Source organism: Cryptosporangium sp. NPDC051539 (genome assembly GCF_044454545.1).
Classification (GTDB): domain Bacteria; phylum Actinomycetota; class Actinomycetes; order Mycobacteriales; family Cryptosporangiaceae; genus Cryptosporangium.
Window position 1 is genome coordinate 171530 of the sequence record NZ_JBITDV010000006.1, and the last position, 227196, is coordinate 398725.

At 72.5% G+C, this 227196-nt stretch carries 202 protein-coding genes and 2 pseudogenes (2 of these 204 only partly in view); 105 read left to right on the forward strand and 99 right to left on the reverse strand.

From position 1 onward, the window contains the following. Positions 1-937, forward strand: the 3' portion of a protein-coding gene (locus ACIBZJ_RS19955) for an ATP-binding protein (RefSeq protein ID WP_395931571.1). It extends 629 nt beyond the left edge of the window; the window shows 937 of its 1566 coding nt (coding positions 630-1566); the start codon falls outside the window, past its left edge; its stop codon occupies positions 935-937. Next, a complete protein-coding gene (locus ACIBZJ_RS19960) occupies positions 934-1614 on the forward strand; it encodes a response regulator (protein WP_395931573.1) in 681 nt (226 codons plus the stop codon). Before ACIBZJ_RS19955 ends, ACIBZJ_RS19960 begins: the two co-directional genes overlap by 4 nt. On the opposite strand, the gene ACIBZJ_RS19965 is transcribed toward ACIBZJ_RS19960, so the two are convergent. Beyond that, positions 1604-2551: a zinc-binding alcohol dehydrogenase family protein gene (locus ACIBZJ_RS19965; RefSeq protein ID WP_395931575.1), complete on the reverse strand. Its 948-nt coding sequence runs from the start codon at positions 2549-2551 to the stop codon at positions 1604-1606. The genes ACIBZJ_RS19960 and ACIBZJ_RS19965 overlap by 11 nt on opposite strands. Before the next feature lie 61 nt (positions 2552-2612). Between ACIBZJ_RS19965 and ACIBZJ_RS19970 the strand changes: the two genes are divergently transcribed. Beyond that, the gene (locus tag ACIBZJ_RS19970) at positions 2613-3200 is read left to right on the forward strand and encodes a TetR/AcrR family transcriptional regulator C-terminal domain-containing protein (RefSeq protein WP_395931577.1); all 588 of its coding nucleotides are present in this window, start codon (positions 2613-2615) and stop codon (positions 3198-3200) included. A gap of 12 nt (positions 3201-3212) precedes the next feature. On the opposite strand, the gene ACIBZJ_RS19975 is transcribed toward ACIBZJ_RS19970, so the two are convergent. Together ACIBZJ_RS19975 and ACIBZJ_RS19980 are read right to left on the reverse strand one after the other, a co-directional pair. Next, positions 3213-4304 carry a CaiB/BaiF CoA transferase family protein gene (locus ACIBZJ_RS19975; RefSeq protein ID WP_395931579.1) on the reverse strand — a complete coding sequence of 364 codons (1092 nt, stop codon included), beginning with the start codon at positions 4302-4304 and terminating at the stop codon, positions 3213-3215. Continuing rightward, positions 4304-5068, reverse strand: a complete 765-nt coding sequence (locus tag ACIBZJ_RS19980; RefSeq protein WP_395931581.1) for a crotonase/enoyl-CoA hydratase family protein — start codon at positions 5066-5068, stop codon at positions 4304-4306. The genes ACIBZJ_RS19975 and ACIBZJ_RS19980 overlap by 1 nt, the downstream gene beginning before the upstream one ends. A gap of 114 nt (positions 5069-5182) precedes the next feature. On the opposite strand from ACIBZJ_RS19980, the gene ACIBZJ_RS19985 reads away from it, so the two are divergent. Beyond that, entirely contained in the window at positions 5183-5977 is a 795-nt protein-coding gene (locus tag ACIBZJ_RS19985) for an acyl-CoA thioesterase (protein WP_395931583.1), read from the forward strand. On the opposite strand, the gene ACIBZJ_RS19990 is transcribed toward ACIBZJ_RS19985, so the two are convergent. Both ACIBZJ_RS19990 and ACIBZJ_RS19995 read right to left on the reverse strand, forming a co-directional pair. Beyond that, the gene (locus ACIBZJ_RS19990) at positions 5955-6926 is read right to left on the reverse strand and encodes an alpha/beta hydrolase (RefSeq protein WP_395931585.1); all 972 of its coding nucleotides are present in this window, start codon (positions 6924-6926) and stop codon (positions 5955-5957) included. The genes ACIBZJ_RS19985 and ACIBZJ_RS19990 overlap by 23 nt on opposite strands. Before the next feature lie 24 nt (positions 6927-6950). Beyond that, positions 6951-7103, reverse strand: a complete 153-nt coding sequence (locus tag ACIBZJ_RS19995; RefSeq protein ID WP_395931587.1) for a hypothetical protein — start codon at positions 7101-7103, stop codon at positions 6951-6953. Positions 7104-7199: 96 nt separating this feature from the next. On the opposite strand from ACIBZJ_RS19995, the gene ACIBZJ_RS20000 reads away from it, so the two are divergent. Genes ACIBZJ_RS20000 through ACIBZJ_RS20015 form a run of 4 tightly spaced genes read left to right on the forward strand, consistent with a single transcriptional unit; the run spans position 7200 to position 12604 of the window. Beyond that, positions 7200-7949, forward strand: a complete 750-nt coding sequence (locus ACIBZJ_RS20000) for a beta-phosphoglucomutase family hydrolase (RefSeq protein WP_395931589.1) — start codon at positions 7200-7202, stop codon at positions 7947-7949. After that, positions 7946-10309, forward strand: coding sequence for a glycoside hydrolase family 65 protein (locus tag ACIBZJ_RS20005; RefSeq protein ID WP_395931591.1), 2364 nt, complete (start codon positions 7946-7948; stop codon positions 10307-10309). Before ACIBZJ_RS20000 ends, ACIBZJ_RS20005 begins: the two co-directional genes overlap by 4 nt. A 41-nt stretch (positions 10310-10350) precedes the next feature. Continuing rightward, positions 10351-11202, forward strand: coding sequence for a DUF4231 domain-containing protein (locus ACIBZJ_RS20010; protein WP_395931593.1), 852 nt, complete (start codon positions 10351-10353; stop codon positions 11200-11202). Positions 11203-11227: 25 nt separating this feature from the next. After that, complete coding sequence (locus ACIBZJ_RS20015) at positions 11228-12604, forward strand: Hsp70 family protein (protein WP_395931595.1); 1377 nt, start codon at positions 11228-11230, stop codon at positions 12602-12604. Between the two features lie 40 nt (positions 12605-12644). On the opposite strand, the gene ACIBZJ_RS20020 is transcribed toward ACIBZJ_RS20015, so the two are convergent. The 4 genes from ACIBZJ_RS20020 to ACIBZJ_RS20035 all read right to left on the reverse strand — a co-directional run bounded on the left by ACIBZJ_RS20020 (position 12645) and on the right by ACIBZJ_RS20035 (position 16489). After that, on the reverse strand, positions 12645-12971 hold the full coding sequence (locus ACIBZJ_RS20020) for a DUF3349 domain-containing protein (protein WP_395931597.1): 327 nt from the start codon (positions 12969-12971) through the stop codon (positions 12645-12647). Positions 12972-12974: 3 nt separating this feature from the next. Beyond that, positions 12975-13289 (reverse strand): hypothetical protein, encoded by a 315-nt coding sequence (locus ACIBZJ_RS20025; RefSeq protein ID WP_395931599.1) that lies wholly within the window; start codon positions 13287-13289, stop codon positions 12975-12977. A 34-nt stretch (positions 13290-13323) separates the two neighbouring features. Beyond that, positions 13324-14547: an anion permease gene (locus ACIBZJ_RS20030; protein WP_395931601.1), complete on the reverse strand. Its 1224-nt coding sequence runs from the start codon at positions 14545-14547 to the stop codon at positions 13324-13326. A 286-nt stretch (positions 14548-14833) separates the two neighbouring features. After that, positions 14834-16489: an MDR family MFS transporter gene (locus ACIBZJ_RS20035; RefSeq protein ID WP_395931603.1), complete on the reverse strand. Its 1656-nt coding sequence runs from the start codon at positions 16487-16489 to the stop codon at positions 14834-14836. Positions 16490-16589: 100 nt separating this feature from the next. On the opposite strand from ACIBZJ_RS20035, the gene ACIBZJ_RS20040 reads away from it, so the two are divergent. Beyond that, positions 16590-17186 (forward strand): TetR/AcrR family transcriptional regulator, encoded by a 597-nt coding sequence (locus ACIBZJ_RS20040; RefSeq protein ID WP_395931605.1) that lies wholly within the window; start codon positions 16590-16592, stop codon positions 17184-17186. Between the two features lie 47 nt (positions 17187-17233). On the opposite strand, the gene ACIBZJ_RS20045 is transcribed toward ACIBZJ_RS20040, so the two are convergent. From ACIBZJ_RS20045 to ACIBZJ_RS20075, 7 genes are read right to left on the reverse strand one after another with little or no spacing between them, the layout of a single operon-like run. Next, the gene (locus ACIBZJ_RS20045) at positions 17234-18115 is read right to left on the reverse strand and encodes a hypothetical protein (RefSeq protein ID WP_395931607.1); all 882 of its coding nucleotides are present in this window, start codon (positions 18113-18115) and stop codon (positions 17234-17236) included. Continuing rightward, positions 18112-18672: an RNA polymerase sigma factor gene (locus ACIBZJ_RS20050; protein ID WP_395931609.1), complete on the reverse strand. Its 561-nt coding sequence runs from the start codon at positions 18670-18672 to the stop codon at positions 18112-18114. Before ACIBZJ_RS20050 ends, ACIBZJ_RS20045 begins: the two co-directional genes overlap by 4 nt. 19 nt (positions 18673-18691) lie before the next feature. Further along, positions 18692-20221: a hypothetical protein gene (locus ACIBZJ_RS20055; RefSeq protein WP_395931611.1), complete on the reverse strand. Its 1530-nt coding sequence runs from the start codon at positions 20219-20221 to the stop codon at positions 18692-18694. A 26-nt stretch (positions 20222-20247) separates the two neighbouring features. Beyond that, complete coding sequence (locus tag ACIBZJ_RS20060) at positions 20248-21399, reverse strand: sulfotransferase family protein (protein WP_395932285.1); 1152 nt, start codon at positions 21397-21399, stop codon at positions 20248-20250. After that, complete coding sequence (locus tag ACIBZJ_RS20065) at positions 21396-22181, reverse strand: SDR family oxidoreductase (RefSeq protein ID WP_395931613.1); 786 nt, start codon at positions 22179-22181, stop codon at positions 21396-21398. The genes ACIBZJ_RS20060 and ACIBZJ_RS20065 overlap by 4 nt, the downstream gene beginning before the upstream one ends. Then, positions 22178-23341: a hypothetical protein gene (locus ACIBZJ_RS20070; protein WP_395931615.1), complete on the reverse strand. Its 1164-nt coding sequence runs from the start codon at positions 23339-23341 to the stop codon at positions 22178-22180. Before ACIBZJ_RS20070 ends, ACIBZJ_RS20065 begins: the two co-directional genes overlap by 4 nt. Positions 23342-23366: 25 nt before the next feature. Beyond that, on the reverse strand, positions 23367-23864 hold the full coding sequence (locus ACIBZJ_RS20075) for a nuclear transport factor 2 family protein (protein WP_395931617.1): 498 nt from the start codon (positions 23862-23864) through the stop codon (positions 23367-23369). A gap of 58 nt (positions 23865-23922) precedes the next feature. On the opposite strand from ACIBZJ_RS20075, the gene cysD reads away from it, so the two are divergent. From cysD to ACIBZJ_RS20150, 15 genes are all read left to right on the forward strand, one after another. Beyond that, positions 23923-24831 (forward strand): sulfate adenylyltransferase subunit CysD, encoded by a 909-nt coding sequence (gene cysD, locus ACIBZJ_RS20080; protein WP_395931619.1) that lies wholly within the window; start codon positions 23923-23925, stop codon positions 24829-24831. Continuing rightward, a complete protein-coding gene (cysC, locus tag ACIBZJ_RS20085) occupies positions 24831-26636 on the forward strand; it encodes an adenylyl-sulfate kinase (protein WP_395931621.1) in 1806 nt (601 codons plus the stop codon). Before cysD ends, cysC begins: the two co-directional genes overlap by 1 nt. A gap of 33 nt (positions 26637-26669) precedes the next feature. Then, the gene (locus tag ACIBZJ_RS20090; RefSeq protein WP_395931623.1) at positions 26670-27407 is read left to right on the forward strand and encodes a class I SAM-dependent methyltransferase; all 738 of its coding nucleotides are present in this window, start codon (positions 26670-26672) and stop codon (positions 27405-27407) included. A 134-nt stretch (positions 27408-27541) separates the two neighbouring features. Continuing rightward, positions 27542-27739, forward strand: a complete 198-nt coding sequence (locus ACIBZJ_RS20095; protein ID WP_395931624.1) for a hypothetical protein — start codon at positions 27542-27544, stop codon at positions 27737-27739. Further along, positions 27709-27909 (forward strand): hypothetical protein, encoded by a 201-nt coding sequence (locus ACIBZJ_RS20100; RefSeq protein ID WP_395931626.1) that lies wholly within the window; start codon positions 27709-27711, stop codon positions 27907-27909. The genes ACIBZJ_RS20095 and ACIBZJ_RS20100 overlap by 31 nt, the downstream gene beginning before the upstream one ends. A 512-nt stretch (positions 27910-28421) precedes the next feature. Further along, positions 28422-29834 (forward strand): MFS transporter, encoded by a 1413-nt coding sequence (locus ACIBZJ_RS20105; RefSeq protein ID WP_395931628.1) that lies wholly within the window; start codon positions 28422-28424, stop codon positions 29832-29834. Between the two features lie 128 nt (positions 29835-29962). Further along, positions 29963-31189: a formyl-CoA transferase gene (gene frc / locus ACIBZJ_RS20110; protein ID WP_395931630.1), complete on the forward strand. Its 1227-nt coding sequence runs from the start codon at positions 29963-29965 to the stop codon at positions 31187-31189. A 12-nt stretch (positions 31190-31201) separates the two neighbouring features. After that, on the forward strand, positions 31202-33346 hold the full coding sequence (locus ACIBZJ_RS20115; protein WP_395931632.1) for an acetate--CoA ligase family protein: 2145 nt from the start codon (positions 31202-31204) through the stop codon (positions 33344-33346). A 70-nt stretch (positions 33347-33416) separates the two neighbouring features. Further along, a complete protein-coding gene (locus tag ACIBZJ_RS20120; protein WP_395931634.1) occupies positions 33417-34820 on the forward strand; it encodes an OFA family MFS transporter in 1404 nt (467 codons plus the stop codon). 58 nt (positions 34821-34878) lie between these two features. Then, on the forward strand, positions 34879-35859 hold the full coding sequence (locus ACIBZJ_RS20125; RefSeq protein ID WP_395931636.1) for a 2-dehydropantoate 2-reductase: 981 nt from the start codon (positions 34879-34881) through the stop codon (positions 35857-35859). 110 nt (positions 35860-35969) lie between these two features. After that, on the forward strand, positions 35970-36374 hold the full coding sequence (locus tag ACIBZJ_RS20130) for an NAD(P)H-dependent oxidoreductase subunit E (RefSeq protein ID WP_395932287.1): 405 nt from the start codon (positions 35970-35972) through the stop codon (positions 36372-36374). Further along, the gene (locus ACIBZJ_RS20135; RefSeq protein WP_395931638.1) at positions 36371-37942 is read left to right on the forward strand and encodes a formate dehydrogenase beta subunit; all 1572 of its coding nucleotides are present in this window, start codon (positions 36371-36373) and stop codon (positions 37940-37942) included. Before ACIBZJ_RS20130 ends, ACIBZJ_RS20135 begins: the two co-directional genes overlap by 4 nt. Continuing rightward, positions 37939-40698, forward strand: coding sequence for a formate dehydrogenase subunit alpha (gene fdhF / locus ACIBZJ_RS20140; RefSeq protein WP_395931640.1), 2760 nt, complete (start codon positions 37939-37941; stop codon positions 40696-40698). Before ACIBZJ_RS20135 ends, fdhF begins: the two co-directional genes overlap by 4 nt. Then, on the forward strand, positions 40695-40907 hold the full coding sequence (locus ACIBZJ_RS20145; RefSeq protein WP_395931642.1) for a formate dehydrogenase subunit delta: 213 nt from the start codon (positions 40695-40697) through the stop codon (positions 40905-40907). Before fdhF ends, ACIBZJ_RS20145 begins: the two co-directional genes overlap by 4 nt. A gap of 129 nt (positions 40908-41036) precedes the next feature. Continuing rightward, positions 41037-41762, forward strand: coding sequence for a GntR family transcriptional regulator (locus tag ACIBZJ_RS20150; protein WP_395931644.1), 726 nt, complete (start codon positions 41037-41039; stop codon positions 41760-41762). Here the strand turns inward: ACIBZJ_RS20150 and ACIBZJ_RS20155 are convergent. Both ACIBZJ_RS20155 and ACIBZJ_RS20160 read right to left on the reverse strand, forming a co-directional pair. Next, positions 41759-46918: a caspase family protein gene (locus ACIBZJ_RS20155; protein ID WP_395931646.1), complete on the reverse strand. Its 5160-nt coding sequence runs from the start codon at positions 46916-46918 to the stop codon at positions 41759-41761. The genes ACIBZJ_RS20150 and ACIBZJ_RS20155 overlap by 4 nt on opposite strands. Positions 46919-47045: 127 nt before the next feature. Continuing rightward, positions 47046-48776, reverse strand: coding sequence for a thiamine pyrophosphate-binding protein (locus ACIBZJ_RS20160; RefSeq protein ID WP_395931648.1), 1731 nt, complete (start codon positions 48774-48776; stop codon positions 47046-47048). A 179-nt stretch (positions 48777-48955) separates the two neighbouring features. Here ACIBZJ_RS20160 and sucC point away from each other — a divergent pair, with 179 nt between their 5' ends. The 7 genes from sucC to ACIBZJ_RS20195 all read left to right on the forward strand — a co-directional run bounded on the left by sucC (position 48956) and on the right by ACIBZJ_RS20195 (position 55287). Continuing rightward, complete coding sequence (gene sucC, locus ACIBZJ_RS20165; RefSeq protein WP_395932289.1) at positions 48956-50119, forward strand: ADP-forming succinate--CoA ligase subunit beta; 1164 nt, start codon at positions 48956-48958, stop codon at positions 50117-50119. A 1-nt stretch (position 50120) separates the two neighbouring features. Further along, entirely contained in the window at positions 50121-50999 is an 879-nt protein-coding gene (sucD, locus tag ACIBZJ_RS20170) for a succinate--CoA ligase subunit alpha (protein ID WP_395931650.1), read from the forward strand. Positions 51000-51036: 37 nt separating this feature from the next. Continuing rightward, the gene (locus ACIBZJ_RS20175) at positions 51037-51315 is read left to right on the forward strand and encodes a helix-turn-helix domain-containing protein (RefSeq protein WP_395931652.1); all 279 of its coding nucleotides are present in this window, start codon (positions 51037-51039) and stop codon (positions 51313-51315) included. A 78-nt stretch (positions 51316-51393) separates the two neighbouring features. After that, on the forward strand, positions 51394-52203 hold the full coding sequence (locus ACIBZJ_RS20180; RefSeq protein ID WP_395931654.1) for a hydroxypyruvate isomerase family protein: 810 nt from the start codon (positions 51394-51396) through the stop codon (positions 52201-52203). After that, positions 52200-53069 (forward strand): NAD(P)-dependent oxidoreductase, encoded by an 870-nt coding sequence (locus ACIBZJ_RS20185; RefSeq protein WP_395931656.1) that lies wholly within the window; start codon positions 52200-52202, stop codon positions 53067-53069. Before ACIBZJ_RS20180 ends, ACIBZJ_RS20185 begins: the two co-directional genes overlap by 4 nt. Positions 53070-53077: 8 nt before the next feature. After that, entirely contained in the window at positions 53078-54772 is a 1695-nt protein-coding gene (gene gcl / locus ACIBZJ_RS20190; protein ID WP_395931658.1) for a glyoxylate carboligase, read from the forward strand. A 137-nt stretch (positions 54773-54909) separates the two neighbouring features. Further along, positions 54910-55287, forward strand: a complete 378-nt coding sequence (locus tag ACIBZJ_RS20195; RefSeq protein ID WP_395931660.1) for a hypothetical protein — start codon at positions 54910-54912, stop codon at positions 55285-55287. A gap of 243 nt (positions 55288-55530) precedes the next feature. On the opposite strand, the gene ACIBZJ_RS20200 is transcribed toward ACIBZJ_RS20195, so the two are convergent. Both ACIBZJ_RS20200 and ACIBZJ_RS20205 read right to left on the reverse strand, forming a co-directional pair. After that, on the reverse strand, positions 55531-55878 hold the full coding sequence (locus tag ACIBZJ_RS20200) for a TraR/DksA family transcriptional regulator (protein ID WP_395931662.1): 348 nt from the start codon (positions 55876-55878) through the stop codon (positions 55531-55533). A 9-nt stretch (positions 55879-55887) separates the two neighbouring features. Next, positions 55888-56391 carry a DUF664 domain-containing protein gene (locus tag ACIBZJ_RS20205; protein ID WP_395931664.1) on the reverse strand — a complete coding sequence of 168 codons (504 nt, stop codon included), beginning with the start codon at positions 56389-56391 and terminating at the stop codon, positions 55888-55890. Positions 56392-56484: 93 nt separating this feature from the next. On the opposite strand from ACIBZJ_RS20205, the gene ACIBZJ_RS20210 reads away from it, so the two are divergent. Then, on the forward strand, positions 56485-57246 hold the full coding sequence (locus ACIBZJ_RS20210; RefSeq protein ID WP_395931666.1) for a hypothetical protein: 762 nt from the start codon (positions 56485-56487) through the stop codon (positions 57244-57246). A gap of 32 nt (positions 57247-57278) precedes the next feature. Then, on the forward strand, positions 57279-57686 hold the full coding sequence (locus ACIBZJ_RS20215; protein ID WP_395931668.1) for a DUF1992 domain-containing protein: 408 nt from the start codon (positions 57279-57281) through the stop codon (positions 57684-57686). A gap of 43 nt (positions 57687-57729) precedes the next feature. Here the strand turns inward: ACIBZJ_RS20215 and htpG are convergent, their stop codons facing one another. After that, a complete protein-coding gene (htpG, locus tag ACIBZJ_RS20220) occupies positions 57730-59556 on the reverse strand; it encodes a molecular chaperone HtpG (RefSeq protein WP_395932291.1) in 1827 nt (608 codons plus the stop codon). A 36-nt stretch (positions 59557-59592) separates the two neighbouring features. Here htpG and ACIBZJ_RS20225 point away from each other — a divergent pair, with 36 nt between their 5' ends. The 5 genes from ACIBZJ_RS20225 to ACIBZJ_RS20245 all read left to right on the forward strand — a co-directional run bounded on the left by ACIBZJ_RS20225 (position 59593) and on the right by ACIBZJ_RS20245 (position 64039). Then, a complete protein-coding gene (locus tag ACIBZJ_RS20225) occupies positions 59593-60237 on the forward strand; it encodes a TetR/AcrR family transcriptional regulator (RefSeq protein ID WP_395931670.1) in 645 nt (214 codons plus the stop codon). 103 nt (positions 60238-60340) lie between these two features. Next, entirely contained in the window at positions 60341-61510 is a 1170-nt protein-coding gene (locus ACIBZJ_RS20230; protein WP_395931672.1) for a thiolase family protein, read from the forward strand. Continuing rightward, complete coding sequence (locus tag ACIBZJ_RS20235) at positions 61507-62274, forward strand: SDR family NAD(P)-dependent oxidoreductase (protein ID WP_395931674.1); 768 nt, start codon at positions 61507-61509, stop codon at positions 62272-62274. Before ACIBZJ_RS20230 ends, ACIBZJ_RS20235 begins: the two co-directional genes overlap by 4 nt. Further along, the gene (locus tag ACIBZJ_RS20240; RefSeq protein WP_395931676.1) at positions 62271-63266 is read left to right on the forward strand and encodes an NAD(P)H-dependent flavin oxidoreductase; all 996 of its coding nucleotides are present in this window, start codon (positions 62271-62273) and stop codon (positions 63264-63266) included. The genes ACIBZJ_RS20235 and ACIBZJ_RS20240 overlap by 4 nt, the downstream gene beginning before the upstream one ends. Further along, positions 63263-64039 (forward strand): enoyl-CoA hydratase, encoded by a 777-nt coding sequence (locus ACIBZJ_RS20245; protein ID WP_395931678.1) that lies wholly within the window; start codon positions 63263-63265, stop codon positions 64037-64039. The genes ACIBZJ_RS20240 and ACIBZJ_RS20245 overlap by 4 nt, the downstream gene beginning before the upstream one ends. Before the next feature lie 24 nt (positions 64040-64063). Here the strand turns inward: ACIBZJ_RS20245 and ACIBZJ_RS20250 are convergent, their stop codons facing one another. Together ACIBZJ_RS20250 and ACIBZJ_RS20255 are read right to left on the reverse strand one after the other, a co-directional pair. Continuing rightward, a complete protein-coding gene (locus tag ACIBZJ_RS20250) occupies positions 64064-65041 on the reverse strand; it encodes an SMP-30/gluconolactonase/LRE family protein (RefSeq protein WP_395931680.1) in 978 nt (325 codons plus the stop codon). A 32-nt stretch (positions 65042-65073) separates the two neighbouring features. Then, positions 65074-66051: a zinc-binding alcohol dehydrogenase family protein gene (locus ACIBZJ_RS20255; protein ID WP_395931682.1), complete on the reverse strand. Its 978-nt coding sequence runs from the start codon at positions 66049-66051 to the stop codon at positions 65074-65076. A gap of 35 nt (positions 66052-66086) precedes the next feature. Between ACIBZJ_RS20255 and ACIBZJ_RS20260 the strand changes: the two genes are divergently transcribed. From ACIBZJ_RS20260 to ACIBZJ_RS20285, 6 genes are read left to right on the forward strand one after another with little or no spacing between them, the layout of a single operon-like run. Further along, positions 66087-66800, forward strand: coding sequence for a TetR/AcrR family transcriptional regulator (locus ACIBZJ_RS20260; RefSeq protein ID WP_395931684.1), 714 nt, complete (start codon positions 66087-66089; stop codon positions 66798-66800). Between the two features lie 37 nt (positions 66801-66837). Then, entirely contained in the window at positions 66838-67290 is a 453-nt protein-coding gene (locus ACIBZJ_RS20265; protein WP_395931686.1) for an Lrp/AsnC family transcriptional regulator, read from the forward strand. A gap of 52 nt (positions 67291-67342) precedes the next feature. Next, on the forward strand, positions 67343-68674 hold the full coding sequence (lat, locus tag ACIBZJ_RS20270; protein ID WP_395931688.1) for an L-lysine 6-transaminase: 1332 nt from the start codon (positions 67343-67345) through the stop codon (positions 68672-68674). Between the two features lie 24 nt (positions 68675-68698). Next, on the forward strand, positions 68699-70102 hold the full coding sequence (locus ACIBZJ_RS20275) for a 2-oxoadipate dioxygenase/decarboxylase family protein (RefSeq protein WP_395931690.1): 1404 nt from the start codon (positions 68699-68701) through the stop codon (positions 70100-70102). Next, positions 70103-71617, forward strand: a complete 1515-nt coding sequence (locus tag ACIBZJ_RS20280; protein WP_395931692.1) for an aldehyde dehydrogenase family protein — start codon at positions 70103-70105, stop codon at positions 71615-71617. It abuts the gene before it with no gap. 29 nt (positions 71618-71646) lie between these two features. After that, a complete protein-coding gene (locus tag ACIBZJ_RS20285) occupies positions 71647-72036 on the forward strand; it encodes a VOC family protein (RefSeq protein ID WP_395931694.1) in 390 nt (129 codons plus the stop codon). 6 nt (positions 72037-72042) lie between these two features. Here the strand turns inward: ACIBZJ_RS20285 and ACIBZJ_RS20290 are convergent, their stop codons facing one another. Beyond that, positions 72043-73143, reverse strand: a complete 1101-nt coding sequence (locus ACIBZJ_RS20290) for a class II histone deacetylase (RefSeq protein ID WP_395931696.1) — start codon at positions 73141-73143, stop codon at positions 72043-72045. An 84-nt stretch (positions 73144-73227) separates the two neighbouring features. On the opposite strand from ACIBZJ_RS20290, the gene ACIBZJ_RS20295 reads away from it, so the two are divergent. Continuing rightward, positions 73228-73602, forward strand: coding sequence for a response regulator transcription factor (locus ACIBZJ_RS20295; protein WP_395931698.1), 375 nt, complete (start codon positions 73228-73230; stop codon positions 73600-73602). A gap of 43 nt (positions 73603-73645) precedes the next feature. Then, complete coding sequence (locus tag ACIBZJ_RS20300; protein ID WP_395931700.1) at positions 73646-73930, forward strand: putative quinol monooxygenase; 285 nt, start codon at positions 73646-73648, stop codon at positions 73928-73930. 1 nt (position 73931) lies between these two features. Here ACIBZJ_RS20300 and ACIBZJ_RS20305 read toward each other — a convergent pair whose 3' ends face one another. The 4 genes from ACIBZJ_RS20305 to ACIBZJ_RS20320 all read right to left on the reverse strand — a co-directional run bounded on the left by ACIBZJ_RS20305 (position 73932) and on the right by ACIBZJ_RS20320 (position 76723). Continuing rightward, entirely contained in the window at positions 73932-74177 is a 246-nt protein-coding gene (locus ACIBZJ_RS20305; protein WP_395931702.1) for a hypothetical protein, read from the reverse strand. Positions 74178-74269: 92 nt separating this feature from the next. Continuing rightward, positions 74270-75316 carry a family 16 glycosylhydrolase gene (locus tag ACIBZJ_RS20310; protein ID WP_395931704.1) on the reverse strand — a complete coding sequence of 349 codons (1047 nt, stop codon included), beginning with the start codon at positions 75314-75316 and terminating at the stop codon, positions 74270-74272. 47 nt (positions 75317-75363) lie between these two features. Further along, the gene (locus ACIBZJ_RS20315; protein WP_395931706.1) at positions 75364-75936 is read right to left on the reverse strand and encodes a hypothetical protein; all 573 of its coding nucleotides are present in this window, start codon (positions 75934-75936) and stop codon (positions 75364-75366) included. A 28-nt stretch (positions 75937-75964) separates the two neighbouring features. Further along, a complete protein-coding gene (locus ACIBZJ_RS20320) occupies positions 75965-76723 on the reverse strand; it encodes an IclR family transcriptional regulator (protein WP_395931708.1) in 759 nt (252 codons plus the stop codon). A gap of 134 nt (positions 76724-76857) precedes the next feature. Here ACIBZJ_RS20320 and ACIBZJ_RS20325 point away from each other — a divergent pair, with 134 nt between their 5' ends. The 4 genes from ACIBZJ_RS20325 (at position 76858) to glpK (ACIBZJ_RS20340) (ending at position 82571) form a co-directional block, all read left to right on the forward strand. After that, on the forward strand, positions 76858-77712 hold the full coding sequence (locus ACIBZJ_RS20325) for an MIP/aquaporin family protein (protein ID WP_395931710.1): 855 nt from the start codon (positions 76858-76860) through the stop codon (positions 77710-77712). An 18-nt stretch (positions 77713-77730) separates the two neighbouring features. Next, positions 77731-79236: a glycerol kinase GlpK gene (gene glpK, locus ACIBZJ_RS20330; RefSeq protein WP_395931712.1), complete on the forward strand. Its 1506-nt coding sequence runs from the start codon at positions 77731-77733 to the stop codon at positions 79234-79236. A gap of 62 nt (positions 79237-79298) precedes the next feature. Next, positions 79299-81014 (forward strand): glycerol-3-phosphate dehydrogenase/oxidase, encoded by a 1716-nt coding sequence (locus ACIBZJ_RS20335; protein ID WP_395931714.1) that lies wholly within the window; start codon positions 79299-79301, stop codon positions 81012-81014. 57 nt (positions 81015-81071) lie between these two features. Then, on the forward strand, positions 81072-82571 hold the full coding sequence (gene glpK / locus ACIBZJ_RS20340; protein WP_395931716.1) for a glycerol kinase GlpK: 1500 nt from the start codon (positions 81072-81074) through the stop codon (positions 82569-82571). 3 nt (positions 82572-82574) lie between these two features. Here glpK (ACIBZJ_RS20340) and ACIBZJ_RS20345 read toward each other — a convergent pair whose 3' ends face one another. Next, positions 82575-82877 (reverse strand): hypothetical protein, encoded by a 303-nt coding sequence (locus tag ACIBZJ_RS20345; RefSeq protein ID WP_395931718.1) that lies wholly within the window; start codon positions 82875-82877, stop codon positions 82575-82577. A gap of 145 nt (positions 82878-83022) precedes the next feature. Between ACIBZJ_RS20345 and ACIBZJ_RS20350 the strand changes: the two genes are divergently transcribed. Next, entirely contained in the window at positions 83023-83340 is a 318-nt protein-coding gene (locus ACIBZJ_RS20350) for a hypothetical protein (RefSeq protein WP_395931720.1), read from the forward strand. Positions 83341-83400: 60 nt separating this feature from the next. On the opposite strand, the gene ACIBZJ_RS20355 is transcribed toward ACIBZJ_RS20350, so the two are convergent. From ACIBZJ_RS20355 to ACIBZJ_RS20365, 3 genes are read right to left on the reverse strand one after another with little or no spacing between them, the layout of a single operon-like run. Next, positions 83401-83826, reverse strand: coding sequence for a hypothetical protein (locus ACIBZJ_RS20355; protein WP_395931722.1), 426 nt, complete (start codon positions 83824-83826; stop codon positions 83401-83403). Then, entirely contained in the window at positions 83771-85966 is a 2196-nt protein-coding gene (locus tag ACIBZJ_RS20360; protein ID WP_395931724.1) for an NACHT domain-containing protein, read from the reverse strand. Before ACIBZJ_RS20360 ends, ACIBZJ_RS20355 begins: the two co-directional genes overlap by 56 nt. After that, entirely contained in the window at positions 85963-87606 is a 1644-nt protein-coding gene (locus tag ACIBZJ_RS20365) for an esterase/lipase family protein (RefSeq protein ID WP_395931726.1), read from the reverse strand. Before ACIBZJ_RS20365 ends, ACIBZJ_RS20360 begins: the two co-directional genes overlap by 4 nt. A gap of 105 nt (positions 87607-87711) precedes the next feature. Here ACIBZJ_RS20365 and ACIBZJ_RS20370 point away from each other — a divergent pair, with 105 nt between their 5' ends. The 3 genes from ACIBZJ_RS20370 (at position 87712) to ACIBZJ_RS20380 (ending at position 89632) form a co-directional block, all read left to right on the forward strand. Further along, entirely contained in the window at positions 87712-88545 is an 834-nt protein-coding gene (locus ACIBZJ_RS20370; protein WP_395931728.1) for a helix-turn-helix domain-containing protein, read from the forward strand. A gap of 16 nt (positions 88546-88561) precedes the next feature. Further along, positions 88562-88984 carry a VOC family protein gene (locus ACIBZJ_RS20375; RefSeq protein WP_395931730.1) on the forward strand — a complete coding sequence of 141 codons (423 nt, stop codon included), beginning with the start codon at positions 88562-88564 and terminating at the stop codon, positions 88982-88984. Between the two features lie 465 nt (positions 88985-89449). Continuing rightward, positions 89450-89632: a hypothetical protein gene (locus ACIBZJ_RS20380; protein WP_395931732.1), complete on the forward strand. Its 183-nt coding sequence runs from the start codon at positions 89450-89452 to the stop codon at positions 89630-89632. Positions 89633-89648: 16 nt separating this feature from the next. Here the strand turns inward: ACIBZJ_RS20380 and ACIBZJ_RS20385 are convergent, their stop codons facing one another. Further along, complete coding sequence (locus ACIBZJ_RS20385; protein ID WP_395931734.1) at positions 89649-91067, reverse strand: acyltransferase family protein; 1419 nt, start codon at positions 91065-91067, stop codon at positions 89649-89651. Positions 91068-91193: 126 nt separating this feature from the next. Here ACIBZJ_RS20385 and ACIBZJ_RS20390 point away from each other — a divergent pair, with 126 nt between their 5' ends. From ACIBZJ_RS20390 to ACIBZJ_RS20415, 6 genes are all read left to right on the forward strand, one after another. Next, positions 91194-92267 (forward strand): TauD/TfdA family dioxygenase, encoded by a 1074-nt coding sequence (locus tag ACIBZJ_RS20390; protein ID WP_395931736.1) that lies wholly within the window; start codon positions 91194-91196, stop codon positions 92265-92267. A gap of 63 nt (positions 92268-92330) precedes the next feature. Further along, positions 92331-93566, forward strand: coding sequence for a Gfo/Idh/MocA family protein (locus ACIBZJ_RS20395; RefSeq protein WP_395931738.1), 1236 nt, complete (start codon positions 92331-92333; stop codon positions 93564-93566). 272 nt (positions 93567-93838) lie between these two features. Beyond that, positions 93839-94993 (forward strand): ROK family protein, encoded by a 1155-nt coding sequence (locus ACIBZJ_RS20400; protein WP_395932293.1) that lies wholly within the window; start codon positions 93839-93841, stop codon positions 94991-94993. A 237-nt stretch (positions 94994-95230) separates the two neighbouring features. Continuing rightward, on the forward strand, positions 95231-95989 hold the full coding sequence (locus ACIBZJ_RS20405) for a LamB/YcsF family protein (RefSeq protein ID WP_395931740.1): 759 nt from the start codon (positions 95231-95233) through the stop codon (positions 95987-95989). Beyond that, complete coding sequence (locus ACIBZJ_RS20410; protein ID WP_395931742.1) at positions 95986-96735, forward strand: putative hydro-lyase; 750 nt, start codon at positions 95986-95988, stop codon at positions 96733-96735. Before ACIBZJ_RS20405 ends, ACIBZJ_RS20410 begins: the two co-directional genes overlap by 4 nt. Further along, on the forward strand, positions 96735-97382 hold the full coding sequence (locus ACIBZJ_RS20415) for a GntR family transcriptional regulator (protein WP_395931744.1): 648 nt from the start codon (positions 96735-96737) through the stop codon (positions 97380-97382). Before ACIBZJ_RS20410 ends, ACIBZJ_RS20415 begins: the two co-directional genes overlap by 1 nt. Here the strand turns inward: ACIBZJ_RS20415 and ACIBZJ_RS20420 are convergent. Next, positions 97358-98308, reverse strand: coding sequence for a methionyl-tRNA formyltransferase (locus ACIBZJ_RS20420; protein WP_395931746.1), 951 nt, complete (start codon positions 98306-98308; stop codon positions 97358-97360). The two genes, ACIBZJ_RS20415 and ACIBZJ_RS20420, sit on opposite strands and share 25 nt — an antisense overlap. Before the next feature lie 127 nt (positions 98309-98435). Here ACIBZJ_RS20420 and ACIBZJ_RS20425 point away from each other — a divergent pair, with 127 nt between their 5' ends. Genes ACIBZJ_RS20425 through ACIBZJ_RS20435 form a run of 3 tightly spaced genes read left to right on the forward strand, consistent with a single transcriptional unit; the run spans position 98436 to position 102193 of the window. Continuing rightward, positions 98436-98660: an MbtH family protein gene (locus ACIBZJ_RS20425; RefSeq protein WP_395931747.1), complete on the forward strand. Its 225-nt coding sequence runs from the start codon at positions 98436-98438 to the stop codon at positions 98658-98660. Between the two features lie 27 nt (positions 98661-98687). Continuing rightward, positions 98688-100409 (forward strand): ABC transporter ATP-binding protein, encoded by a 1722-nt coding sequence (locus ACIBZJ_RS20430; protein WP_395931749.1) that lies wholly within the window; start codon positions 98688-98690, stop codon positions 100407-100409. Beyond that, positions 100406-102193: an ABC transporter ATP-binding protein gene (locus tag ACIBZJ_RS20435; RefSeq protein ID WP_395931751.1), complete on the forward strand. Its 1788-nt coding sequence runs from the start codon at positions 100406-100408 to the stop codon at positions 102191-102193. The genes ACIBZJ_RS20430 and ACIBZJ_RS20435 overlap by 4 nt, the downstream gene beginning before the upstream one ends. On the opposite strand, the gene ACIBZJ_RS20440 is transcribed toward ACIBZJ_RS20435, so the two are convergent. The 3 genes from ACIBZJ_RS20440 to ACIBZJ_RS20450 are packed head-to-tail and all read right to left on the reverse strand — an operon-like array spanning position 102190 to position 105100. Next, complete coding sequence (locus ACIBZJ_RS20440) at positions 102190-103002, reverse strand: ABC transporter ATP-binding protein (RefSeq protein WP_395932295.1); 813 nt, start codon at positions 103000-103002, stop codon at positions 102190-102192. The two genes, ACIBZJ_RS20435 and ACIBZJ_RS20440, sit on opposite strands and share 4 nt — an antisense overlap. Continuing rightward, complete coding sequence (locus ACIBZJ_RS20445; RefSeq protein ID WP_395931753.1) at positions 102999-104066, reverse strand: FecCD family ABC transporter permease; 1068 nt, start codon at positions 104064-104066, stop codon at positions 102999-103001. Before ACIBZJ_RS20445 ends, ACIBZJ_RS20440 begins: the two co-directional genes overlap by 4 nt. Then, positions 104063-105100, reverse strand: coding sequence for a FecCD family ABC transporter permease (locus ACIBZJ_RS20450; RefSeq protein WP_395931755.1), 1038 nt, complete (start codon positions 105098-105100; stop codon positions 104063-104065). The genes ACIBZJ_RS20445 and ACIBZJ_RS20450 overlap by 4 nt, the downstream gene beginning before the upstream one ends. A 113-nt stretch (positions 105101-105213) precedes the next feature. Here ACIBZJ_RS20450 and ACIBZJ_RS20455 point away from each other — a divergent pair, with 113 nt between their 5' ends. The 5 genes from ACIBZJ_RS20455 to ACIBZJ_RS20475 all read left to right on the forward strand — a co-directional run bounded on the left by ACIBZJ_RS20455 (position 105214) and on the right by ACIBZJ_RS20475 (position 129793). Then, entirely contained in the window at positions 105214-106218 is a 1005-nt protein-coding gene (locus ACIBZJ_RS20455) for an iron-siderophore ABC transporter substrate-binding protein (protein WP_395931757.1), read from the forward strand. Continuing rightward, positions 106215-107048, forward strand: a complete 834-nt coding sequence (locus tag ACIBZJ_RS20460) for a siderophore-interacting protein (protein ID WP_395931759.1) — start codon at positions 106215-106217, stop codon at positions 107046-107048. The genes ACIBZJ_RS20455 and ACIBZJ_RS20460 overlap by 4 nt, the downstream gene beginning before the upstream one ends. Positions 107049-107147: 99 nt before the next feature. Beyond that, the gene (locus ACIBZJ_RS20465) at positions 107148-108464 is read left to right on the forward strand and encodes a lysine N(6)-hydroxylase/L-ornithine N(5)-oxygenase family protein (RefSeq protein WP_395931761.1); all 1317 of its coding nucleotides are present in this window, start codon (positions 107148-107150) and stop codon (positions 108462-108464) included. Between the two features lie 206 nt (positions 108465-108670). Then, complete coding sequence (locus tag ACIBZJ_RS20470) at positions 108671-126241, forward strand: amino acid adenylation domain-containing protein (RefSeq protein ID WP_395932297.1); 17571 nt, start codon at positions 108671-108673, stop codon at positions 126239-126241. 81 nt (positions 126242-126322) lie between these two features. After that, on the forward strand, positions 126323-129793 hold the full coding sequence (locus ACIBZJ_RS20475) for an AAA family ATPase (RefSeq protein WP_395931763.1): 3471 nt from the start codon (positions 126323-126325) through the stop codon (positions 129791-129793). 777 nt (positions 129794-130570) lie between these two features. Here ACIBZJ_RS20475 and ACIBZJ_RS20480 read toward each other — a convergent pair. Next, a complete protein-coding gene (locus ACIBZJ_RS20480; protein ID WP_395931765.1) occupies positions 130571-130756 on the reverse strand; it encodes a hypothetical protein in 186 nt (61 codons plus the stop codon). A gap of 202 nt (positions 130757-130958) precedes the next feature. On the opposite strand from ACIBZJ_RS20480, the gene ACIBZJ_RS20485 reads away from it, so the two are divergent. Continuing rightward, positions 130959-131378: a hypothetical protein gene (locus tag ACIBZJ_RS20485; protein WP_395931767.1), complete on the forward strand. Its 420-nt coding sequence runs from the start codon at positions 130959-130961 to the stop codon at positions 131376-131378. A 308-nt stretch (positions 131379-131686) separates the two neighbouring features. Here the strand turns inward: ACIBZJ_RS20485 and ACIBZJ_RS20490 are convergent, their stop codons facing one another. Continuing rightward, positions 131687-132304 carry an NAD(P)-dependent oxidoreductase gene (locus tag ACIBZJ_RS20490; RefSeq protein ID WP_395931769.1) on the reverse strand — a complete coding sequence of 206 codons (618 nt, stop codon included), beginning with the start codon at positions 132302-132304 and terminating at the stop codon, positions 131687-131689. Positions 132305-132395: 91 nt separating this feature from the next. Here ACIBZJ_RS20490 and ACIBZJ_RS20495 point away from each other — a divergent pair, with 91 nt between their 5' ends. Continuing rightward, entirely contained in the window at positions 132396-132752 is a 357-nt protein-coding gene (locus ACIBZJ_RS20495) for a winged helix-turn-helix transcriptional regulator (protein WP_395931771.1), read from the forward strand. A gap of 214 nt (positions 132753-132966) precedes the next feature. Here ACIBZJ_RS20495 and ACIBZJ_RS20500 read toward each other — a convergent pair whose 3' ends face one another. From ACIBZJ_RS20500 to ACIBZJ_RS20515, 4 genes and pseudogenes are all read right to left on the reverse strand, one after another. Continuing rightward, a complete protein-coding gene (locus ACIBZJ_RS20500; protein WP_395931773.1) occupies positions 132967-133692 on the reverse strand; it encodes a hypothetical protein in 726 nt (241 codons plus the stop codon). Positions 133693-133782: 90 nt separating this feature from the next. Then, positions 133783-133944: a hypothetical protein gene (locus ACIBZJ_RS20505; protein ID WP_395931775.1), complete on the reverse strand. Its 162-nt coding sequence runs from the start codon at positions 133942-133944 to the stop codon at positions 133783-133785. A 226-nt stretch (positions 133945-134170) separates the two neighbouring features. Then, positions 134171-134440: pseudogene (locus ACIBZJ_RS20510) on the reverse strand (VOC family protein); the annotation flags it as partial. 20 nt (positions 134441-134460) lie between these two features. Next, positions 134461-134673 (reverse strand): DUF1737 domain-containing protein, encoded by a 213-nt coding sequence (locus tag ACIBZJ_RS20515; protein WP_395931777.1) that lies wholly within the window; start codon positions 134671-134673, stop codon positions 134461-134463. Positions 134674-134821: 148 nt separating this feature from the next. Between ACIBZJ_RS20515 and ACIBZJ_RS20520 the strand changes: the two are divergent. Continuing rightward, a pseudogene (locus ACIBZJ_RS20520) lies at positions 134822-135160 on the forward strand (DUF664 domain-containing protein); the annotation flags it as partial. On the opposite strand, the gene ACIBZJ_RS20525 reads toward ACIBZJ_RS20520, so the two are convergent. Continuing rightward, a complete protein-coding gene (locus ACIBZJ_RS20525) occupies positions 135109-136065 on the reverse strand; it encodes an NAD(P)-dependent oxidoreductase (protein WP_395931779.1) in 957 nt (318 codons plus the stop codon). The pseudogene ACIBZJ_RS20520 and the gene ACIBZJ_RS20525 sit on opposite strands and share 52 nt — an antisense overlap. Before the next feature lie 18 nt (positions 136066-136083). On the opposite strand from ACIBZJ_RS20525, the gene ACIBZJ_RS20530 reads away from it, so the two are divergent. Continuing rightward, positions 136084-136428, forward strand: a complete 345-nt coding sequence (locus ACIBZJ_RS20530) for a MerR family transcriptional regulator (RefSeq protein WP_395931781.1) — start codon at positions 136084-136086, stop codon at positions 136426-136428. Positions 136429-136719: 291 nt separating this feature from the next. Further along, a complete protein-coding gene (locus ACIBZJ_RS20535; protein WP_395931783.1) occupies positions 136720-137244 on the forward strand; it encodes a hypothetical protein in 525 nt (174 codons plus the stop codon). Between the two features lie 434 nt (positions 137245-137678). Here ACIBZJ_RS20535 and ACIBZJ_RS20540 read toward each other — a convergent pair whose 3' ends face one another. The 5 genes from ACIBZJ_RS20540 to ACIBZJ_RS20560 all read right to left on the reverse strand — a co-directional run bounded on the left by ACIBZJ_RS20540 (position 137679) and on the right by ACIBZJ_RS20560 (position 141914). Beyond that, on the reverse strand, positions 137679-138269 hold the full coding sequence (locus ACIBZJ_RS20540) for a DUF664 domain-containing protein (protein ID WP_395931785.1): 591 nt from the start codon (positions 138267-138269) through the stop codon (positions 137679-137681). Between the two features lie 119 nt (positions 138270-138388). After that, positions 138389-138520: a hypothetical protein gene (locus ACIBZJ_RS20545; protein WP_395931787.1), complete on the reverse strand. Its 132-nt coding sequence runs from the start codon at positions 138518-138520 to the stop codon at positions 138389-138391. A gap of 460 nt (positions 138521-138980) precedes the next feature. Next, complete coding sequence (locus tag ACIBZJ_RS20550) at positions 138981-140183, reverse strand: tetratricopeptide repeat protein (protein WP_395931789.1); 1203 nt, start codon at positions 140181-140183, stop codon at positions 138981-138983. A gap of 4 nt (positions 140184-140187) precedes the next feature. Next, entirely contained in the window at positions 140188-141516 is a 1329-nt protein-coding gene (locus ACIBZJ_RS20555) for an MFS transporter (protein ID WP_395931791.1), read from the reverse strand. A 38-nt stretch (positions 141517-141554) separates the two neighbouring features. Continuing rightward, positions 141555-141914, reverse strand: a complete 360-nt coding sequence (locus tag ACIBZJ_RS20560; protein ID WP_395931793.1) for a hypothetical protein — start codon at positions 141912-141914, stop codon at positions 141555-141557. Between the two features lie 193 nt (positions 141915-142107). On the opposite strand from ACIBZJ_RS20560, the gene ACIBZJ_RS20565 reads away from it, so the two are divergent. Beyond that, positions 142108-144795 (forward strand): AAA family ATPase, encoded by a 2688-nt coding sequence (locus tag ACIBZJ_RS20565; protein WP_395931795.1) that lies wholly within the window; start codon positions 142108-142110, stop codon positions 144793-144795. Here ACIBZJ_RS20565 and ACIBZJ_RS20570 read toward each other — a convergent pair. The 12 genes from ACIBZJ_RS20570 to ACIBZJ_RS20625 form a co-directional block, all read right to left on the reverse strand. Next, complete coding sequence (locus ACIBZJ_RS20570) at positions 144749-145156, reverse strand: group 1 truncated hemoglobin (protein WP_395931797.1); 408 nt, start codon at positions 145154-145156, stop codon at positions 144749-144751. The genes ACIBZJ_RS20565 and ACIBZJ_RS20570 overlap by 47 nt on opposite strands. A 76-nt stretch (positions 145157-145232) precedes the next feature. Continuing rightward, the gene (locus ACIBZJ_RS20575) at positions 145233-145601 is read right to left on the reverse strand and encodes a nuclear transport factor 2 family protein (RefSeq protein WP_395931799.1); all 369 of its coding nucleotides are present in this window, start codon (positions 145599-145601) and stop codon (positions 145233-145235) included. Position 145602: 1 nt separating this feature from the next. Further along, positions 145603-146574, reverse strand: coding sequence for an amidohydrolase family protein (locus ACIBZJ_RS20580; RefSeq protein ID WP_395931801.1), 972 nt, complete (start codon positions 146572-146574; stop codon positions 145603-145605). Next, the gene (locus ACIBZJ_RS20585) at positions 146571-147263 is read right to left on the reverse strand and encodes a class I SAM-dependent methyltransferase (protein WP_395931803.1); all 693 of its coding nucleotides are present in this window, start codon (positions 147261-147263) and stop codon (positions 146571-146573) included. Before ACIBZJ_RS20585 ends, ACIBZJ_RS20580 begins: the two co-directional genes overlap by 4 nt. A gap of 11 nt (positions 147264-147274) precedes the next feature. Continuing rightward, a complete protein-coding gene (locus ACIBZJ_RS20590; RefSeq protein ID WP_395931805.1) occupies positions 147275-147679 on the reverse strand; it encodes a VOC family protein in 405 nt (134 codons plus the stop codon). Then, positions 147672-147836, reverse strand: a complete 165-nt coding sequence (locus ACIBZJ_RS20595; protein WP_395931807.1) for a Trm112 family protein — start codon at positions 147834-147836, stop codon at positions 147672-147674. The genes ACIBZJ_RS20590 and ACIBZJ_RS20595 overlap by 8 nt, the downstream gene beginning before the upstream one ends. Positions 147837-147856: 20 nt before the next feature. Next, positions 147857-149425 (reverse strand): 2-succinyl-5-enolpyruvyl-6-hydroxy-3-cyclohexene-1-carboxylate synthase, encoded by a 1569-nt coding sequence (gene menD / locus ACIBZJ_RS20600; protein WP_395931809.1) that lies wholly within the window; start codon positions 149423-149425, stop codon positions 147857-147859. Next, the gene (locus tag ACIBZJ_RS20605) at positions 149422-150405 is read right to left on the reverse strand and encodes an o-succinylbenzoate synthase (protein WP_395931811.1); all 984 of its coding nucleotides are present in this window, start codon (positions 150403-150405) and stop codon (positions 149422-149424) included. Before ACIBZJ_RS20605 ends, menD begins: the two co-directional genes overlap by 4 nt. Next, complete coding sequence (gene menB / locus ACIBZJ_RS20610) at positions 150405-151220, reverse strand: 1,4-dihydroxy-2-naphthoyl-CoA synthase (RefSeq protein WP_395931813.1); 816 nt, start codon at positions 151218-151220, stop codon at positions 150405-150407. Before menB ends, ACIBZJ_RS20605 begins: the two co-directional genes overlap by 1 nt. Beyond that, complete coding sequence (locus ACIBZJ_RS20615; protein ID WP_395931815.1) at positions 151217-152359, reverse strand: AMP-binding protein; 1143 nt, start codon at positions 152357-152359, stop codon at positions 151217-151219. Before ACIBZJ_RS20615 ends, menB begins: the two co-directional genes overlap by 4 nt. Next, positions 152356-153816 carry an isochorismate synthase MenF gene (locus ACIBZJ_RS20620; protein WP_395931819.1) on the reverse strand — a complete coding sequence of 487 codons (1461 nt, stop codon included), beginning with the start codon at positions 153814-153816 and terminating at the stop codon, positions 152356-152358. The genes ACIBZJ_RS20615 and ACIBZJ_RS20620 overlap by 4 nt, the downstream gene beginning before the upstream one ends. A gap of 157 nt (positions 153817-153973) precedes the next feature. Continuing rightward, positions 153974-156790 carry a BTAD domain-containing putative transcriptional regulator gene (locus tag ACIBZJ_RS20625; protein WP_395931821.1) on the reverse strand — a complete coding sequence of 939 codons (2817 nt, stop codon included), beginning with the start codon at positions 156788-156790 and terminating at the stop codon, positions 153974-153976. Between the two features lie 525 nt (positions 156791-157315). On the opposite strand from ACIBZJ_RS20625, the gene ACIBZJ_RS20630 reads away from it, so the two are divergent. Then, entirely contained in the window at positions 157316-158557 is a 1242-nt protein-coding gene (locus tag ACIBZJ_RS20630; protein WP_395931823.1) for an MFS transporter, read from the forward strand. Between the two features lie 6 nt (positions 158558-158563). Here ACIBZJ_RS20630 and ACIBZJ_RS20635 read toward each other — a convergent pair whose 3' ends face one another. Next, positions 158564-159007: a MarR family winged helix-turn-helix transcriptional regulator gene (locus tag ACIBZJ_RS20635; RefSeq protein ID WP_395931825.1), complete on the reverse strand. Its 444-nt coding sequence runs from the start codon at positions 159005-159007 to the stop codon at positions 158564-158566. A 64-nt stretch (positions 159008-159071) separates the two neighbouring features. Here ACIBZJ_RS20635 and ACIBZJ_RS20640 point away from each other — a divergent pair, with 64 nt between their 5' ends. The 3 genes from ACIBZJ_RS20640 (at position 159072) to ACIBZJ_RS20650 (ending at position 160928) form a co-directional block, all read left to right on the forward strand. Beyond that, positions 159072-159524 (forward strand): MarR family winged helix-turn-helix transcriptional regulator, encoded by a 453-nt coding sequence (locus ACIBZJ_RS20640; protein ID WP_395931827.1) that lies wholly within the window; start codon positions 159072-159074, stop codon positions 159522-159524. After that, complete coding sequence (locus tag ACIBZJ_RS20645; protein ID WP_395931829.1) at positions 159521-160057, forward strand: hypothetical protein; 537 nt, start codon at positions 159521-159523, stop codon at positions 160055-160057. Before ACIBZJ_RS20640 ends, ACIBZJ_RS20645 begins: the two co-directional genes overlap by 4 nt. Before the next feature lie 517 nt (positions 160058-160574). Next, on the forward strand, positions 160575-160928 hold the full coding sequence (locus ACIBZJ_RS20650; protein ID WP_395931831.1) for a hypothetical protein: 354 nt from the start codon (positions 160575-160577) through the stop codon (positions 160926-160928). 317 nt (positions 160929-161245) lie between these two features. Here ACIBZJ_RS20650 and ACIBZJ_RS20655 read toward each other — a convergent pair whose 3' ends face one another. The 4 genes from ACIBZJ_RS20655 to ACIBZJ_RS20670 form a co-directional block, all read right to left on the reverse strand. Beyond that, a complete protein-coding gene (locus ACIBZJ_RS20655; protein ID WP_395931833.1) occupies positions 161246-161848 on the reverse strand; it encodes a flavin reductase family protein in 603 nt (200 codons plus the stop codon). A 181-nt stretch (positions 161849-162029) separates the two neighbouring features. Then, positions 162030-162173, reverse strand: coding sequence for a DUF6203 family protein (locus ACIBZJ_RS20660; RefSeq protein WP_395931835.1), 144 nt, complete (start codon positions 162171-162173; stop codon positions 162030-162032). A 131-nt stretch (positions 162174-162304) separates the two neighbouring features. Next, entirely contained in the window at positions 162305-163576 is a 1272-nt protein-coding gene (locus ACIBZJ_RS20665) for an FAD-dependent oxidoreductase (protein WP_395931837.1), read from the reverse strand. Positions 163577-163669: 93 nt separating this feature from the next. Next, positions 163670-164464: a class I SAM-dependent methyltransferase gene (locus tag ACIBZJ_RS20670; RefSeq protein WP_395931839.1), complete on the reverse strand. Its 795-nt coding sequence runs from the start codon at positions 164462-164464 to the stop codon at positions 163670-163672. Between the two features lie 104 nt (positions 164465-164568). Between ACIBZJ_RS20670 and ACIBZJ_RS20675 the strand changes: the two genes are divergently transcribed. Next, complete coding sequence (locus ACIBZJ_RS20675) at positions 164569-165402, forward strand: hypothetical protein (protein ID WP_395931841.1); 834 nt, start codon at positions 164569-164571, stop codon at positions 165400-165402. Between the two features lie 16 nt (positions 165403-165418). On the opposite strand, the gene ACIBZJ_RS20680 is transcribed toward ACIBZJ_RS20675, so the two are convergent. From ACIBZJ_RS20680 to ACIBZJ_RS20690, 3 genes are all read right to left on the reverse strand, one after another. Beyond that, positions 165419-165658 carry a hypothetical protein gene (locus ACIBZJ_RS20680; RefSeq protein WP_395931843.1) on the reverse strand — a complete coding sequence of 80 codons (240 nt, stop codon included), beginning with the start codon at positions 165656-165658 and terminating at the stop codon, positions 165419-165421. An 85-nt stretch (positions 165659-165743) separates the two neighbouring features. Beyond that, positions 165744-166820, reverse strand: coding sequence for a diacylglycerol kinase (locus tag ACIBZJ_RS20685; protein WP_395931845.1), 1077 nt, complete (start codon positions 166818-166820; stop codon positions 165744-165746). A 12-nt stretch (positions 166821-166832) separates the two neighbouring features. Beyond that, positions 166833-167618, reverse strand: coding sequence for an SDR family oxidoreductase (locus ACIBZJ_RS20690; protein ID WP_395931846.1), 786 nt, complete (start codon positions 167616-167618; stop codon positions 166833-166835). Positions 167619-167890: 272 nt separating this feature from the next. Here ACIBZJ_RS20690 and ACIBZJ_RS20695 point away from each other — a divergent pair, with 272 nt between their 5' ends. The 5 genes from ACIBZJ_RS20695 (at position 167891) to ACIBZJ_RS20715 (ending at position 173793) form a co-directional block, all read left to right on the forward strand. Further along, the gene (locus ACIBZJ_RS20695; RefSeq protein ID WP_395931848.1) at positions 167891-168652 is read left to right on the forward strand and encodes an alpha/beta fold hydrolase; all 762 of its coding nucleotides are present in this window, start codon (positions 167891-167893) and stop codon (positions 168650-168652) included. Positions 168653-168673: 21 nt separating this feature from the next. Beyond that, positions 168674-170131, forward strand: coding sequence for an FAD-linked oxidase C-terminal domain-containing protein (locus ACIBZJ_RS20700; RefSeq protein ID WP_395931850.1), 1458 nt, complete (start codon positions 168674-168676; stop codon positions 170129-170131). Beyond that, positions 170131-171228, forward strand: a complete 1098-nt coding sequence (locus ACIBZJ_RS20705) for an FAD-binding oxidoreductase (protein ID WP_395931852.1) — start codon at positions 170131-170133, stop codon at positions 171226-171228. Before ACIBZJ_RS20700 ends, ACIBZJ_RS20705 begins: the two co-directional genes overlap by 1 nt. Next, positions 171228-172529: a (Fe-S)-binding protein gene (locus ACIBZJ_RS20710; RefSeq protein ID WP_395931854.1), complete on the forward strand. Its 1302-nt coding sequence runs from the start codon at positions 171228-171230 to the stop codon at positions 172527-172529. Before ACIBZJ_RS20705 ends, ACIBZJ_RS20710 begins: the two co-directional genes overlap by 1 nt. A gap of 85 nt (positions 172530-172614) precedes the next feature. Beyond that, positions 172615-173793: a DUF6891 domain-containing protein gene (locus ACIBZJ_RS20715; protein ID WP_395931856.1), complete on the forward strand. Its 1179-nt coding sequence runs from the start codon at positions 172615-172617 to the stop codon at positions 173791-173793. On the opposite strand, the gene ACIBZJ_RS20720 is transcribed toward ACIBZJ_RS20715, so the two are convergent. Beyond that, the gene (locus ACIBZJ_RS20720) at positions 173794-174243 is read right to left on the reverse strand and encodes an Lrp/AsnC family transcriptional regulator (RefSeq protein ID WP_395931858.1); all 450 of its coding nucleotides are present in this window, start codon (positions 174241-174243) and stop codon (positions 173794-173796) included. It abuts the gene before it with no gap. Positions 174244-174318: 75 nt separating this feature from the next. Here ACIBZJ_RS20720 and ACIBZJ_RS20725 point away from each other — a divergent pair, with 75 nt between their 5' ends. Continuing rightward, positions 174319-174777, forward strand: coding sequence for a DUF2000 domain-containing protein (locus ACIBZJ_RS20725; RefSeq protein ID WP_395931860.1), 459 nt, complete (start codon positions 174319-174321; stop codon positions 174775-174777). A 33-nt stretch (positions 174778-174810) separates the two neighbouring features. Here ACIBZJ_RS20725 and ACIBZJ_RS20730 read toward each other — a convergent pair whose 3' ends face one another. After that, a complete protein-coding gene (locus tag ACIBZJ_RS20730) occupies positions 174811-175443 on the reverse strand; it encodes a LysE family translocator (protein WP_395931862.1) in 633 nt (210 codons plus the stop codon). Positions 175444-175530: 87 nt separating this feature from the next. Here ACIBZJ_RS20730 and ACIBZJ_RS20735 point away from each other — a divergent pair, with 87 nt between their 5' ends. From ACIBZJ_RS20735 to ACIBZJ_RS20750, 4 genes are all read left to right on the forward strand, one after another. Next, positions 175531-176676 carry an NAD(P)/FAD-dependent oxidoreductase gene (locus ACIBZJ_RS20735; RefSeq protein ID WP_395931864.1) on the forward strand — a complete coding sequence of 382 codons (1146 nt, stop codon included), beginning with the start codon at positions 175531-175533 and terminating at the stop codon, positions 176674-176676. Next, on the forward strand, positions 176673-177590 hold the full coding sequence (locus tag ACIBZJ_RS20740) for an RNA polymerase sigma-70 factor (RefSeq protein WP_395931866.1): 918 nt from the start codon (positions 176673-176675) through the stop codon (positions 177588-177590). Before ACIBZJ_RS20735 ends, ACIBZJ_RS20740 begins: the two co-directional genes overlap by 4 nt. Before the next feature lie 76 nt (positions 177591-177666). Continuing rightward, a complete protein-coding gene (locus ACIBZJ_RS20745) occupies positions 177667-178689 on the forward strand; it encodes a Dyp-type peroxidase (RefSeq protein ID WP_395932299.1) in 1023 nt (340 codons plus the stop codon). Continuing rightward, complete coding sequence (locus ACIBZJ_RS20750; protein WP_395931868.1) at positions 178686-179486, forward strand: family 1 encapsulin nanocompartment shell protein; 801 nt, start codon at positions 178686-178688, stop codon at positions 179484-179486. The genes ACIBZJ_RS20745 and ACIBZJ_RS20750 overlap by 4 nt, the downstream gene beginning before the upstream one ends. A 192-nt stretch (positions 179487-179678) precedes the next feature. Here ACIBZJ_RS20750 and ACIBZJ_RS20755 read toward each other — a convergent pair whose 3' ends face one another. Both ACIBZJ_RS20755 and ACIBZJ_RS20760 read right to left on the reverse strand, forming a co-directional pair. Further along, positions 179679-181205, reverse strand: a complete 1527-nt coding sequence (locus tag ACIBZJ_RS20755; RefSeq protein WP_395931870.1) for an acyl-CoA synthetase — start codon at positions 181203-181205, stop codon at positions 179679-179681. Positions 181206-181318: 113 nt separating this feature from the next. Next, positions 181319-181885, reverse strand: a complete 567-nt coding sequence (locus ACIBZJ_RS20760) for a class I SAM-dependent methyltransferase (protein WP_395931872.1) — start codon at positions 181883-181885, stop codon at positions 181319-181321. A 55-nt stretch (positions 181886-181940) separates the two neighbouring features. Between ACIBZJ_RS20760 and ACIBZJ_RS20765 the strand changes: the two genes are divergently transcribed. After that, on the forward strand, positions 181941-182711 hold the full coding sequence (locus ACIBZJ_RS20765; protein ID WP_395931874.1) for an AraC family transcriptional regulator: 771 nt from the start codon (positions 181941-181943) through the stop codon (positions 182709-182711). Next, entirely contained in the window at positions 182698-183192 is a 495-nt protein-coding gene (locus tag ACIBZJ_RS20770; protein ID WP_395931876.1) for a GNAT family N-acetyltransferase, read from the forward strand. The genes ACIBZJ_RS20765 and ACIBZJ_RS20770 overlap by 14 nt, the downstream gene beginning before the upstream one ends. Here ACIBZJ_RS20770 and ACIBZJ_RS20775 read toward each other — a convergent pair. Continuing rightward, positions 183171-183677, reverse strand: a complete 507-nt coding sequence (locus tag ACIBZJ_RS20775) for a MarR family winged helix-turn-helix transcriptional regulator (protein WP_395931878.1) — start codon at positions 183675-183677, stop codon at positions 183171-183173. The two genes, ACIBZJ_RS20770 and ACIBZJ_RS20775, sit on opposite strands and share 22 nt — an antisense overlap. A gap of 19 nt (positions 183678-183696) precedes the next feature. Between ACIBZJ_RS20775 and ACIBZJ_RS20780 the strand changes: the two genes are divergently transcribed. After that, positions 183697-184581, forward strand: a complete 885-nt coding sequence (locus ACIBZJ_RS20780; protein WP_395931880.1) for an alcohol dehydrogenase catalytic domain-containing protein — start codon at positions 183697-183699, stop codon at positions 184579-184581. On the opposite strand, the gene ACIBZJ_RS20785 is transcribed toward ACIBZJ_RS20780, so the two are convergent. Next, positions 184574-185527, reverse strand: a complete 954-nt coding sequence (locus ACIBZJ_RS20785; protein ID WP_395931882.1) for a TIGR03557 family F420-dependent LLM class oxidoreductase — start codon at positions 185525-185527, stop codon at positions 184574-184576. The genes ACIBZJ_RS20780 and ACIBZJ_RS20785 overlap by 8 nt on opposite strands. 106 nt (positions 185528-185633) lie before the next feature. Here ACIBZJ_RS20785 and ACIBZJ_RS20790 point away from each other — a divergent pair, with 106 nt between their 5' ends. Continuing rightward, positions 185634-187742 (forward strand): catalase, encoded by a 2109-nt coding sequence (locus tag ACIBZJ_RS20790; protein ID WP_395931884.1) that lies wholly within the window; start codon positions 185634-185636, stop codon positions 187740-187742. A gap of 76 nt (positions 187743-187818) precedes the next feature. Here the strand turns inward: ACIBZJ_RS20790 and ACIBZJ_RS20795 are convergent, their stop codons facing one another. From ACIBZJ_RS20795 to ACIBZJ_RS20855, 13 genes are all read right to left on the reverse strand, one after another. Next, a complete protein-coding gene (locus ACIBZJ_RS20795) occupies positions 187819-188715 on the reverse strand; it encodes a polysaccharide pyruvyl transferase family protein (RefSeq protein WP_395931886.1) in 897 nt (298 codons plus the stop codon). Further along, positions 188705-189607, reverse strand: coding sequence for a glycosyltransferase family 2 protein (locus tag ACIBZJ_RS20800; protein WP_395931888.1), 903 nt, complete (start codon positions 189605-189607; stop codon positions 188705-188707). The genes ACIBZJ_RS20795 and ACIBZJ_RS20800 overlap by 11 nt, the downstream gene beginning before the upstream one ends. Positions 189608-189615: 8 nt before the next feature. Further along, on the reverse strand, positions 189616-190461 hold the full coding sequence (locus ACIBZJ_RS20805; protein WP_395931890.1) for a glycosyltransferase family 2 protein: 846 nt from the start codon (positions 190459-190461) through the stop codon (positions 189616-189618). Further along, positions 190458-191429: a glycosyltransferase family 9 protein gene (locus ACIBZJ_RS20810; RefSeq protein ID WP_395931892.1), complete on the reverse strand. Its 972-nt coding sequence runs from the start codon at positions 191427-191429 to the stop codon at positions 190458-190460. The genes ACIBZJ_RS20805 and ACIBZJ_RS20810 overlap by 4 nt, the downstream gene beginning before the upstream one ends. Continuing rightward, complete coding sequence (gene rfaE2 / locus ACIBZJ_RS20815) at positions 191426-192748, reverse strand: D-glycero-beta-D-manno-heptose 1-phosphate adenylyltransferase (protein ID WP_395931894.1); 1323 nt, start codon at positions 192746-192748, stop codon at positions 191426-191428. Before rfaE2 ends, ACIBZJ_RS20810 begins: the two co-directional genes overlap by 4 nt. Beyond that, the gene (locus ACIBZJ_RS20820) at positions 192745-193362 is read right to left on the reverse strand and encodes an SIS domain-containing protein (protein ID WP_395931896.1); all 618 of its coding nucleotides are present in this window, start codon (positions 193360-193362) and stop codon (positions 192745-192747) included. Before ACIBZJ_RS20820 ends, rfaE2 begins: the two co-directional genes overlap by 4 nt. Then, positions 193362-194615 carry a glycosyltransferase gene (locus ACIBZJ_RS20825; RefSeq protein ID WP_395931898.1) on the reverse strand — a complete coding sequence of 418 codons (1254 nt, stop codon included), beginning with the start codon at positions 194613-194615 and terminating at the stop codon, positions 193362-193364. Before ACIBZJ_RS20825 ends, ACIBZJ_RS20820 begins: the two co-directional genes overlap by 1 nt. Continuing rightward, on the reverse strand, positions 194612-195559 hold the full coding sequence (locus ACIBZJ_RS20830) for a glycosyltransferase (RefSeq protein ID WP_395931900.1): 948 nt from the start codon (positions 195557-195559) through the stop codon (positions 194612-194614). The genes ACIBZJ_RS20825 and ACIBZJ_RS20830 overlap by 4 nt, the downstream gene beginning before the upstream one ends. Beyond that, positions 195556-196605 carry a glycosyltransferase family 9 protein gene (locus ACIBZJ_RS20835; protein WP_395931902.1) on the reverse strand — a complete coding sequence of 350 codons (1050 nt, stop codon included), beginning with the start codon at positions 196603-196605 and terminating at the stop codon, positions 195556-195558. The genes ACIBZJ_RS20830 and ACIBZJ_RS20835 overlap by 4 nt, the downstream gene beginning before the upstream one ends. Next, a complete protein-coding gene (locus tag ACIBZJ_RS20840; RefSeq protein WP_395931904.1) occupies positions 196602-197252 on the reverse strand; it encodes a D-glycero-alpha-D-manno-heptose-1,7-bisphosphate 7-phosphatase in 651 nt (216 codons plus the stop codon). Before ACIBZJ_RS20840 ends, ACIBZJ_RS20835 begins: the two co-directional genes overlap by 4 nt. Further along, positions 197249-198256, reverse strand: a complete 1008-nt coding sequence (locus ACIBZJ_RS20845; protein ID WP_395931906.1) for a glycosyltransferase family 2 protein — start codon at positions 198254-198256, stop codon at positions 197249-197251. The genes ACIBZJ_RS20840 and ACIBZJ_RS20845 overlap by 4 nt, the downstream gene beginning before the upstream one ends. Further along, positions 198253-199905 (reverse strand): carbamoyltransferase, encoded by a 1653-nt coding sequence (locus ACIBZJ_RS20850; RefSeq protein ID WP_395931908.1) that lies wholly within the window; start codon positions 199903-199905, stop codon positions 198253-198255. Before ACIBZJ_RS20850 ends, ACIBZJ_RS20845 begins: the two co-directional genes overlap by 4 nt. Before the next feature lie 211 nt (positions 199906-200116). Then, on the reverse strand, positions 200117-200716 hold the full coding sequence (locus ACIBZJ_RS20855; RefSeq protein WP_395931910.1) for a TetR family transcriptional regulator: 600 nt from the start codon (positions 200714-200716) through the stop codon (positions 200117-200119). Positions 200717-200797: 81 nt separating this feature from the next. Between ACIBZJ_RS20855 and ACIBZJ_RS20860 the strand changes: the two genes are divergently transcribed. From ACIBZJ_RS20860 to ACIBZJ_RS20870, 3 genes are all read left to right on the forward strand, one after another. Further along, positions 200798-202024, forward strand: coding sequence for an MFS transporter (locus ACIBZJ_RS20860; RefSeq protein ID WP_395931912.1), 1227 nt, complete (start codon positions 200798-200800; stop codon positions 202022-202024). Continuing rightward, complete coding sequence (locus ACIBZJ_RS20865; protein WP_395931914.1) at positions 202021-204420, forward strand: beta-glucosidase; 2400 nt, start codon at positions 202021-202023, stop codon at positions 204418-204420. Before ACIBZJ_RS20860 ends, ACIBZJ_RS20865 begins: the two co-directional genes overlap by 4 nt. Before the next feature lie 106 nt (positions 204421-204526). Then, positions 204527-205453 (forward strand): DnaJ C-terminal domain-containing protein, encoded by a 927-nt coding sequence (locus ACIBZJ_RS20870; RefSeq protein WP_395931916.1) that lies wholly within the window; start codon positions 204527-204529, stop codon positions 205451-205453. A gap of 21 nt (positions 205454-205474) precedes the next feature. Here the strand turns inward: ACIBZJ_RS20870 and ACIBZJ_RS20875 are convergent, their stop codons facing one another. Beyond that, positions 205475-206677 carry a hypothetical protein gene (locus tag ACIBZJ_RS20875; RefSeq protein ID WP_395931918.1) on the reverse strand — a complete coding sequence of 401 codons (1203 nt, stop codon included), beginning with the start codon at positions 206675-206677 and terminating at the stop codon, positions 205475-205477. 198 nt (positions 206678-206875) lie between these two features. Here ACIBZJ_RS20875 and ACIBZJ_RS20880 point away from each other — a divergent pair, with 198 nt between their 5' ends. Then, a complete protein-coding gene (locus ACIBZJ_RS20880) occupies positions 206876-207154 on the forward strand; it encodes a DUF2277 domain-containing protein (RefSeq protein ID WP_395931920.1) in 279 nt (92 codons plus the stop codon). Here the strand turns inward: ACIBZJ_RS20880 and ACIBZJ_RS20885 are convergent. After that, positions 207151-208287: an acyl-CoA dehydrogenase family protein gene (locus ACIBZJ_RS20885; RefSeq protein WP_395931922.1), complete on the reverse strand. Its 1137-nt coding sequence runs from the start codon at positions 208285-208287 to the stop codon at positions 207151-207153. The two genes, ACIBZJ_RS20880 and ACIBZJ_RS20885, sit on opposite strands and share 4 nt — an antisense overlap. Positions 208288-208371: 84 nt before the next feature. On the opposite strand from ACIBZJ_RS20885, the gene ACIBZJ_RS20890 reads away from it, so the two are divergent. Further along, entirely contained in the window at positions 208372-208956 is a 585-nt protein-coding gene (locus tag ACIBZJ_RS20890; RefSeq protein ID WP_395931924.1) for a TetR/AcrR family transcriptional regulator, read from the forward strand. Here the strand turns inward: ACIBZJ_RS20890 and ACIBZJ_RS20895 are convergent. Next, positions 208931-209806 (reverse strand): alpha/beta fold hydrolase, encoded by an 876-nt coding sequence (locus ACIBZJ_RS20895; protein WP_395931926.1) that lies wholly within the window; start codon positions 209804-209806, stop codon positions 208931-208933. The genes ACIBZJ_RS20890 and ACIBZJ_RS20895 overlap by 26 nt on opposite strands. Before the next feature lie 112 nt (positions 209807-209918). On the opposite strand from ACIBZJ_RS20895, the gene ACIBZJ_RS20900 reads away from it, so the two are divergent. Next, the gene (locus ACIBZJ_RS20900; protein WP_395932300.1) at positions 209919-214721 is read left to right on the forward strand and encodes a BTAD domain-containing putative transcriptional regulator; all 4803 of its coding nucleotides are present in this window, start codon (positions 209919-209921) and stop codon (positions 214719-214721) included. Here ACIBZJ_RS20900 and ACIBZJ_RS20905 read toward each other — a convergent pair. After that, positions 214712-215086 (reverse strand): hypothetical protein, encoded by a 375-nt coding sequence (locus ACIBZJ_RS20905; protein ID WP_395931928.1) that lies wholly within the window; start codon positions 215084-215086, stop codon positions 214712-214714. The two genes, ACIBZJ_RS20900 and ACIBZJ_RS20905, sit on opposite strands and share 10 nt — an antisense overlap. Before the next feature lie 199 nt (positions 215087-215285). Between ACIBZJ_RS20905 and ACIBZJ_RS20910 the strand changes: the two genes are divergently transcribed. Next, complete coding sequence (locus tag ACIBZJ_RS20910) at positions 215286-216065, forward strand: neutral zinc metallopeptidase (protein WP_395931930.1); 780 nt, start codon at positions 215286-215288, stop codon at positions 216063-216065. 122 nt (positions 216066-216187) lie between these two features. Beyond that, a complete protein-coding gene (locus tag ACIBZJ_RS20915) occupies positions 216188-216511 on the forward strand; it encodes a hypothetical protein (protein ID WP_395931932.1) in 324 nt (107 codons plus the stop codon). A gap of 31 nt (positions 216512-216542) precedes the next feature. On the opposite strand, the gene ACIBZJ_RS20920 is transcribed toward ACIBZJ_RS20915, so the two are convergent. The 6 genes from ACIBZJ_RS20920 to ACIBZJ_RS20945 all read right to left on the reverse strand — a co-directional run bounded on the left by ACIBZJ_RS20920 (position 216543) and on the right by ACIBZJ_RS20945 (position 222237). After that, positions 216543-218114 carry an ABC transporter permease gene (locus ACIBZJ_RS20920; protein WP_395931934.1) on the reverse strand — a complete coding sequence of 524 codons (1572 nt, stop codon included), beginning with the start codon at positions 218112-218114 and terminating at the stop codon, positions 216543-216545. Then, on the reverse strand, positions 218114-219007 hold the full coding sequence (locus tag ACIBZJ_RS20925) for an ATP-binding cassette domain-containing protein (RefSeq protein ID WP_395931936.1): 894 nt from the start codon (positions 219005-219007) through the stop codon (positions 218114-218116). The genes ACIBZJ_RS20920 and ACIBZJ_RS20925 overlap by 1 nt, the downstream gene beginning before the upstream one ends. A gap of 22 nt (positions 219008-219029) precedes the next feature. Then, entirely contained in the window at positions 219030-219671 is a 642-nt protein-coding gene (locus tag ACIBZJ_RS20930; protein WP_395931938.1) for a TetR/AcrR family transcriptional regulator, read from the reverse strand. 162 nt (positions 219672-219833) lie between these two features. After that, positions 219834-220838, reverse strand: a complete 1005-nt coding sequence (locus tag ACIBZJ_RS20935) for a diguanylate cyclase domain-containing protein (RefSeq protein WP_395931940.1) — start codon at positions 220836-220838, stop codon at positions 219834-219836. Between the two features lie 59 nt (positions 220839-220897). Continuing rightward, the gene (locus ACIBZJ_RS20940; RefSeq protein ID WP_395931942.1) at positions 220898-221698 is read right to left on the reverse strand and encodes an HpcH/HpaI aldolase/citrate lyase family protein; all 801 of its coding nucleotides are present in this window, start codon (positions 221696-221698) and stop codon (positions 220898-220900) included. A 14-nt stretch (positions 221699-221712) separates the two neighbouring features. Continuing rightward, complete coding sequence (locus tag ACIBZJ_RS20945) at positions 221713-222237, reverse strand: winged helix-turn-helix transcriptional regulator (protein ID WP_395931944.1); 525 nt, start codon at positions 222235-222237, stop codon at positions 221713-221715. Positions 222238-222326: 89 nt separating this feature from the next. Between ACIBZJ_RS20945 and ACIBZJ_RS20950 the strand changes: the two genes are divergently transcribed. Continuing rightward, the gene (locus tag ACIBZJ_RS20950; protein WP_395931946.1) at positions 222327-223712 is read left to right on the forward strand and encodes an MFS transporter; all 1386 of its coding nucleotides are present in this window, start codon (positions 222327-222329) and stop codon (positions 223710-223712) included. 22 nt (positions 223713-223734) lie between these two features. On the opposite strand, the gene ACIBZJ_RS20955 is transcribed toward ACIBZJ_RS20950, so the two are convergent. Next, positions 223735-223911, reverse strand: a complete 177-nt coding sequence (locus tag ACIBZJ_RS20955; RefSeq protein ID WP_395931948.1) for a hypothetical protein — start codon at positions 223909-223911, stop codon at positions 223735-223737. 75 nt (positions 223912-223986) lie between these two features. On the opposite strand from ACIBZJ_RS20955, the gene ACIBZJ_RS20960 reads away from it, so the two are divergent. The 3 genes from ACIBZJ_RS20960 to ACIBZJ_RS20970 form a co-directional block, all read left to right on the forward strand. Continuing rightward, positions 223987-224433 carry a MarR family winged helix-turn-helix transcriptional regulator gene (locus ACIBZJ_RS20960; RefSeq protein ID WP_395931950.1) on the forward strand — a complete coding sequence of 149 codons (447 nt, stop codon included), beginning with the start codon at positions 223987-223989 and terminating at the stop codon, positions 224431-224433. 190 nt (positions 224434-224623) lie between these two features. Then, entirely contained in the window at positions 224624-226072 is a 1449-nt protein-coding gene (locus ACIBZJ_RS20965; protein WP_395931952.1) for a S8 family peptidase, read from the forward strand. A 10-nt stretch (positions 226073-226082) separates the two neighbouring features. Next, positions 226083-227196 carry the 5' portion of a hypothetical protein gene (locus ACIBZJ_RS20970; protein WP_395931954.1) on the forward strand. It continues 155 nt past the right edge of the window, so only the first 1114 of its 1269 coding nucleotides appear in the window; it begins with the start codon at positions 226083-226085; the stop codon falls past the right edge of the window.

Here is a 227196-nt window from a genome sequence, read left to right on the forward strand (position 1 = left end):
GTACGAGTACTACGACGCGGTGCTGCACGCGGTCGGTGAGGGACTGCTGCTGCTCGACCGCGGTGGCCGGGTGCAACTCGTCAACGACGAGGCCCGGCGGTTGCTCGACCTCCCGGCCGACGCCGTCGGGCAGCGTGCCGACGCGCTTCCCACGCTGAAAGCGCTGGCGGCCGGCGAGCAGCGGGTGGACGAGATCCACCTGACCGGTGACCGGGTCCTGGTCGTGAACCAGCGCCCGGCCGGGGGCGGCAGCGTCGTGACGTTGCGTGACCACACGGACCTGCAGGCGCTGACCGGCGAGCTCGACTCCGTGCGCGGCTTCGCCGAGTCGCTCCGCGCGGCCGCGCACGAGGCCGCGAATCGGTTGCACACCGTGGTCTCGCTGATCGGACTCGGGCGGGTCGCCGAGGCGCAGGACTTCGCGACCGGCGAACTCGCCCTCACCCAGCGGCTCGCCGACCGGGTCGTCGAGTCGGTGGACGAGCCGGTTCTGGTGGCGCTGCTGCTCGGTAAGGTCGCGCAGGCCCACGAGCGGGGAGTCGAGCTGGTGCTGGATCCGGACGCGCAGGTGCCGCTCGGCGTCGCCGACCCGCGTGACCTGGTCACGATCGTCGGCAATCTGATCGACAACGCGGTCGACGCCGCGGTCGGCGCCCCTCCGCCGCGCCGGGTCGAGGTCGGCGCCTGGCTGGACGCGGACCAACTCGTGCTGCAGGTGGCCGACTCCGGCAGCGGCCTGGACGCCGAGCAGGTCGAGAAGGCGTTCGCGCGCGGCTGGTCGACGAAGACCGACGAGCGGCTGATCGGCCGCGGTCTCGGGCTGGCGCTGGTGGGGCAGGCCGTGCACCGGCACGGTGGCCGGATCGACGTCAGTCACGACGCCGGTGCGGTGTTCACGGTCCGGCTGCCGGTGCGGGCCCGGGTGGCATTGTCGTGATTCCGGTCCTCGTCGTCGAGGACGACCCGATCGCCGCGGACGCGCACGCCGATTACGTCCGCCGGGTCGCCGGGTTCGAGGTCGTCGGAACCGCGCTCAGCGGTGCCGACGCGTTGCGCGAGCTGGCCCGGACGCCCGTCGACCTGGTGCTGCTCGACATGAACCTGCCCGACCTGCACGGCCTCGACGTCTGCCGCCGGATGCGGGCGGGCGGCCACCGCGCCGACGTCATCGCGGTGACCGCGGCCCGCGACCTGAACACCGTGCGGTCGGCGGTGAGCCTCGGCATCGTCCAGTATCTGATCAAGCCGTTCGTGTTCGGCACGTTCGCCGACAAGCTCGAGCAGTACGCGGCCTACCGGACCCAGGTCGCCGGGCCGGGCGTCCTGGCCGGCCAGCACGAAGTCGACCGGGCGCTCGCGCTGCTGCACGGCCGGGGGCAGACCGGGTTGCCCAAGGGGATGAGCCCGGAGTCGCTCGACGCGGTGACGGCCGTGCTGCGGACGGCGTCCGAACCGGTCTCGGCCAGCGAGCTCGCCGAGAACCTCGGGATGTCGCGGATCACCGCCCGCCGGTACCTCGAGCACCTCACCGACGCCGGCCTGGTGACCCGCGCCGCCCGCTACGGCCGTGCCGGGCGCCCCGAACTCGAGTACACCTGGAACGTCAAGGGGTGACGACGAGGCGTTTGCCGCGCAGGTCGGTGCGTTGCCAGGCCGCCTCGACATCGGACAGGGGCACGACCTCGCGGTCGAAAGTGAGCGCGCCGTCCCGCGTCCAGGTCAGGATCTGTTCGTACACCTCGGCCATCCCGCCACCGTCGAGTCCTTTGGCCGCCCCGTAGATCTCGACGCCGGACGTGCGCAGGCTGTCGGCCCGGAGCCCGAGGGTGGCACTGCCCGCGGCCTCGCCGATCTGGACGATGCGGGTCGGTTTCGCGAACGCGAACGTGTCCGGCACCAGTGCCCGCAGCAGCGTCTCGGTCGGCCGTCCCCAGAGGTAGTCGAGCACGACGTCGTAGCCGTCGCCGCGCGCGTCCCGGAACGCGCCGGTGAGCTCCTCGTCGGACACCCGGGTGTCGATCACTGTGTCGGCGCCGAGCGCGGCCAGGGCCTCGGAGTCGCGGCCGGTCGCGACGATCCGCCCGGCGTCCAGCAACCGGGCGACCTGCACGGCGAGGCGGCCGGCGACGCCGGTCGCGCCCTGGATCAGGACGGTCTCGCCGGCCCGGAACCCGGCTGCGGTCCGCATGGCCATCCCGGTGAACGCCGTGGCCAGCACGGGCGCGACGGTGGCGTCGACGCCCTCCGGGATCGGCGCGTACGCCCCCTGGTCGACGACGGCCTTCTCGGCGAGTGCCCCGTACGGCGGCTTCAGGTTGCCGAACCCGACGAGCGTCCCGTCCGGCAGTGCACCGACCCCGTCGAAGCAGGGGATCAGCGGGAACACCGGGTCCGTGCTCGTGTAGTGCTCGCCGGCCGCGACCTTGCGGTCGACGTTCTCGACCGCGACCGCGCGGACGTCGATCAGTAACTGGCCGGGGCCCGCAACCGGGTCGGGGAAGTCTTCGTAGACCGGTACGCCACCGCGCTCGTGGATCACTGCTGCCTTCACGGTTCCGCCTCCCTCTAACAGTGTTAGAGAGACGGTACTCTCACGACGGTAGGGAGGGACAGTGACGGTCAACCGGGAACGGCTCGTCGCCGAGGCGGTCGGGCTGCTGGACGAGGGCGGGCTCGCCGCGGTGACGTTCCGGAGGCTCGCCCAGCGGCTGGGCGTCCAGGCGCCGACGCTCTACTGGCACGTCAAGAACAAGGCCGCGCTGGTCACGGCACTGGCCGAGGCGATTCTGGAGCCGATCGAGCTGCGGCCGACAGAGTCCGGCGAGGGGTGGCAGGACTGGTTGTCGGAGCTGGCGCAGCAGTTGCGCCGCGCGTTGCTCGCGCATCCCGACGGCGCGCAGGTGGTCTCTCAGGCGCAGCTCTCGCTGCGGATGGCCGAGCTCTCCGAAGTCGCGATCCGGACGCTCAGCGAGAGCGGCCTGCCACTGCGCGACGCCCGGCTGACCGTGCTGGCCGTCGAGCGGTTCACGATCGGGCACGTGCTCGAGGAACAGAGCGGGCCGCCGGACGTCGAGGGCTTCGACCCGGAGGCGTACTCCGCCCGCTACCCGACGGTGGTGCGGGCGATCGGCGAATACTTCGAGCCCGGGCGCACGGTCGACGACCTGTTCCGCGACACCCTGGCGGTGATTCTCCGCTGAGGTGTTCCCTGTCTACCGGCTGAGCCAGTCGCGCAGGACCTCGTCGTTGTTCGCGCCGGGGCCGGGCGGGGGCGTGGGGATCCCCGGCGGCGTGCGGGAGAAGCGGGGGGCCGGCGCGGCCTGCGGGACGCCGTTGACGTCCGCGACCGTGCCCCGCGCGGCCACGTGCGGGTGCGACGAGGCCTCCCCGAACGACAGCACCGGCGTGACGCACGCGTCGGTGCCCTCGAACACCGCGGCCCACTCGTCACGGGTCCGGGCCGCGAACAGCTCGGTGAAACGCTTGCGGATCGCCGGCCAGTTCGCCCGGTCGTCCCGGTTCGGCAGGTCGTCGACCTCGAGCCCGGCGATCAGCGCGGCCCAGAACTGCGGCTCGAGCGCACCGACCGCGACGTAGCGACCGTCGGCGCACTCGTACGTGTCGTACCAGGGCGCGCCGCCGTCGAGCAGGTTCGCGCCGCGCTCGTCCGACCAGATCCCGGCGCCCCGGAACGACCAGAACATCTGGGAGAGCAGCGTGGTGCCGTCGACCATCGCGGCGTCCACGACCTGGCCCTGACCGGAGCGTTCCCGCTCCCACAGCGCCGAGAGGATGCCGACCAGCACGAGCATCGAACCGCCGCCGAAGTCGCCGACGAAGTTCAGCGGCGGCACCGGACGCTCACCAGGCCGGCCGATCGCGTGCAGCGCGCCGGTCAGCGAGATGTAGTTGATGTCGTGCCCGGCGCGGGGAGCCCACGGGCCGTCCTGGCCCCAGCCGGTCATCCGCGCGTAGACCAGCCGCGGGTTGATCGCCGCGCAGTCGTCGGGGCCGACGCCCAGCCGCTCGGTGACGCCGGGGCGGTACCCCTCGAGCAGGACGTCGGCCACCGCGATCAGCTGCCGCAGGCGTCCGAGGCCGTCTTCGTCCTTGAGGTCGAGCGCGATCGAACGGCGTCCGCGCAGCAGCTGGTCGTACGTGCCGGCGGCCGGGTCGTAGCCGGGCACCGGCCGGTCGACGCGGACGACGTCCGCGCCGAGGTCGGCGAGGATCATGGCCGCGTGCGGCCCGGGGCCGATGCCGGCGAGCTCGAGGACCTTCAGGCCGGAGAGCGGTCCGGGCATCAGCGGCCCTTCCAGACCGGCGCGCGCTTCTCGGCGAACGCGCGGGAGCCCTCCTGGGCGTCGGCCGACCCGAGGACCGGAGCGACCAGCGGGCCCTGCTTGGCCCAGAGCTCGGCTTCGGTCCAGTCTTGCGACTGGACGATGATCTGCTTGGTCGCGGCGACCGCCAGCGGTCCGTTCGCGGCGATGCGGGCGCCGAGCGCCCTGGCCGCCTCGAGCGCGCCGCCGGGCGTCGTCAGCTGGTTGACCAGGCCGAGCCGGTAGGCGTCCACGGCCGGCAGCGGATCACCGGTGAGCGCGAGCTCCATCGCGACGGCGGCCGGGATCCGCCGGGGGAGCCGTACCAGGCCACCGGCCGCGGCGACCAGGCCGCGCTTCACCTCGGGGATGCCGAACTTCGCGTCCTCGGCGGCGACGATCAGGTCGCAGGCCAGCGCGATCTCGCAGCCGCCGGCGAGCGCCCAGCCCTCGACCGCCGCGATCACCGGTTTGTGCGGCGGGGCCATCGTGATGCCGCCGAACCCGCGCTTCTCGTCGTTCGGGTTCTCGCCCGCGACGAACGCCTTCAGGTCCATCCCGGCGCAGAACGTGCCGCCCGCGCCGGTGATGATGCCGATCGTGAGGTCGTCCCGCTCGTCCAACTCGTCGAGGGCCGCGGAGACCCCGGCGGAGACCGCACCGTTGACCGCGTTCCGGGCGGCCGGCCGGTTGATCGTGATGACCGCAACGCCGTCGGCGTGGTCGACCAGTACCTCGTCGCTCACCGCACCCAGCCTCTCGCCGTCGAGAACTGCTCCCGCAAGGAACCTAGCGGAGCGCGGCGGCGCATATCCGTTGATCCGGTCACAGCTGACCGGAAGTCCGGATACGGTTCCGGCGTGGAGCAGACCGCGACCGGCGAGTCGGCGATCGTCGACCTCTTCCGCCTCGACGAGGTCGGGCCCGACCACTTCCGGGCGTCGACCGTGTACGACGATCCGCGCCCGATGTTCGGTGGGCAGCCGGTGGCGCAGGCGCTCCGGGCGGCCGGGCTGACCGTGCCGGACGAGCGCCTGCCGCACTCGCTGCACGCCTACTTCCTGCGGGGCGGCGACGCCCGGCAGCCGATCGACTACCGCGTCGACCGCGATCGCGACGGCCGGTCGTACTCCGCCCGCCGGGTCACCGCGCTCCAGGGCGACGACCTGATCTTCACGATGTCGTGCTCGTTCACGATGCCGGCCGACGGCCCGGACCTGGACGTGGACGCGGTTGCGGCGCCGGTGCCTCCGGCCGGGAAACCGGTCGGCATGGGCCGGTTGGCCTCGATGGAGACCGTGCTGCCGCCGTCGCCCTACCCGGACAGCGAGTGGCCGACCCGGTACTGGGTCCGGTGCACGGCCCGCCTGCCGGACGACCCGCTGCTGCACGCGTGCGTGCTGGCCTACGTCTCGGACGTCTCGAACGGCACCGCGCCGTACCACGACGAGGCCGCGAGGTCCGGGTCGAGCCTCGACCACGCGCTCTGGTTGCACCGGCCGGTCCGGGCCGACGAGTGGGTGCTGCTGGACCTGGTGCCGCACACGATCGCGGAGGGACGCGGGTTCTACAGCGGCACGATGCGGACGGTCGACGGCACGCTGGTGGCGTCGATCGCGCAGGAGTCCCTGTTCAGAAACCGGAGAAAAACCTGATCCGGTCTTCCATCGCTCGCTGCGAGACCGCCGCGTCCGGGGCCAGGAGATCGAACGCGTGCGGCGCGCCCGGGTGCAGGTGGAGCTCGACCGGCGTGCCCACCCGGGCCAGCCGCGCCCCGAACGCGAGCGCCTCGTCCCGGACCACGTCCAGACCGGCGATCTCCAGGTAGGTCGGCGGCAGTCCGGCGACGTCCCCGGCCCGGGCGGGTGCCGCGTACGGCGCGGTGTGCCCCGGCTCCTCGTCGATCGGCCGGCCGAGGACCGCGGCCCAGGCCGCACGGTTGTCCCGGTGGGTCCAGATCGACTCCCGCCCCAGCAGCGGGTCCGCGGTGACGGTCCGGTCGTCGAGCATCGGCTGGATCAACGCCTGTCCGGCCAGCGTCGGACCACCGCGGTCACGGCCCAGCAGCACCGCCCCGGCCACGATCCCGGCTCCTCCGCAGTCCCCGGCCACCGCGATCCGGCCCAGGTCCGCGCCGAGCTCGTCGGCGTGCTTGGCCGCCCACACGATCGCCGCGTAGGCGTCTTCGACGCCGGCCGGATACGGGTGCTCCGGCGCGAGCCGGTACTCCACGGCCAGCACGGGGACGCCGCTCGCGGCGGCGTAGACGCGCATCAGCGGGTCGTAGAGGTCGACGCCGCCGGCGATCATCCCGCCGCCGTGCAGGTAGACGACCAGGCCGGTCGAGGGAAAGCCCCGGCGGCGGTAGAGGCGCAGCGGCACCCGCGTGCCGTCGGCCGAGGCCGCGCCGTGCTCGCTGACGTCGACGTCCGGCGGCGCCGGTACGCGCTCGAACAGGGCCCGGTAGAGCGGCTCGAGGGCGGCGCGGATCCCGAGCGCGTCGGAGTGCCCGGGTCCGTCCTCCGGATCGGGGAGCGGCACTGCGCCGAGCGCCGCACGGATCTCCGGGTCGAGGCCGAGCATCATTCCTGCCTCCCGATACATGCCTGTAAGAGAATTTTGTACAGTTTACCGGGACGTCGCGACGCCAGGGGTCGGCCTCCCCACCAGCCGTGGCGCTTCGTCCAGACCAGCAGCCAGCCGGAGAGCGCGGCCATCGCCGGCGAGCAGCCCGGGCAGGTCGTCCGCGGACGCCTTCTCGACCCCGCCGGTTCCCAGCACTCGAACGTCCAGGATCCGGATCGAACCACTGCCACGTGAACAGGAAGTTCATCGAGCATTGGGAGGCAGGACCCACCACGTGCCTAGCCTGGGACCATGGGAACGCTGGGATTACCGCCATCGGTGCGCGGGTGCCTGTTCGACCTCGACGGCGTGGTCACCCGCACCGCCGCACAGCACGCCCGGGCGTGGAAGCAGACGTTCGACGCGTTCCTCGCCGAGGACGCGGAGCGGCGCGCGGTGCCGTTCGTCCCGTTCACGATCGAGAGCGACTACGTCCGCTACGTGGACGGCCGGAAGCGGCTCGACGGGACCCGGGCCTTCCTCGCGTCGCGGGGGATCGACCTGCCGGAGGGCAGCCCGGACGACCGGGCCGGCACGACCACCGTGTACGGCCTGTCCAACGCCAAGAACACGCTGGTCCTGCGCCTGATCGACACCGAGGGCGTCGAGGTGTTCGACGACGCGGTCGAGTACCTGCACGCGCTGCGCGACGCGGGACTGCCCCGGGCGGTGGTGACGTCGTCCGCGAACGCCCAGCAGGTGCTCAAGGTCACCGGGCTGACCGACCTGTTCGACCTGCGGGTGGACGCCGTCCTCGCGGCCGAGAAGGGGCTGGCGGGCAAGCCGGCTGCCGACACGTTCCTGGCCGGCGCCGAACTGCTCGGCCTGCGGCCGCACCAGGCCGCGGTGTTCGAGGACGCGCTGTCCGGCGTCGCGGCCGGGCGGGCCGGGCAATTCGGCCTCGTGGTCGGCGTCGACCGGGTCGGGCAGGGTGACGAACTGAAGACGGCAGGCGCCGACGTCGTGGTGAAGGCGCTCACGGATCTCCTGGAGGACCGATGATCGGATCAGGACCGTTCGACGTCGACCCCTGGTCGATCCGCGAGACCGGGCTCGACCTGGACCGGTTACCGGCCAGCGAGTCGGTCTTCACGCTGGCCAACGGGCACATCGGCTTACGCGGCAACCTCGACGAGGGCGACCCGCACGGTCTGCCGGGCACCTACCTGAACTCGTTCTGCGAGACGCGCCCGCTGCCCTACGCCGAGGCCGGCTACGGCTATCCGGAAACCGGTCAGGCGATCGTCAACGTCACGAACGGCAAGCTGATCCGGCTGCTGGTCGACGACGAGCCGCTCGACGTCCGCTACGGGCAGGTCCGCTCGCACGAGCGGGTGCTCGACTTCCGCGACGGCACCCTGACCCGGCGGCTGGAGTGGGTCTCGCCCGCGGGCAAGGTCGTCCGGGTGGAGTCCGAGCGGCTGGTCTCGCTGGTCCAGCGTTCGATCGCCGCGATCAGTTACACGGTGACCGCGGTCGGCCAGCCGGTGCAGCTCGTCGTGCAGTCGGAGATCTTCGCGAACGAGGAGCTGCCCGCCTCGGAGCGGGACCCGCGGATCGAGGAGGCGCTCCCGCGCCCGCTGCATCCGGAGGTCCACAACAACGACACGACCGGCGCGACGCTGCTGCACAGCCTGCGCGGCACCGGTCTGCGGATGGCCGCGACCACGGACCACCAGGTCTCCGGCCCGGCCGGCACCGAGACGCACTCGAGCTCCAGCGAGAACATCGGGCGGACGACGGTCATCTGCCGCCTGGCGCCCGGCCGCACGCTGCGGATCGTCAAGTTCCTGGCCTACGGATGGTCGTCGCAGCGCTCGCTCCCGGCGCTGAACGACCAGGTCCGGGCCGCGCTCACGGCGGCGAAGTACACCGGGTGGGACGGCCTGAAGGACGAGCAGCGCGAGTACTTGGACCGGTTCTGGGACAGCGCGGACGTCGAGATCGAGGGCGACGGCCAGCTCCAGCAGGCGGTCCGGTTCGGGCTGTTCCACGTCCTGCAGGCCGGTGCCCGCGCCGAAGGCCGGGCGATCCCGGCCAAGGGCCTCACCGGGCCCGGCTACGACGGCCACACGTTCTGGGACACCGAGACGTTCGTGCTGCCGATGCTCAGTCACACCGTTCCGGACGCGGCCGCGCACGCGCTGAAGTGGCGGCAGAGCACGCTGCCGCTGGCGGTGGAACGGGCCGAGACGCTGGGCTTCAACGGTGCGGCGTTCCCGTGGCGGACGATCCGCGGCCAGGAATGCTCGGGCTACTGGCCCGCCGGTACGGCCGCGCTGCACGTCAACGCCGACATCGCGGACGCCGTGCTGCGGCACGTCAGCGCGACGAACGACGACGAGTTCGAGCAGACGACCGGCGTCGAACTGCTCACCGCGACCGCGCGGCTCTGGCGGTCGGTGGGTCACCACGACCCGGCCGGCGGCTTCCGGATCGACGGCGTCACCGGCCCGGACGAGTACAGCGCGATCGCCGACAACAACCTCTTCACGAATCTGATGGCGCAGCGCAACCTGCGCGGTGCGGCGGCCGCGTGCCGCCGCCACCCGGACGTCGCCCGCGGCCTCGGGGTCGACGACGAGGAGATCGCCGGCTGGGACGACGCCGCGGCCGCGATGGTGCTGCCGTACGACGAGAAGCGCGGGGTGCACGCCCAGGCGGAGAACTTCACCAGCCACGCGATGTGGGACTTCGCCGGTACCCCGGCCGACAAGTACCCGCTGCTGCTGCACTTCCCCTACCTCGACCTGTACCGCAAGCAGGTGGTCAAGCAGGCCGACCTGGTGCTGGCGATGCAGCTCTGCCCGGAAGCGTTCACGCCGGAGCAGAAGCAGCGCAACTTCGCCTACTACGAGCAGATCACCGTGCGTGACTCGTCGCTGTCGGCGGCCACCCAGGCCGTGATGGCGGCCGAGACCGGGCACCTCCAGCTCGCCTACGAGTACCTGTGCGAGACCGGCATGCTCGACCTGCACGACCTGGCCGGCAACACGTCCCACGGGCTGCACATCGCGGCGCTGGCCGGGGTCTGGTCGGGTGTCGTGGCCGGGTTCGGCGGCATGCGTCACCTCGAGGCGGGTCTCGCGTTCTCGCCGCGGCTGCCGCACGAGCTGTCCCGGATCACGTTTTCGATCCGCTGGCGGGGGCGGCGGCTGCGCGTCGAGATCGCGTCCGGGAAGGTCTGGTACAGCCTGGCCGAGGGCGCCGAGATGGAGCTGATCCACCACGGCGAGCGGCTCACCGTCCCGGCCAACAGCGCGGTGATGGCGCTGATCCCGCCGGCCGAGCCGGTGGAACCGCTGCGTCAGCCGCCCGGCCGGGAGCCTCTGGTCCGCCGTCTGCGGGAGGGCCGTGACTAGGTAGCCGCGCGGCTCGTGTGCGGCTGTGCCACTCTGCTCCTGTGGGGGACGACGACCTGCCTGCGCCGTTTGCCGTGGCCGACGCCGCCTCGCTGCGGGGCCAGACCCTGACCCAGGCCGGCACGGCAGCCCGGCTCGGTGGTGCGCTGCTGGCCGCCGCCGGTGGCGCGGCCGGTCTGACCGCCGGCCGGTTCGACCTGGTCGGCGTCGTCGCCGCGATCGGCTTCGCCGTCGCGCTCGGCGGCGAGCTGCTGCTGCTCGTGCGGCACCCCGAACGCGACTGGTACCACGGCCGGGCGGTGGCCGAATCCCTCCGGACGCTCGGCTGGAAGTACGCCGTGGGTGGTGCCCCGTTCGACGCCGAGCCGCCGGGAGAACTGCTGGACGCCCGGGTCGGGGCGGCGATCGGTGCCGGGCGGGGTGAGCTCGCGGTGCCGTTCACGGCCCCGGCCGCGACGACGGCGATGGAGGCGATCCGGGCGCTGCCGTTCGCCGAGCGCCGGGAGCGGTACGCGCGCGACCGGATCGGCGTCCAGCTCGGCTGGTACACGTCGAAGGCCGCCGCGAACCGGCGCGGCGCCCGGTGGTGGCGGGTCGGGCTGATCGGCGGCGAGGCGGTCGCGCTGGGACTCGTGCTGCTGCTGCCGTCGCACTGGGCCGGTGTCCTCGCGGTGGCGGTCGTCGCCGCGGCGTCCTGGGCCGGGGTGAAGCGGTACGAGGAGCTCGCGGCGGCCTACACGGTCACCGCGGCCGAGCTGGGGCTCGTCGCGGAGACCGTGCGCGGCGCGACCGAGGCCGGTTGGGCCCGGGTCGTGTCCGACGCCGAGCAGGCGATCAGCCGGGAGCACACGCTGTGGCTGGCGGCCCGGGCCGACCCCGGGAAGGCGCGATGAGCGTGGAGCTGCCAGGCTGACCGGTGTGGAGAGTGGATACCTACTGGCGATCGATCTCGGCGTCACCAATACGGTCGCGGTGCTCAGGTCTCCGGCCGGTCGGTCCACTCCGCTGATCTTCGAGGGCGACACCGTGCTGCCGACCGGTGTCCTGCTCGAGCCGTCCGGCCGCGTGGTCACCGGCCGGGAAGCGATCCGCGCGTCCGCGCAGTTCCCGGAGCGCTACGAGGCCGCACCCCGCTCCCGCGCGGCCGAGGCCGTCTTACGCCTCGACGGTACCGAGACCACCCCGGCCGACCTGCTCAGCGCGGTCCTGGCGACGATCGGCGAGGCCGCGGTCGCGGTCGCGGGCGCGATCCCGGACGCGGTGCTGACCCATCCGGTGCTCTGGCGGCGGTCCGAGGAGGGCGTGCTCCGCCGGGCGGCCGCGCAGGCGGGCATCGGCCAGGTCACGCTCCTGGCCGAGCCGATCGCCGCGGCGTCCGTGCTGCCGGTGCCGCTCGGCGCCCACGTCGTGGTCGTGGACGTCGGCGCGCGCGGCTTCGAGGCGTCGGTCGTGCGGCACGAGGACCACGGGTTGCGCGTCCTCGCGGTCGGCGGCGACACCACGATCGGCGGCCGCCGGATCGACGCCGCGATCGCCGCCCACCTGGCCGGCACCGCGGGCCGCCAGCGCCGGGACGCGTGGCGTGCGATCGACCGCCCCCAGGACGCCGAGCAGCGCCGGATCCAGCGCGCGTTCTGGGACGACGTCCGGGCCGCGAAGGAGGCGCTGGCCGTCAACGACCGGGTGCCGGTGACCGTGCCCGGCTTCTCCGCACCGCAGACGCTGACCCGCGCCGATCTGGAGCGGTTCGCCCGTCCGCTGGCCGACCGGGTCGGGCGGGTGACCGGCCGGGTGTTGCGCGAGGCCGGGGTCCGCCCGTACGACGTCGAGACGCTGCTGGTGATCGGGGGCGCCGCGCGGCTCCCGATCCTGGCGCCCGCGCTCTATCTCGCGCTGGGCATCGAGCCGGTGCTGGTCGAGCGTCCGGAGATCGTGGTGGCGGTCGGGGCGCTGCGGCACACGGTCGCGCACAGCGGGGTCAGCGCGACGCGGGCCCGGCCGCCGGCGGTGGTTCCGGCGCCCCGGCGGGCCCCGTCGACCGGTGCCCCGGCGGCGGTGGCGCGATGGGCGCGGTCGGCCACCCGGGTGATCCGCCGCCCGATCGGGGAGTTGCCCGCTCCGCCGCGACGGGCCGCGCTGACCACGTCGAACGAGTCCGTCGACAGCCTGCCGGTGCTGCGCGAGCGCCCGGCACAGGCGCCCGCCCCGGTGCGCCGGTACGGCTGGGCGCTGATCCTCGCGCCGGTCATTTTGCTGCTGCTCGTCGTCGCCCTGGTCGTTCTGGTCATGACCTGAGGCCCCGCGCGACGCGCGGGGCCCCGGGGTGAGACCGCCGTTACTGCGGTGCGTCGGCGAGCGGCCATCCACCGGCGGCGAGCCGGGCCGAGACCCGGGCCACGTCGTCGGGGGAGGCCTGGTCCAGCGTCGCCTCGCCGATCAGCTTCTCGATGTCGTCCGTGGTGATGTCTTCGCCCTGGATGGCGAGCATCGCGAGGTCGTTCGCGATCTGCCGGACCTCGTGCTCGGTGAGCTTGCGACGGAGCAGACCGAGGAGCACGACGTAGTCCTGCTTCGGAACACCACTCGGGTAACCGGCACGCAGCCAGTCGAGAGCCCGGGTGAGGAAACTGGTGCGCGTCTCGTCGCCGAGGGGGGTCGTCATCGGTCAGCCCTTGTTCTCGATGGTCGGGTAGACGTGCTCGAAGCTCAGAACCTTCCCGAACCCGAACGCGATGATGTAGGTGATGCCCAGAAGCGCGATCAGTACGACGAGCGCGAAGCAGAGGATCCCGACGATCCGGCCGGCCGGGTGCGCCGCCGGAGCCGCGGTGCCGTCGGCGTGGACCTCGGCCTCACCGCCGGTACCCCAGGCCATCGCCCGGATCCCGAACGCGAACAGCGTCGGGAGCCCGGCGCCCAGGAGGAGGCCGAGGACCAGAACTTTCCAGGCCGCCTGTAATGCCAGTGACACGTTGTGCATGTGAGGTCGTCTCTTCCCAGTCTCGGCAGCGGAGTCAGACGGACGCGGGGGTGCGGTCGGTGGAAGCGGTCCGGCCCTGTTCCCACTCCTCGTTCACGTTGCCGGCGTGGACCGGCTGCATCCGCGAGCGGAGGTACATGAACACGGCGGCGGCCAGGAGCAGCAGGAAGACCACGATCGCGCCGGCCAGGCCGCCACCGAGGAGGTCGCCGATCCACCACATGATCGCGCCGACGATCGCGGCGCTGGGCAGCGTGATCACCCAGGCGGCGACCATGCGTCCGGCGACCCGCCAGCGGACCGCCGCGCCGCGCTTGCCGATGCCGGTGCCGAGGATCGAACCGGTGGCGACGTGCGTGGTGGACAGCGCGAAGCCGAGGTGGCTGGAGACCAGGATGACGGCGGCGGACGCGCCCTCAGCGGCCATGCCCTGCGGCGGAGCGATCTCGACCAGGCCCTTGCCGAGCGTCCGGATGATCCGCCAGCCACCGAGGTAGGTACCGGACGCGATCGCGAGCGCACAGGCGGCCTTCACCCAGAACGGGATGTTCTCGGTGTCGGTCCAGTGCCCGCTGGCGATGAGCGCGAGCGTGATGACACCCATCGTCTTCTGCGCGTCGTTGGTGCCGTGGGCCAGCGAGACCAGCGAGGCGGAGCCGATCTGGCCCCAGCGGAAGCCGGTGTCGGTGTAGCGCGCGGCGACGCCCTTGACGATCGCGTAGATCAGCCAGGTACCGACGGCGGCGATGACGCAGGCGATGACCGGCGACAGCAGCGCGGGCAGCACCACCTTGCCGACGACGCCGTCCAGCTTGCTGCCGTCGCCGTTCCAGTTGACGCCGCTCCAGCCGAGGCCGGCGATCGTCGCGCCGATGAGGCCGCCGAACAGCGCGTGGGAGGAGCTCGACGGGAGGCCGAGCAGCCAGGTGGCCAGGTTCCAGATGATGCCGCCGGCCAGTCCGGCGAGCACGATGATCAGGAGCGCCTGCCCGCCGTCGGCGGTCAGCGCTCCCTTGGGTGTGCCGTCGTGATTTTGAATCTTGACCACGGCGTTGGTGACCGTCAGCGCAACCTCGACGGACAGGAACGCACCGATCAGGTTCAAAATCCCCGACAGCGCGACTGCAGTCTTGGGCTGCAGTGCCCCGGTGGCGATGGACGTGGCCATCGCGTTCGCGGTGTCGTGAAAACCGTTCGTGAAGTCGAAGCCCAAGGCGACGATCACGACCAGCACGAGGACTACCGATGCAGCTGTCACGCGTTCAGATTGCGCGCCACAACCATCAGGCTCCTAGGGCCCGGTGCCGGAGTCCGACCAAAGTTCGCCTGAGGTTCACCTTCGTCCGGGAACTCCGCGGACACCGGGGAAACGCCTGTTTGCCCGCGGGTATCCAGGCGTCAAACCCCGGTCATCCGGCTATTTCAGGGTCGTCGGAGGGTGCCGAACCTGTCACGCGGGGCCGCGTGACCGCCGGGGACGTTCACCTCGCGGCCACCTCCCGTTCCACTTCGGACGGCGCCGTTCCGGCCGGCAGCCGGACGGGCTAGCGGCCCGCGGTGGGGATCTCGCGGCCCTCGGTGCGGGTGGCATCCTCCACGCCGACGCCGCCCGCGACCTCGGCCAGGGGTGTCGCCGCCTCCGGGTCCTGGCCGGCGTCGGCCAGGTCCACGGTCGTCCGCAGCTCGACCTTCGGCAGCGCCGCGGCCGCGAGCACGCCGACGACCGCGATCACCGCGGCGATCAGGAAGATCTTGCCGGTCGCGTCGCCGTAGGCGGCGCGCACGATCTGCTGGAACGCCGGCGGCAGCGCTTTGAGGTCGAGCGTGCTGGTGTCGCCGCCGCCCGGAGCCGGGGAGGCCCCGGCAGCCGCCAGGTGGTCGGTGATGTTCGCGGTGACCTTGCTGGCCAGCACCGCTCCCAGCACCGAGACGCCGATCGTGCCGCCCAACGACCGGAAGAACGTGATCGCGCCGCTGGCCGCGCCGAGGTCGGACAGTGCGACCGTGTTCTGCACGACGAGCACCAGGTTCTGCATCGACATGCCGACGCCGGTGCCGACCAGGAACATCCCGATCCCGACCAGGACCAGGCTGGTCCGGTGGTCGATCGTGCCCAGGATGGCGAACCCGGCGACCAGCACGACCGTCCCGCCGATGATGTACGGCTTGATCTTGCCGGTGGCGGTGATCAGCCGCCCGGACACCGTCGAGGAGATCAGGACACCGGCCATCATCGGGATCGTCAGCAGGCCGGCCTCGGTCGGGCTGTAGCCGCGGCCGATCTGGAAGTACTGACCGAGGAAGACCGCGCCGCCGAACATCGCCATGCCGACCGAGAGGCTGGCCACGATCGCCAGCGCCGGAGTCCGCTGGGTGATCACCCGCAGCGGCACCACGGGTTCGCGCACCCGGCTCTCCACCCAGGTGGCGAACGCCAGCACCAGCAGGCCGGCCGCGACCATCGCCGCGGTCTGCCACGACAGCCAGTCGAACGACGAACCGACGAACGTCACCCAGATCAGCAGGATGCTGACGCCGCCGGCGATCAGGAACGCACCCGCGTAGTCGATCGAGACGCCGGCCCGCTTCACCACGGCCAGGTTCAGCGTCCGCTGCAGGACGGCGAGCGCGAGGATCGCGATCGGGACGCCGATGAAGAAGCACCAGCGCCAGCCGAGCCAGTCGGTGTCGACGATCAGGCCGCCGAGCAGCGGGCCGCCGACCGTGGCCAGCGCCATCGTCGCGCCCAGGTAGCCGTTGTACCGGCCGCGCTCGCGGGGCGGGATCATCGCGGCCATCACGACCTGGACCAGCGCCTGCAGGCCGCCCATCCCCAGGCCCTGGAAGGCGCGGGCGGCGATCAGCTCACCGGCGTTCTGGGCGAAGCCGCAGATGATCGAGCCGACCACGAAGATCGCGATCGAGATCTGGACGAGCAGCTTCTTGCTGAACAGGTCGGCGAGCTTGCCCCAGACCGGTGTGGTCGCGGTCGCCGCGAGCAGCGACGCGGTGACGACCCAGGTGTACTGGCTCTGGTTGCCGTTCAGCGCGCCGATGATCGTCGGCAGTGCGGTCGAGACCACGGTGGCGCTGGTCATCGCTACGAACAGCACCAGCAGGAGGCCGGAGAGCGCCTCCAGGATCTGCCGGTGCGTCATCGCGTCGTTCCGAGGCGGTGCGGTTGCTTCCGGGGTAGCCATGGCTCCTCATTGCTTGACTGATGCAACCACACAATAGCTGCTCGCTGGGAAAATTTGCACACTGGGCAATCATTGTCCCGGCGCGGTTATGCTCACCTGCATGGACGCCCCCGGAGGACTGCGCGAGCGGAAGAAGGCCGCAGCGCGCTCGGCGTTGCACGAGGCGGCCGTGCGGCTCGCGCTCGAGCACGGGCTGGATCACGTCACGACCGAAGCGATCGCGGACGCGGCCGACCTCTCCCGGCGGACGTTCTCGAACTACTTCGCGAGCAAGGAAGACGCGATCCTCGACGGCGACGTCGTGAGGCTGCAGGCCTGGCTGGAGGCGTTGCGTGGGCGGCCGGCCGGGGAGCCGCCCTGGCGCGCGCTGCGCGCCAGCATGAACGCGCTGGCCGACCACTGGTTCGACCCCGACCTCGCCCGGGTGACCGCGCTGCGGTCGCTGCGGCAGCACCCGTCCTTGCTGGCTCGCCAATCCGCCATCTACGGCGCCTTCGAACGGGACGTCGCCGGAGTGCTGCTGGCCCGGTCCGGCACCCACGCCCCGCACGATCGGCGGGCGGCCCGGGTGCTCGCCGCCACGTTCCTGGCCGCGCTGCGGACGGCGACGAGCCTCTGGATCGAGGAACCGGACGTTCACCCACTCGAGATCACGATCGCGGAGGTTCTCGACCAGATCGGGAAGTCCTTCGAGTGAGACGACCTGGTAGGGCCCCGAGGCGTGCGGGGGGCCTCCGGCGCGGGTTACTTCGCGGGCCTCACCCCCGCGTACGGAACCACCGCACCGGACAGGATGGCCGGGCCCGGTGCCCCGGTACCGGCGTCCGTCTCGGCCAGCAGCGACCCGTCGTCCGGATCGAGAAGGATCACCTGCCGGTCGAGCACGATCGCGGTACCGCTCCGGCCGGTGACGTCCGGGACGCCGGTGCGCACGGTCACGCCCGGCACCCGCAGGGCCGCCCGGTAGAGCCAGGTGCGCGTCTGCGGCGGCACCAGCCCACCGACCCGCAGCATGGCCCGGACCTTCGCGAAGATCGCGCCGTCGTCGGGCGCCGCCCTCCGGAGCTCGGTGTAGAGGTCCTGGTCGGTGACCCGGATGTCCTGGGCCCCCACGACGTTCACGTAGGTCGGGTACTTCACCGCGGTGACCACGCCCTGCGTCGCACCCGCCGCCGTGCGCGGCACCACCGGATCCGTCGTGCGCAGCCCTTCGGCGTCCATGATCGCGCCGTTGCGCCCGCCGCCCGTGGAGATCCACTCCTCGGTGATGCCGGCCGGGTCCGTGCCCGGCGACGTCCGCGTCCGCAGGTAGACGTAGTCGCTCGGGTTGTACCCCCGCTGGGGCTTCACCGTCCTGTCGATCGTGTCGAGCCGGGCGCGCAGCCCTTCCACGGAGCTCGCGCCGGCGACCGGCGACGGCCGGTCGGGGGTGAGCCCGCCGACGGCCAGGGCCGCCACCGCGACCGTCGCCGCCAGGGCACCGGCCGCCAGCGCGGGCACCAGCCACCGGCGCCAGGGCACCGCCCCCGCCGGCACCGCCGCCGCCGGCCCCGCGGCCGGGCGGTTCATCTCGGCGAGGAGTGCCGCTCGCTGCTCCGCCGCGTTCGGGAGCTCGACGTCGATCACCGGACCTCCTCGTGCGCCGCCGCCGGAATCGCGACGTCCCGGAGCCGGGCGCGGGCCCGGGACAACCGCGAGCGGACCGTGCCGACCGGGATGTCCAGGGCCTCCGCCGCCGCGGTGTAGTCCAGCTCGGCGTAGACGCAGAGCGCGAAGACCTCCCGCTCGGGGCGTCGCAGCGTGCTCAGCGCCTCCTGCGCGGTCCGGGCCGCGCTCAGCACGTCGAGTTTGTCGGCGACGTCGTCGGCGAAGTCCGGCTCCTCCCGCGGGGCCGGTAACCGCCCCATCGCCGCGGAATGGCGTCGCCGGGCGCGGGCGAGGTTGCGGGCGACGTTCGTCGCGATGCCCAGCAGCCACGGCAGCAGCGATTCGCCGTCGGCCTGCACCCGGTTCCGGCCGCGCCACGCCTCCAGGAACGTCAGCGACACCGTGTCCTCGGCCGCCGACCAGTCGCCGAGCAACCGGTAGGCGTGGTTGTAGACCCGGCGGGAGCCCTGATCGAAGAGCTCGCCGAACGCGGCGGGGTCCCCGGCACGGACGCGCTGCCGCAGAGAGGTCGTCACAATTCAGTCCTATCGGGTATCACTGCTGGGGGGCGAAGCCGTAGCTGCTCCGGACGAACTTCTGGGGTGTCGCACCGGGCCGGTCGGCGATCGAGAGCGTGTCGCCGTCCGCGGTGACGACCGGCCCCGGGCCGTTCCGGACGACCGAGACGATCGCCTGCGGCCCGGGGAACAGCGGCCCGGGCGCTCCGGAGAACACGATCGTCACGAACTGCTCGTTCTTCAGCGAGGACTCGACCGCGATCGTGACGACCGCGCACTCGGGGGCCGGAATCTTCGCGGCCCGGTCGTACTTCGGCCCTGTCGTCGGCCAGACGCCGTCCACCTGGGCCCGAGTGGGTTTGACGTAGACGATCGGGAACCGTTCCGGGTCGATCGTCAGACGCAGTTCTTCCCCGCGGACGGTCACCGTCGCCCGGCCGTCGTGGAAGTCGCCGACCGGACCGCCCGAGCCGGAGTCGAGGCCGGCGCCGACGACCGGGACCTTGTCGACGTTGATCGGCAGCTCGAACGTCAAATTCCGGACGTCGAGGTCGCGGACGGTGGCGGCCGGGTCCCAGCTCTTCCTGCCCCGGGAGACCTCGGGCACCTCGCTCGGCGACGGGCCCGGCGTGAACGTCCGCACCGCGGTCGAGCCGACCCCGTCGACGATCCCGCCGACCGAGATCGCGTCCGGCCTGCCCCCGGCCGGCAGCACGCCCTGGTAGCGGAACGCACCGGACTGCGGGTCCATCGCGATCATCTGCCTGCCGCGGGTGATCGCGGCGACGTGCTCGCCGGTGACGTCGACGACGTCCGGCTCGTAGCCGGTGCCGGGCACCAGCGCGGCCGCGTGGTAGAGCCAGGCCGCCAGCCGGGGGTCGGCGACCCCGGCCACCTGGAGCAGCCGGCGGACCCGCGCGAAGACGTTCCCTTCCGGGTCGCCCCGGTCGTTCTTCGTGGCGAGCCGAATCTCGGTCAGCAGGTCGAGTGGCCCGTAACTGCTCGTCCACGTGTTGATCTTCGAGTACGTGGGCTGGCGGGCGGCGGTCGTCAGCGTCGACAGGATGAGGTTGCCGGTGACGCCGGTCGGCTCCTCGGTCATCGGGCCGCCGTCGATCCGGATGCTCGTCGTGCCGTGGCCGTCGAGCGGGAACCACTGTTCGCGGGTGGCGAGCTCGCCGCCGGCGGTGCGGACCCGCGCCTTCGTGTAGACGTAGTCCCGGTCCTGGGTGAAGTAGTTCGGACCTCGATACGCCTTCCCGGTCGCATCGGCGCGGGCGAGCAGCCCGTCCAGGCTGTCGTCGTGGAGTGCCGGGCGGGGAGGGGAGGGGGCTACGGCCGGCCCGGCCGACGCCGTCGGATGCCGGTCGCCCTGCGGCTGGAGTACCACCGTGCCGATCACGACGGCCACGGCCGTCGCGGCGACCGCCCCGGCGGCGAGAAGCGGCGGCAGCAGGCGGCCGGTGCGCCGCGTCGCGGGCGCTCGCCGCAACTCCCGGAGTAGGGCTGCCCGGCGCTCGTCGGCGCCGGGCAGCGGAGCCTCAGGAGTGGGAGGTGTTCGCGTCACACCCCTTAGCTGTCCACAGGGGCCACTCAGGTTCCGTGTGCGACCAGGTAATCGGCGAAACGTTCGTCAACTTCCGCTGCGGTCAGCCCGAAATCGTCCAGGGTGTAGCGGTGTGCCGGTTTCCGGTCGCCGGTGCGGCTCTCCGCGTGGATCGCCTCCATCGCGGCCCGCGCCGCGTCGGTGAGCTCGATGCCGAAGTGCTCGTACACCCGCGACGCGGTGCCGATCGGGTCGGTGACGAACTCCTGGTACTCGACGTCGAGGAACTGTGCCGGGTCGTGCCGGGCGCGGTCGGCCCGGAACTGGTCGAGGCCGCGGGCCCACAGGTCGAGCTGGTCGCGGCCGACCACCGCGCCCCGGAACTTCGTCGACCAGCCGTCGCTGGCCGCCTGCGCGAGGCTGCACATCGACGCCATCCCGGTCCGCGGCGCGCGGTGGGTCTGGATCACCAGCGCGTCGGGGTAGGCGGCGAACAGCGCGTCGAGCGCGAACAGGTGACTCGGGTTCTTCAGCACCCAGCGTTTGCCGGCATCCGGGCTACCGATCAGCTGCAGATTTTTCCGGTGCCTGGCGTAGGCACCGGTCCAGTCCTGCTGCGCCAGCCAGGCCGAGTACCGGGGCAGGTGCGCGAGGCACTCGTACGAGATCGACTGCAGCGACTGCCGGAGCAGCTGCCAGCACTCCTCGACCTGGTCGGCCGACATGTAGTGCAGGCCCATGAACTCCGGACGCTCGACGTGGTGCTGCGCGAACGCCTGCGCCAGGCGGCTGTACATCGGGTTGGCGTCCCAGGTCTCCCGGGGCGGCCGGGGCTGCGGGAACTCGGCCAGCCACATCTCCAGCCCCTGGTGGGCCGGGTCGGCGGTCAGCAGCCGGTGGAGGGCCGTGGTGCCGGTGCGGGGCAGACCGGTGACGAAGATCGGCCGCTCGATCGGGACGGCCGCGTACGACGGTTTCCAGGCCGCCTCGGTGAGCAGCCGGGCGACCAGGGCGCCGCGGAGGAACGCCCGCTTCACCGAGTTGCCCAGCGGGGTCAGTTCGGCGTCGGCCGCGTACGACTCGAGCAGGACCTGCAGGCCTTCGAGGTACGCGGAGTCCCCGAAATCGGACAGTCCGGTGATCTTGGTGGCCGACGCGTGCAGGTCTTCGACGGTACCGACGGTGTCCCGGGCCATCAGTGGTGCCACTCCCCGCAGTTCACGTCGAGGCATTGACCGGTGATCGCGCGGGCCATCGGCGAGGCCAGGAACAGCACCGCGTCGGCGATCTCGTCCGGTTCCGGCAGCCGGCGCAGGTCCAGTTCGGCCGCGGTCTCGTCGTAGACGTCCTGCTGGGTGATGCCGCGCTGCTCGCCCAGGAAGCTGAAGTACCACTGCAGGTTCGGCGCCCAGATGTAGCCGGGGGCGATCGTGTTGACCCGGATGCCGCGCGGCCCGACCTCGGTGGCCAGGCTCTGCGACATCGCCAGCAGGCTCGCTTTGGCCATCTTGTACGGGCCGAACGTCCGCCGGGAGTGGCGCAGCACCGCGGAGTTGATCATGACGATCGAGGAGTTGCCCGCCGCCTCGAGGGCGGGCAGGAACTTGCGGGTCAGCGCCAGCGTGCCGAGCACGTTGGTCTCCAGGCCGCGCCGGACGTCCTTGAGGTCGACGTCGGCGAAGTCGGCCAGCGGCGGGATCGCGAACGCGTTGTTGACCAGGACGTCGGCCCGGCCGAACGCCGACAGCGTTTCCTCGACCAGCGCGGTCGTCTCCTCGTCGGACCGGATGTCGGTGCGGACCGTCACCGCCCGGCGGCCGAGCGCGGTGACCTCCTTCGCGACCTCGGCCAGCCGCGACTCGGTGCGGGCCGCGAGCACGACGTCCGCACCCTCGGCGGCGGCGCGTAACGCGACGGAACGGCCGAGACCGGGCCCGATACCGGAAACGACGACCACTTTGTCGTCGAGCAGACCACTCACCCGAGCATCCTCCAGTTCACTGCGGCCTGCCGGACCGCGATCCGTTCGGCCCACGCCTCCGGCGTGATCCGCTGGTCGTCGTAGTAGGTTACGTGATCCTTCAGCTCGTCGACGGGCACCAGTTCGACGCTCGGCCCGTCGGCCGCCGTCATCTCGCGGGCCACCCGCTGCCAGCGGATCTGGACGAACCCCCGGTCGTGCCCGGTGCGCTCGATCCAGTTCGTGAGCCCGGGGTTCCGCTCGCTGATCACGAACCGGATCAGCCCGTCCGGGTCGACCGCGGCCTGGTCGGTGGTGAGGCTCGTCTGGTGGTACTGGTAGTCGAGCGAGGTGTACCAGCGGCTGCCCAGCTGCATGCCCTGGTACGGCGCGTCCGATTTCGGCACCGTCACGACCAGCGCGACGTCGTCCGGCAGCTCGTAGTGGCCCACCGCGGAGTACTGGGTACTCAGGCCCCCGGGCGTGAGGCGCGGCGACGTCAGCGTGTTCACCGGCAGGTTCAGGTAGAACCACTCCGGGAACTGCAGCCAGGTCTTGAGCCGGGAGATCAGCATCTTCCCGGCGACCTCGTACCGCTTCTTCATCTGCGCCGCGGTCAGCGGCGTCGGGGCTCCACCCAGCGTGTCGACCCGGTGGATGCGGATCTCGCCGCGCCTCTCGGTCGCCCAGTCGCTGAAGACCTCGCGCACCGCGAGCGTCGTCGCGTCCGGGGCCAGCGTGACGTAGTTCCGCGCGGCCGGCCCTGGTCCGAACCGCAGCTCGTACGTCCCGTCGTCGTTGATGTCGATCGACCGGTCGTCGAACGCGGACGGGCTGTTGGGCACCTCGGCCGTGGAGTAGTCGCCGGACAGCACCTGGAAACTCAGGTCGCGGGTGGTGCCCCGGCGCCCGGTGACGACGTACTCGGCCTCCGGCCGCAGGTTCGCGTTGAAGTAGAGCGTGTCCGGGTTGTCGAGCGCCATCTTCGTGTACGGCCCCGTCGACTGGGTGAAGTACGGGAACTCCCTGTCGTAAGCCCAGGCCATGTGGAGTGACGCCTTGATGCTGCCCGCCAGGTAGTCGTACCCCTCGAGCAGGTCCTGCTCGGTGCGGACGTGCGGCGCGCCCTCGATGATCTTCTCGGCCTCGGTGACGGCCTCCGCGAACGGCTGCGTGAACATCGTCGGTCCGTAGAACCGGTTCTGATTATTGGTCAACGGTCGCCCACTTGTTCGACGTGAGCTTGAACTTCGGCAAATCGCTCAGTGAGACCATCGCCTCGTACGTCCGGTCGTAGCCGGTGCGGCTGATCCGCCAGGTGCCGTCGTCGCCCCTGGCGTAGGTGTCCTGGTAGAACGCCGCGCCCTGGATCACGATCTGGTACTCGGGCACGATGACCGTGTCGGTGAACGCCCAGGTCCCGGTGGCGGTGTCGCCGTTCACCGTGATTTCCGGGTGTCCGGCGGCGTGAACGCTGATCAAGCCCGGCCCGAGGTTCTCCCTCATGAACGACACGATCGCGTCGCGGCCCTCCAGGAGCAACCGGTCGCCCATCGCGGGCGTGCCGTAGTCGGCCACCGCGTCCTCGGTCAGCGTGTCGGCGAGGCCGTCCCAGTCCTTCTGGTCGACGCTGCGCAGATAGCGGTACTTGAGCTGGCGGAGGTCCTCCAGCGTGAGCAGGTGTTCCAGCGTGCGGCTCTCCATGGGCTCAGCGTGCCGCTTTCCGGGATTTCTGACAAGAACCTGTTCTATTTTGGGGGCCATGACGACCGTGTCGTACGAGATGACGCACCTGCAGGGCCTCGAGGCCGAGGCGGTCCACATCGTCCGGGAGGTCGCGGCGACGTTCGAGCGTCCGGTGCTGCTGTTCTCGGGCGGCAAGGACTCGGTCGTCATGCTGCACCTGGCCACGAAGGCGTTCTGGCCCGCTCCGGTACCGTTTCCGGTGCTGCACATCGACACCGGGCACAACTTCGACGAGGTCCTCACGTTCCGCGACGAGGCGGTGGCCCGGGCGGGCGTCCGCCTGCTCGTCGGCCGGGTGCAGGACGACCTCGACGCCGGCCGGGTGGTCGAAGACCTCGCGGCCGGCCGCAACCGCCTGCAGACCACCACCTTGCTCCGGACGATCGGCGAGCACCGTTTCGACGCGGTGTTCGGAGGCGCCCGGCGTGACGAGGAGAAGGCCCGCGCGAAGGAGCGAGTCTTCAGCTTCCGCGATCGTTACGGGCAGTGGGATCCGCGGGGGCAGCGGCCCGAGCTCTGGAACCTCTACAACGGCCGGCACAAGCCGGGCGAGCACATCCGGGTGTTCCCGCTGTCGAACTGGACCGAGCTCGACATCTGGCGCTATCTCCGCGACGAGCGGATCGAACTGCCGCCGCTCTACTACGCGCACCGCCGCCGGGTCGTGGCCCGCGACGGGATGCTGCTGGCGCACACCCGGTTCCTGACGCTGCTCCCCGGCGAGGAGCCGTTCTCCGCGCTGGTCCGGTTCCGCACGGTCGGGGACGCGACCTGCACCGGGTGCGTCGAGTCGGCCGCGGCCACTCCGGACGAGGTCGTGACGGAGGTGGCGGCGACCCGGGTCACCGAGCGCGGCGCGACCCGGGCGGACGACCGGATCTCCGCCGCCGGCATGGAGGACCGCAAGCGGGAGGGCTACTTCTGATGCTGCGCACACTGCGTATCGCCACCGCCGGATCGGTCGACGACGGCAAGTCCACGCTGGTCGGCCGGTTGCTCTACGACTCCAAAGCGACGTTCACCGACCAGCTCGCGGCGGTCGAGCAGGCCAGCCGCGACCGGGGGGAGGAGCTCAACCTCGCGTTGCTCACCGACGGCCTGCGCGCCGAGCGGGAACAGGGCATCACGATCGACGTCGCCTACCGGTACTTCGCGACGCCGAAGCGCGCGTTCGTCATCGCCGACACCCCGGGGCACATCCAGTACACCCGGAACATGGTCACCGGGGCGTCCACCGCGGACCTGGCGCTGATCCTGGTCGACGCGTCGCTGGGGCTGACCGAGCAGTCTCGGCGGCACGCGTTCCTGGCCAGCCTGCTCGGCGTCCCGCACGTCGTGCTGTGCGTCAACAAGATGGACCTGGTCGGCTACTCGGCCGAGCGGTTCGAGCAGATCAGCGCCGACTTCGAGCGGTTCGCGGCCCGGCTCGACGTGCACGATCTGAGCGTCATCCCGGTGTCGGCGCTGCACGGCGACAACGTCGTCCACCGCAGCACCGCGATGCCCTGGTACGAGGGTCTGCCGCTGCTGCACCACCTCGAGCAGGTGCACGTGGCGTCCGACCGGAACCTGATCGACGCCCGGTTCCCGGTGCAGTACGTGGTGCGATCGCCCGGCTTCCGGGGGTACGCCGGGACGCTGGCCGGCGGTGTGCTGCGTCCGGGCGACGAGGTCGTCGCCCTGCCGTCGGGGTTCTCGACCACCGTCCGCGCGATCTGGGCGCCGGGCGGCGTCCGCCTGGACGAAGCGTTCGCACCGCAGGCGGTGACCCTGCAACTCGCCGACGACCTCGACGTGGGGCGGGGGGACCAGCTGTGCCGGCCGGGGAACCGGCCGCACGTCGGGTCCGACGTGGACGCGCTGATCTGCTGGTTCAGCGAGCGCGGCGGGCTGTCGGCGGGCGGCCGGTACGTGCTGCGCCACACGACCGCGGAGACCCGGGCGCGGGTGACCGGGCTGGAGTACCGGCTGGACGTGAACACGCTGCACCGGGACCCCTCGGCGGAGGGCCTGACGCTGAACCAGATCGGGCGGGTGCGGCTCCACACCCAGCAGCCGGTGCTGTTCGACGCCTACCGCCGCAACCGTGCGACCGGCGGGTTCATCCTGGTGGACGAGGTCACGAACGAGACCGTCGCGGCCGGGATGATCACCGGGCCGGCCGTGCGCACGTCGTCGGTGGCGTGGCACTCGTCGTCGGTCGAGCGGGCCGATCGCGCCTCGCGCGGAGCGACCGTCTGGCTGACCGGCCTCCCGGCCTCGGGAAAGTCCTCCGTGGCGGTCGAGCTCGAGCGGCGGCTGGTCGCGGCCGGGCGTCCGGCCTACCTGCTGGACGGCGACAACCTGCGCCACGGCCTCACGTCCGACCTCGGGTTCGCTCCGGCCGACCGGTCGGAGAACGTCCGCCGCGTCGGCGAGGTGGCCAAGCTTTTCGCGGACGCCGGACTGGTGGCCGTCGTCTCGCTGGTCTCGCCCTACCGAGCTGATCGGGACGCGGTGCGGGCGCTGCACCGGGCGGCCGGCCTGCCGTTCGTCGAGGTGTTCGTGGACACGCCGGTCGAGGTGTGCGCCGAGCGCGACCCGAAGGGCCTGTACGCGCGCCGGGAGCCCGGCCTGACCGGCGTCGACGCCCCCTACGAGGCGCCGCGGTCCCCGGATCTCGTACTCCGCCCCGACGACGGCGACCCGGTGGTGATGGCGGCAACGATCGCGGAACTGCTGGCCGACTGATCGTCGAATCAATGATCTATTCGCGCGGTCACGTTGCCGGACCAACTCGCGTTCTGGAACGAGTGGCATCAACGACGGGGCGCGACCGGCGACGACCCCGGCCACCGCGCCACCCGAAAGATCTTCCTCGACTCGCTGCCGTCGGCATCGCGATGCGCGGTGATCGACCTGGGCTGCGGACAGGGGCACGACCTCGCGGCCTTCGCCCGGGCCGGCCACGACGCCTACGGACTCGACTACTCGGAGGAGGCGGTCCGGCAGTCCCGTAACTCGCTGCGGGGTCAGGGTGTCGCCGACGCGGACGATCGTGTCTGCGTCCGCGATGTGACCGCACCACTGTCGTACCCGGCCGGCAGATTCGACGGCGCCTTCAGCCACCTGTCGATCACTGTGTCGACGAGGCGGCGACGCGGTGACCTCGAGGACTCGTTGGCCGGTTGGCAGATCGCCCGCATCGAGCCGTACTCCGGGCATTACGCCAGCGCCGAGCCGAGCCACTTCCTCCGAGTGGTCGCTCATAAGCGCAACTGGACGCGGCCACGCTCGGTAAGGAGGACACTCCGTGGCGTGCGTAGACGTCGGGCTGTGCGGAGCGTCGACTTCGGCGAGATCGACGAGTGCGCCGACAGAGCTATCGAACTGTTGCGGCTCACCTATCGGGGTGGCGACGGCACTGGCGGTTGGTACCACCGCCTGGACGCCGAGCGCCCCGGCCCGTCGGCGACGGCGGCCGGGGGTCGTTCGTCGGCCAACCCTCACGCGTGTGGCTGACGGCAATGGCCCTTCGAGCATTGGCGGCGCTGGAACCGTATGGCTCCGGCGCGCGACGCGCGGCGGACCGGCTGGTGCGGCGCCGAGATCGCGAAACACAGGCCTGGGGCGAACTTCCTCGCGGAGCACCGACCGTGACCCACACGGCGTTCGTCCTGACCGCGCTGAGCGACCTCCAGGAACGGTCACGACGTGACGACGTCGAGGACGCGCTGAACGCGGGTTACGTCTGGCTGACCGAACACGTCGTACGCGATCAGGTCCACGACGACGACGCGCGGATGGAGGGCTACAACGTGTCATGGGAGGGGCCGGACCGCGCCGCGGTCTGATCGCCGAATGCGGGCGACTGGTGCCGAACGGCACGACGGACGTGCTGCGAGTCCTCTCTCCGGACGCGGTTCTGCTGCAGCGGGGCATCAACCGGCACAAGCCTCGGCCGAGCGCGGTGAGGACGCGGGCGACCGCGTTCGCTCCGGTCCGGACCACCGCGGTGGCGTGATACCGCAGCCAGGGGCGCTGCTCGTAGCCGGTTGAACCGACCCGGACCACGCTCGGGATGGTCCACAGGTGCGCATAGACCAGTTCGCCGACGCACCCGATGTAGTTCCGGTCCGGAAGCGTCATGTCGACGAGCATCGAGTCGCAGGTACGCAACTCCGCGAGATCGGAGCGGACGAGCGCGTCGGTGCCGTCCGGGCGCGGGCCCGACCCCCACGCTACCGGGTCGACCAGCGTGAGCCCGTGCGATCGCAGCCGTCCGGCGAGCGCGGCGCCCGAGGTCAGCACCTGGCTCCGAGCTAGTCCGTCCACGGCCCGGGCGAAGTACACCCGGTTCGAACGGGAGGGATGTCCGCCGGTCACGGGCTCGCCTCCGAGGTGGACCGCTGCTCTCTTCCCCCCTGGCCAATGGGTGTCGCCGAGCACGACGGGATCGGAAACTCTGGACATGCGTCGGTGTGATGCGCCACACTCGTGTTCGGCATACTGCATACAGTAGTCAAGGGGAGCGTGATGGGACCGACGCTCGTCACCGACGTTCATGGTCGGCGTTACCGGGTGGGCGAGAACGCCACGGAGCTGACCGGGCGGTCGCGGGCCTGGATGGTCCGGGCTCCGCAGGCCGCGATGGCCGCGGCCGGTCTGCTGCAGTACGGCGCCGCGGCCGTGCTGCCCGCGCTCGGCCGGCAGCGGGCCGAGGTGCTCTGGATCCTCGGGGTCTGGGTGGTGTGCCAAGCCGGGGTCGCGGCTCCGGCGGCGTGGCTGTACCGGCGGCTGGGGCCGCGGCCTCTGCTCGTGGTGGCCGGCCTGTGCTGCGCGACCGCGTTCGCGACCGTGGCGTACGGCGGGTCAGTGGCGGCGGTGCTGGCCGGGTACTCGGTGCTCGGTGGAGCCGGCGCGGGGCTGACCTACGCGGTCTGCGTCGCGACGGTGACCGAGTGGTTCCCGGAGCGGATCGCCGGCGCCACCGGGGCGGTGAGCGGCGCGTTCGGCTACGGCTCGGTGCCGTTCATCGTGGCCGCGGCACTACTGACCGGCCACGGCCCGACCGGCCCGACCGGCCCGACCGGCCCGACCGGCCTGACCGGCCTGACCGGCCTGACCGGCCCGACCGGCCCGGCCGACGCAGCCACCACCGCCACCACGGCCGACGCGACCGGTTCGGCGGGCCTGGCAACCGCGACGGCGGTCGCCGCGGTGCTGATCGGGCTGGCCGTCGTCGGGGCCGCGGTGGTGATGCGGCGGCCACCGGCGCACTGGTGGCCCGCGCACCTCGACCCGCGCCTGTGGGCGATCGACAGACGGCTCAACCGGAGCATTCCGAAGAACGCGCCCGCGATCCGGGCGTTCGGGCCGCGGGAGGCGCTGCGCAGCGGCGCGCTGCCGGCGATGTGGCTGGTGGTCGGCGTGATCGCGGCGATGGCCCTGTTCGACATCGGCTACCTCGCGACGTCCGGCGACGGCGTCGCCGACCGGAACGTCGCCGTGCTGCTCGGGGTGCTCGCTCTCGCCACCGGCGTCGGCCGGGTCGTCACCGGACGGCTCTCCGACCGGCTCGGGCGGCGTCAGATGCTGGTCGCGGCCCTGCTGCTGGGCGGCCTGGGCCAGGTCGGGATCTCGGCCGGAGGCCCGGTGCGGTGGGCCTCGATCGCGGTGGCCGGGGTCGGCACCGGCGCCGGCTACTCGCTCCTGGTCGGCCTGGTCCGCGACTGGTTCGGCGACGAGGCCACGCTGCCCAACTACGGCCTCGTCTACTCCGGCAAGGCGCTCGGGGGAGTGGTGGGCCTGGTACTCGTGGCCGCGGCGCCACCCGCCGGCGACCTGGCCACCTTCGCCGTGGCCGGGGCGCTCGGTATCGGCGGTGCGGTCGCCGCCGCGCGGCTCCGACGGCCCGGCCGGCCGTCCCTGGTGCTGCCCGGCCGCTAGCCCCGGAACGACTCCCGCACCGGCAACTTTCAGTTCACTCTGGACAACTCGTGTGATCTAGGCCACCATACTGGATCACGTCATACGGTATGCAATATGCAAGCGCCCGACGACGCAGGAGGACGACGATGGGTAAGGCACTCGAGGGGATTCGGATCCTCGACATGACTCACGTCCAGTCAGGACCCTCGGCCACTCAGATACTCGCCTGGCTCGGGGCGGACGTCATCAAGCTCGAAGCGCCCGGCAAGGGCGACATCACCCGCCAGCAGCTCCGCGACCGGCCCGGCGTCGACTCCCTCTACTTCACGATGCTCAACTGCAACAAGCGCAGCATCACCGTCAACATGAAGTCCGGCGAAGGTCAGGAAATCTTCGCTGAGCTCGTCAAAGAGTCCGACGTCCTGGTGGAGAACTTCGGGCCGGGCGTCGTCGATCGCTTCGGCTTCGCATGGGAGCGCCTGCAGGAGCTCAACCCGCGCCTGGTCTACGCGTCGATCAAGGGCTTCGGCCCCGGCCGGTACGCGGGCTTCAAGGCCTACGAGGTCGTCGCCCAGGCGATGGGCGGCTCGATGAGCACGACCGGCTACGACGACGGTCCGCCGACCGCGACCGGCGCCCAGATCGGCGACTCCGGCACCGGCATCCACCTGGTCGCCGGCATCCTCGCCGCGCTGCTGCAGCGCACGGACACCGGCCGCGGCCAGCGCGTCCAGGTCGCGATGCAGGACGCGGTCCTCAACCTCTGCCGGGTGAAGCTCCGCGACCAGCAGCGGCTCGCCGCCGGCCCGCTCGGCGAGTACCCGAACGAGCACTTCGGCGACGAGGTACCCCGCTCGGGCAACGCGTCCGGCGGCGGGCAGCCCGGCTGGGCGGTCAAGTGCGCTCCCGGCGGTCCGAACGACTACATCTACGTGATCGTCCAGCCCACCGGGTGGGCGCCGATCGCGGGCCTGATCGGGCGCCCCGAGCTCGCCGAGGACCCGGCCTGGAGCACCCCGAAGGCCCGCCTCGACAAGCTCGACAAGATGTTCGCGCTGATCGAGGAGTGGACCGAGAAACACACCAAGTGGGCCGTGATGGAGGACCTCAACGCCCACGACATCCCGTGCGGCCCGATCCTCTCCACCCGCGAACTGATCGAGGACGACACGCTCGCCACGCTCGGCTCGGTGGTCGAGGTCGACCACCCGGAACGAGGCCCGTTCAAGACCGTGGGCTGCCCGATCAAGCTGTCCGACTCACCCGTCGACGTCGAGCGCTCTCCGCTGCTCGGCGAGCACACCGACCAGGTCCTGTCCGAGCTCGGCCTCGCCGACCGGGCCGACGCGTTCCGCGCCGCCGGCGCGATCTGAGGAGATCCCACCGTGTCCGTACAAGAACTCGTCGGCTACGACAAAGCTGCCGTCCGAAGCATCCTCGACGCCGTCCGCGCCGAGGGCCGCGACTCACTGACCGCCCCCGAGGGCCGGGCGGTGGTCGAGGCCTACGGCATCAGCACCCCCGGCGAGGGCCTCGCCGCCAACCCCGAGGACGCCGTGGTGCTCGCCACGCGCATGGGCTTCCCCGTGGTCCTGAAGATCGTCTCGCCGGACATCCTGCACAAGACCGAAGCGGGCGGAGTGATCGTCGGCGTGACCGACGCCGCCGCCGCGGCCGACGCCTACCGCACGATCGTGCGCAACGCCCGCGAGTACGACCCGGACGCCCGGATCGCGGGCGTGCAGGTACAGCAGATGCTCACCGCCGGGCACGAGGTGATCATCGGCGCGGTCAGCGATCCGACGTTCGGCAAGATCGTCGCGTTCGGGCTCGGCGGCGTGCTGGTCGAGGTGCTCAAGGACGTGACGTTCCGCCTCGCCCCGACGTCGCCGGAGACCGCCCGCAGCATGGTGGAGGGCATCAAGGCGGCCGAGATCCTGCGCGGGGTCCGGGGCGCCGAACCGGCCGACGCCGAGGCGCTCGCGCAGCTGATCAGCCGGGTGTCCGACCTGGTCACGGACTTCCCCGAGATCTCCGAGGTCGACCTGAACCCGGTCCTGGCCACGGCCACGAGCGCCACGGCGGTCGACGTCCGGATCCTCGTGGGCGCGGCCGCCGAACCACCGGCCCGCTTCACGCGCGAGGAGATCCTCGCCTCGATGAACCGGATCATGCGGCCGGCGTCGGTCGCCGTCATCGGCGCGTCCGCCGAAGACGGCAAGATCGGCAACTCGGTGATGAAGAACCTGGTCAACGGGGGGTTCGCGGGGAAGATCCACCCGGTGAACCCGAAGGCCTCCGACATCCTCGGGTTGCCCGCCGTCGCCGGCATCAACGACATCGAGGGCGACGTCGACGTGGCGATCTTCGCGATCCCGGCGAAGTTCGTCCCGGCCGCGCTGGAGGAGGCCGGAGCGAAGGGCGTGGCGGGCGCGATCCTCATCCCGTCCGGTTTCGGCGAGACCGGCAACCAGGAACTGCAGGACGAGGTCGTCGCGATCGCGAGGAAGCACGGCGTCCGGATCCTGGGACCGAACATCTACGGCTACTACTACACGCCGCAGCACCTCTCGGCGACGTTCTGCACCCCGTACGACGTGCCCGGCGGCGTCGCCCTCTCGTCCCAGAGCGGCGGGATCGGGATGGCGATCCTCGGGTTCAGCCGGTCGGCGCGGATGGGCGTCTCGGCGATCGTCGGCGTCGGCAACAAGGCCGACCTCGACGAGGACGACCTGCTGACGTTCTTCGAGGACGACGAGCACACGCAGCTGATCGCGATGCACCTCGAGGACCTCAAGGACGGCCGTGCGTTCGCGGAGACCGCGCAGCGGGTCTCCAAGCACAAGCCGGTGATCGTGCTCAAGGCCGGACGCACGGCGGAGGGCGCCCGCGCGGCCGGCTCGCACACCGGTGCGCTGGCCGGGGACGACGTGGTCTACGACGACATCCTGCGGGAGTCCGGCGTGATCCGGGCGCCGGGCCTGAACGACCTGCTCGAGTACGCCAGGGGCCTCCCGCAGCTACCCACGCCGAAAGGCGAGAACGTCGTCATCATCACCGGAGCCGGCGGGTCCGGAGTGCTGCTGTCGGACGCCTGCGTCGACAACGGACTCTCGCTGATGCGGATCCCGGAGGACCTCGACCAGGCGTTCCGGGCGTTCATCCCGCCGTTCGGCGCGGCCGGCAACCCGGTCGACATCACCGGCGGCGAACCGCCGTCCACCTACCGGAACACGATCGCGCTGGGCCTGGAGGACCCGCGGATCCACGCCCTGATCCTCGGCTACTGGCACACGATCGTCACCCCGCCGATGACCTTCGCCGAACTCGTCGTCGACGTCGTGGACGAGTTCCGCGCTCGCGGGATCCACAAGCCGATCGTCGCCTCGCTCTCGGGCGACGTCGAGGTGGAGGAAGCGGCCGAGTTCCTCTACCGCCACGGGGTCGTGGCGTATCCCTACACCACCGAAAAGCCGGTCGCGGTGCTCGGTGCGAAGTACCGGTGGGCCCGCGCTGCGGGCCTGCTGTGAACCACAGCACGACAGATCACGGCGGTGAACAGCGGCACCCGTTTCGTACCCCTGCTCCAGGAGGTCCAGCGTGAGTACTTCCGAAAAGCCCTCGACGACTGACTTACCGGAGCCCGGCTCCGGCGGATACCGGGAGGTGACCGACGTCAACGGCCGCCTGTACCGCGTCGGCGAGACCGACCGGCAGCTGATGGGCCGTTCGCGGCGGTGGATGGTGATCCTGCCGTGGGTCGCGATGATGGCGATCTCGTCGTCCGAGTACGCGTTCAGCTCGGCCGAGGACACGCTGACCGGTGCGCACGGCTGGCACGGCGCGCACATCTTCTGGCTGCTGGGCGTCTGGATCTTCTTCCAGGCCGCGGTGGCGTTCCCGGTCGGCGAGCTACGGGAGCGCGGCACGCTCTCGGCCCGCAACGCGATGCTGATCGGCGCCTGCGGCACGGTGCTGGGCTACCTCGCGCTGGCGTACGCGCCGAACGTCTGGATCGCCTACCTCGGGTTCGGCTTCTTCGGCGGATGCGGCGCCGGTGCCGTGTACGCGACCTGCGTGAACATGGTCGGCAAGTGGTACCCGGAGCGGAAGGGCGGCAAGACCGGGTTCGTCAACGGCGGCTTCGCCTACGGCTCGGTACCGTTCATCTTCCTGTTCAAGAACTACATGGGCACCGGGAACCTCGGCGGCATCCTCACCGCGGTGGGCTTCGGCCTGGCCCTCACGGTCGCGCTCGTCGGGTTCTTCTTCGTCGACCCGCCGAAGAACTGGTGGCCGCCGCACGTCGACCCGCTGCGTGCGGCCGCGGACGACCCGCGGATCCGACGCTCGCTGATCAAGAACCCGCCCGCGGTCAAGCAGTACCGGCCGGCGGAGGCGATCCGGACCCCGGTGCTGCCGCTGATGTGGTTCTGCCTGCTCTGTACGGCCGGTATCAACATCTTCGGGATCGCGTTCCAGGTGCCGTTCGGGGACGAGATGGGCTTCGCCGGTGGCATCGTCGCGCTGGCGATGAGCCTCAAGGCGATCATCAACGGCACCGGCCGGGGCGTCATCGGCTGGATCTCCGACCGCTACGGCCGGCGGCAGACGCTGGTGATCGTGTGCCTCGTGCTGGGCAGCGCCCAGTACGCGGTGTACTTCTCCGGCTCGATCGGCAACATGCCGCTGTTCCTGCTGGCCTCGATGGTCTCCGGCTTCGGCGGCGGAGCGATCTTCCCGCTGTTCGCGGCGATGACCGCGGACTTCTTCGGGGAGAACAACAACGCGTCCAACTACGGAATGGTCTACAGCTCGAAGCTGGTCTCGGGTCTCGTCGGGTCCGGCCTGGGCGCCGTCACCGTCGCGGCCTGGGGTTACGGCGGGGCGTTCATCCTGGCCGGGACGATCGGCATCGTCACCGCGTTCCTCGCGATGATGCTGCGCCAGCCCGGTCAGAACCTCCGCACGACGAGCCAGGAATCCCTCGCGCTCTCCGCCTGAGTCCCGCGTGGCCGCGCCTCGGGCGCGGCCACGCGGCGTCGACGAGAAGGAATCGCTGATGAAGATCGCCGTGCTCGGCGCCGGTGCGATCGGCGCGTACGTCGGAGCCGCCCTCCATCGCGGGGGCGCTGAGGTCTCGTTGATCGCCCGCCGGGCCCATCTGGACGCCCTGCGGTGCGACGGGGTGCGGGTGCTCAGCCCCCGGGGTGACTTCGTCGCCCGCACCCACGCCACCGACGACCCGCGCGAGGTCGGGCCGGTGGACTACGTCTTCCTCGGGCTCAAGGCCCACCAGTACGCCTCCTGCGGGCCGCTGATGGAGCCGCTGCTGGGGCCCTCGACGGCCGTGATCGCGGCTCAGAACGGGATCCCGTGGTGGTACTTCCACGGATTGTCGGGGCACCCGCTGGAAGGGCGGAGGATCGAGGCCGTCGACCCGCGCGGCGCGGTGTCGCACGTGATCCCGGTGCACAGGGCGATCGGCTGTGTCGTCTACTGCTCGACCGAGATCGAGGCGCCGGGCGTCATCCGGCACCTGGAGGGCACCCGGTTCTCGATCGGCGAGCCGTCGGGCGAGATCTCCGCGCGCTGCGTCGCGTTCAGCGAGGCGATGGTGGCCGGTGGGCTCAAGTGTCCGGTCGAGCCGAACCTGCGCGACGACATCTGGGTGAAACTCATGGGCAATGTCGCGTTCAACCCTCTTTCGGCGCTCACCCGCGCGACGATGGTTGACATGTGCGGACACCCGGGCGCCCGAGATCTTGTCACCGAGATGATGCGTGAGACGGTTGCGGTTGCCGAGGCCACCGGCTGCCATCCGTCGGTGTCGATCGAACGCCGGATCGCCGGGGCCGCCAAGGTCGGCCACCACAAGACGTCCACGCTCCAGGACCTGGAGGCGGGCAAAGAACTCGAGCTCGAGGCGATCATCGGCGCGGTCGTCGAGATCGCGTCGCTGACCGGGGTGCCGGCGCCGACGCTGCGCAACGTCTACGCGGCCGTCGATCTGCTGGCCCGGACCGTGGCCATGGCGGGTTGAGGATGGCGCGCGTCGACGAATCCCGCAGCGCTCTGGAACCGCGAGCGCTCCGGCGCAAACGCCGGAACGAGCCGGCGAGCCCGCTCGCCGGCCTCGATCCGCAACTGGTGATGACCGTGCGGCGGATCGTCGCTGCCCACCGCGAGTGGCGCGGGCCGCTGCTGCCGGTGCTGCACGCGCTGCAGGAGGAGCTCGGCTACCTGCCGGACGACGCCACCCCGATCGTGGCCCACGAACTGAACCTGTCCCGGGCCGAGGTGCACGGGGTGATCACGTTCTACACCGACTTCCGGCGTGAGCCGGGCCCGACGTCCACGGTGCGGATCTGTCGCGCGGAGGCCTGCCAGGCGGTCGGCGCGGACGCGCTCGTCGAGGCCGCCGGCGACGCCGCCGCGCACGTCTTCTGCCTCGGCAACTGCGCGCTCGGCCCGTCGGTGCAGGTCGACGGCAAGGTGCTGGGCCGGATGACGCCGGAGCGCCTGGCGGCGCTGCTCGCTTCGCGGGAGGGCTCGTGATCGTCTACGTCCCGCGGGATTCCGCGGCCCGTTCGGTCGGTGCCGACGAGGTGGCGGACGCGCTGGCCGCGCGCGGCGTCCCGGTCGTGCGCAACGGCTCGCGCGGGATGCTCTGGCTGGAGCCGTTCGTCGAGGTGTCGACGCCGTCCGGCCGGGTCGGGTACGGGCCGGTCACGCCGTCCGACGTCGAGTCGATCCTGGAGGCGGCCGGCGGCGCGCACCCGCTGCGCGTCGGGCCGGTCGACGAGATCCCGTGGCTGGCCGGGCAGACCCGGATCACGTTCGCGCGGATGGGTGTCACCGACCCGATCAGCCCGGTGGACTACCTCGCGCACGGTGGTCTCGCCGGCCTGCGGCGGGCACTCTCGATGACCCCGGAGGCGGTGGTCGAGGAGGTCACCGCGTCCGGCCTGCGCGGCCGCGGCGGCGCGGGCTTCCCGGCCGGGATCAAATGGAAGACCGTGCTCGGGTGTGACGGTCCGTTGAAATTCGTCTGCGCCAACGCCGACGAAGGCGACAGCGGCACGTTCGCCGACCGGATGATGCTCGAAGGCGACCCGTTCGGCCTGATCGAGGGCATGACGATCGCCGCGTACGCGGTCGGCGCCTCCGAGGGCTACGTGTACGTGCGGTCGGAGTACCCCGACGCGGTGGCCACCCTGCGCACGGCGATCGAGGTGGCCAGGGCCGAAGGGTGGCTGGGGTCGTCGGTGCTCGGCTCGTCGCTCGACTTCGACGTGCACGTCCGGGTCGGGGCCGGTGCCTACATCTGCGGCGAAGAGACCTCCATGCTCGAGTCGCTGGAAGGCAAGCGCGGGATGGTCCGGGCCAAGCCGCCGATCCCGGCGATCGAGGGCCTGTTCGGAAAACCCACCGTGGTGAACAACGTGCTCACGCTGGCCACGGTCCCGGCGATCCTGGCCGGCGGGGCCGCCGCCTACTCGGCGCTCGGGATCGAGCGGTCGCGGGGGACACAGGTCTTCCAGCTCGGCGGCAACACCCTGCGCGGTGGCATCGTCGAGACCGCGTTCGGTCTCACGCTCGGTGAGCTCGTCCACGACTTCGGCGGCGGCACGCTCTCCGGGCGTCCGGTGCGCTGCGTCCAGGTCGGCGGGCCGCTCGGCGCGTACGTCCCGCCGTCCCAGTTCGACCTGCCGATGGACTACGAGGCGTTCGCCGCCGCCGGTGCGATGCTCGGCCACGGCGGCGTCGTCGTGTTCGACGAAACCGTCGACATGGCCGCGCAGGCCCGGTTCGCGTTCGAGTTCTGCGCCGAGGAATCGTGCGGCAAGTGCACGCCGTGCCGGGTCGGAGCGGTCCGCGGCGTCGAGGTCGTCGACCGCATCCGGGCCGGCGAGCGTCGCGAGGAGAACCTCGTCCTCCTCGAAGACCTGTGTGTGCTGATGACCGACGGGTCGCTCTGTGCGATGGGCGGCCTCACCCCGATGCCGGTCCGCAGCGCGGTGAAGCACTTCGCCGCCGACTTCGGTCCTCCGGCACCCGGCGCGGTGGAAGCCGTGCCACCGAACGCCGCCAAGCACGCCTCCCGGAAGGAGGAGCCGGTATGACTCTGTTGAAGGAACCCGACTTCGGAACCCCCGAGCGGCCCGGCGCGCCGACCGTGACCGTGGAGGTCGACGGCCTGCCGATCACCGTGCCACCGGGCACGTCGGTGATGCGCGCGGCGGCCGAGGCCGGCGTCGCGATCCCGAAGCTGTGCGCGACGGACTCGCTGGAGGCGTTCGGGTCGTGCCGGCTGTGCGTCGTCGAGATCGACGGACGGAAAGGGACCCCGGCGTCGTGCACCACGCCCGTCGACGACGGGATGCGGATCCGCACCCAGTCGTCGCACCTGGAGAAGCTGCGCCGCGGGGTGATGGAGCTCTACATCTCCGACCATCCGCTCGACTGCCTGACCTGCGCGGCCAACGGCGACTGCGAGCTGCAGGACATGGCCGGCGCGGTCGGCCTGCGCGAGGTCCGCTACGGCTACGAGGGTGACAACCACCTCGACGCGCCGAAGGACACCAGCAACCCGTACTTCGACTTCGACGAGTCCAAGTGCATCGCCTGCTCCCGGTGCGTCCGGGCCTGCGACGAGGTCCAGGGGACGCTGGCGCTGACGATCGCGAACCGTGGATTCGCGTCGAAGGTCGCGCCCGGCCCGACGAACTTCCTCGACTCCGAGTGCGTCTCCTGCGGCGCCTGCGTGCAGGCCTGCCCGACCGCCACGCTGCAGGAGAAGTCGGTGGTCGAGCTCGGCATGCCGTCCCGCAGCGTGATCACGACGTGCGCGTACTGCGGGGTCGGCTGCTCGTTCAAGGCCGAGCTGCGCGGCACTGAGCTGGTCCGGATGGTGCCGTACAAGGACGGCGGCGCGAACGAGGGCCACAGTTGCGTCAAGGGCCGGTTCGCGTTCGGGTACGCGACCCACCCCGACCGGAAGCTGTCGCCGATGGTCCGCGAGTCCACCTCGGACCCGTGGCGCGAGGTCTCCTGGGACGAGGCGATCAGCACTGTCGCGCACGGGTTCCGCTCGCTCCAGGAGCGCTACGGCGCCGGCGCGATCGGCGCGATCTCGTCCTCGCGGTGCACGAACGAGGAGGTGTGGGTCGTCCAGAAGATGGTGCGGGCGGCCTTCGGGAACAACAACGTCGACACGTGCGCGCGGGTCTGTCACTCGCCGACCGGCTACGGCCTCAAGCAGACGTTCGGCGAGTCGGCGGGCACCCAGGACTTCAAGTCGGTCGAGAAGTCCGACGTGATGCTGCTGATCGGCGCGAACCCCACCGACGGGCACCCGGTGTTCGCCTCCCGGATGAAAAAGCGTCTGCGCGAGGGCGCGCAGCTGGTCGTCGTCGACCCGCGGCGGATCGACCTGGTGCGGTCCCCGCACATCGAGGCCGCGCACCACCTGCAGCTGCGTCCGGGGACGAACGTCGCGATCGTCAACGCGCTCGCGCACGTCGTGGTGACCGAAGGTCTGGCGGACGAGGACTTCGTCGCTTCGCGGTGCGAGGGTTACGACGAGTGGGCGTCGTTCATCGCCCGGCCGGAGAACAGCCCGGAGACGGTCGAGCCGATCACCGGCGTGCCGGCCGCGTCGATCCGGGCCGCGGCCCGCCTGTACGCGTCGGCACGCAACGGCGCGATCTACTACGGGCTCGGCGTCACCGAGCACAGCCAGGGCTCGACGATGGTGATGGGTCTGGCGAACCTCGCGATGGCGACCGGCAACGTCGGCCGCGAGGGCGTCGGTGTGAACCCGCTGCGCGGGCAGAACAACGTCCAGGGCTCGTGCGACATGGGCTCGTTCCCGCACGAGCTGCCCGGCTACCGGCACGTCTCCGACGACGTCGTCCGCGGGCTGTTCGACGACCGCTGGGGGACGTCGATCCTGCCCGAGCCCGGGTTGCGGATCCCCAACATGTTCGACGCGGCGATCGACGGGACGTTCCGCGGGCTGTTCGTGCACGGCGAAGACATCGCGCAGTCCGACCCGAACCTGCAGCACGTGTCGGCGGCGCTCTCGTCGATGGAGCTCGTGGTCGTGCAGGACCTGTTCCTGAACGAGACCTCGAAGTTCGCGCACGTGTTCCTTCCCGGGGCGTCGTTCCTGGAGAAGGACGGGACGTTCACCAACGCCGAGCGGCGGATCAACCGGGTCCGGGCGGTCATGCCGCCCAAGACCGGCAAGGGCGAGTGGGAGATCGTCTGCGAGATCGCGACCGCGATGGGTTACCCGATGTCGTACTCGCACCCCAGCGAGATCATGGACGAGATCGCGGCGCTGACCCCGACGTTCGCCGGGGTGTCGTTCGAGGCGCTCGACAAGCTGGGCAGCATCCAGTGGCCGTGCAACGCCGAGGCGCCGTTCGGGACGCCCACCATGCACGTGGAGGAGTTCACCCGGGGCCGCGGCAAGTTCGTGCCCACCTCGTTCGTGCCGACCGAGGAGCGGACGACCCGGCGGTTCCCGCTGGTGCTCACGACCGGGCGCATCCTCAGCCAGTACAACGTCGGCGCGCAGACCCGGCGCACCGGCAACGTCGCCTGGCACCCGGAGGACCTGCTGGAGATCCATCCGCACGACGCCTCCGAGCGGGGCATCGCCGACGGCTCGTTCGTGACGCTGGCCAGCCGGGTCGGGGAGACGAAGCTGCGGGCGACGATCTCCGACCGGATGCCGGTCGGCGTCGTCTACACGACGTTCCACCACCCGGTGACCGGCGCGAACGTGGTCACGACCGAGCATTCGGACTGGGCGACGAACTGCCCGGAGTACAAGGTGACCGCGGTGCAGGTGTCGGGGGCGGCGCGGTGAGCGGGGTCGCGGCGGAGCAGCGGATGGCCAACGACATCGCCCGGAACTTCCGGCACCTGTCGCCGGACGACGCGGTCGCGGCGATCGCCGGGCACGTCAGCCGGTTCTGGGATCCGCGGATGCGGGTGCGTCTGCTCGCCCTGGCCGACTCCGGGTCGGAGGGCCTCGATCCGCTGGTCACGGCCGCGGCCGGGCGGTTGCGCGGCTGACCGATCGGCCCGCGCGACCGGCCTGCGTGGCCGGCCCGCGCGTCGGCGCGCCGACGTGGGCGCACCCGGTATGTGACCGACTGTATGCTGTAAACCGACAGTGCGCGGGGCGACACCGCCGGAGGACCGATGACCGAGATCAGCCCGGCCCGGGCGGCACGCTCCCGGCGGAAACCGTTGGAGCGGCCGGCGCCTCTGCGTCAGGTGGTCACCGACGAGATCGCCGACATGATCATCAGCGGCGAGCTCCAGCCGGGCGAGCACCTGGTCGAGCAGGAGCTCGCGGCTCAGCTCGGTGTCTCCCGGCAGCCGGTGCGCGAGGCGCTGCAGCGCCTGCACACCGAGGGCTGGGTCGATCTGCGTCCCGGCCTCGGCGCGTTCGTGCACACGCCGACGGCCGAAGAGGCCGATCAGCTCCTCGCCGCCCGGACCCTGCTGGAGGCGGAGTCGGCCCGGCTCGCGGCCGCGAACGGCACCCCGGCGTTGGTGGAGCAGTTGTGGGGCCTCCAGTCGGTGGGCGAGGCGGCGGTGGCCGCCGACGACGAGGCCGGCATGGTCGCCGCGAACGCCGCGCTGCACGCGCAGATCATGACGATGTCCGGCAACAAGGTGCTCTCCGAGCTGATCGGTATCGTCGACAGCCGGGTGCGGTGGTACTACCGCCCGATCGCCCGGTCGCGGGGCCAGGAAGCCTGGGACGAGCACCGCGAGATCATCGAAGTGATCGCCGGTGGCAACGCCCGCAAGGCCGGTGACCTGATGCGCAGACACACCGAGCGGACGAGGAAGACCTACCACGCGAGGGCGGCCGAGGTGGCGAAGAACCCGCAGGTCCCGGTCGAAAAGGGCGCTTAGCCGGCGATCGTCAGGCCGGTCGGGAGGGTGTACCCGAGCTCGGCGTACCGGGCCGCGATCCGGCCGAGCTCGGAACGAGTGGTCAGCGCGTGCAGGAGATCGAGGAAGGTCAGCGGACGTTCGAGGTCGAGCCACGAGCCGGTCCGGCCCGGGCCGACCAGCCCGGTGTCGTCGTCGGTGAGTGGTTCGCCGGGCCAGGGGCCGGGCGCGGTCGCGTACCCGAGTTCGGCGTAGCGGGCCGCGAGGTCCGCCGGGGCGCGCTTCGTGCGGGCCGCGACCAGCAGGATCTGGCCACTGCGGATCTCCTCGTCGTAGCCGGGCCAGCCGTCGTCGGTGTATCGGGTGCGGTCGTCGTAGCCGTCGTTGTCGTTTCTGACCTGGTTGGGCGACACGTCTGACTCGTTGAACGTGGTGTCCGGCCAGGGCCCGGCAGCCACGCGGTAGCCGAGTTCGGCGTAGCGGGCGGCGACGTCCGCGGCGGACCGCCTCAATCCCGCGGCCGCGGACGCGATTTCGCCGGCCGGGACCGTGTCGTCGTCGCCACTGTCGGTCTGATAGTGCCGGTTGGCCAGCACGCGGTCGATTCGGGTGAGGACCTCGGCCGGCCAGTGGCCGTCCCAGAGGGTGAAGCCGAGCCTGGTGCAGCGGGCCGCCACCTGGGCCGGACTCCACCGGAGCCCGTCCGCCAGCGAATGGACCTGCGCGACGGACATCGGCCGGTAGCCCGAGAGCCGGTGACCGTATTCCGGCGGCTCGTTGCCGAGCAACGCGTGATCGTCGGGCGTGAGGGTCAGGCCGGCCCAGGCAATGGGAGCGACACGCAGTCCGAGCTCGGTGAGGCGGGCGGCGGCCCGGGCCGGCGACCAGCCGAGAACACTCGCCGCGATCAGGACGTGTGCGACGGGCACCGGGTCGTCGCGGTCGAGCAGTTCGCCGCTCCCGTCGTTCGGCGAAGCGGGATAGCGGCTGGTGAGCGCCAGGTCGTTCCCGGTGAGAGGGCCCTCGAACGGAATCGGACGCGCAAGGCGGTAGCCGAGCCGGCGGCAGCGGGCCGCGATCTCCCCCAGAGTGAGCCCGTGTTGAACGGCCATCCGGCTCAGCAGGCTGAGCGGCATCGGGTCCGTGAGACTGCGCCAGGGTTCGGTGCCCCCGAAATCCGGCCCGGCCAGGCTCAGGTCGAATTCCGTGAGCGGCGCGCCGGGCGACCGGTCGGGTTCGACGTCGTACCCGAGTTCCGCATAACGGGTGAAGACGTCGGCCGGCTCGCGTCCGAGGCTGACGGCGACCGCATGGACCTCGAGCGCGGCCGTCCGGCCGCCGCGCTCGTAGGCGTACCCGCCGTAGTGGCTACCACGGAGGAGCGGCAGGTCAGCTTCCGTGAGCGTGGTGTCCGGCCACGGTCCGGCCACGGTCTGGTGGTACCCGAGTTCGGTCAGACGGGTCGCCAGCTCCCCGGGGCTGCGGCCGACCCGGATCGAGACCGCGAGGACGTGCCCGTTCGGCACCGGTTCCCTGGCGTCGAGTGCGCCGGTGAACGTGCCGTCGTCGAACGCGTCCCACTCGTCGCCCAGCCCGCGCCCGATCAGGCACCGGTCGTCGGCCGACAGCGGAGCCTCGATCCGCGGCCCGCGGGCGGTGCGGAACCCCAGAGCGGCATAGCGCTCCACGATGTCCTGGGGAGCGCTGTCTTGCCGGACCGCGGCGTCGAGGACGTAGTGCCACGGCACGATCAGCACGTCGTCCTCGTCGCCGCCGGCCGCGCGGTCGTACTGTGCGGGCCGAGGGTTCGGGAGGAGCTTCCGGTCGGAAGCGCTGAGCGGAGCAGACGGCCATCGGCCGGAGCCGATCGGATAGCCGAGTTCGGTCAGCCGGGTGACGACGTCGGCCGGGGCCCGATCGCACCGGAACGCGACGTCGAGCACGTGTGACCGCAGGTACCGGGGCGCGACGTCCGGCATCCAGGCATCGAGGAGGAAGGCGTCGGAGGGGAGCGCCGGCGCGGGAACGGCCGGTGCCGGGAGAGCGCGCAGCGGCGGGACCAGACCAGCCGCGGCCCAGGCGAGGAGCCGCCAGGAGCCGGTCTGCTCCGACAGTTTGAACTGCTGCGAGAGGCTCGGTTCGTGCCCCTTGCGGGACGAGAGTTCGTAGCGCGGAGCTTCGCCGGTGACGAGGAGCGAGAGGTCGGGCGGAAAGCATCCCGTCACGCGGATGTCGCACTCGACGCCGTTGATCCGCCAGGGCCGGAGCGGCCGCTCGATCGCGGCCCGCGCGACGGCGTCCGCGATCCGTTGATCGTGCTGCACCAGCGCACCGAGCCACTCCGGGGTCACCAGCGGATCCGGTGCGGCGAGCAGGGCGTCGATCCCCTGGCGGACGATCCGGCCGATCAGCTCGGTGTCGGTGCGCAGCAGCCGGGTGCGATCGACGGTCAGCTCCGGCGCGTTCCCGGCTCGCAGGTTGACGACCGTGCCGTACGTGCCCGCGCTGACCCAGAGTCCGTCCGCGAGCACCGCGCCGGGTCCGTCGCACCACCAGAGATCAGCCGTGTGCCCGGGAACGACCCGGGTGATCCTCCGGCCGACATCCCTGGACCCGGGACTCTCGGTGCCGACCGGTGCGGAGTCGGACAACTGCCCGGGCTTCCAGGTCAGCGCCTCCGAAGCGGAGCCGGCCCGGGTGCTGAACTCCGCGATCCAGAGCAGCCGCCGCAGGGTCTCGACGCAGGAGATCCGCGGTCCGTCCTCGCGCAGGTAGAGCGTCACGGTGGTGAACGACTCGGTGCCGGGGCCCTCGTCGTGGATGCGGGCGATGGAGTCCGGACCCGAGATGAGCACCCGGAGCCGGCGGCCGAACGTCCCGTCCCGACGGTACTGACACGTCTCGACCGTGAACTCGTCGGCGAGCATGAAGTAGCTCAGCACGCCGATGCCGAACCGGCTGTTCGCGGCGAACGGGATGCCGTGCCGGTACCACTCGGCCTTCTCCTCGGCGAACGTCGGCAGCTCGGTGAACCGGGCCCCGGCGTAGGAGAACGCGTCGGCCAGCTCCATCTCGCTCATCCCGACGCCGGTGTCGTGACACCGGACGAACTCGCCCTTCTCGTCGACGCCCTGGGTGAACGAGATCTCGCCCGCCCAGGAGATCTCCGCACTCCGGGTCCGGCGGAGGAACTGGGTGCGCGCGGCCCGGAACCGGCAGGCGTCCAGCGAGTTCTGGTAGAGCTCGCGCAGCGCCAGCGTCCGGTCGCCGTAGAGCTGCTCGCCCATGAGCAGTTCCTGGATCCGGTCGGCGGCCAGCCGGAATCGGAACCCCTTCGCGTCGTACCGGGGCCGGCCGGTGGCATCGGTGCCGGCCCGGACCCGGTCGGCCACCGCACCGGCGGGCAGCTCTCCGAGCGGCGACCCCGCGTAGGCCAGGTTGACGCTGCTCAACAGTGCGGCGGTCTGCGCGACGTGGTGCTGCAGAGCCCGGTCGACGGCCGGATGGGTGCAGCTCGCGGAGAGGACCTGGACCCGGCTGCGGCGGACCCAGGTCGTGCCGCGCAGCGTGTCCCGGACCTCGTCGAGCGCTACCGGGTCCGGGATGCCGAGGTGATCGACGACGACGTCCGGGAGCGAGAGCGGGTCGATCGCGAAGCGGTGCGCGGCGACCAGCAGGACCGTCACCAGGGTGCGGCGGACGTCGGCCGGTCCGGGCACGTGGGCGGGCCACGCCGGCTCGGTGTACCCGGCGGTGAGCTCGCGCGGACCGAGCCGATGGGCGGCGAGCAGCCGCTCGACCGTCTCACCGTCGAACGCGCCGGCCACCAACGGCCCGAGCGGGCCGGCGTCCGGGTCCGGGTGCGGCGGCGGGTCCGGACGGTAGGCGGAGAGGTCCCGGGTGATCCAGCGGTGCAGCAACCACCAGCGCAGGCCGTCCCGATCCGGCCCGGCGGTCAGCCGGTCGAGCCGGCGGATCAGCCGGGGGTGGGTGTCGGCGAAGTCCCGGAAGGCGGCGTGACCCACCGCGGCCCGGTCGTCCAGCACGTCGAGGGCGGCCCGCCGGGCGACCGCGCGCGCTGCCCAGTGCGCCTGCTGCAGGAACGGGAAACCGGCGAGCAGCGCCGCCTCGGCCGCGGTGATCGTGGGAACCTCGTCGGAATCGTCGTCGTCCATCCGGCGGGCGGACCGGACGACCCGGTCGACGAGCCGTCCGACCTGGCGTGCGGTCCGCGGCGCCAGGTTGCGGTCCAGCCAGTCGTCGCCGCCGAGCGTCCGGAGATCGCGTTCGAACGACGACGCCCACGTGCGGGTCAGTGCGACGAGGACGTCCCGCACCCCGGAGCGGACGCCGGCCGTCTCCGGGAGTTGCCACCAGACCGGGTGATCGCGGACTTCGATGATCCAGGGATGCTCGTCGGACACCGCCGGACCGGACGCCGGATCGAACAGCAGAACCGGCCGGGCCGGGCCGTCCACCTCGATCTTCTGGCTCCGATGCCCGCCGGAAACCTCGCCGCCGTCGATCATGCGCTGGACCTCGTCGAAGAAGTCGCCGAGCCGGGCCGGCCGGTCGCTGCTCCGGAGCACGTCGGTCATCGCGCGGGTGAACGCGCTGCGGGGCCCGCCCGCGGAGGTCTCCACGTGCGCGAGCCCGCCGGGCGCGCAGGCGTGGACGTACGTCGTCGTCGGGTGGCCGGGCCGCGCGACCGCGGCGAGGTGCCCGCCGATCCGTTTCGCCTTCACCGGCGGATCCACGTCTCGCCGGCAGGCGTCGACGACCACGACGACGTCGCCGCATCGGCTCCGGGAGATCGCGTTGCCGACGAAGTCCAGCGAGACGCACTCCTGGGGCAGATCCCAGGCCTCCGAGCTCGCGCTGGACGGAACCAGGTAGTCCCGACCCCGGCTACGGATGCCGTGGCCGCTCAGCACCAGCAGCAGGCGCTGGCCCGGTTGCGCGCCGGAGAAGAACCGTTCGATCTCCCGGCGCATGCGTCCGAGGTCGGCGCGTGGCTCGTCGTGGATCCGGACGTCGTAACCGACGTCGGTCAGTGCGGGACCGAGCGCGGCCAGATCGTCGGTGACGAACGGGAGGGGAGCAAAGCTGTCGTCGTCGTACTCGGCAACGCCGAACAGGTACGCGCGATAGGCGCGCGCCGCGTGACCTTCGGTCATTGCCGGAGCGCTCCCTAGTAGCCGGATGGCCACCGAGAGTACCGCCTAGGCGATTCTCAGTTCTGAGGTGGAGCCCGCTGAGAGCGACAGCTGACGGCCGTCGCTCTCAGCGGGCCGTGCAGCGCGTCTACTTGTACATGGTCTGGTTCATCGTGCCGGGCGCGTAGGCGTCGGGGTCGACCCAGACGTTGATCAGCGACGGCAGGCCGCTCTCCCGGGCCCGCCGCAGCGCCGGGCCGATGTCGGCCGGGTCGCGGACCTCCTCGCCGTACCCGCCCAGCATCTGGGCGAACTTGTCGTAGTGGACGTCGCCGAGCGTGTTGCCCACGCGCTGGCGGGCCTCGCCGTACTTCCGCAGCTGGCCGTACCGGATCTGGTTCATCGACGAGTTGTTGCCGACCACCCCGACGAACGGGAGGTTGAATCGGACCAGCGTCTCGAAGTCCCAGCCGGTCAGCGAGAACGCGCCGTCGCCGAACAGAGCCACGACCTCCTTCTCGGGCCGCGCGTACTTCGCCGCCAGCACGAACGGGATCCCGACGCCGAGCGTCCCGAGCGGGCCCGGGTCCATCCAGTGACCGGGCGTCTTCGGCTGCACGACCCCGCCGGAGAACGTCACGATGTCGCCGCCGTCCCCGACGAACACGGAGTCGGGAGTCAGGAACTCGTTGATCTCGTGCGCCAGCCGCAGCGGGTGGATCGGGGAGGCGTCCGACAGCTGCTTCGGCAGCCGCTTCTGGTAGGCCGATTCCTCCTCGGCGCGCAGTTCCTCGAACCACGCGCGGCGCGACGAGACCGGCCCGGTCACCGCCCGGGTCACCGCGGCCAGCACCGCGCCCGGGTCTCCGACGATGCCCAGGTCGATGTCCCGGTTCTTTCCGACGGTCCGGTAGTCCATGTCGATCTGGACCACGGTCGCGGCCGACGGCAGCCGCCGCCCGTACCCCATCCGGAAGTCGAACGGCGTTCCCACGATCACGATGACGTCGGCCTGGTTGAACGCGTACCGGCGGGAGAGGTGGAAGTGGTGCGGGTCGCCGGGCGGCAGCGAACCCCGGGCCGAGCCGTTCATGAACACCGGGATGTCGAGCGTCCGCGCGAAGTCGATCGCCGCGTCGGTTCCGCGCCCGGTCCACACCTGCGAGCCCAGCAGCACCACCGGTTTGGACGCCCGCTGCAGGAGGTCGGCCAGCCGCTGCACGGAAGCGGGGTCACCGGCGCTCTTCGTCGACGCCCGGTAGCGGCCGGGCTCGGGGATCGTGCAGTCGGCCAGATCGACCTCGGCGTCCAGTACGTCGCGGGGGATCTCGAGGAACGACGGGCCGGGGGCACCGTGGTAGCACTCGCGGAACGCCATCGAGACCATGTCCGCGCTGCGGGTGGTGTGCGGCACGGTCGCGGCGAACTTCGTGATCGGCGTCATCATGTCGACGTGCGGGAGGTCTTGCAGCGAGCCCATCTTGTGCTGGCTCAGCGCGCCCTGCCCGCCGATGAGCAGCATCGGGCTCTCGGCCCGGAACGCGTTCGCGACGCCGGTGACCGCGTCCGTCGTGCCCGGACCGGCCGTCACCACGGCGACGCCCGGCTTGCCGGTGATCCGCGCGTAGCCGTCGGCGGCGTGGGCCGCGACCTGCTCGTGCCGGACGTCCACGACCGCGATGCCCTCGTCGACGCAGCCGTCGTAGATGTCGATGATGTGCCCGCCGCAGAGGGTGAAGATGACATCGACGCCTTCCGCCTTCAGCGCCTTCGCGACGAGATGCCCGCCGGAGATCCGGTCGGGATCCTCGCTCCGCTGCCGCAGTATCGCGGCGGTCGCGTCAGCCTCGGTGGACGGCTCCGTCGTGGTCTGGCTCATGTTCCTCAACTCCTCGGTGTTGCCGCGGACTGAAGACTGCATACCGTATGCGGCGTCCTCATGTTCCACCGGTCAACGCTGACTGTCCAGGGCAGATTGTCGACTAGCATATTGCATACAGTATGGACGCGACGTTACTCTGGTCACACTCCATCCGCACGACCCCCAGGACGGTGGCTGTGGACCTGTACGAGTACCAGGCCAGGGAACTCTTCGCGTCGCACGACGTCCCGGTGCTGCCGGGCGTCGTCGCCGAAACCGGGGAGGATGCGCGGGCCGCTGCCCTCGGCCTCGGAGGCGCGGTAGTGATCAAGGCGCAGGTGAAGACCGGCGGCCGGGGCAAGGCCGGCGGGGTCAAACTCGCGCCGCACCCCGACGAGGCGAGGCGGAAGGCCGACGACATCCTCGGAATGGACATCAAGGGCCACCGGGTCGGGAAAGTGCTCGTCACCACGGCCACCGACATCGCCGACGAGTACTACTTCTCGTACCTGCTCGACCGGGCCAACCGCACGTTCCTCGCGATGGCGTCGGTCGAGGGCGGTGTCGAGATCGAGGAGACCGCGGTCTCGAACCCCGGGGCCTTGGTCCGGATCCCGATCGACCCGCTGACCGGCGTCGACGCGGCCAAGGCCGCTCAGATCGTGTCCGCGGCCGGGCTCCCGTCCGCGTCGGCCGAGGCCGTGCAACGCCTGTGGACGACGTTCGTCGCCGAAGACGCGCTGCTGGTCGAGGTGAACCCGCTGGTCCGGGACGCCGGCGGGGCGATCGTCGCGCTCGACGGCAAGGTGACGCTGGACGACAACGCGCAGTACCGGCACCCCGGGCACGCCGGATTCCGGGATCTCGGCGCGGCCGACCCGCTGGAGGCGAAGGCACGGGCCCGGAACCTCAACTACGTCCGGCTCGACGGGCAGGTCGGCGTGATCGGCAACGGCGCCGGCCTGGTGATGTCCACGCTGGACGTCGTCGCCTACGCGGGCGAAGCCCACCGGGTGCGGCCCGCGAACTTCCTCGACCTCGGCGGCGGGGCCTCGGCCGAGGTCATGGCGAACGGGCTCGAGGTCGTGCTGTCCGACCCCGGGGTCCGCTCGGTGCTGGTGAACGTCTTCGGCGGCATCACCGCGTGCGACGCGGTGGCCGACGGCATCGTCCGGGCGTTCGCGCTGCTGCGGAGCCGCGGTGAGCCGATCGACCGCCCGGTCGTCGTCCGGCTCGACGGCAACCGCGCCGACGAGGGACGGCGGATCCTGCGGGTGGCCGCGCTGCCCGGGCTCGAACTGGTCGACACGATGGACGGCGCGGCCGCTCGCGCCGCCGAGCTCGCAGCTCAGGAGGCGTGAGATGGCGATCTGGCTGACCGAGAAGAGCCGGGTGATCGTCCAGGGGATGACCGGCGCCGAAGGCAGCAAGCACACCCGGCGGATGCTCACCGCGGGCACGACCGTCGTCGGTGGCGTGAACCCGCGGAAAGCCGGCACGAGCGTCGACTTCGACGGGGTGAAGCTGCCGGTGTTCGCCGATCTCGCCGAGGCGATGGCCGAGACCGGCGCGGACGCGACGGTGATCTTCGTGCCGCCCGCGCACACGCTGGCGGCCGGGCTGGAGGCGGTGCGGGCCGGCATCCCGCTGGCCGTCGTCATCACCGAAGGGGTGCCGGTGCACGACACCGCCTCGCTCTGGGCGCACGCGGTCGCGGCCGGGAACACGACGCGGATCATCGGGCCGAACTGCCCGGGACTGATCAGCCCGGGGAAATCGAACGCGGGCATCATCCCGGCCGACATCGCCGGCCCGGGGAAGATCGGGCTGGTGTCGAAGTCCGGCACGCTCACCTACCAGCTCATGCACGAGCTGCGTGACCTCGGGTTCTCGACCTGTGTCGGCATCGGGGGAGACCCGATCGTCGGCACCACGCACGTCGACTGCCTGCGGGCGTTCGAGGACGATCCGCAGACCGAGGCGATCGTGATGATCGGCGAGATCGGCGGCGACGCCGAGGAGCGGGCCGCGGATTTCATCGCCGAGCACGTGACCAAGCCGGTAGTCGGCTACGTCGCCGGGTTCACCGCCCCCGAGGGCAAGACGATGGGCCACGCCGGCGCCCTCGTCTCCGGCGGCTCCGGCACCGCCGACGCCAAACAGAAGGCGCTGGAAGCCGCCGGAGTCCGAGTCGGCCGCACCCCCACCGAGACCGCCGCGCTTCTCCGGGAGCAGCTCTGAACGGTAGCGTCTGATCTCCACGGCGAGGGAGTGTGCGGTGCGGTGGAACTTGCGCTGGGTCGCGGCGAACGCTGACATCTGGCGTCCCGCCGACCTGCACGCGGCGTGCCGCGCGGTGGGCTACTCGCCCTCGCTGGGCAAGGTCGCGTCCTGGTGGAACGGCCCGCCCACGGCCGTGCGCCTCGATGAGCTCGACATGATCTGTGCGGCCCTCGGCTGCCGGGTGGCCGATCTGCTGGAATCCGAGCCACCCGGCGGAGCCGAGTCCCGGGCGGCCGCCGCCCCGCCCGACGCCGGCGCGCCCACTTCGGACTGACGCGGCCCGGCCGCGTCGCGAAACTCTCCCGAACGATGGCGTTGACTGTCGCTACATACTGCATACAGAATGCAATCTATGACGGATCCCGTACGGTACGACGTCAATCTCTCGATCCTGTTCACCGAGTTGCCGCTGCTGGAACGGCCGGAGGCGGCGCGCCTGGCGGGGTTCGACGCGGTGGAGTTCTGGTGGCCGTTCGCCGAGGCCGTACCGTCCGACGTGGAGGTCGACCGGTTCGTCGGCGCGATCAGGGACGCCGGGGTCCGGCTCGTCGGCCTGAACTTCTTCGGCGGCGACCTGTCCCGCGGCGACCGGGGGGTCCTGTCCTGGCCCGGCCGTACCGGTGAGTTCCTCGACAGCGTCAGCATCGCGATCGGCATCGCCGCCCAGCTCGGCTGCCGCGCCTTCAACGCGCTCTACGGCAACCGTCTCGACGGCATCGACGCCGCCGAGCAGGACGACGTCGCCACCGAGGCGCTCGTGCTCGCCGCCCACGCGGCCTCCCGCATCGACGCCGACGTGCTGATCGAGCCGCTCTCCGGCGCACCCCGGTACCCGCTGCGCACGGCCGTCGACGCGCTCGAGGTCATCGATCGGCTGCCGGGCCGCACGAACATCCGGCTGCTCGCCGACCTCTACCACCTGGCGGTCAACGGCGACGACCTGGACACGGTGATCACCCGGCACACGTCCCGGATCGGGCACGTCCAGATCGCCGACGCCCCGGGGCGCCACCAGCCCGGCACCGGGGCGATCCGCGTCCAGCACCACCTCGCCCGCCTCGCCGCGAACGGTTACCGCGGCTGGGTCGGCCTCGAATACGCCCCTACCGGCGCCAGCGCCGACAGCTTCGGCTGGCTCACCCCCGCGGAGGTCGCACCATGAAGATCGCGTTCATCGGCTTGGGCGTCATGGGGGCGCCGATGTCCCGGCACCTCGTGAAGGCCGGGCACGACGTCGCCGGCTACGACGTCCACCCCCCGGCGGTGGAAGCGTTCGCCGCCGACGGCGGCCTCGCGGCCGCGAGCGTCCGCGAGGCGGTCGACGGCGCCGACGTCGTGATGACGATGCTGCCGAACCATCCCCAGGTCGAAGACGTGGTGCTGGGCGACCACGGCGTCCTCGACTCGGCCGGCACCGGCACCCTGCTGATCGACCTGAGCACGATCCGCCCGGAGACGTCGGCCACGATCGCGGCGAAAGCGGCCGGCCAGGGCTTCGGTGCCCTCGACGCGCCGGTCTCCGGCGGCCAGACCGGGGCCCGGCAGGCCTCGCTGTCGATCATGGTCGGTGGCGACGAGAACGACTTCGCGGCCGCCCGGCCGCTGCTCGAGACGCTGGGGACCCCGCGTCACGTCGGAGGACCGGGGGCGGGCCAGGTCGTCAAGGCCGCGAACCAGCTCGTCGTCGCGGGCATCTACGCGCTGGTCAGCGAGGCGGTCGTCCTGCTCGAGGGCTCGAACCTGAATCCCGCCACCGGCCTCGACGTCCTGGCCGGTGGGCTGGCCGGTAACCGGATCCTCGACCTCAAGCGCGAGTCGATGCTCGCCCGCGAGTTCACGCCCGGCTTCCGGATCGACCTGCACCACAAGGACATGGCGATCGTCCTCGACGCGGCCCGCCGCGCGGACGTCGCGCTGCCGGTCACCGGCCTGGTCGCGCAGCTGGTCGCGGCCGGGCGGGCGATGGGTTACGGCTCGCTCGACCACTCCGCGCTGCTGCACGTCACCGAAGCGCTCTCCGGAAGGTAGGTCCCCGCATGCCGAAGGTCCCCGCCATGCAGGCGGTCGTCGAGATCCTGAAGTCCGAGGGCGTCGACACCGTGTTCGGCTGTCCCGGCGCCGCGATCCTGCCGCTCTACGCCGCCCTGGAGGCCGACGGCGGCATCGAGCACCTCATCGTCCGCCACGAGGAGGGCGCCACCCACATGGCCGACGGCTGGTCGCGCACGACCGGCGGCGTCGGCGTCGCGATCGGCACGTCCGGGCCGGCCGGCACGAACATGATCACCGGCCTCTACACCGCTCAGGCCGATTCGATCCCGATCCTCTGCGTCACCGGCCAGGCCGTCTCGTCGAAACTGCACCAGGAGGCCTTCCAGGCCGTCGACATCGTCGAGATCGCGAAACCGGTCACGAAGTGGGCGGTCCAGGTCAAAGAGGCGGCCCAGGTCCCGTGGGTCTTCCGGCGCGCGTTCCAGATCGCGCGCGAAGGGCGTCCCGGTCCGGTGCTCGTCGACCTTCCTCTCGACGTCCAGAAAGAACTGATCGAATGGGACGCGACGATCGACGCGCCGTTGCCGGTGACGCCGGTCGTTCCGCACGCGCCGCGGGTGGAGCGCGCGCTGGACCTGCTGCTGTCCGCGCAGCGGCCGCTGATCCTCGCCGGAGGCGGGGTCATCCTGGCCGACGCGGCCGGTGACCTGCGGGAGCTGGCCGAGTACCTGCAGGTCCCGGTGCAGGTGACGCTGATGGGCAAGGGCGCGCTCGACGACGACCACGACCTGCATGCGGGGATGACCGGGATCCAGACCTCGCAGCGGTACGGCAACGCGTCGTTCCTGGAGTCCGACCTGGTGCTCGCGGTGGGCGCGCGGTTCGGCGACCGGCACACCGGCGCGCTGGACGTCTACCGGGGCGATCGGGTGTTCATCCACGTCGACGTGGAGCCGACGCAGCTCGGGAAGGTGTTCGGGCCGGATCTGGGGATCGTGTCGGACGCGGGACTGTTCCTTCGGGCGCTGCTGGACGCGGCCCGGGGCCGCATCGGGCGTCGGCAGCCGAACGGGTGGGTCACCCGGGTGCAGCACCTGCGCCGGACGCTGACCCGGCGGGAAGACTTCGACGACGTGCCGGTGAAGGCGCCACGGGTGTACCGGGAGATCAACGAGGCGTTCGGGCCGGACACGTACTTCGTGACCGCGATCGGGCTCTACCAGATCTGGGGCGGGCAGCACCAGAAGGTGCACGAGCCGCGGCGCTACCAGGTGTGCGGGCAGGCCGGGCCGCTGGGCTGGGAGATCCCGGCCGCGATCGGCGTGAAGAAGGCCGCCCCGGACGCCGAGGTCGTGGGTGTCGTCGGGGACTACTCGTTCCAGTTCCTGGTCGAAGAGCTCGCGGTGGCGGCGCAGTACAACGTGCCGTTCGTGCTGATCATGCTGAACAACGAGTACCTCGGGCTGATCCGGCAGGCGGAGCTCCCGTACGGGATGAACTACGAGGTCGACATCCACTACGACGTGGTCGGCACCGACAACGTGAAGATCATGGAGGCGTATGGCTGCTCGGGGCGGCGGGTGAGCGCGCCGGGGGAGATCCGCGAGGCGATCGACTGGGCCCGCAAAGAGGCGGCCCGGACCAGCCGTCCCGCGCTGGTCGAGGTGCTGATCGAGCGGGAGGCGAACACGCCGCACGGGGTCTCGATCGACGCGGTGAAGGAGTTCGAGCCGCACTGAGCCGTCCCGGGTGAGCAGGCGGATCCCGGCCGCGCGCGTCCGGGCCGGATGGCCTGATCGAGGGACAGGTGACCGCCGGATGTCCAATGGTTGTCGATCCGGCTACGCCGATGCGGCCGAGCTGCGACTCTGTCGCGGTGCGCAACACGTGGGAGCAGCGGAGGGCCGCCCGGCCGTGGGCGGTCCGGGGGTCGATCGCGGGCGGCCTGGTGGCGCTCGGGACCGGGGTGTTCCTGCTCGTCGTGGCGATCCTCGGCGTGACCGGCAACGAGTGCCACGGGCACGAGATGCGTCCGGACGAGATGTGCGTGCTCGACCAGGGCGGCACGATCACGCGGATCTCGGCGGCCGAGAACGCGGCCTCCAATCATCGGGTGTTCGTGCCGGTGGTCGTCGTGGGGCTCGGGTTGTCGGTGTTCGGGGCGTATCTGCTGGTCCGGCGGCTCGTCACCGCCCGGCGGCCGTCGCCGCTGCGGCGCGAGGTCATCCCGGGTGGCGGCCGCCTTCGGGCCTGAGGGCAGCGTTGCGGACGCGGTAGGGGTACACGACAGCCGGATCGAGGGTCGTCCTCACCCGTCCCACGGCCTGGGTGCGGTCGGCCGGGCCGTACTACTGGAGGCTGCCCGCGCCGCTGCGGGTTGCGGTTGCGGTTGCCGCTGCCGGACGTCGCCGCCGGGACGCCGCCACTGACGCCGCTGGCCGCCGCCACTGACGCCGCCGCCACGGACGTGGCTGCGGGTTGCCGACCGGGGCCCGCGCTAGGGGCGGGGTTTGGACGCGCAGGCGATGCAGGTGGCGGCGGACGGGCGGGCGGCCAGGCGCTCCGGGGCTATCGGGCCGCCGCACGACTCGCAGCGGCCGTAGTCACCCGCCTCGTGGCGGGCCAGCGCCCGATCGAGGTCTCCGAGACGCGCCTCGGCCGACGACAACAGGGCCGCGGTGTGGGCCCGCTCGTACGCGATCGTGGTGCCCTCGGGATCGTGCTCGTCGTCGGTCGCGACCAGCGCCGCCGCCTCGATGATGCCGTCGAGATCCCTGGCCAGCGCACTGATCTGGGCCACCGTGTCGGCGCGCTCGTCGGTCAGCGCACGGCGTACCGCGTCCACCGGCCGCCCCTACGGCAGCAGACCGCGGACGTACGCGGCCTGACCGGCGTGCTGCGCGTCGTCGTCGGCGACGCTCACCAGCCGCACGCCGAGCGTCACCGGCGGATCCCACCGGTCGTCGACGACCCGGTCGAGGTCGTCGCCCGACAGCCCGGCCAGGTACGACCGGGTCCGCGCGTGCACCGCGTCGTAGTAGTCGATCAGCGCCTGTGCGCTCTCGGCCCGCACCGCGCCGACCTCGGCCGGACCGTGCCCGTACCCGGTGTCGGACGGATCGGCCTTCCGCCCGAACCGCGCGGCCCAGTTGCCGGTGAGGTACACCTGCTCGGCGCCGAGCACCTCGGACAGGTGATGATCGTGCACCCGCGTCAGGTGCCAGACCAGCCACCCGATCGAGTTGGCCCCCTCGGACGGCGCCCACCGCAACTGCTCGGGCGTCAGCCCCTCGACGGCCGCGCGGACCTCGTCGGGAATGCGGTCGTAGGTCTCGATCAGCAACTCAGTGACGTCCACGCGACCCATTTTCCCACTTCCGCCGCGCCTAACCAGCCTTGTCCACAGGCGGTAGGCTGCGCCGCGCAGACCCGACCCACCTGGAGACGCGCGGTGCAGCCCTCAGGAGCCGACCCGTATTACCCGGCCTCCGGTGTGCCCGCCTCGCCGGGCTACCCGCCGGCCTCCGGCTTCCCGGCCGCGCCCACGACGCCGGCTTATCCACCCCCGGGCTTCCCTCCTCATGCGGACGCCGGGGCGCCCGGCACCTACGCGTCACCGGGGTACGGGTTACCGCTGCTCCCGCCACCGCCCGGCCCGCCGCCACCGCCACCGCCCAGGCCGCGGAGCCTGTTGATCCCGCTGCTCGTCGCCGGTGTCCTCGCGCTGGTCCTGGCCGTCGTCGCGTTCACCGCGGGGTACTTCACCGGAAAGCACAACCGCGAGACCACCTCCGCACGCCCGCCCCAGACCGCCACCGCTTCGTCGTCGGCGCAACCCCAGCCGTCGGCGCCGTCGGGGGCGCCCGACCCGTCCGCGGCCACGCAGCAGGGCGTCGCCGGAACCTGGAAGGGCACGTACCGGTGCAACCAGGGTGAGACCGGCTTGACGCTGACGATCAAGGGCCAGGACAGCGCGCTCACCGCGACGTTCGCGTTCTACCCGACCGCGACCAACTCCGACGTGCCCTCGGGCTCCTACCGGATGAGCGGCAACGTCACCGACGGCACGATGCGCCTGATCGGCACGGCCTGGATCAACCGGCCCGACGGCTACGGAATGGTCAACCTGACCTCGACCGGCATCGGTGCGACCCACCTGACCGGCACCGTCGAGTTCACCGGCTGCTCGACGTTCGACCTCGACCGGGCCTGAGAGCCGGAAAATTCCCGGGCAGTATGGAAGGCATGGCAGAGCGCGAACCGCCCCCGCCGACCGGCCCGATCGAGTCGTGGGTCGAGCGGCAGATCAGCGCCGCGATCGAGCGCGGCGAGTTCGACAACCTGCCCGGCGCCGGAAAGCCGATCCCGGGCATCGACGATCCGCCCGACCCGCTCTGGTGGATCAAGCAGAAGATGAAGCGCGAGAACCTCTCGGTCGTGCCGCCGTCGCTCGCCCTGCGCCGGGAAGTCGAGGACGCGCTGGACGCGGCCTACGCGGCCCGCACCGAGCAGCAGATCTGGGATCTGCTCGAGCCGATCAACACGAAGATCCGCGCCGCGATCCGGGTAGCCCCGATCGGGCCGCCGCTCAACCTGATGCCGATCGACATCGACCGCGTCGTCCGCCGCTGGGCCGAGCGCCGCACGGGCTGACGAGAGATCGGGGCCACCGGTGGCCCCGATCCGCTGCCGTCACTCAGAGCGTCTTCGCCAGGCGGTCGGCCAGCAGCCGGGAGAAGCGCGCCGGGTCGGTGAGGTCGCCGCCCTCCGCCAGCAGGGCCATCCCGTACAGCAGCTCGGCGGTGTCGGGGAGCGCCGGGTCGTCGGCGGCACGGGCGTACGCGTCGCGCAGACCGACCACCAGCGGGTGCTCCGGGTTGAGCTCCAGGATTCGCTTGATCGGGGGCAGCGGCTGACCCATCGCGCGGTACATCTTCTCCAGCGTGGGCGTCAGGTCGTCGGCGTCACCGACGACGCAGGCCGGTGAGGAGACCAGCCGCGACGACAGCCGGACCTCCTTCACGGACTCCGACAACGTCTCGGTCATCCACGACAGCAGCGTGCCGAACGCGCCCGGCTCCGGCGGGGCCGACCCCAGGTCGACCGCGCCCTTCGCCACCGACTTGAGCGGGATCCCGTCGTACTCGGTGACCTGGTCGGTCCACACCTCGTCGATCGGGTCGGTGAGGATCAGCACCTCGTACCCCTTGGCCCGGAACGCCTCCAGGTGCGGCGAGTTCTCGATCGTCGCCCGGGAGTCGCCGGTCAGGTAGTAGATCTCGGTCTGCCCCTCGGGCCGCCGTTCCACGTACTCCCGCAGCGTGGTCAGCGCGGTGGAGTCCGCGGTCGAGGAGAACGAGAGCAGGTCGAGGATCGCCTCTTGGTTCGCGGAGTCTTCCAGCAGGCCTTCCTTGAACGCCCGCCCGAACTCGGTCCAGAACGTCTGGTACTTCTCCGGCGGAAGCTCGCGCAGGGTGCCGAGCACCTTCTTCACCAGCCGCCGTCGCACGGCCTGGATCTGCCGGTCCTGCTGCAGGATCTCCCGCGACACGTTCAGCGACAGGTCCGCGGCGTCCACGACGCCCTTGACGAACCGCAGGTACTGCGGAATCAGCGCCTCGCAGTCGGCCATGATGAACACGCGCTTGACGTAGAGCTGCACGCCCCTCGCGGCGTCCCGGGTGTAGAGGTCGAACGGCGCCCGCGCGGGCAGGAACAGCAGCGCCTCGTACTCGAACGCTCCTTCGGCCTTCATGTGGACGACCTCGAGCGGGTCGGTCCAGTCGTGGGCGACGTGCTTGTAGAACTCGTGGTACTCGGCCTCGGTGACCTCGCTGCGCGGCCGGGCCCACAGCGCCTTCATCGAGTTGAGCGTCTCGCCGTCGAGACGAATGGGCCAGGCGATGAAGTCCGAGTACTTCTTGACGATGCTGGTCAGCACGGCCGGGTCGGAATAGTCATGAAGCTGGTCGTCGGGGTCGGCCGGTTTGAGAGCCAGTGTCACTGCGGTGCCCTGCGGAGCGTCGGCCTCGTCGTCGATCGTGTACGTGCCTTCGCCGGTCGACTGCCACCGGGTACCGGTGGTCTCGCCCGCTTTGCGGGTCACCAGCGTGACCTGGTCAGCCACCATGAACGAGGAGTAGAACCCGACGCCGAACTGACCGATGAGGGCAGCGTTCTGGTCGGCCTCGCGCAGCTGACGCAGCATCTCGGCGGTACCCGACTTCGCGATCGTGCCGATCAGCGAGACGACCTCGTCGCGGGTCATGCCGATGCCGTTGTCGCGGACGGTCAGCGTGCGGGCCTCCCGGTCGACGGCGAGCTCGAGGTGCAGATCGGACCGATCGACGTCGAGGTCGGAATCGGTCAGGCTCTCGATGCGGAGTTTGTCCAGCGCATCGGAGCCGTTCGAAATCAGTTCGCGCAGAAAGATGTCCTTGTTCGAGTAGATCGAATGGATCATCAGCTGCATGAGCTGCCGGGTCTCGGCCTGGAACTCCAACGTCTCGGTCACGCGCGCAATCCTAGGACGACGGCCGCGGCTCGTATGCTCGACCGCATGTCGAGTTCGCCGGACGCCACCACCGCCGATGCGACGGCCGGTGGCACCGCGCGTCGCCCGCAAGCCGAGCGGAGCCAGGAAACCCGCTTGCGCATCCTCGACGCGGCGGTGGAGTTGCTGGTCGAAGGCGGTTACACCCGGACGAACACGCTGGCGATCCAGGCCAAGGCCGGGGTGTCGCGGGGCCGGCTGCTGCACCAGTTCCCGTCCAAGGAAGAGCTGCTGGTGGCGGCCGCGCACCACGTCTGGGCCCGGCAGGGCGAGGGCGGCGGGCGGGCGCCGCTGCCGACCGAGCCGGCCGCGCGCATCGACGCGGTCGTCGAGGGGCTGTGGAAGTCGTTCAACGAGCCGGTGTTCTGGGCCGCGACCGAGCTCTGGGTCGCGTCCCGCACGGAACCGGCGCTGGCCGAGGTGATCCGTCCGGCCGAGCGCCGGCTGGGCCGGGAGATCTGGGCCTCGCTCGACGCGCTGTTCGGCCCGGAGCTGTCCGCGCATCCGCTCTACCCGGTCGTGCGCCACACGTTGTTCACCAGCATGCGCGGGGTGGCCCTGGCCTATGCGTTCGACCAGCGGGACCCGACCACGGAGCCGAGCCTCAACAGCTGGAAGCAGCTGGCGAAAGAGATCCTCCTCACGAAGTGAGGGCAATTTCCGGTCGGCCTTGACTGTTTCTTCTGCTCGCGGCGAGACTCGGACGTGGCAAGGGCGCCGCAGCGGTGCCCACGGGCAGGCCTGGAGGGCACCTGTGACTGACGCGGTGATCGTAGAAGCCATCCGAACCCCGGCCGGGAAGGGCAAGCCCGGCGGCGCGCTGTCCGGCGTTCACCCCACCGACCTGCTCGCGGGTGTGCTGAGTGCGCTGGTCGAGCGCACCGGGATCGACCCGGCCCAGATCGACGACGTCATCGGCGGCTGTGTCGGCCAGGCCGGTGAGCAGGCCGTGAACATCACCCGGAACGCGGTGCTCGCGGCCGGGCTGCCCGAGTCGATTCCGGCCACCACCGTGGACCGGCAGTGCGGCTCCAGCCAGCAGGCCGCCCACTTCGCCGCGCAGGGCGTGATCGCCGGCGCGTACGACGTGGTGATCGCCTGCGGCGTCGAGTCGATGAGCCGGGTCCCGATGGGCACCTCGACGATGGGTCAGGACCCGTTCGGTGTCGCGCTCGCGCAGCGCTACTCCGAGGGTCTGGTCAACCAGGGTGTCTCGGCCGAGCTGATCGCGGCCAAGTGGAAGTTCGGCCGCGAGGCGCTGGACGAGTACTCGGAGCGGTCCCATGCGCTGGCCGCGGCGGCGATCGCCGAGGGCGCGTTCGACCGCGAGATCGTCGCGGTGGGGGAACACTCGGCCGACGAGACGGTCCGGGGCGGCACGACCGTCGAGAAGCTGGCCGGGCTCAAGCCCAGTTTCTACGACGAGGCGCTCGCCCGGCGGTTCCCGGAGGTCAACTGGAGCATCACGCCGGGCAACTCGTCCCCGCTGACCGACGGTGCCTCCGCGGTGCTGATCATGTCCGCGGAGAAGGCGGCGGCGCTGGGCCTGCGCCCGCGGGCCCGGTTCCACTCGTTCTCCGTGGTCGGAGACGACCCGCTGCTGATGCTGACCGGTCCGATCCCGGCGACGCGCAAGGTGCTGGCGAAGGCCGGTCTGAGCATCGACGACATCGACGCCTACGAGGTCAACGAGGCGTTCGCGCCGGTGCCGCTGGCCTGGGCGCACGAGCTGGGCGCCGACCCGGCCAAGCTCAACCCGCGCGGTGGTGCGATCGCGCTCGGGCACGCGCTCGGCTCCTCCGGGACGCGGCTGCTCACGACGCTGGTGAACTACCTCGAGGACACCGGAGGCCGCTACGGCCTGCAGACCATGTGCGAAGGCGGCGGCATGGCCAACGCCACCGTCATCGAGCGGCTGTCGTGAAGTTCTCCGCCAACGACGTCGCGCTGGTCACCGGCGGGGCGTCCGGGCTGGGCCACGCGACCGCCGAGAAGCTCGTCGCCGACGGGGCCCGGGTCGTCGTCTTCGACCTGCCCCGCTCGGACGGGGCGGCGGTGGCCTCGAAGCTCGGCGACGCGGCGACGTTCGTCCCCGGCGACGTGACGTCCGAGGCCGACGTGGCCGCGGCCGTCGCGGCCGCCTCCGAGCAGGGCACGCTGCGGGTCGCGGTGAACTGCGCCGGCATCGGCAACGCGCACAAGACCGTCGGCAAGGACGGTTCGCCGTTCCCGCTCGACGGGTTCACCAAGGTCATCCAGGTCAACCTGATCGGCACGTTCAACGTGATCCGGCTGGCCGCCGCGGCGATCGCCCGGGCCGAGGAGGTCGACGGCGAGCGCGGCGTCCTCGTCAGCACCGCGTCGGTCGCGGCGTTCGAGGGTCAGATCGGCCAGGCCGCGTACTCGGCGTCCAAGGGCGGGATCGTCGGCATGACCCTGCCGATCGCCCGCGACCTGGCGTCGTTGAAGATCCGGGTGTGCACGATCGCGCCCGGGCTGTTCGACACGCCGCTGCTCGGTAGCCTGCCCGACAACGTCCGTGACGCCCTGGGTGCCCAGGTGCCGCACCCGTCGCGGCTCGGCGCCCCGACCGAGTACGGGCTGCTGGCCTCGCAGATCATCGCCAACCCGATGCTCAACGGCGAGGTCATCCGGCTCGACGGCGCGATCCGGATGAGCCCGCGGTGAGCGTCCTGAACACCCGCTTCACCGAGACGTTCGGCGTCGAGCACCCGGTCGTCCAGGGCGGTATGCAGTGGGTGGGCCGGGCCGAGCTCGCCGCGGCGGTCTCCGAGGCCGGAGGGCTCGGCCTGATCACCGCGCTGACCCAGCCGACGCCGGCCGACCTCGTCCGCGAGATCGAGAAGGCCCGGAAGCTGACCGACAAGCCGTTCGGCGTGAACCTCACGATCCTGCCGGCGATCAACCCGCCGCCGTACGACGAGTACCGGCGGGCGATCGTGGACTCCGGTATCCGGATCGTGGAGACGGCGGGGTCGAACCCCGAGCCGCACATGGGGCTCTTCAAAGAGCACGGCGTCAAGGTGCTGCACAAGTGCACCAGCGTGCGGCACGCGCTGAAGGCGCAGCGGATCGGCGTCGACGCGGTGTCGATCGACGGGTTCGAGTGCGCGGGGCACCCGGGGGAAGACGACATCCCGGGGCTGGTGCTGATACCGGCCGCGGCCGACCGGCTGACGATTCCGTTCATCGCGTCCGGTGGGTTCGGGGACGCGCGCGGGCTGGTCGCGGCGCTGGCGCTGGGCGCCGACGGCATCAACATGGGCAGCCGGTTCATGTGCACGGTGGAGTCGCCGATCTCTCCCGCGGTCAAGCAGGCGATCGTGGACGCCGACGAGCGTGACACCGAGCTGATCTTCCGTCCGCTCCGCAACACCGCCCGGGTCGCGAAGAACTCGGTGTCGACCGAGGTCGTGCGGATTCTGGCATCGGGCGGGGAGTTCGCCGACGTCCGTGACCTGGTGGCGGGCGCGCGGGGGCGGCTGGTCTACGAGAACGGCGACGTCGAGGCCGGGGTCTGGTCGGTGGGCATGGTGCAGGGCATCATCCATGACGTCCCGACGGCAGGTGATCTCGTCCGTCGGATCGTCGACGAGGCGGCCTCGATCATCCGCGGTCGGCTGACCGGGCTTCTCGCTCCTGCGAAGGTGTCCCCATGACCGACATCGAAGTCGCGCGCGACGGCGCGGTACTGACGATCGCGCTCAACCGGCCCGACCGGCTGAACTCCGTCACGACCGGGGTGCTCGACGACCTCGCGGACCTGATCGAGGAGACGGCCGCCGACGCCTCGGTGCGGGTGATCGTGCTGGCCGGCAACGGTCGCGCGTTCAGCTCCGGTGCGGATCTGAAGGGCGGGGCCGCGGCAGCGAACGGGCGCCCCGGCACCGACACGATCCTGGCCGCCAACCGGGTCGTCCGGGCGTTGCGGGACGCACGCCAGCCGACGGTCGCGGCGGTGCACGGACCGGCGGTGGGCGTCGGCTGCTCGCTGGCGCTCGCCTGCGACCTGGTGCTGGCCTCGTCGAACGCCTACTTCCTGCTGTCGTTCACCAGCATCGGTCTGATGCCCGACGGCGGGGCGACCGCGCTGGTGCCGACGTCGATCGGCCGCGCCCGGGCGATGGCGATGGCGCTGGTGCCGGAGCGGATTCCGGCGGCCGAGGCGCTGGCCTGGGGGCTGATCTACAGGATGGTGGACGCCGGGGAGCTCGAGGCCTCGCTGAAGGCGTTGACCGAGCGGCTCGCGACCGGGGCGCCGCTGGCGTTGGCGGCGACCAAGCGGGCGGTGAACGCGTCGACGCTGACCGGGTTGGAACCGGCTCTGGGGCGCGAGTTGGAGGGGCAGGGGCACCTGCTGCAGACGTCCGACCTGGCGGAGGCCGTCGTGGCGTTCGCGGAGAAGCGTCCGCCGAAGTTCACCGGAACCTGAGGCGGCCCGGCCCGGCCCGGCGGCTCAGGGCAGGGGGATGGATACCGCGGTGTAAGCGGTGGTGGGCGTCGGGGCGGTCGTGAAGCGGGCGTTCGGGGTGTAGAGACGGTCGCGATAGACCGCGAGCGTCGTCGGGACGTCGAAGCGGGTGTCGGTGATCGTCCCGCTGAGCGCGGCGGTCCGGCCGTTCAGGGTCAGCGCCACGATCGTGTTCAGCCGGTTCCGGACGACGAACAGCGTCTGTCCGATCCGGAGCAGTCCGTCGCCGTCGGTGAGCGGGTGGGCGGCGCCGTCGCTGGTGACCCGGATCTGCGTCGCGACGCCTTTCTGGTCGACGGTGAACAGCTTCCCGGTCGTCGACTGGACGATGATCAGGTTCTTGCCGTCCGGCGTCCGGGTGATGCCGTTGGCATTGTTGCCTTCGGCCGTGTAGGTGATGTCGCCGGTCAGCGGGATCGTCGTGACGTCCCGCCGGCCGGGGGCACGGTGCTGCGGGAGCGCCACCCGGTAGAGCTGCGGTTGACGCGAATCGGTGAAGTAGGCCGCCGACGGGGTCAGCACGACGTCGTTGACGAACGTGTCGGTCGCGGTGGTGAACGTGAGCGCGGCGATCGTCGTGCCGGTGGCCGTGTCGACCACCCGGCCGTTGCCCGCGGAGCCGCCGGCGACGAACAGGCGGCCGCGGCCGTCGATCTTCAGGCCGGCCGACGGTGTGCCGGGCCCTTGCGCGAGGACCTCGGACTTCCCGCTGGTGAGGTCGACCCGCACGAGGTCGCCGTCGGCGAGCGAGCCGAAATAGGCGACCGGAGACTTCCCGATCGCGATGCCCTCGGGCCGGAAGCCGTCGGGCAGCCGGTAGGTGGTCGGTAGCGAGACCGGCCGGGTGATCGGGGTGGACGCAGACGCGGGTGCCGCGGCGGCGGGTGCGGTGGACGCCGTGGCCGCGACACCGATGAGCAGTGCGGCGGCGAGTGCGGTCTTCCTGAACGTGATGGCAGCCATGAGCTCACGAAACTACTACAAATTCGTGTAGTTCAGGGGGTCAGCAGCACTCGGCCGTGCTGCCTCCGGGCGTCCAGGATCCGATGTGCCTCCGCGGCCTCGGTGAGCGGAAGGCGGGTGTGGACGTGATTGCGGAGCCGGCCGTGGACCAGTAGCTCGGCGAGTTCCTCGAGCTCGGCGCGGACGGTGTCCGGCTCGGCGGCCCGGCGCCCGAGGATCGAGTAGGCGAGCGCCGACCGGAGCGGGAACAGACCGGAGACCGGAATCCCGACCAGCTCGCCGCCGGCCGCGCCGTAGACGACGACCCGCCCGTGCGGCGCGAGCAGGTCGAGTGTGTGGCGCAGGACGTCGCCGCCGTTCGCGTCCAGTGCGAGGTCGACGCCGTCCGGAGCCGTGGCCCGGACCTGCGCGGGCCAGTCGTCCGACCGGTAGTTGATCGCGGCGTCCGCGCCGCACTCCCGCGCGAACGCGAGCTTGGCCTCCGACCCGGCCGTCGCGATCACGGTTCCGGCGCCGAGCAGCCGCGCCAGCTGGACGATCAGGTGGCCGATGCCGCCGGCCGCCGCATGCACGAGCACGGTGTCACCGGGTGCGAGGCGCCCGACGCGCAGCGCCCCCAGTGCGACCGGCGCGGACGTCGGCAACGCGCTGGCCGCGCCGTCGTCCAGACCGTCGGGTACCGGCACGAGCCAACCGGCGTCGGCCACGCTGTAGTCGGCGAACGCGCCGACGGCGACGAGCGCCGCGACCCGGCGTCCGCGCAGGCCGGGGCCGACGTCCGGGCCGGTCGAGTCGACGACCCCGACGACGTCGCCGCCGGGGGAGCCGGGCAGCGGGCGGGCGAACAGCGGGCCGCTGGACGGCCCGATCCGGAACCGCGTGTCGACGAAGTTCGCGCCGATCGCCTCGGCGCGGATCCGGACCTGCCCCGGGCCGGGCTCCGGGATCGCGGCGTCCTCGATCCGCAGAACCTCGGGTCCGCCGTACTCGGTGTAGTGGACGCGACGCATGCGAGCCTCCTCGCTAAACTGGACCGGCGGTCAAGATGAGACCGTACTGGACCGGCGGTCAAGTTAGAAGCGGGAGCGTTGTGGAGCCGAGACGCGAGCGGGCCGATGCGGCCCGGAACCGGACCGCGATCCTCCGGGCCACCGAGGCGCTGCTGGCGCGCCAACGCCCGGAGACGATCTCGATGGAGCTGGTAGCGGCCGAGGCCGGCGTCGGGAAAGGGACGGTCTTTCATCGCTTCGGCAGCCGGATGGGGCTGATGCTGGCGCTCGTGCAGGAGCGGGCGCTGGCGCTCCGCGAGGCCGTCGACTACGGCCCGCCGCCGTTGGGTCCCGGCGCGCCCCCGGCCGACCGTCTGATGGCCTTTCTGGACGCCGTGGTGGACGTGATCGCCCGCAACAAGAACCTGCTCGCGGCGCTGGGTCACGCCGAGACGGTGGCCCCCCACGACGAGAAGACGCTGGCTCGGCACCCGGTCTACGGCTTCTGGCATTCGCACGTGGCGGGCCTGCTCGCCGCCGCGCCCGCCCTGGCGGGACCCGCAGCGAGCGTCGGCACGGCGGTCGCGGATCAAACGGTGCCGGAACCGGACGCGGAGACGCTCGCGCATCTGCTGCTGGCCTCGCTGCGCAGCGGACCGGTGCTGGACCTGCTGGAGTCGGGCCGGACCGGACGGGTCAAGGCCGGGCTGCGTGCGCTGGCCCGCGGCGCCCTGGCCGCGGTCCGGCCGGACCCGCGCTACCCCAGTTGACCGGTCGGCCTCCGGCGCCTGGTGATATGACCAGGGTGTGACCTCGCCACTCGAAGATGACGTCGATCGCCTGCTCGTCACGCTGCTCGCCGCCGACGGCCGGGCCACGCTCTCGACGCTCGCGTCCGCGGCCGGGTTGTCGGTCTCCGCGACCCAGGCGCGGGTGCGCCGCCTGGAGCAGCGCGCGGTCATCCGCGGCTACGCGGCCGACGTCGACCCGGAAGCGCTCGGGCTGCCGCTCGCCGCGTTCGTGTCGATCACGCCCCTCGACCCGGCCCAGCCCGACGACGCCCCGGGCCGCCTGGCCGAGCTCGACGCGGTCGAGGCCTGCTACTCGGTTGCCGGCGACGAGAGCTACCTGCTGCTGGTCCGAGTCCCGACCCCGCGCGATCTGGACGACCTCCTGACCGAGATCCGCCAGGTGGCCAACGTCCGTACGCGGACCACAGTTGTCCTACAAACGTTCTACGAAAAGCGCCCTCGCCCGTAAAATTTCCGGTTGGACCGTTGTGAAACCGTAAAGATCGTCTTAGCGTTGAGTCATGACTCAGATCGTGGATTCCTCGCAGGCGGTCCGAGCAGGTACCGTGCACGCCGTCATCGGCGAGCACCTGCTGGCCGACGGATTCGACCTCGTACTCGACCTCGACGCCTCCCACGGCTCGACGCTCGTCGACGCGCGTGACGGCCACGAGTACCTCGACCTCTTCACGTTCTTCGCGTCCTCGGCGCTGGGGATGAACCACCCGGCGCTCGTCGGCGACGAGAACTTCCGCGCCGACCTGCTGCGGGCCGCGATAAACAAGCCCAGCAACTCCGACATCTACACGGTCGAGATGGCCCGGTTCGTCGACACGTTCGCCGAGGTCCTCGGCGACGAGCGCCTGCCGCACCTGTTCTTCATCGAAGGCGGCGGCCTCGCGGTCGAGAACGCGCTCAAGGTCGCGTTCGACTGGAAGAGCCGCTGGAACGAAGCCCACGGCCTCGACCCCGCGCTCGGCACCCGCATCCTGCACCTGGAGCACGCGTTCCACGGACGCACCGGCTACACGATGTCGCTGACGAACACCGACCCGAACAAGGTCGCGCGCTTCCCGAAGTTCGACTGGCCGCGGATCCCGGCGCCGTACCTCCGGGAGGGCATCGACATCGAGGCCGCCGAAGCAGCGTCGCTGGCCGCCGCCCGGGCCGCGTTCGAGGCGCACCCCCACGACATCGCGGCCGCGATCATGGAGCCGATCCAGGGCGAAGGCGGTGACCACCACTTCCGCCCCGAGTTCGTCCGGGCGCTGCGCGACCTGTGCCACGAGTACGACGCGCTGTTCGTCGTCGACGAGGTGCAGACCGGCGTCGGCCTCACCGGCACGAACTGGGCCTTCCAGCAGCTGGACGTCGTCCCGGACGTCGTCGCGTTCGGCAAGAAGACGCAGGTCTGCGGCATCATGGCCGGCGGTCGCGTCGACGAGGTCGCCGACAACGTGTTCACGGTCGGCTCCCGGATCAACTCCACCTGGGGCGGCAACCTCACCGACATGGTGCGGGCCCGCCGGATCCTCGAGGTCGTCCGCGACGAGAAGCTCGTCTCCCGCGCCGCGTCCCTCGGCGAACTGCTCCAGACTTCTCTGCGGACGCTCGGCCAGAAGCACTCCGGGGCGACCGACGTGCGCGGCCGCGGGCTGATGTGCGCGTTCACGCTCCCCGACACCGAGACCCGTGACGCGCTGCTCGAGGGGCTGCGTCTCGACGAGAGCGTGCTGGCGCTCGGCTGCGGAACCCGGAGCGTCCGCTTCCGTCCGGCCCTCACGATCAGCGAGGCTGAGCTGGAGGCCGGTGTCGCCGCGATCGATCGGGTACTGACCCGGCTCGAGGCGTAGTAGGCAGTTACGGGAGGCGCAGCAGTGCAGCAGTGGGAGCTTCGGGCGGCGTTCGCCCGCTCGCTGTCGGACATGTACGGGCAGGAGGTCCCGGCGTACACCACGCTCCTGCGGGTGTCGGCCGAGGTCAACGCCGACGTGCTGGCGAAGGACGGCGCGGCCGCGGAGCGTCTCGGCAGCATCGGCCGGGTCACCGCCGAGCGGCACGGCGCGATCCGGGTCGGGACGCCCGGGGAGTTGCGGCAGGTCGGTCAGATCTTCGCCGGGTTCGGGATGCACCCGGTCGGGTTCTACGACCTCCGGGACGCCTCGGCGAGCTCGGTACCGGTGGTGTCGACGGCGTTCCGCCCGACCGACGCCGCCGAACTGGCCCGCAATCCGTTCCGGGTGTTCACGTCGGTGCTGGTCACCGACGACCGGCGGTTCTTCCCGGCCGAACTGCAGAAGCGGCTGGAGACGTTCCTCGGCCGGCGGACGCTGTTCCCGGCCCGGGTCCTCGAACTGGCCGCGCGGGCTTCGGCCGACGGGGAGCTCCCGGCCGACGATGCCGCGGAGCTGCTGGCCGGGGCCACGGAGTGCTTCGCGCTGTCGCGGGAGCCGATCGACCGGGGCTGGTACGACGAGCTGGCGCGCATCTCCGCGGTGGCCGCCGACATCGGCGGGGTGACGTCCACGCACATCAACCACCTCACACCGCGGGTGCTCGACATCGACGAGCTCTACCGGCGGATGAGCGATCTCGGCGTGGAGATGATCGACGAGATCCAGGGCCCGCCGGCCTGGGAGGGCCCGGACGTCCTCCTCCGCCAGACGTCGTTCCGGGCCCTGGCCGAGCCCCGGGTCTTCACCGACGGCCCGGGTGAGCTGCGCGTCCGCTTCGGTGAGGTCGAGGCGCGCGGTATCGCCCTGACCGCCGCCGGCCGGGCACTCTACGACCGGCTCCTGGCCGAGGTCGATACCCTCCGGGCCGCGTCCGGCCGCCCGCGCACCGAGGTGGCCGCCGAGGTCTGGAGCGAGCACCTCCCGCGGACCGAGGACGAACTCGACCGCCGCGGCCTCGGCGCGTTCACCTACCGGGCGGCCCCGGACGCCGCCGCCCGCCTCCGCGAGCTGCCCGGCCGGCCCGCGGCGGAAGCGACGACCGGCCGGCCCGCGGCGCCGGCGACGAGGCCGGACGTGCACGCGCTCGTCGCGGCGGGCGTGGTGGTCCGGGCGCCGATCGTGTACGAGGACTTCCTGCCGCGCTCGGCGGCCGGAATCTTCCAGTCCAATCTGACCGACGCCGGTACGCGCGACGATGCGCTCGCCGGTACCGAGCGCGATCTCGGCTGGATGAGCGACGCGCTCGGCCGGGACGTCGCTGACCCCATCGTCCGCAACGACGAATTGACGCGCGCCTCGCTGACGGCGCTGAACCTGGAGGCGTAAGTGACCCCCGATGAGCTACGGGACAACGCGCGGAGCGCGCTCAAGGCCTGTGGCGTGGCGGACGCCGCGCTGACCGGACCGCTGCCGGTCCGGACGCCGCTGACCGGCGACGAGCTTCTCACCGTCCACGAGGCCGACGCCGCCGAGACCGAGGCCGCGGTCGCCGCTGCCCACGCCGCCTACCTCCGGTGGCGGGTCGTGCCCGCACCGGTCCGCGGCGCGCTGGTGAAGACGCTCGGCCGCTTGATCGGCGAGCACAAGGACGAGCTGGCCACGCTGGTCACGCTGGAGGCGGGCAAGATCCGCTCCGAGGCGCTCGGCGAGGTCCAGGAGATGATCGACGTCTGCGACTTCGCGGTCGGTCTGTCCCGGCAGCTCTACGGCCGGACGATGCCGTCCGAGCGCCCCGGCCACCGGCTGATGGAGACCTGGCACCCGATCGGCGTGGTCGGCGTGATCTCCGCGTTCAACTTCCCGGTGGCGGTGTGGTCGTGGAACACCGCGATCGCGCTGGTCTGCGGTGACGCCGTGGTGTGGAAGCCGTCCGAGAAGACGCCGCTGACCGCGCTGGCCTGCTCCGCGCTGCTGGACCGGGCGATCGCCGAACACGAGGCGCCGGCCGACCTGCACCGCGTGGTGATCGGCGCGCGCGCGGTCGGCGAGGCGCTCGTCGACTCGCCGTTGGTGCCGCTGGTCAGCGCGACCGGCTCGACCCGGATGGGCCGCGAGGTCGGTCCGCGGGTCGCGGCCCGGTTCGGCCGCAGCCTGCTGGAGCTCGGCGGCAACAACGCCGCGGTCGTCACGCCGTCGGCCGACCTCGACCTGACCACCCGCGCGGTCGTGTTCGCCGCCGCCGGTACCGCCGGGCAGCGCTGCACGACGCTGCGGCGGCTGATCGTCCACTCGTCGGTGGTGGAGCCGTTGCTCGAGAAGCTGACTGCGGCCTACCGCAAGCTCCCGATCGGGTCGCCGCTCGACCCGGGCACGCTCGTCGGGCCGCTGGTCGACGAAGCGGCATTCCGCGCGATGGGCTCCGCGCTGGATGCGGCCCGCGCCGACGGTGGCGAGGTGCTCGTCGGGGGCGGACGCCGGGAGTTCGCCGGTGCCGACGCCGCGTACTACGCCGAGCCGGCCATCGTGACCATGCCGTCGCAGACGGAGGTCGTACGGACGGAGACGTTCGCGCCGATCCTGTACGTGCTGACGTACGAGACGTTCGACGAGGCGATCGCGCTGCACAACGACGTGCCGCAGGGTCTCTCCTCGGGGGTCTTCACCCGCGACCAGCAGGAGGCGGAACGGTTCCTGGCCGCCGACGGGGCCGACTGCGGGATCGTGAACGTGAACATCGGGACGTCCGGCGCCGAGATCGGCGGGGCGTTCGGCGGCGAGAAGGAGACCGGTGGCGGACGGGAGTCCGGGTCGGACTCCTGGAAGGCGTACATGCGCCGGGCGACGAACACCGTGAACGCGTCGGGCCGGCTGTTGCTCGCCCAGGACGTGTCGTTCGTGTAGTCGTGGCGGCAGGGATCGGGAGGGGACACATGGAAGGCTCGCTGGAGGTCGTGATCCTGCCGGTGCGGGACGTCGACGAGTCGAAGCGGTTCTACGCCGAGCGGCTCGGGTTCACCGTCGACCTCGACCTGGGCGAGGGCGACGGGCGGTTCGTGCAGCTCACGGCACCGGGCTCGGGGTGCTCGGTGCAGCTGAAGCCGGGCCTCGAGACCGGCGGCCGACCGGCGCTGCTGTTCGTGGTCGCCGACGTCGACGCGGCCCGCGCGGAGCTGGCCGAGGCCGGCGTGGCGGTCAGCCCGGTGCAGCACTTCGAGGGTGCGGACCGCGTGGACGGCCGCGGCGGCCGGTGGAACTCGTTCGTGTTCTTCGACGATCCCGACGGCTATCCGTGGACGCTCCAGGAGCGTCCCGCGGAGTGAAGGCGGTCACCGCGGCACCCGCGGCACCACGGCCGCGGCGGCGGTGACCGCCTCGGCCTGGTGCGGCCGCAGGCGGCCGTCGTAGTTCTCCACGATCGGCAGGTACGGGTCCACCACCTCGGTCCGGACGCCACTGAGCTGCTCGAGCACCGCCAGTCCGCAGAACGGTACGGCGAACGGCGAGTAGCCGCCTTCGTGGGCCAGTACCAGCCGCCCGTCGCAGTGCCGGTCGGCGGCGTCCAGAACCCGGCGGGCCATCTCGCGGTAGGACTCCGAGTGCAGCATCTGGCGGGCCAGCGGGTCGAAGCCGTTCGCGTCGAACCCGCTCGCGACCAGGATGAGGCCGGGTTCGAACCGGTTGATGGCCGGGATCACCACCTGGTCGAAGGCCGCGCGGTAGGCACCGTCGCCGGAGCCCGGCGGCAGCGGGACGTTGATCGTGGTGCCTTCGGCGCCCGGGCCGCCGATGTCGGTGACCGGGCCCGACCGCGGCGGGTAGGCGCCGTCCTGGTGGATCGAGATCGCGAGGACCGACGGGTCGTCCCAGAACGTGTCCTGGGTGCCGTTGCCGTGGTGGACGTCCCAGTCGACGATCGCGATGCGGTCGATGCCGAGGGTGGCCCGGGCGTGTCCGGCCGCGATCGCGACGTTGTTGAACAGGCAGAAGCCGCGGCCATGGGCCGGCGTGGCGTGGTGGCCGGGTGGGCGGACCAGCGCGTACGCGTTCGTGGTGCGGCCTCCGACCACGGATTCGACCGCGGCCAGCACGCCACCGGCCGAGAGCCGGGCGATGTCGTAGGAGAACTCGCCGAACGGCGTGCCGCCACCGAGGTTGCCGCCGCCGGCGTCGGCCCGGGCCTCGACGTATTCGACGTAGGCCGGGTCGTGGACGCGGGTGAGTTCCTCGACGGTCGCGTGGCGCGGCTCGATCGGGGTGAGGTGGGGGAGCAGCCCGGAGGCGGCCACCAGGTTCGCGAACCGGCGCTTGGCCCTGGGGTTCTCGATGTGCTCCATCGGTTCCACCCACCGGCTCACCGGCAGCGGGCCGCCCGCCGTGCCGGTGTCGTGCCAGTAGTAGCGCTCGTGCGTGACCCAGCCGGTTGTCATGCGACGACTATGCGACGACGTCGGCGCCCCGCGCCTCAGAAGGCGACCGGGGGCGCCGATGAAAGGGGGGATCGAGGGGGCGGAATGGCGCGGTTGCTGGTGGTGGAGGATGAAGGGGATCTGCGGGACCTGCTGGTCCATCGGTTCAAGGCGGCCGGGCACTACGTGGTCCCGGTGGCGACCGCGGGGGCGGCGATCCGTGCGCTCGAGGCCCAGGACGCCGCGCCGGACGCCGCTGTCCTGGACGTCGACCTGCCCGGTACGGACGGCGTCGAGTTGCTGGAGGAGCTGCGGCGGGTCCATCCGGGGCTGCCTGCGCTGTTCGTCACGGTGTTGTCGGGCGGCTCGCTGCTCGGGCGGATGAAGGCGACCGGCTGTCCGTACCTGACCAAGCCGTTCGCCGCCAAGGACCTGCACGCCGCCGTCGACGGGCTGTTGCGCGCGAAACCGGTGCTCTGAGTCTTACCCTGCGGTCGAGGATCAACCGGGGGAGGGACAGCTGATGATCATCGTGGCCGGATGGATCCGGGTCGACGCGGCCGAGCGCGATCGGTATCTCGCGGCGGTCGCGGACGTGACGCGGCAGGCGCGGGCCGCGCCGGGGTGCGCGGACTTCGTGCAGGCGCCGGATCCGCTCGATCCGGAGCGGATCGTGATCCTGGAGCGGTGGGAATCCGACGACGCGCTGCTGGCGTTCCGGAACTCCGGCGGGCCCGACCTGGAGGTTCCCGAGGTCCGGGGCGCCGAGGTGCGGAAGTACCGGATTTCGGCGGTCGAGGCCCCGTGACTCAGGCGCGCGGAGCCCGCCGGCGCGCTGCGGCCCGGGTGCCGAACTCGTCCGGGGTGAGGTTCTCGGCGGTCTGGTGCTCTTCTTCGAAGATCTCGATGCGGGAATTGTGCTGGGACGGCCGGTACATCTGGTCGAACACGTCGAGGATCGGTGCGCTGATGCCGCGGCGGCGGACCCGCGCCGCGAGCAGCACGAGGATCCCGAGTACGCCCCCGTAGCACGCGATCACGACCACGACTCCCACCCGGCCCAGGCTACGCGGAGGCCGCTCCGAACGCCTGGGCCGGGCTCAGGCCCTGCCCGAGGACCGGCCGGCCGGCCTGCTCGGGAAGGTGCTCAGCCGGCCGGATAGCGCGTGACGCCGATCCGGTCGACCAAAAGCGTGCCGCCGTCGGTCTCGAGTTCGAGCGCGTGCGGCCGGCGGAACGAGGTCCAGGAGCTCCCGGCGCGCTCGGCGGTCAGCTCCTGGGTGGCGACGCCGTCGACCGACCACTTCAGGTAGCCGTCCGGGGCCGATCGCCAGTCGAGCGCGTAGACGTGCCAGCCCGTGACGCGGCCGGCCGGCAGCGTGCTGGGTGTGCCGAACGCCAGGTCGGGCGTGCCTCCGTGCGCGTACTGGCGGACGAGGCCGGGCTGGTCGCCACGGATCTCGGCGACATCGACGGTGCCGGCGGCGGCGCGGCCCGAACCGGCGGTGTCGGCACCGATCGTGCGGAACACGGCCCGCACGCCGGACGCGTCCGGAGCCGCCATCCGGATCTCGAAGTGCCCGCCCTGCTGCGCCCAGGCCGCGGCGCCGTCGTTACCGGCGGTGTCGAGCATCGAGAGCCGGCCCGCGCTCAGCGCGAGATGCCCGAGGCCGTCGAGGCGGGCCTGCTCGGTGCCGAACCACATCGCGGTGCTCAGGCCGTAGTTCGGGCCGGCGCCGGCGGGGCCGCTGAAGTCCTGCCGGAACGTCACCGGGTTGGAGCGGACCGTCAGATAGCGGTAGGGGGTGAGGCCGGTCCAGCGTCCGCCGGTCTTCACGGCGACGAGCAGCCGGTAGTCGCCGGCCGGGAACGTCCGCGTCCCGGTCGTGACGGTCAGCCCCGCACGCGGAATCGTCGCCGCGCGGGCCCCGGGGAAGTCGAAGTGACGGCCCTCCGAATCCCGCACCGCCACCGTCACCGAGTCCACCGCCACGGATTCCGACGTGGCCCGGAGCCGGGCCGACGCCGAGACTCCCTGCCCGTCCTCGGCGCTGTCGGGCACGGTCAGGCCCTCCAGCACGATCCCGTCCGGTTCGGCTTCCGCCGGCCGCGCCGCCGCCACCCCGGCCGCCGGCGCTGAAGCCGGCGCCACGGCGAGCATGGCCATCACCACGATCAACATCCATCGGCTCACTGGCCGCCCCCTCCGTCGCGGAAGGGTTCATATCGCACTGAAACGTGCTAACTCGACTTCACACGCCGCAAGCCCACGACCACCACCAAGGCCAGCACCGCCCCGCACGTCCCGAGCGTCATGTCGCCGAGCGTGTCTTCGTACGCGGTATCGAGCTCGGTGCCGTTCCGGATGAACGCGTACCACTCGCCGAGCTCCCAGATCAGCGCCAGCAGGGCGCCGCCCCCGATCACCACCACCGCGCGGGCCCACACCGGCCGCAGCGCGACGACGCCCAGCACCAGCGACAACCCCGCACACAGCAGGAACCAGTTCACGAAGTGGTTCGCGTCGTCCCACCACGACACCGAGTCGTACAGATCCAGCGTGTTCCCCGTGACGTCGATCAGGAACGGCAGCATCACCAGCGTGAACCCCACCACCGGAGCGCCGGTCAGCCGCCGGTGCCGCAGCCACCACCCCGCCGGCACCGCCAGCATCATCACCGGATAGAGCACCAGCCGGGCCACGAACCCTTTCCCCGCGAACTGCGGGAGGTCGCTGAAACTCGCCACCGCGAGCTGCGCGACGGTCACGACCAGCACGACGAGCGGAGCGGCCCAGGCCCGGAGAAGACGCACGGCGCGCAGTCTGCCCTACGAGACACGCCTAGTCGTTGGAGAGGTCGCGCGAGACCGCGCGGGCGGCCTCGCGCACCCGGGTCACCAGCGCGGAGCGCGGGTGACCCGCGGGATCGCAGATCCGGTCGATCGCGCCGGACACCCCCATCGCCCCGACCACCAGCCCGCCGGGACCGCGGATCGGGACCGCGACCCCGGCCTGCCCCACGGTCATCTCCTCGATCTCGGACGCCCACCCGCGCTCGCGCACCTCCTGCAGCGCGGCCCGGAGTGCCGACGGGGAGGTCATCGTCCGGTGGCTGAACGGCGGCAGGCCCTTCGCGACGACCACGGCCACGTTCGGTGCGTAGGCCAGCAGCGCCTTGCCCAGCGCGGTCGCGTGGGCGGGCAGCGACGACCCGACGTCGAGCCTCTGGGCGGTGTCGTCCGGGCGGAACACGTGATGCACGATCACGACCGCGCCGGACTGCAACGCGCCGATCCGCACCGCCTCGCCGGTGCGCGCGGCCAGCGGGTCGGCCCAGTTGATCGCGTGGGACCGCAGCTCGTTGAGGTCGAGCGGCCCGTCGCCGAGGTCGAGCAGCGCCGCTCCGAGGCGGTAGCGGCCGCCGGGCTGGTCCTGATCCACGAAACCCACCCGGCACAGCGTCCGTAACAGGCCGTGGATCGTGGGTTTGGCCAGGCCGAGAGCCTCGGCGATCTCGCTCATCCGCAGCGGGCCAGGCGCTTCGGCGAGCAGCCGCAGGATCGCGGCGGCTCGCTCGATCGACTGCACCGAGCCCGGCACGTCACGATCGTAAGCCCGGATTCGACAATGTCGAACGAACTCCGTTGAGCCGGGCACCAAGCCTTCCTAGCGTCTGACGGGTACCACGGCCGACAAGGCCAGCGACGGTCCTCGGCCCTGCCCCGGGAGGTCCAATGGCGGAACGGTTAAGGATCCCGAAGGTCCCCGGCACGATCGGCGAGATGGCGGCGGAGTTCGCCGGAACGCTGATCCTGATCCTGTTCGGATGCGGCGTGGTCGCCCAGGTCGTCGGCGGTGAGCTCGGCGATCACGACAGCATCGCCTGGTCGTGGGGCCTGGGCGTGACGCTGGGCGTCTTCGTCGCGGGCCGGGTCAGCGGTGCCCATCTCAACCCGGCGGTCACGATCGCGCTGGCCGTGTTCAAAGGCTTCTCCTGGCGCAAGGTGCCGGCGTTCATCGGCGCCCAGACGGCCGGGGCGTTCGTCGCCGCGCTGCTCGTCCGCTGGAACTACACCGAGGTCCTGGCCAAGGTCGACCCGGGCAACACGATCAAGACGCAGGGCGTCTTCTCGACACTGCCCGGAAACGGGGTGTACCCGGTCTCGGAGTGGGGCGCGTTCCGTGACCAGATCATCGGCACCGCGATCCTGCTGTTCGTGATCCTGGCGCTGACCGATTTGCGCAACAACCCGCCGCTGGCCAACCTGGCGCCGTTCATCATCGGCCTGCTGGTCGTCGCGATCGGCATGGCGTGGGGCACCGACGCGGGCTACGCGATCAACCCGGCCCGCGACTTCGGGCCTCGGCTCGCGTCGTACCTGACCGGGTACGAGACCGCCTGGAGCGATCAATACGGCAATCTGTATTTCTGGGTACCGATCATCGCGCCGATCCTCGGCGCGCTCATCGGAGCCGGCCTTTACGGTCTGCTCATCGGCCGGTTCCTGCCGGACGCCGATCCGCAGCAACCGGGCGACCTCCCGTCCGCTGACGCGCGCGACACCCGCGCCTCCGAGAAGATCGCTTAACCCCGAGGAGCAAACCGAATGCCTGATTTCGTCGGCGCAGTCGATCAGGGCACGACCAGCACCCGGTTCATGGTCTTCGACCACGGTGGCAACGAGGTCGGCCGTCACCAGCTCGAGCACGAGCAGATCCTGCCGCAGGCCGGCTGGGTCGAGCACAATCCGGTGGAGATCTGGGAGCGGACCGCTTCGGTGATCCGCACCGCGATGAACAACCTCAACCTGTCCGCGTCCGATCTGGCCGCGCTGGGCATCACCAACCAGCGCGAGACGACCGTGGTGTGGGACAAGCGCACCGGGCGTCCCTACTACAACGCGATCGTCTGGCAAGACACCCGCACCGACCGCATCGCCTCCGCGCTCGACCGCGACGAGCGCGGGCAGACGATCCGGCGCAAGGCCGGGCTGCCGCCGGCGACCTACTTCTCCGGCGGCAAGATCCAGTGGATCCTCGACAACGTCGACGGCGTCCGCGAGGCCGCCGAGGCCGGCCACGCGATCTTCGGCAACACCGACTCCTGGCTGATCTGGAACCTGACCGGGGGATCGCACGTCACCGACGTGACGAACGCCAGCCGCACGATGCTGATGAACCTGGAGACGCTCGACTGGGACGACGAGCTGCTCGGCTTCTTCAACATCCCGCGGTCGATGCTGCCGGAGATCCGGCCGTCGTCCGATTCCAACGGGTACGGAGAACTCGACGCGAGCGGGCCGTTGCGCGGCGCGGTTCCGCTCACCGGCGACCTCGGCGACCAGCAGGCGGCCACCGTCGGGCAGGTCTGTTTCGCTCCCGGCGAGGCCAAGAACACCTACGGCACCGGCAACTTCCTGCTGCTCAACACCGGCAACGAGCTGGTGCGGTCGGAGAACGGGCTGCTCACCACCGTCTGCTACAAGTTCGGCGACCAGCCGGCGGTGTTCGCGCTGGAAGGCTCGATCGCGGTGACCGGGTCGGCCGTGCAGTGGCTGCGGGACCAGCTCGGCATCATCAGCGGCGCGTCCCAGAGCGAGTCGCTGGCCCGCCAGGTCGACGACAACGGTGGCGTGTACTTCGTCCCGGCGTTCTCCGGCCTGTTCGCCCCGTACTGGCGCTCCGACGCCCGCGGCGCGATCGTCGGGCTGTCGCGGTACAACACGAACGCGCACGTGGCCCGGGCCACGCTCGAGGCGATCTGCTACCAGAGCCGTGACGTCGCCGACGCGATGGCGCAGGACTCCGGCGTCACGCTCGACGTCCTCAAAGTGGACGGAGGGGTGACCGCCAACAGCCTGTGCATGCAATTGCAGGCCGACATCCTCGGCGTGCCGGTCAGCCGGCCGGTGGTCGCGGAGACGACCGCGCTCGGCGCGGCCTACGCGGCCGGGCTCGCCACCGGGTTCTGGAAGAACACCGACGAGCTGCGCGAGAACTGGAACGAGTCGGAGCGCTGGCAGCCCACCTGGGACGAAGACCGGCGTGCCGAGGGCTACACGAAGTGGCACAAGGCCGTCGAACGCACGCTCAACTGGGTTGACGTCGACTGAGCTGGGCACTGGTCCGCGGGGCGGTCTTTCCGGCCGCCCCGCGCATCCCGAGGGGAGCAACCATGGACACCGGCCGACTTTCGCCCGACGCACGAGAGACCGCGCTCGCCGATCTGGCTGACGGCGACGAACTGGACGTGGTGGTGATCGGCGGTGGGGTGGTCGGTGCCGGTGCGGCACTGGACGCGGTGACCCGCGGGCTCTCGGTGGCGCTGCTGGAGGCGCGGGACTTCGCCAGCGGCACCTCGAGCCGATCGAGCAAGCTGATCCACGGTGGGCTGCGCTACCTGGAGATGCTCGACTTCGGGCTGGTCCGCGAAGCCCTGCACGAGCGGGGGCTGCTGGTGCAGCGGCTGGCGCCGCACCTGGTCCGCCCGGTCCGGTTCCTCTACCCGCTCAAGCACCGCGGCTGGGAACGGCTCTACGCCGGGTCGGGGGTGGCGCTCTACGACGTTCTCAGTGCGTCCAGTTCCGGTCGCGGCCTGCCGCACCACCGGCACCTGACCCGCCGCGGTGCGCTCCGCGCGTGTCCCTCGCTGCGCAAGGACGCGCTGGTCGGTGCCTTGCAGTACTACGACGCCCAGGTGGACGACGCCCGGCACACGATGTTCCTCGCGCGTACTGCCGCGGCCTACGGGGCGCACGTGCTGTCCCGGGCGCCGGTGACCGGGTTCCTGCGGGAGGCCGAGCGGGTCACCGGCGTGAAGGTCCGCGATCTGGAACACGACCGCGTGCTCGAGATCCGGGCCAAGCAGGTCATCAACGCGACCGGCGTCTGGACCGACGACACCCAGGCGATGGTGGGGGAGCGCGGGCAGTTCCACGTCCGGGCCTCGAAAGGCATCCACCTGCTGGTGCCCCGCGACCGCATCCAGTCGTCGACCGGGCTGATCCTGCGCACGGCGTCGTCGGTGCTGTTCGTGATTCCGTGGGGCCGGCACTGGATCCTCGGCACCACCGACACCGACTGGGCGCTCGACAAGGCGCACCCGGCCGCGTCCAGCCGGGACATCGACTACCTGCTGACCGAGGTCAACAAGGTCCTGATCACGCCGCTGACCAAGGACGACGTCGTCGGCGTCTACGCCGGGCTGCGACCGCTGCTGGCGGGGGAGTCCGAGTCGACGTCGCAGCTCTCCCGCGAGCACACGGTGGCCTCGCCGCAGCCCGGTCTCGTCGTCGTGGCCGGTGGGAAGTACACGACGTACCGGGTGATGGCCCGCGACGCGGTCGACGCGGCGGTCCACGCACTGGAGCACGGCGCGCCGAAATCCTGCACCGACACCGTGCCGCTGCTCGGCGCCGAGGGCTACCGGGCGCTGCGCAACCAGCGGTACACGCTCGCGGCCCGGTCCGGCCTGCACGTGGCGCGGATCGATCACCTGCTGGGACGGTACGGGTCTCTCATCGACGAGCTGCTCTCGTTGATGGCGGCCGATCCGTCCCTCCGTCAGCCGCTGGACGGCGCCGAGGACTACCTGCGGGTCGAGATCTCGTACGCCGCGTCGCACGAGGGCGCCCGGCATCTGGAGGACGTGCTGACCCGCCGGACCCGGATCTCGATCGAGGTCGCCGACCGCGGTGTGGCCGCGGCGCGGCCGGCCGCGGAACTGATGGCCGGGGTCCTCGGCTGGAGTGACGCACAGGTGGAACGCGAGGTCGAGAACTACCTCCGCCGCGTCGAGGCCGAGCGCGCGTCGCAGGACCAGCCCGACGACGAGACGGCGGACGCTACGCGGCTGGGCGCCGCAGATGTGGTTCCTCTGGTCGGATCGTGATTTCTCGGCCGCACCGAGTAATAGGATCGTCGAGGCGGCGACCGGGAGGAGGCCGACATGGTGTCGCGGTACGTGATCGCGATCGACCAGGGAACGACTTCCACCCGGTGCATCGTGTTCGACCAGCTCGGCCGGCTGGTCTCGGTGGCCCAGCGTGAACACCGCCAGCTGTATCCGCGTCCCGGCTGGGTCGAGCACGACGCGGACGAGATCTGGCGCAACGTGCGGCGAATCGTGCCGCGCGCGGTCGCCGAGGCCGGCATCGACGGCAGCCAGGTCGTCGGCATCGGCATCGCGAACCAGCGCGAGACGTGCGTGCTGTGGGACCGCGCGACCGGGGAGCCGATCGGGCAGGCGCTGGTCTGGCAAGACATGCGGGCCGACGGCGTCGTCGAAGAGCTGGCCGCGTTGCCCGGGGCCCGCGCCGCCGAGGCCCGCTGCGGGTTACCGCTCGCGACGTACTTCTCGGCGCCGAAACTGCGCTGGCAGCTCGATCACGTGCCGGGCCTGCGGGAACGGGCCGAGCGGGGCGAGATCCTGTTCGGGACGATGGAGACCTGGCTGATCTGGAACCTCACCGGCGGCGTGCACGTCACCGACGTCACCAACGCGTCGCGCACGATGCTGATGGATCTGCGGACGCTGCAGTGGAGCCCCGAGCAGCTGGAGTTCTTCGGCATCCCGGCGGCGATCCTGCCGGAGATCCGGTCGTCGGCCGAGGTGTACGGGGTGTGCTCGACCGTGCTGCCCGGGGTGGCGATCACCGCCGCGCTCGGCGACCAGCAGGCCGCGCTGTTCGGACAGGTGTGCTTCGCGCCCGGCGACGCGAAGTGCACGTACGGCACCGGCAGCTTCCTGCTGCTGAACACCGGCACCGAGGTCGTCCAGTCGACGAACGGCCTGCTGTCGACGGTGGGGTACCGCATCGGCGGCGAGCAGGCGACGTACGCGCTGGAAGGCTCGATCGCGATCACCGGTTCGCTGGTGCAGTGGTTCCGGGACTCGCTCGGGTTGATCCACACCGCGCCGGAGATCGAGACGCTGGCCCGCACCGTCGACGACAACGGCGGCTGTTACATCGTCCCGGCGTTCTCGGGGCTGTTCGCGCCGTACTGGCGCAGCGAGGCGCGGGGCGTCATCGTCGGGCTGACCTCGTACATCACCAAGGGTCACCTGGCCCGGGCGGTGCTGGAGGCGACCGGCTGGCAGACCCGCGAGGTCGTCGACGCGATGAACGCCGACTCCGGGCTGGAGCTCCGGACGCTGCGCGTCGACGGCGGGATGACGTCCGACAACCTGCTGATGCAGTTCGTCGCGGACGTCCTGGACGTGCCGGTCGTGCGGCCGATGGTCGCGGAGACCGTGTCGCTGGGCGCGGCCTACGCCGCCGGGCTCGCGGTCGGGTACTGGGCCGACCTGGCCGCGCTGCGCCAGAACTGGCACCGTGCCGCGCAGTGGACGCCCTCGATGGCGCCCGACCGCCGGGCCGAGGAGTACGACAACTGGCAGCGCGCGGTGGAACGGACGTTCGGCTGGATCCGGCCGCACGCCAGCTGAGCGTTACCGCAGCAGGGTCGGGCCGCTCGGCGCGCCCCGGTGCTGGCGCCGGATGCTGCGGGCCAGGTGGATGACGCCGACGCCGGCGAGCACGCCCCAGCCGTAGGGGCGCCCGTGGGTGACGAGCGACAACGCGCCGTACCCGGCGGTGAGCGCGCTGCTCAGGCCCAGGACGTGCCGCGGTGCGGTCCACATCTTCTGGCCCCGGAACAGCGGCGCCACCGCGTGGACGGCATAGATCGCCACCGGGAGCACGACGAACGTCACCACGAGGGCCGTGAGCACGCCGGTGCCGAACAATGTCACAAACCGGACTCTAACGGACGAATGCGGCCGGCTGAGGTTCCGCCGGCCGCTCCGGTGAGCGGGACGAGCTGCGAAGGTGGGGGAGTGATCCCGGACGTCGAGGTGTCCGCCTCCGGCACGGTGGGAGCGGCGGTGAGGAGCATCCGTGGACCCCGATGAGTACTTCGGCGACATCGTCGACGACCTGGCGCCTCAGGGCGTCCGGCCGGGCCGGATGTTCGGACGCCAGGCCCTGAAGTTCGAAGACAAGGTCCTGGCCGTGTACCACCGCGACGACATGGTCTTCAAACTCGGCTCGGGCACGCCGCCCCACGCCGAAGCGCTCTCCCTCGCCGGCGCCGAGCTCTTCGACCCGTCCGGCAAGGGCCGCCCGTTCAAGGACTGGGTGAAGGTCCCGGCCGACCACGCCGACCGCTGGGCGGACTACGCCTCCGCCTCCCTCGCCCGTCACCGGAAAGCCTGAGAGGCCCGGGCGCTCCGCGGCCTTCGTCCGGGAGCGCCTGGCCACGGAGCTCCTCGGCACCTAACGGCACGGCTGCCGCTTCGCACAGACGGTGCGGATGTACCCGTGCCGGCACTGTGTGTTCATCGCCTCGATCCAGGCGTGCCGCCGCCGCGCCCCGTCGACCCGCCGCAGCGCCACCGGCCCGCCGGGCTCGCCGACCTCGACGTCCAGCACGTCGACGCAGACCGGCGGCACGCCGTCGGCCCCGGAGAGCCGGCAGACCTGCACGGTGGCCCGGAGATACACCAGGTCGCCGTCGTCCAGCGGGACCCCGGTCTTCAGACCGGCGTACCACGTCCGCAGGTCTTCGGTTCCGCTGGCGCTCGCCAGCTCCCAGGCGGCGTCGAAGTCCTGGGCGGTGGAGTAGTCCCCGGTCGTGGAGAGGTCCTCAGCTGCGCGGGATCCGCCCGAGGAACCGGCCGGACCGGAGTGGGATGTGCTCATCGTGGTCTTCCTCCGGTAGGGATTCGATGGTGGTCTCCGGCACCCGCGCCAGCCCGGACAGCCGGCGCTGGAGCTCGTCGTGCCGGAACTGGTAATGCGCACCCGAGCGGCGCAGGACCCCGCGCCGGTGGGCGTCGTCCAGGAAGCGGATGAAGCACCACGGTGCCTCGCCCCGCGTCCACAGGAAGATCCGGACGACCGTGAACGCGCCCCACTGGCTGGACAGCGCCGCGCCGAGCGCGCCGAACGCGAACACCACGTACGGCAGGCACGCGATCAGCGTCAGCATCACCAGGCGGACCCCGCCGCCGCCCGGGACCCGGGGCCCCGCGGTGGCGTACCGCTGGATGACGTCGATCACCGGTCCGAGCGCGAGCTCGGCCCGGAACGCGAACCAGAACACGACGATCGGCAGCACGACCGCCGACACCGCGCCCCGGACCACGGCCCAGCTCCGGTCCGAGCGCAAGAGCCCGGTGGGTGTCACCCCGGCCAGGTCGGCGACCCGTTCGTCGAACGCGAGCGCGGCGAACAGCAGCGCCCCGACCAGCACCGAGAGGCCGGCGGTGATCTGCCAGGCGATCGGGAACCCGAGGAGCCCGGCGAGATTGTCGACGGTCGGCCCGCCGGGCGGCAGCGCGAACGCGGTCAGCACGCCGCCGAGCACCCCGAAGAACATGCCGCGCGCGGCCGACCGCGGGGTCGTCCGGCCCACGAACCGGTGCAGCGGACGCGATCGCGAGAGCCACCACACGCCGAGTCCCACCGGTACCCCGTACAGGGTCCCGAGCAGCACGCCGAGGAGAACCGCGGCGGCCAGCGGGCCCGGAACCGCGGTCAGGAAGTTCGCCGCGCCCCAGCCCAGTCCGGTGACCGCTCCGGCCACGACCGCGAGCCGCGGGATCAGCCGCGGACACAGGTCGCGCAGGCGCCACCAGGCCAGGTCGTGCTGCCCGTACCGGGTCATCCGGGTGGCCAGTGCGCGCAGCCAGTCGGTGGCCAGGTCCCGGGGCCACCGCGGCACCCCGGGCGGCGGAGCGGACTCGTACGCGGCCGGCACCAGGGCGTCCAGCAGGTGGCCTTCGATCGCGGCCGCGGTCGGGAACCGCGCCCGGTCCAGCAGTTCGGACGCGTGCGCCGGCGCGTCGCTGTAAACCGACCGGGCCAGCCAGACCATCAGCGGCAGCCGGAACACCGCGGCCAGCGGCTCGTCGCCGTCGGCCAGTGCACGCAGCACCGGCTGCCACTCGTCGGCGTCGGTCGTCCGCGGGAGGTAGTCCTCGAGCGTGGACGGTGCCAGCGGGAGCAGCGTGATCGCGGCGGCGCCGTGCAGCGGCCGGCGTCCCTCGATGGCGGCCGCGTACTCGTCGGGCCGGCTGGTCAGCACGAGCGGACCAGCGGTGTCGAGCTGCCGCAGCGCCTCGGTGCGCAGGCTCGGCGGGAGCTCGTCGAACCCGTCGAGGATCGGCAGGATCCCGTCCTCGGCGAGAGCGCCGGCGCTCCGGCGCAGCCGCGGGTAGTCCTCGGCGAGCTGCCGCGCGAGCCATTCCCGCAGCGGAACCCGGGTCGGGTCCCAGGTCGACAGGCCGAGGATCACCGGCACCCGGCGGGTGGACGAACCGGCGCGCTCCCGGGCCCCGATCAGCCGGAGCGCCAGCCGGATCGCCAGCACGCTCTTGCCCGAGCCGGAGCCGCCCAGCACCACCAGCCGGTGTTCGGCGACGCGGTCGAGCAGCGCCGGGATCTGATCGACGCCGCCCCGGGGCTCGGGCACCAGCACCGTCCCGAACACGTTCGCCGGGTGGTCGGCCAGACCGCGGGGCGCCGTCGTCCACCGGACCGGCAGCGCGTACGGGTCGTCCACCCGGCGCGCCTGGCCCTCGCGCATCCACTGGTCGCGCACGTCCGCCGCCAGCTTCCCGGCCGCGTCAGCGCTCCTTCCGGCCGCTTCCGCCGCCGTATCCGCCGCGCCCCGGACCCAGGTGAGGATGCCCAGCACGGCCGTGACCAGTGCGACCACGTTCCTGAGCGCGTCGAACAACCCGCCGTGGAACGCGTGGTCCAGCACGAGTACCAGGACGCCGCCGATCACCAGTACGGCCACCGTCCGCCGGGCCCGGCCGATCCGCGGCGCGTTCACGGCCGGCCGTCCGCGTCGATCGCGACCCGCAGCGTCGCCTCGAAGCCGCTCCCGCCGATCGGGAACCGCCACTGGCCCGCACCGGCCGCGGCCGCCGGCTGCACGCCCGGGTCCGGACCGGCGGCCAGCGCCTCGAGGCCGGCACGGTCCGGTGCGGACCGCGGTGCGAGGTACTGCTCTCCGGTGTGCACGTAGAGCTCCAACGGATCCCCCGGTAGTACCTGCACGTAGTACTGCTTGCGGAACACCACGTTGTCGGAGAACCCGCACCCGATCCGGTCGCGCTCCCCGACGTAGACGTCGAGCCGGAACACCAGGTCGTCGGCCCGGTCGCCGGGCCGATGGCCCTCGTCCATCCAGCCCTCCCAGATCAGCCGGTCCGGTCCGGCCCATCCGGTCGTGCGGTCGCGACGCGAGGCCAGCGGTCCGGACAGCTCGGTGGCCAGGTCCGCCAGGTCGTCGGAGAAGTCCGGCTGGACGAACGGCCCGTAACAGTTCTCCGCTTCCGAGCTCTGATGGAACAGCTCGAAATCGACGTACCGGGGCTTGATCGAGACCCCGAAGTAGTACTCGCTGTGCCCGAACCAGGAGCCGCCCCGCCGCACCTCGGCCTCGTCCAGCCAGAGCCGCACCGCGTGCGTGGCGTGGAAGAACCGCATCGCGATCTCGTACGCCTCCCGGGACGTGACCAGCGAGTCCGGGCCGCCGTGGCACTTGTGGACGAACGTCCGCGGCGCGCCGGGCAACTGGGCTGACGCCTGTGCCACCAGCCCGTCGCTGCGATTGCTGCCCGGCCGTCCGCCGTCCAGAAAAGTAGTGAGCTCGTTGGCCAAGGCGGCCGGCGTCACACCGTAGGTGCGGTGGTTCGTACCGACGACGGTGAGGATCCTCCGGATCGGGAACCACGTCGCGACCTCGGTGAACGCAGTGCTGCGCGGGTCGAACGCGGCGATCTCGTCGGCCGCGTGCTCGACCCGGGGGAGCAGCGTGAGCAACCAGCGCGGAGCGCGCTGGAACGCGATGCCGCGGTGCGGCGTCCCCAGCGTCACGATCCGGTGCACCGCCTCGGCCGCGGATCCCGGCGCGGTGCGGTGCAGCTCCCGCAGCCCGGCCCGGACGACCAGCCCGCCCATGCTGTGGGCCAGGATGTCGACGCCCCGGAACGGCTCGCCGCGCCGCACCGCGATGCCGCGGATCAGCGAGATCAGCCGGGTCAGCCCGCGCCCGTAGACGTCGAGGCTGCGCGGGGACAGGTCGTAGAACCGGTAGACCCAGATCGTGCCGTCGACCCCGCCGGCCAGCGTGCGGGCCGCGGTCTGCGGGTCGACGACGATCGTTCCGCACAGCTCGTCGGGTGACCAGTCGGTGCCGTCGTCCGCACCGTCCACGTCGCCGGCGTAGTAGCCGATCACGTTCGTCGCGTCGGTGTAGGGGTAGCGGACGGACTTCAGCGCGCGCAGCAGGAAGCCCTCGTAGATGTAGTTCTCGCCGCGCTTGTTCGGGTAGACGGTTCCCTCGTTGAAACCCTGGTAGGCGTTGCGCTGCTCGTCGGAGACGTCGGTGCCGCCGAAGCCGCGGACGAGAACGAGCGGCCGGACGGTGGGGTGGGGGGAAGCGGGGTGCGGGGAAGCGGGGTGCACGGTGGCGATGCTGCGGGAGGCCGGTGCCGGAAAATGCCGACACGCCGGTATTTAACCTGGTTGTGGCCTATTTGAGGCCGTTTGATTACGGAGCATGATGGGTGGGTGGTGATCGACGAGATGCTGCACGCGCAGCCGGCGCCGGCGCTCCGGCCGTTCGTCGCCTGGTACTCCGCTTACCGCCAGGCGGGCGTCGCCCCCGCCGTCCACCGTGGCCTGCCCTCGCCGTACCTCACGCTGATCGTCACGCTCGACGATCCGCTCGTCGTCGACGCCCACCCCGACCCGGCGCAGCCCGGTGGTTCGTACACGACCCTGGTCGGTGGGCTGCACACGGTTCCCGCGCTGATCACCCACGACGGCCGGCAGTCGGGAGTGCAGCTCGCCCTGCACCCGCTGGGCGCGCGCCGGCTGCTCGGCCTGCCCGCCGGCGACATCGGAAACCTGGACCTCCACGCCGAGGACGTCCTCGGCCCGGTCGCGGTCGAACTGCACGAACGGTTGCGGTCCGCGGCGACCTGGCCGTCCCGCTTCGCGATCGTGGACGCGACGCTCGCGCGCCTCTGCTGCCTGCGTGCGGACGCCGGGCCCGAACCGGAAGTCGTCGAGGCCTGGCGGCTGCTCGTCGGTGGGTCGGCCACCGTGGCGGAGGCCGCCGGCGCGGTGGGCTGGAGCGTCCGCCGGCTCTCCGGCCGGTTCGGCGCCGAGCTCGGTGTGCCGCCGAAGACCGCCGCCAAGATCGCCCGCTTCGACCGGGCCCGCCGCCGCCTGGCCGTCCCGCTGAGCGGGCCCGGGTTCGGGCTGGCCGAGCTCGCGGTGAGCTGCGGTTACTACGATCAGGCGCACCTGGCCCGCGACTTCCGCGAGCTCGCCGGGGTGCCGCCGAGCTCGTGGCTCGCCGAGGAGGGCCGATTCGTCCAAGCCCTGGCGGACGCCTGACCGGGATGCTCGTCCCATGAGCGAAACCGCAGCACGGACCACCCGCACACCGGCACCCCAGGTGTGGCCGACGTTCAGAGCCCGCGACGCCCGGAAGATGATCGACTTCCTGGTCGCCGCATTCGGCTTCGAGGAGGTCGTCGTCTACGAGGAGGACGGCGTCATCCCTCACGCCGAGCTGGCGTGGCCCGAAGGTGGCGGCATCATGATGGGCCAGGCCCGTGACGACCAGGACAGCGGGTGGCACGTCGAGCCGGGCACGTTCGGCGCGTACGTCGTCACCAGCGCCCCGGACGCGCTCCACGACCGGGCTGTGGCGGCCGGGGCCGAGATCACCCGGGGCTTGTACGAGACCGACTACGGGTCCCGCGACTTCGCCGCCCGCGATCCGGAGGGAAACCACTGGTCGTTCGGCACGTACCCGGGCCACGTCCGCTGACTTCCTCACTCCGGTTCGAGGCCGCTCGGTCTCGGCGGACGCCGAGGCCCTCCGCCCCGGAAGTCCGCGCAGGTGCCGCGGTCGTGTGGCCGGATGGGTGCAGCCGCACCCACCGCACCCGCCCCCGCAGCCGCACCCGCCCCCGCAGCCGCAACGGGCGCGGCCGCACGCGGCGCAGCGGGCCCGCTGGCTGAGTCGAGGCCCGCCGCGCCGCAGCCGCACCGCCGCCGGAGCCGCCGCGGGAGCTGCAGCGCTGCGGCACGCGCATCCGGACCCGCAGCCGGGCGGTGCGGGCCGAGCCGGCGCCCGGCGAGGGGTATGCAGATACCACTATGGACGGTCACGTCCGGTTATACGCCGGGGATTCCGGATGTATTGACTTGCGACTATTGGGCGGTCTTACTCGGCGCCAGGGGATCTGTTGGTCACGGTCCGTTGGGGGACGGCGTGAGACTTCTGGCGACAATGACGGCAATAGCGCTAGCCCTCGGGCTGGCCCTGACGATGTGGATGGTGAGCTGGCGGCGCCGGCATCCGGACCGGTGCGCGCACTGCCACGGCCGCGGCTCGAACACGTTCATCGCGGCCAGACGATTACGAACCCGGTACTGCTTCTTCTGCCACGGCACCGGCCGCATGGAGCTCTGACCCGTGCGCGCCGGAGTCAGGCACGAGGCAAGTCGCCCGCCACCGCGACGCGGGCCGTCCGCTGGCCCGGCAGCGTCCGCGCGGGCGACGAGACCGGCTGGACCTCGACGGCATCGGCATCCGGCGCGCCGCCGTCCGGGCCCGCGCCGGCCAAGCCCGCGGACGCCGGCCCCGGCGTCACCCCGCCCGTGCGCCCCACGCCCAGGACGCCGGTCAGGACGCCGCCCGCGCCGCCGCCCGGGAGGTCGCCACCACCCGCACCGCCGCCCGCCCTGCCCGCGCCGCCCGCGCCGCGAACGCCTCCCGCGCCGTCGCCTCCCGCGCCCGCGCCGTCGCCTCCCGCGCCCGCGCCGCCGCCCAGGCCCGCGTCCACCCCGCGAACCCCCTTGACCCGCCCGGCCAACCGATGCCCCAGGCCGATCATCGGCCGCTCGACCGTCCGATACAGAACCTCGGCGAACACGAGCGCCCCGGCGACCATCCCGGCCAGCCGCACCACCGCAACCCCCACCGCCGCAACCCCCGTCGCCGGACGCCCGTCCGACGGCAACACGAGGTCGATCGCCGACATCACCAGCGGATGGATCAAATACACCCCGTACGACCGCTGCCCGACGTACCGCATCGGCGCCGTCGTGAGCCATCCCCACGCGGCCCGCCGTCCGATCAGCACACTCGGCATCAGCAGAGCCACGAACAGCGCGAACACCACGTGCACCGGCCCCGGATCGGTGTCCAGCACCAGCGCCGCCACCGTCGCGGCGCAGAGCAGGACCGAACACGCCGGCCGCGCCAGCCACGCGACGACCCCGAACCCCCGCCGCGAATCCATCGCTATCGCCAGCACGCACCCGAGCAGGATCGGCCCGTACAGCGCGAGGTACGAGTCCCGGTCGACGATCCCGGCCACGCTCGTCACCACCGCGAGTACCACGCCGACGACGGCCCGCCGCCGCGCCAGCACCGGCACCACGAACGCGAGCAACGGCCACACCAGGTAGAACTTCTCCTCGACCCCGAGCGACCAGCTGTGCCCGAATGTCCCGTGGCCGGAGAACTCGTTCAGGTACGTGACGAACAGCAGGAACCGGTGCCCGTAATCGCCGGTGTAGTCCGCGAGCCCCGCCAGCACCAGCAGGCTGAACAGCGCGAGCGACACGTAGTACAGCGGAAGGATCCGGAACGCCCGGCGCACGTAGAACCCGCCCAGCGAAACACGTCCGTCCCGCTCGTCCTCGCGCAGCAGCAGCGTGGTGATCAGATAGCCGCTGATCACGAAGAACACCGTGACGCCCAGGTGCCCGTGCGCCGGCGCCCACAGCCGGTCCTGGGTGTGGAACGTGAGGACGAGCAGGACGCTGATCGCGCGCAGCCCGTCCAGTGCCGGGAAGTACCGCGCGGTGCGGTACGTCTCGTACGCCCCATCGGTAGGCATTCGGCCAGGCTGCCAGAGGCGGACAACGAGCGGGGGAGTTTTTGTTGTCCCCCGCACATTTACCGAAGGTTTGTCCGTACGTACTCTGCGACGTGGTCGACCGCAGATCCGAGCCTTGGGAGCGAGATGACCTCCACCGTGCTTTCCCCCGTGACCGGACCGTCTGCCTGGCGGGGCGACGAACTGACCACGAACCGCACCTGGATCTACCACCTGAACGACGACGAGATCGCCGAGCTCGAGGCGGTCGGTCGCAAGTTCGTCAGCGATGACCCCGACCTGCGAACGGTCACGGCCGAGGACTACCCCCTCCCGGTCTGTGCCGGCGCCATCGAGCAGTGGGCCTACGACATGTCCCGCGGCCGCGGGTTCGTGCTGATCCGTGGCCTGCACACCGAGATGTACTCGGACGCGCTGTCCGGCGCGATCTTCTACCTGACCGGTCTGCACCTCGGCGCCCCGATGTACCAGGGCGGCATGGGCGACCTGATCGACCACGTGGTCGCGACCTCGGACAAGTCGATCGACGACCCGACCGCGAGGTCGGCCCGGATCCGCGACAAGCTCGTCTTCCACTCCGACAGCTCGGACGCGGTGGCGCTGTTCTGCCTCCGCCCGGCCAAGGAGGGTGGCGCGTCGAGCCTGGTCTCGGGTGCGCAGATCTTCAACGAAATCCTCGAGCGGCGTCCGGACCTGGCTCCGCTGCTGCTCGAGCCGGTCCACTACGACTGGCGGCGGCAAGACAGCCTGGCTCCGGCGAACACCTACGCGACGCCGATCGTCAGCATCGTGGACGGCGTCTGCAGCATCTACGCCGGCTCGACGTACATCTTCACCGGCCAGAACTACCCCGAGGTGCCTCGGCTGACCGAGCAGCAGATCGAGGTCATCAAGCTGTTCGACGAGATCACCTACGAGCCGGGCATGGCGCTGGACATGGACTTCCAGCCCGGTGACATCCAGTGGGTCAGCAACTACGCCGCTCTGCACTCGCGCACCGAGTTCACCGACTACCCCGAGTGGCAGCGCCGACGGCACCTGCTGCGGCTCTGGCTCAAGCGGGACGCCGACCGGCCGATGGTGCCGAACTTCGGCAAGCCGGTTCTCGCCCGCGGCGAGCAGTACGACGCCTCGCACGAGATGCCCGATCTGGGTCAGTTCTCGGTGAAGACCGCGGTCATCCCGCGACTCATCACCTGAGTTCGACGCCGACGGCGGGGCGCGGAAGCGTCTCGCCGTCCGTCATCCTCGTACGATCGGCTGGTGAGTCGAGTCAGCCTGGTAGTGGTCGGTGCGGGTTTGCGTGGGCAGGCCTACGCCGAACGTGCGGTGACCAGTGGCGGCGCCCGTATCGTCGCGGTCGCCGAGCCCGATGAGGGACGCCGCGAACGGTTCGCCGAGCGTTACGACGTTCCGCACGCGTTCGCCGACTGGACCGAACTGGCCGCCGCCGGAAAACTCGCCGACGCGGCGATCATCGCCACGCCCGACCGGCACCACACCGGTCCGGCGGTCGCGCTGGCCGGCCTGGGCTACCACCTGCTCGCCGAGAAGCCGCTCGCGCCCACCGAAGACGACGCCGAGCGCATCGCGGAAGCGGTCGAGCGCACCGGTGTGCTGTTCGCGGTCTGCCACGTCCTGCGCTACACGCCGTACACCAGGGTTTTGAAGGAACTGCTGGACGCGGACCGGATCGGCGAGGTCGTGAGCGTCCAGCACCTGGAGCCGGTCGGCTGGTGGCACCAGGCGCACTCGTTCGTCCGCGGGGAGTGGAGCAACAGCCGGACGTCCTCGCCGATGCTGTTGGCGAAGGCCTGCCACGACCTCGACTGGCTACTCTACGTGATGGGCCGCCCGGTCCGGCGCGTCAGTTCGTTCGGGCGTCTCACCCACTTCCGGCCGTCGTCGCGTCCGGCCGAGGCCGCGGATCGCTGCCTCGACTGCCCGTTGCAGACCACCTGCGCGTACTCCGCGACGCGCCTGTACTTCGACTGTCTGGGCGATCCCGAGCGCGAGTTCTGGCCGCTGTCGGCGGTCACCGCCGATCACACGGTCGAGGGCGTCCGGGAAGCACTGCGGACCGGTCCGTACGGCCGGTGCGTCTACGACAGCGACAACGACGTGGTCGACCACCAGGTGGTGTCGCTGGAGTTCGCGGACGGCGCGACCGGGTCCTTCACGATGACCGCGTTCACCCCGTTCGAGCTGCGCAAGACCCGCCTGTTCGGCACTCAGGGCTACCTCGAGGGCGACGGCGTCACGCTCCGGATCGTCGACTTCCGCACCGGCGCGGAGGAAACGGTCGTCACCGCCGACGCGTCCCTGTCGGCGGACCACTCCGACGGCGACCACGAACTGGTCGACCGCTTCCTGGCCGCGGTCGGGTCCGGTGACGGCTCGAGGCTCGACTCCGACACGGCCAGCGCCCTGGCCGGCCACCGGGTCGTGTGGGCCGCCGAACGCGCCCGCCGGTCCGGCACGGTCGTAGAACTCCGTTGAGACCCGAGGTCGTCCTGGCCGTCGACCTGGGTGGCACGTCCCTCAAATACGCGGTTCTGGACGCTCCGCAGCTGAGCACCGTCCCACCGCCCCGAGCGCGCCCCGCCGCGGACGCGCCCGGTCCGCCCGAGACCCGGCCGGGTCCGGGGTCGTCCGAGGCCCAGCCGCCTGCCACCGGGTCGCCCGAGGCGGCGCTGCGTTCGGCGGGGACGGTAGCGGTGTGGCCGAGCACGGTTGGGCCGGACCCGGTGGGCGCGGAGTCGCTGCGCTCGATGCGGCCGGCTTCGGCGGACGCTCTGATACCGGGCAGCGAGCGGCCTGGTGAGGGACGGCCTGGTGAGAGGCGGTCGGGGACCGCGGGCGGGAGCGAGGCCGGGGCGGCCGCGAGGGCGCTCGGTTCCGTCCGGTGGGCGGGGGCGACTCCGACCGGGCGGGAGCGGGGACCGGAAGCCGTGGTGGCGACCCTGATCGAGACGCTGGTCTCGCTCCGGGAGCGGTCGATCGCGGCGGGCTTGGCGCCGGTCGCGGTCGGGGTCGCGGTGCCGGGGCTGGTCGACGAAACGACCGGGGTGGCCAGGCACTCGGTGAACCTGGGCTGGCAGGACCTTCCCCTCCGGGACCGGATCGAGGAGCAACTGGGCCTCCCGGTGGCGCTGGCCAACGACGTCCGCGCCGGAGGATTGGCGGAAGCCCAACTGCTCGGCCGCGACGACGTCCTGTTCGTCCCGATCGGCACCGGCATAGCGGCCGCGCACGTCCGCAACGGCGAAGCCGCGCCCGGTGCGCACGGCGCCGCGGGCGAGTTGGGCCACGTCGTGGTCCGCCCCGGTGGCCGTGCCTGCCCTTGCGGACGCCGGGGCTGCCTGGAAGCCGAGGCCAGCGCCGCCGCCGTCGAGGCAATCTACGCCGCCGCCCTTCGCCCGCCTCCCGAGCGCGCTCCCGCCGCCGGCAGCACCGCAGCGGATGGCTCCTCGGCACCCATCGACCCGACCAGCCCCCTCCCGCCAGGCGCCCCCTCGAGCCGCACCCCAACCGGCGCCGCGCCAGCCGCGCCAGCCGCGCCAGCCGCGGCCTCGGCGGGTGGTGGCGCTTCGCCGGAGGCGGACGGGCAGCCGACCGTCACGGCGGCCGAGATCGCCCGGCGGGTGGCGGCCGGCGAGCCGCTGGCGGCAGCGGTCTGGCAGCGAGTGGTGGAGGCACTCGCTGACGGCCTGATGATCGCGTCCGCACTGCTGGACCCGGACGTGATCGTGATCGGCGGAGGACTGGCCCAGGCCGGCGAAACGCTGTTCTCGGCGCTGAGAACGGCCCTCGACGAGCGCCGCACGTTCCTCCCGATGCCCGCGGTCGTCCCCGCCGCACTCGGCGACCGGGCCGGCTGCACCGGCGCCGCCCTGCTCGCCGCCCGAATCGCCCCGCCCCGCTGAGCCGCGCGCCTCGCCCTCGCCGAGCCGCCGAGCCCGCCGAGCCGCCGAGCCCGCCGAGCCGCCGAGCCTGCCGAGCCGCCGAGCCCGCCGCCCCCGCCGAGCCCGCCGCCCCCGCCGAGCCCGCCGAGGGTCCCTCCAGCGCCGACGGCGGATGTCGTTCGTCCGCTCACCGGGCGAGATCACCGATCGGCGGATGCGGTGCTGGACGGATTGTTGAACGATCTTTAGCGTTCGGGTATGGCGTCGATCGATCTGAACAGTGACCTCGGCGAGAGCTTCGGGTCCTGGCGGCTGGGCGACGACCGGGCGCTGCTGAAGATCGTGAGCAGCGCCAACGTCGCCTGCGGATTCCACGCCGGTGACCCGCGGACGTTGCTGGAGACGTGTGCGCTCGCGGTGGAGTCCGGGGTCGTGATCGGCGCCCAGGTGGGGTACCGCGACCTGCCGGGATTCGGGCGAAGGTTCATCGACTACGCGCACGACGACCTGGTCGCGGACGTGCTGTACCAGCTCGGAGCCCTGGCCGGGCTGGCCGGGGTGGCGGGCTCGCGAGTGCGGTACGTGAAGCCGCACGGGGCGCTCTACAACGCGATCGTGCGTCACACCGGGCAGGCGGCGGCGGTGGTGGAGGCGGTGGTGCGGTTCGACGCCACGCTGCCGGTGCTGGGGCTGCCGGGCTCGGAGTTCCTGCGGCTCGCGGCCGAGGCCGGGCTGCGGACGGTGCGCGAGGCGTTCGCGGACCGCGGCTACACGGCCGGTGGCGAGCTGGTGCCGAGGCGGGAACCCGGGGCGGTGCTGCACGATCCGGCTGAGGTCGCCGCGCGGGTCGTGCGCCTGGTCCGCGACGGTTCGGTGGTGGCCGTGGACGGCACGGTGGTGCCGGTGGACGCCGACTCGGTGTGCGTCCACGGCGACTCGCCCGGGGCGGTCGAGATGGCGTCCTCCGTCCGGGCCGCCCTCGAAGCGGCCGGCGTGCGTGTCGGGCCGTTCGGATGAACTGGCGACGAGAATTCCGGACCGGGCTGGTGCGGCCGACCGCCGGGCTCGCGCCCGGCCGTACCCAGGCGAACCTGATCGCGGTTCCCCGCGGCTGGGCCTGGGACATGCTGCTGTACGCGCAGCGCAACCCGAAGCCCTGCCCGGTGCTCGACGTGTGCGAGACCCCCACCACCGAGCTCGCTCCCGGCGCGGATCTCCGGACCGATCTGCCGCTGTACCGGGTGTGGCGCGACGGGCAGCTCCTCGCCGAGGTCGGCGACGCGACCAGCGCCTGGCGCGACGACCTCGTCGCGTTCCTGATCGGCTGCAGCTTCACGTTCGAGGCGGCGCTGCTCGCGGCCGGTATCGAGATCCGCCACGTCACCCAGGACCGCAACGTCCCGATGTACCGCACCGGCCGGCAGTGCCGCCCGGCCGGGCGGCTGCACGGCGAGCTCGTCGTCTCGATGCGCCCGATCCCGGCTGGTCGCGTCGCCGACGCGATCAGGATCAGCGGACGCTTCCCGGCCGTGCACGGGGCGCCGGTGCACGTCGGCGACCCGGCGGGCCTCGGGATCAGCGACCTGAGCGAACCCGACTTCGGCGACCCGGTCGACATCCGGCCCGGCGAACTGCCGGTGTTCTGGGCCTGCGGCGTGACGCCCCAGGCAGCGATCATGGCGTCGGCGGTGCCGTACGCGATCACCCACGCGCCGGGGCATATGTTCGTCACCGACATCCCGGACAGCAGGTACGAGGTCTGATGACACGATTCGTGCTCGGTTCGGCGGCGCGCGCGGTCGCCGACCTCCGCGAGCGGGTCACCGCCGGCGAGCTCGCCCCCGGCAGCCAGCTCTCCGAGACCCGCTGGACGAACGAGCTCGGCGTCTCCCGCAACACGCTGCGGGAGGCGTTCAGCACGCTCGTCGAGGAGGGGCTGCTGGTCCGGATCCCGCACCGCGGGGTGTTCGTCGCGTCGCTCACCGCCGCCCAGATCGCCGATCTCTACCGCGTCCGGGTGCTGCTCGAGTGCTCGGTGCTCCGGGACGCCCCGGTCGACCCGCCGCGCGCGGACGGGCTACGGGCGGCGGTCGAGGACGCGGAGAAGTGCGCGGCGGAGGGCGACTGGCGTGCGGTCGGAACCGCGAACATGCGCTTCCACGAGCAGATCATCGCGCTCGCCGGCAGCCCGCGGCTCGACGCCTGGATGACGCAGCTCACCGCGGAGCTGCGCCTCGCGTTCGTCGCCGCGTCCGACCACGAGGCGCTGCACCGGCAGTTCGTCCCGCGCAACGCCGAGATCACCGCCGCCTACGAGGCCGGGGACGCCGTCCGCGCCGCCGACCTCCTTCGCCGGTACCTGGAGCTGTCCGAACGCGCGCTGACTCAGGCCGGCGACGACGTGAGGTAGCCGCCCATCGTGCGGAAGTACTCCAGTGCGGGCAGCTCCTTGCCCTCCGACGTCCGCACCCGCGTGACCACCAGCGCCCGGTTGCGTCCCCGCCGGGCGTCGGCGCCGGCCACGACGGCCACGCCGTCGCCCTCGCGGTAGAAGATCCGGCCCGGTGTGCCGCCGTACACCGCGGCCGACACGTCCGCCGCCAGGATTTCGAGCCGCTCCTGCCGGTGGAAGCAGAACGCCGCCGGATACGGCGCCGACTGGGCCCGGACCAGCCGCTCGAGCTCGTCGGCCGGCCACGTCCAGTCGATCCGGATGTCCTCTTCGGACCGCTTGTGGAAGAAGCTGGCCTTCGACCGGTCCTGCTGCGGGAAGTCGGTGCGCCCACTCCCCAGTTCGGCCAGCGCGGAGAGCAGGAGCGGCTCGATCAGGTCGAGCGTCGCGTGGAACAGGTCGGTCGCGGTGTCCTTCGGTCCGACCGGGATCGCCCGTTGCGCGACGATCGGGCCGGCGTCCAGGGTGGCGTCCATCAGGTGCGCGGTGACCCCCACCTCGGGTTCGCCGTTGATCAACGCCCAGATCAACGGCGAGAAGCCGGCGTAGGCGGGCAGCAGGGCGTCGTGGATGTTGAGCGTCCCGAGCCGGGGGAGCGAGAAGATCCGCGGCGGGATCCAGGTCCGCCAGTTGTTCGCGACGATGACGTCCGGCGCGACCTCGTCCAGCCGGCGGTAGAGCTCGTCGTCGTCGGGGCGGTCGCGTAACACGACCGGGATGCCGGCCGACTCGGCGAGCTCGGCGACCGAGTCGGACCAGACCTTCTCGTAGACGCCGCCGCCGGGGTGGTGGGTGACGACCAGGACGACCTCGTGGTCGGAGTCCAGCAGCGCCCGGAGCGTCCGGTGGCCCCAGGTCTGGTAGCCGAACATGACGACCCGCATACGTCCTCCTGTGTGCATCTCGCCTCAACCCGCGGCCTCAATTCCTACCGCTGCGGTTAGGCTAGGCTAACCTCCGCGGCGGCGCTGCCGGAACGGCCACCCGCGAGATCCCGACGAAGGAGAACCCATGTCGACGAACCCCTTCGACGACGAGAACGGCTCGTTCGTGGTGCTGGTCAACGACGAGGACCAGCACTCGCTCTGGCCGACGTTCGCCACCGTTCCGGCCGGGTGGAGGGTCGCGTTCGGCGGGGACGGCGCGTCCCGCGACGACTGCCTGGCCTACGTCGAGACGAACTGGACCGACCTCCGTCCCCGGAGCCTCCGCGAGAGCATGGCTTTCGACTCTTAACGCCATCCAGGGGACGAAAGGGGCGCGATGGACCGGGCTGATCCGGTGCGGAAGGCCGGGGGACGGCGGATTCTGCGCGGGTCGTTGACCCGCAACGGGCGCCGGTTGGGTCTCGGCACACTCGGCGTTTCCGTGCACCAGGTCTGCGAGACGCTGGTGCCGATCCTGATCGGCGTGATCGTCGACCAGGCGGTGGCCACCGGTGCGCGAGGCCACCTCGCGCTCTGGGTCGGGATGCTGGCGGCGCTGTTCCTGGCTCTGACCACCGCGTACCGGCTCGGGGCGCGGCAGCTGATGGCCGCGATCGCCGAGGAGGCCCACCAGCTGCGGCTGCAGGTGTCGGGCCGGATCCTCGACCCACGCGGTTTGAAGACCGACCTGCCCGCCGGCGAACTGCTCACGGTCTCCACTTCGGACGCGGACAACGCGTCGGACCTGCTCGACTACCTCCCGCGGATCGTCGGCGCGGTCGTCGCGACGATCGCGTCGGCGATCGCGCTGCTGGTCATCGACGTCCCGCTCGGCCTGCTCGTGCTGGCCGGGACGCCGCTGGTGCTGCTCGTGCTGGACCGGGTCTCGCCGCTGATCACCCGGCGGGTGACCAGCCAGCAGGAGCTGGCCGGCGAGGCCACGTCGCTGGCGACCGACCTGGTCAGCGGCGTGCGTCCGCTGCGGGGCATCGGGGCCGAGCGGGCCGCGTCCGCCCGGTACCACGAGGTCAGCAGGCGGTCGCTGCGCGCGACGCTGCGGGCGGCCCGCACCCAGGGCGGGTACCTGATCGCCTCGAACACGCTCTCGACGCTGCTGGCCTGCGCGGTCGCGATCCTGGCCGGGTACTTCGCGCTGGCCGGGCGGATCTCGGTCGGCGAGCTGATCACGGTCATCGGCCTGGCGCAGTTCCTGATGGAGCCGGTCGGTCTGCTGGCGCTGGCCCCTTCCTACGTGGCCGAGGCGCGGGCGTCGGCCGAGCGGGTCGCGGCGGTGGTGGACGCCGAGCCGCTGCTGCCCGGGCCCGGCGAGCCGCTTCCGGACGGGCCGCTCGCGGTAGCGCTGTCCGGCGTGCGCTACGGCCCTCTCACGGAGCTCGACCTGACCGTCGTCCCGGGCGAGGTGGTCGGCATCGTCGCCACCCGGCCGGCCGAGGGCGAGGCGCTGGTGCGGCTGCTGTCCGGACGCGTCCCCCCGGCCGAGTACGAGGGATCCGTGCTGCTCGGGGGGCGTCCGCTGCACGACCTCGACGGCCGGGCCGGGCTGCTGGTCCAGCCGCACAAATCCGACTTGTTCGGCGGCTCGATCGAGGCGAACGTGCTGGCCGGCGCCGGCGCGTTCCGACCCGGCGACGACCGCGGCACCTGGGACGCCGTGCTGCGCTGCTCGGCCACCGACGAGGTGATCTCCGCGCATCCGGAGGGACTCGGTCACGTGGTCGTCGAGCGGGGCGCGAACCTGTCCGGCGGGCAGCGGCAGCGGGTCGCGCTGGCCCGGGCGCTGCTGGTGCGATCCCGGGTGCTCGTGCTGCACGACCCGACGACCGCGATGGACTCGGTCACCGAACACGTCATCGCGCAGGGCGTCCGCGGCCTTCGCCGGAACGCGGGCCTGAGCACCGTCCTCATCGCCAGTAGCCCGGCGTTGCTGGCGGTCACCGACCGCGTGCTGGTGCTGGAGGGCGGACGGATCGTGACCGAGGGGACCCACGCGGACCTCGGCGCCGTCGACGAGTCGTACCGGAAGGCGGTGCTGCGGTGACCCGCGACCTGTTGCCGATCGCCGGACCGGGGCGGACCGGGGCCTGGCTCTGGCGCGAGCTGCGCGCCCACCGGTTCGACAGCGCGGCGACGCTGCTCGTCGGCCTGATCGCGGCGGCCGCCGCGATCGTGCCCGCGTACGTGCTGGGGTACCTGGTGGACCAGGTCCGGGCGGGCGCCGAGCCGTCGGTGATCGTCCGGGTGACGATCGCCGTGGTGGCCGCGGCGGTGCTCGGCGGTATCGCGACCGGGTTCTCGACGATGCTGATCGCCCGGCTCTGCGGCCGGATACTGGCCGATCTGCGCGAACGGGTGGTCAGCCGGGCGCTGACTCTGCCCACGCCGGTGCTGGAGCGGGCAGGCAAGGGCGACCTGCTGTCCCGGGTCGGCGCGGACGTGGCGACGATCGGCCAGGCCGTGACCGTGACCGTGCCGAACATGGTCGCGTCGGTGCTGCTCGGCGTGTTGAGCCTGGCCGCGATGGCGGGGATCGACTGGCGCCTGGGGCTGGCCGGCGCGGTGGCGGTACCGGCGTACGGGTTCGCGTTGCGCTGGTATCTGCCCCGGTCGGCGCCCGGTTACGCGGCGCACCGGGAGGCGATCGCCGAGCGCGGCCAGCTGCTCGTCGACAGCGCCCAGGGACTGCGGACCGTGCACGCCTACCAGCTGGAACGGCGGCACCTGGCCGAGATCGACGTGGCCTCGGCGAAGGCCAGGGACGTGTCGGTCTCGGTGTTCGCGCTTTTCACCCGGTTCGTCGGGCGGGTCAACCGGGCCGAGTTCCTCGGCCTGGCGTCGATCCTGGTGTTCGGGTTCGTGTTGGTGGAGAACGGCTACGTCACGGTGGGCGAGACGTCGGCGGCCGCGGTGCTGTTCCACCGGCTGTTCAACCCGATCGGCGTGCTGCTGTTCGGATTCGACGACATCCAAGCCGGTGGGGCGAGCCTCGCGCGGCTGGTGGGCGTCGTCGACCTGCCGCCGGAGCCGACACCACCGGCGGGCCCGGCACCGGCGGACGCGTCCCTGGAGCTGTCCGGAGTCGACTTCAGCTACGACGGCACCGCGCAGGTGCTGTTCGGCGTCGGGCTCCGGGTGGAGCCGGGGCAGCGGGTGGCACTGGTCGGCTCGACCGGGGCCGGGAAGTCCACGCTGGCGCTGATCGCGGCCGGGTCGCTGACCCCGACGGCCGGTTCGGCGCTGGTCGGGGGAGTGCCGGTGGCGTCGCTGCCACCGGACGAGATGCGGCGGCAGGTGGCGATCATCAGTCAGGAGACGCACGTGTTCGCCGGGCCGCTGCTGGAGGACCTGCGGCTGGCCCGGCCGGGCGCGTCGTCCGAGGAGGCGGAGGAAGCGCTCCGGACCGTGGACGCGCTCGGCTGGGTGTCGGCGCTCGCCGACGGCCTCGACACGGTGGTGGGCGAGGGCGGCCACGAGCTGACCCCGGCGCAGGCCCAGCAGCTCGCGCTGGCCCGGCTGGTGCTGCGCGACCCGGCGATCGCGATCCTCGACGAGGCCACCGCGGAGGCCGGGAGCGCCGGGGCGCGCGCGCTCGAGGAGTCGGCCGCCGCGGCCACGAGGGGGCGGACGACGCTGGTGGTGGCCCATCGGCTGACCCAGGCGGCGTCGGCCGACCGGATCGTCGTGCTGGAGCACGGCCGGGTCGTCGAAGACGGCTCCCACGCCGCCCTGGTGGCAGCCGGCGGCCGCTACGCCGAGCTCTGGACGGCCTGGGAAGGACGGGTACCCCGCGGCTACGCCACGGCGCGGGCGACCGGTGGCGCCTAACTCGACGGTACGGCCTGGTGGTGGCGGCCAATCGGGACGATCATCGGCGTCCCGGTGACCGGGTCGGCGCCGACCTGGCACTCGACCGAGAACACGTCCCGGATGAGCGCGACGTCCACCACGTCGGCGGGCGGGCCCTGCCGCACGATCCGCCCGTCCTGCATCGCGATCAGGTGATCGGCGTAGCGGCACGCCTGGTTCAGGTCGTGCAGCACCATCACCACGGTCTTCCCCTCGTCCCGGTTGAGGTCCACCACCAGGTCGAGCACGTCGATCTGGTGCGCCAGGTCGAGGAACGTCGTCGGTTCGTCGAGCAGCAGCAACGGCGTGCCCTGGGCGATCGCCATCGCGATCCAGGCCCGCTGACGCTGCCCGCCGGAGAGCTCGTCGACCGGCCGGTCCTTCAGTTCGGTCATGCTGGTCGCGGCCAGGGCCGCGGAAACGGCGGATTCGTCGTCGCCCGACCACTGGCGCCACCAGGTCTGGTGCGGCGAGCGCCCCCGGGTGACCAGGTCGACGACCGTGAGGCCGGCCGGTGCCACCGGCGACTGCGGCAGCATCCCGATCGTGCGCGCGACCTGGCGGGTCGGTTGCGAGTGGATCGACTTGCCGTCGAGCGTCACCGTGCCGGACTTCGGGGCCAGCAGCCGGGCGAGCGCGGCCAGCAGCGTCGACTTGCCGCAGGCGTTGGCGCCCACGATCACCGTGATCCGCCCGGGCGGGAGGTCGACGGACAGCCCGTCGACGACGACCCGTTTGTCGTAGCCGAGCGTGAGGCCCTCCGCCCGCAATTCAGGTTCCACGGTCAGCCTCCGGATCCGGATCGGTTGGCCCGGGTGAGCAGCCACAGCAGGACGGGTGCCCCCAGGATGCCGGTCACGACTCCGACCGGCAGGTGGACGTCGACGAGCACGTGCCTGCTCACCAGGTCGGCGCCGAGCACGAGCACCGACCCGGTGAGGGCCGAGCCGATCAGCGGCGGCGTCGGCGTGCCGGCGACGCGCTGCGCGATCTGCGGCCCGACCAGCGCGACGAACAGGATCGGACCGGCCGCCGACGTCGCGAACGCGGCCAGGCCCGACGCGACGAGCAGCAGCGCGAACCGCACCGCGCCGACCGGCGTCCCGAGGCCGGCCGCGACCGCGTCGCCGAGTTGCAGGGTCTTGAGCCACCGGCTGAGCAGCAGCGTCACCGGGACGAGCACCGCGCACGAGAGCACCAGCGGCCGGACGTGACCCCAGTTGCGCTCGTTGAGGTTGCCGACCAGCCAGGCCACGGCCGCGTTGGCCTGGTACGGCAGGGCCTTGGCCAGCAGGTAGTCGGTGAGGCTGGTGAACGCCCAGGACACCCCGATGCCGACGAGGATCAGCCGGTACCCGGTCGCGCCGCGCGAACCTCCGAGCGACAGCACGTACACCAGCGCCCCGGCGACGAACGCGCCGAGCAGGCCGAGCACCTGGCTGCCGACGCCCGCGCCCCAGCCGACCACGAGGCCCGCCACCACCGCGGCCTGCGCTCCGGACGTGACGCCGATCAGGTCGGGGCTGGCCAGCGGGTTGCGCGACATCGTCTGGAACACCGCCCCGGAAAGTCCGAACGCGAACCCGACCAGCAGCGCGACCAGCGCCCGGGGCATCCGCAGCTCCTGGACGACGAGCAGCGTGGCCGGATCTCCCCGCCCGAACACGGCGGGCACGACGTCCGCCAGTGGAAGGGAGAGGTCGCCGGTCGCCAGGCTCAGCACGAACCCGGTGAACGCGAGCGCGGCGAGCACGACGGCCGCCACGACGGCGCGGACGTGGACGACGCCGGAGACCCCGGCCCGGCCGAAGCGCCAGGTGGCGCGCCCCTCGGACAGCGTGAAGGCGCTCACAGTTCCGCCGGCGAACGGCGGCGGACGAGCGCGATGAAGAACGGCGCACCGAGAAACGCGACGACGACCCCGACCTGCATCTCCGACGGCCGGATGACGATCCGCCCGATGATGTCGGCGGCCAGCAGCAACGCGGGCGAGAGGATCATCGTGAACGGCAGCAGCAGCCGGTAGTCCGGGCCGGTGAGCATCCGCACCAGGTGCGGAACCACCAGCCCGACGAACACGATCGGCCCGGTCACCGCGACCGACGCGGCGGCCAGCAGCGTGACCGCGAGCGCACCGGTGACCCGCACCAGCCCGACCCGGCGCCCCAGCGCACGAGCCATCCGGTCGCCGAGCGCGAGGCTGTTCAGCGCGGGTGCGGCGCTCAGCCCGAGCACCGCGCCGACCAGCAGGAACGGCGCCACCCGCCAGAGCACACCGGCGTCTTGCCCGGCGAGCGATCCCGCCGACCAGAACCGGTAGCGGTCGAGCGCGGCCTGGCTCGACAGCACGATCGCACTGGTGAGTGACCCGAGCAACAGCGTGACGCCGACCCCGGCGAGCGCGAGCTTCACCGGGGTGGCCCCGCCCTGGCCGAGGCCGCCGAGCAGGTAGACGACCGCGCTCGCCGCGATCGCGCCGAGGATCGCGAACCAGACGTACCCGTAGAAGCTGCCAACGTGCAGCAGCGCGACCGCGGCGACGATCCCGAACGACGCACCGGCGCTCACGCCGAGTAACCCGGGGTCGGCCAGCGGATTCCGGGTCAGCCCCTGCATCAGCGCGCCGGCCAGCCCGATGGACGCACCGGCCATCAGGCCGAGCACGGTACGGGGAATCCGCAGGCCACGGACGATCGCGAGCTCGTCGTCGGGTGCGCGTCCGGGCGAGAACAGCGCGTCGAGGACGTGGCCGAGCGGGATCGAGCGGGCGCCGATCGCGATCGAGGCCAGGCAGATCGCGGCGAGAACGACTACCAGGAGCAACAACACGACCGGTCGTGTCGGCAACGATCGGCGCTCGGCCGTCCGCTCGCTCAGTGCGCTCACCCGCAGCCTCTCGAAACCGGGGGCCTGTTTACAGCGAGGCCCGGCGTTGCTTAGGTTAGCCGAACCTATCTTGTTGACCTCGATGACTTCCCCCGATGTGGAGGAAAGCCACCATGAAGAAACGCACCCTCGTACAGGCGGCGCTCTCGCTGGCTCTCGGCGTGGCGCTCGTCGGGTGCAGTGGCGACGACGCCGCGACGACGACGACGCCCTCCGTCTCGTCCTCCGGCAGCGCGTTCCCGGTGACGATCGCCCACAAATACGGGTCGACGACGATTCCCCGGGCCCCGGAACGCGTGGTCACGCTCGGCCTGTCCGACCAGGACGCCGTGCTCGCGCTGGGCACCGTCCCGGTCGGTGCCGTCGACTGGTTCGGCGAGAAACCGTTCGGCAACTGGCCGTGGGTGAAGGACAAGTGGACGACCGCTCCGACGATCGTCGGCGAGCGGGACGACTACGACGTCGAGAAGATCATCGGGCTCAAGCCCGACCTGATCCTCGCCCAGTACTCCGGCATGACCCAGGCCCAGTACACGACGCTGTCGAAGATCGCGCCGGTCGTCGCCCAGATCAAGGAGTTCCCGGATTACTCGGCGCCCTGGCAGGACATGGCCACGGTGATCGGGAAGTCGCTCGGCCGGGAACCCGAGATGGACAAGATCCTGACCGGCATCGACGACCAGCTCGCCCGGGTCAAGAAAGACAACCCGGAGTGGGCGAACCAGACCGCGGTCGTCGTCGACCCGTCCGAGCCCGGCATGTACGCGGCGTTCGCCGAGTCCGACCCGAAGGCCCAGCTGATCCGGGACATGGGCTTCAAGCTCAGTCCCGAGGTCACGAAGCTGGCCGGCAAGGACACCGCCGCGGTGCTGAGCGCCGAGCGGCTCGACGTGCTCGACGTCGACCGGCTGGTGCTGCTGACCACCGACGCCACCGTGCGCCCGCGGGTCGAGAAGGACCCGGCGTTCGCGGCGCTGAAGGTCGTCCGGGAGAAGCGCACGACCTGGCTGCCCTACACCGACGCCCCGCCGGTCGGTGGCGCGCTGACGTTCGTCACGCCGCTGAGCGTTCCCTGGGCGATCGACCAGCTCGTGTCGATGCTCAACTCGAACGGTTGAGCCCGGACCGCCCCTTCGATCTGCGGGTCACCGGCGTGTGCCGGCTCGGTCCGACGTTCGTCCGGGTGACCGCGGCCGGCGAGGATCTCGCCGACTTCGCCGGCCACGGTGGCGACCAGCGGATCAACCTGCTGTTCGGCGCCCACCGGGCGTTCGCGGCGACGACCGACTGGGTGGCGACCTGGCAGGCCGAGCGGGTACCGCTGCGGACCTACACGGTCCGGGCGTTCCGCCGGCAGGCGCGCGAGGTCGACGTCGACTTCGTCCTCCACTCCGACGCCGGACCGGCCTCCCGGTGGGCGGGCGCGGTCCGGATCGGCGACCCGCTGACGATGATCGGGCCGGTGACCGGCGCCGCGGTGGCGGACGTCGCCTGGGCGCCCCCGCCGGGCGCCGGGCGTCTGCTGCTGGCCGCGGACGAGGCCGCCGTGCCCGCCGCGGCGGCCATCGTGGAGGGGCTCGGCGGACGGGCGGCAACCGTCGTCCTCGAGGTGCCGGACCCCGCCGACGCGACCGTGGTGCCGGCCACGCCCGGGGTGGAGCTGATCTGGCTCTGCCGGGCCCGGGGCGAGCGCCTCGGGCCGGTCGTGCGTTCCCTGGTCGCGGACCTCGAACCGCCCGCTGCCGGAGCGGATGCCGCTCCGGAGTCCGACCCGGACGACATCTGGGACGTGCCGGACAACGCCGAGGGCGGGTTTTATGCCTGGCTTGCCGGCGAGGCGGGTGCGGTGACGGACCTACGGCGCCACCTGGTGCGTGACCGTGGATTCGATCGTCGGTCCGTGGCTTTCATGGGCTATTGGAAGCGCGGACGCGCACAAGCCAACTGATGTCACAGCTGTCTCGGAAGTGACGCGAACCGTTGACGGCCGCCCGATGTTAGGTAAGCCTGTCCTTGCAAGACCGAGAGTCGACTGAGGATGGGATACATGGTGCAGACCTCGCCGGACGGTGGGATCGACGAGTTCGACGTCGTGGGAGTGGGGTTCGGGCCATCCAATCTGGCTCTCGCGGTCGCCATGACCGAAGGCGGAGACGCCCCGTCGGCGGTGTTCCTGGAGCGCCAGAACGACTTCGGATGGCACCGGGGGATGCTGCTCGACGACGCGACGATGCAGGTCTCGTTCCTCAAGGACCTGGTGACGCTGCGGAACCCGACCAGCCGTTTCAGCTTCCTGTCGTACCTGCACGAGCAGGACCGGCTGGTGGACTTCATCAACCACAAGACGCTGTTCCCGCTCCGGATCGAGTTCCACGACTACCTCGAGTGGGCCGCCGCGCAGATGGGCGATCGGGTCCGGTACGGCCACGAGGTGATCGGTGTCCGCCAGGTCACCGGCGGGGACCGGATCGACCGGGTCGAGGTGCTGGCCGACACCGGCAGCGGAACGACCACGCTGCGGGCGAAGAACCTGATCCTGGCGACCGGCCTGCAGCCGTTGCTCCCGGCCGGCGTGGTCGCCGACGACCGCATCTGGCACAGCCGCGACCTGCTGCACCGGGTCTCCACCCTGGGCACCGCGCGCCCCCGGCGCTTCGTCGTCGTCGGCGCGGGCCAGAGCGCGGCCGAAGCGACCGCGTTCCTGCACGAACGCTATGCGGACGCCGAGGTCTGGGCGGTGTACTCGCGGTTCGGATACAGCCCGGCCGACGACAGCTCGTTCGCGAACCGGATCTTCGACCCCTCGGCCGTGGACGACTTCTACGACGCGCCGGACCGGGTCAAGGACCAGCTGCTGAACTACCACGCGAACACGAACTACTCGGTCGTGGACTCCGACCTGATCGCGGAGCTGTACCGGCGCACGTACCGCGAGTCGGTGCTCGGGCGGCCGCGGCTGAAGATGATGAACGTGACGCGGCTGGTCAACGCGGTGTCGCAGGCCGACGGGGTACGGATCACGGTCGAGACGCTGACCACCGGCGAGCAGGCCGTGCTGGACGCGGACGTCCTCGTGTGCGCGACCGGCTACGACCCGGTGGAACCGGCGACGCTCCTCGGCGACCTCAACGGCTACTGCCACCGGGACGCGAACGGACGCCTCGAGGTCGGGCGTGACTACCGGGTGTCCACCGACGACACGCTCGGCGTCGGCATCTACCTGCAGGGCGGCACCGAGCACAGCCACGGGATCAGCTCGTCGCTGCTCTCCAACGGCGCGATCCGCGCGGCCGAGATCCTCTCGTCGGTGCGTGACCGGAGCGCCGCGCGGGCGCAGCCGGTGTCGTCGGCCGCGGCGAGCTAGCGGTCCGCGCGTCACCTCGCCGAACTCGACAACGAATGGGGTAGATCAGCGTGTCCGCGAACGACCTGACCAGCGGGACGACTTCCGGGGCCGGCTACTGGCGGGAGTTGCTCGCAGGCACGGTGTCGGAGCACCCGCTCCCGCTCGACGTCCACACCCCGGGCGCCGAGCGGGAGTTCGGGTCGGTCGCCGGGCCCCTCCCGGCGATGGCCGAGGACTCGGTGCTCGCGGCGATCGTCGCGGTGCTCGCGCGGTACGGTGCGGCGCCCGACGTCCTGTTGCTGGGGGAGCTGCCGCTGCGGGTCCCGGTGGACCTGTCGGCCGACGGGTTCGGTGACCTGACCCGCCGGGTCGCGGACGCCCGGGCGCGGGCACGCGCGCACGCGGCGCCGCTCGCGGAGATCCTCGGCGCGGTCGGCCCGGACGTCCTGTCCAACGTCGGGTACGGCGACGACCCGGACCCGCGGGCCGACCTCTGGTTCGGCTCCACCGAGGAGTCCCTCACCGTCCGGTACGCCACCGACGTGCTGTCCCCGGCCGCGGCCGAACGGATCCTCGGGCACGTACGGACGCTGCTCGCCGACGGCCGGGCGCGACCGGACGTGGTCGCCGGGCGGCTCGCGCTGCTCTCCGGCGACGAGTACGCGCAGGTCGTGGACGGCTGGAACACGACGGCGCACGAGGTGGCGGCCGGCACCGTCCCGGCGCTGTTCGCGGCCAGGGTCGCGGCCGCCCCGGACGCGGTGGCGCTCGTCGTCGAGGACGTGTCGCTGACCTACCGTGAACTCGACGAGCGGGCGAACCGGCTGGCCCACCTGCTGCGCGGGCTCGGCGTCGGGCCGGAGCGGTTCGCCGGGCTCGCACTGCCCCGCTCGGCCGACCTGATCGTCGCCGAGCTCGCGGTGCTCAAGGCCGGCGGCGCCTACCTGCCGCTCGACCTCGACTACCCGGCCGAGCGCATCGCGTACATGCTCGACGACGCCGCGCCGGTCGTCGTCGTCAGCGTGGAAGCACTGGCCGGCGCGCTGCCGGAGGGGACGACGGTCGTCGCACTCGACGACGGGGCGACCGCGGACGCGCTGGCGGCGCAGCCTCCGACGGCACCGGTGGTGCCGCTGGCGGTGCACAACGCGGCGTACGTGATCTACACCTCCGGCTCGACCGGACGCCCGAAGGGCGTGGTGCTGTCGCACGCCGGGGTCGCGAAGCTGCTCGCGACCGGCATCAAGAAGTTCGGCCTCGGGCCGCACAGCCGGGTGCTGCAGTTCGCGTCGCCGAGCTTCGACGTGGCGTTCTTCGACCTCTGCCTGGCACTGCTGTCCGGCGGACGGATGGTGCTGGTGCCCTCGTCGCGCCGGGAACCGACGGATGCGCTGGCGTCCTACGCCCGCGAGCACGGCGTCACGTTCCAGATCCTGCCGCCCGCGCTCCTCGCCGCCCTGCCTGCCGAGGCGCTCCTGCCGGAGGGGTCGACGCTGCTGGCGGGCACCGAGCGGATCTCGCCCTCGCTGGTCGAGCGGTACGCCCGCCGTCACCGGATGTTCAACGCCTACGGGCCGACCGAGGCGACCGTGAACTCGACGCTCGGGCTCTGCGACGCCGACGTCGGCGGGTCGTCGGTGCCGATCGGCCACCCCGACCCAGGGACCCGCGCGTACGTGCTGGACGCGGCACTGCAGCCGGTGCCGGTCGGCGTGCTGGGCGAGCTGTACCTGGCCGGCGACGGGCTGGCCCGCGGGTACCTCGGACGCCCGGGACTCACCGCGGCGCGGTTCGTCGCGGATCCGTTCGGCGGCGGGCGGCTGTACCGGACCGGTGACCTCGTCCGGCGGCGAGCGGACGGGCAGCTCGACTTCGTCGGGCGCTCGGACGACCAGGTGAAGATCCGCGGCTACCGGATCGAGCTCGGCGAGGTCGAGGCCGCGCTGGCCCGGGACCCGCAGGTGGCGCAGGTCGCGGCGACCGTGCGGGAGGACCGGCCCGGCGACCGGCGGCTGGTCGCGTACGTGGTGCCGTCGGCGGTTTCGGCCGAGGACTCCCGGGTCGACCAGTGGAAGGAACTGCACGAGCGGCTGTACTCCGCGCGGGCGGGCGAGGAGGCGGGGGAGGACTTCACCGGCTGGAACTCCAGCTACGACGGGCGTCCGATCCCGGTCGAGGAGATGCGGGAGTGGCGGGACGCGACCGTGACGCGGATCCGGGCGCTGCGGCCCCGGCGGGTGCTGGAGCTCGGCGTCGGCAGTGGACTGCTGCTGCACCGGCTGGCGCCCTCCTGCGAGGAGTACTGGGGGACGGACCTGTCGGAATCCGCGATCGAGGGGCTCCGGCCGCAGGTCTCCTCCGGCCGGGTCTTCCTGCGGAACCAGCCGGCCGACGACGTCAGCGGGCTGCCGCGCGGGTACTTCGACACGATCGTGCTCAACTCGGTGGTGCAGTACTTCCCCGGCGTCGAGTACCTGACGACCGTGCTGCGGCGGGCGTCCGAGTTGCTGACCGGGGACGGCGTGATCTTCGTCGGTGACGTCCGCAACCTGCGGTTGCTCCGGACGTTCCGCGCCGGGGTGGCCCGGGCGCGCGGCCTGGATCCGGCCACGGCCGTCGCGCAGGATCTCGCCTGGGAAAGCGAACTGCTCCTCGATCCGGACGCTCTGCCGCGCCTCGCCGCGACGCTGGGCCTGGTCGCGGACGTCGAGATCAGGCGTGGCCGGGGCGCGAACGAACTGACGCGGTACCGCTACGACGCCGTGCTGCGGCGCGGAGCGTCGGCGGCGCCGGTCGACGAGGTGGCCTGGGCCGGGAACCTCGACGCGGTGCTGTCCACCGGGCCGGTCGCCGTCCGGGTGACCGGCATCCCGAACGCCCGCCTGGAACCGGACCTCGCCGCCCTGGCGTCGATCGACGGCGGCCACGCGCCGACCGGCGTCGACCCGGAAGACGTCTACGCCGCCGGGAACCGGCACGGATACGTCACCCGGGTGACCTGGTCGGCCGAGGCCGCCGCCCTGGACGCGCACTTCGTCCGGCCGACGGCGGCCGTCGATCCGTCGGACGCCGCGCCCGAGTCGCCGGCCGCCGTGCCCTCGGCGCCGAGTGATTCCGGCGACCGTCCGATGGCGAATCGGCCGGCGGCGTTCCGGGACGTGCCGACGTTGCTGCGGCGCCTGCGCGAGCGGGCCCGCGAGTGGCTCCCGGAGCACATGGTGCCCTCGGCGTTCGTGCCGCTGCACGAGCTCCCGGTCACCGGCAGCGGCAAGGTCGACCGCGCCGCGCTCCCGGCCCCCGACCGCACCGCGCTGAGCACCGGCGTCGCCCCGCGCAGCGCCCGCGAAGAGCTGCTCTGCACGCTCTACGCCGAAGTCCTCGGCCTCCCCCGGGTCGGCATCGACGACGACTTCTTCGCGCTCGGCGGCGACAGCATCATCGCGATCGACCTGGTCGTCCGGGCCCGCCAGGCCGGGCTCGCGGTCCGGCTGCGGGACGTGTTCTCGCTGCGTATGGTGGCGGCGCTGGCCCCGGCCGCGGCACCGGCGACCGACGCCGCTCCGGCCGCCCTGCCGGACGCCGTCGACGAGGACACCCGCGCCCAGCTCGCCGACGAACTGCCCGGCCTGGCCGAGGTCCTGCCGGTCACGCCGCTGCAGGAGGGCTTCTACTTCCACGCACTCGTCGACGGCGCCGACACCGGCACGTACGTCGTCCAACTGGTGGTGGAGCTGGACGGGGAGGTCGACGCGGACCTGCTGCGCGCAGCGGCCCAGACGGTGCTGGACCGGCACGCGCCGCTGCGGGCGGCGTTCCGGCAGCGTCCGGACGGACGTCTGGTGCAGGCGATCGTCGACGGTGTGGAGCTGCCGTGGCGGGTCGTGGACCTGTCCGGACCGGACGAGAGCGCGCAGCGCGCCCGGCTGGCCGCGGAGGCCGACGCCGAGCGGTCGCGCCCGTTCGACCTGAGCCGACCGCCGCTGCTGCGGGCCCTGCTGCTGCGCCGGGACCCGGGGCGGAGCTGGCTGCTCGTGCAGTTCCCGCATGTGGTCGCCGACGGATGGTCGGTGTCGGTCGTGCTGCGCGACCTGTTCGCCGCCTACGGCCGGCCGGCCGCCCTGGCACCGGTGACGCCGTACCGGTCGTACCTGGCCTGGCTCGCGTCGCGGGACTCGGACACGGCCAGGGAGGCCTGGCGGTCGGCGTTGTCCGGGCTCGAGGGGCCGACGCGGCTGGTGGGCGTCGCGGCCCGTCCGGTGCCCGCGCGGGCCACGGAGGTGCGGGTCGCGTTGTCCGCCGAGCTCACCGCCCGCCTCGGAGCGCGGGCGCGGGAACGCGCGCTGACGCTCGGCGTCGTCGTGCAGGGCGCCTGGGGCCTGGTGCTCGGTCACCTGACCGGACGGTCGGACGTCGTGTTCGGGACGACGGTGTCCGGGCGGGCCGCCGAGGTGGACGGGATCGCCGACCTGGCCGGCCTGTTCATCAACACGGTGCCGGTGCGGGTGCGCTGGTCGCCGTCGGAGCGTCTGGGAACCGCGCTGAGCCGTCTGGCGGCCGAGCAGGCCGAGCTGCTCGACCACCAGCACGTGGGCCTGGCCGAACTGCAGAAACTCGTCGGGACCGACGAGCTGTTCGACACCGTCGTGGTGCTGGAGAACTATCCGGTGGACGCCGGCCTCCGGGACGCTTCGGGGACGGTCACGCTCGCCGGGCTCGACTACCGGGACGCCGGGCACTACCCGCTGGCGCTGATCGCGGTGCCGGGGGAACGGCTCGAACTGCGGTTCAAGCACGACGCGGCCAGGGTGGACGCCGGGTTCGTGTCGCGGGTCGCGGAGTCGTTCACCCGGGTGCTGGAGGCGGTCGCGGACGCCCCGGAGCGTCCGCTCGGGCGGCTCGAGCTGCTGCCGGCGGCGGAGCGGTCGTCGCTGCTGTCGGCGCTGGCCGGTCCGGCGGCACCGGAGCCCGGCACCGTGCTGGAGCTGTGGAACGCGCAGGCGGGTTCCACGGCGACGGCGGTGATCGACGGAGACCGCACGTTGTCGTTCGCCGCGCTCGACGCCCGGGCGAACGCGCTGGCCGCGACGCTGCGGGCGCGGGGCGTGGGGCCGGAGACCGTGGTCGGGGTCGCGGTTGCGCGCTCGCTGGACCTGCCGGTGGCGCTGCTGGGCGTGCTGAAAGCGGGTGCCGCCTACCTGCCGCTCGACGTGTCCCTGCCGGAGGACCGCCGCGCCGCGATGCTCGCCGAAGCGGGTGCCGGGTTCGTGGTGACGCCCTCCGATCTGGACGATTCGGCCTCCGTCGGATCCGTCGACGCACCCGCACCGCACCGGGACAACGCCGCGTACCTGCTGTTCACGTCCGGATCGACCGGGCGTCCCAAGGGCGTGCTCGTGCCGCACGCGGCCGTGGCGTCGCAGCTGGCGTGGGTGCAGGAACGGTTCGGCCTGACCGCGGGCGACCGGGTGCTGCACCACCTGTCGATCGGGTTCGACCCGGCCGCGCTGGAGCTGCTCTGGCCGCTCACCGCCGGTGCCGCCGTGGTACTCGGCCCGCCGTCGGCGACCGGGGACCCGGCCGCGCTGGTGCGCCTGGTGGAGCGGCACGGCGTCACCACGATGGTGCTGGCGTCGTCGCTGCTGCCGCCGCTGACCGAGGCGGTCGGGGACCGCCCGACCACGCTCCGGCGGCTGCTCGTGGGCGGGGACGCGCTGGCCGGGCCGGTGGCGGCGCGCTGGGCCGCGCGGACCGGGGTTCCGGTCACGAACCTGTACGGGCCGACCGAGACGACGATCCAGGTGACGTCGTCCGACGCCGCCGCGGATCCGGACGGGCCGGTGCCGATCGGGCGGGCCGTCGCCGGGATGCGGCTGTACGTGCTGGACGAGGCCCTGCGGCCGGTGCCGCCCGGCGTTCCCGGAGAGCTGTACGTCGCGGGCCGCCAGCTCGCGCGCGGGTACGCCGGGGCGACCGGCCCGACCGCGGAACGGTTCGTGGCGGATCCGTTCGGGCCGGGACGGATGTACCGGACGGGTGACCTGGTCCGGTCCACTGCGGACGGGGTACTGACGTACCTGGGGCGGACCGACCGGCAGCTCAAGGTGCGCGGCAACCGGGTCGAGCCGGGCGAGATCGAGGCGCATCTGCTCGCGATCCCGGCGATCGCCGAGGCGGCCGTCGCCGCCCCCGGCGGCCACCGCCTGGTCGCGTACCTGGTCCCCACCCGCGAGGCCGGTGCCGCCCGCGAGGCCGAGCCGGACCGGGACGCCGGCGGCGGGATCGATCTCGACGGCGTGCGTACGACGCTGGCGGCAGTGCTGCCCGCGGCGTTCGTGCCGGACGTGTTCGTGCTGCTGGACGCCCTGCCCCGGACCCCGGGCGGCAAGCTCGACCCGGCCGCGCTGCCGGAGCCGGCTCCGGTCGGGGCCGCGGCCGGACGGGCACCGGCGACCCCGGGCGAGGAGCGGTTCTGCGCGATCTTCGCCGAGGTCTTGGGGCTGCCCGCGGTCGGACCGGACGACGACTTCTTCCGCCTCGGCGGCGACAGCATCCAGTCGATCGCGGTCGCGAACCGGGCCGCGATCACCCCGAGGGACGTGTTCACCCACCGCACCGCGGCCGCGCTGGCCCTGAGCGTGGAGACTCCGGAGGACCCGCCGGTCGACGAGGAGCGCGCGGGAGACCTGGCGCTCACCCCCGACGCGCATCGACTGCGCGAACGGGGGGCGCTCGACGCCGCGTTCGTCGTGCGGGTCGAGGGCGGCGACGCGACGGCGATCCAGACGCTGCTCGATCGGCACGACGCCCTGCGGCAGCGGCTCACCACGATCGGGGGCGTGCTCTGGTCGCTGGAGGTCCGGCCCGTCGGGGCGGTACGCGCGGACGACGTGATCGGGCACCCGCTCGACCCCGGGGCCGGGCGGATGATCGCGCTCGACGGCGACCGGCTGTCGGTGCACGCGCTGGCGGCCGACGAGGCGTCGGTCGTCGTGCTCGCGGCGGAACTCGGCGCGCTGGCCCGCGGGCAGGTGCTGCCACCGGCGGCGGCGTTGCGCCCGCGGGTGCGGGCGCTGGTCGACGCCGCCCAGGGCGGTCTCGCCGACCTGCCCCGCTGGAGGGAGACGCTCGCTCCCGGCGCGGAGCTGGCCCCGGGGGTCGCCCCGGGCGGTGTTGAGGAATCGGCGTCGTTCGTCCGCCTCGCCACCGACGTCACGACGCTGCTCACCGCGTTGCGCGCCGCGGCCGGTCGCGACCTGCTGGTCGACGTCCGCGTCGCGGACGACGCCACGCCGGCCGGCCCGCTGGGCGCGCCGGTCGGGCCGTTCGGTTCGACCCGCCCGGTCCGGCTCACCGCCGACGCGCCGGCCGGAGAGCCGGGCGACACCTACGACCTGCTCCGCTACCTCAACCCGCAGTCCGGCCCCCTGCTCGCCGGGCTGTCCGCGGCCCAGGTCCTCGTCGAACGGATCCCCGACGCGTCCTGGCTGGCCCGCCCGCTCACCGGGTCCTACCTGCTCCGCGTCACGCTGCTCGGCGACACCGTCACCCTGCACTGGGACACCGCGCTCCCGGCCGCCGACGACCTCCGCGCCGCGTTCACCGCCGCCCTGCCGGAACCCCCTCTGCCGGAATCCGCCGTGCCGGAGGCCGCCCTGGCGGCGGAAACCGCCGCTGGCGGCTTCGGCGTCCTGGCGCGCCTGGAGCTCTCCGACGACGACAGTGCGCTGCTGCGCGCACGCAGCGCCTACCCGATCGACGACGTGTGGCCGCTCAGCCCCCTCCAGGAGGGACTGTTCTTCCACGCCGGCTTCGACACCGGCGCGGTCGACGTCTACACCGCCCAGGTCGCGTTCGACGTCGACGGCGGTCTGGACGCCGACCGCCTCCGCGCCGCCACGGCCGCCCTGCTCGCCCGCAACCCGGGCATGCGCGCCGGGTTCACCGCCGACGGCCTGCCGCGCCCCGTCCAGTTCGTCACCCACGACCCCGAACCCCCGCTCACGGTCGTGGACCTCTCCGGCCTGTCCGACCGGGCACGCGACGCGCGCATCGCCGCGCTGCTCGCCGACCACCGCACCCGGCGCTTCGACCTGGCGGCGCCCCCGCTGTTCCGGATCCTGCTGATCCGCTCCGGCGACCGGGACCGCCTGGTCCTCACCCACCACGTCCTGCTCTGGGACGGCTGGTCGGCGCGCATCGTGCTCGAACAACTCTTCGAGCTCTACACGACCGGTACCGCGAGCAGCCCGCCCGGCTCCTACGGCGACTACCTCGGCTGGCTCAGCACCCGCGACACCGACGCGGCCCGGTCCGCCTGGCGCGAGGCGCTCGCGGGCCTCGCCGAACCCACGCTGGTCGCCCCGGGCGCCCGCACCGGCAGCGTCCCGGCGCTGCCCCGGCGCCGCCGGGCCGACATCCCGGCCGAACCGCTGCACTCGCTGGCCCGCACCACCGGGGTCACGCTCAATACGATCCTCAACGTCGCCTGGGCCGTCGTGCTCACCGGCGCGGTCGGCCGCACCGACGTCGTCTTCGGGACGACGGTCGCGGGCCGCCCGGCCGAGCTCCCGAACGTCGGCCAGGCGGTCGGTCTGTTCCTCAACACCGTGCCGGTGCGGGTCGCGTTCGACCCGGCCGAGACCGTCACCGACCTGCTGCGCCGCGCGCAGGCCGAGCGCGCAGCGCTCATGCCGCACGAGTACCTCGGCCTGGGTGACGTCCAACGCGAGGCCGGCCGGACCGACCTCTTCGACACGCTCTTCGCGTTGCAGCACGTCGGCGGCGACAGTGACATCGCCCGGTACGGCCTCACCGAGGTGGCCAGTGTGGACGCCACCCACTACCCGCTGACGCTGGTGGTGTCCCCGGGCGAGCGGCTCGGCATCACGCTGGCCCATCGCCCCGACGCGGTGCCCGGGCCGACCGCGGCCGCGCTGCTGGCCCGCTTCACGACCGTCCTGGAGCGGTTCGCCGCCGCTCCCGCCACCCGGCTCGGGCGCCTCGACGTGCTTCCGGCCGCCGAGCGTGCCGCGCTCGCGGCCCGGGCCGGCTCCACCCGGCACGCGCTGCCGCCGGAGACGGTCGCCGACCTCCTCGGCGCCCAGGCCGTCCGCACCCCGGACGCGACCGCGCTCGTCTTCGGCGGGACGACCCTCAGCTACGCCGGCCTCGACGAGCGCGTCAACCGGATCGCCCGCTTCCTGCTCCGCGCCGGTGCCGGTCCGGAGCGGATCGTCGCGCTCGCGCTTCCGCGCTCGGCCGACATGGTCGCGTCCCTGTTCGCGGTGCTGCGCACCGGCGCGGCCTACCTGCCGCTGGAACTCGACCATCCCGACGCCCGGCTGCACGACATGATCGCGGACGCCGCCCCGGTGGCCGTTCTGACCACGGCGGACGTGGCGCCGAGGCTCCCGGGCGAGCCGTTGGTCCTCGGGGCGCTCGACGACGTCCCGGGCGGCCCGATCAGCGACGACGAGAACCCGGCGTTCGCGTCCGGAATCCCCGACCGGCTGGACCACCCGGCGTACGTGATCTACACCTCCGGGTCGACCGGCAAGCCGAAGGGCGTCGTGACGCCGTACCGCGGCCTGACGAACATGCAGCTCAACCACCGCGAAGCGATCTTCGCGCCGGCCGTCCGCGCCGTGAACGGCCCCAGGGACTCGGCGGCCGGGGGCCGTCGCCTGCGGATCGCCCACACCGTGTCGTTCGCGTTCGACATGTCGTGGGAGGAACTGCTCTGGCTGGTCGAGGGCCACGAGGTGCACGTCTGCGACGAGGACCTGCGGCGGGACGCCCAGGCGCTGGTCGCGTACTGCGACCGGCACCGGATCGACGTCGTGAACGTGACCCCGACCTACGCCGACCATCTGATCGGCGAGGGGCTGCTCGCGTCCGGCGAGGGCCGGCACCGGCCGCCGCTGGTGCTGCTCGGCGGCGAGGCGGTGTCGGAACCGGTCTGGCACCGCCTGCGCGACACCGTCGGGACGTCCGGCTACAACCTGTACGGGCCGACCGAGTACACGATCAACACGCTCGGCGGCGGGACGCGCGACTCCGCGACGCCGACCGTCGGCCGGGAGATCTGGAACACCAGCGTGTATCTGCTGGACCCGTGGCTGCGCCCGGTGCCGGACGGGTGCCCGGGTGAGCTGTACATCGCCGGAGCCGGGCTCGCCCGCGGGTACCTGCGCCGTCCGGGCCTGACCGCTTCGCGTTTCGTCGCCGACCCGTTCGGTGGCGGCCGGATGTATCGCACCGGTGACCTGGCCCGCCGTCGTCCGGACGGGAACATCGACTTCCTCGGGCGCACCGACGACCAGGTGAAGATCCGGGGATACCGGGTCGAGCCCGGCGAGGTCGAAGCGGTGCTGGCCTCGCACGCCGACGTGGCCAGGGCGGCCGTGGTGGTGCGGGGGACCGGCGACGGGCGGCGGCTGGTCGGGTACGTGGTGCCGACCGAGCAGGCGTCGGCCGGCGACGAGGACGAGCAGGTCGCCGAGTGGCAGCAGGTGTACTCGGACGAGTACGACGAGATCCCGACCGCGCTGGTGCACGAGGACTTCTCGGGCTGGGACTCGAGCTACGACGGCCGGCCGATCCCGCTGGACGACATGCGGGAGTGGCGGTCGGCCACGGTGTCGCGGATCCGGTCGTTGCGCCCGCGGCGGGTGCTGGAGATCGGGGTCGGCAGCGGTCTGCTGATGTCGCAGCTGGCCCCGGACGTGGAGGAGTACTGGGGGACCGACTTCGCCGCGCCGGTGATCCGGAAGCTGCGGACGGACCTGCCGGCCTCCCTGACCGGCCGGGTGCACTTGCGGCACCAGCCGGCCGACGACGTCTCGGGGCTGCCGCGCGGGCACTTCGACACGGTCGTCATCAACTCGGTGATCCAGTATTTCCCCAGCGTGGAGTATCTGGTCACGGTACTGACGCAGGCGCTGGACCTGCTGGTGCCGGACGGAGCGGTGTTCGTCGGGGACGTCCGGAACGTGCGGCTGGCACGGGTGTTCCACACCGCCGTGCAGAGCGTGCGGTCGGGGGACGAGCCCGAGCGGCTGCGGCGGGCCGTCGAGCGGGCGTTGGTGCTGGAGAAGGAGCTGCTCGTCGACCCCGACCTGTTCGGGATGCTTCCGGCGCGGGCGTCCGTCCTGGTCAAAGCCGGGCACCACCACAACGAGCTGACCCGTTACCGCTACGACGCGATCCTCCACAAGGGTCAGGCGACCTCGCTGGCCGACGTGCCCTCGGTGGCTTTCGACGGTCTCGCCGCCGCCGGCCGGGCGATCCGCTCGGCCGGCCGGGTGCGGATCACCGGGATACCGAACGCGCGGCTCGCCGACGAGCCCGGTTCGGACGCCGTGGCCGGCGTCGAGCCGGACGACCTGGTCGCGCTCGGCGAGCGGCTGGGCCGCCGGGCCGTCGTCACCTGGGCGCCGGCGGGCGACGGTTCCCTGGACGCGGTGTTCACGACCGGCGAGGGCCCGTTCGTCGACGTGGCCCGCCGGTTACGGCCGCACGGCACGCCGGGCGATTGCGCGAACCGGCCGGCCGCGGCCCGGGGCGCGGCGGCGCTGGTCACGCGGGTCCGGGAGTACGTGAAGGGCCGGGTGCCGGACTACCTGGTGCCGTCCGCGATCGTCCCGCTCACCGACCTGCCGATGACCGTCAACGGCAAGCTCGACGTCGCCGCGCTGCCCGACCTGGACGCGCCGACCGCAGGCTCCGGCTCCGGACGCCCGCCCGCGACGGCGCTGGAGTCGACCCTCTGCGCCCTGTTCGCTGACGTCCTGGGTCTCGGCGACGTGAACGCCGACGACAACTTCTTCGACCTCGGCGGCCACTCGCTGCTCGCGACCCGCCTGGTCGGGCGGGCCAGGGCCGCACTCGGCGCCGAACTGTCCATCCGCGACCTGTTCGAGGCTCCGACCGTCGCGGAGCTGGCCGGCCGGGTCGGCGACGCCGCCGACGGCAACCGCCCGCGCCTGACCCGGTACCCGCGCCCCGCGCGGCTCCCGGCGTCCCCGGCCCAGCAGCGCCTCTGGTTCCTCCAGCAGCTGGACCCGGACTCGGCGGCGTACAACTTCCCGCTCGTCGCCCGGATGCGCGGCCACCTGGACGTCGCGGCGTTGACCGATGCCCTGCACGCGGTGATGGCCAGGCACGAGTCCCTGCGCACGCTGCTGGTGGCCGACGAGGACGGCGTCCCGTACCAGGTCGTCGTGCCCGCCGACCAGGCGCGCCCGGCCGTCGTGGTGGGCGGCGGAGACCTCGCGGCGCACGCGGCGCGACCGTTCGACCTGGCCTCGGAGCTGCCGGTCCGGATGGTCGTCGAGCCGATCGCCGACGACGAGCACCGCGTGCTCATCCTGCTGCACCACGTCACGACCGACGAGTGGTCCGACGGGCCGTTCCTCCGCGACCTCGCGACCGCGTACACCGCGCGCCTGGCCGGCACCGAGCCGGTCCGGCCCGGCCTTCCGGTGCAGTACGCCGACTACACGCTCTGGCAGCGCGACCTGCTCGACGCGGTCTCGGACGAGCAGCTCGCGTTCTGGACCGAGACCCTGCGGGACGCACCCCAGCGCCTCGACCTCCCGTTCGACCGCCCGGGGACGCCCGCCCGACCGGTCGCCGAGCTCACCGCGGAGGTTCCGGCCGAGACGGCGGCGGCGCTCAAGCTGCTCGCCCAGCAAACCGGTACCAGCCTGTTCATGGTCGGCCAGGCCGCGGTCGCCGCCCTGCTCCACCGCCTCGGCGCCGGCACCGACATCCCGCTCGGCGCTCCGATCGCCGGCCGCACGGACGAGCAGCTCACCGACCTGATCGGGTTCTTCGTCAACACGCTGGTGCTGCGCACCGACGTCTCCGGTGACCCGAGCTTCGGCGACCTGCTCGGACGCGTCCGCGCCGCCGACCTGGCCGCGTTCGCCGCGCAGGACGTCCCGTTCGAGGCCGTCGTGCGGGCCGTGAACCCGGAGCGGTCCGGCGTCGACAACCCGCTGTTCAACGTCATGGTCGTCTACCGCAACCGGTCCGACGCGGTCCTGGAGATGCCGGGGCTGACCGTCACCCCGGAGCCGCAGACGACCGGCACGGCCCGGTTCGACCTGGTCTTCGCGTTCCTCGAGGGCGACGACGGCGGCCTGCGCCTCCTGCTCGAGTACCGCGCCGACCGGTTCGACGCGGAGACCGTGAGCGCGCTGGCCGCTCGTCTCACCCGCCTGCTGGCCGCGGCCGCGGCCGACCCCGGGATTCCGCTCGGCGCGATCGACCTGCTCGACGACGCCGAGCGCGCCCAGGTGCTGGGCACGTTCAACGACACCGACCGGATCGTGGACGAGAAGACGCTGCCGCAACTGTTCGCCGCCCGCCGCGCCGAGACCCCGGACGCGATCGCGGTGGTCGACGCCGACGGCGAGACCACGTACGCCGAGCTCGACGCGTCCTCCGACCACCTCGCCGGACGGCTCGCCGCCCGGGGCGTCCGGGCCGGCGACGTCGTCGCGCTCGCCGTGCCGCGCGGCACCCCGATGGTGGCCGCGATCCTGGGCGTCCTCAAGCTCGGAGCGGCCTACCTGCCGCTCGACCTGGCCCACCCGGCCGACCGCCTCGCGTACCTGCTGGCCGACAGCGCGGCGACACTGACGATCACGCACTCGAGCGTCCGCGGCCAGGTACCCGGCGGCCCGGTGCTCCTGCTCGACGACGACGAGACGCCGGGGCCGTGGCGACCGGAACTCCCGCCCGGACTGGACCACCCCGCCTACGTCATCTACACGTCCGGCTCGACCGGGGCGCCGAAGGGCGTGGTCGTCACCCACGAGGGTCTCGCCAGCCTGGCGGCGCTGGCCACCGACCGGATGGGCGTCACCAGCAGCAGCCGGATCGCGCAGTTCGCGTCGGTCGGGTTCGACGTGTTCGTGTTCGACCTGACCCAGGCGCTCACGGTCGGCGGGCGGCTGATCCTCTTGCCCGAGGACGTCCGGGTCGCCGACCACCCGCTCACCGACTTCCTCGCCGCGACCGGCGCCACCCACGCGATCCTGCCGCCGTCGCTGCTCTCCGCGCTGCCCGCGGACTGTGCGCTGCCGGACGGCATGGTCGTGCTGGTCGGCACCGAGACGGTTCCGCCGTCGCTGATCCGCCGGCTGACCCGGCGTCAGCGGGTCTTCGGGGCGTACGGGCTCACCGAGGCCACGGTCAACTCCACGCTCTGGGAGGCCCGGCCGGGCTGGGACCAGCCGGTACCGATCGGCCGGCCCGACCCGAACACCCGCACCTACGTCCTGGACGAACGCCTGCGCCCGGTGCCGGTCGGCGTGGTCGGCGATCTGTACGTCGGCGGACGCGGCCTGGCCCTGGGCTACCTCGGACGCCACGCGCTCACCGCGGAGCGGTTCGTCGCCGACCCGTTCGAACCCGCGGCCCGGATGTACCGCACCGGCGACCGCGCCCGCTGGCGCCGCGACGGGAACCTCGACTTCCTCGGCCGCGACGACGACCAGGTGAAGATCCGCGGTTACCGCATCGAGCTCGGCGAGATCGAGGCCGCGCTCGGCGCCTGCGAGGGCGTCACCCAGGCCACGGTGATCGCGGAGAAGACCGGAACCGTCACCCGGCTGATCGGATACGTGAGCGGGGATCCGTTCCTGACCGGGCCGGCGCTCCGCGCCGAGGTGGCCGGGAAGCTGCCCGACCACATGACCCCGGCCGCCGTCGTGGTGCTCGACGGGCCGCTGCCGCTCACCCCGAACGGCAAGCTGGACCGCAAGGCGTTGCCGGCTGCCGAGTTCGGCACCGGAGGCCGCGCACCGGCGACCGGACGCGAAGAGGTCTTCAGCCGGATCCTCGCCGACCTGCTGCACCTTCCTTCGGTCGGGGTGGACGACGACTTCTTCGCGCTCGGTGGCGACAGCATCATCGCGATCCAGCTGGTCAGCCGGGCGCGCCGGGCCGGGCTGCGGCTCAAGCCGGCCGCCGTGTTCACCGGCCGGACGCCGGCCGGGCTGGCGGCCGCGGCGACGGAACTTCCGCCGGAAGCCGCGAGGCACGAAGCCTCGGTGCGCGCCGATCTGTTGACGCTGACGCCCGGGGAGCGCGACGAGGTCACCCGATGGGGCGGCACGGAGATCCTGCCGCTCGCCCCGTTGCAGGAGGGCATGCTGTTCCACGCCCGCCTCGACCCCGAGGGCACGGACGCGTACCTGGTGCAGGTCTGGCTCGACCTGCCCGACGGCGCCGATCCGGCCCAGGTCCGCCGGGCCGGCCAGGCGCTGCTCGACCGGCACGCGAACCTCCGCTCCGCGTTCCGGTACCTGAGCGCCACCGGCCGGCCGGTCGCGGTGGTCCACGACCGGGCCGAGCTGCCGTTCACGATCTACGACCAGGGCTTCGCCCACGCGAGCGCCGCCGAGCGCGAGCGCTTCGACCTCGGGCAGGCGCCGCTGATCCGGATGGCGGTGGCCGGGAGCAAGCTGCTCGTCACCCACCACCACATCCTGCTGGACGGCTGGTCCGGTCCGCTGTGGATCGGGGAGCTGTCCGCGCTGTACCGCGGCGACGCATTGCCGCCGCCGGTGCCGTTCCGGGACTTCCTCGGCTGGCTCGCCGCCCAGGACGCCGACGCCGCCCGGGCGGCCTGGGCCGAGGAGCTCGCCGGCCTGCCGGAGTCCCGCGGTCTGCTCGCCCCGGCCGACCCCGGCCTGCCCCCGGTCTGGCCCGAGACCACGATCAACCGGCTCTCCGAACAGGCCACCCGGGCGCTGGCGGCGCTGGCCCGGACCAGTGGGATGACCGTCGGCGCACTGATCAACGCGGCCTGGGGCATCGCGCTGAGCCGCCTGACCGGCCGGGACGACGTCGTGTTCGGGTCGACGCACGCCGGGCGTCCGGCCGACCTGCCCGGGATGGAGGCCATCGTCGGGCTGTTCATCACCACGTTCCCGGTGCGGGTCCGGAGCGGCCCCGGCACCACGTTGCGCGACGTCCTCGACCAGATCTGGGACGCCCAGACCCGGCTGGCCGAGCACCAGTGGCTCGGGGTGGGGGAGATCCAGCGCGCGGCCGGACGCCGGGAGCTGCTCGACTCGGTGGTGGTGATCGAGAACTACCCGACCGAGGCCGGCGAGGACGCGGTGATCCGTCCGGCCGGCGGTGACGACGCCACGCACTATCCGCTCTGCTGGGACGTCAAGATCGAGGATCGGCTCAAGGTCGGGGCGCAGTACCGTCCGGATCTGTTCGACGCCGAGGAGATCGGCGGGATCATGCACGCGTTCCTCAGCGTGCTGGAGGCGTTCGCGGACGACCCGGACCAGCGGGTCGGCGCGCTCGATCTCGCGCGCTACCGCGGACCGGCGCGCGAGCTGCCGATCGAGGCCTCGCCGCCGCGCGCGGACGCGACCGTCTTCCGATCGCTGTACGAGGAGGTGCTGGGACGGCCGGTCGGGCCGGACGAGGACTTCTTCGCGCACGGCGGCGACAGCGCGCTCTCGATCCGGCTGGTGCTGGCCGCACAGCGGCGGGGTCTGGCGATCTTGGTCCGGGACGTGTTCCGGTTGCGGACCCCGGCCGCGCTGGCCGCGGCCGCCGCTCCGGTGGAGACGGTCGTGCCGGCCACGCCGATCGTGCGATGGTTCACCGAGGCGGGAGGCGGCGACGGGTTCAACCAGTCCGTCGTCCTGCGTACGCCGGTCGAGACGGACGCGACGCGGCTGAGCGCCGCGGTGCGGGCGCTGGTGGACCGGCACGACGTGCTGCGGGCCCGGTTCGACGGGAGCAGCCTGCGGATCCGGCCGATCGGGTCGGTGGACGTGACGGTGCGGCGGGTTCCGGCGGTGGGCCTGCCGGCGGGTGAGCTGCGGGACCGGGTCGGCGCCGAAGCCCGAGCCGCCCAGGAAAGGCTCGACCCCGCGGCCGGGACGATGGTGCAGGCGGTGTGGTTCGACGCCGGCCCCGAACCCGGCCGGCTGCTGCTGATGCTGCACCACCTGGTCGTGGACGGGGTGTCCTGGCGGATCCTGGTCCCCGACCTGGCCACCGCCCACGACGGTGAGGCGCTGGAGCCGGTCGGCACGTCGTTCGCCGACTGGGCGGCGGCGCTCCGTCCCGTCCCGGCCGAGCTGCCGTACTGGCGGGAAGTCGTCGCCGGGGTCGGCCCGACGCCTTCGTCCGGAGTAGCCGAAACCGGGGAAATCCGGATCACGCTCGAGCCTCGGGAGACGGCTCCGCTGGTGGGGCGGGCCCGCGACCGGCTGCTGGCGGCGTTCGCGGCGGTACTGGACGGGGCTCCGTTCGTGCTGGAAGGCCACGGACGCGAGGAGGACGCGGTCGACCGTCCCGTCGAGCTGTCGCGGACCGTCGGGTGGTTCACGTCGGTGTATCCGGTGCGGCTCGATCCGGGCACCGGTCCCGGGCGGCTCGACCGGGTCGCCGAGGCGCTGGCCGCGATCCCCGGCAACGGCCTCGGCTACGGCCTCCTGCGCTACCTCGACCCGATCGCGGGCCGGGAACTCGCCGGGGCGGGCCTTCCGGAGATCCAGGTGAACTACCTCGGCCGCTTCTCCGCCCCGGACGCGACCGACTGGTCGTTCGCGCCGGAGATGGACGCCGCCGCCGCGCACGCCGCCGATCCGCGGACGGCCCCGGCCTACCCGATCAGCGTCACGGTCAGCATCGAAGACCGCTCCGACGGCCCCACCCTGACCGCGACCTGGGTTTATACCACTGACCGGGCCGCCGACGCCGCCCACCTCGCCGACGCCTGGCTCACCCACCTGCGCGAGGAAGGCTGAACCGCACGAGCGATGGGCGGGACATCACCCGAGAGGCCATGAAACACTTCCGCGCAGTGACGAGACTCGCGGGGAGTGCACGTGACCCAACTGCGGATCCGGGTGTTCGGCCGGGTCGACGTAGTCGTCGACGGCCGGCCCCTGCAGATCGCGCGGCAAGAGGCCACCGTCCTCGCGGTACTGGTGGCGGCCGGCGGTCCGGTTCGCCGTGACCAACTCGTGGACGCGGTCTGGGCCGACGGCGACGCGCCCCGCGGCGACGGGCTGTCGCCGGTGGTCGCGCGGCTCCGCAAGCGACTGTCCGCAGGCGAGCTCGACATCGCGTACAACCGCGATCGGCGCACCTACGAGCTGACCGGCCCGCTCGGCGAGCGCGCGTCCTCGCTGGTCGACGCCGTCCGCTTCGGACATTTCGTGACCGAGGGCGACCAGCTGGCGGCGGCCGCCCGCGACGCCGACGCGCTGGAGGCCTACCGGGCCGCGTCCGCCGAGTGGACCGACGCGCCGTTCGCGCTCCGGGGCGACGACGTGCCGGAACCCTGCCTGCGGCTGGCGGCCGCACTCGAGCGGCAGCGCGCCGATCTCGTCACGCACCTGGCCGAGGTAGGGCTGCGGCTCGGCCGGTACGACGTCCTCGCGGACGCGCCGTTGTCCGACGCCGACGAGACCGCGGACGGCGTGTGGCTCACCCGGTTCCTGGGCACGCTGGAGGAGTCCGGCGCGGCCGCGGAGGCGCTGATCGACGGCCGTCGCGCGACCGACCGCTACGACGACGCCGCGACCAGGGCGTTCGACCTGCTGTCGTTGCACGAGTTCGGATTCGACGTGCACCGGCCGCTGCGGGTCGCACCGCGTCCGCGTGATCCGGGTACTCCGGCCCGGCTGGTCGGGCGAGAGGCCGAGACCGCGGCGCTGACCGCGTTACTCGAACCGATCGCCGGGAAGCGTCCGGCGGCGCTCACGATCGCCGGCGTGGGTGGCGTCGGCAAGACCAGGCTGGTGGAGGAACTCGGCCGGCTGGCCGATCGGCAGGGCACCGCGGTCGTGACCGCGACCTGTTACGCCTCCGGCGACCTGCAGCCCTGGCGGCTGGTGGCGGGTGCGCTGTGGGCGCGGATCCGGCGGGACCCGTCGACCGGGCCCAGCCCGCTCGACCGGGGGACGCTCGTCGACTTCCTGTCCGCGGTGGCTGGTCACGCGCGCAACCAGTTCGACTCCGAGCGGTCGCCGCGGCAGCTGACGTCGGTGCTGTGTTCGCTGCTCTGGCGGACCGCGCGGCCCGGCGGGCTGATCGTCGTGTTCGACAACGCCGACCTGCTCAGCGCCCGCGCGCTCGAACTGCTCGACGACGTGCGCGCCGCGGTCGGCGACGTCGGCGTCGGTTTCGTCCTGTCCGGACGCGACGAGGGGCCCTGGCGGGAGTGGCCCCGGAGCGACCGTCGCGGTGCGCTGATCGCGCTCCGGCCCGCGGTGCTCGGCGCCGACGGCGTCCGCGAGTGGCTGACCGAGGCGCTGGCCCGGGAGCCCACCGAAGACGAGATCCTCGCCGCCTACCGGAGCACCGGTGGCCTGCCGGTCCGCCTCGGAGATCTGGCCGCGGTCCCCGCGCCCACCCCGGCACCGGTGGAGACCGTCGACCGGCGGACCGCGCCGTTGTCGCCGTGGCTGGCCGCGGCCGCCATCACCTGCATCAACGAGGAGATCGACTTCGGGCTGGTGGCCGAGATGCTTGGGCTGGCGCCCAGGGAGGCAGACCGCGAGCAGGCGGCCGCAGTGGCGAGCCGGGCGATCGAGGGGCACGGCCGGGTCCGCTTCCGGCACGCGCTCTGGCGCGAGGAGGTCCTCGCCGGTCTCGAACAGGACCCGGCGCTCGCCCGTCGCCTGCACCGCCGCGCGTTCGAGGTCCTGGACGCCCGGATCAAGTCCGCCCGCGTCCTCGACCAGGCGCTCTCCGTCCGCCTGGCGAATCACGCCCGCGCCGCCGCGGTCGAGCTCACCGACGAGCAGGTCGCGATCGCGTGCCTGGCCGCGGCCCAGGCCGAGCAGCACACGTTCGCCCCCAAGGCGGCGATGGTCTGGGCCGAGGAAGGCCTGCGCTTGCGCTGCTCGCCGCCGACCCGGTTCGCGCTACTCGTCGTTCTCGGCGACGCCCGCAACGACACCGGCTACATGGACGAGGCCGGTCGCGACTACCTGGCCGCCTACGACGTCGCCGGGGGTCTCCCGCGGCTCCGGGCGGTGGCCGCGGTGAAGATGGCCCGCCGCTGGTCCGATCCGGGCAAGATCGACGTCCAGCTGACGCAGATCCTCCGCCGCTGCCTCGACGACCTGGTGGCCGAGCCGGACGACGAGGCCAGGGCACTCGTCGGTCAGTTACGGGCCCATCTGGCGCACAAGACCGCGATGTCGGTCGAGGTCGTGGCCTCCGACGGCGTCTCCGGCGCGGCCCTGGCCGAGACCGCGCTGGCCGAACTCTCGCCGTCCTGGGACCCGGTGATCCAGTGCGAGATCCTCACCGAATGCCGGTGGGGGCTCTACGACACCCACCCGCCGTCCGAACTGGTCACGCTGGCCGGCCGCCTCTACGAGACCAGCCTCCGGGCCCAGTCACCGCACTTCCGCAGCGAGGGCCTGGTCGCGCTGGCGATCGACCGGCTGCGACTCGGCCGGCTGGGTGAGACGCTCGCCGCCGTCGACGAGTACCGCCAGCACGTCCAGCTCAACCGCAGCCCGCTGAACCTCTGGCAGCTCGGCGTGCTGGAGACGCTGCTCGACCTCTGGCGGGGCAAGTTCGACGCCGCCGAAGCGCGCATCCTCGGCGAACAGGCGAGAACCGTGCAGGAACTCGAGAGCACGCAGACGCTGCCGGTGAGCACGCTGAGACAGACCTGGATGGGTCAGCTGTTCTGGCTGAGGCACGAACAGGGCCGGATGGAGGAGCTGTTCGATCTGGGGTTGGCCGATCAGATCGAACAGCACGGCTTCTTCCCGATCTGGCAGGCGGCGTTGATCTTGGCGCACGCCGAGACCGGTCGCCATGCTGCCGCCGCCGACCTGCTCACGGCGTTCGTCGACGAGACCGCGGGCCTCGAGACGCTGCCGCCGCACGGCTGGGCCAGCCCGACGCTCGGCGTCCTCGCCGACTCGTGCGCGCTGCTCCTCGACTCACCCGTGGCCGGCCCCGAACTCACGGCTCTCGGGGCTCGTCTCGGTGCGCTGCTGCGTCCGCATTTCGACGAGGTGCTCCTCGCCGGGTGGCCGACCGTGCTGACCGGGCCCGCGGCCAGGTACACCGGGATCCTGTCGCTCGCGGCCGGAAGACCGGACGAGGCACTGAGCCAGCTGGGCGCGGCGTCCCGGCTGGTGTCGGCAGCGGCGCCGTCGCTCGCACGCGTCCGCCTCGACCAGGCGCGGGCGCATCTGCTCCGCGACGGTCCGGGCGATCGCGACGAAGCCGCGGGCCTGCTGCGCAAGGTCCTGGCGTCGGCCGAGCGGCTGGGCATGGCGGAGGTCTCCGCGCGGGCCCAGGTGCTGGCAGACCAGGTGTCGTAGCGCTGTCCTGATCGTCTCCTTCCGCGGTAGGCGCGAGTGCTGCGGTGGCCGGGCCGGCCGATCGGCCGGTTTGGGCGGGCTGGCCGGGCTGGGCGGGCTGGGCGGGCTGGCCCAGGTGGACGCTGGGCCGGCCCGCGTCGGGACTCGCCACGCCCCCTCCTCCGCAGCGAGTCCCGGCGCGGAGGACGGAGGAGCGCTCGTCCCCGCCCGGTGACGATCAGTGTGGTGGTTGAACCTTGCACCACCCTTGCGCCGGAGCGGACCCGGAAGCCCCCCGTTCAGGGGCGAGCCGGCCCGGTCGGCTGCGGCCGCCGGGGTGCGGGCGGGGTGGCGTGTTCCAGGACGCGGGCGACCGTTGCGCCTCCCGGTTCGGCGCCGAGGCGCAGTCGCGAATCGCCTCCGCGGACGAAAAACGCGCGCCGGTAGCCGCATCGAGTGCGTTCAACCGCGGATCTTTCGTTCGCGGATGCGAGATCTCACGTCCGCGGTTCTTGCGTCCGCGGTTCTCACGTCCGCGGTTCTCACGTCCGCGGTTCTTGCGTCCGCCGGGAGCATAGGGGTGGCTCCGCCGCTGCGCCGGCGCCAGGGACGATCCCGGCGCGGCCCGTGTCCACGGCATCCTGACCGCGTTGGAGGCCGCCGGGATCCGCCTCGGGCGACGCCGCGGCCCGAGTGAACGCACCGGCGCTCCGTTCAAGAACGGGAAAATTCCCCGCACATTTCGCATTACTCCAGTGGTCAACGCGTCTTCGTCGGCAGAGGCCAGGCGGAAAGGCTTCAGTGTCGTCTCGGCGGTGTTTCCGCCCGCTGTGATTTGAGCCCTCTGACCAGGCTATTCGCCAGTGCTGTAGAGCCTTCGGCCATGAATTGCGAGCCGTCCGAGAAACGGCCGTTATCATTTCGTGACCGGACCTTGCCGTCGACGATGGCGGTCGGATTCCTGCCGAGATGTTCGACGGTCATCGGCCGTTCTCGCAGGCCAAAGCCAGTTCCGGTGGCCGGTGACCGATCGGGCGCGCCTCGGGCCGACGGTCGAATCGGCTCGACGACGCGGCGTCCGGGGTGATTCTCGAAATCGCAACATTGATTCCCCCGAATCACCGGACTACCTTCAGGGTCGCGCTGGTCCATAAAGGACTAAGCCGCCTGACTGGAGGAGCGTTTCGTGTCAGTTAGAGCCTGGATTTCTCGCGTCTCAGTGGCCGCTGTCGTGTTCGGCGGATTAGCGTTCGTCGCCGCCCAACCGGCGCAGGCCGTTCCGATCGCGTGCGCCAACGACAAAACGTGGCGCATTTGTATTGCGACTCTGGTCGACTCGTCGGGAAAGGTCATCGGGTACACGTCGACTGCGTGCAACATCACTACCAAGGGCGTGGGGGTCAACACTCACGTAACCCTCACCGAGTCCCCCAAGCACTGGACCGGCGTGTCCGGCGACAAGGTGCTTTACGGTGTCAGTGACAGTTCCAGGGCCTGTCTGACCATCAAGGTGAGTGCGTCGAAAGACACTTCCACCAAGACCGGTACGGCAGGCGTTTCGGGAACCGGTGTCATCAGCATCGGGGTTCAAAACAAACTTGCCTGAAATAGGCGTCGGCCCGTCGTCGACGCCGCCGGTCCAAGGATGACCCTGGCTGTCGACCAGGGTCGAGGCTAGTCGGCTCGCCCGGCGTAAAGCCGGGTGAGCCTCTTGCGGTAGTCGGAATGTTCGTCGGCGCCCCGAGGACGGGATGCTCGGAGTCGGTGACGGTGATGCGGCTGATCCGGCGTCCGGCCTGCGCCACACCACGGACGCCGTGCAGATGCCGATTCCGTGCTCGGCGGCGACGCGTACTTCGTCGAGCACCGTGGGCAGCGACGTCGCATCGACACCGACATCGGTGCCGATCGGGATCATCGTGCGATCGCCACCAAGGCCCGGTGGTGGCGGGGCTTCTCCGCCTCGTCGACGAGCGCGGCGGCCAGATCGCCGTAGGAGAATGTCGTCCCCGGCAGCACGAGCGATCCACCGGTCGCGTACGGGCCGGCCGCCGGTTCATCCGCCAGGACGATCGGCGGCGGCGCCAGCACGACCCAGTCGACGTCCACCGGGGCCGCACGGAACGTGTCGAGTTGGGCCACGTGCCCGAGCGAGAACGCCCGGTGCTCCGCCGGGAAGTCCGGGCTGTCATGCACTGCGATGCCCGGCTCGACCTCCAGCATCGTGCCGATGCCGACCGCGACGAGACGGCGCGGGCGAGCCGACACCAGTGCTCGCGCAGCCGCGGTGTAGAACTCGGTCGCGGGGACGTCGAGCCGCACCGCGGTCATGATCACCGCGTCCTGACCGGCCACCAGTTCCTGCACGCGGCCCGCGTCGGTGACGTCACCCTCGACCGCATCGACCAGGTCGCCGGCGGCGTACCGCGTCCGATCGCGCACGACCGGCGTCACCTCGTGTCCTCTCTCGACGGCGAGCGCCACGACGCGCCGACCGGCACGTCCACCGGCTCCGAACACCACGATCCGCATGTCCACTCCCTCGTTTCGACGGAGCGCAATGTAGGACGGCAGACCTCGGTATCCGCAACGGTATCGTCCGTGACCTGCCTATCCTTGCCGCGTGTCAGAGCCACTCGACCCAGCCATGTTCGACGATTGCACCGACCCGTCCACGCAGCCGATCCGGATCGGCGACAAGTGGACCGCGCAGATCCTCGTCTGCCTCAAAGATTCTCCGAGGCGCTTCGGCGAGCTGCGGGCGCCGCTCCACCGGCTCACGCCCAAGGTCCTCAGCGAATCCCTGCGCTCACTGGTACGGGACGGCTTCGTCACTCGCACCGCCTACGACGAACACCCGCCTCGGGTGGAGTACGCCCTGACCTCGCTCGGGCGGTCGTTGCTGGAACCGATGGCGGCCGGGTGTGCCTGGAGCCGGGCGAACGCCGCCGAACTGACGAAGGCCCGCGCGAATCGTTGACCTCCGGCGTCTCGACCGAAGCGAGTCCGGTTGGCCACCCGAGGGGCTGGAGCCGACGTCTGCGCGCGGGCGATGCGTCTGCCGAGATCCTCGCCGCGGACGAGCGCGATGTCCCCGCCGAGCGCGACGGCCGACCGCGCTGTTCGCGAGGGTGGGCCCGATCCGGTCGCCCGCCTCGGGCTCCGTTCGGTCGCCCAGTACCGCGTAGGTGGGATCAGGACAGGGTGATCTGGTCGAGTTCGATGGACACGACGACGGGCTCCGGCACCTTCCGGCCGTTCTCGTCCGTGAGATGGACCGCGCGCTTCGTCGGGAAGACGAAGCCGTCGAACTCCTGGTGACCCCAGCTGTAGTGCGCCGAGTCGCGCGCGCTCGGACCGAGCACGTCGGGCGAGTAGTCGTGACGCCTGATGAGGCCCGCGTCGTCGATGTAGTGCGTCTGGACGCGGGTGTGGGTCACCAGGGTGTCCGGGAACGTGACCTGGAGGCGGCGCCAGGTCTCGCCCTCCTCCTCCCACGGGTCCAGCTCGGCGAACCGGAAGTCCGGCTCGGCGAACGTGAAGGGCTCGGTGAGGTAGTTCCACATCGCGTAGCCGGTGAAGTAGGCGGCGTGCAGCCGGTCCCACGGGGTGTCGAGCACGTGGCCGGCGAAAGCAGCGCGCGGGTTGAACCGCTCCTGCACGATCTCGCCGCCGGTGGTCTCGACCGCCACGCGCTCCGGGGTAAAGGAGCTGCGCAGCCCTGCGCCGCCGAACGGCGTATGGCTGGCGAACTGCCGGTGCAGCTCGATCGTGGCGGTGTAGTCGTCGAGTACATCGCCTTGGCCTTTGATGTCCCACAGTGCGCCGCCGTTGAGGACGTGCGCGGTGAGCCTGTGGAGCGAGCGCCACCGCTCGAGGTCGCCGTGCGCGGCGAGCACGATGTCCTGTAGTTCTGCCATGAGCTGTCCTTTCGAAGAAATTCCGGTTGGACGTATGTCCGGTCGTCTCGTAATAGGCGGGGAAAGAAACTGAGCCCGCACCGTCGGGGTTCAGCCCAGGAGTCGTGCGACCGTGCGTTCGAAGACGCGAACCGGGTCGGAGGAGGAGGTCGTCTTGGACTTGACCGCGCCGCCCTCCCAGGCGTTCACGATGAACTCCGCGAGGTCGGCCGAGGGGATGTCGGTCGACACCTCTCCGGCGGCCCGGGCCACGCGACCTTCGTCCCCCGAGGGGTGACTGGATCGCGGTCTCGTCGTTCTCGTCCCAGACCAGTGGCCAGCCCAGTACCTCGCTCCAGAACGAGCCGACCTCCCGGGTGCCGTCACAGGCAAGTTCACCGAGAGGGCCGCACCCGGCGAGAAAGGCGTTGCCCGGCTCGATCACGCAGAACTCGTAGCCCGCCGGGTCGGCCAAGACGACATGTCCCTCCTCGGGCCGCTGTCCGACGTCGAGGTGGTGGCCCCCGAGTTCCAGCGCGGTCGCCACGGTGCGCCGCTGGTCGTCGAGGTCGGCGCTGGTCAGATGCGCGTGCATGCGGTTCGCGCCGGGCGTGCCCGGCCGGCCCGGCACGAACCGGAGGTCGAGCTGGGTCGGCTCACCCGGCAGGAACACGCGGCCGGCATCGTCGACGACCTCCCTGTCCAGCAGAGCGGCCCAGAATCGCGCTACGCGCTCCGGGTCGGGAGCCTCGAACGTCGCCACCAGCATCAAGGAACGCACCGCCCTGGCTAGGCCACCGCAGCGGAGGTGGACGGCGGCGGTCCCTCGCGACGCCAGATGAGCGCCTGCGCGACATATCCCTGTCCGTCCTTGACGGTCAGGGCCGGTCCGGAGTGGAGCTCGTAACCGAGGTCGAGAGCGTCGCTGACCCGGTAACAAAACGTGCTGTCGTCGGGGCCGGAGAGGAGTCGGTACGTCGGCAGAAGGTCACGATCGATCATGGTGCTCATGGTCGCCGATCTCGTGCAGCAGGCGTGCGAGCCGCGACGGACTCTCGTGCCCTGACCCGGCGGCCGACGTGCGTTCACTTCAGCCCGGCGACCTGATCACCCGCGGTCATGCGGGCGGGGGCGCCGAGCAGCGGTCCTCGCCGGGCTCAGCGCGGCCGCGCTGCGTGTCCCGACCCTTGACTCCGGCCGGACGCCACTGGGCGTGGTCGAGCACCTCGGACACACGGAGCATCATTGGTTCCAGGACGTTTCCCCCGGATCTGCGGAGCCGATGCCCTGGCCGGAGGACGATTGCCCACCGCCGACCACACCTCGTTCTCGATCATTGCCGCGACGTCGCGTGGCCAGGCATCGGCGAGCAGACACGCGAACTGATCGTCGGGCGCACCGGGCTGGGACCGCGCGGAGAGAGCGGGGGAATGTCGTCTATTCCGCGAGGGCGGCCGGGAGACCGATGACGTGGGTGAGTCTGGCGTAGCCGTTGTTGCCGTAGCCGTTGGCGAGCGCGCGGTCGGTGACGCTTTGCAGAGCGCGTAGCAGGCTGACGTCGATGTCGTGCCGCGCGGCGGCCTCGATGACGTGCGCGATGGCCGACGACGCCGACGCGATATTCGATGTGGTGCCGGGGAAATGGTTCGCTTCGAGTTGGTCGGCGAACCGGGTCGTGAGCTCGGCGAGCAGGCCACCGATTCCCTGGGCGAAGGGCGCGAACGTGGAGGGCGCGATGCTTTCGGCGCGGGCGAGGGAGAACGCGTGTGCCAGCCCGCCGACGGCCGTGGTGAACAGATCGAGCAATGCCATCTCGAAGCCTGCCGCGGCGCCGGGATCCTCGCCGAGGAATTGCGTGGTGCCGGACAGCAGCGTCAGCAGAGCGCTGGTTCGGTCGAAGACGGTTCGAGAGCCGCTGTACAGGATGGACGCTGCAGGCGTGCCGATCGTCGGGGCGGGTGTGAGGATCGCCCCGTCGAGGTAGGAGACGCCTCGCTCGCCGGCCCACGCCGCTAGGGCACGAGCCTCTCCGGGATGACCGCTGGTCAGGTTGATCAACGTTGTCGCGTCCCAATCGGGGACCGTGCGCAGCACGTCGCGCACGACGTCGTAGTTCAGGACGCAACAGACGACGGTCGATGCGCGGTGCACCGCGGCGGCCGGGGTGGGGGCCAGGGTTGCTCCGCGCGTGACGAGGTCCGCGGCCTTGTCGGCTGTCCGGTTCCAGATCACCAGGCGTCGGCCGTCGCCGGCCGCCGCGGCGGCCAAAGCCCGTCCCATCGGTCCGAGGCCCAGGACGGCGAGGGTGTGGTCGCGGTTTTCACGGGAGGATTCGCTCATGGCGGGACGGTAAACGTTCACGTTGACGTGAGAGTCAAGCCGTGATCGGGTCACGGCGTGTGGATCAGCGAGTTGGCCCGACGAACCGGTACGACGCCACGGGCTCTGCGGTACTACGAGGAACAGACGCTGCTCGAGCCCCGCCGCACCGCGAGCGGTTATCGCGACTACGACGAGCGTTCCATCGACGTCGTACGCCACATTCAGTTGCTCCTCTCCGCCGGACTGGGGACGTCGGTGATTGCGGAGATCTTGCCGTGCATTCCGGACGACACCACGACGCTCGCCCCGACGTGCCCCGAACTCCTCACCGGGCTCGAGGGCGAGCGCCTCCGGATCAACGCCGTCATCGACGAGCTCGTGGCCGCCCGCGCTGTCCTGGACCGACTCATCTCTCCGCCGACGGCTGCTGACTGACCTCATTGGAGGAGCTTTTCCGGCCCTGCCGACATCCGCGATCGCCGCGATCATCACGACGAGTCGCCGTGCCGCGGGATTGGTCCGACACCTGCTGAGCTCGGGAGTGTCCGCACCTGCGCCGGGCGCGGGTCCAGCACCGTGCCTGGCGTCATGCGGTGGATTATCGAGCGGGGTGTCTAGCGGGTCGGACCCCCTGACGGCCGAACGGTCGTCAAAGCTGCGAACTCGCGCGCGTCGGATGGTGCTGTTATAGAGTCGGCCGGCAATGGGAATGGACATTGGAGGGTCGTGCTCGCAGTTGCTGCTGAGGCGGTCGCCATGTGGCCGCCGGCCATAACCGCCGAAGTGATTACTGTCGTGGGCGTCGCGATAACGGGCGTGTTCGCGTTCTTGTCGTCTTTGCAGGCCCGGCGGGGTGCAGAGGCATCAGCTCTAGCCACAGCCCGCGCGACCACTTTCGTACCTACCTCGGATAGATTCGCCAGTTGGCAGATGGCGAAGCGGGAGTGGTACGAGCAACTCCTGGCTGCGGTGCGTGAATATGAAGGCCGTCCCGACGACGAGGGCTTGCGCTCTGCGGCGGCGCATGCTTTCGATGTTGCGCTCCTGGCAGCAGGGAAGGACCTGCGGCCGCGGCTCTGGGAATACCGAACTAGAACGCTTGTAGAAACTAGTCAGTCGTCGTCGAGGTGGCGGAACGAGAAAGAATTAGTGACCGCGATGGCGCACGACATTGAGTTCGGGCAGAAGGTAATCAAAAAAGCTACTTTTCGTGCGCGCTTACTGCGCAAACTGCGGATCGATCGGCCGTAGATGCCATCGATCAATCATCATCTGCCGAGCTGCGCGCCTCGCGGCTACCGGACGTCGGGTCGTATTCGCGTTCGGGCAACGGCTGAGGCGCTCCCCGCGATCGATGGACGTATGCACCGGTCCGCGGCCGCTTCCCGGTAGCGAAGAACTCTTCGCGGAACCGCTGGGGCTCGGCGTGAGGACGCGAGTCTCCTTCCCGCCGTCTGCCGGGCACGATCGACGTACTCGCCTGCCGCTCCAGTGTTCGCGACGTCATAGGGTGTCGCGACACGGCCTTGTGACGGCGCGCCATCGTGGCCGACGGAAGGTCCGCCCTGGTCGCGTCGACGACCGGCTGATGGGTGTCAGCGGCGGGATCGGCGTCCACGGACACCCGACGCTCGACGAGGGAGAATCTGGTCGGAAAAACTCCCCGTGCGGCACCACTACCCGGGTCAGGACGCGCCGATCGTGCCCGGAGCGGGGGTGTAGGGGCGGAAGAAGTCGTTTGCGGGCGCACCCTCGAGCGTGAGGACGAGCGACGGGACGGACACACCGTCGAGTTGCTCGCGGATGATGTCCGCGTGGCCGGCATGACGGGCCATCTCTTCGAGCTGGTGGGTGAGGTAGTAGCGCAACCGAATCGGTTGCTCGGTGAAGCGGCCGTGCCACGGTGCCGGCGGCTCCACGGAGAGGGCATCGGGATCGGCCGCCGCGAACGCCTTCAGGTACTCGACTCGCGCTGCGTCGAACTCAGCGATCAACGCCGTGGTGGTTTCGTCGGGGCCTGGCGCGAAGCTTGCGACATAGGCGGCGATCGCAGCCGGATCTGCCGTCGACGCCGTGCTCTGCAGCCGGCTGGTTGCCCCTCGCATGCCGTGGATAGCGTGCTTGATCAGGCCCGCGATCGAGAGAGAGCTGCGGCAGGGGGTAGCGCGGCTCTGTGTTTCCGTCAGCCCGAAAGCTGAGGCGCGCAGTGCGTCCAGCTGCTGGTCGAGATAGCGCAGCAGCCCGGTGATCTCGTCGTGCTCGGCCGGCGTGTACATCACTGCCTCCAGTCGCGGGCGATCGTCAGGCGGTTAGTGGGGGAGACTCTGCCACTAGCTCGGACGTGGAGCGGCCCGGAGCGCGGTTTCGCGTTCCGGGCCGGGGTGCTGGGGTTGGTTCAGGAGCAGTAGTTGTAGTCCCAGCAGTCGTTGTAGTGCTTGCGGTGGTGGCGGCGACGGGGGCGGCAGTCGTAGTCGTACGAGTTGTCGTTGCAGTCGTACGAGTAGTCGTAGTCGTAGCAGCCGCTCATGTCGTCCAGCCTCCTGAGGTTGTTCGGCGGGGTGTGTCCCCGTCCTGGAACTAGGTTCTCGCCGAACGCGCGCTCGCTCGATCGCCGTGACGACGCCGCGAACGTTCGGTTCGCAACACTCGCTCTCGTCGCGAGGCGGGGATACGCGGTGCTACTGAATCGCACGGCGACCACCGTCGCCCTCCTCGGCGGAGCGGACTATCTGGAGCTCAGCTGACTGCCTCTCCGCGGGTGGCGCGGGGCGCTCGTCGGACCGGCCGACCCTCGTGGGCGTGCGACGACGATCGACGTCAGAAACGCCCGGTGGGAGGGGTACGGCACTCGTCGCTGCCCGCGCTCTGCAGGGTCGTGGTTCAGTCGGCAGGCGGACCCGGCAGCCCAGCTGCCCGGCGAAGACGATGACGACCGATCGTTACGGCGAGCCCATCCCTGACCGGAAGTCGGCCCCGGGACACCGAACTCACAGCGTTCCCGAGCTACCCGCCCCGGCTACGACCCCGGCTGCGACCTCGGCCCCGCCCACGGCCCCGGCCTCGGCCTCGGCCCCGGCCTCGGCCCCGGCCCCGGCCCCGGCCCCGGCCTCGGCCCCGACCCCGGCCTCAGCCTCGGCCCCGGCCTCGGCCCCGGCCTCAGTCCCGGCTGCGATCCCGGTCTCGGTCTCGAACCCGACCTCAGCCCCGGCTGCGACACCAGCCAAGGCTGCGGCGGCGGCGCCGGCGCGGGCGGTCTGCAGGGTGGGGTGGTCGGGGGCGACGAGCGGTTCGAGGATCGTCGCGGCGCGTGTGTAGAGGCGGGTGGCGGGAACGTACTCGCCGCGCTCCTCGTGAACGGCGGCGAGGTTGACCAAGGTCGTGGCGCAGTCGGGGTGCCGGTCACCGAGAAGGCGTTCTTTGGCGGCCAGAGCCCGGGCGTACAGCTCCAGGGCGGTGTCGAGGTCACCGCGCCGGTGGTGGATGGCAGCGAGGTTGTTGCGGGTGACCGCGACCTCGTAGTGATCGGGCCCGTAGGCGGCCTCGAAGACGCCCAGGGCGTGGCAGAGCAGTGCTTCGGCCCGGTCGGGCCGGCCGCAACCGTCCAGTAGGGCTGCCCACGCGACGTGCTCGGCGGCGACCTCGGGGTGGTCGGGACCGCGCAGCGCGGTCCGCAGCTCGACCGCCCGGCGGGCCCAGGGTTCACCGTCCGCGTACGCACCTCTGGCGTGCGCGAGTCCACCGAGGTTGTGGTAGATGGTTGCCACGCTGGCGTGCTGTTCGCCGTGCTCGGTGCGAAGAATGTCCAGGGCCCGGCGGTACAGCTCTCCGGCGTGGTCGAAGTCTCCGGTGTACTTGCCGAGCACAGCCAGTTCGTTGCACACCGCGGCCACCGCCGGCGACCGGGGCCCGAGCCGGCTCTCGGCGGCGGCGAGCGTCCGCCGCAGGAGCAGGCCGGCCCGGCGGTACTGCCCGGTGGTGCGCCACACCCCTCCGAGTACGGTCTGCGCGGTGATGCGGCCGGCCGGGTCGTCCGCCGCCCGGTATCCGGCGATCGCCGCCCGCAGCGTGCGCCGGGCCTGCTGGTATTCGCCCGCGTCGCGCTCGCGCTCGGCGCGGACGAGCAAGGCCTCGGCCGCACTGGCCACCTCCACGGTCCACCTCTCTGCCGTCGTCATCTCGGTCGTCGTCATCGCGTCAGGACACCGCGGCCAGCTCGCGCGAGGGCGGATCGGCCGGCCCGGTGTCCGGGCACCGTCCGGAGGACTGACCGGCCCGCGGGATCCGGGCCACCGCATCGGGAAGTAGCCGGCCGAGCCGGACGGCGGCGAAGACGCCGAGGACGAGCACCGCGATACCGGCCGGAAACAGCAGCCCGGTGGCGCCGGCCCCGATGAGCGCACCCACCCCGGCCGCGCCGAGGAGGAATCCGCTGGTCCAGGCCACCGTCTGGGCCCCGTTGTACCGGCCGCGCAGGCCGGGGGTGGCGAGATCGTTCACCACCGTCGACACCACCGGGATGAACAGCGTCTCCGCCGCGGCGAAGACCAACCCGGCGGCCACCAGGGCGTAGGCACCGGACACACCGACCACCAGCAGGAACACCCAGGCCGTGGCCATCAGCACCACACCTGACGCCAGCACGGTGACCCGGCGCCGGCCGGGCAGGAGACGCTGCACCGGTACCTGCAAGACGACTACACCGACCATGTTGGCGGCGAAGGCCCAGCCCAGCGCCCGGACGTCGATCCCGGTGGCGGCCACGTACGCCGGCAGCCCGACCTGGAGCACGGCGAACCCGCCGGCGACCGCGAGCAGAACGACGGCACAGGTCCATCGCATCGCCGGGTCGCGCGCCACCGCGCGGTACCCGGCCCCGCGAACCTCCCCTTCCGCCGGGTGCGCCCCGGCCCCGCGAACCTCCCCTTCCGCCGGGTTCGCTAGGCCTCGCAGGACCACTGCGATGAGCACGGCGAGGATCCCGAACGACAGGCCGTCCACGAGGTAGAGCCCGCGCAGTCCGGTGGTGATGCCTGCCGTCGCCACCGCGACCGAGGCCAGCGCGGCGCCTGCCGCGCCGCCCAAGTTCACGGTCGCGTTGCGCCATCCGAAAAGTGTGGGACGCAGATCCGCGGCGACGGTCCGGGCCAGCAACGTGTCCATGGCCGGCGCCAGCGACGCGCACGCCAACGTGCACACGGCCACGGCGACGAACCCGGTCGTCGGTCCGCCGGCCGATGCCGCGACGACGGAGCTCACCGCGGCCAGGCCCAACCCCGCGACCGCCACCGTCCGGGCACCGGCCCGGTCGGTGGCCGTACCGCCCACCGCCGCTCCGGCGATGGCGAGAACCGCACGTAGCGTGAGCATGACGCCGACCGCGGCGAGCCCCGTCCCGCACACGGTGTGCAGGTAGATCACCAGATACGGCACGGTGGCGCCCGAACCCGCACACGACACCAGCTCGCCCGCCAGGACGAGCCGGGCTCGGCCCGGCAGCCCGGCGACCGTACGGTCCGTCTCCACCGTTCGCACCTTCCGCCCGCCGACGCGCGACCCTGGATCTACTGACCGGCAGCCGGATGCGCCGGAGCCACCACGGTTTCGCTGTGGTTCGGTGTCAGCGCCCGGACGACGACGGCCTCGTTGTGGTTGCTGCTCAACGCCCGCTCGCGGCGGATCACGGTCTCGTTGTGGTTGGAGATCAGGGTCCGCCCGCTCGGACGGACGACGGCCTCGTCGTGGTTGTTGCTGATCGGGTGCTCCCGCCGGACCACGGTCTCGCTGTGGTTCGGTATCAGCGCCCGGCCGGTCGGACGGACGACCGCCTCGTTGTGGTTCAGGCTGACGGGGTGCTCCCGCCGGATCGCGGTCTCGTGGCGATCGGCGTTCAGGCCGCGGATGGCCGCTGTCGTGTTGGTCATTGCTGCTCCATTCGGGTTCACGGTGACGGTCGGATCGACGCTGTGCCGAACCGGCCCGCCGTGATTCCACTTTCGACGCCCGGGACGCTCCACACCTGAGTAGCGGATACCTATCGCGCAGCCGACAAAGTGCCCCGCCGGCCGGCGACCGAAGGACGTTGTGTTCACATTGGCCAGACGGCATCCTGTTGACGTGGCGCGCGACGGACGTCCGACCGGTGCGCCGGCGGCCGGTGCCGGCCGGTGGCCCTTCGTCGGCCGCGCTTCGCTCCTCGACGACATCGACGCCGCCCTCGACAATGGACGCACGATGGCGGTGCTGCTGTACGGCCCGTCCGGCGTCGGCAAGACCCGGCTCGGGGAGGAGTACGCCGACCGGGCGGAGGCGGCCGGCAGACCGGTGGCCCGGGTGTCGGCCAACCGGGCGTTGGCTCAGATCCCGCTCGGCGCGCTGGCCTCCTTGCTCGCCTCGGGCGGCACGGATTCCCTCGGCGGCGGCACCGGCCGGTCGGCAGCCCTCGATGACTTCGTCACGCTGTTCGGGTACGCCCGCACGGTGGTCACCGCCCTCGGCCGGGGGCACCGGCTGGTGCTGTTCATCGACGACCTGCCCGCGCTGGATCCGTTGTCGGTGGCGCTGATCGCACAACTCGTCGAGGTGAACGCGGCCGCGCTACTGGCGACGGTGCCCACCGGCGAGGCCGTGCCCGACGCCCTGCTCGGGCTGTGGATCCGGGACCGGGCACTACGGGTGGACGTACCGCCGCTCCGCCGGGGCGAGTGTCACGCGCTGCTGACCGCGGTGCTCGGCGCGACCGTGAGCGCGAGTTGTGTGGCCACCCTCTACCAGGCCAGCGGAGGCAGCGTGCTGCACCTCCGGGAACTGGTGCTCGGCGCTCAGATGAGCGGCACGCTCGCCCAGGTGCTCGGGGTGTGGCAGCTGGTCGGCTCGCCGACCGTCACCATGGCTCTGCACGACCGGCTCGCCGACCGGCTGCGAGTGGTGACGGACGCGGGGGAGCGGGCCGTACTGGAGCGGCTGGCCGTGTGCCGATCCCTCGCGGTGGACGAGTTCCCGGCCGACGCCGACCGGGACGCGCTGGCCCGTCTGGACGAGACCGGGCTGGTGCGGCTCGTGAAGCTCGGTGAACGATTGTTCGCCGAGCTGTCCCACCCGCAGTACGCCGAGGTGGTCCGCGCGGGCCTGTCCCAGCTGCGCGCCCGTTCGCTGCTGCTGGAGCAGGCCGAGACGGCGGACCGACGACCACACGGCGCGGGGGACGCGCTGCGGGTGGCGGCCTGGCGGCTGGAAGCGACCGGCACGGCCGATCCGGAGTTGCTCCTGCGCGCCACCCGGCTGGCGCGGATGGCGCACGACTTCCCGGCGGTGAGGCGCCTGGCCGGGGCCGCGGCCGCCCACGCGGAGACCTTGGACGGCGGGGCCCAGTTGCTGCTCCTGCTGGGTGAGGCCCTGGGTGAGCTGGGGCATGCCGAGGAGGCACTGGCCACCCTGGCGCGGGCGGCCGAGCTGCCGGCTTCGCCCCCGGTGGCCGCGCAGCTCGCCGTGGTCCGCGCGATGCTCCTGTCGTACCAGCGGGAGCAGCCGGACGAGGCGTTGACGGTACTGCGCACCGCGCGGGATGCCTTGCCGGACCAGGACGAGGTGCTGGCCTACACCGCCGCGATCCTGTTCGGTGACGCCGATCAGACCGCCGCCGCGCTCGCCGAGCTCGACCGCGTCGGGCCGCGCGGCGGGCGAAGCGCCGGCTGGGCGATGGCGATCGTGCCGGCGCTGGCGATCGCCGGGCGGACCGACGAAGCGGTCACGGTCGCCGCGGACGCGGTGGCCGCCTGGCGGGCCGGCGCCCAGGACAGCACCTGGCACGGCAGCGACCCGTTGATGGCCCAAGCCCTGGCACTGTCCGAAGACGGCCGGCTCGACGAGGCGGTCGCCTCCGGCCGCCAGGCCCTGGCGCAGGCACTCGACGACGGGCTGGACCGGTCGGCCTGCGCCGCCGCTACCCGGCTGGCCGGGGTCTACCTGTTGGTCGGCCGTGCGCGCAGTGCGGGCCGGTTGTACCGGGACGCCGTCAACGGAGCACGGGCCTACGGGCTGGCCGGCATCAGACAGGTCGGCCTGTGCGGCCTGACCGTCGCGTCGGCCTGGACCGGCGACCTGACCGCCGCGCGGGCCGCCTGGGCGGAGCTGCCCGTGGCCACCGGGCCGGCCGGCGCGTGGCGGGTCGTCGGTGAAGCCTGGCTGGCCGCGGCGGAAGGCGACCTCTCCACCGCGGTCGAGCTGCTGGAGACCGGAGGTGAGGACGCCCGGCGACGCGGTCAGCTGGCCGTGGCCGCCGCGCTCTGGCACGACGTGGTCCGGCTGGGCCGGTCTCGCCGGGTCGCCGAGCGCCTGGCCGACCTGGCGGCGCGCGGACGAAGCCCGTTGATCACGGTCCGGGCGGACCACGCCGCCGCCCACGCCGAGCGGGACGTCGCCCGGCTCACCGAGGTGGCGGACGCGTTCGAGCGGATGGGCGCGGTCCTGTTCGCCGCGGAGGCGATGGCCCACGCGTCGCAGGCCGCGCGAGCCGACGGTTCGCCGCGCGCCGCCACCTCTCTGCTGACCCGCACCATGGCGCTGGCGAAACGCTGCGAGGGGGCGCGTACCCCGGGGCTCCTGCTGGCCGACAGCGTGGAACCGCTGACGGCCCGGGAACGGGAGGTCGCGATGATGGCGGCCTCCGGAATGCCGAGCCGGGACATCGCCGAGCGTCTGGTTCTCTCGGTCCGGACGGTCGACAACCACCTGCGCTCCGGCTACCTCAAGCTCGGCGTCAGCTCCCGGGCGGAGCTGCGTTCGGCGCTGCGGCCGGTGGGCTGACCGTCGCGTCGTCGACGACCGCGTGGCGCAGTGGCTCCAGTCGCCGGACCACGCGGTCCACCATGGACTGGCTCTTGCCCAGATCCCGCAGTGCGGTCGCGAGATGGCCGATCAGCTCGTCGAACGCCTGGTCGGTGATGCCCAGACCGGCGTGCGCCGCGGCGATGTCCCGGCCGCTGAACAGGTCCGGCCCGCCCAGGGCGTCGGCGAGGAAGGCGAGCTGATGGGCCCGGAGCGCGGTCATGTCGACACCGCCGAACCACGGTGCGAGCCCGGGATCGGCCAGCACCCGGCGGTAGAACAGGTTGACGGCGGTCCGGAGCGTCGCCGCGTCACCGATCTCGTCGAACAGCGAGCCCATACCGCCTCCCGCGTCCTCGCCACGACACCCGGCCGAGGACACCGCAGACTGTACCGCCCGGTGGTCGGCCGGACGGTCAGCGAACGGCGAACAGCGGTGCGAGGTCGACGAAGATGCGATAGCTGGTGATCTGGCCGGTACCGGCCCCGCGATCGAAGATCGTCACGGCCGGCACCGTGACGTACTCACCGTCCAGCCGGTGGTACTCGACCGACAGTTCGGCCGCGGTGGCGGGGGCTACCTCCCAGCGGTTGACGATCGTGTGGCGCAGCCCGCGGATGCCGTCGAAGAAGGCCTGGACCGCCTCGGCGATCGCGGCCGGTCCGCAGATCGGCTCGGCGTTGCCGAAGACGAACCGGCCGTGCGGGGCGAACAGGGCGGCGAAGGCGGTCGCGTCGCGCTTGTCGACGAGGGCGAACACGCGGTCGGTGAAGGTGTGGGACATGTCAGCTCCTGGTGGTGACGAGGGCGAGGCGCGGGAACAGCGCGGCGGCGTTGCCGCTGCGGATCCGTTCCAGCAGGTGCGGGTTCCCGGCGTGGTGGTGGCACAGCGCGGCGTGGCTGTCCCGGGCGTACCCGTAGGGCATGAAGGGGAAGTCGGAACCGAACAGCACCCGGCCGGGATCGGCAAGAGCATGCAGGCTGGGAAGGGTGTAGGGGTTCGCGGAGAGGGCGGTGTCGAACCAGAGCCGGCGCAGCGCGCCGATCGGGTCCGCCGGTGCCCGGCCGGCCAGTTCCGGGCTGATGACCGCGGCGTCGGCGAGCCGCCCGGCGAGGAACGGCACGGTTCCGCCCGCGTGCGGGACGATCAGACGTAGCCCGGGGTACCGGTCGAGGGCGCCGGAGTACAGCAGGTTCGCCACCGCCCGCGTGGTGTCGAACGGGAACTCGAACACCGAGGCGGGCAGCCCGAACGTCGGCTGATCCCGCCCGGGCGGGCGGGCCGGGTGAAGGAGCACCGGTACCTCCCGGCGGTCGAGCTCGGCCAGCAACGGTTCGAACGAGAAGTCGCCGACGTAGGTACCGCGGTAGTTGGTCAGCACGCCGACGCCGTCCAGCCGCAGGACGTCGAGGGCGTAGGCCAGCTCGGTGAGGGCGGCGTCGACGTCGGGCAGCGGCAGCACGGCGAATGCCCCGAACCGGGCCGGCTCGTCGGCCACCAGCCCGGCGAGGTACTCGTTGAGTCGCCGGGCGAGCCTTCGGGCCGACTCGCCGGCGGTGAAGTGCACCCCGGGCTCGGTGACGGACAGTACGGCCGCGTTGATGCCCAGCCGGTCCATCATGGCGCGGCTCGCGGCCGGATCCCAGCGCGGATAGTCGACGCCGGGAATCGGCCGGAGCAAGCCGGCCGTCTCCAGTTCCGCGCGGTAGAACGCCGGTACGACGTGGTGGTGCACGTCGATGAGCGGGCTGCTCACGGCTTCACCGCGTGGTGCAGAGCGACGGCGCCACCGGTGAGGTCGGTCCACCCGACTTGTTCCCAGCCGGCCGCGCGGATCAGGCCGGCGAGGTCGGGCTGGCGGTGCCAGGCGTTGATGGACTCCCAGAGGTACCGGTACGCGGCCGGGTTGGTGCTCGCGAACCGGGCGATGCGCGGCATGACGCGCCGCAGGTAGCCCATCCAGAGCCGGTGGTGCACCGAGTTCGGCGGGTGGCTGAACTCGCCGATGACCAACCGGCCGCCGGGCCTGCACACCCGGAGCATCTCGCCGAGCGCCCGCGGCACGTCCGCGGTGTTGCGCAGCCCGAACGACATCGTCACGACGTCGAAGGCGTTGTCGGCGAAGGGCAGCCGCAGCGCGTCTCCGGCGACGAACCGGGCGCGCGACGCCCGCTCGCGGCCGATCCGCAGCATTCCCAGCGAGAAGTCGCAGCCGACCACCGCCGCGCCGGTGCGGTAGAGGGGAATGGCCGAGTTGCCCGTACCGGCGGCGACGTCGAGGACGCGCTGTCCCGGCCCGGCGCCGCTGACGCGGGCGACGGCCCGGCCCCAGCCACCGGTCCGGCCGAGCCAGATGGCCGCGCGAGTGCGGTCGTAGCCGGCAGCGACCTCGTCGAACATCGCCGAGACCTGCCGTTCGTTCTTGTCCAGATGCGCACGCACCACGGGACGACTCCTTAGATCGTGAACAGCTCGAGTTGGATGTGATCGGGGTCGCGGAAGACCAGGACCGCGGTGCGCGGGTCGAGGGTGGCCGGGGCGATCGGCGAGTACGGCACGCCGAGCGCGTCGAGATGCGCCGCCCAGGCGTCGAGCGCCGCGCGGCCGGGGACCGCGAAGGAGAGATGGTCCAGCCCGGTACGGCGTTCGTCGAAGCGGTCCGCAGGTGCGCCGCCGTGCTGGACGACGCCGATGAGCACCCGGTTCGCCGCATCGGTGAGGACGATCTTCTGGCGCGCTCCGTCGCCTTCGGCGAAGCGGGCCGCCTCGCGGAGCCCGAGTACCCGGGTGTACCACGCGGCGCTGCGGGGTGCGTCGGTGACGGTGAGCGCCACGTGCGCCACCCCGGCGAGGTCAGGCATCGCCGGGCTCCAGCAACAGCACGGGAATTCCGTCGACGACGTCGTACCGGCGGCCGCAGCCGCTGCAGACGAGGCCCGCCTCGGTCGGCAGCAACGGCGCGTGGTCGGTGTCCGGGCAGGCGAGCACGGACAGCAGCGTGGAATCGAAGTTCGGCATGGGGTTCTCCCGTCGGGTGGTCACAGGGCGCGGTCGAGTGCCGCGGTGACGTTCGCGCGCAGCCTGCGGTGCAGGGCGGCGTTGGGTTCGCGGGCCGAGCGGACCTCGACGATCCGCCCGCCCGGCCGGGCCAGTTCCCGGGCGAGCTCTTCCACGCCGGACACCAGCGCGTGTGGCCAGCCGGCGGCCGCGGCGACGTGGGCGAGGCCGACCCCGTGCGGGGTACCGAACAACTCCTCGGAGCCGTCGGTGGCGTCGACGTGCCCGAGCAGCGAGAAGATCCCGCCGCCGTCGTTGTTGACCACGACGAGCGTCAAGCCCGACGTCGCGGCGCTCGGCAGGCCGTTCTGGTCGTGCAGGAACGACAGGTCGCCGAGCAGCGCGTAGCCCGGGCCGGAGTGGGCGAGCGTCGCGCCGACCGCGGTGGAGACCGCGCCGTCGATGCCGGCGAGCCCGCGGTTGGCGAGCACCCGCAGGCCGGTACGCGGGCGCATCGTGCGCTCCAGGTCGCGGATCGGCATGCTGGCCGCCACGAACAGCAGGCCGCCGTCCGGGATCCGGGCCGCGAGTTCCCGGGCCACGACCGGTTCGGTGAGCCCGGTGGTGTCGAGCAGGGCGTCGCGGGCCGTTGCGGCCACGTGGTCGAGGGCCTGCCACCGGGTCAGCCAGCCCGGGTCGCGCGGGCCGGTCGGCAGCGGCCGGCCCAGAGCCGGCACCACGGCGGTGGCCGCGCGGCCTGGGTCGTCCCAGACCGCGTGCGGGTCGACGACGGTGTTCGGCACGTCGCCGTAGAGGGCCAGGAGTTCGCGGGACAGTCCCGGACGGCCGCAGGTGACGATCGCCTCCGGCGCCGGTGCGCTCCGGATCTTCGGGTGGGCGAGCAGATCCACGTAGGCGGTGAGTGCGTTGCGCCCGTACCGGGCGTTGCTGTGCGGCTCGGCCAGCAGCGGCCAGCCGGCCGCTTCGGCGAACGCGACCGCCGCCCGCGGGTCCGCGCCCGCGCCCGCCACGACCAGCCCGCGCGCCGGTGCCGCCAGGTCCACCGCCGGCACCGGTGGCCGCGACACCGCCGTCCACGGTGCCGAACCGGCCCGTCCCGCGAGCTGCTCCGGCCACGGCCCGGCGTCCGGGCCCGGGTCCGCGCCGGAGCCGGAGCGCAGCGCCACGTTGAGGTGCGACGGGCCGGTACCGGCGGCGTCAACCGCGCGGCACACCACCGAGCGCCAGTAGCCGACCTGCCCGGCCCGCCGGTCCGCGGTGAGCAGGAGCAGCGGCACCCGGTCGTGGTGTGCTTCCAGCACCGCCGGGTGCAGGTTCGCGGCGGCGGTACCGGAGGTGCAGACCACGGCGGCGGGCCGGCCACCGGCCCGGGCGAGCCCGATCGCGAGGAACCCGGCGGAGCGCTCGTCGATGCGCACGTGCACCCGGATTCCGGGGTGCGCCCACAGCGCCCGGGCGAGCGCGGCCGAGCGGGAACCGGGCGAGACGATCGCGTCGGTGACCCCGCACCGGCTCAACTCGTCGGCGAGCACCGTAGCGAGCGCCGTGGCCGCATCGTCCACTGTGGCGGGAATCGCCGTGACGGTCATGCCGGGTCCTCCAGGAGCTCCCGCTCGGCGGCCCGGACCATCTCCCGGTGGGTCAGCGCGATCCGGCGCAGCCACCACTTCGTCCGCTCCGGGTCGGACGACCGGCAGCGCAGCAGCCGCACCGCGTCGAGAGGCGGCCGCACGACCGGGATCTCACCGTCGACCGGCACCAGCGACTCGGCGACCGGGTCGTCCCCGAGCAGGGGCACGGTGCCGAGTCCGCACGCGTACGGCAGCTCGGGAAGCGCGGCCGCGAGGGCCAGCCCGGCGGCCAGGCCGACCGAGGTCTCCAGCGCCGACGACACCACGGCGGGCAGACCGGCGGACTCGGCCACGCGCAGGGACCGGCGTACCCCGCCCAGCGGCTGCACCTTGAGCACCACGACGTCGGCCGCCTCGCGCAGACCGGCGACCGCGGTCGGATCCGCCGCCAGCCGGACCGTCTCGTCGGCGGCCAGCGGAACGTCCACCCGGCGGCGCACCGCGGCCATCTCGGCCGGAGTCCGGCACGGCTGTTCGACGTACTGCAGCCCGGACCGATCGAGCAACCGGATCATCCGCACCGCCTGCTCGACGTCCCAGGCGCCGTTCGCGTCGATCCGGACGGCGCCGCCGGGACCGAGCGCGTCGCGGACCGCAGCGACCCGGTCGACGTCCTCGTCCACGCTCTGCGCCGCCTCGGCCACCTTCACCTTCGCGGTGCGGCAGCCGCCCGAGTTCCGCACGATCTCCTGGGCGCGCGCCGGGTCCACCGCGGGCACGGTCACGTTCACCGGCACCCGGTCGCGGACCGGCGGCGGCCAGCCCTCGTCGATGGCCTCGCGGCAGGCCGCCAGCCACCGGGTCCCTCCCTCGATCCCGTATTCCGGAAACGGGGAGAACTCGCCCCAGCCGTGTTTGCCGTGCATGAGCACGCCTTCCCGGACGGTGATGCCCCGGAACCGGTGCCGCATCGGGATGGCGAAGACGTAGGCGGACATCACGGCCGCCGCGGAAAGCGGGAGAAGTCCGGCTCGCGGCGCTCGACGTAGGCGTCGCGCCCTTCCTGGGCCTCCTCGCTGAGGTAGTACAGCAGGGTGGCGTCGCCGGCGAGCTGCTGGACCCCGGCCATGCCGTCGTCGACCGCGTTGAGCGACGCCTTCAGCAGCCGCAGCGAGAGTGGTGAGTACGCCAGCATCTGCCGGCACCACGCGACGGTCTCCTCCTCCAGCCGCCGCAACGGGACGACCGCGTTGACCAGACCCCATTGCAGGGCCTGCTGCGCGTCGTACTGCCGGCACAGGAACCACACCTCGCGGGCCCGCTTCTGGCCGACGGTGCGGGCGAGCAGCCCGGCGCCGAACCCGCCGTCGAACGAGCCGACCCGGGGTCCGGTCTGGCCGAAGCGTGCGTTGTCCGCCGCGATCGTCAGGTCGCACACGAGGTGCAGCACGTGCCCGCCGCCGATCGCGTACCCGGCGACCATGGCCACCACCGGCTTGGGCGTGCGCCGGATCTGCACCTGCAGGTCGAGCACGTTGAGCCGCTCGTTGCCGTGCGCGTCGCGGTACCCGCCGTCGCCGCGGATCCGCTGGTCCCCTCCGGAGCAGAAGGCCAGATCTCCGTCGCCGGTCAGAATGATGACGCCGACCGTCGGGTCGTCGCGGGCCTCGTCGAAGGCTCGGCTCAGTTCCGCCACCGTGGTGGGCCGGAACGCGTTGCGGACCTCCGGGCGGTTGATGGTGATCTTGGCGATGCCGTCGGCGATCTCGTACCGGATGTCGGTGTAGTCGCCCTTGGCGTTCCAGGTGGTCACTGTTCGTTCTCCAGGTGAGTGAGCAGTGCGGCCGCCGCGCGGCGGTCGACTTTGCCCGAGGCGAGCCTCGGCAGGTCGGAAAGGAGATGCAGGGCCCGCGGTGCGGTCCAACCGGGGCCGTGGGCGGCGAGATGACGGCGCAGCCCGGCCAGCGTGGGGGGTCGCCGTTCGTCGGCGGGCACGACCAGCGCCGTGATCCGCCGCCCCCACTCGGGATCGGCGATCCCGGCCACGAAGGCGGCGGCCACCGACGGGTCGCCCGCCAGCGCGGCTTCCACGTTCTGCGCGTGGACCTTCTTCCCACCGGTGACGATGACCTCGTCGGCCCGGCCGAGCGGTTCCAGCCGGCCGTCCGGCCAGATCCGGCCCAGGTCGTGGGTGCGGAAAACGGTGTGGAACAGGGCTCCCCGCCGGTATCCGCGGGCGACGACCGCGCCGCTGACGCGGACCCGCCCGTCGGCGTCGAGATGGCAGCTCACGCCGGGCAGCGGCCGGCCGTCGTACACGCAGCCGCCGCAGGTCTCGGTCATGCCGTACGTCGTCACGACGCGCACCCCGGCGTCGCGGGCCCGCCCCAGCAGATCCGGTGCGGCGGCGGCGCCACCGACGAGCACCCCGTCGTAATGACTCAGCTCCACGCCGTCGCGCAGCGCTCGGTACAACATCGTCGGCACCAGTGCGGTGTAGGCCGCCTCGGTCCCGAGCGGGCCGAGTACCGGCTCGGTACCCCCGACGAGGGCTCGGACCAGGACCTGGAGCCCGGCGATGTGAAACAGCGGGAGGCAGGCGAGCCACCGCGCGCCCGGCCGGGCACCGAGTGTGGCGAGCGACGCGACGGCGGACGCGCGTAACGCCGCGGCCGGCAGTTCGACGCCTTTCGGCGGGCCGGTCGAACCCGACGTGACGACCACCGCCGCCACCTCGTCGGCGCAGGGTGCCGGGTCCGGCAGCGCGGTCACCCGTCCGGCCTCGTCCACCACGGCGTCCGGCCGCAGCTCGGCGAGGAGCGCGGCGACGGTCCCGGGCGGCCCCGGCGGCACCGGCAGCACGGCCGGCCCACCGTCCAGCGCGGCGGCGACCGCCGCCACGAACCGCGGCCCGTCCGGCGCCAGGTGGGCGACTAGTTTCCGCCCCCTCATGCGGCCCTCCCCGTGGCCGCCGCCGGAACATCGAGCGCGGCGAGCATCGGGTGCAACTTCAGTTCGGTCTCCGCGTACTCGTCCTCCGGAGTCGAACCCGCGACCACCCCGCAGCCGGCGAACAGGGCGGCGCGATCACCGGACACCAGCGCGGAGCGGATCGCCACCGCGAGTTCGCCCTCTCCGACCGCGTCGAACCAGCCGACCGGTGCGGCGTACCAACCCCGGTCGAACGGCTCGGACCGAGTGAGCCAGCGCAGCGCGGCCGGTCCCGGATACCCGCCCATCGCCGGGGTCGGGTGCAGCCGCTCGGCCAGATCCAGCAGGCCGGCGCGACCGTGCGCCGGTACGGTCGCGGTGACGGTGGTGACCAGGTGCTGGACGCTGCCCAGGCGCATGACCTGCGGCCGGTCGAGCGCGGTCACGTCCGTGCAGCACTGCGCCAGGGCCCGGGTCACGAACTCGGTCACGAGACCCTGCTCGTGCCGGGTCTTGGCGCCGTGCAGCAGAGCGCGCGCCCAGGCGGCGTCGTCCGCGTCGGTGGCGCCCCGCGGCATCGAGCCGGCGAGGCTGTCCGCGGTCACCCGGCCGTCGGCCACACGCACGAGACATTCCGGGGTACCGCCGAGAAACCACCGCCCGCTGAACCTCGTCGCGAAAACCGCGCCCTCGGAGGTGCTCCCGAGCAGACGGGCCACCGCCGCCGGTACCGCGAACGGCCGGCCGGCGTGCAGCACGACCTGCCGGGCGAGGACGACTTTGGCCAGCTCACCGCGTCGGATCTCGTCGACTGCGGCGGTGACGGCACGCCGCCAGCCGGTCGCGTCCGGGACGTCGAACCGGACCACCGCGCCGGGCGACCCGTCGTCGGCGTCGCGCTCCGGGGTGGCCAGGAGTCGGCGCGCCAGGTCGGCCCTCCGGCCGGCCAGCGAGTCGACTTCGGTGTCCGGGGTCACCCGCGCGGTCAGCGCCAGATGCGTCGTGCCGTCACCGAGGCGTACCAGCTGGACCGCCGGGCACCAGGAGAGCGCGTCCGGCATCCCGCCGATCGGGTTCCACCGTCCGGGCCGGAATGCGAAACCGCCGACCACCAGCGGGAACCCGGGCTGCCCTGCGATCGCCGAACCACCGGTCACCAGGCCCTGGCAGTGCCGGTGCCACGCTCGGCGCACGACCTGGAAGCGGCTCGGCCCCTCCGCGGAGACGTCCAGCGAACTTCCGATCCCGACCGACTCCACGCCGGTCCACCGGGACGACCAGAAAAACACCCGTCCGCCGAGCCGGTCGGCCCGACGCAGCAGGGCGCGGGGAGCCGTCCCCGGCACCGGCGTGGTCCACACCGTGAGCACCGGCCGGCCACGACGTACCGACGCCTCCCGCGCCACCGCGAACGTCGCGCGCAGCGAGGCCGCGTCGAGCCCCGGGTCCGGCGGGCGTGCCTTCCGGACCGAGTCCATGGTCATCATCTCTCTGCCCTTCGGGATGGTCGCTTCGAGGACCAACTCTGGGCAGCGGGGACGCACCACGCCTGAGCAAGCGATACCTATCGCGCAGCCGACAGCTGCTCATCCCGCGGTGGGGGAGTGCGCCGCCACCGGACCGGCGACCCGCCCGTCAAGACTCCTGATACGCCGGGGGATTCAGTTTCTCGCGTACCGTGTCGGCTTCCCGGACGTCGAGCTCCACGAAGACGGCCAGGGCCTGCCGCCACGCCTGCGCTGCCTCGTCCGCTCGACCGGCGGCCCGGTACGCGTCGCCGAGGTGCTCCAGGACGACGGCCTCGTTGAAGCGCTCCCCGGCGTCCGCGGTCATCTCGTGAGCCAGCCGAAGGTGCGCGATCGCCTCGCGATGGCGGCCCAACTGCTGGTAGGCGACGCCGATGCTGTCGTGGATGGCCGCCTGGCCGTCGCTGTCGTTCAGCTCCTCGAACAGAGCCAGCGCCAGCCGACAGGCCTCGATCGCCTCTTCGGGTTCACCGGCGAGTCCATGGTTGTAGGCGATGGCGCCGAGCGCCTGGGCCTCGTACAGCGTGTCGCCGATGTGGCGGGCGAGTTCCACGACCTCCCGGGCCTTCGCCACCGCCTCCCGGTGGCGTCCCTCGAATTCCAGTATTTCCGCGTAGGTATTAGTCGCGTGGAGCTCGCCGCGAACGTCTCCCGACTCGTGGCAGCGGTCGATGGAGGCCTGCGAATACTCGTACGCCGTCTCGTACTGGTGCATCCGGCCATAGGTGCGACCGATGCTGCGGAGGATATGAGCTTCCATCGCGGGCTTGTCCACCCGCCGGACGGCGGCCAGCGCGGCACGCAACATCGCGATCTTCTCGTGCCAGCGTCCGCTGCGATCCAGGTAGATGATCGAGTTCCACGCCAACTGCCAGACGTGCGACTCGAAGCCGTCGGCCGCACCGGCGACCGCGGCCAGGATCACTTCCCGCTCGGCGTCGAACCAGTCCAGGGCCTGTCGACGGCTGCTGAGCGCATCGCCGTCGACGCCCGGTGTGGGCATCTCCACGGCCGTGTCCGTCTGATTGGGGTCGATCAGAATCGTCGCCACGGCCGCTGTCTGCAGGTAGTGGGCCAGAATTCGGTGCTGGGCCCGGCTACGCTCGTCCGCGGGTTCTTCCCCGTCCGCCAGTTCCACGGCATAGGCGCGGACCAGGTCGTGATAGCTGTACCGGCCGGGCCGGCTCAGCTGGAGCAGGTTCGCCCCGAGCAATTCGGTGAGTGCCGACTCGGCGGTTCCGGACGGCATGCTCGCCGCGCTGGCCGCGGCGGACGCCGTCACGTCCGGGCCCGGATGCAGTGCCAGGAGCCGGAACATCCGGGCGGCGGGCTCGCTGAGCGCCTGCGAGGACCACGAGAACACCGCGCGCAGATCGACGCTCGGATCGTCGCCGGCGAAGGCGTCCAGCTTCCGGCGGGTGCGGCCGATCTCGTCGGCCAGGTCGCGGAGCCACCTGCCGTGCAGTGCCTCGGCGCGGGCGGCGACGATGCTCAGAGCGAGGGGAAGGCCGCCGCAGCGGGCGATGAGGTCGGCCACCGCGTCTGATTCACGCGCGACGATCTCCGCGCCGAGGCGATCCCGGAGCAGTGCGCTCGCTTCCTCGGCGTCGAAGAAGTCGAGCAGTTGCGGGCGGGCGCCGGAGGCCACCAGGCTGCTGAGTTTCTTCCGGCTGGTGACCAGGGCCAGACAACCGGCGCTGCCCGGCAGCAGCGGACGGACCTGTGCGGCGTCGTGCGCGTTGTCCAGGACGACCAACACGCGGCGGTCGGCGAGCAGGCTCCGGTACAGGCCTTCGCGCTCCACCGCGTTGACCGGAATCGACTGGGCCTGGACGCCGAGCGCCACCAGGAGATTGGCGAGCGCGGTGGCCGGCTCGATCGGGGAATGCACCGGATCGAACCCGCGGAGGTCGAGGTAGAGCTGTCCGTCCGGGAAGCGGGCAGCGGCTCGGTGCGCCCAGTACACGCCGAGCGTCGTCTTCCCGATTCCGGCGGGGCCGGAGATGACGACGACCGGCATGGCCACCGCGTCGCGGCCGGACGCGTCGACGAGCGCGTCCAAGCGGTCGAGGTGAGCGCCGCGGCCGACGAACCCGGCCAGATGGGCCGGCAGTTGCCGGGGCACGACGGTGCCCGCCGTCAGGACGGTGCCCGCCGTCAAGGCGGTCCCGGCCGGCGGGCCGGAAACGAGCGCCGAATCCTCCCGCAGGATGGCCAGGTGGAGTTCGCGGAGCTGCGGGCCGGGATCCAGGCCCAATTGGTCGGCGAGCACTCGGCGGGCGTCCTGGAAGACCTCGACGGCCTCGGCGAGCAGCCCGCGGCCGGCCAGCGCGCGCATCAGCTGACCGCGGAACGTCTCGCGGGTGGGGTGCTGGGCGATCACCGACCGGAGGTCCGAGGAGACCTCGATGTACCGGCCGAGCGCCAACTCGGCCTCGAAGTACTGCTCGAGCGCTTCGAGGCGAAGATCCTCCAGGCGGCGGGCCTCCGCCACGAGCACGTGCCCGTGGTCGAGACCGGACAGCGCGGGGCCGCGCCAGAGCGCGAGCGCCTCGCCCAGTGCGCTCCCGGCCCGCACCGGGTCCTGCCCGGCCATACCGCCACGAGCGTCCGCGACGAGCGTCCGGAAGCGGTCGACGTCGAGCTCACCCGGGCTGACGAGCAGCTGGTAGCCCTCCGGGCGTCGGACGATTCGCGCGGCCCCGATGGCCTGACGCAGATGATGCAGGTGGACGCGCAGGCCGTCGCGCGCCTTCGGAGGCGGGGCTGAATCCCAGAGGGCGTCGACGAGCTCGGCGATCCGGATCGGCCGATTGGCCCGGCACAGCAGCACGGCGAGCAACGTCCGGACCTTCGGACTGCTTATTCGTATTTCCTGCCCGGCATCGCTGACGACGACCAGGGGACCGAGAATTCCGAACTCCATTCGAGGTCCTTGTCCTCGTGGTGCGCGTCGGACAGTACCTCCAGAGTGGACTTCTTGTCATCGTTCGTTGACGCATTGCGCCATTTGTCTGTTGGCCTGCGGGACAACGTCGACGCAACGGTCCGACAACGCCTGCCGTGCATTGTGTGGGGGGATACATGCCCGGTTGAGCCCGGAAGGAGGCCGAATGTCGACCACCGAGTGGGACTGAGCGGCATGAACGGCAGCGTGACGAGCCGGAGGGAGGCGGAATGTCGATCACCGAGTGGGACTGAGCGGAACGGACGAGTCCGGAAGGAGTCGGACGCACTCCGCCGTTGATGCCCTAGCCGCGTGAATCGGCGGCGCCCGTCGACCGCCAGGTGTGTCCGGGGGCGGGATGACTCGCCCCAGGGCCAACGGGGGCGACCGCGCGGGCCGGCTCGGCCCGCGCGGTCGTTTGATCCGCGACGGCCAACCGCCAGGATTGTCCGATCGGCCCGCCGTCCGGCCGCGCCGCACGCTCGACGGGAGACGGGACCGAAGATGGCGGCGACCCGAACGCCGGTCGCGCTCCGCGACCCGGAATTCCGGGGTCTCTGGACGGCGCAGACCTTGTCGCGCGTCGGCGATCAACTCGCGCGGGTGGCGCTGATCGTCCTGGTCTTCCAGTCGACGGGCTCGGCGGCGGCCGCCTCCGCGGCCTACGCGGTGACGATGGTGCCGTGGCTGATCGGCGGACCGCTGCTGGGCTGGCTCGGCGATCGCTACCCGCGGCGCGCGGTCATGATCTCCTGCGATCTGGCCAGTGCGGGCCTCATCGCCGCGATGGCTGTACCCGGTCAGCCCCTGCCGGCGCTCTACGTCCTCCTGTTCGCCGCGACCTTGCTGGCCGGCCCCTTCGGTGCGGCGCGGTCCGCCCTCGTGCGCGACGTCTTTCCCGACGACGACCGATACGCTGCCGCCACCGCGCTCACCTCCGTCACCGGCCAGTTCGCCCAGGTCGCCGGGTTCGCGGGCGGGGGCCTGCTCGCGGGGCTGACCACGCCGCGCCAGGCGCTGCTGCTCGACGCCGCCACCTTCGTCGTGTCGGCGATTCTCGTCCGGCTGACCGTGACCCGCCGGCCCGCGCCCCGGGGCCCGGCCGGCGCGGCCCTCCCATCCCGGGCGATGACCGCCGGGGTTCGACTCGTCTTCGGGGACTCCCGGCTCCGCCGGCTCACGTCCTATGCGTGGCTGGCGTCGCTCCATACCGTCCCGGCCGGCGTCGTCGCGCCGTACGTCGCCGATCTCGGCGGTGGGTCGGCCGGCGTCGGTCTCCTGCTCGCCTCGGTCGCCTTCGGCACCGCGCTCTCGATGATCGTCGTCAGCCGGTGGGTGCCGGCCGAACGGCGACTCCGGCTGATGGAACCGCTGGCGCTCCTCGCCGGCGCGCCTCTGGTGCTGTGCGCTTTCCACCCCGGCCTGGTCCTCACCGCGGCGATCTGGGCACTCGCCGGCGCGGGTTCCGGGTACCAGCTGGCCGCGAACGTCGCCTTCGTCCGCGCGGTTCCCGACGCGCACCGCGCCCAGGCGTTCGGGGTGGTCGCCGCGGGTCTGGTGGCCGGTCAGGGATTCGGCGTACTCGCGGCCGGCGCCCTGGCGTCCGTCCTCGCTCCGGCACTGGTCGTTGCGGTCGCGGGAACGCTCGCCGCGCTGCTCGCGCTGCTGCTGTGGGCCAACGCCGAACCCGACCGCCGTCCCCGCAGGCCGTCTCGGGACGACGTTCGTGCGAGCCGAGTGCGGTAGGGCCGGTCAGCTCGGGGTGCCGAGTTGAAGCAGGCGCACGAGCGTCTGGCGCAGGTGTTCGATGTCGTCTCGCCCCACGAGGGCGGCCCAGTCCTGCTCGACCTGCTGGCCGGCGCTGCGTGAGACCGGCCGGAGCGCCCGGCCCTTGGCCGTGAGAAAGACCAGGCTGGCCCGGCCGTCGGCGGGGTCGGGGTGTCGAGTCGTGTACCCGGCGGTCGTCAGGAGGTCGACGGACTGCGCCATCGACTGTTTGCGCACCTTGGCCAGTCGCGCCAGCTCACCGATCTGAATGCCCTGCGGCGGGACGAACGGGATGACGTTGGCGTGCGCCGGGGTCAGACCCGTGACGCCCTGCCGCTGCATCGCGGCGTCCATGTCGGTTCCCCACTGCTGGGCAGCGAGGCGCAGCAGCAGCCCGATCAGCGGCGTAGGGGTCTCGTCGATCGACACTATTGACAGTCTCCTGTCTAGTTTCTAATTTGGACAGGTAGCTGTCCAATTGTGGAGGATCACGATGACCCAAGCAACCACCCTGCCCTTCGGTACGGCACTCGCGCTCGCGCAGCGCACGCTGACCGCGCCGCTCGCGGCCGTGCTCGGCGCCGAAAACGTGGCCATGCCGGAGTGGTTCACTCTCCACGCGCTCGGGTTGCGCGGCTCGATCCCGACGGAGGTCCTGACGAACCTCCTCGCCACCAATGGTCTGGACGCCGCGGCCGTCCAGAACCTGCTGACGACGCTGGGCAACTCGGGACTCGTCGAATTACCCGACGGCGCGGTGTCGCTGACCCCGGCAGGCACCGTCCGGTACGCGGAACTGCGGGACCGTATCGACCAGGTCACCGCGCGCATCTTCGAACGGTTCGACCCGGCCCGCGTCGAGACCGCTCGCGGCCTGCTCCAGGAGATCGCCGAGACCGACCCCGAGCAGCTCGTGGACCGATCCGTGCGGATCGGCCGGCCGTGACGGACGGGGCCGGCTCGATGCTCGCAGGCGCGACCGACGGGAGGGCCACGAGCGGAACCCCCACACTGGCCCGCACGCTGGCCGCCGGCTGCGCAGGCGGGCTCGCGTTCGTCCTGGCCACGTTCCTGACGTTCGGGCTGCTCGGCGGTTCCCGGCGCGGCCATCAGGGACTGCTGTTCGATCCCGACACTCAGAGTCCGAAGGTCATCGCCGTGTGGAAGGCGCTCGACCCCCTGCCCCGCATCATCGAAACTCCGGTCCTCGTTCTCGCCGGCCTGATCGTGTTCGGGGTCTGCTACGCCCTGCTGTACCGATCGGTCGCCCCGGCCTGGCCGCGAGGCCTGCACCAGCGTTCCTGGCGCCTCGCGCTCGCCGTGTGGCTCGGCGCCGCGTTCTCGGAGTTCATGGGGCCGTTCAACGTCCTGCACGAACCCCCCTCGCTCGCCGTCCTGAGCCTGGGCTTCTGGGCCGTAGCGGCGCTCGCCGAGGCGTACCTCCTGGTGTTCGTCGCCGACCGCGGACGCGCGTCGTGACGGGCAGTTCCCGGCCCCCGGCGTCCAGCCCGTAGCCCCCGACGAACGCGGCCAGTCGCTCGGCAGCGGTTGCCGGCAGCCGATCCGGACGCAGACCCGCCATGCGGTCCGCCGTGGAACGAGGCGGCTGCCGGTCACGGTCTGGCCGGCCCGGAACTGCTCGCGAGTCAGGTCGATCTCCACTCCGCTGGGCAGCCGGTTCCAGTAGTGGAAGCCCTGCTGCTCGCCGTTCCGGTGGACCTCACCGAGCACGAGATCGCCACCGACAATGTCGTTGACGATCAACGCGGTGATGTCGCAACGACCCCGGGCCGGATCATCGGCCCGCTCCCTGTCGTCCGGCGAGGACGTGTCGGCGGCCCCACTGGCGCGGAGCGCCTCGTCGCGCGTCCTCAGATCCCAGGGGAGCATGCCGGGCAGCCTCCCGGAAGCCACTGACATTTCCAGGAAGCCGGCGCCCCGTTCTGGCGCCGTCAGACGGCAGGAGCTGCCCGGATTCGGCTTCTAGAGTGAGCACATGGGAACTTGCCTGCGCGCTGATGCGGCGTACTGTGCGGTCGCCGCGCTGATACTGGGGCTGTTCGCGGGACCGGTCGGCGGCGCGCTCGGCGTCTCGGCCGCGGTGCCGCTGGTGGTGGCGATGCTGACGTTCGGCTGGGCGGTGCTGCTGTTCGCGCTCGCCTCCCGACGCCGGTTGCGCGGCCCGATGCGGTCGGTGCTGACGGCGAACGTCGTCGCGGTCGTCGGGCTGGCCGGGCTCGCGGTCAGCCGGCCGCTCGACGCGCTGTCACTGCTGCTCTTCGCCGTTGCGGTCGAGGTCGCCGTCTTCGCGGTTTGGCAGGCCGCGCTGCTGCGCGAGACGTCGGGCTGAGTCGTCTGCGACGGTCGGCGTCGCACCGCGGGACGCCACACCGCGGAACGCGCCGGCGGGGGCGTGCCTTGCCGACGGGCACCGTTGGTCGACGGCAAATCGTTCCTACGCCCGCTGGTGGGAGGAACGATTTGGTGTCGTGCGCGAACCGGGCACTGGCCGGGCTCCGCCGTCGAATCGGCGAGCAGGCTGTGGCCTCGTGACGTGGCACTGCGCGAGAGCGGGCTGTCCAGCCGCTGACACGCCGACCGCGGCCACCGAGCCACGTACGGTCGCGCCGACGTGCATCCGCTGGTCGGCGTCACCGGGCTGAGCGGTCATCGCGGAGTCTCCGAGCGGTAGGAGCGGCCGCGCTCGGGGCCGAGGCCGAAATAGTGGCGGAAGTTGTAGATGAGTGGGTCCCAGGCCGCCGGGTCGATGTGATCGGTGCCGGGAACGACCAGGCCCGGATCGGCGTGGACGACAAGGACGGCGGCTTCCACCACGAGGAAGTCGCCGGACGCGTCGGGCTGGACGCGCTGCGCCCGGGCCTCGAGCTGCAGCGGACACTGGGCAACCCGGGGCGGACGCACGCGCACCGACGGCTGCGGGTCCAGTCCGGCGGCGCGGAACTTGTCGGGCTCGTAGCGGCAACCCGCATGCTTGCCGTCGGGGACCGGGTTCCGTCCGGTGAGCGGCGCCAGCCGTTCCACGGCCGGCCAGAGCACCGCGGAGGGCAGGTTGAGGACGAGGTCGGGTCGCTCGACGAGGTTGCGGCCGGTCTGACCCTCGGACGCCAGCCCGAGGACGACGATCCGGCCGAGCGCCCAGGCCGACGACATCGGCGCGAGGTTGGCCGAGCCGTCGGGGTTCTCGGTGGTCAGCAGCACGACCGGGGTGCCGAAGTAGAGGACGTTCGGCCGGATCTGCAGCGAGGTCATCGCCCGATGCTAGGAGCCAGTTGGTTCGCCGAGCGTCGAAGCGAACGCCGTTGCGCCGGCTGTCACGGCCGACGGCCGCGCCATCGTGGCGGCGCAGAATGGCGACGAGCGGGCTACGACCCGGCTCGCACCCGGCCCGTTGCGTCAGCCGCCCGGTGCGTTCAGCCGCCCGGGGCGGCGGTCACGAGCGCGCTCCCGCTGTCTGTGCCTGCTTGGCGCGGCGGTGGCGCAGGTAGGCGGTGGCGCCGACGACCACGGCAGCGCCCAGCGGCGTGCTGGCGGCGATCCTCTTGACGACTGCGGCGCCCAGGAGTTTCTTCAGCATGGGGATCCTTATCGCTTCGGTGGATATAGGCGTTGGTACCCATCCGCGGCGGAATGGAACAGTCGGTGGGGCCTGCACCGACGCGGTCGCCGAGCCCTCGGTGTGCCGATCGCGACGTGATTTCGGGCAGGTCACGAGGAAGCAGGAGCGTCCCGGTGGGGCGACGTCGGGTAGTCCTCGACGGCCATGGAGTTGTACACGCGGGCGCTGCTGGTGGCGAGACGGGCGAAGGCGCGCGCGGGGCCCGCGGGCAGCGCGGCGATCAGCCGGGCGCCCTGGGCCAGGCCCGTGACGCCCAGCCGGGACCTCGGGATCAGACGCCTCGCCGCGCTCAGCGCGACCTCCCGGCTGCCGCGCACGTGCCCGGCCATCACCCGCTCGTAGGCGGGAAAGGCGCGCTCGTGATCTCCGCCGGCCCGCGCCAGCTCGCCGGCGAGGACGTAGGCGCCCACGATGGCGAGGCTGGTGCTCCCCCCGACGGCCGGGCCGGGGCCGTAGCCCGCGTCGCCGACCAGCGTCACCCGCCCCCGGGACCAGCTGTCCATGCGGATCTGGGTGATCGAGTCGAAGTAGAACGCCGAGGTGCCGTCGAGTTCGGCCAGCCAGCCGTCCACGTCGGCGTGCAGGCCGGCGAACGCGCGGCGCAGGAGTTCCTTCTGGCGGGGCGCGTCGGTGTCGTGGTAGTCGATTTGCTGGTCGCTGCGGAACAGGAACAGCACCCGCGCGTCGTCGAGGTGCCGCGCGCCGTACACGCCGGCGGTGCGGCCGACCCCGACGTGGATGCGCAGCTCACCGTCGAGCCCCGCGGTGTCGGGCACGGCCAGCACCCCGAAGTGGGCCCCGGCGTAGCTGCCGAAGCGCGATTCGGCCCCGAAGACGAGCGCGCGCACCGCGGAGTGCGCGCCGTCCGCACCGACGACGAGGTCGAAGCGGCGCGGCGCTGCGTGGTCGAATCGCACCTCGCCGTCCGGTGAGACTGCGGCGCCGTCCGGTGAGATCGCGGCGATCGAGTCGCCGAACACGTACTCGACGTCGTCACGAGTGGCGTCGTAGAAGATTTCGCTCAGGTCGTCGCGCATGATCTCGGCGTGCCGCTCCGACGTGGCGCTGAAGATCTTGGAGAGGTCCGCCCGCACGGGACGGCGCGCACCTTCCGGCCACAGCGTCAACCGATTCGAGCCGGTCGCCCGCTCCTCGATGCGCGCGAGCACACCCATCTTCTCCGCGATGTCCATCGCGGGCCGGAACAGGTCGACGGCGTGGCCCCCGGTCCGGCGCAACGACGGCGCCCGCTCGACGACCGTGACGGAGAAGCCGTTGCGGGTCAGCCAGTACGCCAGCACCGGTCCGGCGATACCCGCGCCGACGATGAGGATTCGCTGCCTGCCGCCAGAAGTAGTCATGTGGCCACTCTCGCCACCGCGCCGCGCCGTCGTATTGGACGAATGTCCGCGTCCCGGAGCGTCTGGATCGTGTGGTCCTCGTCAGGTTCCGGGTCAGGCCGGGCAGTGGCCGGAGGCGCTCCGCGCCAGCGCGTCCAGAGAAAAACGTCCGGCCGGGGAACCGAGCCGGCGGAAGAGTTCCTCGCGCACCGCAGCGCGTTGCTCGTCGGACCGGCCGACGAGGTAGGAGCCGGCGGGTCCGATCCCGGCGAGGAATCCGGCCCAGAGCTCGTCGAACGAGGCATACGTCGAGCTCACGGACAGGACCGTTTCCGTGACCTGGGTGAAACCGTTCGCGGTCAGCCACCCGGCGATCTCTCCCTCGCGTCCGAACCGGAGGGTTTGCGCTTCGTCCGGAGCAGCGGGGTCGATGGCCAGCGCCGCGTCCCAGAACACGCGGAGCATCTGCATACCTTCGGCGAAGTCCCAGGCCGAGGCGGCGACCACGCCGCCGGGCCGCACGACCCGGCGCAGCTCACCGGCGAAGGCGGTCGGGTCGGACACGAAGTGGATGACCAACTGGGCCAGCGCGCCGTCGAAGGCAGCGTCGTCGAACGGGAGCTCTTCGGCGCGCCCTTCGCGGACGGTGACGCCCGGAAACCGTGCGCTGCACTCGGCGACGAAAGGAGGCGAGGGGTCGACGGCGGAAACCCGGGCGGGGCCGAGCCTGTCCACCAATACGCTGGTCAGCGCGCCGGGCCCACATCCGACGTCGAGCACGGACCAGTCCGGCCCGATCTCGGCGGAGTCGGCGAACGGTTCGGCCAGCGAACGCGAGTAGCGACCCATGTAGCCGTCGTAGGCGACGCCGGTCGTCAGGAACGATCGAGCACCGTTCGGCGTGTTCATCGGCCACCTCCGTACGTGATCCGGCGCCTGTGATCCTGGCAGGTCGCGGTGGAGTAGGCGAGGATCGGCGCCCGGCCCCGGCGGATACGTCCACCATTGTCGTCATGACATCGAGCGAGGTGTTCGCCGCAGCGGGCGTCGTGATCGCGGTCGCGGCTCTGACGGTTTCGGTCTATCAGTCCTGGCTGGCGCGCGACCACAATCGGCGCAGCGTACGTCCGGCGCTCGTGCTGGAAACCCGGTTCCGCGCCGGCGAAACCGCAGGGCTACGGCTGACCAGCGCCGGGCTGGGACCTGCCGTGCTCGTCCGCACGGCCGTGTGGGTGGACGGCTCGCTCATCGGGCCGTTCAACAAGAACACCGCGGACGTGGTCCGGGGTGAGCAGCGGCCGCGCCCCTCCGCGCACACCCTCGGCTCCCGCGCCGGGCGCGTTCTTCCCGTCGACCACGCCGAGGACCGGCGCCGTCGATCGGGTAGTCCTACTCATCCGCTGCGGTCCTCGTATCGGCACGATCGACGTATGACATCGACGGGAGTGCGCGGGCGGTCGCTGGTAGGGGTGGTCGCGGTGGTGCTGGCGACCGTGGCGACGTGGTGGGGCTGGTTGGGCTGGGACAACGAGTACCAGGTCGATCCGGTCACCGGGCAGGCGTCCGGGCCGTACGAGGCTTGGCAGGTGGTGGGGTGCGTGCTCTGCCTGATCGCCATCGTCGTCCTCGGCGTGCTGACGCTGCGGCCTTGGCTGGCGCCGGCGGCGCTGACCGTGACGTTTTCCGGGGTTTGGTCGTGGTGGGCCGGTAGCACCGACGACAGCGGGTTGTGGCTGGTCGGCGCGATCCTGGTCTTCGCTGGTCTGGCCTGGGGCTCGGCGGCGGTGAGCGTGCTCACCTGGCTCGGCAGCCGGGTCGTCCGACGGGAGTGGATCGCCCCGGCGTGAGGCCGGGCGCGCTTCGTCAGGGTTCGTAGTCGTTCCATCCGCCGTTGTAAACCGGCTTGCTCTCGGGATCGGCGTCGTGGCCGAGCCAGATGCGGACCCGCCAGTCGGCGCCGTCAGCGATCCAATTCGTCTGCACGAACCATTCGCCCAGAACGGAGGACGTGCGCTCATCGGTCACGTGGGCCAGCCGCCGGACGACTCGCCAGTCGTAGTCGTAGTCGGAACACTCGATCTGGACGGTGTAGTCGGTGGCCATGGGCTCCATAGTGGTGGGTACGCCGCGACGTGTCCCGGCCCGGCGGCAATTCGCCGATCACGGCCCGCCGCCGCGGGAGCGGAGATCAGGGGCGGACGAGACCGCGGCCCGTGACCAGCGGAAGGTCGAGGGCGGTCAGCAGGCCCGGCGCCGCGGCAACCACCGCGGGTACCGAGTTGACCAGGCGCATGGCGGTCGCCTTCAGCCCCGCGGTGTTGTGGTCGCCGTCGGCGGCCATCATCGTCATGTCGAGCGTGTAGTTCGGCTCTCCGGTGATGACCACCCGGTATCCGCCCTGGCCGGTCGGCTGCGGCCAGTCCGCGCCGAGGTCGGGACGCAGGCGGGTGACGTGTTCCAGGACGCACACCGCGCGGCCGTTGCGGACGCCACGGACCTCGAATCGCAGTGCGGCCGCGGTGCCCTTGGCGATCGATCCGGACGGGATGTCGAAGGCCTCCGGCGCGGGCAACCGGGTCCACGACTCCTCGACCGCGTCCAGTTCGACGTCCAGCCCGGCCGCCAGTTGCCGCACCACCGAACCCCAGGCGAAGCTCAGCACGCCCGGCCGCAACAGCATCGGGAGGTCGTCGTCGTCCACCGGCCGGCCGAACCCCATGATGTCGAACAGCACGGTCGGGTTGTCGTACGTGGAGTAGTCGAGGATCTCCAGGCAGCGGACCTCGTCGATCCGCTCGGAGATGCTGGTCAGCGTCAACGCCATCCAGTCGTTCGCCCAGCCCGGGTCGATGCCGTTGACCCAGAGCGACGCCCGGCCCTCCTCGGCCGCGGCGGCGATCGGCGCGAGCATGCCGTCGGGAATGACGCCGTACGGGTACTGCAGGAACACCGGTCCGGACGCGACGACGTTGATCCCGGCGCGGAGTAACCGGGTGAGGTCGCCGATCGCGTCCATCAGCCGGTCGTCAGCCATCGCGGTGTAGACGACGCAGTCCGGCGCGAGCGCGATCAGCGCGTCGGCGTCGGTGGTCGCCGGTACGCCGAGCGGGGTGCGCAGACCGGCCAGCTCACCCGCGTCGCGTCCCTCCTTCGCCGGGTTGGACACGAAGACGCCGACCAGTTCCAGGTCGGGGCGGGCGTCGATACCGGCGATCGTGTGCCTGCCGACGTTGCCGGTGCTCCATTGCACTACCCGGTACGACACGTGGGGCTCCTTCTACAGGTCGGGGAGACCGAGATCCAGGTTGGGCTGACGCAAGCCGCCGTCGACCTCCAGCACGGTGCCGGTGAGGTAGCTGCCGGCCGGGGACGCGAGGAACACCACCGCGGCGGCGATGTCTTCCGGGGCCCCGAGGCGGCGCAGGGGAGTGTTCCGTTCCATCGTCGTACGGAGCTCGTCGTTTTCGAGAACGAGTTCTAACGCGGACGTGGCGACCGACCCGACCGCGATCGCGTTGACCCGGACGCGTGGCGCGAGATCGGCCGCGGCGAGTTTGGTGTAGTGGGCGAGCGCGGCCTTGGCGGTGCCGTAGGCGGCGTAACCGCGGGCCGGCAGGCGGCCCATGACCGAGGAGATGTTGACGATCGCGCCGTTGTGTTCGAGCAGCGCCGGGATCGCGGCGGTGGTGAGCGCGTGCGCGGTCGACACGTTGAAGCGGAACGCCGACTCCAGGCGGCGGACGCTCGTCTTCATCAGCGGCCGGGGCATCTCGCCGCCCACGTTGTTCACGACGAGGTCGAGGCGCCCGAACGCGTCGACGGCCCGTTCCGCGAGCGCGGGCGCGGCGTCGGGGTCGGACAGGTCGGCGACGACGATCTCGGCCTTGCGCCCGGTGGCGGCGATCTGGTCGGCCACCGCCCGGAGCTGCTCTTCGGTGCGGGCGGTGATCAGCACGTCGGCGCCGGCCTCAGCCAGCCCGACCGCGGTGGCGGCCCCGATGCCCCGCCCGGCTCCGGTCACCACGGCCACCCGGTCATCCAGCCGAAACCGCTCCAGAATCATGGCGGGACTGTAACAGGTTCTAGAAGCGGTGATCGCCGCGTCGGGAGGACGCGACGGGGGAAATGGCCGGATAGGTGGTTGAGTGGAACCACGTACTGTGCGAGGAGACGAGTGATGACCGCAACGACGCCGGAGGGCGCGCCGGCCTGGTTCACCGAGGCGCTGGCCGCCTCCGTGGAGCTCGGTGTCGTCGACGTCGACGGCACACCGATCCACTACCGCGCCTGGGCAAGCCCGGCGGCGACGAGAACAGCCGCGACGAGAACGGCATCGTGCTCGTGCACGGCGGCGCCGCGCACAGCCGCTGGTGGGATCACATCGCCCCGTTCCTGGCCGGCGACCGCCGCGTCGTCGCGCTCGACCTCTCCGGCCACGGCGATTCCGGACGCCGTACCGAGTACCGGATGGAGCTCTGGGCCGACGAGGTGCTGGCCGTGGCCGACAACGGTCAAGCCGGGCCGCACCCCCTGGTCATCGGCCACAGCATGGGCGGCATGGTCTCACTGACCGCCGCGCGCCTCCGCGGCACCGAGCTGGCCGGCGCGGTCGCCATCGACACCCCGTTCTGGGACAACCTCCCGGAAGACACCGCGGCCAACGCCCAGCAGGCGTTCGGCCCGCTGCGCACCTACCCGACGCAGGAGGACGCGCTCCGCCGCTTCAAGCTGATCCCGCAGCAGGACGGCAACGTTCCCGCCGTCCTCGCCCACATCGCCGAGACCAGCCTCCGCGAGCGCGACCACGGCTGGTCGTGGAAGTTCGACCCGAACGTGTTCCGCGGCCGCACCACGCTCCGGACGCTCACGCTGCCACAGTGCCGGGTCGCGGTGTTCCGGGCCGAGCGCGGGCTCGTGCCTGCCGACATGGGCGAGCTGATCGCCGAGCGGATGGGACGGGTCGTCCCGGTGGTCGAGATCCCGTTCTCGGCGCACCACATCATGATCGACCAGCCGCTCAGCCTGATCACCGGCCTGCGCACGCTGCTCGCCGACTGGACCCACTCCGAGCCGCACAAACCGACCCCCGAGGCCTAACACACGGGTTACCGTCGGGAGATGGGCAAAGACGGCATCGATCTGATCGACGCCCTGCGGAGGGTCGTCGGCGCTGACCGCCTGTTCACTGACCCGCACGAGCTCCGCACGTACGAGTCCGACGGGCTGCTCCAGTACCGCGAGCTGCCCCGGGTGGCGGTGCTCCCCGGTAGCGGCGACGAGGTCCGCGCAATCGTAGAAATCTGCGCAAAAGCGCAAATCCCTTGGGTCGCCCGCGGCGCCGGTTCGGGTCTCTCCGGTGGCGCACTTCCCGTCGCCGACGGCGTCCTCATCGTGTTGACCAGGCTCAACCGCATTCTGGAGGTCGACCTCGACAACGCCAGGGTCTGCGTGGAACCCGGCGTGACCAACGCCGCGGTGTCCGCGGCGGTCGGGCCGGACTTCTTCTATCCGCCGGATCCGTCGTCCCAGATCGTGTGTTCGATCGGCGGGAACGTGGCCGAGAACTCCGGCGGGGCGCACTGCTTCAAGTACGGCTTCACCACGAACTACGTGACCGGGCTGGAAGTCGTGCTCACCGACGGCGAGGTCGTCCACCTCGGCGGCGCCGAACTCGACGCGCCCGGCTACGACCTGCTGGGTGCGTTCGTCGGGTCGGAGGGCACGCTCGGCGTCGCGACGAAGGTCTGGCTGCGCGTGGTGCCGTCGCCGGAGGCGATCCGGACGCTCGTCGCGTTCTTCGACTCGACGCACGCGGCCGGTGAGGCGGTCTCGGAAATCGTGCGGGCCGGTGTCGTGCCCGCGGCCATCGAGATGATGGACGCGGTGACGATCGACGCCGCCGAGCGGATGGCGCACGCGGGGTACCCGGTCGGGCGGGGCGCGGCGCTGCTGGTCGAGCTGGACGGGGCCACGGACGAGTGCGAGGCCCTGTTCGACCAGGTCGTGAAGACTTGCGAGCGGTGCGGGTCGGACGACGTCCGGGTGAGCCGGGACGAGGCCGAGCGGGCACTGTTCTGGAAGACGCGCAAGGCCGCGTTCCCGGCCATGGGCCGGGTGTCGCCGAACTACTTCGTGCAGGACGGGGTCATTCCGCGCACGAAGCTGCCCGAGGTGCTGGAGCGGATCGAGAACCTGGCGTCCGACTACCGGCTGACCGTCGCGAACGTCTTCCACGCCGGGGACGGGAACCTGCACCCGCTCGTCTGCTACGACGGGCGGGTCGAGGGCGAGGCCGAGCGGGCCGAGGAGCTCGCGGGCGCGATCCTGCAGGTGTGCCTGGACGCGGGCGGGTCGATCACCGGTGAGCACGGCGTCGGTGTCGACAAGCGGAAGCACATGGCGAAGATGTTCGCCGCCGAGGACCTGGACGCGTTCCAGCGGCTGCGTTGCGCGTTCGATCCGCCGGGGCTGGCGAACCCGGGCAAGGTGATGCCGACTCCGCGGCTGTGCGGCGAGGTGCCCGGCCCGTACCGGCAGCACCCGATGGAGGCCGCCGGCCTGGCGGAGCGGTTCTGATGTTCACCTCGGTGGCGGAGGCGTCCGCGGTGCTGCGCGCACACGGCGAGGCGGGTACCGCGGTGCGACCGGTGGGCAGCGATTCCCGGGCCGGCTGGGGCGGCGCCGGCGAGGGCACCCCGCTCCACACCACCGGCCTGAACCGGATCGTCGAGCACAACCCGGGCGACTTCACGGCGGTGCTGGAGGCGGGCGTCCCTCTCGCGGAGGCGCAGAAGCAGTTCGCGTCGGCGGGCCAGTGGCTGGCGCTCGACCCGGGATCCACCGGAACGATCGGCGGCCTGGTCGCGACCGCGGACTCCGGACCGGCCCGCCACCGCTACGGCGGCGTCCGTGACCTGGTGATCGGCGTGACGCTGGTGCTCTCCGACGGGACCGTGGCCCGCTCCGGCGGGCGGGTCATCAAGAACGTCGCGGGCTACGACCTCGGCAAGCTGTTCACCGGTTCGTACGGCACGCTCGGGCTGATCGCCGAGGTCGCGGTCCGCCTCCATCCGCTGCCGTCCGGCACCGCGACCGCCACGGCCTCGTTCACCGACCCGTCCGCGCTGGCCGCGGCCGCTGCCGGCCTGTCACGCCGTCCGCTCGAAGCACTTCATCTGGACGCCGCGTGGCGCGCCGGTTCGGGGCGCCTTCTCGTCCGGTTCGGGGGAGTGACGGCCGACGCGCAGGCGTCCGCCGTGGCGTCGTTGTTGTCGGCGGCGGCGGGCGCCTCGGAGGTGGACGTCGTCACCGACGACGAGCCGATCTGGGAGGCCCAGCGGGCCGGCCAGCGGTCGGACGACGGAGTGGTGGCGAAGGTGGCGGGCCGGCCGACGGACCTCGCGCCGATGATCCGGGCGGCCGAGGACGCGGGTGGTGGGCTGGTGGCGCGAGCCGCACTCGGCCTGGCCTGGATCGCGCTTCCCGTGCCGGACGTGGGGGCTCTGCGGGAAGCGCTCGCGCCCCGGTCCGTGACCGTGCTGGACGGCGGAGACCGGGTCGCGGATCCGTGGCCGGCGGTCGAGCCGGGCGCGGCCGCGGTGATGCAGCGGGTCAAGGCGCGGTTCGATCCGGCCCGGATCTTCCGGCCCGGCGCGTTCGTGGGAGGAATCTGATGACGGTGCTGCCCTCGGGGGGAGACCAGCCGGCGCTGCACGGCGCGTCGAGCGGCTGGGACGAGCACCGTCCGCCCGACCCCGAGCTCATCAAGGACTGCGTCCACTGCGGCTTCTGTCTGACGACCTGCCCGAGCTACTCGGTCTTCCAGGACGAGGCCGACTCGCCCCGGGGCCGGATCGTGCTCATGCGCGTAGGTCACGAGGATCCCCTCGGACTCGCGATGCAGACGCACTTCGATCGCTGTCTCGGGTGCATGGCCTGCGTCACCGCCTGCCCCTCGGGGGTGCAGTACGACCGGCTGATCGAGCAGGTCCGGCCGCAGGTGGAGCGCAACGTGCCGCGCTCGCGCGCCGACCGCCTCTACCGCGGGCTGATCTTCGCGCTGTTCACCCACCCCGGCCGGGTGCGGGCGATGGTGCCGGCGCTGGCGCTGCCGGGCCGCCTCGGGGCGCGGCTGGCCCGCCTGGTCCCGAAGACGCGCGTCGGCGCGCTGCTGTCGCTGGCGCCGCCGGTGAAGCTCTCCGCCGCCGTCCGGCAGCTGAACCGCGTGACGCCGCCCGCGCCGGGCGTCGAGCCCCGCGGCCGGATCGCGTTCATGCAGGGCTGCATCCAGCGCGCGCTGTTCGGTGACGTCAACGCGGCGACCGTGCGGGTCCTGGCCGCCGAGGGCTTCGAGGTGCACGCGCCCCGCACCCCGCGCTGCTGCGGCGCCCTGCAACTGCACGGCGGCGTCGAGGAGGACGCGCTGGTGCAGGCCAGGAAGACGATCGCGGCCTACGAGGGCTACGACACGATCGCGGTGAACGTCGCCGGCTGTGGTTCGGCGATGAAGGACTACGGTCACCTGTTCTCCGACGACCCGGCCTGGGCCGCCCGGGCGGCGGCGTTCTCGGCCAAGGTCAAAGACGTCCACGAGGTGCTCGGCGCGATCGAGCCGCAGGCGAAGCGTCACCCGGTCGAGCTGACGGTGGCCTACCACGACGCCTGCCACCTGGCCCACGCCCAGGGCGTCCGGACCCAGCCCCGCGACCTCCTCCGCGGCATCCCCGGGCTCACGCTGGTCGAGCCGGCCGAGTGGGAGATCTGCTGCGGGTCGGCCGGCATCTACAACCTGACCCAGCCCGCCGCCGCGGCGGAACTCGGCGTGCGCAAGGCGAAGAACCTGGCCGCCACCGGCGCGGAGGCGATCGCCGCCGCCAACCCCGGCTGCGCGCTGCAGATCACCGCGCACCTGGAGACGCCGGTGCCGGTCCACCACCCGATGACACTGCTGGACCGATCCCTCCGAGGCCTCTGAGTGCTCTGCCGGGCCCCCAGGGCCCGGTACGGCCCGCCCGGTTCGGCCTCTGAGGTCGGTGCGGCGCCTGAGTACGGTGCTCGCCATGGACGAAGACCTGCGCGCGTCGGCGATCGACCACATCCGCACCGAGGTCGGCCGGGGCTCCGGCACGTTCCTCGACGTCGTGGACAGCACGCTCGAGTACCTCGAGGGCGAAGAGGCCGACCCGGACGAGCTGCGGGCGCTGGCCTGGTCGGTCGCGAGCGACGAGTTCGCGGCCGCGCTCGCCGCGCAGGGCAACTGGCCCGAGCAGACCGACAACGACCGGCTCACCGAGGCGTTCCGCGCGCTCGACGCGGCCGGCATCGTCGCCAGGCAGGACTTCACCTGCTGCCAGAATTGCGGGTTGTCGGAGATCGGCGGCGAGGTGCCCGACCCGGCCGCCGCCCGCGGGTACGTCTTCTACCACCGGCAAGACACCGAATCCGCGGTCGCGGGCCACGGCGTCCACCTCGCCTACGGGCTGTTCGAACGTCCGCCGACCGCGGAGATCGGCAACGAGGTGGCGGCCGCGCTGACCACCGCGGGCCTGGCCGTGGACTGGGACGGCACCACCGCCCGCCGGATCCGCGTCCCGCTCGGCTGGGCCGTGCGCCGGCACGGCCCGCGGGCCGCGTTCCCGGTCTCGCCGGAGCCGGCCCCCGACGTCGAGGTGGAGGTCGCCCAGGGCGGCCGGCACTACTCGATCGGGGGCCCGCACTCGGCCGAGCTGCTGGCGCGGCTCGAGCTGCCTTGGCTCCCCGAAGGCGTGACGCTCCGGATCCAGCCGCTCGACGGCGACCGGACCCCGGTCCTCGTCCGCCGGGAGTTCGACCGTCTCCGGGCGGACGACGGGCGGGTCGCGGGACGTTTCGACGGGCTCCGGCTGCTCCGGCGGGAGCCGGTGGCCGAGCCCGCCGACGAGCCGGAGCTCCTGGAGATCCGTTACGACGACGGCCGCTACCATCACGACCGCCCGATGACGCCGGCCGAGGCCCTGGACGTGCTGCGCGGCATGCCGACGGCAGGCACCTGGTTCTGCGCCAAGGGCCGCAGCGGGGGAATCGTCCAGCTGACCTGGCCCGAGGGCGGGGTCTGGGTCGAGTCGCCGGACGTGGTCACGCAGACCACCACGGGTGCGCACGCGACCCCCGCCGACGCCGAGCGGATGCTCACCGTGCTGGCCCGCGAAGACCGGGTGGCCGTCCACGAGCTGCCCGGCGCGTCCACCGAGAGCTGGTAGTCACACCACGTGCGGCGAGCGCACGTGTTCGAAGATCACGCTCGTGTTGACGTCGGCGACCTCGCGGCGTTCGGTCAGGCGGTCGATGACGAACGCGTAGAGGCCCTCGTTGTCGGGCACCGCGACGTGGACCAGGAAGTCCCACCCGCCCGCGGTCACGAACAGCCCGACGGTCTCCGGAAGCGCGCTCGCCCATTCCCGGAACGCGGTGATCACCGGCCGCGACGGCGGCCGGATCCGCACCGAGATCAGTGCCTGGATCGGCCGCCCGACGGCGGCCAGATCGATCTCGGCCCGGTAGCCCGCGATGACGCCCGCCTCGCGCAGCGCCCGCACCCGCAGCAGCGACGTCGACGGCACGACCCCGACCGCGGCGGCCAGGTCGCGGTTCGTCGCCCGCGCATCGTTTTCCAGTTCCCGCAGAAGAGCACGGTCGATCGCATCAAGCACTGAGGTTTCCCGCTTTCGTCGAACGAAGTTGCACTTCACATCCGAACTGCGCAACGGGAGCCTACTGTTCGCGCCGTGCAACTTCTCGAAGCGAACGACGAGCGGCTCGCGCTCACCACCCGTCAGCAGCGCACGAAGTGGGTCGTGGTCGTCGACCGGGACCTGCCGATCGGGCTGATCGCGAACGCGGCCGCGCTGCTCTCCGCGACCGTCGGGCGGCACCTGCCGGATCTGCTCGGCCCGGCCACCGTCGACGGATCGGGCGCCGAGCACGCGTCGCTGCCGTACGTCGGATGCTCGATCCTGGGCGCGGACGGCGCGGCGGTCCACGCGATCCGCACCAAGGCGGCGACGAAGCCGACGCTCCTGGTCGTCGACGTGCCGCGAATCGCGCAGCAGTCGACCTCGTACGTCGAGTACCAGGCCGCGATGGCGGCCACGCCGCCCGAGGAACTGGCGTACTACGCGGTCGGGCTGGTCGGCCCGAAGAACCAGGTCGACAAGCTCGTGGGCGGTTTGACGCTGCTCCGCTGAGCAGCGACCTCCGCCCGTGACACCGACCGGCCGCTAGCCCGGGGTGAGGGCGACCTTGAGGCCGACGGCGATCAGCGCCGTGCCGGTGACCCGGTCGATCGCGTGGCGGACGGACGGTCGCCGGAGCCAGCCGCGGACGCCGTGCGCGGCCAGGATCAGCGCGCTGAACCACACCATGCCCTCGGCGTTGTGCACCAGTGCCAGCGCGACGCCCATCACCAGGTGCGGGGCGCCCTCGGGCAGGAACTGCGGAATCACGGCCAGGTAGAACGCCCCGACCTTCGGGTTGAGCAGGTTGGTCAGTACCCCGCGGCGCCAGGCCTGCCACGCGGTGGCGCGCCGGTCGTCGTCCGTTTCCGCCTCGGCGCGGTGTTTCCCGAGCGTCGCCCGGATCAGTTGGACGCCGAGCCAGAGCAGATACGACGCGCCGGCGACGCGGAGTGCGGTGTACGCGATCGTCGACGCGGTGAGCAGCGCCGACACCCCGACGGCGGCGGCCACGCCCCAGGCCAGCGCGCCGGTGCCGATCCCGGTCGCGGCGGCGAACGCGGCCCGGCGTCCGCTGACGATCGCGGTACGGAGCACATATGTCGTATCCAGCCCCGGCACGATCGTGAGCAGCGCGGCTACCAGCGCGAACGACACCAGGGCGGAAATCACCGACATGAGGTCATGATGCCTTGTGACCCCGGTCACCCGGGCTCACACCCGGGTGGCCGGGTCTCGTCCCCTGCACGACGAGAGGGGAACGCCATGCACGAGATCGTGGTACTCGGAGCGGGCTACGCGGGGCTGTCGGCGACGATGGGGCTCGCCGGCCGCCTCCGGTCGCGGAGCGACGTCCGGATCACCGTGGTGAACGCCGGTGAGCGGTTCACCGAACGGCTGCGGCTGCACCAGGTGGCGGCCGGGCAGCAGGTCGCGGACCTGCGGATCCCGGACCTGCTGGCGCCGACCGGCGTGGAGCTGGTGCCGGGGTGGGTCACCGGGCTGGACGCGGACGCCTGCGCGGTGCGGATCGACGACGAGCGGGAACTGCCCTACGACACGCTGGTGTACGCGCTGGGTGCGGTGGCCGACACCGGATCCGTGGCCGGTGCGGCCGAGCACGCGTACGCGGTCGACGACGCGGACCTGTTCGCCCGGCGCCTGGCCGGCGCCCGGTCGGTGGTGGTGTGCGGCGGCGGGCTGACCGGCGTGGAAGCCGCCGCGGAGATCGCGGAGTCCCACCCGGCGGTCGACGTGACGCTGGTCGGCCGAACCGGGCCGGGGACGAATCTGGGCCCGCGGGCGAAGGCCCACCTCGACCGTGCGCTGGCCCGGCTGGGCGTGTCGGTCCGGTCCGGCGCGGACGTCACGGCGATCGGGCCCGAGGGCGTGACCGTCGACGGCCACGAGCTGATCCGGGCCGACGCGGTGCTCTGGACCAGCGGGGTCCGGGTGTCGCCGTTGGCGGCCGAGGCAGGGCTGGACGTGGACGACCGCGGGCGGATCGTGACCGACCCGGCGCTGCGGTCGGTCTCGCACCCGCAGGTGTACGCGATCGGCGACGCGGCGGCGATCCGGCAGCCGTACGGGACCGTGCACGGGACCTGCCAGAGCGGGATGCCGACCGGGGCCTACGCGGCCTGGGCGATCGCGCGGGCGCTCGGCGGCAAGCCGGGAAAGCCGTTCCGGTTCGGCTATCTCCACGTGCCGATCAGCCTCGGACGCCGGGACGCGGTCGTCCAGTTCACCCACCCGGACGATTCGCCGAAGCGCCTGGCGCTGACCGGGCGGGCAGCGCGCTGGTACAAGGAGACGGTGAGCTCCGCGCCGTGGCCGACGTTCGGCCGGACGGTGGCGGCTCCGTCCGTGACGATGCTCGGCTGGCGGCGAGGAGGCCGTTACACGCGATGACCTCGACGTCGAGCTTCGGGGAACACCGCGACCTGCTGTTCTCGGTCGCGTACCGGATTCTCGGCAGCGCGGCCGACGCCGAGGACGTGATGCAGGACGCGTGGCTGAAGTGGTCGGCGGCCGACCGGTCGCTGGTCGCGGATCCGCGCGCCTACCTGGTGCGGATCGTGACGAACACGGCGATGGACCGGCTGCGGTCGGCCCGGGCCCGGCGGGAGACCTACGTCGGGCCCTGGCTGCCGGAGCCGATCCTGACCGCTTCCCCGGACCCGGCCTCCCTGGATCCGGCCTCCCCGGATCCGGCCGAGGTCGCGGAGTCGGTTTCGGTGGCGCTGCTGGTCGTGCTGGAGAGCCTGAGCCCGCTGGAGCGGGCCGTGTTCGTGCTGCGGGAGGCGTTCGGCTTCGACTACGCCGAGATCGCCGACGCGGTGGGGCGCTCGGCCGGGGCGGTACGGCAGGCGGGCGTGCGGGCCCGTGCGCACGTGTCGGATCGGCGGCCCCGGTTCCCGGCCACCCGGGCGCGGCACCGGGAGGTGACCGAGCGGTTCTTCGCCGCGGCGACCGGCGGCGACCTCAACACGCTGATGGAACTGCTCGCACCGGACGTGACGCTCTGGACCGACGGCGGTGGCAAGGTCCGGCAGGCGATGCGGCCGGTGGCCGGGGCCGAGCGGGTCGCGGCCTGGTTCGCCGGCGTGGCCACGCGTCCGTACGAGGGCGTGCACCCGGCCGAGATGGCGGCCGAGGTCGTGGACCTCAACGGCGCACCCGGGGTCGTGTTCCGGGGCGCCGGGCGGGTGATCGGGACGCTGACGCTGGACCTCGGCGACGACGGCCGGATCGCCGCGATCCACAACGTGGCCAACCCCGACAAACTCGCCGCGGTAGCCACCCGCGAAGTCCACCCGGTGTGAGGGGTCACAGGGGCCACGGCACACTTCACCGGTCGCGATAGGGTCGGTCGGCAGTGTGAACGGAGGGACGGACGCGATGGTCAAGCCGGTCGAGCCTCAGCCGGTTCTTACCCCGCTCACCGAGGCGGCGCTGTTTCTCGTGCTGGTGATCCGCGACGGCGGCGAAGACACCGTGCGCGACGTGGTGCCCGACATCGCGGGCATCGGACGCTCGGTCGGGTTCCGCTCGCCGGAGGGTGACCTGAAGGTCGTGGCCGGCTTCGGCTCGGACGCCTGGGACCGGCTGTTCGGCGGTCCCCGCCCGGCCGAGTTGCACCCGTTCGCCGCGCTCGACGGGCCCCGCCACCACGCGCCGTCGACGCCGGGCGACCTGCTGCTGCACGTCCGCGCCCGCCGGATGGACCTCTGCTTCGAGTTCGCCACCCAGCTGATGAAGCGGCTGAAGGACGCGGTCGAGGTCGTCGACGAGACCGCGGGCTTCCGCTACTTCGACCAGCGCGACCTGATGGGCTTCGTCGACGGCACCGAGAACCCGACCGGTGCGGCCGCACTCGACGCGGCGGCGATCGGCGACGAGGATCCGGACTTCACCGGTGGCAGCTACGTGATCGTGCAGAAGTACCTGCACGATCTCGACTCCTGGAACGCGTTGCCGGTCGAGGCGCAGGAGCACGTGATCGGCCGGACGAAGCTCGAGGACATCGAGCTCCCGGACGACGTGAAGCCGCCGGACTCGCACGTCGCGCTGAACACGATCGAGGACGAGGACGGCAACGAGCTGCAGATCGTCCGCGACAACATGCCGTTCGGGTCCATCGCGGCCGGAGATTTCGGCACGTACTTCATCGGCTACTCGAAGACGCCGTCGATCACCGAGCAGATGCTCAGGAACATGTTCCTCGGCCGGCCGCCGGGAGTCACCGACCGGATCCTCGAGTTCTCGTCCGCGGTCACCGGCAGCCTGTTTTTCGTCCCCAGCGCCGACTTCCTGGACGACCCGCCGGGGCCGCCCGCGCCGGGCGCGCCCGTGGAAGCGGAAACCCCCACCGACGACGGATCGCTGCGCATCGGCAGCCTCAAGAGGAGCACCGCACCGTGAACAACCTGTATCGCGAGCTCGCGCCGATCTCCGACGCCGCCTGGGCCGACCTCGAGACCGAGGCCCGCCGGACGTTCACCCGCCACGTGGCCGCCCGCCGGGTCGTCGACGTGCTCGGTCCGTCCGGCGAGGAGCTGTCGGCCGTCGGCACCGGTCACCTGTCCGACCTCGTCGCACCGGCCGAGGGTGTGCGGGCCCGTAGCCGGGTCGTGCAGCCGCTGGTCGAGTTCCGGGTCCCGTTCGTCGTCGACCGGCAGTCGGTGGACGACGTGGAGCGCGGCGCCAAGGATGCCGACTGGCAGCCGGTCAAGGACGCCGCGAAGGCGCTGGCGTTCGCGGAAGACCGGGCGATCCTCGACGGGTACACGGCGGCCGGCATCGTCGGCGTGCGGCCGGGCAGCACGAACGCGAAGATCGCGCTGCCCGACGACGTCCGGGAGTACCCCAACGCGGTCGCGCAGGCGATCTCGTCGCTGCGCCTGGCCGGGGTCGACGGGTCGTACAGCCTGCTGCTCTCGGCCGAGGCCTACACCGCGGTCGCCGAGACCGCCGACCACGGCTACCCGATCCACGAGCACATCGCCCGGGTGCTCCGCGACGGCGAGATCATCTGGGCGCCGGCCATCGAAGGCGCGGTCGTGCTGTCGACCCGCGGGGGCGACTACGAGCTGCACCTCGGCCAGGACGTGTCGATCGGGTACCTCTCGCACGACGCGAACTCGATCGAGCTGTACTTCCAGGAGTCGCTGACGTTCCTGGTGCAGACCGGGGAGGCCTCGGTCGACCTCACCGCGTGACCGCGAACGTCGCGGGCACCCGCAGGTCCATCCCCCATTCTGGCGCCCCGCGCCGGCGCGAGGGCTCGGTCTGAAGCGCGCGGCCGGCCAGAACACCGTGGTCGATCAGGACCGAAGTGCCGGCCCGCGCCGTTCCCGGACGGTGCGGCGCGGGCCGGTGGCTCAGCAACCCTCAGCAACCCTCAGGCGTGTTCAAGACGCATACTCCTCGCGCAGCTTCCCCTTGACCAGCTTCCCGGTCGGCGTCCGCGGAAGAGCGTCGGTGAACTCGATCCGGCGCGGGACCTTGAAGCCGGCCAGCCGCGCCCGTGCGAACTCGGCGATCGACTCCCGGGTCTCGTCCGAGGCGTCCCCCGAGGAGACGAGCTCCACCACCGCCAGCACGGACTCGCCGAACTCCGGATCCGGCACCCCGATCACCGCCGAGTCCAGCACCAGCGGGTGCTGCAGCAGCACGTCCTCGATCTCCTGCGGGTAGATGTTCACCCCGCCGGAGATGATCGTGAACGCCTTGCGGTCGCTCAGGAACAGGTAGCCCTCGTCGTCGACGTAGCCCACGTCGCCGACCGTCGTCCACGTCGGGTGGGCCGGGTGCTGCGCGCTGCGGGTCTTCTCCGGGTCGTTGTGGTAGCTGAACGGCAGGTCGTCGCGCTCGAAGTAGATCAGCCCGGGCCGGCCGTCGGGCAGGATGTTGCCGTCGTCGTCGCAGATCCGCGGGACGCCGATCATCGGCCGGCCGACCGCACCCGGATGCTTGAGCCACTCTTCGGACCCGATGAACGTGCCGCCCGCACCCTCGGTGGACGCGTAGTACTCCTCGAGGATCGGCCCCCACCACTCGATCATCGAGCGCTTCACCTCGACCGGGCAGGGCGCGGCCGCGTGGATCGCGGTCCGGTGGGAGCTCAGGTCGAAGCCGCCGCGGATCGAGACCGGCAGCCGCAGCATCCGGACGAAGTGCGTCGGCACCCACTGGCTGTGCGTCACGCGGTGGTGGGCGATGGCCCGGATCGCGCGCTCGGCGTCGAACGACGGCATCACGACGACCGTGCCGCCGAGGCTGGTGACGACCATTCCGAACCGCAGCGGCGCCGCGTGGTACAGCGGCGCGGGAGACAGGTACACGGAGTTCCGGTCGAACCCGTACAGCGGCCCGAACACCCCGACGTACGGGTCACCGGGCTCGTGGACCTGGCGGTCGGGCAGGACGGGTTTGATGCCCTTCGGTCGTCCGGTGGTGCCCGACGAGTAGAGCATGTCGCCGCCGCGGGGCTGGTCCGCGGCCGGCTCGGGGGAGGCCGCGGCGAGGAACTCCTCGTAGCCGGCGTAGTCGGGGTCGGGCCCGCCCCCGATCAGTACCCGGGTGTGCAGCGCCGGCACGTCGTTCTCCGCCAGCGGCTTCAGCCCCGCCGACACGACCAGCGCCGAGGCGCCGCAGTCGGCCAGGATGTAGGCGACCTCGGGCTTCGCCAGGTGCCAGTTGACCGCGGTCAGGTAGAGCCCGGACCGTAAGCAGGCCCAATACACCTCGAACACGCGCGGGCTGTTCTCGGTCAGCAGCGCGACGACGTCCCCCGGACGCAACCCGGCCGCGGTGAACGCGTTGGCCAGACGGACGGACCGGTCCTCCAGCTGGGCGTACGTGAGGATCTCGCTGTCGTCCTCCATCACGACGGCGGGCTTGTCGGGGGAGGAGGCGACAAAGGCTCCTGGGTACACGGGCAACACCTCGCGCGATCAGACGGTCGAGCCGTGGCCCAGGCATCGTGACGCGCACCACAGGTCCCTGTCGAGAGTCCCGGTTGACTTTGCTGCCCTCTCCGCGTCCGGAATCAGGGTTTGCGGGCGCGGAAGCGAAAGCTGCCGGTGCCCTTCGAGACCTCGGCCGTCCCGAAACCGGCGGCCGTGAGGCGGTCCGGCAGGCGGTCCGGGTCGACGGTGACGTTCGTGTCGCCGAGGTGCAGGAAGCGGAAGCGGGCACTGGTCGTGCTGTCCGATCCCGCGAACAGACCGCCCGGCCGGAGCACCCGGCAGGCCTCGGCGAACAGCCGGTCCTGGGCCGCGGCCGAGGGCACGTGGTGCAGCATCGTGAAACAGACGACCCCGTCGAACGAGTCGTCCGGGAACTCCAGCGCGGTGGCGTCGCCGGTGACGATCGTCGCCCGGCCGCCGAACTCCCGGCGCAGCCGGTCGGCCGAGCCCGGGTCGACCTCGACCGCGGTCAGGTGCGGCACGTTCCCGACCAGAACGCGGGTCGTGGCGCCGAACCCGGGCCCGATCTCCAGCACGTCCCGGCCGAGCTCGACATCCTTCAGTGCCCAGGGCAGGAGCAGGTCCCGGACCTTCGCGGCCCACTTGTCGGAGCTGCACAGCGTGCGGTGCATCCAGTTCATCGGCATGGAGGGACGCTACGGCCGGTGGGTTCACGGCCGCGATGCGCTAGCTTGCCAAGTCATGTCGCGTACTGGCCACCGGATCGCCTGGGACACCGCTCCCGGGGCGGTCGTCGTCGGTGACTTCGAACTCGCCGGCGGCCAGTGGTTCCCGCCGCACCGGCACTCGGTGCACCAGCTGGTCTGGTCACGGTCGGGCGTCGGCAGCGTCCGGATCGAAGACTCGACCTGGTTCCTGCCGCCGACGCTGGCGCTCTGGATCCCGGCCGGGACCGTGCACTCCACCGGCGCGGTGGACCCGGCGTTCACCCGCAGCCCCTACTTCCTGCCGGAGCGGTGCCCGGTGGACTGGCCGGAGCCCACCGTCGTCGGGGTCTCCCAGCTGCTGGCGTCGCTCATCGACCACCTGGCCGACTTCGGGCTCGCGGCCGAACAGCGCCTCCGCGCCGAGGCGGTGGTGTTCGACATGCTCCGTCCTCTCGCGATCGTGACCCTTCCGCTTCCGATGCCGTCGGACGCCAGGGCCGCGGCGGTGGCGTCGGCCCTGATCGACGATCCGGCCGACGTCCGGACGCTCGATCAGTGGGGTCTCGTGGTCGGTGCGAGCGCACGGACCCTGCGCCGGCTGTTCCTGGACGGCACCGGGCTCTCGTTCGGACGGTGGCGGACGCACGCCCGGCTGCGGTCGGTGATGCCGGTGCTGGCCGCGGGGCTGCCGGTGGCCGCGGCGGCCCGGCGAGCCGGGTACGGGTCGCCGAGCGCGTTCGTGGCGGCGTTCCACCGGACGGTGGGGGTGGCGCCCGGGACATACTTCGGGCGTGAGCGAACCTGAACCTGACCTCGTGCGCGGCGGCTTCGAACTCGTGGGCGACGTGGAACCTCTCTGGAAGGCACTGCACCAGCACCATCAGCTGTGCCTGCCGGGTTTCGCCTATCACCCGGACGAGACGTCCTGGAACAACCGGCGCGACGAGTACCGGCGCTGGCTCGCCCGGCCGGACTCGTTCGTGCTGGTCGCCTACGCCGGCGGAGCCGCCGTCGGGTACGCGCTGGTGGAGGTCGTCGACGGGCCCGACGACACCTGGGTGACCGGCGACCGCGTGGCGGTGCTGCAGTCGCTGTCGATCGCCGAGAGCTTCCGCGGCCGGGGCCTCGGAACGGTGCTCGCCGAGCGCGTCGAGGCCGAGCTGGACGCGCGCGGCGTCCACGACGTGATGATCGACGTCGTCGAGGGCAACACCGGCGCCGAACGCTTCTACGAGCGCCGCGGCTACCGGCGGGTGATGAGCATCTACGCGAAGTTCTCGGGCTGATCGGCCGCCGGCCGGGGGAGTGAGCCGGTCGCGAGGAGCTGGGTGTGGATCTGTTCCAGCGCGGTGGTGAGGCCGGGCACCAGCGCCGGATCCACGCCGTCGAAGAACATCCGGCGGACCAGGGCGACGTGGCCGGGGGCGGCGCCGGTGAGCACCGCGCGGCCGGCCTCGGTCAGCACCGCGTCGGTGGCCCGTCTGTCCTCGGTGGACGCGGCCCGCTCGATCAGGCCCCGGGTCGCCATCCGCTGCAGGTGGTGCGAGAGGCGGCTGCGCTCCCAGCCGATCAGGGCCGCCAGCGCGGTGATCCGCAGCCGCCGGCCGGGCGCCTCCGACAGCGCGTTCAGCACGTCGTAGTCCGAGAGCGACAGGTCGCTGTCGGCCAGCAGCTGACGGTTCATCTCGTAGTTCAGCCGCAGCATGACCCGCATGTACGCGAGCCACGTCCGCTGTTGCCCGGGATCGAGCCACTCGGCATTACGTGACATGTCATGTATTCTCGCAGGTATGTCCAGAGCTGTGGTGTTGCCGGGATACGGTGCGGCCGACGTGTTGGTCGTCTCCGACGTCGAGGTGCCGGAGCCGGGTGACGGCCAGATCCGCCTGCGGGTCCGCGCGGCCGGCGTCGGGCCGACCGACCTCGAGATCCGCCGCGGCGCCCTGCAGCAGGCGTTCCCGCTGACGTTCCCGGCGGTGCTGGGCTTCGAGGCGGCCGGTGTCGTCGACGCGGTCGGGCCGGGCGTCACCGGCGTCCGGGCGGGCGACGAGGTCGCGGCCCTCCTGCCCCGCCTCGGCGGCTACGGCGAGTACGTGCTCGCGTCGATCTGGGCGCCGAAGCCCGCGGCGGTCGGCTGGGCCGACGCGGCCGCGCTCCCGGCGTCGGCCGAGGCCGCGGTCGGGATCGTCCGCCAGACCGGGGTGACGGCCGGTGACACGGTGCTGGTCCTCGGCGGTGGCGGCTCGGTCGGGCTGATCGCCGTGCAGCTCGCGGTCGCCGCCGGGGCGCGGGTGCTCTCGGTCGTCGGCGCGCGTGACGAACGGTTGACCGCCGAGATCGGCGCGGAACCGATCCGCTACGACCGCGGCCTCGCCGCCCAGGTCGGCGCACCCGTCGACGTCCTGCTGGACGCCGCCGGGCACGGCCTGGCCGAGGCAGTGACGCTGGTCGAGCACCCGGAACGGGCGATAACGCTGGCGGGCCACACCGCCGGGGTCCGGTTCTCCGCGCCGACGCCCGACCGCGCGCCGGACGCGCTCGACGTCACGCTTGCGCTGCTCGCATCCGGTGACCTCCGGCTCCGCGACCGGCGCGAGTTCCCGCTGGACGACGCGGCGGATGCCCACGCTGCGCTGGAGGGCGGCCTGCGCGCGAAAGTGGTACTGCTCAGCTGAAGCGGGGCAGCACGTCCTTCTGCCAGGCGGCGAAAAACGCGTCCTGGTCGGAGCCGATCTGCTGGACGTACACCTCGTCGAAGCCCGCGTCGACGTACTGCTGCACCGACTTCGCGTGCGCGTCGAGGTCGGGCCCGAGCGGCAGCGGCGAGGAGTCGATGATCTCCTCGGTGATCAGCTCCGACGCCTGCTCGAACAGGAGCGGGGTCGCCAGCTCCTGGGCCAGCTGCCCGGGCAGCTGCTCGTTCGGCCAGAGCCGGTGCACGGTCTTCACCGCGGACGCCCGGTCGGGCGCGTAACAGACCTTCATCCCGCCCTGGATCGGTCCCTTCCCGCCGGCCTCGCGGTAGGTCTCGACCAGCGAGGAATCCGGCTGCGTCGTGCAGAGCCCGTCGCCGATCTCGGCGGCCAGCGAGGCCGCCTGCGGACCGAACGCCGACACGTAGATCGGCACCGGCTGCTCCGGCAACGTGTAGATCCGGGCGTTCTCCACCGCGTAGTACTCGCCGTGATGCGTGACGATCTTCCCTCCGTGCAGTTCACGGATGACCGCGACTGCCTCCTCGAGCATCTCCTGGCGCACTCCGGCCGGCGGCCACGCGTCCCCCAGGATGTGTTCGTTGAGAGCCTCGCCTGAGCCGACGCCGAGCACGAAACGGCCCTGCAGTTGCACCGCGGCCGTGGCCGCGGCCTGGGCGATGATCGCCGGATGGATCCGGACGGTCGGGCAGGTGACGGCCGTGGTGACCGGCAGTGACGTGGCCTCCGACAGCGCGCCGATCACCGACCAGACGAACGGGCTCTGCCCCTGCTCGCCGTTCCACGGATGGAAGTGGTCGGAGATCCAGAGCCGGGTGAAGCCAGCCTGCTCGGCCTTCCGCGCCTGATCAACCAGCTCACGGGGGCCGAACTCCTCGCAGGACAGGAAGTATCCGATGCTCACCATGGCCGTCGGTTGCCCGCTGCGGCGCGGTTGACACCCGGAGTTTGAAGCGGTTTCCCCCGGGCAACCGCTCGCGTCCGCACTGCACCGCTGCCCCTGGAGTGACCGCATGCCTGCTCGTCCCCGCAAGAACCCCGACCAGGCCGCGCCGAAGCCGGTCAGCCCGACCGGCCGCACCGAGCGCGAACACCTGCTCGGCGGCGACCCGCGCGCGCAGGCGGGAGACCACCTGACGACCGCACAGGGCCTCCGGCTCTCCGACACCGACCACTCGCTCAAAGCCGGTCCGCGCGGACCGTCGCTGCTCGAAGACCACCACCTGCGCGAGAAGATCACCCACTTCGACCACGAGCGGATCCCGGAGCGGGTGGTCCACGCCCGCGGCGCGGCCGCGCACGGCAGGTTCGTCGCCTACGGCAACGCGGCCTCCGCCACGAAGGCGGGATTCCTGGCCGAGAAGGGCAAGGAGACCGACGTCTTCGTGCGGTTCTCCACCGTGCTGGGCTCCCGCGGGTCCGCGGACACGGTGCGCGACACCCGGGGGTTCGCCACCAAGTTCTACACCGACGAGGGGACGTTCGACCTGGTCGGAAACAACATCCCGGTGTTCTTCATCCAGGACGCGATCAAGTTCCCGGACATCATCCACGCCGGCAAGCCGCACCCGGACCGCGAGATCCCGCAGGCACAGTCCGCGCACGACACGTTCTGGGACTTCGTCTCGCTGCACACCGAGGCGACGCACCACGTGTTCTGGAACATGTCCGACCGGGGCATCCCGCGCTCGTACCGGACGATGGAGGGCTTCGGCGTCCACACGTTCCGGCTGGAGAACGCGGACGGGGAGACGTGCCTGGCGAAGTTCCACTGGAAGCCGATCGCCGGGGTGCACTCGCTCGTCTGGGAGGAGGCGCAGATCGCCGCCGGTGTCGACCCGGACTACCACCGCCGCGACCTGGCCGACTCGATCGAGAACGGCGCGTTCCTCGAGTACGAGCTCGGGCTGCAGTTGCTTCCGGACTCCCCGGAGGAGACGTTCGAGGGCATCGACCTGCTCGACCCGACCAAGCTCGTCCCGGAGGAGCTCGCGCCGGTGCAGCTCGTCGGCAAGCTGACGCTGGACCGGAACCCGACGAACTACTTCGCCGAGACCGAGCAGGTCGCGTTCCACCTCGGGAACCTGGTTCCCGGCATCCACGTGACGAACGACCCGCTGCTGCAGGGCCGCCTGTTCTCGTACGTCGACACCCAGCTCACCCGGCTGGGCGGCCCGAACTTCCCGCAGCTGCCGATCAACCGGCCGCACACCGAGGTCAACGACAACCTCCGGGACGGGATGCACCAGACCGCCGTGCACCGGGGGCTGGCGCCCTACCTGCCGAACTCGATCGACGGAGGCGGCCCGCTGACGACGGACGGATACGTCGAGGTGCCGCGGCCGATCGCCGGGCAGGCGGTCCGGGAGAACCCGGCGTCGTTCGACGACCACTTCAGCCAGGCCGCGCTGTTCTACCACTCGCTGTCGGCGGTGGAGCAGGTGCACATCGCCGAGGCGTTCACGTTCGAGCTGGGCAAGTGCTACGAGCAGGCGATCAAGGAGCGGGAGCTCGAGGTGCTCGCGAAGGTCGACACGGCGCTGTGCGAGACGGTGGCCGCCGGGCTGGGGCTGCCCGCGCCGACGGGCAAGCCGGTGACCCACGGGGAGATCTCGCTGGTGCTGTCGCAGATTCCGCCGGGTCCCGGGCCGATCACCGGGCGGATCGTCGGCGTGGTCGCCGGGCCGGGCGCCGACCTCGGTGGGATCGAGGCGCTGCGGACCGCGATCGAGGCCGAAGGTGCGGTGCTGCGGGTGATCGCCCCGCAGGGCGGGATCCTCGGCAAGGGCAAGAACAAGCAGGTCGTCGAACGGACGTTCGTCACCGCGCGGTCGATCGAGTTCGACGCGGTCGTGGTGGCGTCCGGCGTGGCCGAGACGCCCGACGCGGGTGACATCAAGGCGCGGATCCTGCTGCTGGAGGCGTTCCGGCACTGCAAGGTGATCGGCGCGTGGGGCGACGGGGCGAAGGTGCTCGCGGGTGCCGGGATCAGCGGTCCGGGCGTCCTGCTGGCGGATTCGGCGGACGCCGACTTCGCCGCGGCGTTCGTGCGGAACGTCGGTCTGCACCGGGTGTGGGAGCGTGCCGACGCCGTGATGGCGTCGCAGGTCCCGCCGGCCTGAGCCGATCGGGGGCGCGGCCGCACGCCGGCCTGAGCCGATTGGGGCGCGGCCGCACGGCCGCGCCCCGGGACGCCGGTCACGCCGGCGGCGGTACCCGCAGGGCCTCGATCAGCGCCGTGGTGAGCGGCGATCCGAACGTGCGGTAGGCCGAGGCATGGCGGCGGGCCTCGGGAGACCGGCACCAGCGCCACACCGACGGCAAGTCGTCCAGGGCGTCGGCGCCCAGCACCGCGGGCCAGCCGAGCGCCCGGGCCTGGGCCGTCACCTTGGCCCCGCCGTCGACCGGGTCCACCGCCAGCACGGGGACGCCTGCCTGCAGGCCCAGTACCAGGCCGTGCAGCCGGGTCGTGACCACGGCATCCAGGCGGGTGAGCGCGGACCGGAGCTGGCCCGGGGTCTCGAAGAGGCGCCAGTCGTGAGCGTCCAGGCGGGTGTCGAGCGGGATCCGGGCGACGTCGAGCCCGGCGAGCCAGGCCGTGATCGCCGTGATCGCCGCGGCGTGCCGTCGCCGGACGCCGTACTCGTGCTGACCGTCGGTGACGATCACACCGACTACGGGTACGGCGTCCGGCTCCGGGGCCTCGAGCGCCAGGTCGGGCCGCGGGTCGAGCCCCGGCCCGTCGCGGGGGATGACCAGGTCGAAGCCGGTCACGGCCGGGTCGGCCGGGTCGAGTACCGAGACGCCGACGGCGATCCGGTGGCACCGCGCGAAGCGGGCGTGGAGCTCCGGCAGCGGTGCCGGTGGCGTGCTGTGCAGTGGCCCGCAGGCGAACACGACGACGTCGTAGTCGTGCGGGTCGGCGTCGTCGAGATGCAGCGCCGCGGCCCGGAACCCCGGCGACCAGGCCACGTCGTACGGCCGCCCCAGCGTGTCGAGCGCGCTGGTCACGGCGCCGGCCGCGAGCACGTCGCCGGCCGTCGCCTCCCCGTGCAGGAAGCTGAACCACCCGGTGACGAGCGTCTTAGCCGACATAGGACCGGGCTCCGGACGCCCGCTGCGGTGCCTCCAGCGCGCGCAGGCCCCGCTCCACGTGCGGCGGCGCGGCCCGGCGTTCACGCAGCACCCACGGCAGCCCTTCGAGCGCGTCGGCGAAGGCCAGCAGCGACGTGCGGTCTCTCGGCACGGTGGCCGCCAGGAACGCGCTCCGGCGCAGCGCGCGGCCGGCCGGGCGGCGCAGCCAGGTGAACCACAGCGTGTTCCGGATCCCGTGCCGGCGCCGCAGCGTCGCGTCCCGGGCCGGCGACGGACGGTGGTGCACGGTCAGGTGCTCCCCGTACACCAGCCACCAGCCCGCCGCCGATAGGTCCGCCGCCAGCAGCTCCTCCTCGCCGCCGAGCCACAACCGGGGCGAGAACCCGCCGGCCGCCCGGAACGGCTCGAGCCGCACCACGGTCGCCCCGGCCAGGAACGACCCGAGCGCGGGTCCCGGCAGCCACGGCGGCCGGGGCACCGGCGACTCCCGCAGTTCCGGCACGATCGGGTCTTCGGACACCTCGCCGGCCGAATGCACCAGAATCCGCGCGGTCACGGCCGCGACCAGCGGATGGGCGTCCAGCAGATCGGCCGCGGCGGGCAGGGACGCCGGCTCCCACCAGGTGTCGTCGTCACAGAACGCCAGATACGGCGTCGTGACCTCGCGCGCGGCGAGGTTCCGCCCGCACGCCCCGAGGTTCCGGCCCGGCCGCAGCAGCCGCACGTCCGGGTACTCGCGGGCGACCATCGCGGCGGTGCCGTCCGTGGAGCGGTTGTCCACGACGATCACCGGCGGCCGTTCCGGCAGCGCCGTCAGCCGGTCGAGCGTGTGCCGGAGCTCGTCGCGTCGGTTGTGCGTGATGACCGCGACCGTCGTCCGTCCGTCGTTCATGATTCCCCTCAGAGCAGCGACAATTCGTTCTCGACGCGACCCGGAAGCCGTCGGCGGTAGCGCAGCGCGGCCGGAAGCTTGGGCAGCAGCGCCGCGACCGCCCGGCGGGCCTCGGAGTCGCGACCGGCGTGCCGGGCCAGTGCCGCGGTGTCCGCGGCCACCACCGGCCAGGGCCGTCTCAGCCAGGTCGTGAGCAGCGCGTTCCGGCGCACCCTGGCGACCCGCCCGGGCCGCCCGCCGGCGTCCGGATGGTGGTGCGCGACCACCTCCGGGCAGTACGCGACCCCCCAGCCGGCGGCCGCCAGGTCGAGCGCGAGCAGCGTCTCCTCGGCGCCGAAGTGCAGCAGCCGCGAGAAACCGCCGACCTGCAGGAACGCCGAGCGGCGCACGATCGAGGCGCAGGCCAGGAACCCGAGCACCGACGGGCCGGGCAGATCGGCGGCCGTCCCCAGTGGCGACGAAGCCAGCACGGCGTTCAGCGGATCCGGCTCGTCCGCCGGGCCGACGAGCGTGCGCCCGGCGATCAGCCCGAGCCGCGGATGGTCCCGGAACAACCGCTCCGCCGCGGAGACCGCGCCCGCCGACCACCACGAATCGTCGTCGCTGAACGCCACGAACGGCGTCCCCACCGCACGCACCCCGACGGTCCGGGCCACCGCTCCCAGGTTCCGCGCCAGCCGGATCACCCGCACCCCGGGTTGCCGGGCCGTCACCGCGTCCGCGGTACCGTCCCGCGACGCGTTGTCGACCACGACGACCGGCGGCCGCTCCGGCAGCGCGGCCAGCCGCTCCAGGGTGGCCAGGGTGCGCTCCCGGCGGTCGCGCGTGATGACCACGATCCCGGTCGAAGTCATGCGACGGCTCCGGCCGGTACGCCGAGGTTCCCGAGCTCCTCCAGCACGTCGTCGATCCCGACGCGAAGCAGGCGGACGTCGGCGGTAGCGCCGTGCGCGTTGCCGGGACGGAGCTCGGAGGGATCGTCGGGGCGCCAGAGGATCCGGTGCGCGTACGACGCCGGAGGACCCCAGAGCGCCGGGGAGACCGGTCCGAACAGGACGACCGAGGGCGTGCCGAGGGCGGACGCCAGGTGCGCGATCCCGGTGTCGCCGACCACCACCGCCCTGGCCGCCGAGATCAGCGAGAGCAGCTCGGAGAACGGCAGATCCCCGGCGCCGCCCACCACCGAACCGGAGAGGCCGGCCCGCGCCGCGACCGCCTCGGCCAGCGGCCGCTCGCCCCGGCCCGCGGTGATCACGACCGGGACGTGCGCCCGCGCGAGGGCCCCGGCCACGGCGGCGAACCGCTCGGGCGGCCAGCACCGGGCTCCGGCGTCCGCGCCCGGGTGGATCACGACCGGGCCCGCACCCGCCGGTCCGGGGCCGGACGGCAGCTCGATCCGCAGGTCGGACGGGTCGCAGGCGATTCCGTACCACTCGAGCATGCGGCACCACCGCACGCGCTCGTGCTCGTCGTCGCGCCACCTCGGCCCGTCGAACCCCGGCCGGGCCCAGCCCAGCAGTCCCCCCGGGTCCAGTGCCCGCAGCACCGCCCGGCTCGGCAGCCCGTTGCCGTGCAGGTCCACCGCGACGTCCGGCGGGGGCCCGTCCCAGTCCAGCCGGGCCGGCACCGCTCGATCCGGCGCGACCGTCGGCAGCACCCGGTCGACCACGCCGGTCGCCGTCACCACGTCCGCGAACCGGGCCGGCGCGGCCAGCACGATCTCCGCGCCCGGGAGCGCCCGGCGCAGGCCCCGCAGCGCCGGTACCGCGGTCAGCAGGTCACCGAGCCCGAGCGCCCGCAGAACCAGCACGCGGGTGCTCATCCGGCGACCGCCCGCTCGAGCAGGCCGGTCGTCGAGCGTCCGTCCAGGTACGGCAGCACCATTGCCTCACCGCCCCACGACCTCACCGCCGCCGCTTCGGGCAGTGAGTCCACGGTGTAGTCGCCGCCTTTGACCCACCGGTCCGGGCGCAGCTGCGCCAGGACCTGCTCCGGGGTGTCTTCGGAGAACACGACGACCGCGTCGACCGACGCCAGCCCGGCGAGCACCGCGGCCCGGTCGGCGGCCGGGTTCAGCGGACGCCCCGCCCCCTTCAGCCTGGTCACCGACTCGTCGGAGTTGAGCAGCACGATCAGGCAGTCGCCGGCCCGCCGGGCGGCGTCCAGCAGGCCCACGTGACCGGCGTGCAGCAGGTCGAAGCAGCCGCCGGTCGCCACCACTGTCCCGCCCCGGGCCCGCACCGCGGTCGCCAGGTCGAGGGCCGCGTCCAGCGTCCCGATCGGAGTGACCGGCGCCGGTGCCGCCGGCCACGCGCCCGCGCCCCCGGCGTCCACGAAGGCCGTCGCGGACGCCACCGCGCGGGTCACCGCCTCCTCGGGCAGCGCACCGTCGGCGAGCGCCACGGCCGCCGTCGCCGCGAAACAGTCACCGGCTCCGCAGGGGTCACCGGACGCCCCGAACGGCGCCGGGATCAGCATCGGCGACGCGGTACCGCGGCTGAGCATCGCGCCCCGCGCCCCCATCGTCACCACCACCGACGCGGCGCCCCACGCCGACGCCAGCGACGACGCGGACCGACCGGCCGCCTCGGCCGCGTTCGGGGTCGCCAGCCGGACCCCCGGCACCGGGTCCGGCCCGCGCGGATGCGGATCCCACAGCATCGGCACCGACCCGGCCACCGCGGCCAGCTCCGGGCGCAGCGCCGCGGCGACCCCGCGTCCGTAGTCGGCCACGACTACCCCGGCCGCCGCCCGGAGAACCGCCGCCACCCCGGCGTCCGGACCGGGCACCGGGACGCCGTCGCCGCGATCCAGCCGCAGCACCGGACGCCCGCCGGCCAGAACGCGCGTCTTCACCGGCAGCGTGCCGCGCAGCGGCAGTTCGACCAGCCGCACCCGGCCGGCGAGCAGGGTCCGCAGGACGTCGGCGTCCGGGCCGGAACCGATCGCGGTGATCAGCACGATCTCGCGGCCGGTGCGCTCGGCGGCGAGGCAGGCGGCCAGCGCCGCGCCGCCCGGCCGCTCGTGCGTTCCGGCGACGTCGACGACCGGCACCGGTGCGTCCGGCGCCAGGCGAGTCGCGACGCCGGACACGTCCCGGTCGAGCAGCGCGTCGCCGACCACGACCAGCGGCGCACTCATGCCGAGAGCCTCCGCCCGGCCACCGCGTCGTCGAACGCGGCACACAGCAGGTGCAGCGCGACCAGGTGCACCTCCTGCACGGTCGCGGTCGCGTCGGCATCGACGCAGAGCGCCGAGTCGGACGCGGCCGCGAGCGGGTTGGGCTGCGGCCCGGTCATCGCCCACACCGTGATCCCGAGCTCGCGGGCGACTTCCGCGGCGCGCAGCAGGTTGCGGCTGCTGCCCGACGTGGACATCGTGACGAGCACGTCGCCCGGGCGGCCGTGGGCGGCGACCTGCCGTGCGAACAGCTCCTCGAAGCCGTAGTCGTTGCCGATCGCGGTCAGGCTCGACGTCTCCGAGTGCAGCGCGATCGCCGAGTACGCGGGCCGCTCGTCGCGGTAGCGGCCGACCAGCTCCGCGGTGAGGTGCTGGGCCTGCGCGGCGCTGCCGCCGTTACCGGCGACGAGCAGCCGCGACCCGGTCGACAGCCGGGCCGCGAGCGCCGAGCCCCAGCTCGTCAGCAACGGGATCTGGGTCCGGCGGATCTGGGCCAGCGTCTGCTCGAGTGCGAGGCAGTGCTCGGCGGCACTCTCGTTGACGAGACCGGGGGACCGGTCGAGTTGCGAGGTCATCAGGCGACTCCTGAGGCGGTGGCGGCCGACCGGTTCCGGTGGACCGTCGAGAGGCGGCGGGGGGACGGGCCCGCACAGACGGCCCGGTAGGCGTCTTCGGTCGCGGCGGCGACCCGGTCCCAGCCGTAGTGGGCCTCGGCCCGGCGACGCCCGGCAGCGCCCCAGCCGGTCCGGGCGGCCGGGTCGGCCAGCAGCCGGTTCACGGCTCCGGCCAGCGCGTCCGGGTCGCCGGGCGGGAACAGCAGGCCGGTGCGGCCCTCGGCCACGGTGTCGAGGTGGCCACCCACGGCGCTCGCGACGACCGGCCGGGCGCAGGCCATGGCCTCCAGCGGGACGATGCCGAACGGCTCGTAGTGCGGTGGGCACAGCACCACGTCGGCGCTGCGGAACAGCGCGGGCATCTCGTGCCGGTCGACGCCGCCGAGCAGCACGAACCGGTCGGCGACGCCCAGCTCGCCGGCGAGCGTGCGCAGCCGCCGTACCTCCGGGTCGTCGTCCAGGCGATCCGGCGGCGGACCGCCGGCCAGCACCAGCTCGGCGTCCGGGATCGAGGCCAGCGCCCGCAGCGCGACGTCCGTACCTTTCCGGGGCACCATCCGGCCGACCTGCAGCAGTCTCGGCCGCCGCGCCCGGGCCGCGACCGGTCCGTGCGGTGTGAACACGGCGACGTCCACGCCGCAGGGCACGACCTGGATCCGGTTCGGCGCGATCCCGAGCGCGACGAGTTCCCGGACCTCGTCCGTGCAGGTCGCGATCGTCAGAGCGACGCTGTGGCCGATCGTCGTCTCGCGCTCGATCCGGTCGGCCGGGCTGGTGTCGGCGTCACCCTGGTGCCGCCGCTTGACGCTCCCGAGCGCGTGGAACGTCTGCACGACCGGCAGCCCGGGCAGATTCCGGGCGCCGGTGAGCGAGGCCAGGCCCGACATCCAGAAGTGGGCGTGCACGACGTCCGGCCGGCGGGACCGCCAGTACCGGGCCAGCGCGGCGCCGAACTCCGGCATGTGCGGCAGCAGGTCGTCCTTCGCCAGCGCGGTCGGCGGGCCCGCGGTCACGTGGTGCACCAGCACACCGGGCGCGAACGGCGTCGTCTCCGGCAGGCCGGGATCGTCGCGCCGGGTGTGGACGGTCACCTGGTGGCCCCGCTCGGCGAGTGCGGTGGCCAGACCGGCCACGTGGACGTTCTGCCCGCCGCCGTCGGCCTCACCGAGCACCGCCAGTGGGCTCGCGTGCTCCGAAACCAGGGAGATCCTCACGCCGCGACCTCCTCGAGCAGCGCGTTCCAGTCGTCGAGGAATCGTTTGAGCCCGTAACGGTCGAGCGCGGCCTGGCGGGCGGCGGCGCCGTGCAGGGCCGCGAGATCCCGGTCATCGAGGTAGCGGCGGGCGGCCGTGGCCAGTTCGTCCGGGTCGGTCGAGAGCACCCCGGCGCCGGGCGGCACCGCGCGTGACGCCTCGGTGGTGGCCAGCGCGACCACCGGCATCCCCAGGAACATCGCCTCGAGCAGCGACAGCCCGAGTGACGTCCACCGGATCGGGTGCAGGTAACAACGTCGGGCCGCCATCGCGTCGTGCAGGCCGGCTTGGGGCAGGTCGAACGTCCGGACGCCGGGCAGGTCGAGCTGCTCGGCCCGCATCCCGAACACGTCCAGTTCCACCGCGTCCGACAGCCGCGGCAGCAGATCGGTCCCGGTGGTCCGGCCCCGCCGCACCGGGTCGTTGATCACGACCGCGGCCCGGTCGACGGTGCCGGTCCAGCGGTGGCCGGGGTCCGGGATCCCGTGCTCGATCACCGCGGTCCGGCTGCGGCCGCTGTCCCAGAACAACCGATTGAAATGCGTCACGTGGACGATCGGCAGGCCGGCGTCCGCCATCGGGTGACGGGTGTCCGGCACGGATCCGGTGCCGGTGCCGTCCGTGCCCGGCGCGTTGTGTTCGAGGTAGACCGCCGGGAGGTCGCGCCCGGTCCACTCGCGGGCGAGCGCGATCTCGTGCGGACGCTGGACGATCACGACATCGATGTCCGCCTCGCGCAGTTGCCGTGGGCTCAGCTCGACGGCGTCGGACGGCCAGTCGTACGTGCGCGCACGTCCCAGGCCGTCCGGGCCGCGGCCCGGCGTCACCGGGATCAGGTAGCGGTGCGGTCCGTGGACGAACGCCGTCGTCCAGGCCCCGTGGACGTGCCAGAGCAGGATGTTCACGCGATCACCTCCCGGGTGTTCACAGAGGCGGGCCGCTGCTTGACCCGGGGGATGAGGCCGTCGACCGCGGCGACGACGTCGTCGCCGCGGATCGAGGTGAGACAGGGGTGGCCGTCGATCGGGCAGGTCCGGGCGCGGGTACCCGCGCAGGCCGCCTGCTGGTCGCCGAGCAGGACCGACGGGACCCGGTAGGGAGCCCAGCGCTCGGCCGGGACGACCGGGGCGAACAGCGAGACGACCGGAGTGCCGACGGCGGCGGCGAGGTGAGCCGGGCCGGTGTTGCCGACGACGACCACGCCGGCGCCGGCCAGGATGCCGGCCAGCCCGTGCAGGTCGGCACGGCCGCCGAGGTCGAGCGCACCGGTCCGGCGGGCGACGGCCGACGTCAGCGCGACCTCGTCGGTTCCTCCGGTGAGGACGACCCGATGGCCGGCGCGCACGAGCGCGGTGGTGATCTCGACCGCCGTGCCGAAGGCGGGCGCGCGAGCCGCGACGGCCGCGCCGGGATGGACCACCAGGTACGGGCCGTCACCGGTGAGGCGTCTGGCGTCCGGCGGCGGGAGCACGGCGAGCCGGCCGTCGTCGCCGGGCGGGAGGTCGTAACCGGCGGCCCGGGCCAGGTCGAGCGCGGCGTCGGCCTCGTGCCGGTGGGGGGCGCGGTGGTGGCGGAGGTCGAGCAGCGACCCGGGGTAGTGCTCGCTGTCGGCGCCGATCCACCCGATGCCGGCCAGGCGCAGGACCAGCGCGGTCGGCAGCGGGCTCTGGTGGAAGCTCGCGAGGACCAGCGCGCGGTCGAAACGGTGGGCGGTGAGTCGTCCGGCGATCTGCTGGATGTCGTCGGGGCGCGCGTCCGGGGGGTCGAGGCCGACCCAGGGTGCGTCCCAGACGATCACGTCGTCGACGGCGGGGAGCAGGCGGGCGGCGGCGGCACCCTGCGGCCCGCAGAGCAGCGCGACCCAGTCCGACGTCCGGGCGGCGGCCCGGACGGCCGGGCCGGCGAGCAGGACGTCACCGGCGCTGTCGAGCCGGACGAGGAGCGTCCTCATCCGAGGACCTCGCTCGCGGCCGGGAGCGCCGGCCGCTCCGGGTGCAGGAGCAGGCGGACCGCGCCGAGCAGGTCGGGCGCGGTGGCCGGGGCCGCCGCGATCTCCTCGGCCCTGGTCACCGGAGTCGGGACCAGGATGCCGCACGCTCCGGCGGCGGCCGCGGCGGCGGGATCGGCCCCGATGTCACCGATCACGACGGTGTCGGACGGATCGACGCGGAGGGCCTCGGTCGCGGCGAGCACCATGCCCGGTGCGGGTTTGCGGCAGGTGCAGCCCCGGTCCGGGGTGTGCGGGCAGAAGACCCAGACGTCGAGCGGGTCGCCGAGAAGCGTCTGGATGCGGGTGGCGACGGATTCGACCTGGTCACGGGTGAGCAGGCCGCGCCCGACGCCGGACTGGTTGCTGACGACGCCGACCGCGATCCGGCGGGCGCGGAGGATCAGCACCGCCTCGAGCGCGCCGGGCCGGAGCCGGACGCGGTCCGGGTCGCCGTTGTAGGGCGGGTCGTCCTCGGTCAGCGTCCCGTCCCGGTCGAACAGCACCGCGGCCGGAATCCCGTCCCCGCCGGCCCGGTGTGCGGGCGGCTCCGGGTCGACGTAGACCCAGGCGTCGCGGGCGTACGGCGAGGAGCGCACGACCTGCCTCACGACGCCACCGCCGTGCCGCGCGGGGCCGCGTGGCGGTGCTTCCACCGGCCGCGCAGGTGGTGGACGACCGCGGCCGGGGGGATCAGCGCGCTGGTCGCGAGCATCGTGACGACCTCCTCCCTGGTGCGAGGACCCGGGGCGATGCGGGCCGCGGCGAACTGCGCGGTGCCCAGCGCCCAGCCCCCGGCCGCGAGCGTCGCCGCCCGCCGGTGGCCGGTCACCGCCAGCGCCAGGGCGGCCACGCCGGTGCCGGTGACCAGCGCGTGCCGGGCGAACCGGCCGCGCGGTGCCTCGGCCCGCTCGAACCAGTCCGGTCCGTGCACGCGTCGCATCAGGACGTCGTCCGCGTTGCCGGCCTGGGCCCGGACCGACGCGAGCGGCCCGGACGAGCGCACCGGATGGACGGTGGCCCTCCGTCCGGCGGCGAGCTCCCATCCGGCCGACGCCACCCGCAGCGCGAGGTCGGCGTCCTCCCGGAACGCGCGCGGGAAGCGCTCGTCGAAGCCGCCGACGGCGGCCAGCACCGACCGGCGGTAGGCGATGTCCGCGGTGATCCAGCGGGCCGAAGCCAGCCCGGCGGTGTTCCGCTCGGCATCGGTGGGGCGCCGATCGGCCGGCAACGGCACCGAGATCCGCCCCTGCACCGCCGCCGTCCCGGGCCCGGCCGCCTCCAGGTCCGCGGCGAGCTCGGCCGCCCAGGTCGGACCCGGTACCACGTCGTCGTCCAGGAACACGACCCACGGCGTCGACACGGCCCGCCACCCGGCGTTCCGCGCCGCCGCGGGCCCGTTCCCGCACGAGTAGACGATCTGCACCGGCACCGGCACCGGCACCGGTCCCGGCTCCTGCGGTGGCCCGGCGGGAAGCGGACCGCATTCGGTCAGCGGCCGGTCGTCCACCACGACGATCCGAGCCGGAGCCGGGCCACTCGCGTCGGCGACCGCCCGCAGACAGTCGGCCAGCGACGGCCGGCCGACCGTGGGAATCACGACCGAATAGGTCATCGGTCACCCGCGAACATCCGGCCCCGGCGCACGACGAACGGCCCGAGCGCGAGCAGGTCCACCGGCGCCGACCCGAAACACTCCAGCGCGTCGCGGGGGTCGTCGACCATCGGCCTCCCGGCCGTGTTCAGGCTGGTGTTCACCACCACCGGCAACCCGGTCCGCCGTTCGAACCCGCGCAGCATCGCGGCCAGCCGCGGGTCGGCGGCCGGATCGACGGTCTGGATCCGCGCGGTCCCGTCGACGTGCACGACGGCCGGGATCCGGTCCCGCCACTCGGGCGCGGTGTCGTGGACGAACAGCATGTACGGGCTCGGGAACGGGCCGCCGCTGAAGATCTCGGCGGCCCGGTCGGCCAGCACCATCGGCGCCACCGGCCGGAACTGCTCGCGCCCCTTGACGTCGTTCAGCCGCTCGAGGTTGCCCGAGTGGCCCGGATGCGCCAGCAGCGACCGGTGCCCGAGCGCCCGCGGACCGAACTCCGAGCGGCCCTGGAACCAGGCCACGATCTGGTTGCCGGCCAGCGCCTCGGCGACCGACTCGGCCACGTCGTCTGACCGCTCGTACGGCACCGCGGCGGTCTTCAGCCAGGCCTCGAGCTCGGCGTCCGACCAGCCGCGGCCAAGGTCGGCGCCGGCCATCGGTTCGGGATCGATCCCGTCGACGGCCGTCAGGTAGAGCGCAGCCCCCAGCGCCGTGCCCGCGTCACCGGCGGCGGGCTGCACCCAGACCCGGGAGAACGGCCCCTCGCGAGCGATCCGCGAGTTCGCGACGCAGTTCAGCGCGGTGCCACCGGCCATCGTCAGCAGGTCGTCGCCGGTCTGCCCGTGCAGCCAGCGCGCCAGGTCGAGCAGCACGTCCTCGAGTACGAGCTGCGCGGACGACGCCACGTCGGCGTGGGCCTGGGTCCAGGGCTCGTCCGCGCCGCGCGGCGGGGCGAACTCGGTCCAGTCGACGCCGGTGGTCCGGAAGCCGCCGTCCTCGGTGGAGTACACCCGCCGACGCAGTTCGGCGGCCATCCGCGGTGATCCGTGAGAGGCCAGCGCCATCACCTTGAATTCGTCGGACGACCGGAGAAAGCCCAGGTGGGCGGTCAGATCCTCGTAGAAGAGCCCGAGCGAGTGCGGCAGCCGCTGGGAGGCCAGCGTGTGCAGTTCGGTGCCGACCCGACGTCCGGCCAGATGCGACGTCGCCTCGCCGCGGCCGTCGAGCACGAGCACCGAGCCGGTGGCGGCGCCGGGCGCGGCGAACACCGCGGACGCGGCGTGCGCGACGTGATGCGGGACGAACCGGACTTTCTCCTGGTTCAGGCCGGGCAGTGCGGAGGCGAGGAAGCTCGGTGCCTCCCGCGCGTACCGCTGGCGCAGGTGGTCCCACGGGTCGTGCAGTCCGAGCTCTTCGGCCGATTCGGACAGTCCGGGGTCGTACGAGTACGCCACGTAATCGAGATCCTGCGGGCGCAGGCCGGCCTGCGTCAGGCACCAGGCCGCCGCCGTCCCGGGCAGTTCCCAGGCCGAGAACGGCAGCGGACGCTTGCCGTGCTTGCGCCGGGAGAACCGCTCCTCTTCGGCCGCGGCCACGACCCGGCCGTCCACCACGAGGCAGGCGGAAGGGTCGTGGAACAAGGCGTTGATGCCGAGGACACGCATCGGCAAGGCTCCCTTCCAGCGGCAGCGTTCGGTAGTCGCGGGGGAGTCGTGTGCCGGCCGGAACGACTCACTCAGGAGTCCGGCGGCCCTATCCGCACCGGGGCAGATACCCCGGGTGCGAGCGTTAAACGTGGTGTTCCACTCGGATGCGCCAACTCAACTGTCCGGCCTGCGTCAGCCCGGGATAGCTCTCACCTGCGCTCGGTAGCACTCACTCTCGGTGAACCCGGAGCAGGTCGAGGACGGCGGTGAACGTGCCCGGCATGTCGACGGCGCCGGGGTCGAGGAGCCACTGGATCTGCAAACCGTCCATCAGCGCGATCAGCGCCGTGGCGGTCGTCTCCGGATCGAGGCCGGGGCCGACGTCGCCGGCCCGCTGGGCGTCGGCGATCGCGGCGCCGAGGTACCGGCGCAGCGTCCGGTAGCGGTCGACGAACGACTCGTGGGCGGGGTGACCGTCGGCGACGGCCTCGCCGGAGAGCGTCGCGTAGAGCTGCACGAGCCCGGGCACCGTCGTGTTGTGGCGTACCTGATCGGCCGTGCCCAGTAGCGCCTCCCAGCCCGACGGGGTCTCGCTGCGGTACCGGCGGGTCTGGTCCTCGGCGTCGCGCAGCGCGATCACCTCGGCGAGCAGCTGCTCCTTGGACGAGAAGTGGTGCAGCAGACCGGCCTGGCTCAGCCCGACCCGGTCGGCGATCTCCTTGAGTGACCCGCCGCGGTAGCCCGATTCGGCGAAAACGGCCATCGCTTCGTGCAGGATCTCGGCGCGCCTGGCCCGGCCCTTGGTATAGCTGCCGCGTTGCTTGGTCACGAGCGAACGCTAACGCCTAGAATGAAAACCTATCGGTCACTCGGTTTTTGGGGTGGCCGAGAAACCGCAGAGGAGCGGTCCATGTCCCAGGCAGTGGAGCAGCGCACCCGGCTGGGCGTCTTCGGCGCGGCGATGCCGCTGGCCGGTTTCGGCCTGTACGTGGCGTTGCTGACGCCGGTCGTGGTCACGCTCGCGCTGAAGGTCGAGGCGGTGGCGCCCGCGACCAAGGAGCGCGATCTCGGCCTGGTGCTCGGCCTCGGCGCGCTCCTCGCGATGATCAGCAACCCGATCGCGGGCCGGCTCTCCGACCGCACGTACTCCCGCTTCGGCATGCGCCGCCCCTGGCTGATCGCCGGCACGCTCCTCGGCACGGTCGGCCTGGTGCTCGTCGCCGTCGCCGACGACGTCCCGCTGATCGGCGTCGGCTGGTGCCTCGCACAGGTGGCGTACAACGGCGCGCTGGCCGCGCTCACCGCGACGCTGCCCGACCAGGTGCCGGAAGCGCGCCGCGGCGCGGTGAGCGGGCTGGCCGGCATCGCGCTGCAGGTGGCGATCGTGGCGGGCGCGGTGACCGCGGCGGTCTTCTCCGGTGACCTGGCCCGGTTCCTGGTGCCGGCGGCCATCGCCGTCGTGCTGGTGGCGGTGTTCGCGTTCGTGCTGCGCGACCGCGTGCTGCCTGCGCGTCCGGCCGACCGCTTCGGGTTACGGGCCCTCCTCGGCACGTTCGTGTTCGACCCGCGCCGCCACCCCGACTTCGGCTGGACCTGGCTCACCCGGTTCGCGTTCATGTTCGCGACCGCGACCGGCGTCACCTACCTGCCGTACTTCCTGACCGACGAGATCGGCATCCCGTCCGGCGACGTCCCGCGCCGGGTCGCGTTCGCCACCGTCGTCCTGACGATCATGACCGTCGCGACGAGCATCGCCGGCGGCGTGCTCTCCGACCGGGTGGGGCGGCGCAAGCCGTTCGTGATGGTCGCGGCCGTGGTCGCGATGATCGGGCTGGTCATCGTCGCGTTCGCCGGGTCGTTCAGCCAGGTCGTGGTCGGCCTGGTGGTCTTCGGGGTCGGTACCGGGTGCTTCTACGCGGTGGACCTCGCACTGGTCACCCAGGTGCTGCCGAGCTCCGACGACACCGGCAAGGACCTCGGCGTCATCAACATCGCCAACGCGCTTCCCCAGTCCCTGGCCCCGGCGATCGCGCCGGTGTTCATCGCGATCGGCGGCTACCCGCTGCTGTTCCTCACCGGAGCCGCCGTCGGCATCGTCGGCGCGCTCCTCGTCACCAGAGTTCGGAGTGTGGCATGAGTGACCTGGTCGGAAAACTCTCTCTCGAGCAGAAGGTCCGTCTGCTGACCGGCGAGGACTTCTGGTCGCTCTACGCCGAACCGGCGATCGGCCTGCGCAAGATCGTGGTGTCGGACGGGCCGGCCGGCGTGCGCGGGAACAACTGGGACGAGCGCGACCGGTCGGCGAACATCCCGTCGCCGACCGCGCTCGGAGCGTCCTGGGACCGGGAACTGGTTCTGCGCCTGGGGCGGTTGCTCGCGGCCGAGGCCCGGCGGAAGAACGTCGACGTGCTGCTCGCGCCGACCGTGAACCTGCACCGGTCACCGCTGGGCGGGCGTCACTTCGAGGCGTACTCGGAGGATCCGCTGCTCTCGGCCGAACTCGGTGCCGCCTACGTGCGGGGCGTGCAGGCCGGTGGCGTCGGCGCGACCGTGAAGCACTTCGTCGCCAACGACAGCGAGACCGACCGGATGTCGGTCGACGTCACGGTCGACGACCGGGCGCTGCGCGAGGTGTACCTGGCGCCGTTCGAGCGGATCGTGGCCGAGGGCGTCTGGGCCGTGATGGCCGCCTACAACGCGGTGGCGGGCTTCACGATGACCGAGAGCCCGCTGCTGCGCTCGGTGCTGCAGGAGGAGTGGGGCTTCGACGGCGTCGTGATGTCGGACTGGTTCGCGACGCGTTCGACGGCGGCGGCGGCCAACGCGGCACTCGACCTGGCGATGCCGGGACCGGACAGCCCGTGGGGTGCGGCTCTGGTGGCCGCGGTGCGGGCCGGTGAGGTCTCCGAGGCGCTGATCGACGACAAGGTCGAGCGGTTGTTGCTGCTGGCGTCGCGGGTGGGGGCGCTGGACGGTGTCGCGCCGGCGGTTCCGGTCGTGGATCCGGCGCCCGAGGCCGAGATCGCCGCGCTCTCCCGGGAGGCCGCGGCCCGCGGAATGGTGCTGGTCTCCAACAACGGTGTGCTTCCCCTCGGGCCGCTGCGCACGCTCGCCGTCCTCGGACCGAACGCTCTGAACGCGCGGACGATGGGCGGCGGCTCGGCGTCGGTCAGTCCGACGTACACGGTGACGCCACTGGCCGGGTTGTCGTCGGCGCTCGGGGACTCGGTCGAGATCGTGTCGGCCGAGGGGTGTTTCCCGTCGGAGAAGCTCGATCCGGTGCCGCTGGAGCAGATCGCCGACCCGGTGGACGGGACGCCGGGACTGCGGGTGCGGTTCCTGTCCGCGACCGGGGCGGTGCTGGCGGAGGAACACCGCGAGAGCGGCCGGCTCACCTACCTGGGCAGCTTCGCCGGTGCGGACGCGTCGCAGGTGACCTCGATCGAGCTCGTGGCCCGCTTCACGGCGCCGGTGGCCGGCGAGCACCTGCTGGGCGCGGCCGGGGTCGGGCCGTTCCGGCTGACCGTCGACGGTCACGACGTGCTCGACCAGGTGATCGACCCGCCGGGCCCGGACCTGGTCGAGGCGATGATGAACCCCGGGCAGGCGGTGTCGACCGTGCGGCTGGCCGCGGGGCAGACCGCCGAGATCACGCTGACGCACCTGCTGCCGCCGGGAAACACGTTCCCGGCCGCGATGCTGCGGCTGGTCTGCGCCGCGCCGCGCCGCAGCGAGGCCGACGAGATCGCGCACGCGGTGTCGCTGGCGGCGTCGGCCGACGCGGTGGTGGTCGCGGTCGGGACCAACGAGGAGGTCGAGAGCGAGGGCTACGACCGGGCCTCGCTCGGGCTGCCGGGAAGGCAGGACGAGCTGGTGCGGCGGGTGCTCGCGGCGAACCCGAGGACGGTCGTGGTCGTGAATTCGGGGGCGCCGGTCGTGCTGCCGTGGGCGTCCTCGGCCCCCGCGATCCTGCTGACCTGGTTCCCGGGCATGGAGGCCGGTCACGCGCTGGCCGACGTCCTGCTCGGAACGGCGGAGCCGGGCGGGCGGCTGCCGACCACCTGGCCGGCGGCGGAGGCGGACGTGCCGGTGTTCTCGACCCAGCCGGTCGCGGGCGGGCTGACGTACGCGGAGTCGATCCACGTGGGGCACCGGGGCTGGCTCCGGTCCGGTGCCGAGCCGGCCTGGTGGTTCGGGCACGGCCTCGGCTACACGACGTGGGAGTACGTGTCGATCGCGGCCGCGGACGGGTCCGTCGACGTGACGGTGCGGAACACGGGCGAGCGTCCGGGCCGTGAGGTCGTGCAGGTGTACGCGTCCCGCGGCGAGAGTGCGGTCGACCGCCCGGCTCGCTGGCTGGTCGGTTTCGCGGTGGTCGCGGGCCAGCCGGGTGAGACGGTCACGACGCGGGTGGCGCTGCCGGCGCGGGCGTTCGAGCACTGGACGGCCGGAGGCTGGACCCGCGAGCCGGGCGAGTTCACCCTGCACGCGGGCCGATCCGTCACCGACACGCCCCTCACCGCCACGATCTAGCCGCGCCGGCGAAAGTTGAGCGTCGTAGGCTCAAGTTCGGGAATGAATCGGGCTGCTCGAGCGTCTGTTCCGACGTCCACGTACCGAGAGCGGCAGGGAGTGGAAGGTGGCCACGGTTACGAGCAGCGACTACTACGACGTGCTGGGCGTGGAGCGGACGGCCAGCCAGGAGGACGTGCAGCGGGCGTACCGCAAGCTGGCCCGCACGTACCACCCGGACGTCAGCACCGCGGCCGACGCCGAAGAGACGTTCAAGCGCATCAACGAGGCCAACGGGGTGCTCTCCGACCCCGAGCTGCGTTCGCGCTACGACAAGTTCTCCCCGCAGTTCGGGGACGACTGGCGCAAGGTCCCCGAGGACTACGACGCCGAGGCCGGCTCCCCGTTCGGCGGGGGCTCTCGCGGTGGGGCTGGCGGCTTTGCCGCTGACGGCGCGAGCTTCGAGGACCTGCTCGGCGGCCTCTTCGGCGGCGGCCGCTTCTTCGACGGTGGCAACGTCACGATGCCCGGCTCCGACGTCGACGCCGAGTTCGAGCTCTCGATCGAGGACGCCTACTCCGGCGGGCGCCGCAGCCTCACCATGCAGACGGCGTCCGGTCTCCGCACGATCGACGTCAACATCCCGGCCGGTGTCGTCGACGGTCAGCGCATCCGGCTGGCCGGCCAGGGCGGCGACGGCTTCGGCGAGGACGCGCCCCGCGGCGACCTGTACCTGCACGTGCGGCTGACCCCGCACACCCGGTACCGCGTGGACGGGCGGAACCTCACCGTCGAGCTCCCGGTCACCCCCTGGGACGCCACGCTCGGCGCCAAGGCCACGGTCGAGACGCCCGCCGGGCCCGTCGACGTCAAGGTGCCGGCCGGGTCGTCGTCCGGACGACGTCTTCGCTTGCGCGGCCGGGGGATGCCGAACCCGCGTGGCAGCGCCGGCGACCTCTACGCCGAGGTCAAGATCGTCGTACCGCAGCGCCTCACCGACGACCAGCGGGCGGCCTGGGAGATGCTGGCCGAGGCCTACGCCGACGCCGCCTGATCGGCCTCGGGCCGATCGGCGTCAGGCCGGCGGGGCGTTCCCGCCCGGGCCGCCCGCCGGCGTTCCGGGCGGTTGCGTTCCGGGCAGTTGTGTTCCGGGCGGATGCGTCTCGGGCGGTGGCGTTCCGGGCAACCGGAACTCGCCCGACCGGATCTTCTGCAGCACGGTGTCGAACGTGAAACCTGCGGCCCCGGCGATCACGATCAGCGACAGCAACATCTTGAACGGGTCGGCCCGCTCGGCGTAGTCGTCCACCGCGAACCACTCGGTGATCAGGAACGCCAGCTCGCTCAACAGGCCGGCGAACAGCCCGCTGGCGACCGACCACCCCCAGTCTTCCCGCCGGGCCGAGGCCTTCAGCAGCGCACCCGCCGCGGCCACCAGCAGCGGCACCGTGAGCGCGAACCACCAGACCGTCGCGCGCGCCGCCTGCGTCGCCATCGCCAGCACCACCGCCGACACCACCACCGTGCAGACCACGAAACCCAGCGCCGCGGAGTTCGCGCGGGCCTGCCGCCGTGCGGCCGCGCGCTCCGTGGCGGCCCGCTCCCGTTCGGCCTCGCGGGCCGCGGCGGCGGCCGCCTCCCGATCGGTGGCCGCGCTCGCCAGCGCCCGGGCGCGCCGGGCGAGTTGCGCGCCGAGCATCGTGATCAGCTCACCGGCCGACCTCTCCGGACGCCAGTCGTCGCCCAGCCGGTCGAATTCCTCTTTCGTCATCAGCGGGCTGTGCCGGGCCTGGCCGCGGAACGCGTCGGACCGGCCGCCGAACGCTCCGACCGGCAGTACCGGGATCTCCCGCGCGAGCGCGAGCAGACCGGTGAGCAGCGTCGCCTCCCCGCCGCCGACCAGGATCACCGCGTCCGCGTCGAAGATCGCGCGGTAGTACGAGACCTCCCAGTCCGGAACGGTGTCTCGGATGACGTCGAGGTCGGTCGTCGGGTCGAGCTCGCCGAAGTCGGTCTCCAGATCGGACGGGATGCGGACCTCCACCCGGCCCGGTGTCTCGTCGGTCGTCCCGCGGGCATAACCCCTCACCACGGCCGGCTCGATGAACATCGCGTCGCTGGAGAAGACCAGCAGGTCGTATCCCGACCGCGCCAGCCCTTCGCCGATCGCCTCGCACGCGCTGGTGGCGTGGGGCATCGCCCCCGGGCGGAGCTTGAGCTCGACCGCCCGCTCCGGATCGAGGCTCCCGGCCACCATCACCAGTGGACGCCGCACCACCGGTAACTCCATCCCGCCCCCCGGCCGTCGATTGTGGCCAACGCTAGCCGTCCGGCCCCGGAGGGGGCTGTCCACCGATCGGCCGAGAGCCCGATCACGTCCGCCGGAGGGAGACCGTCACCACGACGGCTGCTGATCCGCAGGTGGTCCGGGGCCGCTGCGGCACGCCCGGGGCGGCGGGATTGCTAGCGTCGGGACATGTGCCGAAACATTACTGAGCTGCGGGGACTGCAGCCGCCCGCGACCGAAGACGAGATCACGGCGGCCGCCGTCCAGTTCGTCCGCAAAATCACCGGGATCGCGAAGCCGAACCCGTCGGTGGCGCCGAAGGTGGACGACGCGGTCCACCAGATCGCCCACCTCGTGCGCGACCTGCTGAGCGAGCTTCCCGAGCGCCGGGGCGAGCCGGCCACGCTCCCGCCGCTGCGCCGTCCCGCCGTCCGCGCCCGCCTGGGCCTCGCCCCCTTCGAAGGCTAGGCGGACGTCGCGAACGTGCGGCTGATGACCAGGCGCTGGATCTGGTTCGTGCCTTCGAAGATCTGCATGATCTTCGCTTCGCGCATGTAGCGCTCGACCGGGAAGTCGCGGGTGTAGCCGTACCCGCCCAGCACCTGTACGGCGTCGGTGGTGACCTTCATCGCGGCGTCGGTCGCGATCAGCTTCGCCACGCTGGCCTGGCGGCTGTACGGGCGTCCCGCGTCGCGCCGCCGGGCGGCGTCCAGATAAGTGGCGCGGGCGGAATCGACGGCGGCGGCCATGTCGGCGAGCAGGAACCCCAGCCCCTGGTGGTCGACGATCTTGCGGCCGAAGGCCGTGCGCTCGTTGGCGTAGTCGACCGCGGCGTCGAGCGCGGCCTGGGCCAGACCGGTCGCGCACGCGGCGATCCCGAGGCGGCCGGAGTCGAGCGCGCTGAACGCGATCTGCAGACCCTGGCCCTCGCGACCGATCAGGCGGTCGTGGCCGAGGAACGCGCCGTCCCAGTAGGCGGCCGTGGTCGGCACCGCGTTGAGGCCCATCTTCTGCTCCGGCGGGCCGAACGTGAGCCCGTCGAGCGCGCCCGGCGCGAGGAAGCACGCGATGCCCTCGGGCGCGCGGACGAACAGGGCGTAGTAGGAGGCCTTGCCGCCGTGCGTGATCCAGGCCTTCGTGCCGGTGATGCGGTAGCCGTCCTCGACCCGATCGGCGCGGCAGGTGAGCGCGGCCGCGTCCGAGCCGGCCTGCGGTTCGGAGAGGCTGTATCCGCCGGTCGCGGTGCCGCCCAGCATCTCCGGGAGCCACCGTTCCTGCTGCTCGGGGGAGCCGAACGTGGCGACCGGGTAACAGGAGAGCCCGTGCACGCTGGTGGCCACCGCGATCGCCGCCCAGCGGGCCGCGAGCTCCTCGAGTACCTGCAGGTAGACCTCGTACGGCTGGCCTCCGCCGCCGAACTCCTCCGGGTAGGGCAGCCCGAGCAGTCCCGCCTCTCCGAGCGTGGCGAAGACGCCCTCGGGATAGGTCTCGGTGCGTTCGTGGGCGTCGACCTTCGGTGCCAGCTCCTTGTCGGCGATCGTCCGGGTGAGGTCGATCAGGTCCGCCGCTTCGGGCGTGGGGAGTAGGCGGTCGACCGGCATTGTCGGCTCCTCGGTTCGGTACTCGTAACGGTACTACAGAACCTTTGGGGATAGCCGATAGGCGTCGTGGCAGAATGGCGCGTCATGACATCCGCCCCGGTCCGGCGCGGCGTGGCCCGCCGCAGCGAGTTGCTCGACGCGCTCGTCGCGCTGCTGCTCGCGGAGGGGTTCGCGGCGTTCACACTCGACGACCTGGCCGCCCGGCTGCACTGCTCCAAGCGCACCCTGTACTCGATCGCGGGGAGCAAGGAACAGCTGGTCCGGGCGGCCGTCGTCCGGTTCTTCCGGCAGGCGACGGTCGCGGTCGAAACCGCGGTCGCGCGGGAACCCGACCCGGCCGCCCGGATCGCGGTGTACCTGCAGGCGGTCGCGGCGGCGCTGCGCCCGGCGTCCGCGGCGATCCTCGACGACGTGGCGTCGTTCGCACCGGCCGCGGAGATCTACGAGCGCAACACCCGGGCCGCCGCGCGGCGGATCCGCGACCTCGTCGACGAGGGGGTGGCCTCGGGGGCGTTCCGCGAGGCGCACACCGGGTTCGTCGCGGACGTGGTCGCGTCGACGATGGTGCGGATCCAGAATCGTCAGGTGGCTCTGGCGACCGGGCTTTCGGACGCCGAGGCCTACGCCGAGCTGGCGACGCTCGTCACTCGCGGGCTAGCAGCTCCCTGATCGCCTTCACGACCTCGGCCGGGGCCTCCTCGGCCATGAAGTGGCGCGCGTTCGTGGTTCGGTGGTGCAGGTCGGCGGCCCAGGCGCTCCAGATCGCTTCGGCGTCGAAGCCGAGGGCGGCTCCCCAGTCCTGCTGGAGGACGGTGACCGGCATCGTGAGCCGGTTCCCGGCAGTCTTGTCGGCGGTGTCGTGGACGACGTCGATGCCGGCGGTGGCGCGGTAGTCGGCGACGATCGAGGTCGTGGCCTCCCTGGACTTGTGCAGGTAGTGGGCACGGACGTCGGCGGGAATCGCGTCGGAGTCGCCGGCCCACTGGTCGAGGAACGAGCCGTAGAACTCGTCCGCGACGGCGGCGATCATCTTCTCGGGCAGGCCCGCCGGCTGCGCCATCAGGTACAGGTGCCAGCCGATCGCACCGCGCACGCCGCGGAGCACCTCCCAGCTCTCCAGCGTCGGGAGGACGTCGAGGGAGGCCAGGTGGGTGACGGTGCCCGGGTGGTCGAGGCCGGCGCGGATCGCGACCAGCGCGCCCCGGTCGTGACCGGCGAGCGCGAACCGGTCGTGGCCGAACGCCCGGGCGAGCGCGACGACGTCGGCGGCCATCGTGCGCTTGGAGTAGGTGTTCTCGTCGATTTCCGCGGGCTTGTCACTGTCGCCGTAGCCGCGGAGGTCGGGAACGAGCACGGTGTGGTCGGCGGCGAGGTCGGCGGCCACGTGGCGCCACATCAGGTGGGTCTGGGGGAAGCCGTGCAGCAGCACGATCGGGCTGCCGGTGCCCGCGACGGCGACGTTGAGCTCGGCGTCGTCCGCGACCCGGACGCGCTGGTAGTCGAATCCGTTGATACGCATGGTCCCAGGGTCGTCCGGCTCGATCAGCGGTGAATCAGCAGTGACTGAGTAGGCTTCGGCGGTGCGTTTCGGGGTGCTCGGCCCGCTGGTAGCGGTTGCTGACCGCGGCGCGGTGGACCTCAAGGGGCCCCGGCACCGGTCGGTGCTGGCGCGGCTGCTGGTGGCGCGCGGCCGGGTGGTGCCGGTATCGGTGCTGGTGGACGACTTGTGGGACGGGGCGCCCCCGGACGGTGCGGTCGGGGCGGTCCAGACGTTCGTGGCGGCGTTGCGCCGGTCGCTGGAGCCCGACCGGGCGCCGCGGGCCCCGGCGCAGGTGCTGGTGACGTCGGGTCCGGGATACGCGCTGCGGGCGGAGTCCGTGGATGCGTGGGAGTTCGAGGCCGCGGTGACGGGCGTCTGGGGTGGACCGGTCGGCCTGATCGCGGCGGACGTTTCGCCTGCGGGTCGTCTGTCTGCGGGTCGATTGCCTGCGGACGGTGTGTCTGCGGACGGTGTGTCTGCGGACCGTCTGCCTGGTGGTGGGACGGCGGCCTCCGACGGCGGGGTGGGGGGTCATGGCGGCGGGGCTGGGGGATACGGCGGGGGAGTGGGTCGTGGGGGCTCGGCGGTGGGTGAGGGGGGCGCGGCGGAGGAGGCGCTGGGGCGGTTGGAGTGGGCGATCGGGCTGTGGCGGGGCCCGGCGTACGCGGAGTTCGCCGATCGGCCGTGGGCCAGGGCCGAAGTCGCCCGGCTGGACGAGTTGCTGCTGCTGGCGGCCGAGCGGCGGGCGGAGGCCCTGCTCGCGGCCGGCCGGCCGGCAGAGGCCGTGCCGGATCTCGAGGTCCTGCTGGACGCACATCCGGCGCGGGAAGCCGGCTGGCGGTTGCTGGCGCTCGCGCTCTACCGCGCCGGTCGCCAGGGCGATGCGCTGGCCGCCCTCCGCCGCGCCCGCCGGACGCTCGCCGACGGCCTCGGCCTCGACCCAGGACCCGCCCTCCGCCGCCTGGAGTCCGACATCCTCGCCCAATCCGACTCCCTGACCGCCCCCGCCGTCCCTCCTGCTGCCCCTGCTGTCCCTCCAACCGCCCCTGCCGTCCCCGCTGTCTCTCCGGCCGCTCCTGCCGTCTCTCCGGCAGCCCCTGCTGTCCCTTCTGCCGGTCCCGCGGCAGCTGCTGGCCCGGCCGCACGTTCTGCTGACCTCGCCGTCTCTGCCGTCCCTCCGGCAGCCCCTGCCGTACCTTCCGCCGGTCCCGCCGCCCCTGCTGGTGCCGCCGCACATTCTGCCGATCTCGCCGGCGATGCCGTCCCCCCGCCCGGCTGCATCGGTCAGGTCGCCCCGCCTGCCGCCCCTGCTGGCCCGGCCCCTGCTGGCCCCGCTCAACCTCCGGCCGATCCCACTCAGCCTCCGGTCGGGACTGCCCAGCCCCCGGCGGGACCGGCGCAGCCTCCGCCCGGGTCGGCCGAGCATCCGGGCGGGCTGTCCGAGCGTCCGGCCGGTCTGTCCGAGCCTCCCCCCGGGTCGGCCGAGCATCCGGGCGGGCTCTCCAAGCGTCCGGGCCGGCCGTCCGAGCACCCTGCCGGTGGGGCCGATCGTCCGAAAAGTGCGGTTGGGCAGCCGGCCGACCGAGGCGGGCCACTGGCGGCCCGGCCCCTGGTCGGACGGGTAGCCGAGCTCTCCGACCTGCTGAACGCCGGGACCCGCGCGGTCGCGACCGGGCGGTTGGGTCTCGCCCTGATCGCGGGCGAGGCCGGTGCCGGGAAGACGGCGCTCGCCGAGACGCTCGCCGCCCACCTCGCCGCCCGGGGCTGGACCACCGCGAGCGGCACCAACCCGGACGACCAGGGCCTCCCGGCCGACTGGCCCTGGCACCGGATCCTCGACACGCTGGGCATCTCTCCCTCCGTTGCCGCAGGCGGTGATCCGGCCGCGGCCCGGTTCGCGTGGCGGCGGGCGGTAGCGGCCGGACTCGCCGAGGCCGCCCGCCGCGCCCCGCTCCTGCTCGTCGTCGACGACTTGCACTGGGCCGGGCCCGAGACCCTGGCGCTGTTCACGTCGCTGGTGACCGAACCCCTCGCGGCGCCGGTCCTGCTCGTCGGCGCCTACCGCAGCACCGACCTCTCCGCCGCGCTCGGCGACGCCCTGGGCCGGGCCGCACGCGCCGAGCCGGCCCGGATCTACCTCGGCGGCCTCCCGGCCTCGGACGTCCCCGGCCTGGTGCGGGCCACGATCGGCCGCGACGTCGACGCCGACACCGCGGCCACGATCCACCGGCGCACCGGCGGCAACCCGTTCTTCGTCCGGGAGCTCGCGCGCCTCGTCGACACCTCCGGCCCGGATGGGCTGGCCGCCGTTCCGCCGGGCGTCCGAGACGTCGTCCGCTACCGGTTCGCGGCCCTTCCGGACGAGGTTCAGACCGTGATCCGGCGCGCCGCCGTGCTCGGCACCGAGGTCGAGGTCGAACTACTCGGCGCGCTCATCGGCTCGCCTTCCACCGTTCTGGACGCCACTGAGCTCGCCACCGCCGGAGGCTTCCTCGTCGAGCACGGCCCCCGCCGGTTCTCGTTCGCCCACGCGCTCGTGCGGGACGCCCTGATCGCCGACGTCTCGCGCTCCCGGCGAGCGTCCTGGCACGGCGAGGCCGCGCAAGCCCTGGAGCGCCTCCGCCCGGACGACGTCGACGCCCTGGCCCACCACTACCTGCTGGCGGAGGATCCGCGGACCGCCGGGCGAGCGGCCCACTACGCCCTGGCCGCCGCCGAGCGCGCCGAACGACGCCCGGCCCCCGCCGAGGCCGCGCGCCTGTGGCGAGCCGGCCTGCACGCCTACGACATCGCCAACGCCGGCGCCCCGGACCCGCGCACGCGACTGCGCCTGATCATGAACGAGGTCCGAGCGCTGGCGCTCTCCGGAGACCTGGCCCGAGCGCGCCGCCGCCGAGCCGAAGCCATCGCCCTCGCCGAAGCCACCCTGCCCCCCACCGCCCCCACACCGCCTTCCGCCGCTGCGCTGCCCGCCGCTGCCCAGCCGCCCGCCGCCGCGCCGCCTTCCACCCCCGCGCCGCCTGCCGGTGCTGCGCCGCCCGCCGCCGCGCCGCCAGCTGCCCCCGCGGCGCCGCCTGCTGCCGCTGATGGGTTGCCTGGCGCTGCCGCGGGGCTCGCCGCGGCAGGGGTGGCCGGTGAGTCCGCGACCGCCGGGGGGCGGGCGGTGGCCGGCGCCGAGGTGGTGCCGGGAGGGCCCGCGGCCGGCGGCGGGGAGAGCGGGCCGGCGCTGGTGGCCGAGGTCATCGCCGCGTTCGATCTGCCGGCGATCTGGACCGACCACGACGAGCCGGCGCTGGGACGCTCTATCGCGGAGGTCGCCGAGCGGACGCTCGCCGTCCTCCCGTCCGACCGGGTCGCCGAGCGGAGCCGACTCCTGGCGACGATCGCGCTCGAGATGCGGAGCGAAGGGGGCGCCCGGGCCGCCGCCGCGGCGCGCGAGGCCGAGGCGCTGGCCCGCGAACTCGGCGACCCCGAGGTGATGGCGTTCGCGCTCAACGCCGCTTACATGCAGTCGTTCGGACGCGCCGGCCTGGCTCCGGAACGCGCGCGGATCGGCACCGAGCTCGTCGAGCTCTCGCGGCGCCACGACCTCCCGACGTTCGAGATCTTCGGCCACCTGGTCCTGCTGCAGGCCCGGTCCGCCTTGGCGGACTTCGCCGCCGCCGACGAGCACGCCGCCGTCGCCGACCGCCTCGCCGAGCGGTACCAGTCCCCGCTGGTAGCGGTGTTCACCGGCTGGTACCGCGCTATGCGAACCTCCCTCGCCGCCCCGCCCACCCCCGGCCCGGCCGGAGTCGGCTCTTCCCGCGCCGCTGCCTCGCTCGCCCCCGGCCCCACGAACGACTCCGCCGCAGACGCGGCCTCCGCAGAGGCGGCCACCGGCCTCTCGGCCTCCGCAGGTGCGGCGACCGGCCTCCCGGCCTCCGCAGGCGCGACCGCCGCGCATTCGACCGCTGCGCACTCGGCCGCTGCGGGCGCGGCCCCCGTGCCGTCGGCCCCCGTAGACGCGGCCCTTGTGCCGGCTGCCGCAGACGCGGCCCCTATGGCGGCCTCCGCAAACGCGGCCATCGCGCCCCTGCCTGCCGATGCAGCCTCCGTCGATGCGGCCGCCGTAGACGCGGTCACCGCCGGCGCGGCTGCTCGGTCGGCGGCTGGCTTCGGGGCGGAGTCCGCGTACCGCGGGGCAGCCGCGCGGCTGGCCGGCACCGGCATGGCCGGCATGAGTCCGGCGCTGCTGCCGCTCGCGCTCCTGTGTCATCGCCTCCGCCGGGGCGAGCCCACCTCACCCCTCGCGGACGCCGACTTCGGCGCCTACGAGCCCTGGTGCCGCCCCCTGCTAGCTCCCCGCTCGCCGCGAGCTCCCCGCTCGCCGCTAGCTCCCCGCCCGTTGGTGAGTCCCGGTCCGCCGGGAGCTCCTCACCTGCCGGGAGCTCCCCTTCCGGCAGGGGCTCCCCACTTGCCGGCAGCCCCTGACCTGCCGGTGGCTCCCCGTCCGTCGGCGGCTCCGGACCTTCCTGCGGCTCCCCGCCCGCCGGGAGTTCCGAGCCACCCGGGGGCTTCGGGCGACCCGGGGGCTTCGGGCGACCCGGGGGCTTCGGGCGACCCGGGGGCCCCGGGAAGTCCGGGTCACCCGCGGCAACCCCCGGACTCCCCGCGCGACCTGCTCTACGAGGTCCGTACCTGCCTGCACGCCCTCGTCGCCGACGATCGGGCTACCCGGGAGCGCCTCTACGCCGCCCTGTTGCCCGCCGCCGGGGAGCTCGCCGGAGCCGGCAGCGGCCTGCTCACGCTCGGCCCGGTCGCAGACTACCTCGCGATCCTCGCCGACTCGCTGGGCCGCACCGACGACGCCGAACGGCACCGGACGCAGGCCGACGCCCTGCGTCAGCGGTAACGGAACCCGTCGAAGAACCGGCGGAAGACCCCGCCCGACCGGGGGAGCGGCGCGGCCTGCGGCGGCGAGGTGGCCATCCTCCGTGCGATCGGCTGGTCGTAGTCCGTGTGCACGATCGCGTCGATGACCTGCTGCTCGTCGAAGTTCTCCGAGCCCTCGATCACCGGCACGAACCCCACCAGGACGCCGTTGCGCATCACCTGGGCCTCGATGCCGGCCGTGCCGTCGGAGTCCCAGATCGCCTGGCGCCCCTCCGAGAGCATCACGCCGACCCCGAACTGGTACACGCCGACTTTCGCCGGAAACGCATCGACGCCCCGGTCGCGGAGGGCGTCGACGACTCGTCGTGCTCTGTTCTCGTCCATTGCCCTCCTAACGTACGTGACCTCGTCATCTCTCCGGCCGGAGATCTCAGACCGATCACAGGGTCCGTCGGCACCGTCGGCTTTCTGGCTAACGGTCTGTTTCCGTCGTTACAGTCGCCCCTCTGACCCCATGGTTCAGTAATTTCCGGCCGCAACCGCGTGCCCGAAACTCGGACTCACACCCACGGGGGAAGGAACAATGCCCGGATTACCTAGGTCGATACGCGTTCTGGTCGCGGCGGCCGGTGCCGTCGCACTGCTCGCGCTGACCGGTTGCGGCCCACTCGACGCCGTCGCCTCGCAGGCGTCCGCCTCACCGTCCGCGCAGGCCGGCGGGCCCAAGCAGGCGATAGCGAACCCCTCGCCGAGCGCGTCGGGCACGTCGGACGACGAGGTGCAGCAGGTCCTCCAGTCGGTCGTCGACTACTGGACCGAGCAGTTCAGGGCGAACGGGCAGACGTTCGTGCCCGCGACGAAGGTCGTGCCGTACGCGAAGGTGACCGAAGCCAGCTGCGCCGGTAGCCCGGTCGAGCTCGGGAACGCGTTCTACTGCCCGACCGACAACACGGTCCTGTACGACGTGAACTGGGTCCGGTCGAGCTACCAGAAATGGGGACGCTCGTTCCTGTTCTTCCTCTTCGCCCACGAGTACGGCCACTCGGTGCAGACCCAGGTCGGGGCGAACCACCTGATCACGATCACCTACGAACTGCAGGCGGACTGCCTGTCCGGTGCGTTCCTGGGTGACTCGGTCCGGGACAACAAGTACCAGCTCACCGACGCCGACTTCGACGGGCTCAAGAAGTCGCTCACCGACGCCGCCGACCCCGCGACCGACAGCCAGTACGAGGCCTGGTTCCACCCGCTGGCCCACGGCTCGATGGCCAAGCGGATGGACGCGTTCACGCGTGGCTACCAGAACTCGTACGGCGCCTGCCACCTCGACAGCAACAAAGGCGTGGTGCTGAAGCCGGTCTGACCTGGCCCGAGTGACGCAAGTGCACGCAGTGACCAGATGGACGCGACGCTCCGCTGAACAGCGGGGCGTCGCTCTGCGTGTACGTGGCAGAGGCGCCGCCCGAGCCGAAGAAGAAGGTAGTCATGTCAGAGGTCGTCTACTCGCTCTACCAGGAGGACCAGCTCCGCTGGGTCGTCGAGGCGGACCAACTCCCGGAGGCACTCGCCGCGATGCACCAGAGAGGGGTCTGCGGCCTCGAGGTCCGCACCGGCGACGGCCGCCCGCCCGCCAGCGCCGAGCTCGCCACCCGTTACCTCACGACCGACGAGTTCTGCGGCTTCCACGTGTTCGAGGCCGCGGTGAGCCTGGCCGGTGAGGAGCTCGTCCGGACGCGGTACGCGATCCCCTGCTGCTCCGGCGCCGGAACTCCTCATCGGACCGCGAACCACACCGTGGTTCCGACCTGACCGGGCCTCCGGCCTGACCGGGCCCCCGGGCTCAGCCCACGTCTCGGCGGCGGAACCCGGCCAGGCCGGTCAGAGCCAGTGCGGCGGCGATCGCCGTGAGCGAGACCAGCGGCGTCGCCCGCAGAGCGTCACCCGGCAGCTTCGGGACGTGCGCGAACGGCGACACGTCGACGAGCCACTGGCTCAACCCCAGCAGTGCGCCGAGTTCCAGTAGCACGAAGCACACGACGAGGCCGGCCCACGCCAGCGTGCTCGCGCGCGGCACCAGCCCGAACAGCAGCGCTCCGAAGCCGGCCAGCACCCAGGCGGCCGGGACCTGCACCAGCGCGGCCTCGACCAGCCGGGGTACCTGCCCGCTGACGTCGGAGGTCTCCAGCCCGTACACCAGCCCGCCCGACACGCCCGCCACCAGCAGCAGCAACGGCGTCCCGAGCACGGCGAACGCGAGGTGGCTCAGCGCCCACCGGATCCGCCCGACCGGCGTGGCCAGCAGCGGCTCGACCCGTTCCGCGGCCTCTTCGGCGTGCAGGCGCAGCACCGCCTGAACCGTGTACGCGGCGATCGTCAGCCCCATGATGCCGAACACGGCGGCCAGGTAGGCGTCGGTGATCCCCTGGTGGCCACCGAGGCGGGAGAGCACGTCGGTGATGTTCTGGTTGGCGTCGAGCGAATCGGTGATTCCGCTCGCCGATCCGCCGAGCACCCCGCCCGCGAGCGCCATCGCGACCACCCACCCGATCAGCACACCCCGCTGCAGCCGCCAGGCCAGCCCGAACGGGCCGTCCACCGCTCCGTCGGCCGGGGCCAGTCGCTCCGGCAGCAGGCTCGCGCCCAGATCACGCCGGCTGACGAGCGCGTAGGCACCGGCGGTCAGCCCGCCCGCGGCGATCAGGAACAGCAGGAGGGTCCACCAGCGCTCGTCGGCGTAGGCACGCGTCCGCATGGCCCACCCGAGTGGGGAGGCCCAGCTCAGCCACCCGGGGCCGGTGTCACCCAGCGCCCGCAGCAGGTAGGCGGCGCCCAGCACCGCGGACGCGATCCCGGTCGCGGAGCGACCGGCGCCGACCAGTTGCGCGGCGACTGCCGCGACCCCGGAGAACACCAGCCCGACCAGGCCCACCACCAGTCCGAACGCGAGCGACCCCGCGACCGGCAGCCCGGTGGACGCGAGGAACGCGACGATCAGGACGGCGGCGGCGGCGTCGGCGACCAGCGCGGTGAGCAGGGCCGCGGTCAGCGGCGCGTATCGGCCGGTCGCGGCCGACCCGATCAGCTCGAGACGCCCGGTCTCCTCCTCGGCCCGGGTGTGCCGGACGACGGTCAGCAGGCTCATCAGCGCGACCAGCACGAACTCGGTCGCGCCGATCTTCCAGGCGGTCAGGCCGCCGATCGAGATCCCGAACAGGTGGCCGTTGATCGCCTCCAGTGCCGGGTTGGCGAGGATGCCGCTGACGTCCCGGATGTCGGCGTCGGTCGGGTAGAGGTCCATGTACTGCGCCGCGGTCGCCGCCGGCATGATCGCCAGCACCAGTACCCAGATCGGCAGGCGCACCCGGTCGAGCCGCAGCGCCAGCCGGAGCAGGGAACCCGTTCCGGTGAACATCAGGCCGCCGCCGCGCTGTAATGCGAGAGGAACAGCTCCTCCAGCGTGGGCGGACGCGACTCCAGCGAGCGGACGCCCACCGTCGTCAGGTGCACGAGTACGGCGTCGAGCTCGGCGGCGTCCACCGTGAACGACACCCGGTGGTCGCGGACCTGGACGTCGTGCACGCCGGTCAGGCCGTCGAGGCCGGTCGGCGGACCGGCGAGCTCGGCGCGGATCGACGTGCGGGTCAGGTGGCGCAGCTCGGTCAGCGTGCCGGTCTCGACCGCGCGGCCGTCGCGGACGATCGTCACGCGGTCGCAGAGCGCCTCCACTTCGGACAGGATGTGGCTGGAGAGCAGCACGGTCCGGCCCTCCTCGGCCACGAATTCCGAGACCACCGAGCGGAAGACCTCCTCCATCAGCGGGTCGAGGCCGGAGGTCGGCTCGTCGAGCAGCAACAGCTCCGCCTCGGACGCGAACGCGGCGACCAGCGCGACCTTCTGCCGATTGCCCTTCGAGTAGGCCCGGCCCTTCTTGCGCGGGTCGAGCTGGAAGCGTTCGAGCAGGTCGGCCCGGCGCTTCGGGTTCGTGCCGCCGCGCAGCCGGCCGAGCAGGTCGATGATTTCGCCGCCGGAGAGGTTCGGCCACAGCGTGACGTCGCCGGGAACGTAGGCCAGCCGCCGGTGCAGCGCGGTCGCCTCGCGCCACGGGTCTCCGCCGAGCAGTGCGGCGGTGCCGCCGTCGGAGCGGGCCAGGCCCAGCAGAATGCGGATCGTGGTGGTCTTCCCGGCGCCGTTCGGGCCCAGGAAACCGTGGACCTCGCCGGTGCGGACGGACAGGTCGAGTCCGTTCAGGGCCCGGGTGGTGCCGAAGTTCTTGAGCAAACCGTTCACCGCGATGGCCGCGGTCATGAGAGGTGCTCGGGGTGCGCGGTCATGACTTGCTCCCTTGAGGAGGGTCGGGGTAGAGGGCGGCCCGAGCTTGCTCGGCGAGCTCGGGAGTGATCAGCGCGTGCGAGTAGATGTCGAGCATCGCGAGTTCGAGGCGGTGCGCGGGATCCGCGTAGACGTCGTCGACGCCGAGCAGCCGGCCGACGTGGTTCTGCAGCAGCGAGACGCCGAACACCATCGCGGTCCAGGCCGCGGCGCGGGTGCCGACGTCGATCATCGGGACGTCGTCGCGCAGCTTGTCGGATTCCTCGATCCAGGTTTCGGTGAGCGTCGCCACCTGGTCGAACAGCGCGGCGATGGTGGGGGAGCCGTCGAGCAGCGCGCGCGAGAAGTAGCGCTGGAACGGCCGCATGGTCTGCGGGGAGACCGCCGTGCTGAACCGGTGCTCGCCGGCCGCTTCGGCGACCAGCGCGTTCGCGTCGCGGATCTGGTCCATCACGTGGGCGTCGACGGCGTCGCGCAGCGCCTCCTTCGAGCCGAAGTGATGGCGGACGAGGCCGGGGGAGACCCCGGCTTCGGCGGCGATGCTGCGGATCGTGGCTTTCTGGAACCCGACGTCGGCGAACTGGGCCAGCGCGGCATCGCGGATACGCGCGCGGGCGGTGAGGTCGTCGGGGTCGGACATTCAGCATCTCCTATCCAGGCGTGTAGTCGGCTACACGCTTGTGCAGGAGACTGTACGCCTGAATAGTCAGGGATTCACGAGGTACCTCGCCGGAATCTCGCCACCGCCATGGACGGCCAGGTCAGCGCCGTCGACGTAGCTCGTGAGGACCGGGGCGACGGGTCAGGAGACCGCGTAGAGGCGCCGGGGGGAGAACGCCTCCGAACCGGCGGCGAACCGGTCGCCGGGCGGAGCGGCGGCCCGGGCGCGGTGCAGGGCGGCGGCCGCGTCGGTGGCGATGTCGTCGGCCGTCGTGCCGGGGGTGCCCAGGGCCACGCCGATCGCGCCGCCGACCGAGACCTCGTGAGCGCCCGCGCGGATCGGCGCCCGGAGCGCGGTGATGAAGGCGGTGGCCACCTCGGTGGCCGTGTCCGGGTCGTCGACGCCGGGGAGGACGACGCCGAACTCTTCGGCCCCCAGCCGCCCCACCGAGTCGCCGGGACGGCTCGCCGCGGTGAGCCGGTCGGCGACCGTGGTCAGCACGTCGTCGCTCGCGCGCGGGACCTGGACCAGGATGAACGCGGTGGGGGTCCGGGCCAGGGCGGCGGCGAGGCGCCGGTGGGTCAGGTCGCGTGTGGCCAGTCCGGTCAGCGGGTCGTGGGCCGCCCGGTGCAGGAGTTCCTCGGTGAGCTCCAGACCGGCCAGGCTGGCCGCCACCTGCGTGCTCCAGGCGGTCACCGCGTCCCGGACCTCGGAGCCGAGCGGGCGGTGCGCCGACACCACGAGCGCGCCGACGTCCCGGCCCCCGGCGCGCAGCCGCAGGATCAGCGCGCTGCCCTTGCGCGGCGGCAGGTCGACCACCGTGCGGAGGTGCTCGCAGCCGGCGCCGTCCAGGTAGACCGGGTCGCCGCGGCGCAACGCCGCGACCAGATCCGGGGGCAGCGGCTCGAAGTCGAGCGTGCGGCCGATCGGGGAATCCGGGGCCGCGGCGACGACCTGGTGGCGGAGGTCGTGCCCCAGCGCCAGCAGCACCGTGCCCGGGACGGCGACGAGGGTCAGCGTCGTCTCGATCGCGGTGCGGTGGACGACGTCCCGCTCACTGCTCGCGGCGAGGCGGGCCGCACCAGCGGCGACCGCCCGTTCCCGGAGCACCGCCTGCTGCCCGGTGCTCGTCCGGAGTGCCCGCATCCGTCGTCCCGCCGCCGAAGAAGACTTCCGCCGGGGTAATCGGTCGGGAACGGCCTCAGCTAAGGCTTTCCGGCCCGGCGGAGCAGGGCCTCCGCGTGCCGGAGGACGGGCGAGTCGACCATCCGGCCCTCGAAGCGGAACACGCCGCGCTCGGTCCGGGCCGCGTCCAGCACCCGGCGGGCCCAGCCGGACTCCTCGGCCGGCGGCGTGTACGCGGCGCGGATCACCGCGACCTGCGTCGGGTGGATCGCGACCGTGCCGTCGAACCCGCTGGCGACCGCGTCCTCGGCCTCGGCGCCCAGGCCGTCGAGGTCGGCGATGTCGAGGTACACGGTGTCGAGCGCGAACCGTCCGTGGGCTTTCGCCGCCAGCAGCGACGTGACCCTGGCCTGCCGGGCGACGTCGCGGAACGTGCCTCCGGGGTGGCGGGACGCACTGCCGCCGAGCGAGGCGACCAGGTCTTCCGGCCCCCACATCACGCCGATCGTGTTCTCCACCGCGGCCAGGTCGGCCGCGGCCAGCACCCCCCGCGCCGATTCCAGCAGCACGACGACCTCGTACGGACGCAGGGCGAGCACGTCCGCGGTGCTTTCCGCCTTCGGGAGCATCACCCGGGTGTAGGCGGTCCGGGCCAGCGCGCGCAGATCGTCGGTGGGATCACCGGCGTTGATCCGCACGACCGTGCGCTCCGGGTCGAGCCGACTGCCGTGCAGCGCCTCGCGGGCGGTGTCCTTGTCGGCCGGGGCGACCGCGTCCTCCAGATCGAGGATGACGACGTCGGCCGCGGCGGCGGCCTTCGCGTACCGGTCCGGGCGGTCGGCCGGGCAGAACATCCACGCCGGGCCAGGGGGTTGCCACATGAGGTGTGCCTCCGTCAGGTCAGGACCAGCGGTTGCAGTATCCGGTGCGGCCCGCGGAGCGCGACGCTCACCCGGTCTTCGCGGAGATAGGCCAGGCCCGGCCCGGGCTCCATCCGGGTTTCCTGCGGGGGGACCACCGTGCCGCAGGCGTCGCAGACGGTCAGCCCGGCGATCGTGCCGTCGCATCCGACGTGCTTGAACACCCGGAGCGAGGGGCCGACGTCGAGGTGCCGGGTGCCCCAGGCCGTGAGCTGGAAGAGCATCGGCCAGAGCTCGGCCCCGGCGTCGGTGAGCACGTACTCGTCGCGAGGCGGTGCGTCCTGGTAGCGGCGTTTCTCCAGGATCCCGGTGCGGACGAGCGTCTCCAGGCGGTCGGAGAGCACCGCCCGCGGGACGTCGAGGTGGGCGAGGAAGTCGCCGAACCGCCGGACGCCGTAGAACGCGTCCCGGACGACGAGCAGTGTCCACCGCTCACCGAGTATCTCGAGCGTGCGGGCGAACGCGCAGTTCTGGCCCGCGTAATCCTTTCCGAGTCCCACGTCGTCGATCCTAGCGCGTCGGTTCGTTCACCGAACTGTGCTGTTCAAAACGGTTCATTCATTGAACCGACTCCTGTACGGTCTCCGTCATGACGACCACAGTGCCGGCGCCCGCCGGAACGACCGCCCTCCCCGGGCGGCGGGAGCAGTTCGTCCTGCTCGCGGTTTGCGCAGCCACGTTGCTCACGTTCGCCGACTACACCGCACCGGCCGTGGTGGTGCCGACGCTCGCCGCCGACCTGCAGGCGTCAGCCACCGCGCAGGTCTGGATCCTGAACGGCATCACGTTCGGGCTGGCGGTGCTCCTGCTCCCCGCGGGCAGCCTCGCGGACGACTTCGGACGACGCCGGGTCTTCCTCGGCGGCGTCGGCGGGCTCGCGGCGGCGATGGTCGTGGGCGCGCTCGCGCCGACCGCCTGGGTGTTCGTCGGCGCGCGGGTCGTGCAGGGGGTGGCCGGTGCGGCGATCCTCGCCGCCGGCCTCGGCTTGGTGGCGGACGCGTTCCCGGTCGGTCCGCACCGGATCCGGGCCGCCGCGACCTGGGGCTCGATGATCGGCCTCGGCATCGCGACCGGGCCGCTGCTGCAGATCGCGGCCGAGAACACGGCCGGTTGGCGGTCGTTCTACTGGGTGGCCGCCGCGGTGGGGGTGGTCGTGGTGATCGCGGCGCGGCCGGCGCTGCGCGAGTCGAAGGCGGCGCAGGCCCGGCGGGTCGACGTGGCCGGCGTACTGCTGCTCGGAGCCGGGCTGGTGTCGCTGCTGGTCGGGGCCACGAACGGCCGTACGGGCTGGGCCCGGACGCCGACCGCGCTGCCGATCGTCCTCGCGGTGGTGTTGTTCGGGCTGTTCGCGCTGCGCGAGTCGCGGGCGGGCGAGCCGATGATCGACCTGGCACTGTTCCGCCGCCCGCCGTTCCTGCTGGCGACGCTGAGCGCGCTGGCGAACGGGCTCGCGGTGATCGGTCCGATGACGTTCCTGCCGACCGCGCTCCAGCGGGGGAGCGGGTGGAGCGCCTCGCAGACCGCGCTGCTGGCGTTCGCCTGGGCGGGCACGATGTTCGTCGTCGGCCTGGCGGCGCGGCGGATGCCGGCCAGCGTCCACGGGGGCTGGGAGATCGGGATCGGGTTCGTGCTCTCGGCGGTGGGCGTCGCGATGTCGCTGGCGGCCGTGGACCACGCCTGGGGGCTGCTGTTCCCCGGGTTCGTGGTGGCCGGGCTCGGTGGCGGGCTGATCAACGCGACGCTGCCGCGGCTGGCGGTCGGCACGGTGCCGCCGGAGCGCAGCGCGATGGGATCCGGGGCGAACAGCACGGCCCGGTACGTGGGCTCCTCGCTCGGGGTGGCGGTGACCGCGTCGCTGGCGCCGACCAACCCGGGCGAGGCTCTGGGGGTGGGCATCGTGCTCTGTCTGGTGGCCGCGGTCGCCCTGGCGCCACTGGCGGCCCGCGCCCGGGTGCCGGCCGTAGCCACGGCCTGAGCGGTCGGGGCCCTCAGGCCACCTACGTGTCCTTGGATCGCCGGGCGGCGCGCTCCTCCTCCACCCGGCGTTTCCAGGCCGCGCGGGCCTCGGGGCTGTGGCCCTGGATCGCTCCGGAGACGGTCGGCGGCCCGAAGATCTGGAACAGCCACTCGCCGAATCGGCTGCGGGGAGTACGTCGCTGCTCGCTCTCGTCCATGAGATCGATAGTAAGCCAATCATTTGTGCACCAACAGTTGGCGTCATCACATTCTCCCGTGGAACAATGCCGGGCATGGACCTTGAGGACCCCCTCGCACTCGAGCGTCAGGTGTGCTTCGCGCTCGCCGTCGCGTCGCGCGGCGTCATCGCGGTGTACCGGCCGTTGCTCGATCCGCTGGGCCTCACCCACCCCCAGTACCTGGTCCTGCTCGCGCTCTGGCAGCGGTCGCCGCGCTCCGTCCGTGAACTGTCCGATGTGCTGCAACTCGACCCCGGCACGCTCTCCCCGCTGCTCAAGCGTCTGGAGGCGGCCGGGTTCGTGCGGCGTGAGCGCGACAGCCGCGACGAGCGGATGCTCGCGGTGACGCTCACCGAGGCCGGGGTGGCGCTGCGCGCGGAGGCCGAGAAGATCCCGCCGGCCGTGGTGGCGCGGCTCGGAATGGAGTTGTCCGAACTCGACCAATTGCACGCATCGCTCACCCGGGTGATCGCCGCCGCCCGCCCGGCGCCGGTGGCCTGACACGCCGGGGCCCCGTGTCGTCCGCGGAAGGTATTTCTCGAATCGGCGCGATGCTCTAGCCTGAGGCGCCGTGAACGGCGGCGAAATACCGCGTGAGTTCGGCGGGGACGAATCCCTCTCGCAGGGGCCGGTGCCCTCGTCTCCTGATCTCGTCCTGGACTCGGTGATTTCCAGGCCACTCCGCGATCGAATGGAATCCGCGGCGCCGACCGCGCTGCTGGGCGTCAACATCGAACTGCGCGGGAGCCATCCGGAGGGGGTCGACGGCGCACGCCGGGCGGTCTCCGAAATGGTGGAGACAATCGCACCGGAGGCGCCGATCCGCGCGGGACGGTCCTATCTGAGTTCGGCGCTGACCGCGCGTCAGATCCGCGAACTCGTCGTGACCGACCGCGATCTCGCGGGCGGGCCACCGGAGGCCGGAACCTCGCCGGACGCGCCACCCGGCGGACCGTCCGGCGGGCCGTCCGGCGCCCCGGACCAGGCCCGACTCTCCCCGCCGCAGTCCGCGCCGCGGTGGGCGATCCATCGGATCTGGCCCAATTTCGAGGTTCGCGCGCTCACCTACCGGACCGTCACGACGACCAAATGCGACGCGAGCCTGCGCGCGTTCCGGGCGACCGGCGCCGGTCTCGTCTGGGCCGTTCTCGATTCCGGGATCGACGGCACCCACGCGCACTTCGAGCGGTACCACAATCTGGTTCTTCCGGCCGGGCTCGCGCACCGATCGTTCGTCCACGACGCCGGTGAAGAGGATCCGCTCGTCGACAACGACGGCCACGGGACGCACGTGGCCGGCATCATCGCGGGCGAGTCGATGGGTGAAGTGATCGCCGCTACCTATTACCAGGACGACTCCGGAAATCGGACCAGCTCGCCGCAGACGATCGCCAGCATTTCCGGAATGGCGCCGCAATGCACGCTGCTGTCGTTCAAAGTGCTCCGATCCGACGGTTCGGGGGACACGGCGGCACTTCTCGACGCGCTCGAATACGTCTCGGAAGTGAACAACGGCGGGCGGGATCTCCGGGTCCACGGAGTCAATCTCTCGGTCGGCTACCCGTTCGACCCGTCGTGGTTCAGCGCGGGCCAGACCCCGGTGTGCCGGGAGGTCGACCGGCTCGTGCGCAGCGGCGTCGTGGTGGTGGCCGCGGCGGGCAACACCGGCTACGGCTACGCGTTCGACAGCGAGGAGCGGCAGGTCCAGCTCGGGCTCGGCCTGACGATCAACGACCCGGGCAACGCCGAGTGCGCGATCACGGTCGGGGCGACGTCGACCCGCCCGCACCTGACTGGGGTCTCGCATTTCTCGTCCAAAGGCCCGACCGGCGACGGCCGGCTGAAGCCCGACCTGGTCGCGCCGGGGGAGCGGGTCGTCAGCGCGGCGGCCGGGCAGGCGCTCGCCGAGGCCGAGGCGCGCGTGCCGGGCGCCCGGTACGTCGAGAACTCGGGGACGTCGATGGCGGCGCCGCACGTCTCCGGGGTGGCGGCCGGGTTCCTGTCCGTGCACCAGGAGTTCCTCGGGCGCCCCGAGGACGTCAAACGCATCCTGCTCGCCTCGGCGACCGACCTCGGGCGCGATCCCACGTTCCAGGGTCGCGGCCTCGTCGACGCGATGCGGGCCATCCAGTCGGTATGAGGAGGGGGCCGTGGAACGGTACGGGTTGTCGCTGGTCGAGTTGAAGAAGAACGGGTCGTTCGCGGACGCGGCGGCGGCGCGGTCGGTCGTCGCGGTGCTGGCGGCGGACGCACCGACCGACGTGATCGTGCTGGTGCACGGCTGGAACAACGACATGGACCAGGCCCGGTCGCTGTACCGGCGGCTGATCGGCTGCCTGGAGTCGGTGGAGCGCGGGGCCGGGTCGGCGCCGGGAGATCCGCGGGTCGTCGGGGTTCTGTGGCCGTCGATCCAGTGGGCCGACGAGTCGCAGGTGGCCGGTGGCGGGGCGGGCGTCGCGTCGCCGGCCGACGAGTTGCGGCGGGCGATCGTCGCCCGGGTCGAGGACGCCGCTCTGGCGCAGAAGCTGGCGGCACTGGTGCCGCAGCTGGACGGCTCGGCGGCGGCGCGGGCCGAGTACCTTCGCGGGCTGCGAACGCTCCTGTCGCCGGAGTCCGGCGATCCCGACGTGGTGCCGCCGACGCTCGTGACCGGGAGCGCCGACACCGTCTTCGAGCGTGCGAGCGCGCTCGTCGGGGGCGGGGAAGGCCGGGCCGGCGGCGGAGCCGCGAACGGCGCGGCGGCCGGTGGGGGTGCCGGCCCAGGGGGTGGAGCGGCCGGGCTGAACCTCGGGGGCTTCGTGCGACGGGGGCGTTCGCTGCTGAACACGTTCTCGTACTTCCAGATGCGGGCCCGGTCGGGGGACGCCGGGTCGGTCGGCGTCGCGGGGCTGCTGGCCGATCTGGCCGGGGAGATCCCGGGAGCCCGGCTGCACCTGGTCGGGCACTCGTTCGGCGCCCGGGCGGCGACCGCAGCCGCGTCGGCCGCGACCGTGCCGATCGCCTCGCTGACGCTGCTGCAGGCGGCGTTCAGTCACTACGCGCTGGCCGAGAACTGGAAGGACGGCCAGGACGGGATCTTCCACCGGGTGCCGTCCCGGCTCACCGGCCCGCTGATCGTCACCCACACCCGGAAGGACCGCGCGGTCGGTCTGGCGTACGCGCTCATCTCGCGGATCGCCGGGCAGGTCGCGGTCGGCGTGGGCGACCGGGACGACCCCTACGGCGGTCTGGGGAGCAACGGCGCGCTGAAGACGCCGTCGGCGT

Coding starts and splice junctions, on each gene's coding strand:
- ACIBZJ_RS19975 (WP_395931579.1), bottom strand. CDS start 4,304: ATGCCCGGACCGCTCTCCGGCCTGAAGGTCCTCGAGCTCGCCGGCATC.
- ACIBZJ_RS19990 (WP_395931585.1), bottom strand. CDS start 6,926: ATGTATCGGGAGGCAGGAATGATGCTCGGCCTCGACCCGGAGATCCGT.
- ACIBZJ_RS20000 (WP_395931589.1), top strand. CDS start 7,200: ATGGGAACGCTGGGATTACCGCCATCGGTGCGCGGGTGCCTGTTCGAC.
- ACIBZJ_RS20005 (WP_395931591.1), top strand. CDS start 7,946: ATGATCGGATCAGGACCGTTCGACGTCGACCCCTGGTCGATCCGCGAG.
- ACIBZJ_RS20020 (WP_395931597.1), bottom strand. CDS start 12,971: ATGACGACCCCCCTCGGCGACGAGACGCGCACCAGTTTCCTCACCCGG.
- ACIBZJ_RS20025 (WP_395931599.1), bottom strand. CDS start 13,289: ATGCACAACGTGTCACTGGCATTACAGGCGGCCTGGAAAGTTCTGGTC.
- ACIBZJ_RS20035 (WP_395931603.1), bottom strand. CDS start 16,489: ATGGCTACCCCGGAAGCAACCGCACCGCCTCGGAACGACGCGATGACG.
- ACIBZJ_RS20040 (WP_395931605.1), top strand. CDS start 16,590: ATGGACGCCCCCGGAGGACTGCGCGAGCGGAAGAAGGCCGCAGCGCGC.
- ACIBZJ_RS20070 (WP_395931615.1), bottom strand. CDS start 23,341: ATGTTCACGCAGCCGTTCGCGGAGGCCGTCACCGAGGCCGAGAAGATC.
- ACIBZJ_RS20075 (WP_395931617.1), bottom strand. CDS start 23,864: ATGGAGAGCCGCACGCTGGAACACCTGCTCACGCTGGAGGACCTCCGC.
- cysD (WP_395931619.1), top strand. CDS start 23,923: ATGACGACCGTGTCGTACGAGATGACGCACCTGCAGGGCCTCGAGGCC.
- cysC (WP_395931621.1), top strand. CDS start 24,831: ATGCTGCGCACACTGCGTATCGCCACCGCCGGATCGGTCGACGACGGC.
- ACIBZJ_RS20100 (WP_395931626.1), top strand. CDS start 27,709: ATGGGAGGGGCCGGACCGCGCCGCGGTCTGATCGCCGAATGCGGGCGA.
- ACIBZJ_RS20105 (WP_395931628.1), top strand. CDS start 28,422: ATGGGACCGACGCTCGTCACCGACGTTCATGGTCGGCGTTACCGGGTG.
- frc (WP_395931630.1), top strand. CDS start 29,963: ATGGGTAAGGCACTCGAGGGGATTCGGATCCTCGACATGACTCACGTC.
- ACIBZJ_RS20125 (WP_395931636.1), top strand. CDS start 34,879: ATGAAGATCGCCGTGCTCGGCGCCGGTGCGATCGGCGCGTACGTCGGA.
- ACIBZJ_RS20130 (WP_395932287.1), top strand. CDS start 35,970: ATGACCGTGCGGCGGATCGTCGCTGCCCACCGCGAGTGGCGCGGGCCG.
- fdhF (WP_395931640.1), top strand. CDS start 37,939: ATGACTCTGTTGAAGGAACCCGACTTCGGAACCCCCGAGCGGCCCGGC.
- ACIBZJ_RS20150 (WP_395931644.1), top strand. CDS start 41,037: ATGACCGAGATCAGCCCGGCCCGGGCGGCACGCTCCCGGCGGAAACCG.
- ACIBZJ_RS20155 (WP_395931646.1), bottom strand. CDS start 46,918: ATGACCGAAGGTCACGCGGCGCGCGCCTATCGCGCGTACCTGTTCGGC.
- ACIBZJ_RS20160 (WP_395931648.1), bottom strand. CDS start 48,776: ATGAGCCAGACCACGACGGAGCCGTCCACCGAGGCTGACGCGACCGCC.
- sucD (WP_395931650.1), top strand. CDS start 50,121: ATGGCGATCTGGCTGACCGAGAAGAGCCGGGTGATCGTCCAGGGGATG.
- ACIBZJ_RS20180 (WP_395931654.1), top strand. CDS start 51,394: ATGACGGATCCCGTACGGTACGACGTCAATCTCTCGATCCTGTTCACC.
- ACIBZJ_RS20185 (WP_395931656.1), top strand. CDS start 52,200: ATGAAGATCGCGTTCATCGGCTTGGGCGTCATGGGGGCGCCGATGTCC.
- gcl (WP_395931658.1), top strand. CDS start 53,078: ATGCCGAAGGTCCCCGCCATGCAGGCGGTCGTCGAGATCCTGAAGTCC.
- ACIBZJ_RS20215 (WP_395931668.1), top strand. CDS start 57,279: ATGGCAGAGCGCGAACCGCCCCCGCCGACCGGCCCGATCGAGTCGTGG.
- ACIBZJ_RS20225 (WP_395931670.1), top strand. CDS start 59,593: ATGTCGAGTTCGCCGGACGCCACCACCGCCGATGCGACGGCCGGTGGC.
- ACIBZJ_RS20245 (WP_395931678.1), top strand. CDS start 63,263: ATGACCGACATCGAAGTCGCGCGCGACGGCGCGGTACTGACGATCGCG.
- ACIBZJ_RS20250 (WP_395931680.1), bottom strand. CDS start 65,041: ATGGCTGCCATCACGTTCAGGAAGACCGCACTCGCCGCCGCACTGCTC.
- ACIBZJ_RS20255 (WP_395931682.1), bottom strand. CDS start 66,051: ATGCGTCGCGTCCACTACACCGAGTACGGCGGACCCGAGGTTCTGCGG.
- ACIBZJ_RS20260 (WP_395931684.1), top strand. CDS start 66,087: ATGAGACCGTACTGGACCGGCGGTCAAGTTAGAAGCGGGAGCGTTGTG.
- lat (WP_395931688.1), top strand. CDS start 67,343: ATGACTCAGATCGTGGATTCCTCGCAGGCGGTCCGAGCAGGTACCGTG.
- ACIBZJ_RS20285 (WP_395931694.1), top strand. CDS start 71,647: ATGGAAGGCTCGCTGGAGGTCGTGATCCTGCCGGTGCGGGACGTCGAC.
- ACIBZJ_RS20290 (WP_395931696.1), bottom strand. CDS start 73,143: ATGACAACCGGCTGGGTCACGCACGAGCGCTACTACTGGCACGACACC.
- ACIBZJ_RS20295 (WP_395931698.1), top strand. CDS start 73,228: ATGGCGCGGTTGCTGGTGGTGGAGGATGAAGGGGATCTGCGGGACCTG.
- ACIBZJ_RS20300 (WP_395931700.1), top strand. CDS start 73,646: ATGATCATCGTGGCCGGATGGATCCGGGTCGACGCGGCCGAGCGCGAT.
- ACIBZJ_RS20325 (WP_395931710.1), top strand. CDS start 76,858: ATGGCGGAACGGTTAAGGATCCCGAAGGTCCCCGGCACGATCGGCGAG.
- glpK (WP_395931712.1), top strand. CDS start 77,731: ATGCCTGATTTCGTCGGCGCAGTCGATCAGGGCACGACCAGCACCCGG.
- ACIBZJ_RS20335 (WP_395931714.1), top strand. CDS start 79,299: ATGGACACCGGCCGACTTTCGCCCGACGCACGAGAGACCGCGCTCGCC.
- glpK (WP_395931716.1), top strand. CDS start 81,072: ATGGTGTCGCGGTACGTGATCGCGATCGACCAGGGAACGACTTCCACC.
- ACIBZJ_RS20355 (WP_395931722.1), bottom strand. CDS start 83,826: ATGAGCACATCCCACTCCGGTCCGGCCGGTTCCTCGGGCGGATCCCGC.
- ACIBZJ_RS20375 (WP_395931730.1), top strand. CDS start 88,562: ATGAGCGAAACCGCAGCACGGACCACCCGCACACCGGCACCCCAGGTG.
- ACIBZJ_RS20380 (WP_395931732.1), top strand. CDS start 89,450: ATGACGGCAATAGCGCTAGCCCTCGGGCTGGCCCTGACGATGTGGATG.
- ACIBZJ_RS20385 (WP_395931734.1), bottom strand. CDS start 91,067: ATGCCTACCGATGGGGCGTACGAGACGTACCGCACCGCGCGGTACTTC.
- ACIBZJ_RS20390 (WP_395931736.1), top strand. CDS start 91,194: ATGACCTCCACCGTGCTTTCCCCCGTGACCGGACCGTCTGCCTGGCGG.
- ACIBZJ_RS20400 (WP_395932293.1), top strand. CDS start 93,839: ATGCGGCCGGCTTCGGCGGACGCTCTGATACCGGGCAGCGAGCGGCCT.
- ACIBZJ_RS20405 (WP_395931740.1), top strand. CDS start 95,231: ATGGCGTCGATCGATCTGAACAGTGACCTCGGCGAGAGCTTCGGGTCC.
- ACIBZJ_RS20410 (WP_395931742.1), top strand. CDS start 95,986: ATGAACTGGCGACGAGAATTCCGGACCGGGCTGGTGCGGCCGACCGCC.
- ACIBZJ_RS20415 (WP_395931744.1), top strand. CDS start 96,735: ATGACACGATTCGTGCTCGGTTCGGCGGCGCGCGCGGTCGCCGACCTC.
- ACIBZJ_RS20420 (WP_395931746.1), bottom strand. CDS start 98,308: ATGCGGGTCGTCATGTTCGGCTACCAGACCTGGGGCCACCGGACGCTC.
- ACIBZJ_RS20425 (WP_395931747.1), top strand. CDS start 98,436: ATGTCGACGAACCCCTTCGACGACGAGAACGGCTCGTTCGTGGTGCTG.
- ACIBZJ_RS20430 (WP_395931749.1), top strand. CDS start 98,688: ATGGACCGGGCTGATCCGGTGCGGAAGGCCGGGGGACGGCGGATTCTG.
- ACIBZJ_RS20455 (WP_395931757.1), top strand. CDS start 105,214: ATGAAGAAACGCACCCTCGTACAGGCGGCGCTCTCGCTGGCTCTCGGC.
- ACIBZJ_RS20465 (WP_395931761.1), top strand. CDS start 107,148: ATGGTGCAGACCTCGCCGGACGGTGGGATCGACGAGTTCGACGTCGTG.
- ACIBZJ_RS20470 (WP_395932297.1), top strand. CDS start 108,671: ATGGCCGAGGACTCGGTGCTCGCGGCGATCGTCGCGGTGCTCGCGCGG.
- ACIBZJ_RS20480 (WP_395931765.1), bottom strand. CDS start 130,756: ATGACCGTCGAACATCTCGGCAGGAATCCGACCGCCATCGTCGACGGC.
- ACIBZJ_RS20490 (WP_395931769.1), bottom strand. CDS start 132,304: ATGCGGATCGTGGTGTTCGGAGCCGGTGGACGTGCCGGTCGGCGCGTC.
- ACIBZJ_RS20500 (WP_395931773.1), bottom strand. CDS start 133,692: ATGGCAGAACTACAGGACATCGTGCTCGCCGCGCACGGCGACCTCGAG.
- ACIBZJ_RS20515 (WP_395931777.1), bottom strand. CDS start 134,673: ATGATCGATCGTGACCTTCTGCCGACGTACCGACTCCTCTCCGGCCCC.
- ACIBZJ_RS20540 (WP_395931785.1), bottom strand. CDS start 138,269: ATGTACACGCCGGCCGAGCACGACGAGATCACCGGGCTGCTGCGCTAT.
- ACIBZJ_RS20545 (WP_395931787.1), bottom strand. CDS start 138,520: ATGAGCGGCTGCTACGACTACGACTACTCGTACGACTGCAACGACAAC.
- ACIBZJ_RS20550 (WP_395931789.1), bottom strand. CDS start 140,183: ATGACGACGACCGAGATGACGACGGCAGAGAGGTGGACCGTGGAGGTG.
- ACIBZJ_RS20560 (WP_395931793.1), bottom strand. CDS start 141,914: ATGACCAACACGACAGCGGCCATCCGCGGCCTGAACGCCGATCGCCAC.
- ACIBZJ_RS20570 (WP_395931797.1), bottom strand. CDS start 145,156: ATGGGCTCGCTGTTCGACGAGATCGGTGACGCGGCGACGCTCCGGACC.
- ACIBZJ_RS20575 (WP_395931799.1), bottom strand. CDS start 145,601: ATGTCCCACACCTTCACCGACCGCGTGTTCGCCCTCGTCGACAAGCGC.
- ACIBZJ_RS20590 (WP_395931805.1), bottom strand. CDS start 147,679: ATGCCTGACCTCGCCGGGGTGGCGCACGTGGCGCTCACCGTCACCGAC.
- ACIBZJ_RS20595 (WP_395931807.1), bottom strand. CDS start 147,836: ATGCCGAACTTCGATTCCACGCTGCTGTCCGTGCTCGCCTGCCCGGAC.
- menD (WP_395931809.1), bottom strand. CDS start 149,425: ATGACCGTCACGGCGATTCCCGCCACAGTGGACGATGCGGCCACGGCG.
- ACIBZJ_RS20605 (WP_395931811.1), bottom strand. CDS start 150,405: ATGTCCGCCTACGTCTTCGCCATCCCGATGCGGCACCGGTTCCGGGGC.
- ACIBZJ_RS20615 (WP_395931815.1), bottom strand. CDS start 152,359: ATGAGGGGGCGGAAACTAGTCGCCCACCTGGCGCCGGACGGGCCGCGG.
- ACIBZJ_RS20620 (WP_395931819.1), bottom strand. CDS start 153,816: ATGGACTCGGTCCGGAAGGCACGCCCGCCGGACCCGGGGCTCGACGCG.
- ACIBZJ_RS20625 (WP_395931821.1), bottom strand. CDS start 156,790: ATGGAGTTCGGAATTCTCGGTCCCCTGGTCGTCGTCAGCGATGCCGGG.
- ACIBZJ_RS20630 (WP_395931823.1), top strand. CDS start 157,316: ATGGCGGCGACCCGAACGCCGGTCGCGCTCCGCGACCCGGAATTCCGG.
- ACIBZJ_RS20640 (WP_395931827.1), top strand. CDS start 159,072: ATGACCCAAGCAACCACCCTGCCCTTCGGTACGGCACTCGCGCTCGCG.
- ACIBZJ_RS20650 (WP_395931831.1), top strand. CDS start 160,575: ATGGGAACTTGCCTGCGCGCTGATGCGGCGTACTGTGCGGTCGCCGCG.
- ACIBZJ_RS20655 (WP_395931833.1), bottom strand. CDS start 161,848: ATGACCTCGCTGCAGATCCGGCCGAACGTCCTCTACTTCGGCACCCCG.
- ACIBZJ_RS20660 (WP_395931835.1), bottom strand. CDS start 162,173: ATGCTGAAGAAACTCCTGGGCGCCGCAGTCGTCAAGAGGATCGCCGCC.
- ACIBZJ_RS20665 (WP_395931837.1), bottom strand. CDS start 163,576: ATGACTACTTCTGGCGGCAGGCAGCGAATCCTCATCGTCGGCGCGGGT.
- ACIBZJ_RS20670 (WP_395931839.1), bottom strand. CDS start 164,464: ATGAACACGCCGAACGGTGCTCGATCGTTCCTGACGACCGGCGTCGCC.
- ACIBZJ_RS20675 (WP_395931841.1), top strand. CDS start 164,569: ATGACATCGAGCGAGGTGTTCGCCGCAGCGGGCGTCGTGATCGCGGTC.
- ACIBZJ_RS20680 (WP_395931843.1), bottom strand. CDS start 165,658: ATGGCCACCGACTACACCGTCCAGATCGAGTGTTCCGACTACGACTAC.
- ACIBZJ_RS20690 (WP_395931846.1), bottom strand. CDS start 167,618: ATGATTCTGGAGCGGTTTCGGCTGGATGACCGGGTGGCCGTGGTGACC.
- ACIBZJ_RS20700 (WP_395931850.1), top strand. CDS start 168,674: ATGGGCAAAGACGGCATCGATCTGATCGACGCCCTGCGGAGGGTCGTC.
- ACIBZJ_RS20705 (WP_395931852.1), top strand. CDS start 170,131: ATGTTCACCTCGGTGGCGGAGGCGTCCGCGGTGCTGCGCGCACACGGC.
- ACIBZJ_RS20710 (WP_395931854.1), top strand. CDS start 171,228: ATGACGGTGCTGCCCTCGGGGGGAGACCAGCCGGCGCTGCACGGCGCG.
- ACIBZJ_RS20715 (WP_395931856.1), top strand. CDS start 172,615: ATGGACGAAGACCTGCGCGCGTCGGCGATCGACCACATCCGCACCGAG.
- ACIBZJ_RS20730 (WP_395931862.1), bottom strand. CDS start 175,443: ATGTCGGTGATTTCCGCCCTGGTGTCGTTCGCGCTGGTAGCCGCGCTG.
- ACIBZJ_RS20735 (WP_395931864.1), top strand. CDS start 175,531: ATGCACGAGATCGTGGTACTCGGAGCGGGCTACGCGGGGCTGTCGGCG.
- ACIBZJ_RS20740 (WP_395931866.1), top strand. CDS start 176,673: ATGACCTCGACGTCGAGCTTCGGGGAACACCGCGACCTGCTGTTCTCG.
- ACIBZJ_RS20745 (WP_395932299.1), top strand. CDS start 177,667: ATGGTCAAGCCGGTCGAGCCTCAGCCGGTTCTTACCCCGCTCACCGAG.
- ACIBZJ_RS20760 (WP_395931872.1), bottom strand. CDS start 181,885: ATGCCGATGAACTGGATGCACCGCACGCTGTGCAGCTCCGACAAGTGG.
- ACIBZJ_RS20765 (WP_395931874.1), top strand. CDS start 181,941: ATGTCGCGTACTGGCCACCGGATCGCCTGGGACACCGCTCCCGGGGCG.
- ACIBZJ_RS20775 (WP_395931878.1), bottom strand. CDS start 183,677: ATGTCACGTAATGCCGAGTGGCTCGATCCCGGGCAACAGCGGACGTGG.
- ACIBZJ_RS20780 (WP_395931880.1), top strand. CDS start 183,697: ATGTCCAGAGCTGTGGTGTTGCCGGGATACGGTGCGGCCGACGTGTTG.
- ACIBZJ_RS20785 (WP_395931882.1), bottom strand. CDS start 185,527: ATGGTGAGCATCGGATACTTCCTGTCCTGCGAGGAGTTCGGCCCCCGT.
- ACIBZJ_RS20790 (WP_395931884.1), top strand. CDS start 185,634: ATGCCTGCTCGTCCCCGCAAGAACCCCGACCAGGCCGCGCCGAAGCCG.
- ACIBZJ_RS20795 (WP_395931886.1), bottom strand. CDS start 188,715: ATGTCGGCTAAGACGCTCGTCACCGGGTGGTTCAGCTTCCTGCACGGG.
- ACIBZJ_RS20800 (WP_395931888.1), bottom strand. CDS start 189,607: ATGAACGACGGACGGACGACGGTCGCGGTCATCACGCACAACCGACGC.
- ACIBZJ_RS20805 (WP_395931890.1), bottom strand. CDS start 190,461: ATGACTTCGACCGGGATCGTGGTCATCACGCGCGACCGCCGGGAGCGC.
- ACIBZJ_RS20810 (WP_395931892.1), bottom strand. CDS start 191,429: ATGAGCACCCGCGTGCTGGTTCTGCGGGCGCTCGGGCTCGGTGACCTG.
- rfaE2 (WP_395931894.1), bottom strand. CDS start 192,748: ATGAGTGCGCCGCTGGTCGTGGTCGGCGACGCGCTGCTCGACCGGGAC.
- ACIBZJ_RS20820 (WP_395931896.1), bottom strand. CDS start 193,362: ATGACCTCGCAACTCGACCGGTCCCCCGGTCTCGTCAACGAGAGTGCC.
- ACIBZJ_RS20835 (WP_395931902.1), bottom strand. CDS start 196,605: ATGAGGACGCTCCTCGTCCGGCTCGACAGCGCCGGTGACGTCCTGCTC.
- ACIBZJ_RS20845 (WP_395931906.1), bottom strand. CDS start 198,256: ATGACCTATTCGGTCGTGATTCCCACGGTCGGCCGGCCGTCGCTGGCC.
- ACIBZJ_RS20850 (WP_395931908.1), bottom strand. CDS start 199,905: ATGCGTGTCCTCGGCATCAACGCCTTGTTCCACGACCCTTCCGCCTGC.
- ACIBZJ_RS20860 (WP_395931912.1), top strand. CDS start 200,798: ATGTCCCAGGCAGTGGAGCAGCGCACCCGGCTGGGCGTCTTCGGCGCG.
- ACIBZJ_RS20865 (WP_395931914.1), top strand. CDS start 202,021: ATGAGTGACCTGGTCGGAAAACTCTCTCTCGAGCAGAAGGTCCGTCTG.
- ACIBZJ_RS20880 (WP_395931920.1), top strand. CDS start 206,876: ATGTGCCGAAACATTACTGAGCTGCGGGGACTGCAGCCGCCCGCGACC.
- ACIBZJ_RS20885 (WP_395931922.1), bottom strand. CDS start 208,287: ATGCCGGTCGACCGCCTACTCCCCACGCCCGAAGCGGCGGACCTGATC.
- ACIBZJ_RS20890 (WP_395931924.1), top strand. CDS start 208,372: ATGACATCCGCCCCGGTCCGGCGCGGCGTGGCCCGCCGCAGCGAGTTG.
- ACIBZJ_RS20895 (WP_395931926.1), bottom strand. CDS start 209,806: ATGCGTATCAACGGATTCGACTACCAGCGCGTCCGGGTCGCGGACGAC.
- ACIBZJ_RS20905 (WP_395931928.1), bottom strand. CDS start 215,086: ATGGACGAGAACAGAGCACGACGAGTCGTCGACGCCCTCCGCGACCGG.
- ACIBZJ_RS20910 (WP_395931930.1), top strand. CDS start 215,286: ATGCCCGGATTACCTAGGTCGATACGCGTTCTGGTCGCGGCGGCCGGT.
- ACIBZJ_RS20915 (WP_395931932.1), top strand. CDS start 216,188: ATGTCAGAGGTCGTCTACTCGCTCTACCAGGAGGACCAGCTCCGCTGG.
- ACIBZJ_RS20920 (WP_395931934.1), bottom strand. CDS start 218,114: ATGTTCACCGGAACGGGTTCCCTGCTCCGGCTGGCGCTGCGGCTCGAC.
- ACIBZJ_RS20925 (WP_395931936.1), bottom strand. CDS start 219,007: ATGACCGCGGCCATCGCGGTGAACGGTTTGCTCAAGAACTTCGGCACC.
- ACIBZJ_RS20930 (WP_395931938.1), bottom strand. CDS start 219,671: ATGTCCGACCCCGACGACCTCACCGCCCGCGCGCGTATCCGCGATGCC.
- ACIBZJ_RS20935 (WP_395931940.1), bottom strand. CDS start 220,838: ATGCGGGCACTCCGGACGAGCACCGGGCAGCAGGCGGTGCTCCGGGAA.
- ACIBZJ_RS20940 (WP_395931942.1), bottom strand. CDS start 221,698: ATGTGGCAACCCCCTGGCCCGGCGTGGATGTTCTGCCCGGCCGACCGC.
- ACIBZJ_RS20950 (WP_395931946.1), top strand. CDS start 222,327: ATGACGACCACAGTGCCGGCGCCCGCCGGAACGACCGCCCTCCCCGGG.
- ACIBZJ_RS20955 (WP_395931948.1), bottom strand. CDS start 223,911: ATGGACGAGAGCGAGCAGCGACGTACTCCCCGCAGCCGATTCGGCGAG.
- ACIBZJ_RS20960 (WP_395931950.1), top strand. CDS start 223,987: ATGGACCTTGAGGACCCCCTCGCACTCGAGCGTCAGGTGTGCTTCGCG.
- ACIBZJ_RS20965 (WP_395931952.1), top strand. CDS start 224,624: ATGGAATCCGCGGCGCCGACCGCGCTGCTGGGCGTCAACATCGAACTG.